Origin of the sequence: Chelativorans composti (assembly GCF_039541695.1) — a bacterium.
GTDB classification, from domain to species: domain Bacteria; phylum Pseudomonadota; class Alphaproteobacteria; order Rhizobiales; family Rhizobiaceae; genus Chelativorans; species Chelativorans composti.
In genome coordinates this window covers 1-162,249 of record NZ_BAABGS010000073.1, presented here as the reverse complement: position 1 = coordinate 162,249, position 162,249 = coordinate 1, and the positions used below count along the sequence as shown (strand labels likewise).

Genomic DNA, 162,249 nt, shown 5'->3' with positions numbered 1-162,249 from the left:
GACTATCTGCTCGTCGCTGTATCGCGTCTTCTTCATATGCCTCTCACTCTCTGAGAGGCCATTGTCTCAAGTTACCTTGGATCGAAAAAGCCGGGACAGGTCAGAATGGCTCGCAGGAATTCAGGCCGATTTGCATCACTGGGTCGTCCAGGGCGTAGGAACGGCGCAGATACCGGGTTATCCATCCACCAGGGCAGGTACTCCATGTACTCGGAAGGCTTGCCGGGTCTCTCGAAGGGTTCACAATACTAAGCGTGAGATAGTCGAACCAGTTGGACCGGGACACAATTTCCAAGCATTCCTGAACAGATGGGTTGCGCAGGGCCACATGAAAAAGTGTCGTCACGGGCCCGCCTCCCCAAAGTGTATCCGACGGATTCATCGTGAAGATCCTTCCCTCCCATCCGTCGATAAAATTATGCTAAAATAATACCTAAATCAATAGTGACCTCTAATTCAATATCAAAGTATTACACTTTGAATAATTTGAATATTTCGAATTAACATAATAAATTCTATATCGTAATCTTGTAAAACTCCTGAATAGCCTTCCAGGCATCTTCTGCCGTGTCGACAAAGGTCAGGAGGTCGATGTCGGTGGGGGAGATGGTTCCCTGCTCCGCCAGGTAGGCGATGTTGATGGCGTTGTTCCAGAACTCGTGGCCGAAGAGAATGACGGGCACGCGCTCCATCCTGCCGGTCTGGATGAGCGTAAGCGTTTCAAACAGTTCGTCCATCGTGCCGAAACCGCCGGGGAAGACCGCGACGGCTTTGGCCCGCATCACGAAGTGCATCTTGCGAATGGCGAAGTAGTGGAAGTTGAAACATAGTTCCGGGGTCACGTAGCGGTTCGGCACCTGCTCGTGCGGCAGGATGATGTTCAGGCCGATGCTGGGGGCGCCGCAGTCGGCCGCGCCCCGGTTGCCCGCTTCCATCACGCCGGGTCCGCCGCCGGTAACGATAACAAATTCACGATAGTAGGACTTTGCCGAGTACTCGGAGCAGAGACGCGCGAACTTGCGGGCCTCCTCGTAGTAGCGGCTGTTGGCCTCGAGATTCTTCTTCTGGATTTCGTTCTTGGCAGCCCAGGCCTCGCCGCCGGGTTCGGGAATGCGCGCGCCGCCGAACATGATGACGGTCGAGCGGATGCCCTTTTCCGCCAGCGCCATCTCCGGCTTCAGAAGCTCGAGCTGAAGGCGGACAGGACGCAACTCGCGCCGGGTGAGGAAATCATTGTCATCCCAGGCCAGGCGATAGGTCGGCGACCTGGTCTGCGCGGTCTCGGGAACGTTGCGCGCCAGCCTGCGCACTTCATCCGAGTGGGGCAGTGGGGTCCAGTTGTTGGTATCTTCAGGCTTCATTCGTCAGCGTCCTCACTTGTCCCGGTTAACACTCTTCCGCCAGAGCATTGCAATGATTGACCCGGTTCGGCCGTTCGCTTAGGGTCCGCTTGCCCGGCATCCAGCCGGCAATGACATCAAATCACGGCACCCTTTCAACAGCTCCTATAACGGAGATGGTTCGCTAATGAATACATCGGATTTCGCCACTCTCGAAAAGATTATCGAGCAGGCCTTTGATGAACGTGACAAAGTGACCGCGGATACGCGCGGCGAGATTCGCGACGCGGTCGAGGAGGCGCTCAACCTTCTGGACAGCGGGCGCGCGCGCGTTGCCGAGCGCCAGCCGGACGGGCAGTGGCGGGTGAACCAGTGGCTGAAGAAGGCGGTGCTGCTGTCGTTCCGGCTCAATCCGATGGAAGTGATCAAGGGCGGCCCGGGCGAGGCCGTCTGGTGGGACAAGGTTCCGTCCAAGTTTGACCGTTGGAGTGCCTCGGAGTTCGAGCGCGCCGGCATTCGCGCCGTCCCGGGCGCGGTCGTGCGCCGCTCCGCCTTCATCGCGCCGGGCGTGGTGCTGATGCCGTCCTTCGTCAACCTCGGGGCCTATGTGGGCGAGGGCACGATGGTGGATACCTGGGCCACGGTTGGATCCTGCGCGCAGATCGGTCGCAACGTGCATCTGTCCGGCGGCGTGGGCATCGGCGGCGTGCTGGAGCCCATGCAGGCTTCGCCGACGATCATCGAGGACGACTGCTTCATCGGCGCCCGCTCCGAGGTGGCCGAGGGCGTCATCGTTCGCCGCGGAGCGGTGCTCAGCATGGGCGTGTTCCTCGGTCAGTCGACGAAGATCATCGACCGCACGACGGGCGAGGTGTTCCAGGGCGAGGTGCCGGAATACTCGGTGGTCGTGCCGGGAACCATGCCGGGCAAGCCGCTTCCGGACGGTCAGCCCGGGCCCAACCTCTATTGCGCCGTGATCGTGAAGCGCGTGGACGAGAAGACCCGCGCAAAGACCGCGATCAACGAGCTGCTGCGCGACTAGGGCGGTCCAGGTTCGCAGAGACCCTGAACTGCACCAGGCGTTTGTTTTGCGGTTCCGGACGGAAACCCGGTTCCGCCTTGTCCGGAACCGGCCTCAACAGGTCAGACTGGCCAGCGCGTGAAAGAGGGTCTCCGTCGCGGCGCGAAGCGGACAGATTTCGGAAGACCTTTCGCCCGTGGGGCGGGAGGGCTTCAGCAGCCGCGCGTCCTGCAGGAACGCCGGTCATGGTATCTTGAAGCAAATGTGTGCCGGTCTCCGACTGGAAAGCAGTGCACAGGGGCAAGGTCGTGGGCACAAGCAATTTCACATGGCTTTTCTTCAGCATCTCCGGCCGGATCAGCCGGTGGGTCTATTTCCTCGCGACGATGCTTCTCAGCGTCATCGCGGTGATTCCGCTGTACAAGTCGATGATCGCGCCGCTGGGCAGCGCGGAATACGAGATGTGGAACATGATCTTCGCGCTCGTCTTCCTGGGCTCCCTCTGGCCGCACGTGGCGTTGTCAGTGAAGCGCTTCCACGACTTCAACAGGGAGGGCTACTTCGCCGTGACGCTGTTCATCCCGGTCCTGTCGATCCTAGCCTTCCTCATTCTGTGTCTGTATCCGGGGGATCCCGGGGCAAACCGCTACGGTCGCTACACGAATGCGCCGCAGGACTGAAACCATCCCATCAACCGCCCCGTGACTTCTCCGCGGGTTTGAATTATTGGCAAGGAAATGAAACTTCCCGTTGATCCCGTCGAGAATCTGGTCACGCTCATCCGCTGCCCGTCGGTGACCCCGGCTGAAGGCGGGGCGCTCGCTGCGCTCGAGGCAATGGTGAAGCCGCTCGGCATGAGCGTCGACCGTCCCGTGTTTGACGAGCCGGGCGAAGCATCCGTCGAAAACCTTTACGCGCGGTTCGGCAGCGAAGGGCCGCACCTGATGTTCGCCGGCCATACGGACGTGGTGCCGGCGGGGGACGAGGCCGCCTGGAGCCACCCGCCATTCGGCGGCGTGATCGACAATGGCATTCTCTACGGGCGCGGCGCGGTGGACATGAAGGGCGGCATCGCCTGCTTTGTGGCGGCGGTCGCGCGCTACGTCGAGAAGCACGGGGCGCCGAAGGGCTCCATCTCCCTGCTGATCACCGGAGACGAGGAAGGCCCGGCCGTCAACGGCACGGTCAAGCTTCTCCAGTGGGCGGCGGAGAGGGGCGAGACGTGGGACGCCTCCATCGTCGGGGAGCCGACCTGCCCGCAGGCGCTGGGCGACATGATCAAGATTGGCCGGCGCGGTTCCCTCTCGGGCCGCGTGACGGTCAGCGGGCGGCAGGGGCACGTGGCCTATCCGCATCTCGCCGACAATCCGGTGCGGGGGCTCCTGAGCCTGGCCGAAGCGCTCCTCAATCCCGCGCTCGACAGCGGGACGGAGCAGTTTCCGGCGACGAACCTCGAGATCACCTCGATCGACGTCGGCAATCCGGCGACGAACGTGATCCCGGCGAAGGCCAGCTTCGCCTTCAACATCCGCTTCAACGATCTGTGGAACGCCGAGAGGCTCAAGGCCGAGATCGAGCTGCGGCTCAGGGCTGCGGCGGAGGACAAGCGGTTCCGCAGCGGAAGGGAAGAGCCGGTCCAGTTCGAGCTGAAGTGGGTCGGCAATGTCAGCCCGGTGTTCCTGACCCATGACGAGAAACTCATCAACACGCTGAGTGCCTCCATTGAGGCGGTGACGGGCCGGACGCCGGAACTGTCCACCACGGGGGGCACGTCCGACGCGCGCTTCATCAAGGACTATTGCCCGGTGGTCGAGTTCGGCCTGGTCGGCCAGACCATGCACATGGTGGACGAGCGGGTGGCAGTGGCCGACCTCGAGGAGCTCACCCGGATCTATCTGCGGTTCCTGGAGGACTGGTTCGGATGACGAACTGGGGCGCCGACATCCAGCAGTATTTCCATGGTGTCTGGCGCCTGATGACGGGCCGGGCGGACGGCCTGCGGTACCTCGACATTTCCGTCGACGGGTTCTGGAACTCTTTCTATGCCGTTCCCGTGTCGCTGCCCGCCCTGCTCATCAACTGGCTGGCCTTTGCCAACGAGGCGGAGGCGCTGATGCTGCTGCCCATGTCGCGGCTCGAGATCGTGCTGCGGCTGGCGCTGTCCAGCATCGGGTCGTGGATCCTGCCGCTGGTGGGCCTGCTCGCGGTGGCGAAGCAGGCGCGGATCGCGGACCGGCTCATCCACTACGTGGTGGCGAGCAACTGGGCCTCGGCGCTGCTCACCTGGATGATGCTGCCGCCGACGCTGCTGCAGATCTTCTTCCCGGCGCTGGCGGAAATCGCAATGTTCCTGTCACTGGTGCTGTTCTTCCTCACCCTGTTCCTGTCCTGGCGGGTGACGGTGGTCGCGCTCGCCAAGGGGGCTGCGATGGGAACCGGCGTGTTCTTCGGAATGCTGGTGGCTTCCATCGCCACACTGCTCATCCTGCAGTCGTTGCTCGGTATCAACGTGGGAAGCCTGTAGGAAGGGCCCGGAAGCTTTCGGACGCTCACGGAAAATCGGGCTCAAGCCGTTTGGGTTTCGAGGAAACCGGCCCCGCTTCCCAAGGGCCGATCTAGTAGTCCACGCCAACGAGATAGAGGCCGTGGGCCGGGGCCATGGGGCCGCAGCGGGAGCGGTCGCGCGCTTCGAGCGCCGCCTGGACATCGTCCGGCGTCCAGCTACCTTCGCCGACCTTCTTGAGGGTGCCGACGAGCGATCGCACCTGATTGTGCAGGAAGGAGCGCGCGGAGGCGCGGATCTGCACCTCGTCGCCGACACGGGTAACGTCCAGACGGTCCAGCGTTTTCACCGGGCTCTTCGCCTGGCACTGGCTGGAGCGGAAGGTGGTGAAGTCGTGCAGGCCGATCAGCCGGTGCGCCGCCTCCTGCATGGCCTCGACGTCGAGCGGCTTCCAGACGTGCCACACGCGGTTGCGGTCGAGCGCGAAGGGCGAGCGGCGATTGCCGATGCGGTAGAGATAGTGGCGGGCCCTGGCCGAGAAGCGGGCGTCGAAGGTTTCGTCCACCACGGCGGCCGAGAGGATTGAGACGGATTCCCCAGCGGCCAGCAGATGGGCGTTGAGGCCGTCGCGGATGTTGCGTTCGGGAAAGTTGCGCGCGAGATCGAAATGGCCGACCTGACCGAGGGCGTGGACGCCGGCATCGGTGCGGCCTGCGCCTTTCAGTGTCACCGTCTCGCCGCTCAGCGCAAGGATGGCGCGCTCGATCGCTTCCTGGACCGAAGGCTGGCCGGCCTGGCGTTGCCAGCCGGCGTAGTTGGTGCCGTCGTATTCGATGTCGATGCGGTAGCGGGGCATGGCTCAGCTGCGCTCCGGAGTGCTGGCGGTCACCTGATCCTTTGCCCCTTCTTCACCGGCGCGCCGCGCAGGAAGTCGGCGGCGGTCACGACCTTTCCGCCCGCGCGTTGCAGCTCGAGGAGGCGCACGGCGCCGGTGCCGCAGGCGACCGTGAGGAAGTCGTCCAGGACCTCACCGGGTTCGCCGCCCATGTCATCCACGCGTGTGGAGCGCAGCACTTTCACCCGCTCCAGCCTGCCGCCGAGTTCCATCTCGCACCAGGCGCCCGGCATGGGCGAAAGACCACGGATGTGGTTGTGGACGTCGCGGCCAGGGCGCGTCCAGTCGATGCGGGTCTCCTCCTTGGAGATCTTGCGGGCGTAGGTGGCGCCTTCCCCGGCCTGGGGCGTCAGCCTGAGGTCACCGGAGGCGAGGGCTGCCATGGCCTCGACCATGAGGGCAGCGCCGGTTTCCTTCAGGGCGTCGTGCAGCTCGCCCGCCGTCATGTCGGGATTGATCTTCACGACGCGGGTGAGCGCCACCGGGCCGGTGTCCAGCCCCTCATCCATCTTCATGATCATCATGCCGGTCTCGGCGTCGCCGGCCATGATGGCGCGCTGGATGGGCGCGGCCCCGCGCCAGCGGGGCAGCAGCGAGGCATGGCCGTTGTAGGCGCCGAGACGTGTGCCCTCCAGGATAGGCTTTGGCAGGAGCAGACCGTAGGCCACGACGACGGCGGCATCCGCGTTGAGGTCACGGAAGCGCCGCTGTTCCTCTTCGCTCTTCAGGGAAACGGGCGTGAAGACGGGTATGCCGAGCTCTTCTGCGACCTGATGCACCGGCGACTTTGTGAGTTCCAGGCCCCGGCGTCCGGCCGGGCGCGGCGGCTGCGTATAGACGGCCACGATTTTGTGCCCCGCCTCGTGCAGCGCCTTCAGCGTGGCGACCGAGAATTCCGGCGTTCCCATGAAAATCAGGTTGAGGGGCATTCTCACATCCTATGCGCGTTGCGCTTCTCGCGGGTGACCTGCCTGGCCGACATCCCGCCACATCCATTGCTGACCGCCGGCCAAGCCTGTTTTCGCCGGGCGGAAAACGGGAGGCTCAATCCTCCGTTGTCGCGGATGGAAAGGCAAACCGGCTCTCGTCTCCGCCGGATCCGTGCCCTGTCCCCGTGTCACGGGGCCGGGCGGGAACCGGCTTCCACCTTTCCAGGGACCGCTCAGCCCACCACGGGCGACTTGCGTTCCTTCGCCAGCTTCCTGAACTTGCGGATCACCATGTCGCGCTTCAGCTTCGACAGGTGGTCGATGAACAGGACGCCGTTCAGATGGTCGATCTCGTGCTGCAGGCAAGTGGCGAGGATGCCGTCGGCCTCGACGATCTTTTCCTTGCCGTCGAGATCCAGCGCCTTCACGCTGATGCGGGCCGGACGCTCCACTTCCGCATAGTAATCGGGAATGGACAGACAGCCTTCCTCGTGGACGTTCATGTCCTCGCTCTTCGCGAGGATTTCAGGGTTGATGAAAACCTGCGGGTTCTTCGGTTCGTCCTTGCCGGCAACGTCGAGCACGAGCATGCGGATCGGCTCGCCCACCTGCACGGCCGCGAGGCCGATGCCGGGCGCGTCGTACATGGTGTCGAACATGTCGGCGGCGAACTTGCGCAGTTCGTCGTCAATACGCTCCACGGGCTTTGAGACCTGGCGGAGCAACGGATCGGGAAGAATTACAAGCGGTCGAGTAGCCATTGGCGTGACGTAATTGCTCCCGTGTCGGGCGTCAATGCGGTCGGATGGCACGGGTACGTTTTGTTCTCGTTTTGATCTTCTCGGGCGGGGCGGAATCGTCTACGGTAACGCGATGATGGATTCAGCGTCGCTTTTCGCCAGTCCCGTGTTCCGCCTCGGCGCGGCCACCTTCACCGTGGGTCATGTAATGGCTACGGCGGGCGGTGTCATCCTGTTCCTAATGGTTCTGATGGCGATCATGGTTGCGCGGGCCTCGCGGGCGAGGGCGGTCGCGGCGGCGGAAGCGGAGGAGCGGCTGCGGGAGCTCGCCCGCACGCAAGCCGAACTGCACGGGCGACTCGGCACGATGGCGGAAATCCTCGGCTCCCGGCAGGCGGAATTGACCAGGGCACTCACCGAACGGCTCGACGGGATGACGCACAGGCTCGGCACCTCGATCCACGAGCAGACCAAGGCGACGCACGAGAACCTCGCCAAGCTGCAGGAGCGGCTCGCCGTCATCGACACGGCGCAGAACAACATCCAGGCGCTCGCCGGACAGGTGGTCCAGCTGCAGCAGATCCTCTCCAACAAGCAGACGCGCGGGGCGTTCGGGCAGGCACGGATGGAGGCGATCATCGCCGACGCGCTGCCGTCAGGGGCCTACGAGTTCCAAGCGACGCTCTCGAATGGCGCGCGGCCCGACTGCTTGATCCGTATGCCGAACGGCGCACCGTCGCTGGTGGTCGATGCCAAGTTTCCGCTGGAGGCGTGGAACGCCATGAAGGCTGCCGGGAGCGAGGGCAGCGCCGAGGCGCGCAAGGCGGCGGAAACCGCCTTCCGGCGCGACATCGAAGTGCATATCCGGGCGATCTCCGAGAAGTATCTCATCAACGGCGAGACACAAGAGCTCGCCTTCATGTTCGTGCCGTCGGAGTCCATCTTCGCGGAGATTCACGAGAATTTCGAGGCGCTGGTGCAGCGGGCGCATCGGGCGAGGGTGGTGATCGTATCGCCCTCGCTGCTCATGCTCTCGGTGCAGGTGATCCAGTCGGTGCTCCGCGATGCGCGGATGCGAGAGCAGGCGCATCTCATCCAGGCCGAGGTGGTGAAGCTGATGGAGGACGTGACCCGGCTCGACGAGCGCGTGCGCAAGCTGCAGGGTCACTTCTTCTCGGCTCAGAAGGATGTGGAAATGATCCTTACCTCCGCCGACAAGATCACCAAGCGCGGCAGCCGCATCGAGGCGCTGGAACTGGGTGAGGCGGAAACCGGCGGAGCGGTTCGAAAGTCCGGTGCGGGCGGGGGAGAGAAGGCCGGACCCGTGTCGCCCGGTCAGGGCCGCCTGCAATTGCGCGTGGTGGATGAGTAGGCAAGGCCGTCATGGCGTGCCGTACACCTTAATGCTGAGCCCGTCGAACCATCATGGTGGGCCAGCCGAACCATGAAGGTGGCAAGAACCGACACTGTCGCTCCAAGTCTTTGTGGACCCGCCGCAGAAAGCCTTTGTGCTTGCCGCCCTCCGACAGCTCCCGGTTTGACGAGCTCACCATGAGGGGGGCGGAGGGAGGGCCAGAGGTGTCAGCGGTTCAGCGCGTCCACCATGGCAGCGATGACGGCAACATCTCCGGCAGAGCGGTCCTTGAGGGATTCCACGAGGCAGGCCTGCGAGCGCAGGATCACGCCGTCTTCGAGCACCTTCAGGTGGTTTGCGCGCAGCGTCGAACCGGTCGAGGTAATATCGACAATGATGTCGGCGGAGCCAGCCGCGGGCGCCCCTTCCGTGGCACCGAGGCTTTCGACGATGCGATAGACCTGGATGCCGTGCTTCTGCGAGAAGAACTGCTGCGTCAGGCGCCAGTACTTGGTGGCGATGCGCAGGCGGCGGCCATGGCGGTGCCGGAAGTCGGCCGCCACATCGTCAAGATCAGCCATGGTGGAGACATCGAACCAGACGTCGGGCACGGCGACGATCACATCGGCGCGGCCAAAGCCCAAGCGGGCGCGAATGGCGACCTTACGCTCCCACTCGGGGATCGTCTCGCGGATCAGATCCTCTCCTGTAACGCCCAGATCGACGTTGCCGGCTTCCAGCTCGCGGGCGATTTCCGAGGCGGAAATGAACTTCACGTCGATGGCCGGATGGCCGTCGACGGAAGTGCTGTAGCTGCGGTCGTCCTTCGGCGGCGTGACGCGGTAACCGGCCTTCTCCAGGCGGGCGATCGCCTCGTCCTTCAGGCGGCCCTTGGACGGAAGTGCGAGGGTGACGCTCATCAGCGGGCCTCCCTGAGGGTATCCACGCGGTCGAGCCAAACCGAGAAGCCGACGCCCGGAATCGGCTCCTGCGCTCCGAGCAGCGTGAGCAGCCGGTCGTAGCGCCCGCCGCCGGCAAGCGGAAGGGCGAGACGGTCGGTGGTGATCTCGAAGACGAGACCGGTGTAGTAGTCGAGCGGACGGCCGAAGCCGGAATTGTAGCGGACGTCGGCGACGGAAACGCCGGCGGCGGCGATGGCCGCGTTGCGCTTCTCGAAATTCGCCAGCGCCTCGTCAATGGCGATACCTGCCCTGACCGCGAAGTCCGCCAGCGTGGCCACGGCGTCCGACAGCGGCACGCGGATCGCGAGGAAATCGCGGAGCGCCTGGAGTGCCTGTTCTGAAAGGGTCACGCTATCCAGATGCCGCTTCTCGATGAGGCGGCGGGCAATCTCCCTCGGATGGCGGCCGGCGCCGGGCGAAAAGCCCATGTCGACCATCGCGGTCTCGATGTAGGCGGCGAGCGCTCTCTCGTCGCCTGTCAGCACGAGACCTGCGATCTCGGCGGGCAGGGGCTGGGAGACGCGCGCGGTTCGGAACTCCTCGATGGCCGCCGACAGGCGGTCGGGCGTGCCGAAGGCGCGCAGCAGGCGCTTCTGCAGTCCGCCCGGCAGACCAAGGGCGGAAAGCACCGCCTCGAACATCGCCTTGTCGCCGACCGTGATGGTGAGGGGAACAGAAGGGAGCAACCGGGCGATCAGCGCCGTTGCGTCGCAGAGGGAGCGCGCATCCGCTTCGGCGCGGTCGGGCGAGCCGAGATCCTCGATGCCGGCCTGGAAGAACTCCGCGCGGCCTTCGCGGCGCTGGCGGAAGACCTCTCCGAGGTAGCCGTAGCGGCGCGGTGTCGATGCGCGCGAGGCAATGTGGTCCAGGCAGACGGGAATGGTGAAATCCGGCCGCAGGCAGAGGGATTCACCCGTCTCGCTCTCGGTCATATAGATGCGGCGGCGCAGGTCCTCTCCCGCCATGTCGAGGAACGGGTCGGCGGGCTGAAGGATGTCGACATGCGTCAGCACGACGTCCCGCTCGGCGAACAGGGCGAGGATATCCGCGGCAAAGGATGGGTAGCGGGAGGTCATCGGGCTCGAGCCTTTCGCGTTAGCGAGCGTCTGCGTCCACCGGCAGGGTGGACGTCAGCCGCGTCCGTCTTCCGCCTGGGCCGCCAGCACACGCTTGACCGCCTCGACCATCTCGCCTTCCGGCACCGAGAACTGGGCGGGACGGGCCTCGCGCCAGGTGGCATTGTCGGCGATTTCCTGGGAAAGGCGCAGACCTTCGACCAGGTCCTTGATCTGTACCTCGCCCTTCGCGCGCTCGTCGCCGCCCTGGATGATGACGCAGGGGCTGCCGCGGCGGTCCGCATATTTCATCTGTGCCTTCATTCCGGCGCCGCCCAGGTACATCTCGGCACGAACGCCGGCCTGGCGCAGGTCGGAGACCATCTTCTGGTAGCGGCCGAGGCTTTCGATGTCGCGGTCCATGACGAGGACCACGACCGGCGCAACGGTGTCGGCCGTCTTCAGCTTGCCGAGGTTCTTGAGCGCGGTCATCAGGCGGGAGACGCCGATGGAGAAGCCGGTGGCTGGAACAGGTTCGCCGCGGAAGCGGGAGACCAGCCCATCATATCGGCCGCCGCCGCCGACGGAGCCGAAGCGGACGATCTGGCCGTCCTCGTTCGGAACCTCGAACAGCAGTTCGGCCTCGAAGACCGGGCCGGTGTAATACTCCAGGCCGCGGACGACCGAAGGGTCGATCTTGATACGGCCGTCATCGTAACCGGCGGCGGCGCAGAGGGCCTGAATGTCGCGAAGCTCGCGCACGCCTTCATTGTCCTCGATCTCGCCGGTCTCGATGTAATTCATGACCTTGGCGATGGCTGCGTCGTCGAGTTCTGCGCCCTTGGTGAAGTCGCCGCTCTCGTCGAGGCGGCCCTTGCCGAGCAGCAGACGCACGCCTTCGGGACCGAACTTGTCGAGCTTGTCGATGGCACGCAGGACGGTGAGACGGCGGCCGGCATGCTCGTCACCGCTCAGTCCGATCGAGTCCAGAACGCCGTCCAGCACCTTGCGGTTGTTGACACGGATCACGTAGTCGCCGCGCCTGATGCCAAGCTCCTCAAGAACGTCGGCCATCATCATGCACATTTCGGCGTCGGCGGAGACGTCCGGCGCGCCGACCGTGTCGGCGTCGAACTGCATGAACTGGCGGAAGCGGCCGGGGCCGGGCTTCTCGTTGCGGAAGACCCAGCCGCAGCGGTAGCTGCGATAGGGCTTGGGCAGGCGCTCGAAGTTCTCGGCGACGTAGCGGGCGAGCGGTGCCGTCAGGTCATAGCGCAGCGACAGCCACTGCTCGTCGTCATCCTGGAAGGAGAAGACACCCTCGTTCGGCCGGTCCTGGTCGGGCAGGAACTTGCCAAGTGCGTCGGTGTATTCGATGAGGGGCGTCTCGACCGGCTCGAAGCCATAGAGCTCATAGACGCGGCGGATCTTCACCAGCATCTCGTCGACAGCGCGAATGTCCTCGGGGTGTCGGTCGACAAATCCGCGCGGGAGCCTTGCCTTCACCTTGTTCGCCTTGTCCGCCATGTCTTTAGCTCTGGATCTGGTGGTTGAAATGAATATTCGCGCGGCATGAAGGCCACCGCGGGGCGGTGACGCGAACATGCCGCGCGTTTCCCTAACCGATCAGGCCTGCACCGACAAGTCTGCAGCGCAGGACTGATTGCGCATGATAATAGTATCAGCCGACGAAGCGGAGGTTGGACAGCTCGTCCGCGATGCGCCGGAAGGTCTCCGAGAGTTCCGCGCCGGTCGTGTTCCAGAACAGCTTCTGGCCGCGGCGGACGCGGGATTCGGAAGCGCATTGCTGCAGCAGGTCGATCTGCGCCTTTTCGTCGGCCTTCTTCGTGCTGAGATCCAGCGCGACGGTCATGACGATGATGCCCGCATTCTTCGCGTTCGTGCACACCTTCTGCATGTGCTCGTTCATGGCCTTGGTGTAGTTGTCATTGTCATAGGTGGTCGGACGGCTCGTGCCGTCAAAGATGCGCTTCTTCGAGGCATAGCCGTAGTTCGAGTAGATCGACTTGTTGTTGGCCTCGTCGGCGTAGCCCAGGCTGCTCGGGGTATAGTAGGTGTTGGCGCCGTCGGTGAGAACGATGATCACCTTGTCGTTGCCCTTTTCCTTGTCCGGGCGACCCTCGGTGAAGGGCTCTCCGCCGGAGATCACGCGCCAGCCCCAGGCGATGCCCTCGGGCACATTGGTGGCGCCGTCGGCAATCATTCCGTCGATGGCATCCTTGATACGCTTGATGCCCGCCGTCGTCGTGACATCGGTGAGCGGCGTAATCGGCACCGTGGTGCAGCTCAGGTTCGGGCCCTCATTGTAGAGCTTGAAGTTGCTGCTCCTCTCGTTGGCCTCGTAGTACTTGGGCATGTACTTCTGACGGTTGGCCGCCGTGCTGTTGATCGCGTCCGCCCACCAGTTGTTGTAGGCCGTCCTGGAGCCGCTCTTCGTATCCGTCTCGTCCGGAGCGAACATCGGAACGAACAGCGTGTCCGGGTTGGTCGGAGAAGGCGGCGTGTCGTCGAGGTTGTAGGGATAAGGACGCATCTCGACGCAGCCGGCCCAGCTCGTCACAGGTACTTCTGCCCAGGATTGGCAGACATTCTTGCTGGATTTCGTACAGTACTTGCGCCGCAGATCGTTGAACAGGGTAAAGCGCGTCACGATCTGGTAGCGTTCCGGCCCCCAGTCCTGCCCGGTCTTCTGGTAGACGTTTCCGACCTTCTCCACCTTCAGGTTGGAGGGCATGGTCGTCCAGTCGAAGTTCTCATGATGGATGGAAGAGCGCCCCTGGACGTCCATCCAGCTCGCGTTGGCATGTTCGGGGCCGACGTTGACCGACGCCGCGAAGGGCACGAGGGCGAACTGGACGGGCTTCTGGACCTGCTTCATGAGCTGGCCCTGCTTCGCCATGGTATCGACCAGCTGCTTGGCAGCGTCCTTCAGAAGCTGCAGGCGCTTCTTGCCGGAACCGGAGCCCGTGTCGTCCATGGAGCCGGAGTTGTCGAGGACAAGCGCAACTTCCAGCGTATTCTTCAGCTGGACCTCGTTTTCCGCGTAGAGCTTGATGTTGATCTCGCCGGACTTGCCGAGGAGTTTCATGAAGGTTCCGTAGAAGTACGGGTCATAGCGCAGGTCCGCTTCCATGCGGATCGTGTTGCCGCCTTCAGACTCGTCGGGAAGGTGAACCGTCAAGGTCACCTTGGACGGATCCACGGGGCCGAGATTGGCCTCGAAGAAATCCTGCGCGAACTGGCGCACGTCCTGATCCGGATCGCCGTTCAGGTAGCGCCAGGCCGTCGCCATGTTGGCCGCGTCCAAGGCGTTGAGTGTTGCCTGACGCTGCCGGCTCATCTCCGTGTAGTCGATGGCCAGTGCCATGGCTCCGATGATCGGCACCATGGCCAATGCCAGAAGCATTGCGAAATTGCCGCTCTTGTCACGCAGAAACTTGAAAATCATGGCGAACCCCCACCGCTGGTCCGTCGGGAGACTATCGGGCGAGGGCTTAATCTATTTCTTAATGGCGCGCGAGTTTCGAAAGTCTGGTTTATGAACGGTTACGGCCGCGGGGAAATATCCTTTCAAAAACCGTGACAGCCGGAGAACATTAGGCTATCCCTCGCGAAAATCGCGCCAACCGGCGCGCCTTCCGAACGAACAACCCAGGGACACTTCATGGCATCGCTTGAGATCATCGACCGTCTGGATGGGCTGGCTGAAAACTATTCGGCCATTCTATGCGACGTCTGGGGTGTCATCCACAACGGTGTTCGGGCCTTCGAGCCGGCCGTGGAGGCGCTGCAGCGCGCGCGCCAGGCTGGAAAGGCCGTGGTTCTCATCACCAATGCGCCGCGCCCGTTCGGACCGGTGATCGAGCAGCTCCGCTCGCTGGGCGTTCCCGACGATGCCTATGACGCGGTGGTGACATCCGGCGATGTCACCCGGTCGCTGATCGAGGCGGGGCCCCGGAAGATCTTTCATCTGGGGCCGGACCGGGACATGACGCTCTATGACGGGCTCGATGTCGAGGTGGTGGAGGAGTTCGAGGCCGCGGGCGTGGTCTGCACCGGGCTGTTCGATGACCGCACCGAGACGCCGGACGATTACACGGACCTGCTGCAGCGTCTGCGGGCGCGGGATCTGCCGTTCATCTGCGCCAATCCGGACATCGTGGTGGAGCGCGGCGACACCATGATCTACTGCGCGGGTGCGCTGGGGCGGGCCTACAGCCAGCTCGGCGGCCGGACGCAGATCGCCGGCAAGCCGTATCACCCGATCTACGAGGCAACGCTCGCCAAGGCGAGCGAGGTGCTGGGGCGGCCCGTCGGCGTGAAGGACGCGCTGGCCATTGGCGACGGACTGATGACGGATGTAAAGGGCGCGGCGGGCATGGGAATCGACCTGCTGTTCGTGACCGATGGCATCCATGCGTCGGAATATGGCGAGAGCGGACGTCCCGATCCGGAGCGGCTCGCGCACTACATGGCGTCCCACGGGTTTGCGCCCGTCGCCGCAACCGTAAGGCTTCGCTGACGAAACGGAAATGACTGAGTTCCTGCGAATTCCAGGGGCCGATGCCTGTCCCGAGCACCTGCGCGGCGGTGTGGTCGCGATCGGCAATTTCGACGGCGTCCACCGGGGGCACCAGATGGTGCTCGGGCGGGCGCTGGAGCTCGCCAGGGCGCAAGGCAGGCCCGTAGTGGCGCTGACGTTCGAGCCCAATCCCCGGAGCGTCTTCCGTCCGGAGCAGCCGCTGTTCCGCTTGACGCCGCCTGCCATGAAGGCGCGGCTATTGGAGCTGCTCGGCTTCGACGCGGTCATCGAGCAATGTTTCGACCGGGATTTCGCGGCGATTCCCGCCGAGGCCTTCGAGCGCGAGATCCTCGCGGGCAAGCTAGGCGCGCGGGAGATCGTGACCGGCTACAATTTCCATTACGGCAAGGCGCGCGGCGGCAATTCGGACAGCCTCGCGGAGGCAGGCAGGTCTCTCGGATTCGGCGTCAGCATTGTCGAGGCATTCGCCGACGAGGGCGGCGAGGTCATCTCCTCGAGCCGGATCCGCGCGGCTCTGAAGGAGGGCAGGGTGGCGGAAGCGGCCGGGTTGCTCGGCTACCGCTACACGGTGGAGGCGGAGGTCACGCACGGCAAGAAGCTGGGACGCACGCTCGGCTTCCCGACGGCCAACATGGTGCTGCCCGATGATGTCGAGCTTGCCCACGGAATCTATGCGGTGCGGCTGCGCCGCGCGGACGGGTCCCTCCACGACGGGGTCGCGAGCTTCGGACGGCGGCCGACCGTGGACAGCGAAGGCCATCCGCTCCTCGAGACCTTCATCTTCGACTTCGCAGGCGAGATCTATGGCGAGGTCTGTTCGGTCTCGTTGTTCGGATTTCTGCGGCCGGAGGAGAAGTTCGACGGGCTGGACCCGATGGTCCAGCAGATGCGGATTGACGAGGCGGAGGCCCGGGCGCTGCTTTCCGGCGTGCGCCCGCTGTCGGAGCTGGATCTGGCGCTGGCGTTCTAGCGCATGGTCAGTGCGGAGCGGCTTTCTTCGCTTCAACGATCTGCCGGATGTCTGTCTGGCTTGCAGATTGCGCGGGATAATTGAGGAGCGCTCGATTTCACGCTTCAGTTGTGAGGCGTGCGCGCTCGCCTTTTGAAAGGCTGCCCGGGCGGCTACGATTTCGCCGAGGAGTTGGCCGTTGTTCTGTAACCTTGGTGGTTGTGCCGGTCGGCATTGTCATCCCTCCCCGCCTGATCAAAGGGAATTGCAGCCATAGATTGGGGATTATGCAAGTCACGAGAATCGGACGGCGAGGATGGCGGTGCCGAAAGCTCCAGAAGGTTTCCTCATAAGACGCTACCTGCAAGAAACGCTTTATTCTTTCGCGGGCGTCGGCTAAAAGCGCCAGCATGATGACGCGTGCCGGTATGAGCCTATCCATTCTGCGAATTACTGGCCCGGCCTTCCTTATGGCGTGACGCCGGGAACGGCCGGGATACTTGCGCTCGTGGCGCCTTCCACCTTCTGATACGATCATCAGCGGGACCATACGGTCATCGCAACCCATACGGCAAAAGTAATGAGCGATACTTCCGAGAAGCTGGATTATTCAAAGACCCTCTACCTGCCGCAGACCGATTTCCCGATGCGCGCCGGCCTGCCCGAGAAGGAGCCTGAGTTCGTCAAGCGCTGGACGGAGATGGACCTCTACCGGCGGATGCGCGAGCAGTCGAAGGGGCGGCCCAAGTTCGTGCTGCACGACGGCCCACCCTATGCCAACGGCAACATCCACATCGGCCATGCGCTGAACAAGGTGCTCAAGGACGTCATCACGCGCTCGTTCCAGATGCGCGGCTATGACTCCAACTATGTGCCGGGCTGGGACTGCCATGGCCTTCCGATCGAGTGGAAGATCGAGGAAAAGTATCGCGCCGCCGGCAAGAACAAGGACGAGGTGCCGATCAACGAGTTCCGCCAGGAGTGCCGCGAGTTCGCCCAGCACTGGATCAAGGTGCAGACGGAAGAGTTCCGCCGCCTGGGCGTCGAGGGCGACTTCAAGAATCCGTACACGACGATGGCCTTCCATTCGGAGGCGCGGATCGCCGGCGAGCTGCTCAAGTTTGCCATGTCGGGTCAGCTCTATCGTGGCTCCAAGCCGGTGATGTGGTCGGTGGTTGAGCGCACGGCGCTCGCTGAAGCCGAGGTCGAGTACCACGACTACGAAAGCGACACGATCTGGGTGAAGTTCCCGGTGGTGGAAGGGCCGGCCGACCTGCTCGGCACCCATGTGGTGATCTGGACGACCACGCCGTGGACGATCCCCGGCAACCGCGCGGTCAGCTATTCGCCGCGCATCGAGTACGGCCTCTATGAGGTGACATCGGCGGAGAACGATTACGGCCCGCAGCCGGGCGAAAAGCTGATCTTCGCGAACGTGCTGGCGGAAGGCTCGTTCGAGAAGGCCAAGCTCGGCTACCGCAAGATCCGCGACGTGAGCGCCGACGAGCTGTTCAGCATGACGCTCCAGCACCCGCTCAAGGGCTTTGGGGGCGGCTACACGTTCCCCGTGCCGATGCTGCCGGGCGACCACGTCACCGACGATGCCGGTACCGGCTTTGTCCACACGGCTCCGGGCCACGGCCGTGAGGACTTCGAGGCCTGGATGGACGCGGCCAAGGACCTTGCCGCGCGCGGCATCGACACCAGCATCCCGTTCACCGTGGATGACGCCGGCTTCTTCACCAAGGACGCGCCGGGCTTCGGTCCGGACCGCGAGGGTGGTCCGGCCCGCGTGATCGACGACAACGGCAAGAAGGGCGACGCCAATCAGGCGGTGATCACCGCGCTGATCGGCGCGAACATGCTGTTCGCCCGCGGCCGCCTGAAGCACCAGTATCCGCATTCCTGGCGCTCCAAGAAGCCAGTGATCTTCCGCAACACGCCGCAGTGGTTCGTCTATATGGACAAGGACCTTGGCGACGGTGCGACGCTGCGCACGCGTGCGCTGAAGGCGATCGACGAGACGCGCTTCGTGCCGCCGGCCGGTCAGGCACGCCTGCGCGCGATGATCCAGGAGCGACCGGACTGGGTGCTTTCCCGTCAGCGGGCCTGGGGCGTGCCGATCTGCGTGTTCGTCGACGAGGACGGCAACATCCTCAAGGATGAAAAGGTCAATGCCCGTATCCTCGAAGCCTTTGAAGCCGAAGGCGCGGACGCCTGGTTCGCCGAGGGCGCGAAGGACCGTTTCCTGGAAGGCCGCGACGACAAGGACCGCTGGACGCAGGTGAAGGACATCCTTGACGTGTGGTTCGACTCCGGCTCGACCCACACGTTCACGCTGGAGGACCGTCCGGACCTCAAGTGGCCGGCGGACGTCTACCTGGAGGGTTCCGACCAGCATCGCGGCTGGTTCCATTCATCTCTGCTGGAAAGCTGCGGCACGCGCGGACGCGCGCCCTACGACACGGTCATCACCCATGGCTTCACCATGGACGAGGATGGCCGCAAGATGTCGAAGTCGCTCGGAAACGTGGTGGTTCCGCAGGACGTGATGAAACAGTCCGGCGCCGACATCCTGCGCCTGTGGGTGATGACCACGGACTACGGCGAGGACCAGCGTCTCGGCAAGAACGTGCTGCAGACGAACATCGACGCCTACCGCAAGATGCGCAACACGATCCGCTGGATGCTGGGCACGCTGGCGCATGACGAGGGCGAGGTGATCCCGGTCGAGCAGATGCCCGAGCTGGAACGCCTGATCCTGCACCGGATCGCCGAGATCGACGAGATCGTGAACAAGGGTTACGACAACTTCGACTTCAAGCGGATCACGCGCGCGCTGATCGACTTCATGACGGTGGAGCTGTCTGCCTTCTACTTCGACGTCCGCAAGGATGCGCTGTACTGCGACGCCCCGTCGAGCATCCGCCGCAAGTCGGCGCTGCAGGTGGTGCGCCACCTGTTCGACCATATCGTGACGTGGCTGGCGCCGATGCTGCCCTTCACGATGGAGGAGGCATGGCTGTCGCGCTATCCGCAGGCCGAGAGCGTGCACCTGGAGCAGTTCCGCCCGGTACCGTCCGAGTGGCGCAATGACGCGCTCAAGGCCAAGTGGGAGAAGATCCGCCAGGTGCGCCGCGTGGTGACGGGTGCGCTTGAGGTGGAGCGCAAGGCCAAGACAATCGGTTCCTCGCTCGAAGCCGCGCCGGTGGTCTACATTTCAGACCCGGTGCTTGCCGAGGCGGTGAAGGGCACCGACATGGCCGAGGTGTGCATCACCAGCGCCATCGAGATCGTCGAGGGCGAGGCTCCGGCGGATGCCTTCCGCATCGACGAGGTGCGGGGCGTGGGTGTCGTGTTCAAGCGTGCGAGCGGTCGCAAGTGCGCCCGCTCCTGGCGTTACACCGAGGACGTGGGCTCGGATCCCGAATATCCGGATGTCTCGGCGCGTGACGCGGCGGCGCTCCGCGAACTCGCGGCAAAGGGTCTCCTGGCCAAGTAATCTTTGGGCCAGACGGCCTGTGGAAAGCGATTCATACTGATTTAAGAGGGGCGGCAGCGTTGCGCACGGGCCGCCCCTCCTATAATAAGTGCCTTATATCGCCATTCTCTTGTCGGATTCAGGGGGAAGATGGCGCGCACAGGCCCCCAGCGGCTTGAGCAGGGGTTAGGAGAGTACATGGTCATCAGGAATGGCAGGGCGGAGCAGCTCAGCGTTTCACGGGCTTTGCGGATAGCTGCCTGCGCGGCAGTGTCAGCCTCCGCGGTCGTTCTCGCCGGATGCGGCGGGGCAACCTATGGCACCGGGAAGACCTCGGAGCAGCAGCTCCTGGAGGATGTCACCGGCATTCTTTCCCTCGGGCCGCGGGAACGGCAGGCCATCGACTACAAGCCGCGTCCGGAGCTGGTGAAACCGCCATCAGCGACGGTGCTGCCGCCGCCGCAGGAGAACATCGCCTCGAACAATCCGGCATGGCCGGAAAGCCCGGAGGAGCGTCTCGCACGCATTCGCGCCGAGGCGACCGAGCACCAGAACGATCCGAGCTACCGTTCGCCGGTGGTGCGGGATCTGGTAGCTTCGGGCCAGGACGTGGACTTCTCGAAGCTTTCGCCGCAGGAGCAGCGGGCTGAGGTCCTGCGCCGCAAACAGATGTCCAAGCAGGGCGATCCCAATGTCCGCCGCTATCTCAGTGATCCGCCGCTGACCTATCGCCAGCCCGAGCCGACGGCCCCGGCCGGAGAGATCGGCAAGGATGAAGCCGTCAAGGAACGCGAGGCAAAGCGCAAGGCGGGTGGCGGCGGCCTCGGTCGCCTCTGGCCGTTCTGATCCGGCGGTTTCGGAAGATTTCAATCGCCCTGTCCCCGCGGACGGGGCGATTTTCTTTTCCGGGGGACGGGGCAGTTTCCGAAGGCCGGTTCAGGCCCCTTCTGCCGATGAGCGGCGGGCGGCGAAGAAATCCTTGAGCAGCGCGGTCGCTTCCGCGGAGCCGATGCCGTCGTAAACCTCAGGCGCGTGGTGGCAGGTCGGCTGCGAGAAGAAGCGGCCGCCGTGCAGCACCCCGCCGCCCTTTTCGTCACTTGCGCCGAAATAGAGCCGGTTGATGCGGGCGAAGGAGATCGCGCCGGCGCACATGGCGCAGGGCTCAAGCGTGACGTAAAGGTCTGCACCGGTCAGCCGCTCGGAGCCGAGCGCTTCGCAGGCCATTCGGATGGCGAGCATTTCGGCATGGGCCGTCGGGTCCCTCAGCTCGCGCATACGGTTTCCAGCGCGTGCCAGAATCTCGCCGTCGCGCACAATGGCCGCGCCGACGGGAACCTCGCCCCTCTCGGCCGCGGCACGGGCCTCCTCGAGGGCGACCTGCATGAAGCTCACATAGTTCCCGGCGGGTTTCGTCATGGATCTCCTGTACCCGGCAAGGGCGGTTCTGAATCGCGCGCAACTGCCGTTGCGGCGGTTGCGAGCCACTATTACTGCAATTCGGCGAAAAGGAGAAACAGGCACTTGCCGGGAATAGCCCAACAACAAGGGGTTAGGTCGGCCCTTTTTCGTGGACAGCAGAGAGGGTCTGCGGCGTCGGGTGTGGCTCCAGGGGCGAAGGCCGGTCTCTGAAAACCGATATTCTCCTGCCGCCACCCCCGGAGAGGGTGCCGCCAGGTGATAATTCGGGCCCGCTGTCGACAGTTTCCTAACCAGGGTTTGATCCATCGCAATACGTTTACATCACAGGCGATTTAGCAGTGACGGGAAGGCGCGCCCCGGTCACGCCGACCGCGGTGGCGCCCCAGAGGAGGATTCGGGCGGCATCCATGCCCGCCCAGTCGAAGGGATCTAAACCATGGAAGAAATGACCTCGAGCCCGCGTGAGCGGCTCATCCTGCCGTTCATGGCGCCGTTCTACCACTGCTTTGCCCAGCCGGTCGGTTGGGCCATTTTCCGCGTGATCATCGGCGGCCTGCTGATGGTGGAAGGCTGGCCGAAGATCACCGCGCCTTTCGCGCAGGTGGGCTTCGTGGAAAACGTGCTGGGCTGGCCGGCAGGCTGGTTCTTCTCGCCGCTGCTGGCGGTGATGCAGTTCGTGGGCGGTGCGATGATGGCGCTGGGCCTGCTCACCCGTCCGATCGCGCTTGCCAATGCGGTGATGCTCGCCATCACCATCTGGTTCCATGTGACCCGCCCCTATGGCGATGCGTTCCTTACGCCTGAAGGCATCGAGTTCCTGAAGGCGAATCTCGAGTACCTGACCCCGCAGGGCCAGGCGCGGCTGCTCGCAGACGGCGGCTATGCCTTCCTGCACCAGGTGCAGAGCAAGGCTGTGTTCAACTCGACCTTCTGGGCTGCGGGCGCCGCGCTGATCGCGGCCTTCGGCGGCGGCAAGTATTCGCTCGACCGGCTGATCGGCAAGGAATTCTGATCCGGCCGAACCGCGCTACGGCAAACGAACAAAACCCCTGCCAGCCCTGCTGGCGGGGGTTTTGCTGAATGCTCCCGCTTGCCGTCTGCCGCACGGCCCCGCCAGACCCGGGCAGGCACCCACTTTTCCTGGAACCGGTCTTTTGCCTGTCGCGGTTCCGGACGGAAAACCGGTATCCACTTTTCCTGGAACCGCTATAGGTAACCGCGGGTGATTCCACTAAGACGCAAAATGATCTAAACCCTGATTTGAAGATAACCCGGTTTCTGCATCCCTCCGTTTCCCGGGCATTCCTGCAGAACCCATTGGTGCCTCAAGCGGCAAAGGCGTTATGAAGAACAAGAAGCAACCGGCTGCTGCGGCCGGCCAGGGCAGCGGTCCAAGAAAGAAGTACGACACGACAGAGAAGAGCGCGGGCAAACGCACTGGCAGCGCGAAGGCCGCGAAGAATGCGGGCGCGCAGATCGCCGGCGAGGCGGACGGCTCCGAGCGCATCGCGAAGCGGCTGGCGCGCGCGGGCATCGCGTCCCGGCGCGAAGCCGAGGCGATGATTGCCGAGGGCCGAGTGAAGGTGAATGGCAAGGTGCTGACCACACCGGCGGTGAACGTTTCTCCGCGCGACCGCATCGAGGTGGATGGCGAACGCCTGCCGCCCCCGGAGCGTACGCGCCTGTTCCTGTTCCACAAGCCGGCGGGGCTGGTGACGACCACGAAAGATCCCGAGGGGCGCCCCACCATCTTCGACGTACTGCCCAAGGGGATGCCGCGCGTGGTGACCGTCGGTAGGCTCGACATCAATACGGAAGGTCTGCTGCTGCTCACCAATGACGGCGGACTGGCGCGCGTCCTCGAACTGCCGACGACGGGCTGGCTGCGCCGCTACCGCGTGCGCGTGCACGGGCAGGTGGAGCAGGAGCAGCTGGACGAACTCAGGAACGGCATTGCCGTCGACGGCGTGTTCTACGGCTCGATCGAGGCGACGCTGGACCGGAAGCAGGGCAGCAACGCCTGGCTTACCGTCGCCTTCCGGGAAGGCAAGAACCGCGAGGTCAAGAACGTCATGGGCGCCCTAGGGCTGCAGGTGACGCGGCTCATTCGCGTGTCCTTCGGCCCGTTCCAGCTCGGTGACCTGCCGGAGGGCGCGGTGCAGGAGGTGAAGGGCAGGACGCTGCGTGACCAGCTCGGGCCGCGCCTGGTCGAGGAAGCTGGCGCGAACTTCGATGCACCGATCCTGTATCCGTTCCCTAACCGCCCGGTGCGGGCCGGTCAGGAGCCGGCTGAACTGCTGGCACTCGAGGAGAAGGAAGGCAAGAAGGAGCAAACCGCAGCGCCCAAGGGCAGGAAGAAGTCGCGCGAGGAAATTCGCGAGGAGGCTCGCGCCCGGCTTCAGACCAAGCCGCTCAGGAGCGTGAAGGCTACCAGGGGCGCAGCCGGAAAGGGGGCTGCCGGAGCGAAGGCTGCCGTTGCCGGCAAAGCCGCCGGTGGAACTGACGGACGGAAAACGGGCGGCAAGCGCACCGAGGTCGTAGAACCGATGCGGCCCCGTACCGCTCACGTGTGGATCGCGCCCGGGGCCCGCCCGACCGTGAAGAAGGAAACGCCGGCTTCCAAGCCGAAGCCAGCGAAGGGTGCGGCCCGCAAGGCTGACAGCACCGGAAAGGCCGGCAAGGCGGCAAAGGCTGCGAAACCGGCGAAGGCGGGCGCCAAGCCTGCCGGCAAGTCCAGGGCAGGGGCAGCAAAGAAGAAGCGGTAAGGTCGAATGCGGGTCGTTGGTGGGGCTTTGAAGGGCAGGCGGCTTGCGACACCGAAGTCGGACGCGATCCGTCCGACGACGGACCGCGCGCGGGAGTCGCTGTTCAACATTCTGGAACATGCCTATCCGGGTTCGATCGAGGGCGCGCGGGTGCTGGATCTCTTTTCCGGCACCGGGGCGCTCGGGATCGAGGCGATTTCCCGCGGCGCGGCCTACTGCCTGTTCGTCGAGCAGGACATCGCGGCCAGGGCGTTGATCCGGGAAAACGTGGAGGCGCTCGGATTGCCGGGCTGCACGCGCATCTTCCGACGCGATGCAACCCATATGGGGCCGATCGGCACCATGCAGCCGTTCCGGCTGGTGTTCGCCGATCCACCTTACGGCAAGGGGCTCGGCGAGAAGGCTGTCGCCTCGCTGCTGGCAGGGGGCTGGCTCGAGAAAGGTGCCCTGGTCGTCGTCGAAGAGACGGCCTCAAACCCTTTCCAGTTGCCGGAAGGGCTGACACTGCTCGATCGCCGGATCTACGCTTCAAGCAGCCTGAGCATCTGCCGGGTAGTCTGATTTTGGTCAAAATCAGAGAGCAAGAGCTAATCGGCTTCTACCAGGGACAAGTATAGATGCAGATATTTCGACGTATCTCTGTTTTTGTGTATTTCTTGAGTATTGTTGCTCTTGTCGCCGGTCTGGTTTCTCGGGCCTATGCCGAGGAAGCCGTCAAGAAGCCCGACATCGATGTCTTCACACTCGAAAACGGGCTGCAGGTGGTGGTGGTGCCGCAGCGCCGGGTGCCTATCGTCACGCATCTGCTGGCTTACAAGGTCGGCGCTGCCGATGAGCCGCCCGGCCTCTCCGGCATGGCGCACTTCTTCGAGCATCTGATGTTCAAGGCGACAAAGAACCACGCGGCCGGAGAACTGGACGCGGCCGTGCAGGCGCTTGGTGGCAGCCACAACGCGTTCACCACTCACGACATGACGGTCTACCATCAGAAAGTTCCTCCGAGCGCGCTCGAGCAGATGATGGCTTTCGAGGCCGACCGGATGCGCAATCTCATCCTTGATGACGAGACCATCGAGACGGAGCGCCAGGTGGTGCTCGAGGAACGCCTGATGCGCACGGACAACAATCCGGGCGGGATTCTCGGCGAAGCCTTTGGTGCAGCGCTGTTCGTCAACCATCCCTACGGGCGCCCCGTCATCGGCTGGCGGAACGAGATCGAGGGGCTGACCCGCGAGCAGCTTATCGATTTCTACAACCGCTACTACGTTCCCAACAACGCGATCCTGGTGGTGGTCGGCGACGTGGATGCAGAGACGGTGCGGCAGCTTGCGGAGAAGACCTACGGCAAGGTGGAGCGCGGGCCGGACCTGCCGGAGCGCGTGCGTCCAACGGAGCCACCGGCACGCACCGAGCGCACGGTAACGCTCAAGGACGACCGCGTGACCATTCCGAGCTTCTATCAGGCGTGGGTCGCTCCGGCGCCCTATTCGGAAGATCGGGACTTGAACGATGCGCTCGCCGTGCTCGGCGAGATTCTCGGCGGCGGCGAGCGCAGCCGTCTGCACCGCAGGCTGGTCATCAAGGACCGCACCGCGGCGCGGGTCTATGCCTACCTTTCCAGTGACCGCGACTATGCGCGCTTCGCCGTGGGCGCCGATCCGATCAATCCGGAGGCACTGAAGGCCGTCGAAGCCGCGATCCGCGAGGAGCTGGAGGCGGTTCTGCAGGACGGGGTAACGGCGGAGGAGCTGGAGACGGCCAAGAAGGTCTATGCGAGCCAGTTCGTCTTCGCCAGGGACAACATGATGTCACGCGCGGTCCAGTATGCGTCGGATCTCATCGAAGGCGGGACGGTGGATGAGCTCGATGACGCGCGCGAGCGGCTCGAGGCGGTGACGCTCGAGAAGATCCAGGAGGCGGCGCGAAAGTACCTGCTCCTGGACCGGAGCGTTAAGGGCTACCTGATGCCCGCCGACAACGAGACGGCCGCGGATTGAAAGACATTGCCATGAACAAGACAACGAACCGGATATTTTCAGCCTTCCGCGGGGTGCTCGTCTGCGGAACGCTGCTGCTCGCGGTGCAGACCGCGCGGGCCGTCGAGATCGAGGAGGTGGTCTCGCCGAAGGGTGTCAAGGCATGGTTGATGAACGATCCCACGGACCAGATGATCGTCATCTCCTTCTCCTTCAATGGCGGCTCATTGCAGGACCCTCAGGGCAAGGAGGGCCTCACCGAGCTCATGAGCAACCTGCTCGACAAGGGTGCGGGCGACCTGGACCGCGATGCGTTCGCGTCGCGCCTCTATGCGACGGGGACCAGCTTTTCCTTCCGTGCCAATTCCGATCAGGTGAATGGATCCATCCGACTCCTCAAGGGCGAGGAGAAGGAACCGCTTGAGCTTCTCGCGCTTGCGCTGAAGGCGCCCCGCTTCGACCAGGACGACATCGACCTGGCAAAGGGCGTCATGATCGCAGCCCTTGAAGAAGCAAAAAATGACCCGGACGAGCAGGGCTGGCAGCAGTTCAATAAAGAGTTCTACGGCAGACATCCACTCGCGGCGATTGCGACGCCCGAAAGCGTGCAGGGCATCGCGCGTGAGGATCTGGTTGCGCGGCACCGGGCGCTGTTCGCCCGTTCCAACCTGACGGTCGGCGTTGCCGGCAATATCGACAGGGAGGAGCTGACGAAGGTGCTGGACGAGTTGTTCGGCGACCTGCCGGAGACAGCCGAGGTAGAGCCCGTCCCGGCGCCTGAACCGCGGTTCGGCATCAGCGTGCATCAGCCCTACGACCGTCCGCAGACCTCTATCGCGCTGGTCTACCCGGGGCTGTCGCGGGAGAGCCCGGAGATCTATGCCGCCAACGTCCTCACCAATCTGCTCGGCGGCGGCATGACCTCCCGCCTGTTCCGCGAGCTTCGCGAGAAGCGCGGCCTCACCTATGGCGCGAACGCGTTCAATGATTTCGAGGATGGTTGGGGTCTGATCTACGTCTCCACCAGCACCCGCGCGGACAGCGCGAGCGAAGCCATGAAAATGGCCGAGACGGTGATGAAGCAGGCGGCCGAGGGCGACATTTCCCAGCAAGAGGTCGATGACGCGAAGGCCTTCCTGAAGGGGTCCGTGGTCATCGGGGCGCTGGATTCAACCAGCCAGATCGCGCGTACCCTGGTCAGCCTGCAGCGCAACAACAGGCCGATCGACTACCTCGATCAGCTGAACGACCTCTATGACGCGGTGACGATTGACGATGTGAAGGCCATAGCGGCGAAGCTCCTTTCGTCGAAGCCTGCCGTGCTCGTCGTCGGCCGCGAAGACGGCTAGGGTCAAGGTATCATGACGGGGGCCCCGAGCATCGCTCTGGCTTTTGGCGGGGGCGGAGCCCGGGGCCTCGCTCACATCCACGTAATGGAGGCCCTCGACGAGATGGGCATCAAGCCAGTGGCCATCGCTGGTTCGTCCATCGGCGCGATGATGGGCGCGGCGATGGCTTCCGGCATGACGGGCCGGGAGGTCCGGGATTACGCCCAGGCGCTTCTGTCGAACAAGCCAAAGGTCGCGTCGAGGATCTGGCGCGCGCAAAGGGCTTCGCTCAGCTCGCTGCTCGAGTCTGCGATGCTGTTCGGACGGCTCGATGCCGAGGCGGTGCTGCGGGAATTCCTGCCGGAGACCATTCCAGCCACATTCGAGGAACTGAAGATACCGCTCCTGGTGACGGGCACCGACTTTTTTGGCCACCGGCTCACCGTGTTCCGGTCCGGGGCGCTGATTTCAACGCTGGCGGCTTCCGTGGCTCTGCCCGCCGTGTTCCGGCCGGTCGAGCGGGACGGCATGACGCTGATCGACGGCGGCTTCTTCAATCCGGTGCCCTATGATCTTCTGGAAGGGATGGCGGACATCGTCGTGGCCGTGGATGTCGTGGGCGTGCCCCACCCGGCCGGGCGGGGGACGCCGTCGCTGGTCGATCTGCTCTACGGCGCGACGCAGCTGATGATGAATTCGATCATCGAAACGAAGCTTCAGGTCTCGCGTCCCGATGTGTTCCTGCGGCCGGCGGTGGGCAATTTCCGGGTCCTTGATTTCCTGAAGATGGATGCGATCATGCGGCAGACGGCGGGGCTCAAGGATGAGGTCAAGCGCGAACTGGACAGGGCCATCTCGGCGCATCTGTCCGGGCGATCGTATACGGGGGACGCGCGCTGAGGGCGGCTCTCCTTGCGTTGCGTCCGCGAGAGCCATAAATGATTGGTTGAAAACCGCGCCGGGTTCACAGCGGATCCGGTTCCCCACCACGTGAAGGCCATCTCATGAGTAAAGCTTCGGACCAGCAGATTCTGATCGACCGCGTCGCCGAACTGGTGGAGGCGGCCAAGCGCGCGGGGGCCGACGCGGCGGATGCGGTGGTCACGCGCTCGCGTTCCCGCAGCGTTGCGGTCCGACTCGGCAAGGTGGAAGGAACCGAGTCCGCCGAAAGCAATGACATGATGCTGCGCGTATTCGTCGGCAAGCGGGTGGCAAGCGTCTCCGCCGCGATGGACGGGGACGCCCAGGAACTTGCCGAGCGGGCCGTGGCAATGGCCAGGGTCTCGCCGGAAGATCCGTATCAGTCGCTGGCGGACCCAGAGCGGCTGGCAAGGGAAATCCCGGACCTCGATCTGGTCGACGCGACCGAAGTATCCTCGGAGCAGCTGACAGAAGACGCGCTGGCCACTGAAGCCGCCGCCATGGCGGTCGAAGGTGTCACCAAGTCCTCGGGAGCAAGCGCTTCGGCGAGCGAAGGCGGGCTGGTGCTGGCCACGTCGCACGGGTTTCTCGGCGCCTATTCGGCGACGCGCTTCTCGCGCGGGGTGAGCGTGGTGGCTGGTACTGGCACGGGCATGGAGCGCGACTACGACTTCTGTTCGCGGCTGCATTTCGCCGATCTGGAAGCGCCGGAAGTCATTGGACGCCGCGCAGGCGAGCGGGCGGTGAAACGCCTCAACTCGCGACGCGTGAAGACGGGCGTTTTTCCGGTGGTGTTCGATCCGCGCGTGGCGCGGGGCCTTGCCGGCGCGCTTGCCTCGGCCATCAACGGGGCGGCGGTCGCGCGCAAGACGAGCTTCCTCAAGGACAAGATGGGGCAGCAGATTGCCTCCGCCGGCATCACGGTGACTGACGAGCCGCTGCGCCGGCGCGGGCCGTCGTCCCGGCCCTTCGACGGCGAGGGCGTGCAGGGCGAGAAACTGGTGCCGGTCGAGAGCGGCGTGCTCATGTGCTGGCTGCTGTCCACCTCCACGGCGCGCGAACTCGGGCTCGAGACCAACGGGCGCGGTGTGCGCTCGGGTTCGTCGGTGACGCCCGCTTCGACCAACTTCGCCATCGAGCCGGGCGAGAGCACTCCCGAAGAGCTGATAGGCGCGATCAAGAGCGGGTTCTACGTGACCGAACTGTTCGGCCATGGCGCAAACCTGATCACCGGTGACTACAGCCGCGGTGCTGCCGGCTTCTGGATCGAGAACGGCGAGATTGCCTATCCCGTCTCGGAGATCACCATCGCGTCGAACCTCAAGGAAATGTTCATGCGCATGGTGCCGGCGAATGATCTCGACCGGAATTTCGGGATCGCCGCGCCCACGCTTCTGATAGAAGGAATGACTGTTGCAGGAGAATGAGGCCCGGACAACCAGTCCCGCCGACGACCTGAAGCTGATCCTCGAGGCTGCGCGGGAAGCGGGCGAGATCGCGCTCAGCTATTACCGGCGCGATCCGGAGGTATGGTTCAAGGAGGGCAATTCTCCGGTCAGCGCCGCCGATCTGGCGGTGGACAGGTTCCTGCGCGACAAGCTGCTGGCGGCCAGGCCCGATTACGGCTGGCTGTCGGAGGAAACGGCCGATCAGCCGGACCGGCTGAAGGCGCAGCGCACGTTCGTCGTGGATCCGATCGACGGAACGCGTGCCTTCATCGGCGGCAAGGACATCTGGTGCGTCAGCATCGCGGTGGTTGAAAACGGCCGCACGATCGCCGGCGTTCTCGACTGCCCGGCCCGCAGGGAAGTGTTCACCGCCGCCGCGGGGCAGGGCGCCTTCGCCAATGGCTCGGCCATTGCCGTGCGGCCGCAGGGCGGCGAACTCAGGATCGCCGGTGCGAAGGCCATGATCAACAGGCTCCCGGGCGAGCTGCTGCAGGGGGTGCAGATCCCGTCGCACATACCTTCGCTCGCCTACCGCATCGCCATGGTGGCGCGCGGCGAGCTGGATGCAACCTTCGTCAAGCCATATTCGCACGATTGGGATCTCGCGGCCGCCGACCTGATCCTCAGCGAAGCCGGCGGGCTGCTTCTGGACGCCGGCGGGCAGCGTCCCTACCTGGGCGGAAGCGATCCGGAGAAGGGACCGCTAGCCGCCGGAAGCGGGGAACTGCTGCGGATCATGACCGGAACACTTGGCTGAATGTGTTGAGTTGGGCGCGGGCGGGGTTGCCTGCCACGACGAATGGCGACAAAAAGGGCAAGTGATTTGCGTTGCTTGCCTTTTGAACGCGATCCGAGCGCCTACCCAACTCTTCTGCGAACGGAGAACAAAGGGACATGGACGAGGAAAAACCCAAGAAACAGCTTCTTCATCTTGTCTTCGGTGGCGAGCTGACGTCTCTCAACAGTACGGAATTCCGTGACCTGTCCAAGCTAGACATCGTCGGCATCTTCCCGGACTACAAGTCCGCGGAGGTGGCGTGGCGGGCAAAGGCGCAGGAAACGGTGGACAACGCGCATATGCGCTACTTTATCGTGCATCTGCACCGGCTGCTCGAACCGCAGGCAAGCAACGGTTAAGCCGGACGTTCAGACAGCATGACCCAATCGTCCGACGCCGACTCCCGACGAAACGCATGCCCGGAGAAGCGGCCGATGAAAAGACTGTGGCAGCGTATTCGGGGTCCTCTCGCCCAATCCAGTCTGGCGAAGAATGCCATCGCGTCCGTCATTGGCGGGGCTCTCACGTTCGTGCGCCGGACGAACCGGCTTGTCGAGGGATCGGATGATCCAGTGGCGGCCGTGAAGACCCATGAGCCGGCGATACTTGCCATGTGGCACGGCCAGCATCTTCTCACCCCAGTCTTCATGGCGAAGGGGCTGAAGGTGACAGCACTGGTGTCGCGCAGCGCGGACGCGGAGCTCAATGCGCTGGTGGCGCAGAGGTTCGGGCTCGAGGTGGTGCGCGGATCGGGCGGGCGCGAGGGCGTTGACCATGCCAAGAAGGGTGGCGCGCGAGCGCTCATCCAGCTCAAGCGGGCGATGGAGCAGGGCAGCAACGTGGCGATGATCGCGGACATTCCGCATGGTGTTCCACGCAGTTCCGGGCTCGGCATCATCACGCTGGCCAAGCTCACGGGACGGCCGATCCTTCCGTTTGCGGTGGCGACGAGCCGGCGGAAGGTTCTGGAGAAGAGCTGGGACAAGACGACAATCAACCTACCTTTCGGACGGCTGTCGGCCGTCATGGGTGAACCTATCCTGGTCCCCGCCGATGCGGATGAGGGCGAGATGGAGAAAGCACGCAGGCAGCTGACGGATGCCCTCAATGAAACCACTCTGCGCGCCTATCAGCTGGCAGATGGTCGCCGATGAGTGAACGTTGGGCGCGAACTCTGCTGACGGCTTATCGCTGGGCGGGCGTTGCCGCGATGCCATTCATCGGTCTCTATGTCCTGTCCCGCGTCGGCAAGGGCAAGGAGGATCGCGCGCGGCGCCACGAACGCTACGGCCAGCCGAGCCGGGAGAGGCCCGACGGGCCGCTGGTCTGGGTGCACGCGGCAAGCGTCGGCGAGACGGCGGCGGTGCTGGGGCTGATCGACCGTATTCTGCGGACGGGGATTTATGTGCTTCTGACCACGGGAACGGTCACGTCCGCAAGGGTGGTCTCGGAACGGCTCGGCGACCGGGTGATCCACCAGTTCGTACCGCTCGACCTGCAGCCGGCGGTCAGCCGCTTTCTTTCGTATTGGAAGCCGGATCTTGCTATCGTCGCGGAATCCGAGGTCTGGCCGGTGACGATCCTGGAACTCGGCGCTCGCCGGATCCCGCAGGTGCTGGTCAACGCCCGCATGTCGGACAGGTCGTTCGAGCGCTGGCAGAAGGCGCCGTTCGTGGCGGAGGCGCTGTTCGAGAATTTCGCGCATGTGATCGCGCAGTCGGAAACCGATGGCGACCGGTTCCGCACGCTGGGCGCCCGGCCCGTCACCGTAGCGGGCAACCTCAAGGGTGACACGGAGCCGCCGCCGGTGGACGACGCGCTGCTCGACTTCTACCTGAAGTGCATTGGCAACAGGAAAACGTGGGCGGCGATCTCCACCCATGAGGGCGAAGAGCAGATCGCGGCCCAGGTGCACAAGGCATTGCGCACGCGCCATCCGGATGTGTTGTCCATTATTGTGCCGCGGCATCCGCACCGCGCGGAGGCGCTGGTGGAAGATTTGACCGGGCGTGGTCTGCGGGTGGTGACCCGAAGCAGCGGGCAGCCGGTGACGCCGGACACGGATGTATTCCTGGGCGATAGCATCGGCGAAATGGGCCTCTACCTGCGGCTGACGGAGATCGCGTTCGTCGGGCGGTCGCTGGCGGGCGAGGGCGGGCAGAACCCGATGGAGCCGGCAATGCTCAACACGGCGGTGCTGTCGGGCACGAATGTCCAGAACTTCCGGGAAGCCTATCGCCTGCTCATCGAGAAAGGCGGGGCGCGGCTGGTGAAGGACGCGAAGATGCTGGCGGGTGCAGTCCATTTCCTGCTGGAGAACCACGCGGCCCGCGAGGCGATGATGCGGGCGGGGCTCGAGGCCGTGCAGCAGATGTCCGGCTCGCTGTCGCGCACACTGACGGCGCTGGAGTCGTTTCTGCATCCCTTGATCGTGAAGAGCCGCCTGCAGGGCGGAAGGTAGGCGGTAATGGTGCTGGCCGGGGCGGCACCGGATTTCTGGTGGCGGAAGGCGGACTGGCGTTCTGCGGCTCTCCGGCCTCTTGCTGCCGTCTACGGCGCGGTGGCGGCACACCGCATGCGTCACGCGCCGCGGGTCCCGGTCGAGGTTCCGGTCCTCTGCGTGGGCAATTTCACCGTCGGAGGTGAGGGGAAAACGCCCGTGGCCATCGCGCTCGCCCGGAAGGCGCGGGAGATGGGGCTCAATCCCGGGTTTCTGTCGCGCGGCCATGGCGGAGCGCATGGCGGGCTGCACCGCGTTGATGCATCCGGCGATGACGCAGCCATGGTCGGCGACGAGCCGCTGCTGCTGGCGCGCGCGGCCCCCACGGTGGTGGCTCGGGACCGTGTCGATGGCGCGCGGCGGCTGATTGGGGAAGGCTGCGACCTCATCATCATGGATGACGGTTTCCAGAGCGCGCATCTGGCCATGGATTTCGCGCTGATGGTGATGGACGCCCGCCGCGGCCTCGGCAACGGACTTGTGCTGCCCGCGGGGCCGTTACGCGCACCTTTGGACGAGCAGATGCGCCATGCCGACGCCCTGCTTTGCATGGGCGAGGGGGATGGCGCCCAGGATGTGCCGAACCGGTTCGAGCGGGCGGGGAAGGCGGTCTTTCGCGCTGCCGTGCAACCGGTGAACGTGGATGACTTCAGGGGCAGGCGGGTGCTGGCTTTCGCGGGGATCGGCAATCCGTCCAAGTTCTTCGACAGCTTGCGGAGCGCGGGCGCCGAGGTGGCGGTTGCGCGCCCGTTCCCCGATCACCATCCCTATACGCACGCCGAACTGCAGGCTCTGCTGGCAGAGGCCGAGGCTCAGGGTCTGGCGTTGGTCACGACCGAGAAGGATCTCGTCCGCATCAGTACCGGTACCGGAACTGGCGCGGCGCTCAGGGAGAAAATCCTCTGCTTGCGCATCGAGGCAGTGTTTTCCGGGCAGGACGATGCCGCGCGCATCATCGAACAGACAATATCGCGCGGACGCGAACGGATCGGTCGCAGCGGACGGGATTAGGATTTCGAGGCGGGAGCGCAGGGGGCCTGCACAGCAACGAAACGCGCAGGGGGCGGGGATAAGAACGCCTACTTCTTGCGGGGACGGGGCAGGTCCGGATTGAGCTCAAGCTCGCGCTGCAGCGAGGCATGAGCGTCCTTGTAGGCTTCCTGGCGGGCAACGCTCCAGTAGCGCAGATCGTCGAGAGGGATCTTCTCACCCGTCACGGCGCAAATGACGTACGACCCGGGCTTGATGACCTCGTAATCGCCGTCCAGATAGTGAATCGTTGCTTCAGTGTCAGCAATGCGCTCGAAACGGTTCATGGAAGATTGCCTCATCATCGTTCTCCTTGCGCCATATTCCGCGTTCCGCGTCAAGCCTTATCGCGGTTATCTCAACGCCGTCCGAACAGTCGTTCAATGTCAGGGAGCTTGAGCTCAATATAGGTGGGCCGGCCGTGATTGCACGTGCCGGATCCTGGCGTCGCTTCCATCTGACGCAGAAGGGCGTTCATTTCCTCCACCCGCAGGCGGCGGCCCGAACGCACGGAACCATGGCAGGCCATGGTCGCGGCAATGTGATCGATGCGTTCGCGGAGGAGGTTGACCGAGTTCGCCTCGGCGACCTCGTCGGCGAGGTCGCGGATGAGGGCGGGCACGTCAACCTTGCCGAGCATGGCCGGGGTTTCGCGGACGATCACCGCGCCCGGACCGAAACGCTCGAGATGCAGGCCCAGGCGGGCAAGGAACTCCGCGTGGGCGACGAGGCGGTCTACGTCTTCCTCGGGCAGGTCGACGATCTCGGGGATCAGCAGACCCTGCGACGGCAGAGGCCGCGAATGAATGGCCTGTTTCAGCGCCTCGTAGACCAGACGCTCATGGGCGGCGTGCTGGTCGACGATGATGAGGGAATCAGCTGTCTGGGCAATGATGTAGTTCTCATGCACCTGGGCCTTGGCCGCGCCGAGCGGGTAGCGGACCTTGTCGTCGATCACGTCCTGATCGGCACGGGCGTCCGCGGCAGGGGCGGCAATGTCGAGAAACTCCCGCGCAGCCTCGGCCAGGCCGCCGGCGGCAGGCGCCGGACGCGGCGCTGGTTCGCCGAAATCGAGCGGCCGGCTGGGTGAGTTCGACGCGCTCCAAGGCTCCGACGGGCGCGGTTCGGCGGCGTACCGGCGCTGCTGCCAGGCGGCAGAGCCGGAGGAAGCCGCCGCGGGGCCGGGCACGCGGAAGGCTTCCAGCATGGCGGCGGCGCCCGAGGTGGACGAGCGGGTTCCGCTCGTGCCGAGGGCCTGCCTGATGGCGCCCACGAGCAGGCCGCGCACGAGGCCGGGGTCGCGGAAGCGCACGTCGGCCTTGGCCGGGTGCACATTGACGTCGACCAGTTCCGGATCCAGGCGGATGAAGAGCGCCGTCACCGCGTGGCGGTCGCGCGGCAGCACATCGACATAGGCCGCGCGGATGGCCGAGGCGATGAGCTTGTCGCGCACCGGGCGGCCGTTGACGTAGACATACTGGTGCAGGGCGTTGCCGCGCGAATAGGCGGGGATCGAGGCGTAGCCCGTCAGGTGGACGCCCCCGCGCTCGGCATCGATGGGGATTGCGTTCTCGGCAAAGTCGGTGCCAAGCACGTGGCCGATGCGGCGCAAAAGCCCTTCGCCATCCTCGGGAACGGCGGGAAGATCCAGCGTGCTGCGGTCGGAGCCCGAAAGCGTGAAGCGGACCGACGGGAAGGCGAGCGAGATTCGCTTGACCACGTCGGTGATGGCAGAGGCCTCCGCCCGCTCGCCCTTCATGAACTTGAGGCGGGCCGGCGTGGCGAAGAAGAGGTCGCGCACCTCAACGATAGTACCATGGTTGGCGGCCACCGGACGGACCGGGCTCACCTTGCCGCCTTCAACGACGATCTCGGCGGCGCTGTCGGCATCGCGCGGGCGCGAGCGCAGCGACAGACGGGCGACAGAGCCAATGGAGGGCAGGGCCTCGCCACGGAAGCCGAGCGTGCGGATGTCGTGGATGTTGTCGCCGAGCTTGGATGTGCAGTGGCGCGAGACGGCGAGCGGAAGCTCTTCTGCCGGAATGCCGCTGCCGTCGTCGATGACGCGAATGAGGGTGAGGCCGCCGCCCGCGGTGGCAAGCTCGATCCGGCGCGCGCCGGCGTCCAGCGCGTTCTCGACCAATTCCTTCACCACGCTGGCGGGACGTTCGATGACCTCGCCCGCGGCAATCTGGTTGATGACGTTTTCGGAGAGCTGCCTGATTGTCATTCCCCAATCATAGGGGGATTCGCAACCCAAGCGAAGCCAGGCAAGGGTTTTCCCCCACTCCTGCCCGTCGTCGGGTTTGGGGGAGAACGCGGTGCGGTGCCACCGATCCCCCTCTGGAAATCAGACACTCGGCTCCCCAGGATGACGCGATTTCATTTTCCTCCGCAGCGGGGGAGAGAAGGCCAATTGCGAACGCCGGGGACTTGCACAAGCGTTCGTGCAACGCTCACAATCTTTCCCCACTGTGGGGGGAGAATGCACCCTCCTGGACTTGGGGCTCGTTCCCAAGTCGTTGGAAGGTGTCAGAGGGCGCAACTCGCCGGGCCGGACACAAAAAGCAGGACTGAGCGCCTTACCTGCTGTTCTGGACCATCGCGAAGAGGTTCAGGCAGCGATTGCCCGTGCGGCAGTAGGCCAGGATCGGCGCGGGCAGGCTCGCCAGCAGCTCGGACATCTGCTGCACGTCATCGTCGGTGATGGCGCCGGAGACGACCGGCAGGAAGCGGAACTCGAGGCCGGCGGCGCGGGCGGCTTCCTCAACCGCGTCGTGGGGGATCGCGCCGTCCTCGGTATCGGGGCGGTTGCAGACGATGCTGCGGAAGCCTTCGGCGGCAATGGCGCCGATGTCTTCCGGCCCGATCTGGCCTGCGACGGCGAAGTCGTCGTTCACTCTGCGGATTTCCATGGGAGGTCCTTTCGGATTTCGGTGGGTTTAGCGGATGGATGCCTGATCGAGGAAGCCGCGGATCAGCCGGATGGTTGCATCGGGCTGCTCGACGCAGGGAATGTGTCCGGCGCCCGCCACGATCTCGAAGCGGGCACCCTTGATGAGCGCGGCAAGTTCGCGGACGAGGTCGGGCGGCGTGGAGCCGTCCTGGTCGCCGACAATGCAAAGGACCGGCAGGTCGAGCGCGCTGGTGGAAGCGGTAAGGTCCGCATCGCGCAGCGCGGCGCAGGTTCCCGCATAGCCATCGACCGGGCACCGGTTCAGCATGTTGATGTAGCCCTGATAGTCCGCATTATCAGGCGTGCGGTAGGCCGGGGTGAACCAGCGCTCCATGATGGCGTCGGTGAGCGAGGCGATGCCCTTCGTGTTCACCGCGTCGATGCGGGCATTCCACATGTCGGCGGTGCCGATCTTGTGGGCGGTGTCGCAGAGGACGAGCGCGCGGACGAGGTCCGGATGCTTCGCTGCGAGGCCCTGGGCAATCATGCCGCCGACGGAGAGGCCGACGATCACTGCCTTGGAGACGCCGAGATGGCGCAGCAGCGCCGCCATGTCCTCGACGTGATCGTCCATGCAGTAGGGCTGGGGCGTGGCGTCGGAAAGGCCGTGGCCGCGCTTGTCGTAGAGGATGACGCGGTAGTCGGCAGCGAGGTTGTCCGCCACCTTTTCCCAGATGCGAAAATCGGTGCCGAGCGAATTGGCAAACACGATCGCCGGGGCGTCCCGTTTTCCCCGGTCGGCGTAGTGGAGCACAATTCCGTTCACCCTTGCGAATGCCATGTCCAGCCTCTCTCCCTCATGTCGTGTCTGTGCGAGGCCCGCCCGAGGGCGGGCACTCTTCATGCCCTGATTTAGGTCATAACGGGCTTACGGGGAACCGTCTTTGCGTTCGCGGGCCATTTCCCACGGCGATTTCGTGGCCGGGCGCAGCAGCCGCTGGTACAGGAGACCGATACCGATCAGCACCGCGCCGAGGCAGATGAAGGAGAGCGCCCGCCAGATGCCTACGAGGCCCGCCATGTCGAGCAGGAAGACCTTCGCAATTGCCAGCAGCACGAAGAGGCTCGAGGCAAGCCGCAGGTAACGCGAGCCGAAACGCAGGCCGGCCAGCAGCAGTAGGACGCCAAAGAGCAGCCAGGCGACCGAGTAGGCGTAGAACTCGCCGTAGTCGGTGATGCCCTCGGTAAGCCGCGGACGGTGGAAGACGGCGCGGATTTCGAGCGAGATCCAGGCAAAGACGAGCAGGATCACGAGGCTGCCGGCGACGAGGCGGTAGATGGACCAGCTCTGGTGCCGCGTTTCCCAGATCATGAAGCTGAGCAGGATCGCCGGAGCGAGGTAGCTGAGCAGCAGGGTGTTGAACAGGACGTTGGTGCCGATTGGCTCGCCCGTAAAAAGCGGGTTCAGGGCGATGAGCTGGAACCAGCCGATGGTGAAAAGGCTCACCACGCCCAGGATCCAGGCGAAGGAGCCAAGAACGGCGCTGCGGGCGCGCAGGTTCATGCGCCGGAGGGCAAGTGCCGCCGACAAGAAGACCAGCGTGTGCAGACTCCACTCGGCCATCGTGTCGGGCTCGGTGTAAAACCGGCCGCCGTTCATCGCATGGTGGATCACCACGGAAGCGGTGAGCAGCGCGGCGAAAACGGCGATTGCCTCGAAGGTCTGCTGGACAAGGCCGGGATTGCCTTCCCGCTCGCGGCGGCGGAGCAACCAGGCGCACCAGGCGAAGGCAAGGGCGGGGACGCCGTAGCCATAGAGCAGGGCGTTGAAGATGGGCATCTGCTGGCTGAGTTCGAGCGGGCCGATAATGGTGGGCTTGTGCCAGATCACCAGACCGGTGAGAGCCACGACGCCGAGGGCGACACGGGGAAGCGCGCGCAGTGGCCAGATGCCGTGGACCCAGATGACGCCTGCCGCGAGCAGGGCAAGCCCCACAGGCAGCCAGCCGTCACCGAGCAGGATCGCCATGGCGCCAGCGATCGCACCGACCGCGCCGATCGTGTAGGCGGCAAGCGCCGTTTCACGGAAGGGCTCATCCTCGCCAAGGCGCGTGTCGATCAGGCGCAGCGCGCCGGTGAACAGGAGCGCCAGAAACAGGCAGATGGTGCCGAACAGGAATTCCGTTTCGTACGGGGCCACACGGAAATAGGCGATGGCCACCATGGCGAGCGGGGCGGCGACACCGGTGGCGGCAAGCGTCCGGCGTCCCGTGGAGCGCATCGTGCCCCAGAGGCCAAGGCTGCCAGTGATGGCGGCGAGCAGAATCCCCATGGTCGGGAAAAGATCCGCCCACTGGTTGCCGAAGGCGGCGGCCAGACGCTCCACCTCGGAGACGTTCATCGTGACGTCGCGCGGCGACAGCGGCACGTTCCACGAGAGATAGCCGAGGGCGGAGAGCACGAAGGCGCCGATGGCGGTTGCCGCGGCGGCCGGCCATTCGGAGGCGATGACCATCATGGCCGCGACGATTGCCGCGAGCAGCGCCAGCGAAGCGCCGGAGAAGTTCGCCTCCTGCAGCAAATAGAGGACCAGGAAGGACTGCAGGAAGAGGACGAAGGCCGCGAGCGCGTCGGAACGTTCGATGGCCACACGCGGATCGCGCGGATAGAGGCTCACGACGAAAACGAAGGCAGCCATGGCGAAAGCGGCCACGTCGTAGAGGGCGAGCGCGCCGGCATCCCAGGGACCGTCGGCGGCGATCGCAACCACATGGCCCCAGAAGACCGAGCCGAGCGCGGCCGAAACAGCAAGCCAGCGCCACAGGCGCAGACGCGCGACGCCATAGGCCGAGACGCTCACCGCGAGGCCGTAGAAGACCAGCGACCAGACGGCGGGTTCGCGCGAGGAAACGAGGAAGGGCACCACATAGCTCGCCACGAGGCCATAGGAGGCGACGGCCGGACCGTGGAGTACGGCGGCAAGCAGGGTCAGCAACGCCGTTGCTGCCAGAAGGATGAAGGCAAGCGTGGGGCCGAGCAGGCCATAGAGCGCATGGGCCGAATAGATGCTGGCGAAGGCCGTGGTGGTGGCGGCCAGGGTCAGGACGCCGGGGATGTAGGGCCGGTTTGCGACGGCCTCGGCCTGCCTGCGGCGCAGGAATTCGCCGAGCGCGGCGAGGACCAAGGCAAGGATGCCGCCAGCCGTCACACGCGCGGCGGGGCCGAGCAGGCCCGCCTCGATCGAATAGCGGACGAGGAAGATGCCACCCAGCACGAGCGTAAGGCCGCCGACCCGGACCGTCCAGCGGGCGCCCAACCGTTCCTCGAAGGACGCAGCCGGAGTTGCGGTTGAAGGCCGGTGTACGGATGCGGGAGTTGCGGGCGGAACGGTCGGTCCGGTCGCAGAGGGGCCCGCTTCGGCAGGCTGCCCTTCGGCCGGCTGGTCGCCCGCAGGTTGCGCCTCCCGGGGCTGCTCCTGTTCGGGGCGTTCTTCCTCGTGGGCCGTCGCGGCAGGTGGCTCCGCGGGAGCCTCTTCAGGCTGGGGTTCCGGGGGAACCTGCTCCGGAACGGGTACGGCCCCGGCAGATGCGGCTTCTCCCGCGGGGCGCGGCGCCGACTGAAACTGCCGGAGCACCGCTTCCAGATCGGCGATACGGCGTTGCAGGCGCCAGACCTTCGCTGTTGCGACGAAGCCCAGCCCAGAGCCGATGAACAGAAACAGGGCAATCAGCAGGATCACCTGTTCAATTCCGAGATCGAAAAGCGATCCAACACCAAAAATCACGAAACTTGCCCCCCATCATCGGCCGACGCCGACCCCCTGCCATTGGCGCCGGCCAGCCTTCCAATGACCCGCCAAGTGGGGGGAGCTGTCAAGTCCGGACGGACTCGCTTCGTTCTGGGCGGCGGAATTTCCGGGGGATTTTGTGAGCCTCACCCACGGGATGGCAACGGCTCGCGGGTGGGGCCAGGGGGTCGCAACGCCACGGTGGCGGTCTTCCGCGTTCCGGGCTGGACGACGAAGATCAGCTTGCCGAGAATGGTCACCTGGAAGCGAAAGGCTGTCTGCTGGCCGTTTCAGGTGGAAGACGGCCACACCAGGAACCACTCGCCGCCCACCCACCCGCGCACGGGGCTGCTGGTTAACAAATACTATGAATCAGACGGGAAGCTGGACGATGACACGCAGGCCGCCCATGGGGCTGTCATCAAGAATGATGTCGCCGCCGTGGCTGCGGGCGATGTCGAGCGCGATGGCGAGACCAAGGCCCGTGCCGCTCTTGTCCTGATTGCGGGCGCTGTCGAGGCGCACGAAGGGCTTGAAGACCTCCTCGCGCTTTTCGACGGGAACGCCGGGACCGTCGTCGTCGACGACGATGTAGAGCATGCCGCGGGGATGACGGGCCTCGATCCGCACGTTCTTCGCGTAGCGGAAGGCGTTGCCGACGATGTTCGACATCAGGCGGTTGAAGGCATTGGGCCGCACGAAGATCTGCATGGCCTCCGGAGCCCTGATTTCCAGGCCGCGCTTGCGAAGCCTGGCCTCGTCCCTGAGCTTCTCGAAGAAGGCGTTGAGATCGAATTCGCACGGTTCCTCGGCGCCGTCCCCCTTGGCAAAGGTCAGGTAGCCTTCCAGCATCGAGCGCATTTCCTCCACGTCCTCATCCAGCGCCTGGATATCGGCCTTCGTGCGGGCCAGGGCAAGCTGGAGCTTGAAGCGCGTCAGGATCGTCCGCAGGTCATGACTGACGCCCATGAGCATCGCGGTACGCTGCTCGATCTGCCGCTCGATGCGCTCGCGCATCTGGATGAAGGCTGCACCGGCGCGCCGCACCTCCTCGGCGCCGCGGGGCTTGAAGTCATGGGTCGGCCTGCCCTTGCCGAAGCTCTCGGCCGCTTCCGCCAGATGCAGGATCGGACGGATCTGGTTGCGCAGAAAGGCGACGGCGATGGTGATCAGCACGAGCGAGGTGCCCACCATCCACAGAAGAAAGATGTGCGTGTTGGACGCATAGGCCTGGCTGCGCTTGGCAAAGACGCGAAGTACCTTGTCGGCCAGCTGGATGCGGATCTCGATCATGTCGGAATCGCCGACCGTGTCCAGCCAGAAGGGACGGCCGATCTGCTTGGTGATCTCTTCGGAAAGCGTCCGGTCCAGGATCGAGAAGAAGGGCTTGGGGCCCGGCGGCGGCAACGGCTCCAGCGGCTCGATGCTGATGCGCAGAGCCAGGCGTTCCTGGGCGATGCGGATGATCGTGGCGTAGCCGTCGTCCTGCGGATAGCTTTCGAGCGTGTCTATGATGGCCGCGATATCCCGCGTGACCGCCTGGGACAGGCGCTGGGTGACCGTTTGCCAGTGACGCTCCATGAAGACGAAGGCCACGACGGACTGCAGCAGGATCATCGGCGCGATGACGATGATCAGCGAGCGCGCATACAGCCGCTTGGGCATGTAGTGGGACACAAGACGCCAGAAGCGGCGCCAGAGCCTGCGGACGGCAGATGCTGCCCGGAGAGGTGTGTCGATCAAGCTGCGGTGCGCCGCGTCTGACAAGAGCTGATCCGCCATGGTTCATGTCCCGCGAAACCGGAAACGGCTGCGAAGGCATGCGGCCGCCGGTTCCCAACACATTCTAGAGCAGTTCAGGCCATTTCAAAAACTCTGTCCTGCTCCCGATCCCGTTTCCGCAGCTCGGGAGGGCAATGCGATGCCGCTTGCCATGCCCGCGCGGCCGGTCCACGAGAATTCCGGAAGGGATCCGCGTTTCTGGCGGAGCACGCGGTTCCCCGGCCGTCTGGAACTGCCCGACAGCGGCGGCAGGGATTGGCACTCACTCCACGCAGAGCTTGTAGCCGATGCCGCGTACCGTCTGCAGCCAAACCGGATTGGACGGATCGCGCTCGATCTTGCGCCGCAGGCGGTTGATCTGGACGTCGATCGTCCGCTCGCCCACCTCGGAGTCCGAGCCGACCAGCTCCATGCGGGAAATGGTCTCGCCGGCCCGTTCGGCGAAGATGGCAAGGATCTCCCGCTCACGCTCGGTCAGGCGCATCACCTGGCCGTTGCGCTTGAGTTCGCGACGGGGGATTTGGAAGGTGTACGGGCCAAACACGACCTGCTCGACCGCAGGAACGGACTGCTGGCCGCCGCGGCGAAGGATGTTGTTGATGCGCAGTACGAGTTCGCGCGGATCGAAGGGTTTGGGCAGGTAATCGTCTGCTCCCGCCTCGAGGCCGGTGACGCGGTTCTCCGTTTCCGACAGGGCGGTGAGCATCAGGATCGGCACGTTGCGCTCCTGCCGGAGGGAGCGGGTCAGCTCCACTCCATCCTCCCCAGGCATCATGATGTCGAGAATGATCAGGTCAAACTCGAGGCCGCGCAGCTTGCGCCGGGCTTCGGCGGCATCCCCGGCGATGGTCACGCGGAAGCCGTTCTCGCGCAGGAACCGATGCAGGAGCATGCGGATGCGCGTGTCGTCGTCCACGACAAGAAGATGAGGCGCATCGTCTGATGGCGGTTCTATCCTATCGAGCAGTTCCTCGGCGATCATGCCGGTCGTCCTCCGCTGCAAGCGCGCCGGGTTGGTGGCGGTCCAACTGCCTGCGCCGTTCAGGGTTGACCATGGCGCGAAGAAACTGTTCCACCACGGCGCGATCAATGCCGGCCTCACGAAGTGCCGTATTTATACGGCGGGACTGTGGCAGCGCCAGCGCCAGCGCCAATTCTTTCCCCTTTTGGGTAGCATACAGCTCTCGCTGCCGGCGGTCACGGGGTCCCGGAATCTGAATGATATAACCAGTGTCTATAAGTTGCTTCAGGACGCGGGCCAGGCTCTGCTTGGTGATGCGCAGCACCTCCAGCAGTTCCGCAACCGTCATACCGGGACGGTGCGTCACGAAGTGAAGAACGCGGTGATGCGCACGCCCAAACCCATACTGCAGGAGCAGCTCGTCAGGGTCGGAGGTGAAGTCGCGATAGGCGAAGAACAGCAGCTCGATCAGCCCCAGCTGGAGAGACTCATCGGTGCATGCCGTCTGCTCCCTCACCGGCAAGGTTACCTCCGTCATGCTCGTCTGCGTCCTCTGAAATATGTCAGTTTTGTTGACATAAATATCCCATCTTGATAATTTTTGCCAAGCTTTTCGGTCTCAGCCTGCATTTTTATGCTGGGTTGGTCTGTCTTCCGATAGAAATCCTAAATTGCTCCCCACAACAGAAGACATTCCGAAGCTAGAGAATTATAAAGCAGGCAGCAGCTGCCGCAGGGCATCCAGGGAGCTTCAATCATGTCAGTTTCATTTGACCAGCTTGACGGTTACATCTGGTTCGATGGTGAAATCATTCCGTGGAATGAGGCCAAGGTTCATGTCCTCAACCACGGACTGCATTATGCAAGCGCCGTTTTCGAGGGCGAACGCGCCTACGACGGGGAGATTTTCAAGCTCACCGAGCATACCCAGCGTCTGCACGAGTCGGCGCGCATCCTGGGCTTCACGATCCCGTATTCCGTCGAGGAGATTGACGAGGCCTGCCGGCAGCTGCTGGCGAAGCAGGGCATGAAGGACGTTTATGTCCGCCCGATCGCGTGGCGTGGCAGCGAGTCCATGGGCGTTTCGGCGCAGAACAACCGCGTCCATCTCGCCATCGCGATCTGGGAGTGGCCGAGCTACTTCGATCCGGAGCAGAAGCTGAAGGGCATCCGGCTCGACATCGCCGAATACCGCCGTCCCGATCCGCGCACGGCTCCGTCCAAGTCCAAGGCTGCCGGTCTCTACATGATCTGCACGCTCTCCAAGCATGCGGCCGAGGCCAAGGGCTATGCGGACGCGATGATGCTCGACTGGCGCGGCCAGGTGGCCGAGGCGACCGGCGCGAACATTTTCTTCGTCAAGGGCGACAAGCTGCTGACGCCGACGCCGGACTGCTTCCTCAACGGCATCACGCGTCAGACCATCATCGAGATCGCCAATCGCCGCGGCATCAAGGTCGAGGAGCGGGCGATCATGCCGGAGGAGCTGGAAGGCTTCGACGAGAGCTTCATCTGCGGCACGGCAGCCGAAGTGACGCCGGTGGCGGAGATCGGCCCCTATACCTTCACGCCGGGCGAGATGACGCGCGCGCTCATGGACGCCTATGCCGCCGAGGTTCGCCCGAGCCTGCGCGCGGCTGCCGAGTGAGGTCGTTCGCAAATTTAATAAATTGACTTTGGGAAGAAGGCGTGTTCGCCTGATACGCCGGCTAAATTTCCGGCCCGTATCAAGGGAGGTGAACATGGAAGCACTTCTTCCCATCATCGTGCAGGCAATTGCAGGCATCATCGGCGGGCAGGCCGTCGGAGCCGCCTTCAAGCAGGCTGCGATGGGACAACTACCAAAGATCCTTGGCGGCCTCATCGGCGGTGTCGCCGGCGGTGCGGCGCTGTCCGGACTCGGCGGTGATGCTGGCGCTCTGGGAGGACTGCTCGGCGACGCCGTGGGCGGTGTCGGCGGCGGGGCAATCCTGACGGCCATCGTCGGTGCCGTCATGAGCGCGTCGAAAAAGGCGTAAGAGCGCGCAATCGGTTTCCGCTACAACCCCGGCCGCGTCTGACTTGAACCGAAAGACGGTACGCGCGCCGGGGTTTCTTGTGCCCGCGCTTCGGTGCGGGGTGGTCTAATGCGGACTGCGTTGGATGTCCAGTGCAGGGCCAAGTCTTGGTGGACTGGTGTCCGTATCCCGGGCAGGGGCAGGCATCGATGATTTCATTCGCGCGCGGAATGGCCTAAAAGGCCATTGATATGTCGCTTGAGGCAAGGGTGCCATGGGAAGTTTGAGAGCCGCTATCGTTCAGGTCACTCCGTTCCAGCAGAATTGCACAATCCTGTTCGACGATCAGGAAAAGCGCGGGGTGCTGGTGGATCCCGGCGGTGACGTCGACCAGATCCTGGATACGATCCGCAGGCTTGGCGTCACAATCGAGGCGATCTGGCTGACGCACGGCCACCTGGACCATGCCGGAGGCGCGATGGAGGCCAGGGAGGCGCTGGGGGTCGAGATTCTGGGACCCCACGAGGCGGATGCGCCGCTTCTCGGCAATATCGAAAGGCAGGCGCAGAACTACGGAATCGGCGGAACGATGCGTAACTGCACACCGGATCGCTTCCTCAGCGAGGGCGAGAAGGTGAGCTTCTGCGGCCATGAGTTCGAGATCTTCCATTGCCCGGGACATGCGCCGGGTCACGTCGTGTTCTACAACGCCACGGCGCGGTTCGCACATGTGGGCGACGTGCTGTTCCGTGGCTCGGTCGGGCGCACGGACCTGCCGGGAGGCGACCACGAGGCGCTGATCCGCTCGATCAAGGAGAAACTGCTGCCGCTCGGCGACGACATTACGTTCATCTGCGGACATGGTCCCGCAAGCCAGTTTGGCGTCGAGCGACAGACCAACCCGTTCCTTACCGGCAAGGGCTTCTGACCCGGGCCGCGCAGGCGAATCCAGGCATCAACGGAAAAGGTGGGGGCCTCAAGAAAAAAAGAGGCCGCCTGCCGGAGAATGCAGGGCGGCCAAGGCCTTGTAGGGGAGGAACAGAGGACCGATTGGCCAGGGCGGTTCAGGCTTTCATCGAACCCAGATCCACCCCGGCTGACGGCCTCGCAGCCCCGGACGCAACCGTCGCAGGCTTTGCCGGGGCCGCTACGGGCACTCAGTTGAGCGTGCAGAAGTGACGCTGCCCATCGTACCCCAGGAAGGTGCCCGAAGTGGGGTCGAAGCTGCGATAACGCTGGCTGCAGACCCGGTACCAGGCGGGTGTCCAGGGCTGCAGGCCGCGATAGCCGTAACTGTAGGTCGGCTGGAAGCGCGGAACGCGATAGGCCGGAACGGGCCGGTAGACCGGTTCATAGGGCGGATCAATGTAAACCCGCGCTGGCGGCGGGCTCGGTTGAGACGCCAGCCCCCCGATGATGGCGCCGACCGCAAGTCCGGCGATGCCGGCAACCAGCGCATCATCATGCGAATGATGCCGGTGCCAGCGGTCACGGGCTTCCGCGGGAACAACGGCCAGGGTGGTCGCCGCGACTGCCAGACCGAGGACGGCATTCCTGAATAGGGTTTTCATTACAGTCTCCATCAATCGGTACGACATTCACTGTCGGCCGGCACATTAATCCGGCCAAGATGAACCGTAACTGAACGGTTAAGACATCAGAAAAGCGTCAATTTGATGGGATTCTTGGGGCGTAAGACTGGAACCGGGAAGATTCTCTTGAAGGTCCGAGCCGTCTCGAGCTTGTTTTTCTTCACGTCGGATAGAACAGCCGTGCCGCTCCGGCGCGGGGGTGCCGAAAGGGGCGGGCGAGAAGCCGTCGCAGGACCAGGAAGCACGCAGAACAGGAAAGCAGGCAGGGCCAGGAAAGCAAAACGCCGGCAGGTGCCGGCGTTCAAAGCGTGTCAGGTCGCGATGCCTGACGGATGCTCAGATGAGCGAAAGATTGACTGCCTTCGGACCCTTGCCGCGCTTGTCCGGTTCAGTGTCGAACGACACCTTTTGGCCATCCTCGAGGCCAGGCAGGCCGGAGGCCTGAACGGCAGAGATGTGAACGAAAACGTCCTTCTGACCATCCTCCGGGGTGATGAACCCGAACCCCTTGGCATGATTGAAGAACTTGACGGTACCGCGCTGCGACATGGGAAGTATTCCTTTGCTCCCGATCCAACTTCTGTGAAAGGCCGGTGGGCCCGTTCACGTAAACTCGGCGCTTTACTGGAGGAGAAGAAACAGTCATTCCGCATGCGGTCCAATCTGGATGCGCATGCGACTTCCCGGGAGCCTTTAACGTGTCGTATGCCGGGGTATGCTATTCCAGTCTCCGGGCCGGCAAATGCCCGAACGAGCAAAATACTTATCTATTTCGTTGCCGGGGGCAAGCAAAACTTTCGATCGCCCCACATCACATTCGGATATTTGTTTTTAATCAAACAAAAGGCACGGCAATGGCTTGCCGTGCCTGAGAAAAAGCCGTGCCGGGCCGATCTTACAGAGCGGTCAGGTTTACAGCCTTCGGACCCTTGCCCATGCGGTCGGGCTCGACGTCGAAGGAGACCTTCTGACCGTCGGTCAGCGTGCGCAGGCCGGAGCTCTCGACGGCAGAGATGTGAACGAAAACGTCCTTCTGGCCGTTGTCGGGCGTGATGAAGCCGAAGCCCTTGGTGGTGTTGAAAAATTTTACGGTGCCAGTCGTGGCCATTGGGATTCTCCCCGTTGCTGCAAGAAGCGTCTGCGCAACGCGCGCAGGTTCGCTGTCGCCAAGTGTTGGTTTACGGGGAAAGGATCGTTCTGAACGTTACCAGTCTCCGGGTCTGCAACCACCCGAGCGAGCCACCTTGTAACACCCATTCCGGGCAGAAGCAAGGCAGGGTCGGCCAGATTGCCGCAGGGTGTCGGGGAAACCCGCAAGAGACTTCTGCCACCTTGCCGCGCTTGGGTGAGCCCACCTGACAGGGCAACGATTCCAGGAGTCAGATTAAGATTGCCTGTGGATAAAATATGACAAAACTAATCCACAAAATGCCGGCGTGCTACACTGCAGCTATGTTAATTGGTTGAAACCACATCAATTTTTCTTTCCGTGAGGATCGCGAGTTTAGAACGATTCCGAAATATTCTGATTGACCCGGGCGTAAACAAGAATAATAGGAGTCCCACTATCAAGTTTTGAGTCCGGGGCGGAAAATGGTTGAAGTCAGCACGATTGAGTATCCTCTAGGCAAGGTTGAGCGCATCAGGAACGGTCTGGTACTGGGGGCGAGCCTGGTCGTGATGAGCGCGTCGCAGGCGCTGGCTCAGGACGCTGCGGGCGGTTCGACAGGCGTGACGCAGCTGCAGCAGCTCGTGGTCACGGCGGCCGGTTTCGAGCAGAACGTCAAGGATGCTCCGGCTTCCATCACGGTGATTACCCGCGAGGAACTCGAGAAGGGTGCATTCAAGGATCTCACGGACGCGCTGAAGGAAGTTCAGGGTGTCACCGTGACGGGCGCAGCGAACGAGAATGACATTCTGATCCGCGGCCTGCCGGGCAACTACACGCTGATCCTGGTGGACGGCAAGCGCCAGAACACCCGCAACTCCCGCCCGAACGGAAGCTCCGGACTGGAGCAGAGCTTCATCCCACCGATCTCCGCCATCGAGCGGATCGAGATCGTGCGCGGGCCCATGTCCTCGCTTTACGGCTCCGACGCCATGGGTGGCGTGATCAACATCATCACCCGCAAGGTTTCCGACACGTGGACCGGCACGGTAAGCGTCGACGGCACGCTCAACGGGCATTCGCGCTTCGGCAATGCGGGCCAGACCTCGTTCTACATCTCGGGGCCGGTCATCGACGACAAGGTGGGCATCCAGGTCTGGGGCCGCGGCCTGCTGCGCGGCGAAGACAAGCTGGTCGGCGGCACGCAGGAGCGCAAGGAGGGCGACATCGGCGGCAAGCTGACCATCACGCCTTCGGATGACCACGAGATCTACATCGAGGGCGGCTTAACGCGCGTGCGCTCCCTCGCTCATGCCGGCAAGACGGTCGAGTGGACCTCCGGGGCGGAGGATACATACCGCGATTACGACCGAGCGCACTGGTCCGTCTCCCATGTCGGGCACTGGGGCTGGACAACATCCGAGATCACCCTTTCACAGGAAGACGGCCGCCGTACAAACTATTCCTCGCCAGCCGGCACGGAGGACTGGACGAAGAGCTTGCGCGTGCCGCGCATCCGTAACACGACGCTCGACGCGAAGTTCACAACGCCGTTCGACTTCATGGGCCAGCACACGCTGGTGACCGGTGGTCAGTACCTGAACGAGAACCTGCGCGATACCGGGCACACCAGCGATTACCTGGACCTGTCGGCCGACAGCTTTGCCCTGTTCGGCGAGGACGAGTGGAAGATCACCGACGACTTCGCGCTCACGGGCGGCGTCCGCTACAACCATCACCAGCGTTACGGGTCCCATGTTACCCCGCGCCTCTATGCGGTGTGGGACGTGTTCGAGGGCGTGACCATCAAGGGTGGCGTTTCCACCGGCTTCACGGCGCCGGAGATCCGCGCCGTCACCCCGAGCTACTACTATCCAACCCAGCGCGGGGCGGGTGTCATCGCCGGCAATCCTGATCTCAAGCCCGAGGAGAGCACGAGCTACGAAATCGGCATCCTCTACGACAGCTACAGCGGGTTCACGGCTGGCGCGACCTACTTCTACACGGACTTCACCAACAAGATCGCCAATGAAAACACGCACCGGATCATCAATCCGGAGACCGGCCGGATCCGCGATCCGGGCGGCAACTGCTCAGCGGCGGTGCTGAATCCGGGCGAGTACTGCCTGTGGCGCTACTTCAACATCGACGGCGCCATCATCCAGGGCGTGGAACTTGCGGCGACCTGGGAGGCCACGCCGGATCTCACGTTCCGCGGCACCTATACCTATACGCACTCCGAGCAGACCTCGGGCGAATTCGAGGGTGAGCCGCTGACGCGGACGCCGAAGCATCAGGCCAGCCTGCGCGCCGACTGGAGCGCAACCGACAAGCTCGACCTGTGGGCAACGGTCAGCTACCACGGCGAGCAGGTCAGCGCCAACGTGCGTCAGACGCCGCGTGTCAGGACGCTGCCTGCCTATACGTTCGTCGACGTGGGCCTGAACTACCGGCTCGGCGACAGCACCACGCTCAAGGGCGCCGTCTACAACCTGTTTGACAAGCAGGTCGATCCAGACGATTACCTTAACTCCCTCGAAGGCCGCCGGTTCTGGGTCGGTCTGACGTCCACGTTCTGAGTATTGCGGAGAGTGCGCATGGAAAGCGCCGAGACCAAGTTCGGGGCGGAACAGCCCGCTCCCCGCCGCGGCAGGCCGAACCTTCCATCCTACCGGCTGACCGTGGTGGACAGCGCCGATGCCGCGGGCAACATGCGCCGTGTCACCTTCGCGCTTCCCGAGGAGGCTGCCGCCTTCGACTACAAGCCAGGGCAGGCGCTCGTGATGATGATCCCGACGGGCGACGGGGAATTCGGTCGCCGGGACTACACTATCCGTTCCTTCGACCATCAGGCGCGGACCATTGCCGTGGATTTCCTCAAGCATGGCGATACGCCCGGACCGCGCTGGGCCATCGGCGCCAGGCCGGGGGATGAAGTCGAGGCGAAGGGACCGAGAGGGCACACTTTCCTCAATCCGGAGGCCGACTGGCACCTGTTCACAGGGGACGAGACCTGCATCCCGGCCATTGCACACATTCTTGAAGAGGCACCGGCTGGAACGAAGGCCTTTGCTTTTATGGAAGTTCAAAACAAGAGTGGAGAGGTCGAGTTCAAGACGAATGCCGATCTCGAGCTCACCTGGCTGCACCGAGGAGAGCTGCCCGCAGGGCCCAGCGATCTGATGGCGAACGTGGTGGCGGCCTTTGCCCTGCCTCAGGGGAGGGGACAGGCCTACATCATCGGCGAGACGAGCAATGTCCGACGCCAGCGCCATGACCTGATCGCACGGGGCATGACCCGCGAGCAGATCCGCTCCGAGGGATATTGGCGACCGGGCCGCATTGGCGGTCACGATCACGTGGACGATTAACGCATACTTGCGAAGGAAAGCATTCCAATGAAGCTGACAACCATTTTCGCAACCCTGGCATTGGCCGCCGCGACGGCGCTGTCACCGGCAATGGCGGAGGAGATCACCGTCAAGCACGCCCAGGGCGAAACCACGCTTCCGGACACGCCGAAGAAGGTGCTCGTGTTCGATATGGCATCGCTCGACACTCTTGACGCGCTGGGGGTCGAGGTGACGGGCGTGCCGGGCGGCAGCAAGCCGGAGACGTTGAAGAAGTACGAGGGCGACCAGTACCTGAAAATCGGCACGCTGTTCGAACCCGACTACGAGGCAGTCAACGCGGCTGAGCCCGACCTCATCATCGTCGGCGGCCGTTCCGCTCCCAAGTATGCCGAACTTTCCAAGATCGCGCCGACCATCGACATGACGGTGGCGCCGGACCACTTCCTGGATCACATGCGGGCCAACGTCGAGACGCTGGCGAAGATTTTCGGCAAGGAAGAGCTTGCCAAGGAGAAGCTCGCCAAGCTGGACGAGAGCATCGCCGCGCTCAAGGAAAAGACCGCCAATGCCGGCCGGGTGCTGACCATCCTCACCACCGGCGGCCGTATCAGCGCTCACGGCAGGGGCGGCCGGTTCACCATCCTCTATGACGACTTCGGCATGACGCCGGCGGCTGAAGGGCTCGATGTCGGAACGCACGGCCAGTCGATCTCCAACGAGTTCATCCTGGAGAACAATCCGGACTGGCTGCTGGTGGTCGACCGCGACGCAGCCATTGGCCAGCAGGGCGAGGCCGCCCAGCAGGTGCTTGACAACGATCTCGTGCGCCAGACCAATGCCTGGAAGAACGGCCATGTCGTCTACCTGAACCCGGGCAACTGGTACATCATCGGCGCCGGTCTCAATGCGGTGCAGTCCGATGTCGACGAGCTGCTTGCGGCGTTCAGCAAGTAAGTTCTATTAAGAGCCGCGAGTGCACAACCGGCCTGCCCGGGCCGGTTGTGTCTGCTTATTGTGACCGCAGAAGCGTGAGCGCCTTGTGAAATCGACTTCGCCAGCCATCTTCCTCGCAACGGGTTTTGTGCTCGTTCTTGCGGTGGCAAGCCTGTTTGTCGGTGTTTCCGACGTGTCGCTGAAAAGCCTGCTCGAGGGTGACGCAAGAGCACTGCAGGTGCTGCTGGTCAGCCGCGCCCCGAGAACGCTGGCGCTCATCCTGGCCGGGTCAGGCATGGCAATTGCGGGCATGATCATGCAGATGCTGGCCCGCAACCGCTTCGTTGAACCATCGACGGTGGGGACGGTTGAGTCGGCCACGCTCGGCATTCTCGTGATCACCATCTTCGCCCCTAATGCGCCGGTGATCGTCAAGATGGCGGTGGCCGCCGCCTTCGCCATGGCGGGCACGGCGCTGTTCATCCGCATCCTCAAGTTCGTGCCGCTGCGCTCGGTGCTGCTGGTGCCGCTGGTGGGCATAATGCTGGCGGGGGTGATCGGCGCGATCACCACCTTCTTCGCCTACCGGCTCGACCTGCTCCAGTCGCTCGGCGCATGGATGACCGGCGACTTCTCGGTCGTGCTGCGCGGGCGCTACGAACTCCTGTGGATCGCGGGAGCACTCAGCGTGGCGGCCTATATCGCGGCTGACCGCTTCACGGTGGCGGGACTCGGCCAGGAGTTCACCACCAACCTCGGGCTCAACTACCGCCGGGTGATGACGCTCGGCCTCGCCATCGTTTCGCTGGTGACGGCATCCGTGGTGGTCACGGTCGGCTCCGTGCCGTTCCTGGGGTTGATCGTGCCCAATGTCGTGGCGATGACGATCGGCGACAACATGCGCCGCTCGCTGCCGTGGGTGGCACTGCTCGGCGCCGGACTCGTCCTCGTCTGCGACATCTTCGGACGGCTTATCATCCGGCCCTACGAGATGCCGATCGGCGCGGTGATGGGCGTGATCGGCTCGCTCTTCTTCCTGTATCTGCTCTTGCGGAGAAACTCCCGTGCATCCTGATGTTCGCAAGAGACGCACACGGTCGATCATCATCCTGCTGTCGGTACTCGCCGCGATCTCGATGGTTGCCTTCATGACGCTGGGGGCGAAGGGAAGCTGGTCCTTCATCCTCTCGTTCCGCGGAGCGAAGCTGGCGGCGCTGGTGCTGATCGCCTATTCCATTGCGGTATCTACGGTGCTGTTCCAGACCGTCATGGAGAACCGGATCGTCACGCCGTCCATCATGGGCTTTGATGCACTTTACGTGCTGATCCAAACGGTGCTGGTGTTCGCCATCGGCGCCGGGCGCGTGTCGGCGCTGAACCCGTTCCTGCTGTTCATCGTGGAGGCGGGGTTGTTGCTCGTCTTCTCCATCCTGCTCTACCGCTGGATCCTCTCGGGAGCGGCCCGCAGCCCGCATCTCCTGATGCTCGTCGGCATCGTGTTCGGTATCCTGTTCCGGAGCCTGTCCAGCTTCCTGCAGCGCATTCTCGATCCGAGCGAGTTCCTGATCCTGCAGGACCGCATGTTCGCCAGCTTCAACATGGTCGACACATCGTTGCTCGGTGTGACGGGAATAGTGGTGGCAGTAGTGACGGTGATCATTATTCGCATGCTGCCGGTGTTCGACGTCGTGGCGCTGGGGCGCAATCATGCGACCGCGCTCGGCGTCGATCACAATCGCACGATCATCATCATGCTGTCGCTTATCTCGGTTCTGATCGCGGTGTCGACGGCGTTGGTAGGACCGGTGACGTTCTTCGGTCTGCTGGTCGCCAATCTCGCCTATCTCATCCTGCCAACGTCGCGACATGCGGTTGTATTACCCGTCGCAAGTCTTATAGCAGTGATTACATTAGTGGGTGGGCAGGTGATCCTGGAGCGGGTTTTCGCGTTCGATACCGCGCTTTCCGTCATCATCGAATTTGTCGGGGGGCTGGTCTTCATCCTCCTGGTGGTCAGAGGTGCTGCACGATGATTGCTGTCGAGAAGGTCACGAAATCCTACGGCTCCTCTGTGGTGGTGGATGGCGTGTCCATCAGCCTGCCGAAGGGCGGCGTGACGTCCATCATCGGCCCCAATGGCGCGGGCAAGTCGACACTGCTCGGCATGATGGGACGTTTTCTTTCGGCTGATGCCGGCACGATCACTGTGGGCGGGATGGACGTGAGCCAAACGCCCTCCGACCAGCTCGCCAAGAGGCTGGCAGTACTCAGGCAGGACAACCACCTGGCCGTGCGGCTCACGGTGCGGGACCTGGTGAGCTTCGGCCGCTACCCACACTCGAAGGGCCGCTACACGGTCGAGGACGAGAAGCACATCAACGAGGCGATTTCGATGCTTGGGCTCACGAGCCTCGCCGACCGCTTTCTGGATGAGCTGTCCGGCGGACAGCGCCAGCGCGCCTTCATCGCCATGGTGATCTGTCAGGACACCGAGTACGTGCTGCTCGACGAACCGCTCAACAACCTGGATATCAAGCACGCGGTGGAGATCATGCGGCTGGTGCAGCAGGCGACCCGCCGTCTCAACAAGACCATGGTAGTGGTGCTGCACGACATCAACATGGCCTCCACCTTCTCGGACGTGATCGTGGCGATGAAGAACGGGCGAGTCGTCGCCTCGGGCACGCCCGAGGAGATCATCCAGCCTGAACTCCTCAGCCAGATCTACGAGACCGAGATCAAGGTCGTCCCCGTCGGCAGCCGGCTGGTGGCGATTTATTAGGCGTATTCGCACCGGAACCCGCGCGCCGCTTCCCATACGCCGTAGGGGGACAGGGCCGTTCCGTTTGCGGCATTTCTATCCCACAGCCAGCAGGCACCCGCAGAATGAAGGCGCTGGAACCGGGGGAGCGTCTTCATGAGCGAAGAAACACCAAATCTTGGCCTGCCGTACATCATGCCGTCGCAGGCGCAGAAACATGTCACCCACAATGAGGCAATCAGGGCCCTAGACGCGCTGCTGCAGATCGGCGTGATTGCGCGTGATCTGGACGAGCCGCCCGCCGATCCCCAGGAGGGAGACCGGTACATCGTGGCTGAGGGCGCCACGGAGAGCTGGGCGGGCAAGGACGGGTGGCTTGCAGCTTTCCAGGATGGGGACTGGGCATTCTATCAGCCAAAGGCCGGGTGGATCGCCTTCGTTGGGAGCGAGAACGCCTTGGTGGTGCATGATGGCGAGACATGGCAAGCGATGCCGCTGCAGCTTGCGGCGGAGCAGCTGCAGATGGTGGACGGGCTCGGCATCAACGCATCCTACGATGCGACCAACCGCCTTGCGGTGTCCTCGCCCTTCAGTCTGTTCAATCACGAGGGCGCCGGACATCAGGTCAAGATCAACAAGAACCAGGCGAGCGATACGGCAAGCGTCCTGTTCCAGACCAACTGGAGCGGACGGGCCGAGTTCGGCACGACGGGGGACGACAATTTTCATGTAAAGGTATCGGCGAACGGATCGTCATGGACCGAGGCGATCAGGATCAACTGCTCCAACGGGGCGGTGGCCATCGGCGGAATCAATCCGGCGCAGAAGCTTCACGTCCGCGGAGGGCGCATGCGTCTGGAACACGACGACAGCCCCGCCGGAATCCAGATCCACCGGTACCAGAGCGGCAACTATGGCGCAGCGCCGTGGAAGGGCTTCCTGATCGCCGTGGAGGCGTCATCGAGCGGCAACGGGCGCCTCGTCATAGGCGACTACGGAAGCCAGGTGACGGGGACGGCCACGCCCCGTCTCGCCGTCGAGAACGACGGAAGCATCGCGCCGGGAGCGGATGATGCCCAGTCGCTGGGCACCGCCACCAGTCGCTGGGCGCAGATATTCGCGGCCTCTGCCACGATCAGCACCTCCGACGAAAGCGAGAAGCAGGACATCGGGCCGGTGCCGGATGAGTGGCTCGATGCCTGGGGTGACGTGGAATGGGTTCGCTACCGCGCGCGCGATGCGGTTCAGGCAAAGGGCAACGTGGCGCGATGGCACGTCGGTCTCGTGGCGCAGCGCGTCAGGGATTGTTTCGCCGCAAGGGGCCTCGACGCGTTCGAGCTGGGATTGCTTTGCTACGACGAATGCGAAACGGAGGAGGACGGCGGTAGTGGCCCGTCTTCCGATAGGCCGCAACGGCGCGCCGGACGCTACGGAATCCGGTACGAGGAGGCGCTGGCGCTGGAGGCCGCATGGCAGCGCAGGGAGCTGCGCCGGATCATGGTCCGGTTCCAGCCGGATGAGTAATGGGTAAGTTCCAATCATACCTGCAAGAATACAACCAAAGATAGAGAATAGTTAGCGCAAGGGTTGCGATTTTCTGATACGTTATGCGGGTAAAGGCGCTGGTGGGGGAGAGGTGCGGGCTTCATGGGGCGGGCAGCCACCATGGAGCTTGCACCTGGCAGACAAGCCATGAAGGGGATCATTGTCGCCGGACGAATGGGAGCAAGGCTTTTCCCGGCAAAGCTCCGGGAATCCAAGCCGGTCAGCCCCGATTATCACAAGCCTATGATCTATTATCCGCTGGGCGTGCTGTTGATGTCGGGAATCAAGGAGGTTTTGATCTCTTCGCCTGCCAGGTGTCTGCTCCAGTTCAGACGGTTGTTGGGCGACGGGTCGGCATACGGAATATCCATCTCGTTCGCCACCCGGAACGAGGCGGATGGAACGGCAGTAGCCCTGGCGGCGGCACGGCATTTTATCGGCGACGAGCGTGTGGCTGTCATCCACGGGGACAGCATATTCTATGGACCGGGCCTGCTCGGGATTTGCCAGCAGGCCGCGCAGACGCCAGCGGGGGCCACAATCTTCGCCTGCCGCGTCGGGAATGCACGGGGGCATACGGTCGTGAGGTTCGATCCGGACACCATGAGACCGGTCGCCATCATCGATCATCCAGATGAAGACCGGGAAGGCTGGGCGGTGACCGGACTTGCGTTCTACGACGGGGATGTCGTCGACATTGCCGTGGATCTGATGCGACGGTCGTCCGGGGGCATACCCATGTCCACGATCCAGCGCATCTATCTTCAGCAGCAGCGCCTCGGCGCATGCAGACTGGGAAGGGGGCTCGCCTGGCTCGATGCCGGCACGCCTGACCGTTTCCAGGACGCCTCCTTCTTCGTTCGAGCGATCGAGACGCGACAGGGCTGCCGCATCATGTGCCCGGAGGAAATCGCGCTCGACATGGGTTATGTCACCCCGGACGAAGTACTGAGCCGCGCCCGGCGGCTGGGCGACAACGACTATACTGCGTATCTGCGGCGCCGGGTGGAAGAGCGCGCCTGCTCGCTGGCATCGCTCAACTGAACCTCGCCCGCGAACGGGCCTGCCGGCGGATGAAATTCGTTCGCCTAGCGAGAGCGCGTCAGCAAGGCAGAGGTGACCCGCAGGATTACGTCTTCAACATACTGTCGTGGCAGGCCGAGGCAAACGGGCGCGTGCGCAGGTTGAATCCCGAAGGCGTTTTCGACACGAATTCAACCCAAGCTTATGGCGAAGCATCCGGTTGGGGCCAAATGCCCTGTTGGAGAACCACTATGACCGCGGAACGGCCAGATGTCTGTTTTCCAACGTCTGCAACTGGTTGCGTGAAACCCTCCAACCGGTTGAGATAATCTTTGTCACTACAACTGAAAGCGGCATGAGCGCCGCCGTCACGGGCGCGAGCAGGCGGAGGAAGCCATGGCTATAGCGCCTGCTTATAGGTCAGCCTGCTTTTCCAATTTGGATTCCGGGCCAGAGCGTGACAGTTTCGGGCCCGATGCGTCAGACGCGGGGCACCTTGAACGCCCCGGGTCCTCCCCCTAGCGGAACAGGACTTTCCCATGACGAACAAGACAGCTTTGGTCATCAGCGCACATTCAGCGGACTTCGTCTGGCGATGCGGTGGAGCGATCGCCCTGCACGCCGCGAAGGGGTATGAGGTCACCGTCGTGTGTCTGTCCTTCGGCGAGCGCGGCGAAAGCGCCAAGCTCTGGAAGACGCCCGGCATGACGCTTGACAAGGTCAAGGCCGAGCGGCGCAGGGAGGCGGAAAACGCGGCGAAGGCATTGGACGTTCACGACATCCAGTTCTTCGACCTCGGCGACTATCCGTTGGAAATGGACCGCGAGGCAAAGTTCCGTCTCGTCGACGTGATGCGGAAGGTGCAGCCGGCCTTCATCCTGTCGCACTCGCAGTATGATCCCTACAATCCCGACCACATGTACGTGCAGCAATGGACGCTCGAATGCCGCGCCGTGGCGCAGGCCTGGGGCCACAATCCCGGCGAGAAGATCCTCGGCGCGCCGCAGGTCTACATGTTCGAGCCGCACCAGACCGAGCAGATGAAATGGCGACCGGACGTGCTGCTCGACATCACGCCCGTGTGGGACAAGAAGTGGGCCGCCATCCAGTGTATGGAAGGGCAGGAGCACCTCTGGACCTACTACAAGAACGTGGCCGAGAACCGGGCCAACCAGTTCATGCGCAATTCCGGCGGGCAGGCGGGGGGACGCCCGGCAAAATATGCCGAAGGGTTCCAGTCGGTGTTCCCGCGAACCGTGGATGAGCTGTGATGAGCGGAATCGTCGTTCAGAACATCGAGCGGGCCGAGAGGTCGGTGATCGAGCGGCTTGCGGCCTGCGGCGTGGCGACCGTGCATGAGGCGCAGGGGCGCAAGGGCCTGATGGCGAGCTACATGCGCCCGATCTATCGCGGTGCGCGGCTGGCGGCATCGGCCGTCACCATCTCCGCGCTGCCCGGAGACAACTGGATGGTGCATGTGGCCATCGAGCAGATCAGGGAGGGCGACATTCTGGTGCTCGCCCCCACCAGTCCCTGCGAGGATGGATATTTCGGCGATCTGCTGGCCACCTCGGCGCGGGCTAGGGGCTGCAAGGGCCTCGTCGTGGATGCGGGCGTGCGCGATGTTGCCGATCTCACGGAGATGCAGTTTCCCGTCTGGTCCAAGGCGATCTTCGCGCAGGGGACAGTCAAGGAGACGCTGGGCTCGGTAAACGTGCCGGTCATCTGCGCGGGTGCCCTGGTCAACCCGGGCGACGTGATCGTCGCCGACGATGACGGTGTGTGCGTGGTCCGACGCGAAGAGGCCGAAGCCGTGGCGGAAAAGGCCGAGGCGCGGGTCGCGGCCGAGGAGGAGAAGCGCAGGCGGCTCGCTGCTGGAGAGCTCGGCCTCGACATCTACAACATGCGCGAGAAGCTGAAGGCCAAGGGTCTGCGCTATGTCTGACGGCACGCGGGTCATGTGGATGCGGGGCGGCACGTCGAAGGGCGGCTATTTCCTCGCGTCTGACCTGCCGGGAAGCGTGGAAGAGCGGGACGCGCTGCTCCTGCGCATCATGGGGTCGCCCGATCCACGCCAGATCGACGGCATGGGCGGGGGCAACCCGCTCACCTCCAAGGTTGCGGTGGTGAAACCCTCGACGCGCGAGGGGGTCGACGTCGACTACCTGTTCCTGCAGGTGTTCGTGGACCGGCCGGTTGTGACCGACAGGCAGAACTGCGGAAACATTCTCGCCGGGGTCGGGCCGTTCGCCATTGAGCGGGGGCTGGTGAAGCCGGCGGGCGACCGGACCGAGGTGCGCATCTATATGGAAAACACGGGCCAGATTGCCATCGCGACGGTTCAGACGCCGGGCGGCAAGGTCCGCTATGACGGCGATGCGCGGATTGACGGTGTGCCGGGCACTGCGGCCCCCGTCACGATCGTGTTCAAGGATACGGCGGGATCGAGTTGCGGCGCGCTGCTGCCCACCGGCAACGCGGTGGACGAGGTGGCGGGCCTGCGGGTCACGATGATCGACAACGGCATGCCCTGCGTGATCCTCGATGCGGCGGATTTCGGCCTCACGGGCCAGGAAACGCCGGCGGAACTGGAGGCCAACGCGGAACTGCGCGCCCGGCTCGAGGAGGTGCGGCTCGCTGCCGGACCGCTGATGAACCTGGGCAACGTGCGTGACACTTCAGTGCCGAAAATGACGCTGGTGAGTCCAGCGCGGAACGGCGGCGCGATCTCCACGCGCACATTCATCCCGCACCGGTGCCACGATGCGATCGGCGTGCTGGGGGCGGTGTCGGTCGCCAGCGCCTGCCTGCTGCCGGAGGGGCCGGCCGCGAAATATGCGGTGGTGCCGGAGGGCCAGGAGAAGGCCATGTCCATCGAGCATCCGACGGGCGAGTTTACCGTGATTGCGAATGTGGACGAGGCTGGAAACCTGCTGACAGCCGGCGTGCTTCGCACGGCCCGCAAGCTGATGGACGGTGTTGTGTTTTGACGGTTGCTGCAGAGGCTGATCCGGGTTTCTGCCAAGGCTGCAAAAGAATGAAGTCTTGTCGGGGCACGGGTGGGATCCGTTTGCCGGAATGCCTCAAGCTTGCTGCCTGCTGTGGGCGGGGGCGCGGGATGGGCCGGTGCGCGATCCCAAGTGTAGGGATGGTTTGATCCGTTGCGGCGGTTTATCAGGGGGGGACCGGATCCCCACCCGAAACGGGTGGGGATCCACGGCCGCTGATCCGAAACTCCGCCCGGAGGATGGTTTGCAGAATGGGGAAAGCCCGGTCAGATCGGACAGATCGGTAAGCCCTACGCCTGCCCTGGGTTGCTTTGCCCGCAGGACGGCGGCTTCAATTCTTCAGGCTCGTCAGGTGGTGTGGAAGTTCATCATGCGATAGGCGTTCATCTGACGGTATGAGACTTCATGAGGAGGGGGCGGTCATGCCCTCCGGGCTTCCCGCAGGTCGCGGGAGGAAGAGAAGATTTCCCTGATGATATCAAGCAGCGCCGCCTGCGTTCGGGTCGGTTTCCAGCGATCGCGGGTGGTGATGCCAATGGGCCGGCGGCTCTGGGCGAGCTGGAACGGCAGCGGATGAAGCAGGCCCTTGGCGATTTCCTCTTCGACCTGGAGCCTAGAAATGCAGCCCAGATAGGGACCATTGTCCAGCAATTCACGCATCAGGACCATGGATCCCGTTTCCACCAGGCACTGAAGCTCCGCGACGCCGTGCAGGGCCGCGAAGGCATTGAAGTGGCGGCGAGCGGGCGTGTCCGGCAACGGCAGGATCCACGTATAGTCGCGCAAGACAGACTGGAGATCGGGCGCGGCGGTTTTCGCGAGGGGATGGTCCGGTCCCGACACGATCACCAGCTCATCGTGGAAAAGATGCTCCTGGACGATATCGTCGATCGGCGGTGGGTTGCGCAGGGCACCCAGCAGGAAGTCGATCGTGCCCCGGCGCAGTCCGGAAAGCAGGGTTTCGTAGGGGCCCTCGACCACGCGGATCCGGACATTGGGATGGTGCTCGTGGAATATCGCTATGGCCTTGGGAAGGATGTATGAGCGGGAAAGCGGCATGCCGCCGAGGGTAATGCTGAACTGGCCGCGTCCAATGCTTTCGGAAAGCTCCATCTCCGCCTGGGCCAGTTCCGCAAAGGCCAGCTGGGCGGCGTTCGCCAGAAGCTGGCCCGCGCGGGTGAGTGTGCTGCCGTATTGCGTGCGGCGGAAAAGCTCACGGCCCACCTCGCTTTCAAGCTCCGTCATGGCGCGGTGGATGGTGGGCTGGGCGATGCCGAGGCTGCGCGCGGCAATGGACAGATTCTCGCTGTCGGCCAGCGCGATCAGCGCGCGCAGCTTGGCCGTGGTGGCCGTCAGGGGACCGCGGGACGAAATCTGCTCAACCGCACTGTCCAGGAGCTGAAAGGCGCGGCGAACGCGCTCGGCCAGCAGCTGGGCCAGCATGTTGGGAAAGACGCCCTGGTTGGTGCGCTCGAAAAGGGTGGTGCCGAACTGGCGCTCCAGCTTCTGGAGGGTCTGGGTCACCGCCGGCTGGGAGACATTGCAGGCGATGGATGCCTTGGTGACCGACCCTGTGTCCACAACGCTGAGAAGAACCCGCAGATGACGCAGATTGTGCTCGAACTTGATCAAGGTAACTTTTCTCCCGGCTTGAGCAGAGCTTCCAGCACATCGGAAATCTCTCGTGCGGGAAGAAGGAGGTCGCCCAGGCGCTGTTGCCAGAGGGCGGTGCTGGCTGCCATGTCATTCGGCAGGCCGAGCTCTGCGACCATGCTCGCCGCTTCGCGCATTTCGGCGGCACGGCGGCGGCCGTGAACCGTCATGCGCTCCATGCAGTAGTCACGCCGCTTGCGCCACTGGATGTCGGGATCGCTCTCCTCAAGGGATGCAAGAACCTCATCCTCGACGCCATTCAGGCGGGCGGTAAGGAAACATTCGGCAAACAGTGCCTCCATGCCTTTGATCATGATGGAGCGCGTAAGCTTGATGGCTGAGGCGGCGCCAACCCTGATACCAACGACACGCGCCTGCATGCCGAGGTTTCGCAGGAGGTCACAGGCCTTGTCTGCCAACGGCCCCGAAAGCAGGACCGGCGTCTTCTCCCGCCTGGGAAGAACGGGTGCCATGATCGCCATGTCGACGTAGTGGCCGCCCGCGGCTGTCACGGACTCCGCGGCTCGCGCCTTGGTCTGCGGCGAGCAGGAGTTTCCATCCAGATAAAGGGCCCCGGCCTTCAGATGGCGGGCTGTAGCGGTTGCTGCTTCCAGGGCGCGATCCGCGTAGACGAGACTGAAGATGAGATCGGCGTCGCGGAAAGCCGACGCCTCGTCTTCGCATCCCGTCACGCGATGCTGCCTGAAGCGCGCTTCCAGTGCGGAGCGCTCGTCGGGCAGATTGACCTTCTCGTCGAAAGCGGAAACCGAGGCGATGCTGCTTCGGTTCCATCCTGAAGCAAAGGCGGAGCCAGCTTCCCCAAAGCCCCGAAGTGCGACATGCAGTTGGGTGAGTCGTTCGTGCATGGCTCCGCCCTTCCCATCCTACCCGCCCGAAGATTGCCTGCGGCAAATTGGCCAGCCAAGGACTTATAGCGAAAAATTATGCATTATGCCGGTCACTAATCATGAAGATGTGTTCAACCATCGGTGGAAGGCGTTCTCCGAGGTGCTGGACGTCCGCCGCATGCGAGAGCAAAGCGATACATTTCGGATGTCCGGCGGCCGAACCGGGCCGCGAAGCGGCAGCATGCCGACAGTGTCCCACATGGATGCGAACGCCTCGCAGAGCTTGTGACTTTGTAACAACTGGGAGCGAGTTTGTGCCGGTTAGCCTGACAACGGGGAATATCTCGCCACTGCAGACTATAATAAAATTACTGTGATAAGTTGTAATAGAATTTCCAATCAATAAATGGAATTAGTGTTTCAAGCGTTTGATTCCTTTGCATTTGAAATTGTTTCTTAGAATTTACTTTTCTTATAAGAGAGTGCGTTTATTGAGATTGGTCCAAATTGTTCTTCTCCTGGCCTCTTTTGGGCTAGTCGCCTGCGTTTCGCGCGGCAGTAGCGGAGGAGCGGAGAGCACGCCGGCGGCCTCCCGCCAGATCCCGGCATCGCGGGGCCAGACTGCGGTATCCGCGACCCCGGACAGGACGATGCCGGTCGCTCGGATGCAGGCCGAAGGTTCCTCGATGGAACGGCTGGTCCGTCAGGCCGTGGAATGGCATCCGTCCATCGACGAAGCCGCAAACCGGGTGAAGGATCGCCAGGCCAGGGTATCGGAGGCCCGCGCCGGCTATCTGCCGGGCGTGAAGGCCAGCATCCGGGCAACTCCGATTGCGGGTGGGGATACGCAGACCGGCCCGGGTCCGAAGCTTCACGTGGCTGCCCAGCAGATGCTTTTCGACTTCGGAAAGGTCGACCGGTCCGTCCGGGAAGGCCTGGCGGACGAGGAACTGAGCCGTGTCCGTCTGATCTCCAAGGCGGACAGCCTTGCCCATGACACGGCACTGGCGGTCGTCGAGGCGCAGCGCAACCGCAACCTGATGGAATTGGCGACGCGACGGATCGGGCGTGTGGAGGCCATCGTAGGACTGGTGGGTGACCGGCATGAGAGCGGTGCGAGCGCCGAGTCCGACCGGGTGCAAGCGCTATCCCGCCTGGAATCGGCACGCGCTTCGCGGCTGCAGTTTGAGGCCAGGCACAGGCAGCAACTCGCCAATCTCGCCAATCTCGCCGGACGAGTCTCCGATGTCGGGCGCGGCGTGCCGGAATGGCTGCTTGGCGCCTGCAATCTGCCCGAGCCGCAATGGGCCGCCGTCGCGGAGGTGCAGATGGCGCACGCCGAAGTCGAGCGCGCGAGGGCGAAGGTCGAGAGCGCCCGCGTCGAGATGCTGCCCACCGTGGCGCTTGAGGCAGGTGCTTCCTATGCGATCGAAACGGCCGAGGCGGATGACCCGCTCCATTACAACGTCGGCCTGCACGTGACTTCGCCAACCTTGCAGGGCAGTGCGGCGCTCAACCGCGTCCAGTCCGCCGGTTTCGTCCTTCAGGAAGCTGAAGCGGCCCTGCAGCGCGCGCGTGTGTTGGCTTGGGAAAAGTATGAAGCCGCGCGACAGCAGGTCGAACCGATCCGGGATCTGCGAGCGACGCTGATGCGGCGTGCGGACATCATGAAGAAGGCCCGGGACCTCTACGAGATGCAATATGTCGACCTGGGGACCCGGACAATCCTGAACGTCCTGGATGCCGAACAGGAGCTTTACGAGGCAGAGGTGCTAGCCACCAACGCCGAGCATGATCTGCATCGCCTCTACGTCAACTGTCTCTTCCACTCTGGAAAACTGCGGGAGCGCTTCGGCGTCGACGAGGTTCTGGCCCGCCGCTTGGGAGCAAAGTAACGATGTCGGTCGAACTTGCCATCACTGGGGAGCAGCCTGAAACCGAACAGGGCAAGCCCTTTCCGTCCGACCCATGGATCGAATGCCTGCGGTATGTGGCGGTGCATTACCGGATCGCCACGTCGCTGGAAAGCGCGAGGATCGCGGCGCTGGCGGATACGGCAACCGCCGCGGAGGCGCGGATCTCCCTCATCGGGCGGAACCTGGGCCTGCGGCTACGCTTCGTCGAGCCGGATCTGTCGGGGTTCAGCCACTGGCAGTTGCCCGTTGTCGTGGAGCTGGATGATGGCAGCATTGCCGTCATCAAGGCGATATCCAAGGAGGGCATCGCAAGCGTGATCTTCGCCGGCGAGCAGGGGCTGGAACAGCCCGTGCCTCTGGACGAGCTGCAAAGTCAGGCTACCCGCGTGGTGCTGGCAAGGCCGGCGCGGGCGGTGCCGGATGCGCGCATTGATGCCTATATCAAACCCTACCGGGTGGACTGGCTGCGGCGGATCATTCTGAACGACTGGCGGGCCTATTCCTGCGTCTTCCTGGCTTCGCTGGTCGCGAACACGCTCGGGCTGGCCGGTATCATCTTTTCCATGCAAGTCTACGACCGCGTCATCCCGGCGCAATCCTTCCACACCCTGTTCGTTCTGTTCACGGGCGTGACGATCTGCGTGGTCTTCGACTTCCTGATCCGCCGCAGTCGCATGGCGATCATCGACATCGTGGGCAAGCGCGCCGATCTTCAGATCTCCGACATGGTGTTCGGGCATGCGCTGAGGGTGCGCAACGATGCGAGGCCCGTTTCCACCGGAACCTACATAGCGCAGATCCGTGACATCGAGCAGGTGCGCGAGATCCTGACATCGACGGTGGTTGCAGCGCTGGCGGACATGCCGTTTTTCCTGCTGTTCCTCTGCCTCTACTGGACCATCGCGGGCAAGCTGGTCGCCATTCCCATCGCGGCTCTGGTCCTGCTGGTGCTGCCGGGCGTTCTGCTGCAACGGCGGCTGCGCGCTCATGCCAACGAGGCCATGCGCGAATCCTCCCTGCGCAGCGGCATGCTGGTGGAGGCCGTGCAGGGGCTAGAGGACATCAAGATGATGCAGGCGGAGCACCGCTTCCAGACGCTGTGGAACAACTTCACGGCGGTGGCCGGGGCGGCGCAGCTCAAGCTGCGCGCGCTCACCAACGGTCTCAACGTGTGGACGCAGAACGTGCAGCTCAGCGTCTATGCGCTGACCGTCTTCACCGGCGCTCCGCTCGTCATCAAGGGAGAGATAACCACCGGTTCGCTCGTGGGTGCTTCCATCCTCGGATCGCGCATGTTGGCGCCCATGAGCCAGCTCACGCAGGTGCTGGGTCGGTTGCAGCAGGCAAAGATCGCCAAGCAGGGCCTCGACAAGCTCATGCAAATGCCGGTGGACAACCCGGAAGACGAACACCGTATCGAGGTGCCGCGGGTGGCCGGGCGCTATGCTCTCTGCCAGGCGAAGTTCCGCCACGGCGAGAAGCTGCCTACCGCCCTTGAGGTGGAGGAGCTCAAGGTCGAGCCGGGCGAGCGGATTGCCGTGCTTGGCAAGAGCGGAGCGGGCAAGTCGACGCTGCTGCAGGCTATGGCCGGGCTGCTCAGGCCGTTCGAGGGAGAAGTCCTGCTCGACGACCTGGCGCTGCATCACATCGACCCCGCCGACGTGCGCCGCGACGTCGGACTGCTGACGCAGAACTCGAGGCTGTTCCACGGCACCCTGCGCGACAACGTCATGTTGGGCGCCCCGGCCGCGCGACCGGAGCGCATCCAGGAAGCACTGGAGATTTCAGGCGCGGATGCCTTCGTGCGGCAGCTACCGAAGGGGCTGGATTATCCCATCCATGAGGGAGGCATCGGCCTTTCGTCCGGGCAAAAGCAGGCGATCCTGCTCGCGCGGCTCATCCTGCGGGATCCGTCGGTGGTCCTTCTCGACGAGCCGACGGCCGCCCTCGATGAATTCGCGGAGCGGCAGTTCGTGCAGCATTTCGGTTCCTGGGTCGCCGGGCGCACGCTGATCGTCACGACGCATCGCACCAGAGTGCTCGAGCTGGTCCAGCGGATCGTCGTGATCGATGGCGGCAAGGTCGTGGTGGACTGCGAGAGGGACGAGGCCTTGGCGTTGCTCGCCGGCGGACCGGCACGCATGGTGCGGCCAGCCTCCGCCTGATTTGGTTTTCGGACAAGGATACGGGAAAGCATATGGCCGCGCACGGATTGGACGCTCCCACCTGGAGCTTCGAGGAAAACGATACCGAGAAAGTCAGGCGAGCCCGCCGTTTCGTCATGCTTGTCGGGCTATGCCTGGCGACCTTCGTCTGCTGGTCATGGTTCGCGGAACTGGACGAGGTATCGACTGCGCCCGGCAGGGTGGTGCCGAGCAGCCAGGCGCAGATCATCCAGTCCCTTCAGGGTGGGGTGCTGGCAGAACTCTACGTGCATGAGAACGAACTGGTCGAACCCGGGCAGGTGCTTGCCCAGCTGGATCCGACGACGACGGAGTCGAGCGTCGAGGAAACGGCGGCGAGATACCGGGCGGCGCTCGCCAGCGGAGCGCGGTTGACTGCGGAGGTGAACGGCGGCGAGCCCAGGTTTCCGACGGAGCTGGAAGCCTATCCGGACCTGATTGCCGCCGAGATGAAACTCTTCGAGGCACGCCGCAGGGACCTGCAGGAAGAGATCAAGTTCCTCGATGAAACCATCGCGCTGACCTCGCACGAGCTCGCCGTCAACGAGAAGCTCACGAAACAGGGAGCCGCCAGCAATTTCGAGGTGATCAGGCTCAAGAAGCAGCTGGCGGACCTGCGGCTCAAGCGCTGGGACATCGAGTCCAACTATCTGGTGCGGGCGCGGGAGGAACTGGCGAAGGCCAATGCGGACATCGCTTCGCTGTCGTCGGTGGTGCGCGGACGATCCGACATGCTGTCACGCCTTACCCTCAAGTCGCCGGTCAGGGGTGTCGTGCAGGATATCGCGGTGACGACGATCGGGGGTGTGGTGCCGCCCAATGGCAGGCTGATGAGCATCATTCCCCTGGACGACCAGCTGATCGTGGAGGCGCGGGTCTCGCCACGGGACATTGCCTACATCAGGCCCGGGCAGAAGGCGAACGTGAAGATCACGGCCTATGACCCCGCCATTTTCGGTGACCTCGACGGCGAAGTGAAGAGTATATCGCCCGACACGATGCGGGACGAGGCGAATCCCAATGTCCAATACTACCGGGTGTTCATCCAGACCATTTCCGATGCCCTGGAGAACAAGGCCGGAGAGAAGTTCCCGATCGTGCCGGGCATGATCGCGGCGGTCGACATTCACACCGGCTCCAAGACCCTGTTTCAATATCTGGTGAAGCCGTTCAACAAGGCGCGGGAGGCGCTGCGGGAACGCTGAAAGGCAAGGGGCCGGAAGCGCGAACGCTCCCGGCCCTTTCTTACCTTGAAAGGATGTCCGGTCCGATCAGAAGAACGCCTGAAGCCCCGTCTGGGCTCGGCCCAGGATCAAGGCGTGGATGTCGTGCGTGCCCTCGTAGGTGTTGACGGTTTCCAGGTTCTGCGCATGGCGCATGACGCGGTAGCCGATCTGGATGCCGTTGCCACCGTGCATGTCGCGGGCCATGCGGGCGATGTCCAGGGCCTTGCCGCAGTTGTTGCGCTTGATGAGGGAGATCATCTCGGGCGCCCAGGCACCTTCCTCCATCAGGCGCCCCACACGAAGCGTAGCCTGCAAACCAAGGGCGATCTCGGTCTGCATGTCGGCGAGCTTCTTCTGGTGAAGCTGGGTCGCGGCGAGCGGGCGGCCGAACTGCTTGCGGTCGAGGCCGTACTGGCGGGCCTGGAACCAGCAGTCCTCAGCGGCGCCCATGACGCCCCAGGCAATGCCGTAGCGGGCGCGGTTCAGGCACTCGAACGGACCGCGCAGGCCCTCGACACCCGGAAGCAGCGCATCCTCGCCGACCTCGACATTGTCGAGCACGATCTCGCCGGTGATCGAGGCGCGCAGCGAGAGCTTGCCTTCGATCTTGGGCGCACTGAGGCCCTTCAAGCCCTTCTCCAGAACGAAGCCGCGGATCTTGCCGTCATGGGCGTCCGACTTCGCCCAGACGACGAACACGTCGGCGATCGGGGCGTTGGAAATCCACATCTTGCTGCCGTTGAGGCGGTAGCCGCCGTCGATCTTCGTGGCACGGGTCCGCATGCTGCCAGGATCAGAGCCTGTGTCCGGCTCGGTCAGGCCAAAGCAGCCGATGAACTCGCCCGTGGCAAGCTTTGGTAGGTAGCGCTTGCGCTGCTCCTCGCTGCCGAAGGCATAGATCGGGTGCATGACGAGCGAGGACTGGACACTCATCATCGAGCGGTAACCCGAATCGACACGCTCGATCTCGCGGGCGACCAGTCCATAGGACACGTAACCGGCGCCCAGGCCGCCGTATTCCTCCGGAATGGTCACGCCCAGAAGGCCGGCCTCACCCATCTCGCGGAAGATTTCCGGATCGGTGGTCTCCTCCAGATAAGCCTTTTCGACGCGGGGAGCCAGGCGGTCAGCCGCGAATTTCGCCGCCGCGTCCCGCAGCATGCGTTCCTCTTCCGTCAGTTGGGTATCGAGGCGAAACGGATCCGCCCAGTCAAATTGGGTTTTGCTCGTCATATCAGTTCCACAACCAAGCACTCACATAGTTATTTCGGGGCGATCTTAGCATTCTGTCCGGCATTGTCTTGCCTGATGAGACGCAACACTGGCGAAACATGAACGAACCGCCGCCCCTCCTTGCGCCTGCGAGTACCGGCAGGACTCCACCCGTTTGGAAGCCGACCGCAGGTCCATCCTCCAGAACGGGAATTCCATCCTCCTCCCAGTCCGCTGGCGTGGCTACGATAAATATCATATCTCGCAGCGCAAGAAGCTTCTTGAGTGCAAGATGCCTCATGTTCGCGCATGTGGCGCAAGGCCGTCGCCGGGGTGCTGCAGGAGCGCCGGATCGGAGGGGCATGCGGGCAGGTTCAACGCAGGGCCGCGTCGCCCGTTTTGCTGCGGTTGCGCGGGTTCCATGCAGAGCAGACGGTTGGGCTGCGGGAAATTGCGCTATCATCCCGGCGGCGGAGTCCGTCTTTACAGCGGGAAGAAGGGAGCGGGAGTATGAGCCAGTTCATTGCGATGAATCGCTTCAAGGTGGCGGCAGGGCAGGAGGAAGCCTTCGAGAAGGTCTGGAAGAACCGGGAAACGAGGCTTCGCGAGATGCCGGGCTTCGTCTCTTTCAGCCTGCTGCGCGGACCGCGCAACGAAGAAGAGGGTTACACGCTCTACGCTTCCCACTCGATCTGGACGAGCGAGCAGGATTTCATCAACTGGACGCGCTCGGAGAATTTCCGCGCCGCGCACAGGAATGCCGGTCAGCACAAGGCCCTCTACAAGGGCGCCCCGCAGTTCGAGGGCTTCACGGTCGTGGTGCACGAGTGAAGACGGCGGTAGGCATCAGGGTCTGCCGGAATCCCGAAGTGCGTTCCTCCGCCTTCAGGCTAAGCCTGCCCAAGGTCGAAGGGAAAAAGCATACGGTGTCATCTGCCCTCGTCTTTCGAAGGGCTCATCCTTCGACTAGCTCAGGATGAGGTCCGGGGACCGTCATCCGGTCGACTTCCGGTAGGTACAGGTCACATCCCGCCGGGCTAGAAACCGCCCCCGGTCCTGAAGCCTCCGCCACCGCCGCCGCGGGAACCGCCACCACCGCCAAAACCTCCACCAAAGCCGCCGCGCGAACCGCCAAACACGCTGCCGCTCGATCGACGTGCAGGACGGGAAGAGCCGCTGCTCGGACGGTAGCCGCTGCGCAGCGCATCCCGCAACTCCTTCGACGACAGGACACCGCCGATGATGCCGCCGATGATATCGCCGATCAGCTTGTCATTGACGAAGGTGCCGCCGCCGCGCTCATAGCCGGAGCGGCGGAAGTCCTGGCTTGCGCGTTCCAGCTCCGCGCGGCGTTTGGCCAGCATGAGCATCGTGTGGCGGGCCTGGTCCGCCTCAGCCTGAAGCTGGTCGAGGCGGGTGGCGATGACCTGCAGCTTCTGGACGATGCGCTCGTCCTCCGGCGTGGGCGTTTCCATCGCCTCGCGCAGGAGCACGCGGAGATCGTCGCGCTGCAGCGCCGCCGCAAGCTCGGCCACGGCACCGCCGAGACCCTGTTCCGACGTGTCGTCCATGAGTGCGGCGCGCTCGCGGTCGAGCGAAGCCAGTTCTTCCTCCAGCTCAGCCACTTCCCGGTCATGCCCTTCGAGGGCGGCCACGGCCTGCTCGTGCGCCTGTTCCAGCGCGGCGATGCCATCCTGCTCAAGCGCCCTGCGCTCGTAGGCTACCAGCTCGGCCTCGGCGGCAGCGACATCTTCCTTCAGGCGCTCGGCATGGGCGCGTAGACGCTTCGGAATCTCGGTCAGCGCATAGTAGTTCTGGCGCGCCTGCTCGTACTGAACCACGCGGGCAACGAAATTGTCGCCCATGCGCGCGATGGGACCGCCGCGATAGGCGGACGTGCCGTAGCCGCTGTTCCAGAGATACATGAACAGCGGATCGTCGTGATAGGGCTTGGACTTGGCGTCGCGGTCGGCCTCGGACTGGGTTGCCTTCTCGTCGGCCGCTGCAGCCTGGGCCTCGAGGCTGTCGACCTTCGCGCTGAGCGCCTGCCACTCCACCTCATCCGCCACGCGGCGCTGGGTGGCCTCGGTACGGGTGGCGATGGCGTCGGCGGCCGCCGTGACGGCTGCCGCAAGTTCCTCGCGGCGGGCACGGCGTTCCTGCAATGTGGCCAACAGTTTCTTCTGGCGGTTTTCAAGATCGGCCAGGCGCTGCTTCTGCCGTTCGATTGCCGCAAGCGCCCTGCGCTCTGCATCGTCAAGCGTGCCTAGGATCTGGTCGTCGCGCAGCGCCTGCATGCGGATCTTCGCCAAGGCGCGGTAGAGCTCGGCCTGCTCGGCGCGCAACCGGGTCATCTCCTCGGTCGCGGCCTCGACGACGCGGTGCAGATTCTCCTCGTCCTGGCGGACCTTGTACATCGCCTGTTCAATTGTGCTGAGCGTGTTCGCCGCGCTGATCATCTGTCCGCTACCACTCGGTTATGGCTCCGCCCATCACATTCATGCGCCAGGTGGGCTCCAGGCTGCCGCGCTGCTTCTCGCCAAGAATGTTATTCTGGATGATGCCGTCGTCGGTCTTGTCGCGCGCGACCGCGTCGTAGGTCTGCTTCGGCACGCGGACGGCCCACTTGGAGACCACCTTTGTCTTGCCGTCCTCCTCGCTGGTGACCGGGAGCGAGAGGAGGGTGCCGTCAGGCTTCACCGCCTCGACGACAAGATAGTAGTTGCGGGCGTCGGAGTTGATGTCCGGGATGCGGTAGACGCCGCTCATCTCGCCGGGGCGGCTGACGATGCGCAGCACGTAGGTCTCGCGCAGCGCGTCGGCCAGGCGGTTCAGCGCGATGACGCCGGCGCGGGCGGCCTCGGCATCGCCTCGCGAGAGAGCAGCGAGTGCATCGGCGTGCAGCTGTTCGGCACGCTCACGCGCGTCGTCGGTTTTCGCCTCGCCGAGCGCCGCATCGGCCGCCGCCGCAATCCGGTTGGGCAGAACTTCGGTGAGCTCTCGCTGGGCGGCAATGGCGGCCTGCTCTGCCTGATACCCCTGCCAGGCGTTCCAGCCGATCCAGGCCGCGGCCAGCAGGACGACGACCGCGACCACCTTGCCGATGGTGCCGCGGCGGCCCCAGAGGCCCGCCAGCGTGCGCTTGAAGCTCGGGGGCGTCGGCGTGTAGGTGAAACGGCTCTCCCGCCGGGCCCGGATGCCCTCATCGAGGATGCGGTCGGAGACCTCAAGCCCCTGGCTCTCGTAGATGGAGCGCAGGCGCTCCTTCAGGTTCTCGTCGCGGCCGTCCTGCGCCAGCTCGCGCAGGGCGACGGCCTCCTGGTGGCGGAGCGTGTCCACCACATCCATCGCCAGCATAAGTTCGTCCAAGGCCGGCCCTGCCGACGGGGACGGGGCAGGGGAGGCGGGGGCAGCCGTGTCGCTCATGGATCAGATCCCGCGAAGCGCGTCACTTCTCCGCAAGCACCAGCGCGTTACCTTCCGCAGCGAGCTGCGCCATGCGCTTCTTGCCGTCCTCGACCGCATCGCGGATCTCGGCGCTGTTGCGGGTGGCGAGATCGCGCATCTCGGAAATGATCTGGGCGGAGCGGGTCTGGAAGTTGACGACGCTGTCCACCAGCTTCTTGACCGCATCGGCGCGAACGGTCGGTCCGTAACCCGCCTTGAGCGCCTCTTCCTGGACCTTGCCGCCGATCTCGGCCAGCGTCTCGAGCGACTTGGAAACGCCTTCCTTCATCTCGTTGAGCGTCTGGGTCGCCTCGTGCAGGCCGAACAGGCCGGTGAAGGAGGCCTTCAGGGCGGTCAGCACGGACTCGTTGGTGGAGAAGAAGGACACCGCCTGCTGATAGACGCGCTCCTTTGCGTTCATCGTCTGCAGAAGGCGCGCCATCACCACTTCCGAGGTGTTGTAGCTGATGGTCATGTTGTCGGCGAGGTCCTTGGCGACCTGGTAGCGGCCCTCCTCGAACTGCACGCGGCGCAGGTGCTCGTCACGCACGAGCTCCAGCTTTGCGCGCTCGGCAACCTCGCCATCGGCCGGGAAGGAGGCAACGGCCTCGGCCGCCCTCTGCAGGGCCTCCTTGGCTTCGTTGAGCTTGGCCTCAGCCATCTTCAAGATCTCGAGCGCGGCCACCTCGCCATGCTTCAGGGCGCCGCGGAAGTCGCGATAAGCCTCCAGGATGGTCTGCTCGCGCTCGATGTTGGCCTTGGTGTCGCGGGAGACCTCGAGATAGGTTTTCTTGATGTCGTCGAAGCGGGTGGCGATGTCGCCGCGGGAAATCTTCATCCATGCGTTGGTGGCGCGCTCGAACAGGTCGATCCTGCCGTCCTCGAGCTGGTCCACCAGCATCTTGGCATCATCGCGGATGGAATCGAAGGCGCGGGTGATCTGCTCGTAGCGGTTGCTGATGGACATCTCCGCCACCTGCTCGCGCACCACCTCGTTGAAGATGCTCATCTGCTGAAGCGTGCGGGTGATGATGGCGATCTTCTCGGGCTCGATGTCGGCAATCTTCTTGAGCAGGCCAACGATCGGCGAAGCTTCGCTGGGCTTTTCCTGCACCAGGCCAAGATCTCGCAACTTGCCCATTGCAAGATCGAGATATTGCAGGGGAGACTTGACGGCGATCTCACTCATTGGACCATCCTTGCCAGGAGTTGACTTGACCTTTGTGCATGGCGCTGGCACACGGGCCTGTTATAAAAGTGAAACTAACTGACCTCGTTCAGGTTAAGCAAGCTCATTTGGCGGAGACGAGGCGCGCACGGCGTTGCAGGCGCGTCCGCTCTCTGATTCATTTGGCCTGGGGCGGGTGATTCGCTGCGTATGTGGCAGAAGAGGTTATGATGGTCGTAGTGCCCGGTGAGACTCAGGTTTTGAGGCCACGTCTTGCAGTCCTAGGTGTTGGCGGCGGCGGCGGAAATGCCGTCAACAACATGATCGCCCAGGGGCTCGAGGGAACGGAGTTCCTGGTCGCCAACACCGACGCCCAAGCCCTGATGATGTCGAAGGCCGAGCGCGTCATCCAGATGGGCGTGAACCTCACCCAGGGACTGGGCGCCGGCTCGCTGCCCGAGGTGGGCCGCGCGGCAGCCGAGGAATCCATCCACGAGATCATGGACCACCTGTCCGGCACGCACATGTGCTTCATCACGGCGGGCATGGGCGGCGGCACGGGCACGGGCGCGGCTCCGGTGATCGCACGGGCGGCCCGCGAGGCGGGCATTCTCACCATCGCGGTCGTCACCAAGCCGTTTCTGTTCGAGGGCTCCCGCCGCATGCGCATGGCCGAGCAGGGCATTGCGGAACTGCGCGAGGCAGCCGACACGGTGATCGTTATCCCCAACCAGAACCTGTTCCGCGTGGCGGACGAGAAGACCACCTTTGCCGAGGCGTTCCAGATGGCCGACCGCGTGCTCTACGCGGGCGTGGGCTGCATCACCGACCTGATCGTGAAGGAGGGCCTCATCAACCTCGACTTCGCCGACGTCCGCACGGTGATGAAGGGCATGGGCCGCGCGATGATGGGCACGGGCGAGGCCGCGGGCGAGGGCCGCGCGCGCATTGCCGCCGACATCGCCATCTCCAACCCGCTGCTCGACGACAACAGCATCGCCGGCGCCAAGGGCGTGCTGATTTCTATCTCCGGCGGTCATGACATGACCCTGTTCGAGGTGGACGAGGCCGCGACCCGCATTCGCGAGGAGATTGGCGACGACGCGGACATCATCGTTGGCGCCATATTCGACGACAAGCTGGAAGGCCGCTTTCGCGTTTCCGTGGTGGCCGCGGGCCTCGAGGAAAGCGCCCAGGCTGCGGCGTGATAGCCGCCGCCCGAGAAGAGTTTCATGCTCCGGGGCCCGCGCGGCCCCGGTTCTTTTCGTGACACTGTTCGAAGTGATCCAGCCTTCCATCGTCCTGCTCAAAGGCGCAAGCCTGGCAGGCAAGATCGAGCGTTCCTGGCGTGGGAAAGTCGGGCGCGGCGGATCTAGTCGTCGTTGCTGGCGTTGAGGTCCTCGGGCCGGGTGCCTTCCTGGTCGGTGACGTCGATCTTCTGGTTCTCTTCGAGCCAGCGTTTCAGGATGAACCGTATCGCATCGGGGCGGCTGCTGATCGTGTGACCATCAATGAGCCGATCGAGTGCGTCCAGCGTGGCAGGATCGATTTCGATCGACAGCGTTTTCCCATCCCTGATCTCCGAAGCCTCTGACATCGCGGCAACCTCTCGCAAGCCTTGACAGACTAAACGCGCAAGACGGGGATTGGTGGCGCTGCTTTTCGGGGCAGCCCAAAATTTCGGTGTCTGAATTGAAGACGAAAGGCGGTCTTGAGGCTTGTCTCTCCACCCGGAAGCGGGCAGCGCGCTGACGCAGCCACCTCAGGAACTGCAATGTTTCTGAAGGCTACAAGTTGCCATCGAAGTGTCAGGAAAGCTCCCGGACGCCTTCAGCAATCACTTCCGCCACCTTTTCGCAGAACGCCGGAAGGTCGCCGGGATTGCGGCTGGTGATGAGGCCTTCGTCGGCGACAACCTCTGAATCTTCCCAAAGGCCGCCAGCATTGATGACGTCCGTCTTGATCGATCCGTAGGAGGTCAGGCGGCGGCCGGAGGCAAGGCCCGCCTCCACCAGAAGCCAGGGGGCATGGCAGATCGCGGCAATGGGTTTTCCGGCGGCAGAAAAGGATCTCACCAAATCCACGGCCTGCTTGTTGGCGCGGAGGATATCCGGGTTCATCTGACCGCCCGGCAGGACGAGCGCGTCGTAGCCTTCCTCGGAAGCACCTTCCAGCGCGCGGTCCACGGGAACGGAGCGGCCCCAGTCCTTCTTGTCCCAGCCCCTGATCTCGCCGGATGCGGGAGAGACGACGTCGACCTGGGCACCCGCCTCGCGGAGCGCATGTAGCGGAACCTCCAGCTCGGACTGTTCAAAGCCGTGGGTGGCGAGAATGGCGATGCGCCTGCCTGTGAGGTCGTGCATGAACTGACTCCCTTTGTTGTTCGGTCTACCGGCCAAACAGGGAAGGGCGGCAAGTGTTCCACCGGCAGAAGGGCAGGCTTCCCCGTGTTTCATGCCGGAACATGGAGCGCCGGCAGGTCTTTGGGTGGCAAGGCGCCCGGGCGAATGCGATCTGTGCTGAGGCCGGAATGAAGGGTGCGGACGGTTTCTGTCGAACCCGTCAACTGGACCTGGCAACGCTCCCGGTTGCAGGCTGCGCAGGAAAGCCGAGCCCGCCTTCCTGGCAAACGGACGCACACGCGATTGCGTGTGCGGGGTTGCAACGCGGCGCGCGTCGTATAAGGAAGCGGGCCAAAGGGGAGCGGAATCATCTCCAGCGGCCACGCCATCGCCAGCGGCCACACCAGCCAGCTTCCCGATCTGACCAGAGAGGAGTTCCAACAGATGCAGCTCAAGGATCCCACACTCTTCCGGCAGGCGGCCCTTGTGGGCGAGCGCTGGATCGAGGCCAATGCGACGAACGGCATCGCCGTCACCAACCCCGCGACCGGTGAGGTGATCGGATATGTGCCGAAGCTGGGTGTGGAGGAGACGCGCGAGGCGATCCGCGCCGCCGAAGTGGCGCAGAAGGCCTGGGCCGCTCGCACGGCCAAGGAGCGGTCCGACATCCTGCGCCGCTGGTTCGAGCTGATGATCGCCAACAAGGAGGACCTCGGCAAGATCCTCACCCTCGAGCAGGGCAAACCGCTGCCCGAGGCCATGGGCGAGATCGCCTATGGCGCGAGCTTCATCGAGTGGTTCGCCGAGGAAGCCCGCCGCGTCTACGGCGACCTCATCCCGGCTCACCGCACCGATGCGCGCATCATGGTGCTGAAGCAGCCGATCGGCGTCGTGGCGGCAATCACGCCGTGGAATTTCCCCAATGCGATGATCACCCGCAAGGCGGGCCCGGCGCTCGCGGCCGGCTGCGCCATGGTGCTGAAGCCCGCCTCGCAGACGCCGTTCTCGGCGATCGCGCTTGCGGTTCTGGCGGAGCGAGCCGGGCTGCCGCTCGGCCTGTTCAGCGTGGTGACCGGTTCGGCCCGCGAGATCGGCGGCGAGCTCACCGCCAATCCGGTCATCCGCAAGCTCACCTTCACCGGCTCGACCGAAGTGGGTGCCGAGCTTTACCGGCAGTGCGCGCCGACCATCAAGAAGCTCGGACTCGAGCTCGGCGGCAATGCGCCGTTCATCGTGTTCGACGATGCCGATCTCGACGCGGCGGTTCAGGGCGCGCTGATCGCCAAGTTCCGCAACAACGGACAGACCTGCGTGTGTGCCAACCGCATCTACGTGCAGGACGGCGTCTATGACGCCTTCGCCGAGAAGCTGGTGAAGGCGGTGGCCGGGCTCAAGACCGGCAACGGCTTCGAGGAGGGCGTGGTGCTCGGGCCGCTGATCGACGACGCTGCCGTGGCCAAGGTCGAGGAGCATATTAGCGATGCGGTGGCCAAGGGCGCCAAGGTGGCGCTCGGCGGCAAGCGCCATGCGCTGGGCGGCTGCTTCTTCGAGGCCACGGTGCTCACCGGCGTCACGCCGGAGATGGCGGTGGCCCGTGAAGAGACGTTCGGACCGGTTGCGCCGCTGTTCCGTTTCAAGGACGAGGCGGATGTCATCGCGCAGGCCAATGACACCGAGTTCGGCCTTGCCTCCTACTTCTATGCCCGGGATCTCGCGCGCGTGTGGCGCGTGGCCGAGGCGCTGGAATATGGCATGGTGGGGGTGAATACCGGCCTCATCTCGACCGCCGAGGCGCCGTTCGGCGGCATCAAGCTTTCCGGTCTCGGCCGGGAGGGCTCGCGCTACGGAATCGATGATTTCACCGAGATGAAATACGTGTGCCTGGGCGGCATCAGCGCCTGACCGGCCGCGCTTCCGATCCTGGCCCCGCCGCAAGCACGGCGGGGCTTTCCTTTTGCTATCCGGGCTCCCTCTCGCTATCCGAGACCATTGCCGGGCATTGGCGTGTGTGCGATGACACCTTCGTGTGTATGGTTGCGCGCTGCCAAGGCGATCTTGGAAAAATCCCTTTCCATCCCGTGGCTGGACTAACCATCCCAGTAGCCGGACATCAGTGCCGCTTTCCTGCCATGTGACAGCTCGAAAAAGTTTGTTGTTATCAAAATTCGAGAGCCTAATTTTTTATCTTGATAAGGATCAAGGGGCACGGTAGACACCAGGCAATCTTGGAAGGGGGGCTGGTGCTGGTCTGCTGGACAATCCGTTGATCATGCGACCCTCCTCGGCAGTCCCACATTCGCAGGAGGGCGAATGCTCAATATCCGCATTTCGCAAGACTTGCTTGCAGCCATCATCTTCATTCTGATCGGCGTTGCCGCGCTGGTCTTTGGAGCCGATCTGAGGGCCGGAACCTCCGCCGACATGGGGCCGGGCTATCTGCCGCGCGCGCTGGGCTGGACCGTCATCTCGCTGGGCGTCATCACCGGGCTGCGCACGATCTGGCTGCATTCGCCGGTCGTGGGTCAGGTGAAGCTTCGCCCGATCATCCTCATCCTGGTGGCGACCTGCGCCTTCGGCTTCCTCGTCGAGAGCGCCGGTTTCGTGGTCGCGAGCGCGATCGCCATCTTCAATTCCCTCTTCGGCAACGGCAGGCCCAGCGTGCCCTACGCGCTGGGAATGGTGGTCATCCTGCCTGTGGCCCTGGCGATCATCTTCATCGTCGGCCTCGGCCTTCCCATTGATCTGTGGTGGTTCTGATGATCGCAGACATGCTGAACAATCTCGCCATCGGCTTTGCCGGGGCATCGACCCTCGCCAATCTCGGTTATGCGCTGGTGGGCTGCCTTCTCGGCACCCTGGTCGGCGTTCTGCCAGGCATCGGCGTCGTTCCCACGGTGGCAATGCTGCTGCCGCTGTCCTTCGGCATGGAGCCGCTGTCCGGGCTGATCATGCTTGCCGGCATCTACTACGGCGCCCAGTATGGCGGGTCTACGGCCGCGATCCTCGTGCGCATGCCGGGCGAGGCCGGCTCGATCGTCACCGCGCTCGACGGGTATGAAATGGCCCGCAAGGGGCGCGCCGGTTCGGCGCTCGCCATCGCTGCGCTGGCCTCCTTCTTTGCCGGCACGGTCGCCACGCTGCTGATCGCGGCTTTCGGTCCGTCGCTCGCCAGCCTGGCGATGAAGTTCCATTCGGCCGACTACTTCTCACTGATGGTTCTGGGTCTGTCGATGACCGTCGTACTGGCGCAGGGATCCATCCTGAAAGCCATTGCCGTCATGCTGATCGGCTTCATCTTCGGTCTCGTCGGCCTCGACATCAACTCCGGCGTGCAGCGCTTCACCTTCGGCATTCCGGACCTGTGGGAGGGCGTCAGCTTCCTGGCGATCTCGATCGGACTGTTCGGCCTGGTGGAAGTGGTGCGCAACCTCGAGTTCCCGGAGCCGCGCGGCGACCGGCCGAAAATGAAGATCCGCGACCTCTATCCGAACCGGGAGGAGTTCCGGGAATCCGCACCGGCGGTGGTGCGCGGTACCATCCTCGGCTCGCTTCTCGGCGTGCTTCCCGGTGGTGGCGCCGTGCTGGCGTCCTTCGTGAGCTACAGCCTCGAAAAGAAGCTGTCGAAGCGGCCGGAAACCTTCGGCAAGGGCGCGCCGGCGGGCGTTGCGTCGCCTGAGGCCGCCAACAATGCCGGCGCGCAGACGAGCTTCGTGCCGCTGCTGACCCTCGGCCTGCCTTCAAACCCGATCATGGCGCTGCTGATGGGCGCGATGATGATCCACGGCATCGCCCCGGGAACGGCCATCGTGAGCGAGCGCCCGGACCTGTTCTGGGGCCTGATCGCCTCGATGTGGATCGGCAACCTGATGCTCGTGGTTCTCAACCTGCCGCTGGTCGGCCTGTGGGTGAGGCTGCTGACGATCTCCTACGACCTTCTGTTCCCGGCGATCATGATGTTCTGCCTGATCGGCGTGTACTCGGAGGGCGGCAGCGCGTTTCAGATCCTTCTGCTCGCGGGCTTCACTCTGCTCGGCTATCTGCTGATGCGCTGCGGCTGCGAGCCCGCGCCGATGATCATCGGCTTCATCCTGGGCCCGATGATGGAAGAGAACCTGCGCCGCGCGCTGACGGTGTCGGGAGGCGACTACTCCGTCTTCATCGAGCGTCCGATCTCGGCAACTTTGCTGGCCGCGTCCGTGCTGCTCCTGCTGCTGATGGCGCTTCCCGGACTGCGCAAGTCGCGCGCCGAGGCGTTCCAGGAGTAGTGCCCGGCATCCCCAATCCACCCAATCCAACCTTGCCAATACGGAGGACTACCCATGGCTAACCTCGTCGGTCTCGCCGCAATGTCCCATTCTCCGTCGTGGGATCTGTCCCGCGACCTCAAGGGCCCCGGTCAGGAATTCGTTGCCGCCATCGAGCGCCTGCGCAAGTTCAATGGCCAGAAGGTGGACGCCATCGTCATCTTCGGACCGGACCACTACCGCAATTTCTTCTATGACCAGATGCCTCAGTTCTGCATCGGCATCGAGAAGCTCGAGGGTTACGGCGACTACGACAGCCCGTCGGGCCAGATGCCGGTCCAGCAGGAACTCGGCCGCCACATTCTCAACCACCTGATGGGCAACGGCTTTGACCCGGCCGTCTCGCTCAACATGTGCCTCGACCACGGCCACACGCAGCCCTATGCCGCGGTGAACCCGGAGCTCGACATCCCGGTCGTGCCGATCATGATCAACTGCCAGGCCGGTCCGCGCCCGAGCTACCGCCGTGTGGCCGACTTCGGCCGCGCCGTGGGCGACGCCATCCGCAGCTTCCCGGCAGACATGAACGTGATCGTCATGGGATCGGGCGGTCTGTCGCACTTCCTGCCGAAGATGTCGGCGGACGACGAGGCGACCCCGGAAGAGACACGCGACTACATCATCAACGGCCGCGAGCGCTCGCGCGAGTTCAACGCAGAGAAGGAGCGCATCTCCAAGGAGCGCCGCAAGGAGGGCCGCACGGGCAAGGTGTCGGTGGAGTGGGACCAGTGGTTCCTCAACCTGCTGACCACCAACAACCTCGAGCCGCTGCACAAGTGTACCGACGCCGAGATCGAGGAAGCTGCCGGCAACGGTGCCCACGAGCTGCGCAGCTGGGTTGCCGCTGCCGCCGCATGGGGCCGCGACATCGAGGTCATCGGCTACGAACCGGTCCCGACCTGGATTACGGGCATGGGCGTCGTCGGCGGCGGCATCTGCGTGCCGAAGGACAAGTAATCAGGAAAGCGTTTGAACAGATGACAGAACAGCGCCACGAATACCGCTCGATCTGGACGGGCCTGCGCGACACCGCGTTCGAGCAGGGCTTCGTCAACGTGAACGGCATTAATACCCGCTACGCCCGTTCCGGCACGCGCGGCAAGCCGGCCCTCGTCATGCTGCACGGCACGGCGGGCCACTGGGAGGCGTTCTCGGCCAATTTCAAGGCACATAGCGCCGACTTCGAAATCTTCGCCCTCGACATGATCGGCTGCGGTTTCACCGACAAGCCGAACCATCCGCTCGAAATCAAGCATTACATGGGCCATGTGCTCGGGTTCTGCGACGTGATGGGCATCGAGAAGGCGAACTTCATGGGCTGCTCGCTCGGCGCATGGATTTCGGCGGCGATCGCGCGCAACCATCCGGAGCGCGTGCTGAAGCTCGTGCTGCTGTCGGCTTCCGGCTATTTCTCGAGCGCCGAGAACCGCGGCCGCATCATCTCTCAGCGTACCAAGGCGGTGGACGATCCGTCCTGGGAGAACATCAAGGCGATCTTCAACAAGCTGCTCGCCGACGAGAAGAGCCGCGTGGACGATCTCATCGCTCACCGCCAGGCGATCTACCGCATGCCCGAGATGAAGGAGGGCATGCTCAACATCCTCGCCCTGCAGGACGCAGAGATCCGCGAGCGCAACCTGCTCAAGGACGACGACTGGAAGGCCATCACCGCCGAGGCGCTGATGGTGGGCTCGCTCGCGGATGCGGACGAGTACCTGCGCACCGCGCAGGTCGTCTCCAAGCTGATGCCGAACGCGCGCTACGTGGAGATGGAAGGCGTCGGCCACTGGCCGCAGTGGGAAGACCCGGAGACCTTCAACAAGCTCAGCCTCGAGTTCCTGCGCGGCTGACCCGTCCGGATCTCCAGTAGAGAAAAGAAAACCCCGTCACGACGTGGCGGGGTTTTTCGTTGGGGCAGTTGTGCCGATCGCCGGGGACCTCCCCCTGCGCCGACAATTTGCATGAGGGAAGGGGGCGCGCGGCCCTACAGATCGTACTGGGCGAGTTCGGCCGTGATGGCTTCGACCGCCTGGGTAATCTCGTCGATCATCTCGGACAGGTTCCGGCCGACAAAACGGAAGGAGGGGCCGCCGAGCGCGATGCAGTAGGCGAGACGCCCGCCGGAGAAGATCGGAGCGGCGACGCCGCTCACGCCTTCATCCCGTTCCTCGTTGGTTACCGCATAACCCTGCCGGCGAACGCGCTCCAGCTCCTTCTCCAGAAGGGCGCGATCGGTAATCGTGTTCGGCGTGTAGGCTACCGGCGTGAACATCTTGAACATCTCCTCCACCTCCTTGGGGGAGGAGAAGGCCAGCATCACCTTGGCGCCAGCGGTCGCCGGCCAGGGCAATGTCGTGTTGCGCAGGTAGGGAATGCGCACATGGTGGCGGCAGTCGATCCTGTCCACCGGAACCAGTTCCGGCCCGATCACCTGGCGCAGCGAGGTGAACTCGCCGAACTTCTCGGACAGGCGCTCGAGATAGGGGCGGGCAATGCGCATGACAGTGGTCGTGCTTTTGGCCACACGCGCCAGTTCGACGATCTTTGCCGAAAGCTGGAAGCCGCCATTTCGATCTTCGATAATCAGACCGTAGTGCTTCAGGCTGTTGAAATACCGGTAGATGGTCGAGCGCGGCATCTTCAGATGCTGGGCCAGTTCGGTCGGTGTCCAAACCGGATGCGCGGCATCGAAGGCAAGCAGGATCTCGATCGCGCGATCCGCCGTCGAATTGACGCTTACGGCCTTGTCCAAGTTCTTGTTTTTCCCCGGCATTCCAACCCCTCGTCTAAATCTTGATCAGTTACATATCAATTCTTGGTCATAAACAGCAAGGCGGCTTGCATTCTGAGAGAAGGCCGAATATTTGACCAAGGTCAATCTCTTTTTGTGAGAATGCAAATTCCACAAAATGATGAAACCTGGAGGAGTCGTCTTGACAAAGTGCGTTTCTTTTTCCCGCCGCGCGCTGATGGGCGCTGTCGTGGCCCTGACCGCGCTGGCCGGTTTTGCGCAGGCCGAGGATAAGTATCCGACCGGGCCTGTCAGCATCGTCGTTCCGTTTGCGGCGGGAGGCACGACTGACGCGATCGCGCGCCTCATCGCCGAGGAGCTGCAGAACCGCTGGGGCACCGCGGTCGTCGTGGAGAACAAGCCCGGCGCCGGTGGCGTGATTGCCACGCAGGCTGTGGCCCGTTCCAAGCCCGATGGCTCCCAGATCCTCTTCAACGACATCGGCATCGCCCTCAACGAGGTGACCATGCCGAGCCTGCCGTACAACCTGAACGAAGAGCTGCGCCCCGTCATCACCGTGGGCGAATGGCCGCTGGCTTTCGTGGCCGCGTCGAACACCGGCATCAAGACGATGTCCGAGCTCATCGAGCGCGCCAAGACCGAGGACATTGCTCTCGGCACGTTCGGTCCCGCGTCTTCCCCGCACCTCGCTGCGGAGCTCCTGAAGTCGCTCACCGGCATCAACCTCAAGGTCGTTCACTTCAAAGGCGTGAGCCCGGTGATGCAGGCCATGGCCTCGGGTGAGGTTCATCTGGGCGTCTTCGGTGTCGGCGCCGCTTCGGGCGAAGTCGCCAAGGGCACCATGAACGTGCTGGCCGTCGACTACAAGTCGCCGCTGATGCCGGAGGCTCCGACCTTCGCTGAGGCCGGCGTGGACGGCCTGTGCGCGATCGCCTGGTGGGGGGTGTTCGTTCAGAGCAAGACCCCGGACTCGATCGTCAACGAGATCAACGCGGGCGTCAACGAGGCGCTGAAATCCGAGCGCGTCGTGAAGTACCTCGAGACCAACGGCTACACGCTCGTTGGCGGTGCGCCCGAAGCGCTGCAGCAGCGCGTCGAGGAGTCGGTCAACCTCTGGGGACCGATCGTCAAGGAGGCCGGTATTACCGCCCAGTAAGCCGGTCCTATTCAAAAACAGCCTTTCTCGTGACGGCCGCCCGAAAGAGCGGCCGTTTTTGTGTGAATTTTTTACAGTATTATTGCAATACGAGAAGGCTGTTATCATAATGAGGCAATACCGTAACGGTACGGCTCACACGCTATCTGGGAGAAATCATGGTCCAGCAAACTGCATTCGATGCTGACGTCATCATTGTCGGTGGCGGCCCTGCCGGCACCACGCTTGCCAACCTGCTCGGAACCTATGGGGTGAAGACGATCGTTCTCGAGCGGGAGGCGGACATCATCGACTATCCGCGAGCCGTCGGCATCGACGATGAGGCGTTGCGGACGTTCCAGACCACCGATCTCGCGGAAGCGCTGCTCAAGGACATGATCCAGAACACGCTGCTGCGTTACCACCACTCGAACGGCAAGATGTTCGCGGAGGTGGGCCCGAAGACCAAGCCGTTCGGCTGGCCGCGCCGCAACCTGTTCATCCAGCCGCTCACCGAAAGGACGGTCCGCAACGGCCTGCAGCGCTTCCCGCATGTGAGCCTTCTTGCCGGCCACGAGGTTCAGAACCTGAAGCAGGACGCCGACGGCGTGACGCTCACCGTCAAGACGGCGGAGGGCGAGAAGACCCTGCGCGCGCGCTATGTCGTCGGTTGCGACGGCGGCCGCTCGACCATCCGCAAGCTGCTCGACATCAAACTCATGGGCGACACGCATCCGTGGCGCTGGCTCGTCATCGACGTCCGCAACGACGACCGCTTCGAGCCCTATTCGGCAATCTACTGCGATCCGCATCGCCCGTGCATGGTCATCGACCTGCCCTATGGGCACCGCCGCTTCGAGTTCCGCCTGAAGCACGACGAGACGGAAGAGCAGATGTCGAAGCCGGAGGAGATCGAGCGCCTGCTGCGCACGCGTCTCGGACCCGACGAGAAGCCGGACATCATCCGCGCGCGCATCTACACGCACCATTCGCGCGTTGCGGACCGCTTCGGCAAGGGCCGCGTCTTCATCGCCGGCGACGCTGCGCACCTGCAGCCGCCGTTCTTCGGCCAGGGCCTCAATTCGGGCATGCGCGACGTGATGAACCTGTCGTGGAAGCTCGCCATGGTCGTGCAGGGCAAGGCCGATCCGAAGATCCTCGATACCTACGAGCAGGAGCGCCAGCACCATGCCGAGCAGATGGTGAAGTTCGCCACCGGCATCGGCAAGTTCTACGCGCCCTACAGCTACTTCACGGAATACTTCCGCAAGGCGTTCTTCTGGCTGGTGCAGCGCCTGCCGTCGATGCGCGACTACATCCTGCAGATGAAGTTCAAGCCGCTGCCGTACTATGAACGCGGCATCGTCGATCACTCCAATGCAGGCGGCAAGTCCATGGTCGGCCGCATGATGGTGCAGCCGCGCGTGGCGGATGCCGAGGACCGTGCCATGCTGCTCGACGACGCGATCGGCAAGGGCTTTGCCATCATCGGCATCAACGAGGATCCGGCCGCGCAGCTGACGGCGGAAGACAAGGACTACTTCCGCCAGATCGGCACGATCGTGCAGATCAACCGCTCGCGTCGCGGCAAGGTGGGCTGGTCGGCCGATCCGGACACGCTGGTGCTGGATGACCTGGACGGCGTGTTCCGTGATCTGCTCCTGAAGTACCCGAAGCAGCGGTTCTACATCCTGCGTCCGGACCGCTACGTGTTCGCCGTGTGCGACCGCCACGAGCTCTCTGCCTCGGTGAAGCGGCTGCGGGCTCAGCTCGGCGAGCCGCGCCAGGAAGCTCTCCCGATGGCCGCGGAGTGATTTCATGGCAGGCATGACACCTCAGGATCACCGGGATTGCGGCCTCGCGCTGTTCGAGGCCGAGAGGGACCGGAAGCAGATCGGTCTGCTCTCGCAGCGCTTTCCCGAGATGGATCTGGACGACGCATACGCCGTCCAGGATGCAATGCTGGCAGCGCGCGACGCTGCCGGCTTCCGGCGAATCGGCTGGAAGATCGGTCTTACCTCCCGTGCCATGCAGGAGGCGCTCCAGATCACCACGCCCGATTCCGGCGTCCTCTATGACGACATGCTGTTCCCGAACGGCGGGCAGATTCCGGCGGACCGCTTCATCCAGCCGCGCGTGGAGGCGGAAATTGCCTTCGTGCTGAAGGCGGACCTCGAGGGCGACAACCTCACCCGCGAGGATGTGTTGGCGGCGACGGACTATGTGACGCCCGCACTGGAGCTTCTCGACACGCGCATCATCCGCAAGGACCCGGTCACCGGTGCGATCCGCAAGGTGACGGACACGATCTCCGACAACGCCGCGAATGGCGGGCTGGTGCTGGGTGAGGGGCGCTTCGACGCCTCGACCACGGATCTGCGCTGGATGGGCTGCATCCTGAAGCGCGACGGCGTGGTGGAGGAAACCGGCCTCGGCGCGGGCGTGCTCGACGATCCGGTCACCGGCATCATCTGGCTCGCCGCGCGCATCGCCAAGTATGGCGGCAAGCTCTCGGCCGGCGACATCGTTTTGTCCGGCTCGTTCATTCGTCCGGTGGAAGCGCCGCACGGCAGCCGCTTCGTCGCCGACTACGGCCCGTTCGGGGAGGTGCGCTGTGACTTCCTCTAATGGGGCTCCGGCAAATGCGTTTCGTGCCGCGCTGAAGCGCGGCGAGGTGCTGATCGGCTTCTGGCAAGGGCTCACCTCGACGGAGACGGTCGAGATCAGTGCCCATGCCGGGTTCGACTGGCTGCTGCTCGACGGCGAACATGCACCCAACGACATGGCTATGCTGCGCGAGCAGCTGCGCGCATGCGCGGGCGGCACGGCGCATCCGGTGGTGCGCGTGGTGGCCGGTGAGGACTGGATGCTGAAACAGGTGCTCGATATCGGCTACCAGACGGTGCTGGTGCCGATGATCGACACGGCGGAACAGGCGGAGCAGGCGGTTCGCGCCTGTCTCTATGCGCCCAAAGGCAAGCGCGGCGTGGGTGCCGCGCTGGCGCGGGCCTCCGGCTTCGGCCGCCGCGCCCAGTATCTTGCCAATGCCAATGACGAGGTCTGCATCCTGCTGCAGATCGAAAGCGTGAAGGCGCTCGAGAACCTCGATGAAATCCTGAAGATCGAGCGTGTGGACGGACTGTTCATCGGCCCGGCGGATCTTTCCACCGACATGGGTTACCGCGGACAGCCGGCGCATCCGGAGGTGCGGAAGGTCATCCGCGAAACCACGCGCAAGATCCGCGCCGCAGGCAAGGCGCCGGGCATCCTGCTCGGCACCCAGGAGCACGTAGCGGAAGCGCGGGAGGACGGCGCGCAATTCATCGCGGTGGGATCGGACGTCGGAGTCTTCCGGCAGGCGGTCACGCAGCTGGCGCAGAGCTACCGCATTCCGACCGCGGGCTGAAACCTTCCCGAGGCCCGCAGAGCGGCACCCAGCGCCCCGGGTACCGCCTTTTTGCAGGCTAACAGGTTTGTGGCCTCATTGGCAGGCCACTAGCTATGCTTCTTCGGAGAGGGGCAAACTTGGTGTTCCGGATCGTACCACAGCACTCGCATGTACTGTGGCCGGTGTACGCAGAAGACGCGACTTCTTGCCGTGAGCCGAAGAGAATAGAGCGCGTCGAGATCGTCGAGTTTCAGCTTCATGAGGCGCTGCTGAGCACGCTTTGAAAGGGCTGTGATGTCAACGAAATGGCAGCCGTGCTCACTTAACTGGGGCACGCTCATGGTCTCGAACTCAGCCAGCTTCTCAATGACCCTCTTGAACTCGTGAGGGTCTCGGAGATTGGTCCACGCGAAAGGCCCTTCTTTGTCAACAGCGTTGAACCGCCACGCCAGCACACCACCTCTGAACGGCGGCGGAGCCTGGAAATATCGTGGCTTTTTGACGGGAACCGGTGCCGCTCCGACTTTCGGAACCTGCTTCTTTCCCCCCTTCCGCACGGGTTACAGACCCGAGTAATACTCCATCATGGCTGCGGGGGTTATCTCAGCGGATCCCCGTTCACCGGGCGCTAACCCGTAGCGGGCTTCCTGCCACGGGCGCTCAATGTGGGTGAGTTCCGACAGCCAATGCGCCGATCTCGAGCCGTAGAATTCGAGTACGGCATCAATCGTTTCACGCGCGGCTTCATCCAGACTCGAAGGGTCTCCATCGATATCAGCTTCAGAGACTTCAAACTTGCCGCGATGTAGCACGTAGAGGGCGGGCGCCACCGGGCCATTCGCCCAAGCCTCGATGCGGTCACTGAAGAGCGGACGCTCATCCCAAACCAAAGACCATGCCTGGGAGTAATACACGAGCTTCTGCAGCTTCATCGCCGTCATGCGACCCAGCCGCATCAGAATGTATCTTGCGACATCTTGAACCCTAGCCGTCATTGCCTCCCTCCCCTGGCGCAACAAAAGGCGATGAGCAACGGATGAAGTATAATGGACAGACGACACTATCTCATTAAGTCCGCAGTTGGATGAACTTCTTTCTGAATAAATAGAAGTCTATCCCATATGCAGAGGGAATGTGACAAACTTTCGTACCCCGATTACTTTAACTGCAATCGTAAAGCCGCTCCATAGCCGCAGCACCAGCCAGATAGCCCAGTGAAATGGCGGTGAGGAGGCCGTTGCCGGAGAGGTAACCGGAGATATCCGGGCCGGAGACGCCGCAGGCGGCGCCACCGGTGGCGAAGAGGTTGGGGAAGGGCTCTCCATCCCTGCCAAGCACGCGGGCGTTCTCGTCCACCATCAGCCCACCCTGCGTGTGGAACAGCGCACCCGTCACCCTCACCGCGTAAAAGGGGGCGGCAAGCGCGGGCTTCGTCGTGAAATCGCGGCCGAAGGGATCGGCAAGCCTTGCTGCCTGCATCTGGCGGGTGGCAGCGATGGTGGCCTCAAGGCGGGCGGGATCGACGGAAATGGCTTGCGCCAGCGCGTGGATGTCGCCGCCGCGGCGGATGGCCCCGGCGTCGAAGGCTTCGCGGTAGTCCGGGAAGGACAGGGCGAAGTGGTGGATGCGCTGGTCGTAGACGTTCCAGGCGATGCCGCCCGGCTGCTTCAGCACGTTGACGGACTGCTCGGAGTAGCCGCCGTGCTCGTTGGAGAAGCGATCGCCGTCGGTGTTTACCTGGATGCCGCCCTCCATCATCACCGCCCAGGTGATGAGGATCTGGTGCGGATAGGCGAGCGAGCCGTGGCCCTGGCAGCCGGAGAGGTTGCGCAGGTCGGCGCCGAGCTTCTCGCCCCAGAGTACCGCATCGCCCTGGTTGCCGGCGTGGCCGTGGTAGACGGCGTTCGCCATGTCGGGGATGAAGCGCTTCACAAGTTCAGGATTGCCGCCATAGCCGTTGCAGGCGAGCACCAGCGCCTTGCAGGCTAGGTGTTCCTCGCCGCCGTCGGGCCGAGTGATGCGGCAGCCCACGATCCGGCGTCCGTCGGCGAAAAGGCCGGTGACAGGGGCTTCGGTCGCGACCATGATGCCCTGCCGCTCGGCGGCCGTAAGCAGCCGTTGCAGAAGGGCCGCGCCAGTGCGCTCGGGCACGGCATGCATGCGGTGTCGGCTGTGACCGGGGTAGAGGAAATCGTTGAGCACGTGCCATTCGAGGCCGTGGTTGTCCGCCAGCCATTCGAGCGCGGGGCCGATGGCCTCCGTCACCGTCTTGACCAGACCGAGGTCGCCGCGGCCCTTGTTCTTGGCCTGGATGTCGGCAGCGAACAGCTCCGGGGTGTCGTCGGTCACGCCGATCGCGCGCTGGAAACGCGTTCCCGGCACGGGCACGAAGCCCGACGACATGGAGGTGGAGCCGGTGGGCTTTTCGTCCCGTTCGAGCACCAACACATCCGCGCCCGCTTCGGCGGCGCGCAGTGCCGCGACAAGGCCGGCAGCGCCGGCGCCGATGACGGCCACGTCAACCTCGGCGTCCGCGCGCATGGAAGAGGCTGGCAGGATTTCGCTCATGCCGATGTTACCATTCCAATTGCATCCGCGATGGTGATGACCCTTGTAATGGAGGAGAGATCCTTGAGCGCCGTCTCGTGCGTCGTCTCGGAGAAGGCGGCGCAGCCGTCCGCGAGCACAAAGGTCCTGAAATCGCGCACATGTGCGTCGCGCACGGTGGAGGCGACGCCGCCGTTGGTGACGATGCCGCAGACGAACAGCGTCTCGATGGCGGCCTTCTTCAGCACGAACTCGAGCCGCGACTGGTAGAAGGCGGAATAGGCCACCTTCTCAACGGTGAAATCGGCGGGCTGGAGCAGGTCCACCAGCTGGTGGCCCCAGGCGCCGGGCTGGAAATCGCCCTTCTTGAGAAAGGGCCGCAGTTCCTTAAGGTGCGGAGAGATGAGCGGCTCGCCGCCGCGGCCCGGTACCAGCGTGAATTGGGTCGAGATGATGTAGCCGCCTTTCGCGCGGATGGCGTCGGCGAGCGGCTTCACCCTTTCCGGCAGGGCGGCGATGGCCGGGGCGGTCTGGCCCGCGCGGCCGTAGGCGCCCTCGGGATCGAGGAAGTCGTTCTGGAGATCGACGATCAGCAGGGCGGATCGGGCGATGTCGATGGGGGCGTGGCTCATGCGGCGCTCCGCGAAATGATGAGATTTCCGAATTCATCGACGCGGCCTTCGAGGCCAGGATCGACGAAAATGGTGGTGTCGGCCTGCTCGAGGATGGCGGGCCCTTGGACAGTCGCGCCGATGCCAAGCTCAAGACGGTCATAGACCGGCGTGTCGTGCCAGGCGCCGCCGACATAGACCCTGCGCGTACCGGTGCGGCACTCCTCGGCGGGCTTGCCGGAGGCGGGGGCGAAGGAGCGCATGTCGAACTGCGGGCGGTGGCCGACGACGGCGACGCGGTAGTTCATGACGCGCATCGGAATGCCTTCGAGCAGGCGGCCGAAGGCTTCCAGATAGGCGGTGTTGAAGGCGTCGCGGATCGCCTCGGTGGTGAGGCCGCCTGCGCCGATCTCGAGCGGCACAGAGACGGTGTGCGTCTGGCCGAGATAGAGCATGTCGAGCCCGTAGATGCGGTCGACGCGCTCGAAGGCGACACCGGCCTGGTCGAGCAGGGCTGCGGTCTCTTCAGCCACCTTCAGCATTTCCTCGCCGAGGGCGGCGGCATCGAGGCCGTCAAGCAGGCGATTGACGGTCTGCACACGGTCGTGGCGCATGTCGGCGACGACACAGCCGAGCGCCGAGGTCACGCCGGGGAAGCGGGGGACGAGCGCGGATTTCAGGCCGACTTCCTTGATCAGCGCGCCGGTGTGGAGCGCGCCGCCGCCGCCGAAGGGCATGGCGGCGAAGGTCGCCGGGTCATGGCCGCGCTCGATGGAGACGAGGCGGATGGCCCCGGCCATCCTGGCGTTGGCGATCTTGAGGATCGCTTCGGCCGCTTCCTCGACGGAGATGCAGAGCGGACCGGCGATGTGTTTCTCCACGGCGGCGCGGGCAGCCTCCACATCGAGGCGGGCGAGCTTGCCGCCGATGGGCCGCTCGGCGTTGATGCGGCCGAGGATCACATTGGCGTCGGTGACGGTCGGGCGGTCGTTGCCGAGGCCGTAGCAGACGGGGCCAGGATCGGAGCCCGCCGATTCTGGGCCGACCTGCAAGATGCCGCCGCTGTCGATCTGGGCAATGGAGCCGCCGCCCGCGCCGATGGTGGTGATCTCGATCATCGGCGTGCGCACGACGAGGCCGAAGTCGATGGCTGTCTGAGCGGCAAGGGCGCTTTCGCCATTTGTGACCAGCGAGACGTCGAAGGAGGTGCCGCCCATGTCGCACGTGATGATGTTCGGGAAGCCTGCGGCCTTGGCAATCGCCTGGCCGGCCATCACGCCCGCGGCGGGACCGGAGAGGGCGGTGCGGATCGGGAAGCGCTTGGCGGTGTCGATGGACATGACGCCGCCGTTCGACTGGACGATCAGGATGTCGCCCGCGAAGCCGCGCTCGCGCAGGGTCTTCTCCAGGCGGTCGAGATATGAGGAGACGACGGGCTGAAGATAGGCGTTGAGGGCAGCAGTGGACAGGCGCTCGAATTCGCGGATCTCCGGCGCAATCTCGGTCGCGGCGGTGACATAGCCGTTGGGCCAGACGGCGCGGACGGTCTCCACGGCCCGGCGCTCGTTGGCGTCATTGGCGTAGCCGTTGATGAAGAAGACGCAGACGGATTCGCAGCCGGCCGCAAGCAGCTGCTCCGCCTTGCCGCGCACCTCGTCGTCATTGACGGCGACGCGCACGGTGCCGTCGGCGAGCACGCGCTCCTCCACCTCCAGGCGGTGTTCGCGGCTGATGACCGGCGTGTACTGGCCCCATAGACCCCAGGTGGTCGGGCGGTCGCGGCGGCGCATCTCGATCACGTCGCGGAAGCCCCTGGTGGTGATGATGCCGGTGCGCGAGCCCTTGCGTTCGAGCAGGGCGTTGGTGCCCACCGTCGTGCCGTGGACGATGGTGGCGATCTCCGAGAAGTCAGGCACGATACGGGCGATGCCTTCGGCAAAGCCCTTGGACTGGTCGCCGCGGGTGGACGGGATCTTGGTGGTCTGAACCTTGCGGTCGATCTGGTCGTAAACGAAAATGTCGGTAAACGTTCCGCCGACGTCCACGCCGATTACATAGCGTCTGGAACCCATCATGCGGCATCCTTGCTGTTGGTCTTGACGGGGTGGTTATAAATCGTGGCGGCTGCCTCGGGCGACACGTAGCCGAGGGCAACGTCGCGCTCGATGAGGGCGGGATCGCGCTCTTCGACAGGGCCGTAGCCGCCGCCGCCGGGCGTCTCGAGGCGCACGCGCTGGCCGCGCTCCAACTTGATGCCCACCATCTTGGAGGCCATAGGCGGATTGTGTTCGCCGTCAACGTGCTGGCAGGTGAAGCGGTTGAGCACGGCATCCTGGCCGCCGGCGACGCCCCTGGGCGGGAAGCGGCCGCGTTCGCCGAACAGGAACACGTCTGCCTCTTCCTCCAGCAGCTCGATCTCGTAGATGGCACCGAGGCCGCCGCGGTGGCGTCCCGGGCCGCCGCTGTCGGGACGCAGCGCCCACTGGGTGAACATGATCGGGTAGGCAGCCTCGAGGATTTCCAGCGGCGGGATGGTTGCGGTCGAAATCGGCGCGTTGCCGTGATTGAGGCCGTCGCCCTCGGGATGCCCGCCATGGCCGCCGCCGAAGAAGGAGAACATCACCCAGCGCTTGCGCTCCGGGCCGCGGAAGCCGGCAATCGAGAGCGCGTTGATGGTGCCGTAGGCGCAGCCGTTGGAGCGGTCCGGCGCGATCCGGGCGATCGCCTGGAAGACCACATCGATCAGACGCAGGATGGTCTCGGTGTAACCGCCGACCGGCTTCGGCGCGGTGACGGAGAGCAGGCTGTCCTCGGGGATGATGAACTCGACGGGCTCCAGCACGCCGGCGTTGGCCGGCACGTCGCCGAAGACGTGCTTCAGGGCCACATAGCAGGCTGCGATGGTGGTGGCTCGCGAGATGTTCACGGGACCCGCGCAGGCGGGCGAGGAACGCGAGAAGTCCATCACCATGCGGCCGTTCTCGATGGTGAGGTCGAGCGCGATGGTGAGCGGCTTGTCCACCACGCCGTCATTGTCGAGGTAGTCCTCGGCTGAGACGGTGCCCTTGGGCAGGCGGTCGATTTCGGCGCGCATGAGCATGGCCGCGCGACTGCGCAGCTCCGAGAGGGCGGTGGCCACCGTCTCGTCGCCATAGTCGGCGAGCAGCTCGTTCATGCGCTTGACGCCGAGCTCCAGCGCGTTGATCTGGCCGTTGACGTCGCCGAACAGCGAGTTCGGCTGGCGGGAGTTGGAGGACAGGATGTCGAGCACATCCTGGCGGAACTCGCCGCCGTCGAAGAGCTTCACCGGCGGGATCAGCATGCCTTCCTGGAAGCACTCGGTGGCGACCGGGTTGTAGTTGCCGGGCACGTTGCCGCCCACGTCATGCCAGTGGCCGACGGAGGCCAGGTAGCAGAACACCTTGCCATTGCGGAACAGCGGGCGCACGAGGCGGAAGTCGGAGAGATGGGTGCCGCCAGCGTAGGGATCGTTGAAGATCCAGACGTCGCCGTCCTTCGGCCCGCCGGATTTGGCCGCCTTTTCGATCACGGCCTTCACGGCGAAGGCCATGACGCCGACGAAGATCGGCAGGCCCGATTTGCCCTGCACCAGCGTCTCGCCGGTTACGGCGTCGTAGATGCCGTGGGAGGCATCATGTGCCTCGGCGATGGTGGGGTTGAAGGCCGAGCGGAACAGGGTGGCGTCCATCTCGTCGACGATCTGCTCGAGACGGCCCTTCAGGATCGCGAGGAGGACGGGATCGATCATAGGGTGAACCTCTTCTCGTCGTAGGCGCTGCCCGCCTCGAGCAGCTCTTGCGTGCCGAGGATCTCGTTGATCCCGGCGAAGTCGAACATCCTGTCGCTGAAGGCCTCGTTGGAGCCGGTGCGCAGAAGGCTCTCGAAATAGGCGCGCGCGGTGTGGGCGATGGCGCGGGTGAGGCCGCCCGGGAAGATCACCAGCGAGAAGCCGATCTTCTCGAGGTCGGCTGCCTTCATGGGCGGGGTCTTGCCGCCTTCAACCATGTTGGCCATCAGCGGGACGTGGCCGCCGAGGGAGGCGACGATGGCCTTCATTTCGTCGATCGAGCGCGGCGCCTCGACAAAGAGCATGTCGGCGCCCGCGTCGGCATAAGCCGCCGCGCGATCGAGGGCGGCCTCGAAGCCTTCCACCGCGATGGCGTCGGTGCGGGCGATGATCAGGAAGTTGTCACTGGCGCGGGCGTCAGTTGCGGCCTTGATCTTGCCGATCATCTCGCCGGGAGAGACTAGGCTCTTGCCGTTCAGGTGCCCGCAGCGCTTGGGCATCGTCTGGTCTTCGAGCTGGATCGCGGCCGCACCCATCCGCTCGAAGGTGCGCACGGTGCGCTGGACGTTGAGCGCGTTGCCGAAGCCGGTGTCGCCGTCGACGATGAGGGGAAGCGAAACCCTATCGCAGATCACGGCTATGGTGTCGGCCACCTCGGTGGCGGTGACGAGCCCGATGTCGGGGCGGCCGAATCGCGTGTAGGCGAGCGATGCGCCCGAGAGATAGATGGCTTCCGCGCCCGCCTGCGAAGCGATCAGCGCTGACAGCCCGTCATAGACGCCGGGGGCGATGATGATCCTTCCGTTGCCGAGGCGCGCTTTGAGGCGCGTCATTGTTGTTCTCCGTCATTGTTGGCGCGTTGCCGCGCAAAACGCTTTTCCAGGTGGGGGACGAGACCGCCATCGGCGATCATGGCGAGCAGGAAGTCGGGGAGCGGTTCAAGCTGGATCGAACCATTGGCCGTGACGAGACGGCTGTTGGCCACATCAAGCTCGACCCGATCGCCCGGCCTGATGGCTGCGATTTCCGGCCCGCCGACGAAGACCGGCAGGCCAAGGTTGATGGCGTTGCGGTAGAAGATGCCCGCGAAAGAGCGGGCCACGACGCCGGCGAGGCCCAGATGCTTCAGCGCCTGCGCCGCCTGTTCGCGCGAGGAGCCCATGCCGAAGTTCTTGCCGGCAATGAGCACGTCGCCGGGCCTGACTTGAGAGGCAAAATCCGGGTCGATGGTTTCCAGGCAGTGGGTCGCGATCTGCTCGATGCCGCCGCCCATGTACTGGCCCGGCGCGAGCGCGTCGGTGTCGATGTCGTCGCCGTAGACGAATGCCCTGTTCATGCGCCTGCTCCAACCTCCCGGGGGTCAGTGATGCGGCCGGCGATGGCGGAGGCCGCCACGGTGTAGGGCGAGCCGAGATACACCATCGAGGACTTGGCGCCCATGCGGCCGCGGAAGTTGCGGGCGGTGGTGGAGATGCAGGTGACGTTCTCGCCGAGACGGGCGGAACCATAGCCTGCGCAGATGCCGCAGGCGTTGGGCAGCACCTTCGCGCCCGCATCCTCCAGTACCTGCATGATGCCGTCACGCGCAGCCTGATCCTGGTCCCGCTTCGAGGCGGGGGCGACCAGAAGCTCCACGCCCTTCGCCAGCCTGCGGCCGCGGATGATCTCGGCGGCTGCCTTCAGGTCCACGTATTTCGCGCCGGTGCAGGCACCGATGTAGGCCACGTCGATTGGCGTCGGCTCATAGTCAGTGACCGGCGCGGCATTGGCTGGCGAGTGGGGTGCGGCCACCTGCGGGGCAAGCTCACCGGCATTGAAGAAGTGGGTCTCGGCAACCGGCGCGTCCGGATCGCTCTGCCAGTCGGTTGGATCGGGCAGGTCGGTCCCGCCATGCCCGGCAAGCCAGTCGATGGTCGTCCGGTCGGGTGCGATCAGACCCGCCTGGGCGCCAAGCTCAGCCGCCATGTTGGAGAGCGTCATCCGCTCCTGCATGGAGAGAGACCGGACGGTTTCGCCCGCATATTCAATGGCCTGATAGCGTCCGCCGTCCATGCCGAGCCGGCCGCACATGGCGAGCACCATGTCCTTGGCCATCAGCCGCGGACCGAGCTTGCCCGTCCATTCGATGCGGATGGTCTCGGGCACGCGCAGCCAGATCTCGCCGGTGGCGAGCACGCCAGCCATCTCGGTCGCACCGACGCCGAACATGTAGGCGCCGAAGGCGCCGCCCGTGGGGGAGTGGCTGTCGCCGCCGACGACCAGCATGCCGGGCTTCAGGTGGCCGCGCTCGGGCAGGACGACGTGGCAGATGCCCTCGCCGTCGTAGAAGGCGACCTGCCTCTCCTTTGCCCATTCGCGGGTGAGTGCCAGGATGGCTGCCCCCTCGTCGGTGTCGCCGGGGACATAATGGTCGGAAATGAGGACGACCTTCTCGCGGTCGAACAGGCCGACCCCGAGACGCTTCAGGATCGGCTCGACGCGGCGGGGACCGCCGGAGTCATGGATCATGGCAAGATCGACGCGGACGGTCACCACCTCGCCGGGCGAGACGGACGCGCGTCCCGCCGCTTTGGCGATGATCTTTTCCGCAAGTGTCATGGGAGGGACTGTCATGGGTCAGATCCCCAGATAGCTGCGTTGCAGTTCGGGGTTCGACATCAGCTCGGCGGCAGGGCCTGCCAGGCTGATGGTGCCGTTCTCGAGTACGTAGCCAGTGGTTGCGATTTCCAGTGACTGGGCCACGTTCTGCTCGACAAGCAGGATGGTCAGGCCTTCCTCGTTCAGGCGCCGGATGAGGTTGAACATTTCCTCCACCAGCAGCGGCGAGAGGCCGAGGGACGGCTCGTCCAGAATGAGAAGCTCCGGCTCCGCCATCATGCCGCGGCCGATGGCGAGCATCTGCTGCTCGCCGCCGGAGAGCGTTCCCGCCTTCTGCTCGAAACGTTCCTTCAGCCGCGGGAAGATCGAAACGATGCGCTCGATGTTCTGCTCGCGGCGCGAGCCGGCACGGCGGTAGCTGCCGAGGATCAGATTTTCCCGCACCGTCAGGTTCGGGAAGATGAGACGGCCCTCCGGCACGAGCACGAGGCCGGCGTCTACCATGCGGGCGGCGTCGCGGCCGGTCACGTCCTCACCGTTGAAGCGGATGCGTCCCGCCCATGGGCGGATGAGGCCCGACAGGACGGAGTTGAAGGTGGTCTTGCCGACGCCGTTGGAGCCGAGGAGCGCCACGACGTCGCCGCGGCTGATGGTGAGGTCGATGCCGCGCAAGACCTCCACCGCGCCATAGCCCGCGCGAAGGTCTTCGACCTCGACGATCAAGTCTTGCTGCGTCATGCTCCGGCCTCCTCACGCTGGCGCTTGAGACGCTCCGCCATGCCATGGCCCAGATAGGCCTCGATCACGGGCTGGTTGTTGGCGACATCCTGCGGCTTGCCTTCGGCGATCAGCCGCCCCTGATTGAGGACGAAGGTGTATTCGGACAGGCTCATCACCGCCTGCATCACGTGTTCGATGAGCAGGATGGTCACGCCGCTGTCGCGGATCGCCCGGATCACCGGAATAACGTCGCGGATCTCGCTCGGGTTCAGGCCGGCCAGGACCTCATCGAAAAGGACGAGTTTCGGGTCGGTCGCCAGCGCGCGGGCGACCTCAAGGCGCTTGCGGCCTGCGACCGTGAGCGAGGCGGCGTCCTGGTCGAGACGGTCGCCGAGGCCGACCTTCTCCGCCACTTCCCGCGCATGGTCGAGGGGGTCGCGGCGCGAGGCGTGGTGTAGATGCGCGCCGACGGCGATGTTCTCAAGCACCGTCTGCCCGGCGAAGGGCTGAACGATCTGGAAGGTGCGCACCATGCCCGCGCGGGCGATGTCGCTGGGCTTCCAGCCGGTGATGTCCTGGCCGCGGAAGTGGACAGTGCCCGCGTCCGGCCTGTGGAAGCCGGTGATGAGGGCGAAGAAGGTCGTCTTGCCGGCACCGTTCGGGCCGATCAAGGAGACGAGGGCGCCTTCCTCGACCTTCATGGTTACGCTGTCTACCGCCTTCAGGCCGCCGAATGACTTGGAAATGCCTTTCACATCAAGCATTGGCGCGCCTCCGGCCAGAGGTCCCGCCGCGGATCACCGAGTCGATGCTGATCAGCCCGCGGGGCAGGAACATGACGATCACGATGAGCAAGGCTCCGTAGATGGCAAGCGCCACGCCCGGCACGTCGCCCACAAAGTGGCGGGTCATTTCGGACAGGAAGTGAATGACGCCCGCGCCGATCAGCGGCCCGAACAGCGTGCCCATGCCGCCGATGATCGGCACCAGCAGGGCTTCGATCGAGACGGCAGAGCCATAGGCGATCGACGGGTCGAGATAGAGATAGAACTGGGCGTAGAAGACGCCGGCGAGCCCCGTGAAAAAGCCGGAAAGGGCAGCCGCGCCCATCTTGGTGCGGAAGACATCGACGCCAAGCGCGCGAGCGGCATCCTCGTTGTCACGGACGGCCATCAACCAGGCGCCGAAGCGCGAGCGGCCAATCCACCAGACGCAGAGGAAACAGGCGAGGCACATCGCCCAGACCACCCAGAAATAGCCGCGGTTGTCGGCGAACTGGAGATTGGAGAAACGGCGGTCGAGCTGGAGCAGCAGGCCGACGCCGCCGCCCGTGAAGCTCACGGAGTTCGAGAGGATGCGCAGAACTTCCGCGAAGGCGAGGGTGACGAGCGCGAAGTAGGATCCGCGCAGGCCGTAGCGGAAGCTCGCGAAACCGACGATGAGGGCTACGGCGGTGGCAAGCAGGGCGCCCGCCAGGAGGCCGATCCACGGATTGATGCCGAACTGGATCTGGAGCACGGCCACCGTGTAGGCGCCGGTGCCGAAGAAGGCCGCGTGGCCGAAGGAGAACTGGCCGCCGTAGCCGCCAAGGATGTTCCAGGCCTGGCCGAGCAGGACGATGTAGAGCACCGCGATGATGGTGTTCATCGTCGGCGCGGACTTCACCCAGAACGGGCAGGTGGCAATCAGCGCGAACACCACGAGTAGAGTGACGAGTTGTCTGGCGTTGACCATGCGCTCCACCTAAACCTTGTGGCCCAGCAGTCCGGTCGGGCGGAACAGCAGGATCAGGATGAAGATGGCGAAGATGCCGACCTGGCCCAGGCTTTCGCCCAGGAAGAGGCCGCCCATCGCCTCGACGATGCCGATGATGAGGCCGCCGATCATCGCGCCGATGAAGGAGCCCATGCCACCGAGCACCACGATGGTGAAGGCGATCAGCACGAAGCTGTAACCGACCTGCGGGCTCACGTAATAGCTGGGCAGGAGCAGGCAGGCGGCCACGCCCAGACAGGCGATGCCGATGCCGAAACTCATGGCGAAGACATGCTCGACGTCGATGCCGACGAGGCGGGCGCCCTTGCGCTCCTTGGCGAGCGCGCGAATGGCACGGCCAAGGTCGGTACGGGCCATGAAGACCCAGAGAAGACCGGCGGTAATCAGCGCGCCGAAGAAGGCCACGACCTTGGGCAGCGGCAGGAAGGCGCCGGCGAACTCGACGACCTCAAAGGAATAGGGCGTCTCGATCGTGCGGGTGTCGGAGCGGAAGAAATAGAGGGCGAGGTTCTCGATGATGATCGACATGCCGAGGGTGACGAGCAGGATGTTCTCGTCGCGGCCATGGCTTGCCTTGCTGATCACGAACCGCTGCAGGACATAGCCGATCGCAAACATGGCGGGCGGCACGATCAACAGCGACACATAGGGATCGATGCCAAACAGCTGGTGCAGGAAATAGACCCCGTAGAGCGCCATCATCAGCATCGCGCCATGGGCGAAGTTGATGATGTGCAGTACGCCGTAGATCAGGGTGAGCCCAAGCGCGACGAGAGCGTAAAGCGCGCCGGTCGTCAGCCCGTTTATGAATGAAGGAATGAGGATGACCGCATCGACCATCGAGGCACCTTCCGTGGAGCGCGGACCGCAAAGGGTCCGCGCCTGTTGCATTCGTGGTGGCTGCCGGGATCAGGACCGCGACGGCATCGGGAAGACCACCTCGGCAGAGGCGAACTCCTTCGGCAGAACCACCTCGATGTTGCCGTTCAGCACCTGGGTGTTCACCGCGCGGGCGCCGAGGTTCTGGCCGTTCTCGTCGATCTGGGTCGGCCCGTAGGGCATGCCGTGGTCGGAGAAGGTCGAGGTGCGCAGCGCCTCGATGATCGCCTCCTTGTCGGTTGAACCGGCGCGCTCGATGGCGTCCGCCAGGAAGGCCACGGCGTTATAGGTCAGGAACACCTCGTAGGTGTAGTAGAGCCCCTTGGCCTCGGCTTCCGCGCGGCGCTTCAGGGCGAGCTCCGACTTCGGATCGTACCAGTGGTTGCAGTCCATGATGTACTCGGCCGCCTCGGGGAATTCCTTCACGAACTGGACGTTCGAGGCGGCGCCGCCGAGCACCGAGTAGATGGCCTTGGCCTCGATGCGCTGCTGGCGCAGCGTGCGGGCGAGCAGCACGTACTCGTTGTAGTAATTGGCCGGGATGATGATGTCGGGCTTCAGCGAGCGCAGCTGCAGCGCGATGTTGGTGAAGTCGCGGGTTGGGTTGGCGTGCTTGATGACCTGCAGGACCTCGATGCCGATCTTCGGCAGCTCCGCCGCCAGCAGCTCGGCGGTGCCGGTGCCGAACAGCGACTCCTCGTGAATGATGACCGCCGTCTTGGCCTGACCGCCGGCGTTGATCTCCCTCAGCGCCTCGATCGCGGTGGCCGCCACCGAGCCGTAGCCGGGCGCGAAGCGGAAGGTGTTCTTGAGGCCGCGGTCCATGATGTTGTCGGCCACCCCCACATCGACCACGTGCGGTGTGTTGGTCTTGGCCGCTTCCTGCGAGGTGGCGAGCGTCACCGCCGAGGAATAACCGGCGACAACGGCGCAGGCGCCTTCCTCGATAACACGGGCGGTTTCGGACGCGCCGAGTTCCGGACGGCCCTGGCTGTCGCCGAGGATTGCCTGAAGCTTGGCGCCGCCCAGTGACTTGATGCCGCCGGCGGCATTGATGTCGGCGATGGCGAGTTCAGCGCCGGCGCGGCTCTGGGTTCCGGAGAATGAGACGAAGCCCGTCACCGGATGGACCAGGCCGATCTTGATCGGCTCCGGTTCCTGAGCGCGCAGGACGGCCGGAAAGCCGGTCACCAGCGCGGCCGTGCCCGCACCCGCCAGGAACTGGCGGCGTTTGATGTGTTTGCCGAAAATTTCCTTCATTGTCGTGCTCCCCTCACGTTAGGTGCTATTTTACTTCCCCTGCGTCCGAGCCGGCGTATCCGGCGCGAATGACTGCCAGCGCATGCCCTCCTTCCGGCGCACGCGTTTCAGATTCATCTCAAACTGGTACTTGTCCGGCCGGTAGAGCACCCGCAGGAACTCGACCGGGCGGTCGTTCATGTCCCGCACGATGCGGCGAACATCCAGCAGCGGCGAACCGGCGTGGATCTCCAGCGCACGCGCAACCTCCGGGTCGGCAAGCGTCGCCGAAATGGACTGGCGGGCATCGGCAACCCGCACGCCGTGGCGCTCCATCAACGTCAGCAGCGGAAATGCACCCAACTCATCCCGGTCGAAGGACCTGCCAATGTCCTCCGGCACGTGGGTGATGAGATAGGACATGGGCTCGCCGTCGAGCAGGCGCACGCGAACGGTCCGCTGCACGGTGGTGTCGGGCGCGAGCTGCAGCGCCTCGGCAACCTCCGGCACGGCCGGAATGTAGTCGAACTCGAGCACGCGCACGTCGGTGGCAACGCCCATGAGCGAAATGTTCTCGAGCCAGCCTTCGACGGAGGTCTTTACGCGGGGCGGCGGTGGAGCGTCACAGACGCGCGTCCCGCGGCCGCGCTCGCGCACGACGAGGCCGGCGTCGGCCAGCTCGTTCAGAGCGCGCTTGGCCGTGATGCGGGAGACCTGGAAGAGCTCGGCCAGTTCCTCCTCGCCGGGCAGCAGTGTGCCCGGGCGAAGCTCGCCGGAAAAGATCTGGTTACGCAGAATGATGAGGATCTGATGGTAGAGCGGAACGCGCGAGGTGGGGTCGATCAGCGCCCGCCGCGCGATCACCGGTTCGCGGGACTGGTCCTTTTCGGTACCTGTGAGCTTCAGCTGGCTGTCCACAAAAGCCTCCCCCGCCAACGCCTCACTCATCGATCCCGTAGCGTTGACTTATGGTATAACAATATACCATTATGCCATATGTCAACCGGTTTGTGGTGGCTGTGGAGGAGGGTTCATGCCGGTCGTCAATGTGACGTTGATCGAGGGCTATCCGGAGGATGTACGGGTCCGTCTGGCCGAGCGGATCACGGATGCGGTGGCGGCCACGCTGGACGCGCCGCTCGATGCCATCACGGTGATCGAGAACGAGGTGAAGCCGGCGAGCTACATGCGCGGGCGGACCGGCAGGCGGCCGGGGGCTGCCCAGCTTGTCGCGGGGGAGCTGGTCGAGCGGTTTTTGCGGCTGATGGAGGAGCGAAAGCTCGACGAGGCGAAGACGTTCCTCGGGGAGGATTTCGTCATGGTGTTTCCGGGTGCGAGCGGCGGGACGGAAATGCGCAGGCTCGAGGACCTGGTCGCTTTCTCGGCGACGCGATACCGCTGGGTGAAGAAGCGCATCGACAGCATTGACGAGGCCTATCGCGGCACGGTGACGACCGTGATCGTCACCGGCACACTCTATGGCGAGTGGCAGGACGGCACACCCTTCGAGAACATTCGCTTCGTCGACCGGTTCGAGATCGAGAAGGGCAAGTTCCGCCGCCAGCAGGTGTGGAACGATCTCGCCATCGCAATGGCCGCGCGAGGCTGACGGCGGCGCCTATCGCCTGAGGTGACGTGCCGGCAATCCCTGGTGCGGACGCCGGCACCGTGGGGCTCAGGTCGCCGAGGCCGCTGGACTCAGCGCGGACGCAACTTGCTTCTGAGCCAATTTGGCGTGCGGCCAGGCGGAATGGTCGAGATCGAGGTCCGGGAAGGCGGCGGGCTGGAAGACCGGCCGCTCGATGCCTGCCTTCAGCTGCTGGCGGAAGTCCTCCAGAAGGCGCAGGCAGGTCGGGAACAGCATGATCATCGCCATGAGGTTCACCACAGCCAGCAGGCCCATCAGCGGGTCGGAAAAGAAAAACACCGCGGTTGCGCCCGGGGCCGTCGCTCCCAGGAAGACAACCGCCACGACAGCCCAGCGCAGCACATGGACCAGCACGGGCTGCGCCGTCATGACCTTCAGTGCCGTCTCTCCGAGGTAATAGTTGTAGATGATGGAGCTGAACGCGAAGAGCAGCGCAGCGACGGTCAGGAAATACTGCGACCAGCTGCCGACCTGGCTCACCAGCGACTGCTGGGTGAGCGCGATGCCATCCACCTCAATCCCAGGCTGGTAGACGGGGCCGAGCAGAATGATGAAGGCTGTGCACGAACAGATGACGATCGTGTCTATGAACACCGACAGGGACTGGGTGATGCCCTGACTGATGGGGTGACGCACGTCGGCGGTGGCGGCAACATTGGGGGCCGAACCGAGACCGGCCTCATTCGAGAACAGTCCGCGGCGCAGGCCCTGCGAAACCGCCGCTCCGATCCCTCCGCCGACCGCCTGTTCCAGCCCGAAGGCGTTGGCAACAATCGACCACAGCACGCGCGGGAGCTCGGTGATGTTTGTAACGATTACCGCCAGCGCCAGGCCGATGTAAACAAAAGCCATAATGGGAATGATCACGTCCGAAGCCTTGGCGATGCGGCGGATGCCGCCGTAGACGATGACGGCTGTGAGCACCGCCAGAAGAATCCCGGCCCACATGCGATCGATCCCCAGACTCTCGTGGACCGCACCGGCAAAGGTGTTGCCCTGAAACGCATTGAAGCCAAAGGCGAAGGCCATCAGCAGACAGACGGCATACAGGACAGCGAGCCACCGGAAACGCTGCCCCAGGCCGTAAACGATGTAGTCAGCAGGTCCGCCGCGGTAAGTACCGTCGCCATTGGATCGCTTGTAGAGCTGGGCGAGGGTGCACTCGACCAGGCTGGTCGCCATGCCGATCAGGGCCACGGCCCACATCCAGAACACCGCGCCGGGTCCGCCAAGGGAGATCGCCACGGCGACACCGGCGATGTTGCCGCCGCCAACACGTCCGCCGACAGACACCAGCAGGGCCTCGCGATCGCTGATGGAATTCGCGTTGCCGGTCCGGTTCCGCGGTGAAAGGACGCGGAACATCCGAAAAAAGTATCTGAATTGAACGAAGCCGCTCATCATCGTGATGAACAAGCTGAATACTACGAGGAGCGGGATCAGGGCCCAACCCCATGTGAGGTTTTCAATAAACTCGAAGAAACCGGAGGGCCGCAATTCTTTGCTGGCAGGGCCGCAAGCGCCGCCCCCCGGGCTCATCCGCGTGAGCACCGATGACGGTGGCTGTTCCGTTCACGGACGGGTTCGCCCTCTCGGGGCCGGGCGTAAACGCTGGCGTCTTTCACGCGGCCAACTGATAAACGCGGAGCCGGGTAGCAGACCGTTGGGGACATCCTGTCCCAGTATTGCACATGTTGATAGCGATATCGCTATCGCTTTACCCCAAATGGGGGTTGCATTCACGTGATGTAAACGTGACGTTTATGTCATTTTGGCACGCCGTGCTGCCTATACGGCCCGGATGAATCTCGGGTTCCACAGCATGGCTTCAGCCGGTCAAACTGAGAAGGGCCGGACAGCGCAGTGCTGTCACAGCCACGGGGGACGGAATTGGTCATGGTTCACAGGGTGCATCTCACGGGAGCCTTCAATCGTTCGATTGCTCCGGCCACGCGTCGAGCCGGACACAAGACGTCAGCACTGTCATGCTCCCGCATCCTGCGCGGCGGCCGGGTTGCGAAGTGGAAGGGCCGGGTCGCAAGTTTTGCTCCATCGGTGACGGAGCTCTTCACGTGCATGGGCGGACTCGGGCTGGCGGCACTGCTGGTTGCAGGAATGGCAGCCGGTTCCGCTGCCGCGGCCGATCTTTTCTGGGCGCCCGACGGCAGCCTCGGCGGGGCCGGCCGCTGGGATCTGGACATTACCGCGAACTGGTCGCAGAACAGCGACGGGAGCGGCCCATACGTTCCATGGACGGACCTTTTCGACCGAGCAATCTTTGCCGGCACGCCCGGGACCGTGGAGCTCTATGGCGACATTCACGCCAGCCGCCTCACCTTCGACAGCAAAGGTTATGAGCTCTACGGGGGATCGCTGACTCTCATCGGAAACTCCGCGATCAGGGTCACCGGCGTGGACAACGAGGTCACGGCAAGATCGAAAATCATTGGCGAAGTGCCCGGTCTTCGATCGTCATCGAGGGTGGGGGCACCCTTGTCGTTACGGGTGATTTGACCACTGCGGGTGATGTCAGGCTGAACGGGAGCAAGCTGGTCCTGGACAGGAGCGCGCTTGACGCACCGAGCGGCGGTGTCCTGATGACGGATCAGGACGGCACGGGGGCGTCGCTCGCCGTTTCCGGCCTCAATGCACATGTAAACGCCTCCTGGATCGAAATGGGTAAGGAGACGAGTGGCGGAAACGTGGCGCTCACGGTCGATGGCGTGGCCCAGGTCAATCTGGACGAGCACCTTCACGTCGCCCGCGATCTCAATCAGGTGGCGACGATCAACGTGTCCGGCGGTGGGACAAAGCTTACGGCGCGTTCAATCAGGCTCCAGCACCAGAAAAGCCTGACCTTCGAGGTGAAGGACGGGGGCCGCGTCTCGACGAGCGACTTCCAGCTCGGCGAAGGGCCCGACACTCCGCTCGACGGGGGTGAAACCGTCGCGGCGGTGACCGTCTCCGGCGAGGGAAGTATCCTGGAGGCCGGCACAGTCCGCATTCGTCACAGGAATGCCGAGGTGAATGTCCTGGAAGGCGCATCATTCTGGACGGGCGACCTGCAGACGGGGGTGGCGGGCGAAGATACAAGGGGTGTGCTCGCCATCAATGTCGCCGGGACGGATGCCAAATGGGTGGTCGGGAACACCGCAAGCCTGAACTATGGAACGCTTGGGGTTTGGAACGGCGGCACGTTTGACGCAGCAACGGCAATCGTGGGCGGGACGGCGCAGATCCAAATCAGCCGCACCGGTAAGTTCGACGCGGACAAGGCCAGCCTTTCCGATGCCGCCCAAGTGGTGATTACGAACGGCGGGCAGTTTTCGGCCGTCCAGGCAGCCATCGACGGCAATGCGGTCATCGCCGTTTCGGGTGGAACGCTGGCGCTGACGGCCGTGGAATTCGGCGGCGCGTCGCGGGTGCTGGTCTCCAATCAGGGATGGCTTACCGGTGGAGGGGTCGTCGTGTCGGACGCGGCTCGCGTAAGGATCGAGGGAGACAGCAGGTTCGCCGCTGCGGCTGCAGCTCTCTTCGACGCGGCAAAAGTGGACATCGTCGGTTCGCAGTTCCACGTGTCCGGCGGCAGCCTGTGGATCGACGGCAAGGATGCCGCGCTGACGGTGTCGGACGGCGGAACGGTAACCGCGAAGACCAAGGATGGCGGCATCCTGCTCGGCCGCTCGGGCAGTGGCACTCTCAACATCGGTGCCGCGGAGGGCGATGCAGCCAGGGCGGCCGGAGTCGTCGACGTGACGGCGATCATGTTCAGCAGCACGGGCGCCACGCTGATCTTCAATCATACGAACGAAGACTACAAGTTCGACGCGCCGCTGGAGGGTGCGAGCGGCTCCGTCAGACACTACGCCGGTACAACGGTGCTGACAGCAGACAACTCGAACTTCGTGGGCCAGACCCTGGTCCTGGGCGGTACGCTCCAGGTGGACAGATCGCTGGGTGGCCAGGTCATCGCAGACCTTCAGGGCAGGCTGACCGGCAATGGCGCCGTGGCCAGTCTGGAGAACGCCGGCGTGGTTGCGCCGGGACAGGGCGAGAACTGGGGCACGCTCACCGTCACCGGCAATTACGTCGGCAGTGGCGGAACCGTGGAAATCAAGACCTCGCTGGGCGGCGATGGTTCACCGACCGACAGGCTGGTGATCCAGGGCGACACGTCCGGCAAGTCCTTCGTGCGCGTGGTCAATCGCGGCGGCCAGGGCGCCCAGACCGTTGAATGCATCAGGATCATTGAGGTCAGGGGCAGGTCGGAAGGTGTCTTCACACTGATCGGCGACTACACGATCGAGGGAGAACCGGCGGTCACTGTGGGCGCCTATGCCTACCGGCTGTTCAAGAACAGTGTTTCCAACCCTCACGATGGCAACTGGTATCTCCGTTCGCAGCCGATCAATTCCGACCCTGGCTCCGAACCTGAACCGCTCTACCAGCCCGGCGTTCCGCTCTACGAAAGCTATGCGGGGGTTCTGCAGCAGCTGAACCGGCCCGACACGCTGCAACAGCGTACGGGTGGCCGCGTCTGGACGAAGCGGGAGGACGCAGCGGAGCTGCCTCAGGCGGACAACGGCGCGGGCGTCTGGGCACGCATTCGCGCGGGTCACGACAAGCATGCAACGCACGGCTCCACGAGCGGGACGGCGTTCAGCGCGAACAGCTGGGCGCTTCAGGCGGGCGCCGACATGGTGCTGGCCGAAACCGAGGCGGGGCGGCTGGTGGGCGGCCTCAGCGTTCAGGGCGGGACGGCTTCCGCGCGGGTCCGTTCGCCGCACGGCAACGGCACGATCGACACCACCGGCTTCGCCGTTGGCGCGACACTGACGTGGTATGGCGCCAACGGCTTCTACGCCGATGGCCAGGCTCAGTTCAGCTGGTACGAGAGCGATCTGCACTCTGCCACCGCCGGTGTGGATGTGGTGAAGGGCAACAGAGGCAAGGGTCATGCGCTGAGCCTCGAAGTTGGCCAGCGTTTTGCGCTGAAGGACGGCTGGTCGCTGACTCCGCAGGCGCAGTTCATCTATTCGTCGGTGGACTTCGACCGGTTCGTGGATGCGTTCGGCGTGCCGGTGGCGCTGAAGCGCGGCAAGCAGGCCGCCGGCCGGCTCGGCCTTGCGGTGAACCGCGAAGCGGAGTGGCAGGGCAAGACCGGCAGGATGCATGCGGATCTCTACGGAATTGCCAATCTGTACCACGACTTCAGCGGCGGCTCGAAGGTCGGGGTGGATACGGTCGGCTTCCGGCGCGATGGACACACGCTCCGTGGCGGGCTGGGCTTTGGCGGCAAGCTGAGCTGGGGTGACGGTCGCTACGCCGTTTACGGCGAGGCAAATCTCAGCACCGATCTGGAACACTTCAGCGACGGCAATGCGGTCACGGGCACGCTCGGCCTGCGCATCGCCTGGTAGTGCGGGTGGGCACGGTGCAGACTAGCGCGGGGCTCCAGTCGCATGTCGCAAGCACGACGCATATCGCGGAACACCGTGAGCTGAATTTGTACAGGAGGAGTGCAGACACTTCCGGACCGGTCGCGCACATGACCGAAACTGGGAGGATGGCCGCGATCGGGGATATCGGGATTGTCTGCGGCAACAGGCAGTATCGTTGCAATGGTTCTGGGTGGGAAACAGGCAAATCATCTCGGATTCAACGCGCTGCCCCAGGCGGCGGATGCACGCGGAAAGCAGGCAGGCCTGCGGTTCCACCGCTTGCTATGCGGCGGAAGAGTCGTGAAGTGGAGAGGCAGGGCGGCAAGCTGCGCTCCGGGCGTGGCGGAAATCTTCACAGGACTTGCCAGACGTGCTCTGCCGGCGCTGCTGGCGGCGGCTGTCACCGGCACAGATGCGTGGGCCGAGGATCAAGCCGAGCTCTATCGCTGGTGGGCTCCGTACAGGGATAGCGGCCCCGGCGGGCCCGGTTTGTGGAACACGACCGATCCGACCTGGAGCACCAAACCGGATGGAAGTGGGCCCTACACCTTGTGGAACAATGTCCGCGGCGGCATTGCCGTCTTCTCCGGCAAGCCGGGAACGGTCACCGTGGTGGAAGGCGAAATGGTCGCCCATGGCCTCGTGTTCGAGACGGACGGTTACAGGTTCGAAGGATGGTCGACGGTATCCCTGGCTGCCAATCCGACGATTACCCTCGCTGGCACTGACATCACCGCGACGTTCGAGAACACCCTGGCCGTCAAGGAGTCCGACCTTCTTCGCATCGCCGGTGGCGGCAGGCTGGTCATTGCCAAACTTCTCCAGGCGCCCGGTGTCGAAGTCCGGATCGAGGGAACGCGCGTCGCCCTGCAGGGCAACGCCGTTTACGAGGGTGGAGACGACGGCAGCTTGCTGATCGCCGGAAACGAGGATGGAAGCGCGAGCCTGACACTCACCGGCCAGAGCGCATCCATGACCACCGGGCTGGTGGAGCTTGGGGAATTCGTAACCGGCAGCGGGCGTGCGGCCTTCGTGCTGGAGGGTGGAGCCAAGGCCCGGGTCAACGACCTTGTCTTCAACCTGGGTGAAGACCTCGTTTCGACGGTGGACGTCACGGGCAAGGCCGCCTTCAACCCATCGAGACTGAGCGTGCAGACTCTTGCCGTTTATCATCAGAAGAGCGCCACGGTGAGCGTGACCGACGGCGGTGAGATCGACGCCACCCATCTGCAGATCGGGGGCGAGCCTGGCTTCGACCCGATCTGGGAGGACACGGCCGCTACGATAAACGTCTCGGGCGATGGGCGCCACCAACGGCAGTCAGCTCACCGTCAGCTCGGCCTACCTCTCGGAAAATTCGCGGATTGACGTTGCGGGCGCGAGCGGTCTGACGGTTGGCAACATCAGCATCGCCGGCTCGTCGCAGGTGAACGTGACGGGCGGGCCGGCAGTGACGCAGATGGTGGAGCTCAGCGATGAGGGACTGCTCAACGTTTCCGATCGCGGGCAGTTTACCGCCGGGATCACGCGCACCCGCGGCAGTTCGCGGATCGCCCTTTCCGCGGGCAGCACGTTTACCACCAGCAACGTTCTCATGTACGACACGTCCCGGCTTCTGGTGACAGAAGAGGCGAAGCTGGGGGCAAACTCCATCGCCACCCTGGGGTCTCAGCAACTGCTGATCGCGGAGGGCGGTCAGGTTCGAGCGGGGGAGGCATACATTGCCGGCCGCTCTGAGGTGCGCATCGAAGGCGGGAGGCTGGAGGCCGGAAAGGTGAGCCTTTTCGACTCGCAGCTGCTTATCACTGGGCCGGAAGCGGCCCTCACGATCGGCGATGGCGGAGATTTCACCCTGGGTGGGCAGAACGTCGCGATCACGCTTCGCGACGGCGGCGCGCTGAACATGCCTGGCACGCTGACACTTGCTTCCGAGGTGGCAACGCTCAACATTGGTGGAGCGGTCGGCCATGCTCCATCTGCTGCGGCGGGCACGCTGCTGGCGTCTGCCGTCTCGTTCCAGGGGCAGGGGAGCAGCATCAACTTCAATCATAACGAGACCGGATACGTTTTCTCCGCGTCGATGGTCTCATGGCAGGAAGGCCGCGGCACCATCAACCAGCTTTCCGGCATCACCAACCTGACAGGCGACAATTCAGGTTTTTCCGGTACAACCTCCGTGCTGGGCGGCACGCTGCTTGTGAACAATGCCCTTGGCGGTGCCATCCTCGTGGGCGAGAGCGGGCGGCTGGGCGGCAGCGGTCTCATCGGCAGCGTGGCGAATGCCGGCGTGATCGCGCCTGGCTACAGTGTCGGCACGCTGACCATCGCGGGCGATTATGCCGGCAACGGCGGCGTGCTCGAAATCGAGACGGAGCTGGCCGGCGGCCTGGGGACATCCGACCTGCTGATCGTGCAGGGAAGCACGAAGGGCAACACGTTCGTGCGGATTACTGACCGGAGCGGACTGGTGGCGGCCCCGGACGTTGGACTCAAGATCGTCCAGGTCGAAGGGGAGTCGAACGGTACGTTCACGCTGCTCGGTGACTACGAGATCGGAGGCGAGCCGGTTCTCGTGGCCGGTGCCCAGGTATACCGCCTGGTCAGGAACGACACCGTCGATCCCGATGACGGCGACTGGTATCTGCGGTCGAAGGGTGGGTCCGAGCCGTCCTATCAGCCCGGCGTGACGCTCTACGAGAGCTATGCCGGCGTGCTGCACGCGCTGAGTGGCCTCGATACGCTGCAGCAGCGCACGGGCAACCGTTCCTGGTTGCGGGAGGCAGGCAATGCAGAGAAAGCCGGCGACGATGGCAAGGGCATCTGGGCGCGCATCCGCGGCGCGCATGACAAGCAGGCGGCGCATGGTTCAACGAGCCACGCATCTTACAGCTCCAATGGCTGGATGTTGCAGGCAGGCGCCGAGCTGGTGCTGTTCGAGACGGAGGCCGGCCGGCTGGTGTGCGGCGTGAATGTGCACGGTGGTTCGGCCTCGGCACGCATCCGCTCGCATCACGGAGACGGTTCGATCGACGTGCGCGGATGGGGTGCGGGAGCGACGCTCACCTGGTACGGCGAGAGCGGTTTCTATGCGGACGGCCAGGCGCAGTTCAGCTGACACAAGAGCGACCTGCATTCCTCAACCCTCGGCCGTGACCTGGTCACGGGCAACAGGAGCAAGGGCCACGCGCTGAGTTTCGAAATCGGCCAGCGTTTTGCGCTGAAGGACGGCTGGTCGCTAACGCCGCAGGCGCAGCTTGCCTATGCGTCGGTCGATTTCGACGGCTTCACCGATGCTTTCGGCGCGCTTGTATCATCGGGCTCCGGCGACAGGGTTATCGGCCGGCTCGGCCTTGCGGTGGGTCGCGAGGTCGAGTGGCAGGACGAGAATGGCAGTGGCCGTTCGACCTTCTATGGCATCGCCAACCTGTTCCACGATTTCAGCGGCGGACTGAAAACTAACGTGGGCGGAACGGAGTTCGTCCGGGGCGGTCATACGCTCCATGGCGGGCTCGGCCTCGGCGGCAGCATCAGTTGGGCGGATGGACGCTTTGGCGTTTACGGCGAGGCAAATCTCAACACCGATCTGGAACACTTCGGCGACGGCAATGCGGTCACGGGCACGGTCGGCCTGCGGGTGTCGTGGTGAGGCAACGAACCGGAACCGTAGCGGCTTAGCGTGTACAGGCCGCTCCGGTTCTCCGGGCGAAGGCCGCATTTCCACAAGACCGAGGGGTCTTATCGCTGCAGGCAGTTACAGCATGTATATACCTCAAATGGGGGTTGCGCTTGATTATCATAAGCGTGACCTATAATGACAGTTTAGTCCGGGTATATCGTGCGTGTACACGTCATCATATTCGCAGGTTGGCGAGATAGATATCTGAAGCGGGAGGATAACCTCGTCGAGGCGGCAGATATTGTCGGCGTCATTAGACGGTTCAATACATGGTTTGGGGCGGGCAAGAGTCAGATCATCTCAGGTACGGCTGCATGGACGGCACGGGCGATGAAACCAGCAGCTCCGGCGGGCGACGGTTTTCCCGCGTGCTGTGGGGCGGGAGAATCACGAAGTGGAAGGGCAGGGCAGCGAGCTGCGCGCCATGCCTGGCTGAAGTCTTCGCGGGCGCTGCCCTCCGGGCGCTGCCTGTCCTGCTGGGGGTGGGCCTGACAGCCGGCACCGCGATGGGTCAGGTCATCATCGAAGCGCCGGACGACAGCAACGGCAGAACGCTTTACTGGAAGCCGGACTGGTCGGGCGAGGACCTGGGCGGAAACGGCGAATGGAGCCGGTTTGTAACCGCCTGGAACGAAATGCCGGATGGAACGGGATACCCGCTGTCCTGGGAGAATAGCGCCTCGGCGGTCTTCGCAGGAAAGCCGGGAACCGTGGTGCTGGGGGATGGCGTGGTGACCGTCCGCGATGTCATATTCCGGACGGGCGGCTACCACATAACCGGGGACTTCCTCGAGCTTCACCGGGATTCCTCGATCTATCTCATGGGCACGACCGTTGACGCCACGATCGAACGGATCAACGTCAAGGAGTCCGATCATGCGCATGTGCGGGGCGGCGGAACGCTTACCATAACGCAGCAGGTTTACGCTCCGGGCGTCAGCCTCCAGCTGGAGGGGGCCGCCCTCTGGATGGACAACAGCCAGTACTGGGGCCAGGGTGGCGGCAGTATCGTGCTCACGGGCGGTGTCACCCCCGATGCCTCCCTGGTGGTCACGGGCCCGAACGGGTCCGTGCAGGCGGAGCGGCTGGAGCTTGGAGACAGCAATCGCGGCGGAAAGCTTTCGGTCGTCGTCCAGGACCGGGCGCAGGTCGAACTCGAGAAGCACCTGTACTTCGCACAGGACGCCGGAGTTGAATCGGATGTGAAAGTCTCAGGGACCGGCTCCCGGCTGCAGGCACCCGAAATATTGATCCACCATCAGAAGAACGCGGTTCTCGAGGCCACGGGCGGAGGCACCATCGCCGCGGATCTCGTGCAGGTCGGCGAGAAGGGGCACGAACCGCTGCCTGGCGGCACTGCCGCTCTGGTGAACGTTTCCGGCGCCGGTTCACTGCTGTCTGCCCGGCAGCTCTACATCCGTCACAAGAACGCTGCGGTCTGGGCCGTCAACGGCGGCAGAATTGACACCGAAAGCCTGCAGATGGGTGAAAGCGCGCAGGAAGATCCCGGCGTGGCGACCATCTATGTGTCCGGCACCGGCTCGACGATGCATGTGGCGCAGGAGACCACGCTGAACTACGGCATGCTGACGGTGCGGGGCGGTGCGGAGTTCGAGACCGACAAGGTGGTGGCGGACGGAACCGGAAGCATCAGCCTCTCCGAAGGGGGGCGGGGCGCGGTCAACGCGCTGGAGCTCGCCGGAAACTCCCGCATGAACGTTACCGATGAAGGCCATTTCGTGACGGATATGGCTTCCATCAGCGGAACCGCGCAGGTCGAAATCTCGCGTCGCGGAACGCTGGAAGCGACAGCCAGCCTGAGTGTCTCGGACACGTCTTTCCTCCACATCCTCGATGAGGGGAGGGTCGTCACGGACACGGCGCACTTCACCGGCACCGCGCGCGCGGAAGTTGCCGGTGGCGGTCACCTCCAGATCGAGCGTGACCTGAACATCTTCGGTTCGGGACAGATCGCGATCCTGGCCGACGGCCAGCTGTCCGCACGGACTACGGATCTGGACGGATACATGTACATCTCCGGCGGAACGTTCGAGACCTCGACGGCCGTGATCGGCCAGTCGGCGCAGCCGACGCAGGTGTATCTGTCCAAGGATGCCCAGTTCATCGCCGATTACGTGAGCTTTGAAGAGAGTTCGCAGATCCATATCGAGGAGGGCGGCACGTTCGTGGCCACCGGCTTCAATGCCAATGCCTCGGCATGGATCACCATCGTCGGCGATGGCCGGATCGAGGCGGTGGACGCGAACATCTCCGGAAACACTGTCATCAGCATCGCGGAGGGCGGCCGGTTCCACGCCGCCAGCGCGACTCTTTCCGGCGCGTCGCAAGTCTATATCGCCGGGGAGGGATCCGAATTCTCCCTACCCCTCAACGGACAACTCGCGATCGGCGGCGAGAACGTATCCATCACCCTCTATAACGGCGGCATGCTGCGCGTGCCCAGGACGCTCACCCTGGCAAGCAGCAATACCGAGAGCGCCACGCTCAACATCGGCGGCGCCTTCGGTCAGAACCCGGCGCTCGGGGCAGGCATTCTGCAGGTGTCGGAGATCAGCTTCGGCGAAGGTTTCGGCACCATCAATTTCAACCATACCGATACCGACTACAGGTTCGCTCCGGCGCTGCGGTCCGGAGACAGGGGCATCATCAATCACTTTGCCGGGGAGACCGAGTTCACCGGCGACAGCTCCGCCTTCCTGGGCACCCTCTCGATCCACGGCGGCAGCGTCTACATGAACAATACGCTCGGCGGAACGGTGGTGGTGGAAACCGGCGGCCTGCTGGGCGGCAACGGATCGGTGGGCCGGCTGGAAAACGCAGGCATCGTGGCCCCGGGAAACAGCATCGGCGTGCTGACCGTGGACGGCGACTACACGGGCGTGGGCGGCCAGCTCGAGATCGAGACGGTGCTGGGCGACGACAGCTCCGAAACCGACCGTCTGGTGGTTCGGGCCGACACATCCGGTACGACCTTCGTCAGGGTCATCAATCTTGGCGGAAAAGGCGCCCTGACCGAGGAAGGGATCAGGATCGTCGAGGTAGGCGGAGAGTCGCAGGGAACGTTCCGGCTCCTCGGTGACTACGAGATCGATGGCGAGCCGGTGATCGTGGCCGGCGCCTACGCTTACCGGCTGATGAAGAACGGAATTTCCGATCCGGACGACGGCAGTTGGTATCTGCGCTCCGGAATGGGGCCCACGCCGTTCTACCAGGCCGGCGTGCCGCTCTACGAGAGCTATGCAGGCGTGCTGCACGGGCTGAACGGGCCCGACACGCTCCAACAGCGCATCGGCAACCGCATATGGGCCGCGGCAGGCGGTCAGCCGTCCGCTCAGGATGGCAGCGGCATCTGGGTGCGCATCGGCGGCGCGCACGACCGGCATGCGGCCTTTGGTTCCACCAGCATGACGTCCTACAAGTCCAATAGCTGGGATCTCAAGGCTGGGGCCGACATGGTGCTCTTCGAGACAGAGGCCGGGCGGCTGATGGCGGGCGTCAATGCCCGGAAGGGCGCAGTCTCCGCGCGGGTCAGCTCGCCTTTCGGCAAGGGCACGATCGACACGACCGGCTACGGCGTCGGCGCGACGCTAACCTGGTATGGTGAAAACGGCTTCTACGCCGACGGACAGGCGCAGTTCAGCTGGTACGAGAGCGATCTGCATTCCTCCACCGTCGGTCGCGACATGACCACCGACAACAAGGGCAAGGGCCGCGCGCTGAGCCTCGAAGTCGGCCACCGGTTCGCACTGCCCGACAGCTGGTCCGTGACGCCGCAGGCGCAGGTCGCATATTCGTCGGTCGATTTTGACAGCTTCACGGATATCTTCGGCGCGCCCGTATCCCTGGTGCGAGGCGAGCAGGTTGTCGGACGGCTCGGAGTGGCAGTGGGTCGCGACGTCGAGTGGCAGGACGGCAACGGCAAGGGGCGCTCGAATTTCTACGGCATAGCCAATCTCTATTACGACTTCAGCAGCGGCTCGAAGGTGGAGGTGGAAGGCGTAGAGTTTCGCCGCGAAGGTCACGCGCTCTATGGCGGGCTCGGACTTGGCGGCACGATCCGCTGGGCGGATGGACGCTACGCATTCTACGGCGAGGCCGATGTCAGGACCGACTTGAAGCATTTCGGCGACAGCAGCGCCTTCAGCGGTACGGTCGGTCTGCGCATAATGTGGTAAATGATTATGTCAAAGAACGACACATCTTGCGCCGTTCTCTCGCGCTGTGGCAGGAATCTGAGACTGGGCTCCTGTCCGACGCTCAATCAAGGCAGCAACCAACACGCAAGGCTATAATGAACAGGTCAAAACACATAGCAGGCTTACTGTCCGTTCTTGTCCTGGCCGCCGCGACGACGGGCGCTCCGGCCCAGAAATCCAACCGTCCGGGACCGTCGGCGCTGTCGGAGACCTATGACACCTGGACGGTGCAGTGCGCCAACAGGACTGAAGGGGAGACCACGACGCAGGTCTGCCAGATGAGCCAGCAGCTGCTGCAGCAGGAGACTGGCCAGAGGGTGATGACCTTCGCCATCGGCCGGGTCGGACAGGAAAACAAGGCCACCCTCATTCTCCCGTTCGGTCTTCGGTTGTCGGATGGCGCCCGCATCCAGGTCGGCGAAGAGGACGTGGCAAGCGGCTCCTTCAGCACCTGCCTGCCGGATGGCTGCTTCGTCGAGCTCACGCTTTCCGACTCCGTCATCAAGAAGCTGCAGGGCGCGGCCAATGCCACCCTCATGATGACGGCGAACACCGGCCAGCCGGTGAAGATCGACGTTTCCCTCCAGGGATTCACCGCCGCGTACCAGCGGCTGGTCGCCCTCACTGGCGAGTAACACGCAACGCCGGTTGCTGCTCCGGACGGACACGTCCGAGACAGAACATCGGCACAAGACAGGGATGAACCTGTATGGAACGGGCGGCGATGCCGGAGGCGCGCCGCCTTTTCGTTTGGCCAACAGCAGGGCGGGGGGCCGGTCTGCAGTCTCCCGGCCGTGCCAGCGGTTGCGGAAGACGGCAGCCTGTGTCATTCGAGACCTGTCGGATGGCTATGCGGCGCGACAGGAGAGGGCTGACGGTTGGGACAGCCACCCGCGCCGGGGGAGAAGCGCAGGGCCATGCACGCGTGGAATGCGAAAAAAGCAGTGGCTGCGTGTTGTTGATCTGTTAATAAGTCCGCCCAACGGCCCAGCGGCCTGTCCAACGTCCCGCGAGGTTGAGAGTTGTCGAAGAAGCGCCCGAAAAGGCAGATCCCGTTCAATGAGACCGCCCGGCTGGTGCGGGTTCTCATCCGCGACTACGGGCTGAAGTACCGCTTCCGGTTCTTCGCCGCGGTCTTCTGCATGATTCTGGTGGCATGTTCGACGGGGGGCATCGCCTGGCTCACCCGATCGATGGTCAACGAGATCTTCGTCAGCGGCGACAAGCCTGCCATCTGGGGGGTGGGCATCGCCATCATGGCGGCCTTCACGATCAAGGGCGTGGCGGGATATCTGCAGGCGGTTCTGATGGGATCCATCGGCACCGCGCTCACGGCCGACCTGCAACGGGCCCAGTTCGACAAGCTGCTGCACATGAAGCTCAGCTACTTCGCGGGCCGCCAGGTGAGTGCCGTCGTGTCCAAGGCCATTCACTCGGCGCGGGCGGCGAAGAACATCATCACCGTCGTCACGACCAACTTTTTCCGCGACCTGTTCACGCTCATCGTGCTCATCGGCGTGATGATCTACCAGGATCCTTTCATGAGCGTTTTCGCGCTGCTGGCGGCGCCGGTCATCATCGTGGCGCTGTACCATCTCACGCGGGCGGTGAAGCAGATCACCCAGGCGGAGGCGGACCTGATCGCCGGGGTGAACGTGGTGGCGCTCGAGGCGCTGCAGGGCCTGAAGGTGGTCAAGACCTTCACGCTGGAAGACACCATGCGCCGGAAGATCGGCCAGGCGGTGGACAAGATGGAGAACCGCCAGAACTCGATCACCCGCATCGCGGCCATCACCAGCCCGCTGTTCGACATTCTGGGCGGCATCATCATCGGTTCGTTCGTGTTCTACGCCGGCTGGCAAACGCTCGAGAACGGCAAGACGCCGGGCGAATTCATGGCCTTCATTACGGCCTTCCTGCTCGCCTTCGAGCCGGCCCGCAGGCTTGGCAACATGAATGTCCGCATCCAGCGGGACATCGTGCCGGTGAAAGACATGTTCGACCTGCTGGAGGACGACACCGACCTCGAAACCGACGTTCCCGCGGTTCCCGCGCTGGCCGGGGCGAGTGGCGAGGAACGGGGCCTTCGCTTCGAGGACGTTTCGTTCAGCTACGGCAAGAACGCCGCGTCCATCAAGAACATCAGCTTCACCGCGAAGCCGGACCAGATGCTGGCGATCGTCGGTCGCTCAGGAGCGGGCAAGTCCACGATCGTCAATCTCATCATGGGCCTCTACACGCCGTCATTCGGCCGGATCGTGCTCAACGGTCGGCCACAGACGGAGTTCAGTCTGTCGCAGCTGCGGCGCAGCATCTCGTATGTGGCGCAGGACACGTTCCTGTTCTCCGGCACCGTGCGGGACAACGTGGCGCTCGGGCGGCCGGAAGCGAGCGAGGAGGAGATCATCGAGGCGCTCCAGCGGGCCGGCGCGATGGAGTTCGTGGAGAAACTGCCGCAGGGGCTCGACACGCCCGTCGGCGACAACGGGGCCAAGTTGTCGGGCGGCCAGCGGCAGCGCATCGCCATCGCCCGGGGCCTGCTCAAGGACGCGCCGTTCCTCATCCTCGACGAGGCGACTTCGGCGCTGGACGGCGAGACGGAACGCTTCCTCCGCGGCAATCTTCAACAGATGAAGCAGGGCAGGACGATGATCGTCATCGCCCACCGCCTGTCGACCATCCAGGAGGCGGACATGGTTCTGGTCATCGACCAGGGCAAGGTGGTCGGCCAGGGTACGCATGAGGAACTGGCGCGCGACAACGCCATCTATCAGGCGCTCTTCACCACCGGCGAGCTGAAGGATAACGAGGCGGCGTAAGGGCTACCGCCGTGGCAAGCTCCACGGCGGGGCGGATCAGCCAAGCTCCAGCGTGGTGACGCCGAAGACACCGGCAAGATCGAACCCGGGCGCGGGGCCGCGGTACATGCGCGTCGTTTCGAAGCCGCGCGCAAGGCCAGCCTGCGCGAGAAGGCGCGAAAACTCCTCCTGCACCTCCGGCACGTCGATGTGGATTCCGCCGCCGCAGGCCCGCGCAAGGGCTGCGAGCAAGGCGGCTGCCGTTTTCACGTCCTGCGCGAACAGCGGGCCTATCTTGAAACCTTCGTGACAGGCGCGGGTAACGCCGTAGCCGCGGAGGGCATCGCCTTCGACGGCTGCGAGCGCGATGCGCGGCGCCATCAGCCATTCCCGCAGAAAGGCCGGACGTGTCTCCGGAAAGAAGCGGCAGTCGAAGTTTTCGATTGCATCGAACAGATCCGGCGTCACCGGTTGGATATCGATCGAAGAACCAATCGGGTGCCCGAGACGGCCGTTGAAGCGGTAGGTCTTGTAGGCGGGCTCGAATCCCATGCTCCGGTAGTTCGCGACCTGGGCAGGCACGCCGTCAAGGCCCACCGTGCGGCCCGCGAGCCGCGCCATGCCGGCGTCCCACACCGCCTTGCCGAAGCCCTTGCCGCGCATGTCGGGCCGGCAGATGTAGAGGCCGATGAAGCCGAAGTCCGATCCGTAGGCCACAGCGGATATGCCGGACACCATCTCTCCGTCGACGAAAAGACCGAGGAAACCTTCGGGGTCGGCAGCCCGGAAAGCAGCCGCGTCGGCAAGGCCGGGGTTCCAACCCTCGGCGGCGGCCCAGGCCACAAGTTCCTCCATTTCTGCTGCGGAAAGGGTGCGAATGTCGGTGGTGGTAGTCATGGGCGGATCGGAGGCTGGAAGCATTGGAGTATGCCCGCATAAGGTTTGGAAAGCGGGGTGGCATAGGCGCCGCGCTTGGAGGTCCTGAGGTTGAGTGCGACAAGGGCCTCGGCCTGCCTGACCGCTGCGCCGACGCCATCGACCACCGGCACGCCGAATTCGGCCTGGAGCTCTCGCGCCATGCAGGCCATTCCGGCGCAGCCGAGCACGATGGCTTCCGCCCCGTCCTGGGTGAGGGCAAGGCGGATCTCCGCGCGCAGGCGCTCGGTGGCGCCGGAGGCCGGATCTTCAAGGGACAGGACCGGAATGTCCGCGGCCCGGACCTTGCAACGGGCGGCCATGCCATAGCGCTGGACCAGCGTTTCGATGGGCACGCGCGAGCGCTCCAGCGTCGTGACGATGGCGAAACGCTGCGCCACGAAGGCGGCAAGGGAGATCGCGGCCTCGCAGATGCCGAGAACGGGAATGCCGGCCATGGCGCGGGCAGCGTCGAGCCCTGTGTCGTCGAAACAGGCGATGATGGCAGCGTCCGCTCCGCTTGCCTCGCCTTCGGCAATGGCGAGCAGCAGCCCAGGCACCGCAAACGCCTCGTCATAGTAGCCTTCGATCGAGGCAGGCCCCATGGAAGAGGTGACGGGCACGATCTCGGTGTCGGCGGAAGCGGCGTTGCAGGCGGCGGCAGCGATGGTCGCCGTCATGGACGCAGTCGTGTTTGGGTTGACCACCAGAAGACGCATCGGGTTCATCTCAGGCTCGCGCCCGCCTTCTGCGGCTGACATAGGTGATGACCGCCAGGGCAATGGCGATGACCAGGAAGGAGAACAGCGTGGTCACCGTGCCTAGCGCATAGAGCACCGGCGTCGTCACGTTGGTGGTCATGGCATAGATCTCGAGCGGCAGCGTGTTGTAGGTGCCGGCGGCCATCAGCGTGCGGGCGAACTCGTCATAGGAGAGGGTGAAGCCGAACAGGCCGACGCCGATCAGGCTCGGGGCGATGATCGGCAGGACCACATGGGCGAGGGTCTGCCAGCTCGAGGCGCCCAGGTCTCTTGCGGCTTCCTCGTAGGAGGGCGAGAAGCGGTTGAAGACGGCGAACATGATGAGCGTGCCGAAAGGCAGCGTCCAGGTGAGGTGGGCCCCGAGGGCGGAGCTGTACCAGGCGGGCTTCAGACCCAGTTGCTGGAACAGCACGCCGATGCCCAGCGAAATGATGATCGAGGGCACGACGAGACTTGCGACCAGAAGGTAGAAGAGGGGCGAGGCTCCCCTGAAGCGTCGGCGGAAGGCAAGGCCAGCCAGTAGCGAGACGATGACGGTGATCGCCATCACCAGGAGTGCGAGCGCCAGCGAGCGGCGGAAGCTGCCGCCGAAGTCGCCCACCGCCTGCGTCTCGAACAGGTTCCTGAACCAGTGCAGCGACAAGCCGTTGAGCGGGAAGGTGAGGCCGCCGTCGGGACCCTGGAAGGAGAGGATGATGATCGCCGACAGCGGGCCGTAGAGGAACACCACGAAGAAGATGAAGAAGAGGGCGAGGACGTAGAAACCGAAGGTCCGCTTCTCGCGCATGGTCACAGCTCCTTGCGTATGTCGACGACCCGCAGGATGCCGGCCACCATGAGCAGGACCACGGCGAGCAGCACGACGGCATTGGCGGCGGCGGCGGGATACTGCATCAGCGCCATCTGGTTCTTCATCATCAGGGCGACGGAGGCGCTCTGGCCGCCGGACATGACCTGGACGGTGGAGAAATCGGCCATCACCAGGGTGACGACAAAGATGGTGCCGATCGCCATGCCGGGCTTGGCGAGCGGGACGATCACGTTCCAGAGGATCTGCCAGCCGGTTGCACCGGCGTCGCGAGCGACCTCGATCAGCGCGCGATCGATGCGCATCAGCGTGTTGAAGATCGGGACCACCATGAAGAGCGTGTAGAGGTGGATCATGGCCAGCACGACCGCAAAATCCGAGTAAAGCAGCCATTCAAGCGGCTCGGAAACGATCCCCATGCCGATCAGGGCGGAATTGACGAGGCCGTTGCGGCCGAGCACCGGGATCCAGGAGATCATGCGGATGATGTTGGAGGTAAGGAACGGCACGGTGCATACGAGGAAGAGGATCGACTGCATGCCGGCAGAGCGCACGTGGAAGGCGAGGAAATAGGCGACCCAGAAGCCGACGAAGAGAGTGATCGCCCACACCAGCGCCGCAAATTTCAGCGTGTTGAGATAGGTCTTCCAGGTGACCCACGACCCCAGCGTCTCCTCGTAGTTGAGGAGAATGAAGTCCGGGTACATGGTCGCGAAGTCATAGTCCCAGAAGGACACAACCACGATCATGACCAGCGGCAACAGAAGGAAAAGGCCGAGGATGACGGCCAGTGGGGCCGCCTGGAGATAGGGCGCGAGCCACGCGGGCACGATTGCGGCCCGCGCCTTCTGCCGGGGCGAGGCGGCGGCGCCAGCACCTCCCGCGGAACTCGTATGTTCGATCGTCACAGCCAACGGCGACCTCCGGTAGACGGTGCGGCTCCGGCGCGGGCGGCCTGCCGGAACCATCGAGATCCCTGTATGCAATGGCGGGCGAATGCCTTTCGACACCCGCCGCCTTGCGCCTGCGGAAAGGCACCGGCCTGCGGCGTGGCCGGTGCCCGCGTGTGTCAGGCCGCGATGAACTCGTTCCAGCGGCGGACCATGTAGCGGTCCTCGTCCATGACCGAGTTCCAGCATGCGACATTGCCCATGCGGTCCCAGAAGGAGCCGCCGTCGCGCACCGTGCCCGCCTTCTCCATGACCTTGCCCTCGGGGCTCAGGATGTCGCCCTGGGCGGGCTTGCCTTCAACCCAGAAGCCCCATTCGTCCTCGGACATGTACTGCTTGGCGGTCTCCATGCAGGCGGAATAGTAGCCCTGGCGGTTCAGATAAGCGCCGACCCAGCCCGAGGTGTACCAGTTCACGTATTCGTAGGCGGCGTCGAGCTTGGCACCCGACAGGTGCCTTGCGAGGCCGAGGCCGCCGCCCCAGGCGCGGTAACCTTCCTTGAGCGGCTGGTAGACGCAGGGGATGCCCTTAGAGCGAACAGCGGCGACGGCCGGCGACCACATGGACTGGATAACCACCTCGCCGGAGGACATGAGGTTGACGCTTTCATCGAAGGTCTTCCAGAAGGCGCGGAACTGGCCGTCCTTCTTCGCCTTGATGAGGAAGTCGATCGTCTTGTCGATTTCCTCCTTCGTCATGTTGCCCTTGTCGCCGTACTTGATCTCGCCCATGGCCCCCATGATCATCGCCGCGTCCATGATGCCGATGGACGGGATGTTGAGGATGGCCGTCTTGCCCTTGAAGGCCGGGTCCATGATGTCGGCCCAGGAGGTGATCTCGCGACCGACCAGGTCGGGGCGGATGCCGAGCGTGTCGGCGTTGTAGATGGTGGGCATCATGGTGAGCCACTCGGTGGGCTCCTTGGCGAAGGTCTTGGCGTCCGGCGACTCCACGAAATTCACCGTGTGCGGGGCCGTGCCCTGCGCGATCTGGGAGTCCGGCGTCAGCTTGCCGGTGATGAAGAGCGGCACAATCTTGTCGTAGTACTTGAGCTTGGTCGTGTTCATCGGCTGGATGACGCCGGCGGGATAGATCTTCTTGAGGATCCAGTACTCGACGTCGGCGATGTCGTAGCTGTCGGGCTGGGTGACTGCGCGCTGGGCGGCGGCGTCGGAGTCCATCGCCGTCATCTCAAGCGTGATGCCGAGGTCCTCCTTGCATTTTTCGGCGATGGCGTTGAGGTTCGACACGCCCGTGCCGAACTGGCGCAGGGTGATCGGGTTCTGCGCCCAGATCATCGGGAAGCCGGTGATGGCGCCGGAGCCCGCGGCAAGGCCAGCGGCGGCGGCACCAGACTTGAGCAGCGTGCGGCGGCTGATTCCTGCCTTCTTCTCTTTGGTCTTGGTCATTTCAGTTCCCCTCTGTCCTGTTGGTTTTCTGACTGGCTTTTCTTGTCTGTCAGGCGGTGCCGGGTTCGAGCACAAGCGTGTCCCTGTGCTCCCAGCAGAGCGGCACGGCCTCGCCGATCTTCGGAGGATTGGCGAAGAAGGCGTCGTCGCTCAGGATGGCGGTGAAGTCGTCGATGCCGGCGCCGGAGACGCTGAGCTTCACGGAGGCGCCGCGATCCGAGACCGTTGGGGCCGACACCATCATGCAGGACACTACTCATACACAGGTTGGAAACGACAACACCCTCTTTCCGATCGTTCTTTCAATCGTGGCCGCTGCCGCCACAGGCGTGCTCTGGGCCTATGCCAATCCGATCCAGCTCGTTCCGGGCGTGATCCAGTGGCGCATCTTCGCCTTCCTGCCGCCGCTCGTGGGCATTCTGCTCGGCTGGAAGAGCGGCTTCATCTGCGGCTATCTGGGCACGATCGTCTGGTCGCTGCTGGCCGGCACGTTCATTCCCGCGCACTCGCTGCTGATCGACGGCATCATGGTCGGCCTTACCGGCCTCGTTCCGGGCGTCATGTTTGACCCGGCCCGGACCGAGTTCAACCGTGGCACCCTCTTCAAGATTGCCGTAGTCTGCCTCGTGGTCGGTCTGGTGATGGTGTTCGCCGTGTCCGCGAGCCTGACTTTCCTGGGCATCTTCCCGTTCTGGTGGGCCGTGACCTACCTTGGCCTGTCGGACATCGTTCCGATGCTCATCGGCACGCCGCTGCTGGTCGTTCCGGCGCTCAAGATTCTGAAGGGCGCTCATCCGTCCGGGTTCACCCGCCTCTGACGGGTGCCGGGTAGATGGTACTTGCACTCAAGGACATTTCCGTAGCCTACAGCGACGGCCAGGTGGCCGTCGCAAACGCTTCGATGGAGCTTGCTCCAGGCGATAAGCTCCTTCTGTGTGGAGCGGCAGGCGGCGGCAAGTCCACTCTTCTCAACGTGGCCGCGGGCGTCGTGCCGCGGCTCGTGAGACCTCATCGCTTTTCCGGCTCGGTTCTTTTCGATGGCGCGCCGATTGCCTCGCTGCCCAAGGACGCGCTGTTCGCCCGTATCGGCATGGTCATGCAGAACGTGGAGGAACAGCTCTGGGATCTCGGCGTGGAAGACCTGATCGCCTTTCCGCTGGAAAACAGGGGCATGGCCCGTGCCGACATCCGCGAGCGGCTGCAGACCATGCTCGGCACGCTGGAGCTCGACGCGCTGCGCGGCCGCCGCGTGCTCTCGCTGTCGGGCGGTGAGCGGCGCATGGTGGCCATTGCCGCGGCGCTGGCGGCCACGCCGGAGCTTCTCATTCTCGACGAGCCGACCACCGGTCTCGACCCGGCAGCGCGCGAACGCCTCGTGCGCATCCTGAAAACCGTGGCGGGCGATGGCCCGGCATTGCTCGTGGCGGAACAGGATCCGGGCGCGCTGGAATCGGTCACCCGCTCGGTGCGCTTCCTGCATTCCGGCAGGCTTTCGGAACCCATGGAGATGGCTGCCGCATTCGGGCAGCAGACTCCCTGGCTGGACGCGGGCATCCTGCCGCCTGTGCGCAAGCCTGCCTACCTGAAGCGGGTTGCGCCCGGCGACGAACTGCTCGGCGTTTCCGGACTGCGTACCGTGCTCACCCGCCAGGACGGGAGCCCCGTGCTGCGGGACGTATCCCTCACGATCCGCGCGGGCGAGATTGTCGCGCTCATCGGACGCAACGGGACCGGAAAGACGACGCTGGTGCAGTCCATTCTGGGCATGGCGAAGGCCGCGGCCGGCACGATCCGCATCAGGGGCGGGGACGCCACCGGCTGGACGGTCGCGCGGCGCGCACGCTCCATCGCCTACCTGCCGCAGAACATGCGGCGCATCCTGTTCAACATGACGGTTCTCGAGGAAGTGCTGTTCGCCATCACCGCGGGCGGCGCCGCGGGGCCAGACGAGAAGGCGAGGGCCGTCGAGGCGCTCGCGCAGTACGGCCTCGAGACGCTCAGCGAAGCCAATCCGTTTGGCCTTTCCGCGCGCCAGCAGGCGCTTCTCGGTCTTGCCTGCGCCCATGCCGCCCAGGCCCCCGTGTCGATCCTCGACGAACCGCTGCTTGCGCGCGACGTTCAGGGCAGGCAGATGCTCGACAGGTTCCTGGAGAACGCGATCGCGGGCGGGCGGGCCGTGCTGCTCATTTCGCATGACCTGGACCTGGTGGAGGAAGTCGCGTCGCGGATGCTCATCCTCGACAGGGGCGAGGTCGTATTCGACGGTTCGACCGGGGAGGGCTGGTCTTCCGCAGCCTTCGCCTCCCTCGGGTGGCCGCGCCCGCCGGTGCTGATGGAGAAAGCGGCATGAAGCGCCTGGAAGAGGTCAATTTCTTCGTGAAGCTTGCGGCCGCCTTCGCGGTCACGCTCGCGGCCTGGCTGGCGCCTGACTGGCGTTTCGGCGTGCCGCTGGCGCTTCTTGCCGTGCTGTTCCTGAAGCTCGCACAGGTGCCGGGCGTCAGGGCATACGTCAAGGGTGCGACGCTTCTCGTGCTTCTGGTGATGGCAAGCTGGATCGTCAATCTGCTCGTGCAAGGCCTTGCGCTCACCGAGGCGGTGCCGGTGGCCACCGGCATGGCGGCACGGCTCGTGACGACTACGGCAGCCTTCTTCTTCATCATGGAGACGAGCTCGCCGGGCTCCATCCTGGCGGCGGCCAGTGCTGCCCGCCTGCCCCCGGCCGTTACGCTGGTGCTGTCGCTCACCTTCGGACTGATCCCGATGCTGCGCGAGGAGTTCGAGCGCATCGCCGACGCCCAGCGGGCCCGCGGCATGGAGATCGACAACGTGCCGTTTCCGGTGCGGCTCCGCTTCGCGCTGGCGCGCGGCGTCCCGTTGCTGGTGCAGGCGGTGCGTATGGCGCATGCCATATCGCTGTCCCTTTCCATCTATGGCTTCGACATGAGCCGCAAACGTACCACCTGGCGCAGCGTCGGCCTGATGGTCGAGCCGCGCCTGACTGCAGAGAAAGAACCGAGATGACTGACGAAAGCACTTCCTCCCCCCTGACCGGCCAGACCTGGCGTGTCGATGTCGCAGGATTCGAGGTCGACCTGCCGATCGTCGCCATCAAGCCGGATTTCGCCATCTCCCTGATGATGGTGATCGACATGGGCGTGGCCTTTGTCGAGCACGCAGGCCGGGCGCTCGCTGAAAAGCTGCGGCCGCTCAATCCCGATGTCGTCGTCGGACCGGCCACGCTCGGTATTCCGATCGCCATCGAGCTGTCCCGCGCACTCGGCCTCGACCGCTATGTGGTGATCCAGAAGTCGCCGAAGATCCACCTGCGCGACGCGCTGGTCCAGCGCATCTCGTCCATCACATCGCATGGCGAGCAGCGTCTGCTGCTCGACCGCCGGGCGGTTCCGCTGCTCGAGGGCAAGCGCGTGGTGGTGGTGGATGACGTGGTGGCCTCCGGCTCCAGCCTCAAGGGCTGCATCGAACTGGTGCGCAGCGCCGGCGCCAATGTGGTCGGCGCGGGCGTGATCCTCACGGAAGCGTGGGACTGGAAGCCGGTGCTGGGCGAAGACTGCGCGCTCATTCACAATCTTGCCCACATCCCGCAGCTCACACCGGACGAGAACGGTGTGTGGAAGCCCATTCCCGAGACGACGCTCGAGGGTGGGAAATAAAGCCAGCAAAGGCTGAAAATGGAAGGCGAGCCAGCGGCCGCCTTCCATTGCTGAAAGCACGCCTGCTGCCGCTACCTTCTACTGCTGGAGCGTGTAGGAGGTCTGGCGGACGATTCTCACGCCCTTGCCGTCGCGCACGGCGGAGAAGGCGTTGGCGTGGAGGCACTGATTGCCGATGTCCGCAGCGGCGGCAAAGCATTTCTCTGTTGCCTGCAGCGCCTGCTCTTCGCAGTCCGCGGGGCCTTTGCCATCGGCAGCGGCGGCGTTGCACTGGCTGTAGGCCTTCATGCCGTCAATGCGGCACCGGTTGGTCGCGTCGACGACAGCGGGCGAACACTCGTAGACACGCGCCGTCTTCGATGGATACATCGCGCAAGAGGACACGGCTACCTCATGCTCCTTGGGATCACCCGTCGATGCCAGCTGCTCCGATGCCGATCCGCCGGCAGGCAGGAGATGCTCATGCGGCGCGCCGTCGACCGTGACGGTGATCTTCAGGCACTGGCCGGGTGCCGAAACCGTGTATTCCCCCTTCTCCTCGTCGAGGACGAGATCGGCGGTGCAGGCGGCCCGCGCTTCGCGGTAGTCACAAAAGTCCGGCGATTGGGCGTTCGCCGCGCTGGCAGACGCCAGCAGCGCCAGCGTGGCTAGATATCGGATCACGGTCTCCTCCTCCACCGTTTCCTCGCGTTGCGGCACTGTAGCCGGAAGTTAGCCTGCAATCCATCGGAAGTTTGGGCGGCGATTTCGCGAGGCGGAGACCAGCCTGGAGGCAAGAGAAAGTCAGCGCCCGACGCGGCTGTTGAAACGGTCGACCGCGTCTTCGTACTCGTCAATGGCATTCCGGTTCTTCCGCCGAGCCTCCTCAACGGCTCTCTCCGCCTCGCGGTTGTTGCAGGAGAGGTAGTCCTCCACGTCCTCCCGATAGCGTTTCATCTCGCTGAGGCAGGAATCATACTCCCATTCGCTCGTGAAGGAGCCGAAGCTCCTGGCGCAGTAAGGAGGCGAAGGCTCGAAGCAGAAAGCCAGCGCTGGCACGGGCGTCATTGCCAGAATGGCCGGAAATGCGAAAGCCGCTGTTCTCATGGTTGCCCCCTTATTGAGCACGGTTCACCTGCTTACCGTCCGAGCAACAGGTCTGTCCAAGCTGGCGAAGATGGCGAAGAGGCCGCAGGCGATCGCCGCGAAGACCGGCAGGCCGTGCGGAGAGATTTCCATCGCAAGCCCGCCGACCAGCGGACCCAGCAGGGCGCCGACACCCCAGGCGATGGAGAGCAGGGCATAGACGCTCACCAGCTCGCTGTCGTGGTAGCGGTCGCCGAGGATGGCGATGGTGATCGTGTAGATGCCGACGAAGGCGCCGCCCCAGAGGAAGAGAAGCGGGAAGGCAAGCCAGTCGTGCGAGAGGGCGAGCGGCCACACGAGCGCGCCGACGGTCGAGATGATCGCCAGAAGCACCAGGAGAAGACGGCGGCTCAGGCGGTCGCCCAGCCAGCCGACCGGCACCTGCAGCAGGATCGAGCCCACGAGCAGGATGGTAAGCAGGAAGGTGGCCGACTGCTCCTCCCAGCCAAGCTGGATCGCATAGATCGGCAGCAGGTTCAGGCCCGCCGCCTCAAGCGCGGCGATCAGGGCGGACGCGGCAACGGCCACGGGGATCAACCGCAGGTAGCTGAAGGGGTTTTGCGTCGAAGGCCGCTCCGGCGGAACGTCGATGGGCTTTCCCATGGCGAGAACGACGCAGGCGACGAGCGCGATGAGCGCGCCGATAACGAAGGCGAGATGCTCGTGCTCGCGTCCGGTCACAGACAGGATGGCGGGGCCCATCGCGGTGCCGGTCGACAGGGCCATGACATAGATGGCGATGGTGCGGCTGCGGGTCGCCTCGCTGGTGATCTGGTTCAGCCAGGCCTCGGAGACCACGAAGATGGTCTCGGACGCGGCACCAAGTGCGGTGCGCAGCACGAACCAGAGCCACAGCAACGGCGTGACCGGAAAGAGGGCCAGCAGGCCACCTGCCGCCAGAAGGGCCAGTTTCGCAAGCCGCCGGAAACCGAGATGCAGGGAAAGCCCGGGCAGAAGCGGGGCGACGACCAGGATGCCGACCGCGTGCATGGCGCTGTTGGCGCCGATCAGCGTTTCCGTGTAGCCATCCTCAGCCAGTTCAAGCGCAATGAGCGGGGCGCTCAGGCCATAGGTCAGGCCAAAGATCGCGGCGGTCAGGGTAATGACGGCGGATGTCGCTCTTGGGGCGCTCACGCGGTGATCCTTTCGCCCTGGGAATGTTCGGTGCGGCGGACGAGGGCGCGCCGCGAGCGGATTGCCTCGCTGATGCGGGTGCGCCAGCGGCGCTCGCTGTGTTCGACGACCTGGTTCAGCATGCGGGCGTAGTCGAGCACGAGGCCAGGGGTCCAGGTCATCGCCTCGGCGCGCCCGCGCAGGATGCGCATGATCCAGAAGTGCGGGTCGCTCAGGATCCGGAAGCTGTCCCGCAGCAGCCGGCCGGTGTATCCGGCGCCTTCGATCGCGGCGTCGAGCGCCTGGATCACGGTGGTCGAGCAGTTGCGCGCGGTGAGATTGTAGGTATTGTCCTTCGAGTATTCCCGCCAGAAAGCTCGGAGCGCCAGCGGATTGAAACGGCGGAAGCTCACCTGCTGGTCAGGCTTGCACCAGTTCGCGGACTCGACGGCAAGCGACTCGTTGAAGCGGCCGGGAACATTGTTCTCTGGGCTTGCCAGCAGCAGGGCCCGGAAATCATCGGGGCTGTGGTCGATGTCGTTGGCCGGATAGTGGCTGATGTAGATGTCCGGCGGCATTTCCAGCGCCGCATGGCCGGTGGAGATCACGCCGTTGCGGTCGACGGCGGCGATGTAGCGGTCAATCAGCAGGCGGCGTTGGGGGTCTCTTGCCGAACCGACGGCCGTCCAGACATACACGTTGAGGATCTGGTTGGGGTCGGGCGTGGCCGGAGGTTCGGGAACGATCAGGTTGATCCGGCCGCCCTGCCAGTTGCGCGCCGCATAGAGCGGGAGCGTGGTGATGGAAGCGCCATCGCGCAGACGCCGCAGGGGCAAGGCCATGCGCACGAGGGCGTAACCGGACGTCAGGAGCAGCAGCGCGAAGCAGAACGGCACCGTGAAGCGGTGAGGCACCGGAAACTCGAAGAGGATCATCAGCGACAGGCTGATTTCGGTGAGACCGGCAAGGATGCCCAGGCGCCAGCGCGGGCCGTGGACAAAGCAGGCGCTTCCGATACGCAGCACACCGTCGGCGAGAAAGGCCGTGCCGAAGACAAGGGCCGCAGCAATGTTGTTGTCCCAGGGGATGTCGAAGACCACGAAGGCGGCGAACAGGAAGGCGATACCGCGCAGAGCGTCGATCCAGTGCCTGCGCAATCCCTGGGAGGCGGCAGCCACAAGTTCCACCAGTCCCTCAACCACGAGGAACAGGGCAAACGCATCCAGGACCACGGTCAGGACGCCGTCGCTGAGATCATAGAGGATGAGCGCCCCGAGCAGCATCCAGAGAATGCCGGCGGTCATGAGGTAGGGCCAGACGGGCTTGAGCGCGCGCGCCCCGAGAAGCAGGAAAAGAAGCCGGATCATGACGGAGGAAGCCAAATTTCGCGCACGCGCTCCGGCGTGTCGTGAGGATCTTGGTTGGAATCGTGCAGGCGATGGCGCGGATCGGGCCAGTTTTCCGAAGACGGCCCGAGCGCCCCAAGGCGATCAGAGGCAAAGCGGCCGCGGCAGATCAAGACAGGCTGGAGCATGGGCCCGTACCGGCCAAGAGCCGATTCTGACGACGATTTGTGCCTTGATTGTCACGTTCGACCGGCCCCCTGCATCGATGTGCTCGCGAATTGTCATCCTTGATGCCAAAGGATGGGCTCCCGGTAAAGACGAAAGCATGTGCCGGGAAGCGCAGACTGCCCCGTCGTTTTTTGCATGGCTCAAGGCGGGAAAACCGCTCCCGCTCGCTGAAGCCGCACGAATCTGCTCCCTCCGGCGAGGAAAAGTGCCCCGCCACGGTTATGCCGGAATGCCGACGGCGGTGATGCGATGAAAGTAACTGGACATGTTGTCGGCTTCCTGCTGCAGCCATTCGATGAGCTGCTTGCAGCGCACCGACAGCAGCTTGCCCTGGGGCCAGACCAGCCAGTAGCGGTAGTCGGGAAGGACGGCCTCAAACGGCTGGATCAGCTCGCCGGATTCGATCTGCGAGCGCAGCAGCCTGGACGCGCCGAGCATGATGCCCTGTCCGCTTACCATGCTCTGGTAGCGGACGTTGGTGTCATCGATGAAATAGTTCTGCTTGCCGTCCACCGGATCGGTACCGGCCAGCTCGAACCATTCGTTCCAGGAGAGCCTGTTCTCCTCGTGCAGCAGCGTGAAGTGCCTTAGATCTTCCGGCGTCTTCGGTACGCCGGCCCGGCTGGCCAGGGAGACGTGCATGATGGGCGTCAGACCGCCCGCCATGAGGGGAATGAAGGACACGCCGGCGGGCGGCTGCTTGCCCCAGATGATCGCCAGATCGGCCCGCTCGAAATCGGAGGATGATAACGTGTTCTGGTGAATCAGATTCAACGATATCTTGGGATGGGCGGCCCAGAGGGACTGCAGTTTCGAGGCGAGCCAGAAGCTGGAGAAGAAGGGGCGGCAGATCAGGTTTACCTGCTGGGAGCTGTTCTGCTGCCTGACCTGTTCAACGGCTGCGCCGATGTTCCTGAACGAGTCAATCAATCGCTGGTAGAGGTGGCTGCCCTCGCGGGTCAGGGCGAGCTGGCGGGATTCCCACAGGAAAAGTTTGGTTCCCAGGAACTCTTCAAGCGAGCGGATCTGATGGCTTACGGCCGAGGGGGAAACGTTCAGATCCCTGGCGGCCTGCACGAAATTCAGATGGGTTGCGGCAACCGTGAATACCCTCAGGGCATTCAGGTGCATCAGGTTGGCCGTCGCCATGCGGTAGCTCCCTCCTCGTCCGCGGTGCGGTCCGAATACCCTAGGAAAGCCCGAACAGCTCCAGCCCTCCGTTCTTCGCGGTTCCGGTGGGAAAACCGGATTCCATTTCCTCCTGCTGCCGCTGCGAACGGTCCTCTCAGCCGATATTTATCCTGCTTAGTTTTGCTCTTCTTGCAAGTGGCTCTGCGAAGCCGAAGTTGAAAAAATCTCATCGGTCGCTGAGGGATTCGCGTTTCCCATCCGGGCAAGCTGGTCGCTAGTCTGATCCTGACATTTCAGCCGTTTGAAAGCGTGCAGGATATTGAAATGAACCAGCATCTTCTCACTTCTCCGATCCCCCTCGAAGAGCTCCGCTCAAGCACTCTGGAGGCGCAGCCGGTCATTGCCCTGCCTGCTGCGGTGTTTACCAGCCCCGAATTCTACGACTTCGAGATGAACGCTGTGTGGCGGCGGGAATGGTTCTGTGTCGGGCATGTCAACGAGATCCCGAACTCCGGCGACTACTACACGATCCAGGTCGGCAACGATCCGCTGATTGTCGTGCGTGACAGGGACGGCCAGGTGCAGGTGCTGGCAAATGTCTGCCAGCACCGCGGCATGATCCTGGCCGAGGGACGCGGCAATGTCCGCCGCCTGCGCTGCCCGCTGCATGCCTGGACCTACGATCTTTCCGGCAAGCTGGTTTCGGCTCCGGGCGTGACGGACACCGGCTCGGAGGCGGAGAAGGAGGCGGCAGCCAAGATCTGCCTGCCGCGCATCCGCACGGAGGTGTGGGAAGGTTTCATCTTCATCGCCTTCAATGAGGAACTGCCGCCGGTCAACGAGCGTCTGGGCAAGCTGAGCGAGCAGCTGCGGAACTATGAGATGGCCTCGCTCTTCCCGGCTGATCCGCTCGATCTCAAGGAGTTCGACTGGAACTGGAAGATCTTCAACGATGAGTGCTACCACTGCATGTACCTGCATTCCAGCTCCTGGGGTGACATGTACGAGCTGGTCCGCGGCTCAACCCTGAACGAGCAGGTCGAGTTCAACGATCTCGAGAAGGGCATCGTCTCCTACAACCTGTGCAGTTCGCAAGTCGATGCCGCGCCGACCTACACGAAATCCATCATCCAGCCGCCGCTGCCCGGTCTGACGGAAGAGCAGCGTAAACAGCTCAGCTACATTACGGTTGCGCCGAACCTGCTGATCGTGGCGATGCCGGACAAGGTGAAGTACTTCCTCTGGCTGCCGGTCGGCGCCCAGAAATCCCTCTACGCGGTCAGCTGGATGTATCCCAAGACCACGCTCGCACGGGATGACTTCCGCGAGAAGTACGACCGGGAGGTGAAGGACCTCTGGCCGGTGATGGAGGAGGACCTCTGGGCCTGGCGCAGCTGCCAGAAGGGCTACAACTCCAGTTTCTCGGCCCGTGGCCCGCTGGCCACGGAAGAGGAGGTCATCAAGCGTCTGCAGACGTGGCTCGTACAGAAGTACGCGGCCGAAGATGCACGCGCCCGCGTCAGTGCCCAGTGACCAGCATGAGCGGAACTGGAACCATCGCTGCGCGGGTGAAGCGGCTGGATAATGCGGGGGAGGATATCCTTCGCGTTGTCCTCAAGCCGGAGGGAGCGGATCGCTTCCCCGGCTGGGCTCCGGGCGCGCACATCGACCTGGTGCTCCCCATCGCCGCCGGGGACGGGGAGCCGGTTGTCCGGCAGTACTCGCTGTGCAGCGATCCGCAAGACCTGTCAGAGTACCAGATCGCGGTCCTGCGCGATCCCAATAGCCGCGGCGGCTCGAGCTGGATCCATGACCAGCTCAAGGAGGGCGGTCCAATCACGATCGGGATGCCCAGAAATCACTTCCCGTTCCAGCCGGGGCAAAGAACCCTGTTCATCGCGGGGGGCATCGGCATCACGCCGATCCTGCCCATGGCCCGGCAGGCTGAGGCCGAGGGCCGCGACTGGCGGATGGTGGTGGCTGTTCGGAGCCGCCAGCGCCTGCCGCTCGGCGACGATCTGGCGGGGCTGCCCCAGGAGCGCATCCATTATCACTTCGATGAGGAAGCAGGGCTCCTGGATCTCGCCTCGCTGCTGGCGCCGCTCGGCTCCGAAACGATCGTTTACTCGTGCGGTCCCAAGCCTCTTTTGAACGCCCTGCAGGAACGCAATTCCGGCGCGCCGTGGCAGTTCCGCTTCGAGCGGTTCGCAGCGGAGCCAGTGGTCACGGGCGGTAACAGGCCCTTCGACATCATCTGCCGTTCGAGTGGCAAGCGCCTGCACGTTCCGGCCGACAAGAGCATTTTGCAGGTCCTTCGCGAGGTGGGGATCAAGGTTGAGAGCTCATGCCGGGACGGCGTGTGCGGCACCTGCGAGGTTCGGGTCCTGTCCGGTACGCCTGAACATCGCGACAGCGTGCTCACGCCGGAGGAGCGTGAGGAGGGCGGCTACATGATGGTCTGCGTCTCGCGCGCCGTCAGCGATGTTCTCGAGTTGGATATCTAGGAATGTACGAATGAAGATTGTCGTTACTGGTGGTTCTGGTCGTGTTGGCCGTCATGTGGTCTCCTGCCTGGCGCGGGACCACGAGGTGCTGAACGCGGATCTTGCGCCTCCGTCGAATGCGGAAGACGGCGTCAATTGGGTTCGAGCCGACGTGATGCAGCTGGACGACCTCCGGCAGGCGTTCCAGTCCGCCGATGTCGTCATTCATCTGGCCGCGCTGGACTACGACTGGGGCTGCCCGGATGAGGCGTATATCAACGTAAACACCCGCGGAAGCTGGCATGTCCTGCAGGCCGCCGAGGAGGCCGGTGTCCGGCGCGTTGTGCTTTGCTCCTCGATCTCCATCTGCGGTCTGCAGGAGATGAGGCCCGACTGGAAGCCTCAGACCCTGCCAATCGACGAAACCCACGACAACCGCCCGGACTACGCCTATGGCGTTAGCAAGCAGATCGCCGAGCTCATGGGCCAGAGCTTCGTGCGGCGCGGCTCGATGGAAGTGGTCATGATCCGGCCGCTCGCCGTCATCCTGCCGGAGACCCTGGAGCAGTATGTCCAGTTCGTTGACGCGCCGGATCGCCGCTGGCTGTTCTACTACATCACGGCCGAAGACCTCGCTCGGGCCTTCAAAGCTGCGGCGGAGGTTCCGGGTATAAACGGCGAAAGCTTTTACATCGGCGCTGACGACAGCTCGCACCCCGAACCGACACTTGCCTGGGCGGAACGCATCCTCGGCTCGCTGCCGGAGACGATCGACCGCGCATATTTCGAACGCAACCCTCGTGCCTCCGTGTTCAGTAACGCCAAGGCCCGCCGGCTGCTGGGCTGGGCGCCCACCTCGGACTTCAACGAACTTCGTCGAAAGCTTGGATAACAGGTTCAGGAGCTAACCATGGACTACGTCAGGACTGGAAAGGTGGATTGGACCGGCGACAATCCGCCCATCTATCTCAAGCTCGATCCGGCCGGCGACTGGTCGACGCTGGCGCTCTTCTTCCGGATCAACGCGTCGGATTACGGCCGGGGCCACATGACGCTGGTTCTAGAGGACCCGTACAGCAAGATCGGCGTGGAGAACCCCACGCGGCTCTGCTACACGGACAATGCACCGCTCGCTCGATACCTGATCAACGATTTCGTCCGCAAGTTCGGCCTGTTCCGTCCCGCTGGCGAAGCACTCGACGCGCTGCCAATCATTGACGGAGCCGTGTTCTCGGTGGAAGCTGATTATCCAAAACATGTTACGGAAATCGCCATTGCCGGGGACAATCGCGTCGATATGCGCTGGAACGATCTGCAGGACATGTTCGCGGTGGCGCAGCCCCCGCGCGACAGCCAGACCGGCATGCACGAGATGTTCTCTATCTTCCAGCCCGCTGGATCGGCGGCGATCATCTTGAACGGACGGCAACTTCCCGGACAGACAGTCGAACGCGACTTCTTCGACCGTCGGACGCAGTCGGCAGCGCTGGCTCACAGCGAAACCTGGATTCGCGCTTCGTAAGACGGCCTCAGAGCCGCAGGGGAAATGGCTGCACCGAGAAACCAGATGTCAAACGAGAATCCGAACGCGATCGCCTTTTCCAGGATGAATGCCGTGCGGCCGGTATGGACGGGCATGCGCCGTCTTTCCAGTCTGCCGGGACTTTCCGGCCGGATCATTCTGCATGCGGGACCGAAATTCCGGGATTTTTCAAGCATACCAGTTCCGGTCCGCAACTCCTTGATCTCGATCATACTTCGCGAAAAGTGGGCGGAGAACGTCGAGAGCGCCGAAATGCTTGTGCAGGACGGTTCGATTTCTGTCGAGCCGGCGCAGGAATACAATGTCTATGTCCCCCTCGCCGGAGCCGCGGGCCCTTCGACGATGCTGATCGAGGTCAGGGACGAGGCGGGGGATGGTGCCGCCTACAGCCCGCTTAACGAGGGCATGGAGCTGTGCACCCGGCTGGGTATTCTCCATCCGGACCTGCCCGCGCACCTCGAATGGCTGGATGGGGTTCTCGCGCCCTGGATCGATGGCCTGTTGACGGAGCGGCCACTTCCCCTCGGCCCCGTTCTACGGGAAGCCATAGCGCAGCAGGACGATTGTCATTCGTGCACGGTGGCAGGCTCGCGGCTGCTTGCCGCCGCGTTGCTCGATCGCGACGGAGGGCGGTCAAACACGTCGGCGATCGAAGCCTTCCTGGATGGCGCTCCGGCTTTCGCGCTCAATGTGTGGATGGCGATGTGCGGCCTGGTGGCGCGGGCGGCCGCTGGCGTTCCCGGCTCCACCCTGGTTGTCAATGCCGGGGGCAACGGCGTCCAGTTCGGCTTCCGTCTCGCGGGGGACGCATCGCGCTGGCACGTCAATCCCGCTCCGAGGATTCACGGCACCGTGGAACCGAGATTTGCGGGTGCTGAGGGGCTGCCCGCGCTCGGTGACAGCGCGATCGTCGACGTGATGGGGCTCGGCGGCCAGCTTCTGGATCAGGCCGTCCCGGTGCGCGAGGCGCTGGCGGCGCATCTGCCGGCCGGCATAACCGAGCGCCCGCGCAAATTCCTGTCCGGGACGCTCGATCTGTTCGGACGGCTAGCCGCGACCGATTGCTCAGCCGTTCTCGGTTCAAGCATCGGGCCGGTGATCCTGCTCGGCATGATCGACCGCCTCGGCGAGCGCGGTCGCGTGGGCGGCGGTTGCGTCGTGACGACCGGACCCGACTGGGCTCCCGGCTACGCCCGATAACCGCTGGTTTGGGGAGGAAAACGTGCGCTATCTCCATACGATGATCAGGGTAACGGACCTGGACGAGGCGCTCCATTTCTGGTGCGACATTCTCGGTCTGAGGGAAGTCCGGCGGCGGGAATCCCCGGAAGGGCGCTTTACGCTCGTCTATCTTGCAGCGCCCGATGATTTCGAGGCAGCGGCCCAGACGAACGCGCCCATTCTGGAGCTGACCTGGAACTGGGATCCGGAGAATTACACGGGCGGCCGGAACTTCGGCCATCTCGCCTTCGAGGTCGAGAACATCTACCGGTTCTGCGAAAAGCTTAAATACGCGGGCATTACCATCAACCGTCCTCCGCGCGACGGATACATGGCGTTCATTCGCACGCGCGAGGGAATTTCCATCGAACTTCTTCAGAAGAGCGACAGGCTGCCACCACAGGATCCCTGGGCGTCCATGCCGAATGTCGGGACCTGGTAAGCCGATGCAAGACGTTGTTTCCGCAAGCGCGAGGCCGGCATGAGAGACGATGGAATTGGCTCCATCCGGCGTCACGTCAATGACTGCCTCGAGCGGATCGACCGTTTCGAGGACAGGATCAGAGCCTTTGTCACCTTCGACCGAAGCGCGGTGCTTTCCCAGGTCGAGGGCAGGGCGGACTGGTTCCGCAACCGGCCGCTGGCCGGCATTACTCTGGGCGTGAAGGACATCATCGACGCGCTGCCGTATCCGACCGAATGCGGTACGCGTTTCCGCCGCAGCACCCAGCCGGTGCAGGACGCTGCTGTCGTGGCCCGGCTAAAGTCGGCCGGTGCGGTCGTGTTCGGTAAGACGGTCACGACCGAGTTTGCCTATTTCGCGCCCGGACCGACGCGCAATCCGTTCGATCTCAACCGGACGCCGGGAGGCTCGTCGAGCGGATCGGCGGCGGCGGTTGCCGCCGGTTTCATCGATGTCGGGCTTGGCTCCCAGACCGCCGCGTCCATCACCCGCCCGGCGTCCTACTGCGGCGTCGTCGGCTTCAAGCCCACCCATGGCCGCTACAGCCTTGCGGGCGTCAGGGGCCTCGCACCGTCATTCGACACACTCGGGTTTCTCTGCCGGGATGTCCCGACCGCGGCGCAGGTGCATTCGGTCATCATGGCCGCAGACCGGGTCGCGGAGCCGAAGGCGCCCGCCCGCGTCGGCGTTTGCCGCACGCCGTGGTGGGACATGGCCGAGGCGGCAACGCAGGACGCGCTGCTGAAGTCGGCTGTCTTGCTGTCGGCGGGTGCGGAGGTCGAGGAAGTCGGCCTTGACGATTTCGTGGATGGCGTCCGGCTGCAGGCGGAAATCATGGCCTTCGAGGCTGCCGCGATGATTTCGCCCGACGGGGATGTGCTCGAGCGGGATCTGAGCCCGGTACTGATGAAGATGATAGAGCTCGGGCGCGAGATGGATTACGCGCACTACCAGAAAAGCCTGCGGGATGCGGCGGAACTTCGCCGGCGTATCGACACGGTCTTCGAGACATATGACGTGCTCGTGGCTCCGGCCGCCCCCGGCGAGGCGCCCGAGGGACTTGCCTCGACCGGCGATCCCATTTTCAGCAGGCTGTGGAGCCTTCTCGGCCTGCCCACGATCACGGTGCCGGGTTTCACCGGGCCGTCTGGAATGCCCGTCGGAATACAGCTTCTCGCGCGAGCGGGACAGGACGAAGCCCTGCTTTCACATGCGCTTTGGGCCGAGCAGCTGCTGCCTGCGCCGAAGCGGTGGACGTCTGTTGGTATGGAGGTGTCTGATGCTTAACACTCAGTCTGAGGCCAGCGTTTCTGCGCAGGGCATGACTGAAAGGCACGAACGCTTCGGAAGCGACGACTACGTCGTGTTCAAGAACGTCCAAAAGACCTACGACGGCGAGCATCTGATCGTGAAGGATCTCAATCTCTCCGTCCGGAGGGGCGAGTTCCTGACGATGCTGGGGCCGTCCGGTTCCGGCAAGACGACCACGCTGATGATGCTGGCCGGGTTCGAGACGGCGACCGGCGGCGAGATCTACCTGGACACCCGGCCGATCAACAAGGTGCCTCCGCACAAGCGTGGCATCGGCATGGTCTTCCAGAACTATGCCCTGTTCCCGCACATGACAGTGGGCGAAAACCTCGCCTTCCCGCTCGAGGTCCGCAAGATGCCGAAGGAGGAGCGGGAGGTCCGCATCAAGCGCGCCCTGGACATGGTGCAGATGAGCGCCTTCATCAACCGCCGACCCGCGCAGCTTTCAGGCGGCCAGCAGCAGCGCATCGCGCTTGCCCGCGCGCTGGTGTTCGACCCCAAGCTTGTGCTGATGGACGAGCCGCTGGGCGCGCTGGACAAGCAGCTACGCGAGCACATGCAGTTCGAGATCAAGCGTCTCCATACCGAGCTCGGGATCACGATGGTGTACGTGACCCACGACCAGGGCGAGGAGCTCACAATGTCGGACCGGATCGCGGTCTTCAACGATGGCCGGATCCAGCAGCTGGCTTCGCCGGAGGATATCTACGAGCGGCCCGTCAACAGCTTCGTTGCCCAGTTCATCGGTGAGAACAACAAGTTGCTCGGTACCATAGAGAACGTATCGGGCGGCCGGGCGGCCGTGCGGCTGGACAGCGGGGAGGTCATCGAGGCAACGCCTGCCACTTTCATGTCGAAGGGGCACCGGACGGTTGTTTCCATCAGGCCGGAGAGGGTCTCCTTCGGGCCTGCTTCCGAGCCCGGCACGACAGCGTCGATGGAAGGCGAAGTCCTGGAGATCATCTACATGGGCGACATTCTTCGCACGCGGCTGCGTTTGGGCGGAACCGACAGCTTCATCGTGAAGATACCGAATTCACCGGACCATTGCCGTCTCAATCCCGGTGAAAGGGTCCAGGTCAGCTGGAAAGTGCAGGACGCACGGGCACTGGAGGCTGCCTGAACCTGAATATCGAGTGACTTTCATCCTGCTATCTATCTACCGGACGACGAGGGGAGGAGGACATGAAACAGATAGCGCTGTCTCTTTGTGTATCTTGCATTGCATTTTCTGCGGCCCAGGCCGACGTGACGGTCATGTCGTGGGGCGGAGCCTACGGATTTGCCCAGAACGAGGCGCACCTGAAGCCGTTCACGGCCAAGACCGGCATTCGCACGGTCATGGTCGACACGGACAATGCGGCCGCGCCGATCAAGGCGCAGGTGGACGCCGGCAACGTCACGGTGGACGTGGCGTCGATGGAGCTGGCCGACGCAATCCGTCTGTGCGACGAGGGCCTGCTGGAGACGATCGATCCTGCAATTCTCCCGGATAGCAATGACGGAATCCCGGCAGTCGACGACTTCTTCTCGGGCGGTCTGACCGATTGCGCTGTCGGCACCGACCTGTGGGCGAACATCATCGCCTATGACGCATCGCGGTTCGGCGATGCCTGGCCCTCCAAGGCGGCCGACTTCTTCGATCTCGAGCGTTTCCCGGGCAAGCGCGGCCTGAAGAAGAGCCCGAAGGCCGTGCTCGAGCTTGCGCTCATGGCTGACGGCGTGCCGGCTGCAGAGGTCTACGGCCTCCTGCGCACGCCGGAGGGACGCGCGCGCGCCTTTGCCAAGCTCGACGCGATCAAGCCCCAGATCGTCTGGTGGGAAGCGGGCGCGCAGCCGCCGCAGCTGCTGGCGGACGGCGAGGTGGTCATGACCACCGCCTACAACGGCCGTATCTTCAACGCGCGGGTCGATGAGGGCAAGCCGTTCGAGATCATCTGGGATGGCCAGATCTCCGAGCTCAATACTTACGTTATCCCGAAGGGCGCGCCAAACCTGGAGGAGGCGTTCGAGTTCCTCAAGTTCGCCACCTCGACGGACGGGCTGGCGGCGCAGGCGAAGTACATTTCCTACGGGCCCGCGCGCAAGTCGTCCAATGCGGTCGAAATCATCTACAAGGACGGCGTTACCGTGATGGGGCCGAACCTGCCGACCGCGCCGGAAAACATGGTCAATGCGCTCGAGACCTCGCTGGATTTCTGGGTCGACCACGACACGGAGCTCAACGAGCAGTTCAACGCATGGCTAGCGACAAACTGATCGCCTGAGCGGGCAAGCCCGGGGTCACCTGTCCCCGGGCGCCCCATTGCGGTTCGCGGGAGAAACCGATGGCAAATTCCTTCGCCTTTTCAATGGCTCCGGTCGATGTATCGCAGGACGGGGAGACCCTTCGCAGGTCACTCCACCGCGCGCAGATGAAGGCCAAGATCAAAGCGCTGCTGCTGGTGTCGCCGCTCCTTCTGTTTATCGTGGTGACGTTTCTGGTGCCGATCGGGCAGCTGATGATGCGCTCGGTCTATCACGACGGCTTTTCAAGCAACGCGCCCAACCTGGCGGCCTGGTTCGAGATCAATCCGGAAGGCACCGCGCCGACCGAGGAGGCCTATGCCGCGCTGGTGGCCGACTTGCAACTGATGAACCAGACCAAGACCGCGGGCGGAGCCGGAACGCGGATCAACTACTCCGTTCCGGGCGCACGGTCTCTCTTTACGTCGACAGCGCGCGCCGCGAAGAACCTGCAGCCGCCGTTCAAGGAGGCGGTGCTGGCGCATGACGCGCGCTGGGAGGATCCGCTCCTGTGGACGGCCATGCGCAACGCTGCCTCTCCCTGGACGCTCGACTTCTATCTGACCGGCATGGATATGCGCTACGGCAAGGATGGCGGTGTCGAGCTCCTGCCGTCCGGGGAGCGGATCTATCTGTGGCTCTATGCCAAGACTTTCATTCTTTCCGGCATCATCACGCTGATCTGCCTGCTGCTGGCGTTTCCGATCGCGCACCTTCTGGCGACGCTTCCGCCGAAGACGTCGAACCTGCTGATGATCCTGGTGCTGCTGCCGTTCTGGACATCGCTGCTGGTAAGAACGACGAGCTGGATCGTCCTCCTGCAGGGGCAGGGCGTGGTCAACAGCCTGCTCGTCGCCACGGGATTGATTGACGACAGCGGCCGGCTCTCCATGATCTACAATCAGACGGGCACGATCATTGTCATGGTCCATATCCTGCTGCCGTTCATGGTGCTGCCGCTCTATTCCATCATGAAGGTCATTCCCGCCAGCTACGTGCGCGCGGCGCGCAGTCTCGGGGCGACGCCCTGGACGGCCTTCTGGCGCGTCTACCTGCCACAGACGCTGCCGGGTATCGCGGCCGGCGTGCTGCTCGTCTTCATCCTGGCCGTGGGCTACTACATCACCCCGGCGCTGGTCGGTGGGGCGGACGGACAGCTGTTCTCCAACCAGATCCAGTTCCACATGTCGCGGTCGAACTGGAGCCAGGCGGCGGCGCTTGCAGCGATGCTGCTGGCCGGCGTGCTGGTGCTCTACTGGCTCTATGATCGCCTGATCGGCATCGACAAGCTCAAGCTGGGGTAAGGAGGGGCCAATGAGATTTCCAGCCTATGCCACCGTGTCAGACCGCCTCTTCTACTACGCCTATATCGCGGTCTGCGCCCTGATCTTCGCCTTCCTAGTGGCGCCAATCCTGGTCATCATTCCGCTGTCGTTCAATGCCGAGCCCTACTTCACGTTCACCGAGGAGATGCTCAGGCTGAACCCGGAGGGCTACAGCCTGCGCTGGTACCGGATGCTCGGAGCCCTTGGCATGCAGAACCCGGACGAGACGGGACTTGTCCAGTGGTGGAGCGATCTCTGGGCGAATGCCACGTGGGTGGATGCGGCGAAGAACTCGCTGATCATCGGGTTCTGGACCACACTGCTGTCGACGGTGCTGGGGACGCTGGCGGCGCTCGGCCTCTCCCGGCCGGAGATGCCGTTCCGCAGGCTTATCATGGCGATCCTGATTTCGCCGATGATCGTCCCCATCATCATCGTCGCCACGGGCATGTTCTTCTTCTTCTCCAGTCCGTGCGACGTGATCGGGCTCGAGTGCGGCAGGCTCACCTCAACCTATACCGGGGTGGTGCTTGCCCACACGATCCTGGGCACCCCCTTCGTCATCATCACGGTGACGGCGACGCTGTCGGGCTTCGACCGGTCGCTCACGCGGGCGGCGGCAAGCCTGGGGGCCGATCCGTGGACGACGTTCCGTTGCATCGTTCTGCCGCTCATCTTCCCGGGCATCGTGTCGGGCGCTCTGTTTGCCTTCGTCACCTCCTTCGACGAGGTGGTGGCCGTGCTCTTCATCGCCGGACCTGAACAGCAGACGATTCCGCGGCAGATGTGGAACGGCATCCGCGAGCAGATCAGCCCTGCCATCCTGGCGGTTGCAACGATCCTCGTCGTTCTCTCCGTTGCGCTTCTGGCCACCGTCGAGCTGTTGCGGCGGCGAACGGAGAGGCTTCGGGGCGTCGCCTCCTGATCGCAGGCACGTGCGCTTGCAGATCGCAAGGCATCCCCGCATGCGCGAAAAAATCCAAGGGCCGGAGGTCACAGGGGGCCGGCCAGGCGGATTCGCGCATGCGGGGGCATCCCCGGTGATGGCACCCTTCTGCCGGGCCGAGGGGGCGCGAGGGGGCGGGCAGCGCCGTCCCTGGCGCGACAAAATGATCCGCAGCCGGATATTGGCAGAGATGACCGGCAGGGCAACCATTGCACCGTTCCTGATGCTGATTCAGGGGGGTAGGCGATGGGGCTCGTGATACAGATCGGACCCAAGGATACATTCAACATCGCTGAGCGCCGTTTCCGGCTCATCGAGGCGTTTCCGGAGACGAATACGGCACATATCCAGGAGCTCGGCGAGGAACCGCTGCTCGTATCCTACGAGAAGTGGACAAAGATTTCCGGCAGCATAGCGCTGCGGCTGACGCAGGTATCGAGCCGGTTCTCGGTCAAGGTCGACATCGAAGCGCCTCAGACCATTCCCATCTGGCGGAATGGCAAGAGCTGGGTGGAGCGCGAGGACGTGGCGCTGCTTGCGCCCGTGCCGATCATGCACCTGGAGTCCGGCCTGGAAACCGTCCAACAGTATGGCCGCGTCGCCTTCGGCAGCATGGCGTGGGAAAGGTTCGACGCGCTCAGCGCCATGCTGCAGGGAAGGCCGTGCCAGGTGTTCATCTATGCCTCGCACGGGCAGCCCGCGCCGGTGCCGCATGTCACCTGGGTTGCGACCTATCTGCGCTGGGTGGAGTCGCGGAACGGCGCACACCGAGACGGACTCAAGTACCGTCCCAAGTCCACGTTCAACGATCCGTCGGACAACCTCGGACACTGGGCAATCTTCTGGGAGGTGACCGATCTGCGGAAGCTGGAACCTGCCGAGCGGATTCCGATGGACAGGTTCCGGGGGCTCGACCAGAAGAAGAACTACCTCAAGACGTTCAGGCCGGAAGGCCCGGTGCTCGTCGAACCGTTGTGAGACGAATGGATGCTCCGTGGCGAACGGCGCGGCGTCAGCCGCGGGGCGGCATTTTCCGGTGGAAGCGCACTCGAAATTCCCGCGACGATCCGCCAGTATGTGCGCCGGCGGGGGCCGGCCGCCTGTGTGCGAGGCAGGGGGATTGCCGATGATGCGGTCACCGGCCGCCCGGAGACGAGGAAGCAGATGCACCTGGGAGGAAAGACAGTCGCATGGGCCTGATTACCTATCTGACGCGCATACAGTTCGATTTCGGCGCCACGGCGCTCATCCGCGAGGAGCTCGCGATCCTTGGCGCGAGCCGCCCGCTGGTCGTCACGGACGCTGGGATCGTTCGCGCCGGGATCATCGAGTACGTTCTCAAGACAGGCGGTCTCGACCCGAAGCTGCCGGTCTATGACGGAACGCCCGAGAACCCCACCGAGGCGGCGGTGCTGGAGGCCCGCAATCTCTTCCTCAGCGCCGCTTGCGATTCGATCCTCGCGGTCGGGGGCGGGTCTTCGCTCGACCTCGCCAAGGGCGTGTCGCTGCTTGCCACCCATGCCGAGCCGCTGGAGCAGTATGCGGCGATCCTCGGCGGCATGGGCAAGATCACCGCGAAAAAGCCGCCGGTCATTGCGGTTCCGACGACGGCGGGAACCGGCAGCGAAGTGGGACGGGCCGCGCTGATCACGCTGAACGACGGCCGCAAGCTCGGCTTCATCTCGCCGCACATGATCCCCGAGGTGGCAATCTGCGACCCGGAACTGACGCTGGGCCTGCCGCCCTATCTCACCGCAGCCACGGGCATGGATGCCATCACGCACTGCATCGAAACCTACCTCAGCCCGCGCGACAATCCTCCGGCGGAGGCGATCGCTATCGACGGGTTGAAGCGGGCAATGCGGCACATCCGCCAGGCCGTCAGCGACGGGTCCGACCGGCAAGCGCGCCGTGAGATGATGATGGCTTCGTTGCAGGGCGGTCTCACCTTCCAGAAGGGCCTCGGCGCCGTTCACAGCATGTCGCATGCGCTGGGCGGACTGCAGGAGCCACGGCTTCATCACGGAACGCTCAATGCGGTGCTGCTGCCGGCGGTGCTGCGCTTCAACGAGCCGTCCGCGCCGGAGAAATATGCGGAAATCCGGAAGGCCATGGAGCTGGCACCCGAGGCCGACCTGGCGGAAGCCATTGCTCAGCTCACGAAGGAGCTGGGACTGCCGCGGACGCTTGCCGAAATGGGCGTGCCCCGCGACTGCCTGCCGGCGATGGTGGATCGCGCTTTCCTCGACCACAGCACGGCAACCAATCCGCGCCCCATCACGCGGGACGATTTCGCTGCGCTGTTTGAAGAGGCAATGGACTACTGATCCGGTGAATTTGAAGGGAGGCGGGAACGCTGTAGGTCGCTGACCGGCAAGTCCCGGCTCTCGCAACGTCCGGCAGGTGCGCGGCCTTGGCCGAGGTCGCCATGATGGCGCGGCTGGGCGGCAGGCATGCAGTGTCGCGCCGGCAGGCTTGCGCCCCCATTCCGGTTCCGACTGAACAGGTTCGCATCCTAGCGAGACGGTCGAGCCGAGGCCAAGCCCGACCGTCACCGCAACGCCCGAAGCGCGTTCAGGATAACCGCGACGTCGATCACCTCCTGCAGGAGAGCGCCGGCGACAGGCGGAAGATAGCCGAAGGCCGCGACGACCATGGCCACGACCGACAATCCGAGACCGACGATGACGCTTTCGAGGGCGATGCGGCGCGTGCGGCGGGCAACGCTCACCGCCACGGCAAGCTTGTCGATACGGTCGACCAGAAGCACCACGTCGGCGCTTTCGGCGGAGGCCGCCGAGCCGCGCGCACCCATGGCGACGCCGACGGTGGCGCTGGCCAGTGCGGGCGCGTCGTTGACGCCATCGCCCACCATCAGGACAGGGGCTCCCGCCGTTTCCTGTTCGACGATCCGGAGCTTGGCCTCCGGCGACAGCTCGCCATGGGCCACGGCTACCGACAGCTGGTTGGCAACGGCATCGACGACATCCTGACGGTCGCCAGAGGCGATGACGATCCGGTCCATTCCGGCGGCCCGGAGCCTGTCCAGCGCGGAGGCCGCGTCGGGCCTGAGATCGTCCGCAAGCACGATGATACCGGCGAGCCTACCGTCGACCGCCACGGCCACGACGACGGCTCCCTCAGGCAGGCCATCGCGCAGGGAATAGGGATCGCGATCCGGGGCGATGCCGTGGATGAAGCCGCTGCCGCCCACCACGACGTCTCGCCCTTCGACGGTCCCGCGTATGCCGGTGCCGCCGACTTCGGTGACACCGGAGGGGGTGGACAGATGCAGGCCCCTGCCGCGCGCTTCCCGCACCAGCGCCCTGGCAATGACGTGGCCAGAAGCCTGGTCGAGGGAAGCGGCCAGACGCAGCATTTCGGTGGCGTCCCAGCCGTCCACCGTCCGCATGGCGACGATATGCGCCTCGCCGAAGGTCAGCGTTCCCGTCTTGTCGAGGATGGCTGTCCTCACCTTCGCCAGCATTTCGAGGGCGCCGCCGCTCTTGATGAGAACGCCCTCGCGGGCGAGCCGCGACATTCCAGCGATGAGTGCAACCGGCAGGGCGAGGATCAGCGGGCAGGGCGTGGCCACGACGAGCACCGCCAGCGCGCGGATCCTGTCGCCTGTGATCCACCAGGCCGCGCCGGCGATCAGGAGGGTGAGCAGCAGGAACCAGACCGCGAAGCGGTCCGCGATGCGGACGATGGGCGCCTTGCGCTCCTGGGCCTGCCGCACCAGCCGGACAATGTTCGCGTAGGTGCTCTCCCCGGCCGCCCTGGTAGCGCGCAGATCGAAGGGTGCGCCGACATTGGCGGAGCCGCTCAGCACCTCATCGCCCTCCCGGAGCTTTGCCGGCAGACTCTCGCCCGTGAGGGCCGAGAGGTCCAGCGTGGCGCCTTCAGAAAGCAGAACGCCGTCCACCGGCGCCACTTCGCCCTGGCGCACGAGGATGCGGTCGCCGGGCCGGAGCTCGCTGATCGGTACGGTTTCGATGGTGCCATCGACATAGCGGCTCGCTTCACGGGCAACACGGTCGAGAAGTGCGGTCATTTCCCGGCGCGCGCGACCCTCGGCGTAGCTTTCGAGGAACTGACCGCCGGAATACATGAGCGCAACGATGTTGCCCGCCAGCGGCTCACCAAAGATGATGGCCGCCAGCATGGACAGAGCGGCCACCAGGTCGAGGCCGACTTCGCCGCGGCGCAGGGTGGTGACGATCTCCAGCATCAGCCCGGCGAGAACGATGGCCGTGCCGGCGGACCAAATCCAGTCCGCCGAGGGCGTGCCGGCGAGCCAGAAGACGAAGCCGCCGATCAGGCCGGCTGTTGCGACCGCAACGAGGAAGGTGCGTGACGAGAGTATCTGCATCGGGTTGTGCTAGGCGCCCAGCGCGAAGGAGCGGAGGCGGGAAGAAGAGATCGGTTTCTTTGGCTTGCCCCGCCGCGCCCGTGGCGCGCAAGAGCGGTCAAGCAGGAGGACCCATGCGGAACAAGAGTGGGCGTGTTGCCGTCACGGCGGAGGGCACTGCCGACGCAATCATGACCAAGAAGTGCTACCGATGCCATCTTCGCTCCGTCATGGCTTCCCGCCTTCGCCAAATCCGCTCCCTGTCCTGTGCCAGCTTAGCATCCGGGGGACGTTGCGCAACTCACGGGGGTGAATTGGCTCTGAAGCGGGTTGCCGCGGAGCCAATGACGGCATCGTGCCCACGGCGAGCCTGATCGTCGGCGTAGCCTCGGCCGCGCCGGGCGCCCGAGGAAATCCACCGCCGGCGTCAGGAGGAGGAGAGGTCGAGTCCGGCGAGGATTTCCTCGGTATGCTCGCCCGGAAGCGGGGGAGGGGCAGAGACGCCGGGACCGTCATGGGCGAAGCGGAAACCGGCGTTGAGGATGGACGTGCGGGAGACGGCGGGGTTCGGCACGTCGATCTCGAGCATCAGGTCGCGGCCCTCCAGCTGTGGCAGCTTCAGCACCTCGCGCACGGGACGCACGGCCCCGGCGGGTACGCCCGCTTCCGAAAGGATGGCTTCCCATTCGAGCGCCGTCCTGGTGCGAAAGGTCTTGGCCAGCTCTTCCTGCAGTTCCTTGTCGTTGGCCATGCGGGAATCCGGGTCCGCAAAGCGCGGGTCAGCGAGCAGGTCGGGCCGCCCGATGGCCGCGCAGAGCCGCTCGTACTGGTATTGCTGCACGGCGCCGATGGTGATTGCGTTCTCGGCGGTCTCGAAGGTGTCGGCGGTGGGGGCGAGCGAGAAACCGCGGTTGCCTGTGCGCTTGGGCTCGATGTTGGAGATGACCAGCGGATTGATGACCGAGGACATCATGACCAGCGAGGCATCGAGCATGGAGATGTCGATGTACTGGCCGCGCCGCTCGGGGTCCCGCTCGCGCTGTATGTATGCCGCCTGGATAGCGAACGCGGCAAGGAGGGCGCTGTAGGTGTCGACGATGGGAAAGCCGATCCGCATCGGTCCGCTGTCCGGCTCGCCGGAAAGGCCCATCAGTCCGGACACGCTCTGGATGATCTGGTCGATTGCCGGGTAGTCACGCATCGGGCCCTCCTGGCCATAGCCGGAGATCGAGCAGAAGATGATGCCCGGGTTGAGCTCGCGGGCCGTCTCATAACCCAGGCCGAGGCGGTCGATCACGCCGGGACGGAAGTTCTCGACCATGATGTCGGAGGTGGCAATCAGCCGCCGCGCCGCCTCGCGCCCGAAATCGGTCTTCAGATCGAGGATGACAGATTTCTTGCCGGCGTTGGCTCCGATGAAGGGTTCGGCCATTCCGCGCAGTTCCCTGCGCTGGGTGTAGTTGCGCAGAACGTCGCCGGTGGGGGGCTCGACCTTGATGACTTCCGCCCCGAGCAGACACAGGAACTGGGTGGCCAGCGGCCCGGCGATCACATGACTGAAATCCGCGATGCGGACGCCTGCGAGTGGTTGTGCCAATCCTGCTCCTCCCTTTTTAGTTCATCAATTGAACTAATGGAAGGGGTATGTCAAGCCGGATCAGTCGTCGCCATCCGTGGCGATGGCCGCAGATGTACCTGTCCGGCGGGCCTGCCGCTCGCCAAGATGGACATAGAGCCTGTTGAGAAGGTCGAAGAACTGCCTTCGCTCCCTGTCGCTGAAGGTCTCGAAGATCGCGGCGTGCTGGGCGGTGACCCGTTCCGAAATCTTCTCGTAGCGCGCCTGTCCCTCGGCGGTGAGCTGCAGGGCGTTGAAGCGCTTGTCGGCGGCGGCCTTGGCGCGCTCGATCAGGCCGCGTGCTTCCAGTTCCTTGACCAGCTTGGTGATGGCCGATTTCTTGAAGACCAGCGTTGCCGCGAGGTCGTTCTGGGAAATGCCGGGGTTCAGGGCAATGACACTCAGCACCGCAATCTCGCCGTGCTCGGTGGCGAGGTCACCAAAGAACTCGGCGTTCTCGGCGCGGATATAGGCTCGCAGGGCACGCGTCAGGAACGGCAGATTTTCGCGCAGGGGGCCGAGGATCACCCGGTCCTGCTGCACCTCGTCCGATGTGCCCGCCATGTTTGTCGCCCTCCTTCGGCCGGTCGCTGACTGTCCCCTGCGCCAGAACTATCCGCCTGCTGACTATCGCCGGCGCCGAAAGCTGTCAAACGTGGCGGCTTGACGTCCCTCAAATTAGTTCTAAAAATGAACTAAAAAAAGGAGGAGACCTTGCCGCAACCATCGCCGTTTGAATCCCGGCGAGCTGCCGGAAGCCGGCTGGAACACGCCTTCGAGGCGCGCGACCGGAATCAGCCTGCCGCCAGCCTGCCCCGCATCGGCATTTTCGGTAATGGTTTCCCCGAGACGCTGGTGGCGGCCGCCGGCGGCGTGCCGGTCCATCTGTCGATGGGGCAGCTGTCGGAGAAGACGGCTATCGACGAGATCATAGAGCCATTCGTCGACGAGGAAGTCCGCATCTTCCTCAACCGCCTGATGAACGGAGAGTTCGCCGATTTCCTCGGGATTGTCTTCGCCCGCGACGACGCGCCGGCGCTGGTCGCCTACCAGTACGCCTGCGAATGGGTGCGGCAGGGCCGGGCTCCGGCGGCGGTTCCGCCGATGTTCCTGTGGAATCTGGTGCATGCCACGACGCCGGCAGTCGAGCGCTTCAACGCGATCCAGGCTGAAAAGCTGTTCGATTTCCTGAACCGTATTGGCCTCAACCGGCCGGATGACCAAGCCATCGCGGAGGCCGCGGCGGCGGAGGGCCGCCGCCGGAAGGCTCTGGAGAGGCTAGGGGCGTCGGGGGTATCCGGCACGGTGGCAATGCGCTGGCGCAACGCCGGCCGCTTCATGACGGCGGGCGAACATGCGGATCTGCTCGATGCCGCGCTCGGCGAGATTGAAGGCGGAGCGCGTGGCGGCCTGCGCATCGGGGTCATAGGGTCGCCGCTTCTGTCTCCCGCTTCCTACGAGCTGTTCGAGGGCTTCGGGACTATCGTCTGCGACTGGCAGCCGTGGGGCGCCGTCTGGCCGGGCCCTGGGAACGATAAGTTGACATTGCCCGAAATCCTGCGCGCCACGGCGGCGGATCCTTCGTGTCCGCGCATCGCCCCGACCACGGCTTTCCGGACGGCTCTGCTGGACGCCGTCACAGAAGCCCGGTGCGAACTGGTGCTCTGCCAGCTTGCGCCGACCGACGACACGATTGGCTGGGAAATCCCCGCAATCGCTTCCGCTCTCGGGGAGAGGGGCATCGCCTTCGTCAACCTGGGTTTCCGCGAGCCGGATCAGGACACCTGGCACGAGCGTGCCGCAGCGCTCATCTCCGCCAAGCTCGAGGCCCGCAAATGACCAGTACCTATGTGCCGCTCGAATCCACGAAGTTCGCGACGAACCACCAGCGGGAATGGGCCAAGGGATTGCAGGCGCAGATCACGTCGGGGGCAAAATACGCCTTCGTCAATGCCGACACGCCGCATGAGCTCTTTCATTACATGGACGTGCCGCTGGTGACCAACCAGTGGTGGTCGGCGATCATCGCGGCGAAGCAGCTTTCCGAATACTACTTCGACTACATGGAGACCCTCGGATTCCATGACCGGCTCGCGCGCTATTCCAGCCTTCCCCTGATCGCGGAGCTGGAAGGCGATCGGGAGCGGCAGCCGTGGGGCGGTCTGCCGAAGCCATCCATCCTGTGCGCGCGCCAGAGCGCCGATGATCACCAGAAGATCTTCTCGCTGTGGGCGGAACGGACGGGCGCGCCGCTCTTCCTGCTGTCGTCGCCGGCGGTGCCAGACCCGCATCCTGAATGGTGGCGGCTGGCGCGCAGCGACTGGGAGAGCTTTTACGGGAGCGACAGGCTCGATCTCATGGTGGCGGAGTTCGAGGCGCTCGTCGAGGAGCTTGAGAAGCTCACGGGCCGCCCGTTCGATCACGACGGCTTCGCCCGGTACATGGAAGCGATCAACGAGCAGGAGCGCATCTTCGAGGAGGCATCGGAAATTCTTGCCAGTGCGCCGCGCTCCCCGATCCGCATTTCCGAGCAGATCCCGAACGTGATGATCCCGCAGTGGCACCGCGGATCGGAATGGGCGCTTTCGCATGCGCGGCGCTTCCGCGATGAGCTGGCCGAGCGCGTCAGGGCGGGTTCAGCCGTGGTGGAAAACGAGCGCATCCGCATGATGTGGATCGGCGCCGGGCTCTGGTTCGACACGAGCTTCTATTCGGCCTTCGAGGAAAGCCACGGGGCGGTGTTCGCCTGGTCGATGTACCTGCCCTTTGCGGCTGATGGCTACATCCGCGAGATCAAGGGCGATCCGCTGCGGGCGCTGGCGGCGCGCGTGTCCGCCATGAACGAACAGCTGCACCAGCCGCCGTGGGTCAACAGCTGGCTGGTCGAGCAGGCAAAGAAATACCGGATCGACGTGGCGCTGATGCTCATTCCCGAGCACGACCGCTTCTCGGGCCATGGTTCGCTGTTTGCGAAAAAAGCCCTGGAGGAAGCAGGCGTTCGCGTCATCGAGGTCTGGTCCGACATGGTGGACAAGCGCCAGTGGAACAGGGATGAAATGGTGGCCCGCGTCAGCGCGGTTCTCGACGCCGTTCTGGCGGAGAAAGGCGTTTGACTTAGTTCATTCGCTTAACTATCATCCCGATTGGCATACGACACTGGCGAGCGAAGGGGAGGAGCGCCGTGGGTGCATTGGATGGGCTGAAGATTGCCGACTTTTCCTGGGTTGGCGCGGGTCCGCGGGCGACCAAGGATCTGGCCGACAACGGCGCGACGGTTATCAAGATCGAATCCCGCAGACGTCTTGATCTCGGCCGCTTGTCTCCGCCCTTTGCCGGCGACCCGAAGGACGTTGACGGCTCGGCCTTTTTTGCGCAGACGAACACCTCCAAGAAGAGCGTCACCATCAACCTGTCCGATCCGCGCGGCATCGAGGCTGCGAAGAAGCTCGTGGCCTGGGCGGACGTGGTGGTCGAGAATTTCGGCTATGGCTTCATGGAGCGCATCGGGCTCGGCTACCAGGAGCTCAAGAAGAACAAGCCTGACATCATCCTCGCCAGCGTGTCGGTCGCCGGTCGAACGGGGCCGATGGCCGGGTTCCGCGGATATGGCAATTCCGCCGCGGCGCACTCGGGTCACGCGTGGCTGACCGGCGAGGCGGGGAGCCCGCCGCAAATGCCGCCGCTCGCCTATGGTGACGTGGTGGCTCCAATGTTCCTTACCGTCGCGATCCTCGCCGCGCTCGAACATCGCGCCCGCACTGGCGAGGGCCAGCACATCGACGTCTCGCAGATCGAGCCGATGGTGCATGTCATCGCCGACCTCTACGCGCAGGACGAAATCGAGAAGACCGGCAACGACGACGCCGGTTTCCTGGTCCACGGTGTCTTTCCAACGCTGGGCGACGACCAGTGGATCGCCATCGCCATCGAGAACGAGGCGCAGGCCGAGGCGCTGAAGCGCACGCTTGGCATCGGGAGCCTCGACCGCGAGGCCATTTGTGCTGCCACCAGCACAGAGGACAAGTTCGCGCTTTTCGACAGGCTTGCCGCCGCCGGGATTCCTGCTGGCCCGGTGCTCGACGGCAAGAACGTTTTCGAGAACCCTGAGCTCAGAGCCACTGGCCATTTCGTGAAGCTCGATCACCCGGTGCTGGGGCCGTCTACCATGCCTGCCCCTCCCTATCTCCTGCATGGGACGCCCGCCCGGGTTGATCGAGCGCCGTGCCTTGGCGAGCACAACCGCGAGGTCTTCGTCGACATGCTGGGCCTCGATGCGGCGGAAGTCGAGGCTCTGATAGCAGAAGGGAGCCTCGCATGAGCATGCTGGCTGGACTCAGGGTTCTCGAGATCGCCGACGGGCTGACCGATTTCGGCGGCCGCATGCTGGCGGAGCTCGGCGCTGACGTGGCCGTGGTGTTGCCCGATAGCTGCACCAACCGAGCCCGCCGGCTTGCCTGGCACCATGGCAAAACGATCCTCTCCCCGGACGATAGGCAAGCGATCCGCAAGCTTGCGGTGAAGGCCGATGTGGTGCTTGACGGCCAGCGTAATGGAGACCGTTTCGGCCTCGATGAGGCGGTATCGGACAACACCATTTATGTCCGCGTTTCGCCCTTCAGCGCCGAGGGACCATATGCCGGGCGTCCGGCAACAGATCTCACGCTTTTTGCGCTTTCCGGGCTCATGCACGTCACAGGCGAGCCGAACCGCCCGCCGCTCAAGTTCCCCGGCCAGCAGGCCTATGCGTTAACCGGCATCCAGGCTGCGACCGCCGCCCTGCTCGGTCTCTATGCCCGCCGGCGCACGGGCAGGGGCCAGAAGGCGGATCTTTCCGCGTTCCAGAGCGCGACGCTGGCGAATTACCGCGAAGCCATCATGTACGAATGGACCGGCAGGATCGGCCGCCGCCATGGTAACCTTCTGGTGCGTGGCAAGTCGGGCGTGCGTCAGATCTGGCCGTGCAAGGACGGATACGTCACCTGGTCGATGATCGACAATCCGTCGATGATGCGCGCAGTCGTCTCCGTCATGGAGGAAAAGGGCGCAGCCGGCGAGCTTAGCCGGATCGATTGGGAGAACACGCTCGTGGCGAACACTCCGCAGGAAACCATCGAGCGTTGGGAAGCCATCATCGCCGACTTCTTCGCCGGTCATACGCGCGAGGAGCTCGGCAACTGGTCGCTCAAGCTGGGTTGGGGCCTCTCCGTGATCTACAGCCCCGAAGACGTGCGCGACAGCGAGCATCTCAAGGCGCGCGGTCTGTTCGTCACGGTGACGGACGAAGAGACTGGCAAGGCCGTGTCGGTGCCGGGACCGCTGTTCCGCTCGGCGCAAACCGATGCCCCTCGGCGTACGCTGGGCAAGCCGGTCCCTGCCTCAACCTTCACGGGATGGGGTGAGCAATGAGCGCGCTGGAAGGTGTCAGGGTCGTCGATTTCTCGAAGTTTCTGCCTGGGCCTTACTGCACCTGGCTGCTCGCCGACATGGGGGCGGACGTCATCCGCATCGAAAACCCCCGGGAAATCGCGAAGCAGGCCAAGGTGTTCGGCTGGGACAGGTTTTCGGACGAAGAGCGCAGGGCGCTCCGCGAAACCGACATTCTTGCCCGCAACAAGCGTTCGGTAATGCTCGACATTGGTGACGCGGCGGCGCAGGAGGCCATCAGGGCGCTGGTCGCCACGGCCGACATCGTCGTCGAGGATTACCGGCCGGGCGTGCTCGACGGCATCGGCCTCGGCTATGAGGCGCTCAGGGCGGTGAAGCCCGACATCATCTACGTGAGCCTCACGCTTTGCGGGCAGACCGGTCCATACCGCGACAAGCCCGGGCATGATCCGATCGCGCTAGCCATATCCGGTGTGCTGTCGCGCGTCGGTGAAAATCCGGAGGCTCCAAGCTTCCCTGGCATACCCGCCGCTGACGTGGTGACGGGAACGCATGCCGCCTTCGCCACGCTCGCCGCCTACATCGAGCGGCAACGCACGGGAGAGGGGCGGCACGTGGACGTGGCGATGACCGATTGCGCGATGAGCCTGCTCGTCAACGTGCTGTCGCGCCATCCGGACCTTTCCTCCATCCCGCCGCGCGGCACGCGGCGCACCGACATCGGGTTGTGGCGGACAAAGGATGGAGCCTTCATCTGCACCACCGACATGGAACCCCGGTACTGGCGGGCGTTCTGCGAGGCGGTGGGGCGGCCGGAATTCATCGAGAGCCAGAATGACGCCGCGCGCCGCGGGGAAATCCGCGCCGAGCTGGAGAAACTGTTCGCTTCCCGCACCCGCGAGGAATGGATCAGGATCCTGGAAACAGCCGGAACGCAGTACGCTCCGGTCAATGGCATATCGGAGGCGCTGGCTGACCCGCATGTGCGCGCGCGGGGCATGGTGATGGAACTGGAAGGACCATCCGGCCGCACCGTGCGTCAGCTCGGCCAGCCCGTCCGGCTAACGGGGGAGACCAGGATCCGGAACCTGGGCCGTTCGCCCGGAGCCGACACGGAGGAGGTGCTGTCGGAACTGGGGTTGTCGAGGGAGACAATCGACCGGCTCAAGCCCAGGGTAACCTGAGGCGAAAGATTGTCAGAAGAGAGGGAGGAGGAGATGACAATCAGATCAATAGCAATGGCGCTGTTCGCGGCGCTGGGCACGGCTGTCGCATCCGGCGCCGTGGCCGCGGCCGAGTTCGAGCTCACCTACTCGACCACCTATTCACCGACACATCCGTACGGGAAGGCGGACGAGGCGTGGATCAAGCGGATCGAAGAGCAGACCAACGGCCGCGTGAAGATCACCGCGTTCTGGGGCGGCGCACTCATCAACAGCCGTGAGGGCATAGACGAGCTCAATGCGGGCGTGGCGGACATGGCCTATATCGCGCCGATCTATGCGACGTCCGGCTATGACCTCAACCGGCTCACCCCACAGTTCTTCTACGGCTATGGCGACGCGCTGAAGGTTCTCGAAGTCTACATGCAGCTCTGGAAGGAGTATCCGCAGTTTGCCGAGGAACTCGGCGGGGCGCAGGTGCTCGGCTACAACGTGGGCACGCCGATGCATCTGATGCTGCGGGAGAAGCCGTTCCACCAGCTGTCGGATCTCCAGGGTTTGCGCATCCGCTCAGCCGTAGACTATATCGGCGCGCTCAAGGCGGCCGGCGCAGAGGGCGTAACCATGCCGATGACCGAAACCTACCCGTCGCTGCAGCGCGGCGTTCTCGATGGCGTCATCGCTCCCTACGAGGCCCTGAAGTCCCTGAGCTTCGCGGAAGTGATCAAGTATTATTCGGAACTGCCGCACAGCCGCGGCGCCTATCCGTCACGCGCGATCAATGCGGCGGCCTGGGCTCGCCTGCCCGACGACATCAAGCAGGTGTTTCTCGACAACATCGATTTCCTCACCAGGACGACCTACGAGCTTTCGCAGGCCGCCGAGGATGAAGGCAAAGCCTACGGAGAGCAGCTCGGCGTCCAGTTCAATGCCGTGGCGCCTGAGGTGATCGCCGAGTATTCAGCCGCCTTCGAACCTGCCGCGCGGGAGACGGCGAGAGAGCTCGACCAGAAGGGGCTGCCGGGCACTGAAATCTTCGAGAAGATCCGCGCGGCCATCAACGACTAGGGCGGGAGAGCGCCTTGCTGTCCGGGCAAGCCGGGAGCGGCAAGGCGTCACCGGACGGACCATGGATTTCATAGACACGACCCTGAAACGCATTTGCGGCGCGGCCGGCGTCATTGGCATTGCAGCCATTCTCGGCCTGATGGGACTGACCGTCGTTACCGTGGTGCTGCGCGCCATGCGGATCGCGTTCCCGGGCACATATTCGCTGTCCGAGCTGCTGCTGATCCCTGCGGTGAGCATCTCGATCGCCTATGCCGCCATGTACAACGAGCACACGCGGGCGGTGATCTTCGTGGAGCGGATCTCGAACGCGAGGCTGCGCCACTTCATCCATGGCCTCATGCTGATCGTGGGGTCGCTGTTCTGGGTCGTGGTGGCATGGGCAACCATCAAGGAGGCGATCCGCAGGATGGCGCAGAACGAGCTCTCGCCCATCATCAATGTGCCGGTGGCTCCATTTCGCTGGGCCATGGCGGCGGCTGTCATCCTGTGCGTGATCGTGCTGCTCTGGCAGGGCTTCAAGCTGCTCAGGGGCGTTCCGGTCGAAGATGAATCAGAACACTACGCGGAGCCGAAGGAATGACCGCGCCGACCGTTGGCCTGATCGGAATTCTTGTCCTTTTCAGCCTGATCGGCTTCGGCATGCCGATCGGCTTCGCGATGGGCCTTGTCGGCTTCACAGGGTTCGCGTTCCTGGTGAGTTTTGACGCCGCCATCGTCCGGACGGGCGTGACCACCTACAACCTTGCCACCAATTATGCCATCGGCACGGTGCCGCTGTTTCTCTTCATGGCGCACATCCTGTTTTCGGCCGGTATCGGCAGGGATTTGTTCGACTTTGCCGCCAAGTGGATCGGCCGGCAGCGGGGTGGTCTGGCAATGGCGACCATCGGCGCTTCCGCCGGATTTGCCTCGGTCAATGCATCCAGCCTGGCGGCCACAGCGACGATGGGACTCATCGCGCTGCCGGAGATGCGTAAGCACAACTACAGCCTGTCGCTCGCCTCGGGCAGCGTGGTGGCGGGCGGCACCATCGGCTCGCTCATCCCGCCCAGCGGGATGCTCATCATCTACGGCATTCTCACCGAAACCTCGATCGGGCGGCTTTTCTCCGCCGGCATCATCCCCGGCATCCTGCTCGCGCTCTTCTACATGATCGCGGTCGGCATCTGGTGTCGAGTCGATCCCGCGGCAGGCCCGCGCGGGCCGAAGTATTCGTGGCGGGAAAAGCTCCTGAGCTTCACCAAGATCGGGGAGGTTCTCGCCCTGTTCGTGCTGGTCATGGGCGGCATCATCGGGGGCTGGTTCACCGCCACGGAAGCCGGGGCCGTGGGGGCGGCCGGAGCCATTCTCATCGCCCTGATCCGGCGGCGGCTCACCCTGCAGAGCTTCCGCAACGCCATCTACGCGACGCTCAAGACGACGGGCATGATCTTCGGCATCCTGTTTGGCGCGATGGTCTTCAACAGCTTCGTCACGGCAACGACCATCCCCATGCGGGTCATCGATTTCGTGGCGACAGGCGATTTCCCGCCCATGGTGGTGCTGCTTCTGATCCTGCTGATCTACTTCTTCCTCGGGATGATCCTCGATGCCTCGGCAATGATGACGCTGACGGTGCCGCTGTTCTTCCCGATCGTCACGTCGCTCGGGTTCGACGCCATCCTGTTCGGCGTGCTGGTCGTGCGCATGACGGAGATCGCACTCATCACGCCGCCGGTGGGCATGAACGTGTACGTCCTGTCGGGCATCGCCAAGGACATACCGATGACAACGATGTTCCGGGGCGCCATGCCGTTCGTTGCGGCTGACGTCCTGCACGTGACGGCACTCATCCTGTTCCCGCCGCTGGTGCTCTGGCTGGCCTATCTATGAGCGAGGGCGAGCGAAAACGCTGGGCGCTGGTGTCGGCCACCGGTGTACTCACCGGACTGGGGCACGGGTTCGGCGCCTTTGCGGTTTCCGCTCTCCTGAAACCCCTCGCCGTCGACCTGGAGACGGGGAGGGGCGCCGTTTCGATGGCGATCGGGCTCGGCAGACTCGTCAGCGGACTTTCCTCTCCTCTGGTCGGGCGCATCACCGACCTCCATGGGCCGCGCCTCATCGTGATCGGCGGCATGATGCTTTCGGCGTTCGGCCTGTTCGTGCTCGCCTTCGTCCAGACGGAACTCGGCCTCTATGCCGCCTGGTCGCTGCTCTTTTCAGCGGGAACGGCGGCGGGGTTCACCGTCGCGCTCGACAAGCTCGTGGTGGCGACCGCCGCGCGCAAGCGCGGCATGGCACTGGCGGTGCGGTTCTCGATATCGGCGGTCGTGGCGACGCTGATCGTGCCGGTCGTCAGCCTCATGGTCGAAAGCATCGGCTGGCGCCAGACATGTCTTGCCTGGGCAGTAATCCTGCTCCTACTGATCCCGATACCGGCAATCTGGTTCCGGCGAGAATTGATCGCGGAAAACGTAAAAGGGGAGAGGCCGGCGCCCCTTGCTTCCCACGCCTCCACCGTGCCGCCCAAAAGCCAATCCTTTCTGCGGGACACGAATTTCTGGCTCATCGCGGTGGCGCTCTGCGCGCAGGCTTCCGTCACCACCGGGCTCACGGTGCACCTGCTGCCTCTGATGACGGACCACGGGCTCGATCCGGTGTTCGCAGGAACGCTGTTCGGCGCGATGATCCTCATGACCATTCCGGTGCGGCTGCTGGCGGGCTTTGTTGCCGACCGGATGCACCCGCGGCTGCTTCCCGCCCTGCTCGGCGGCCTTATCGCGCTGGAAGGCCTTGCCATCTGCAGCTTTCCGCTGGCGCCCGGACTTCCGTCCGTGCTCGTCGTCGTGTGCGCGCTCGGAACCGCCGCCGGTGCGCCGATGGTCCTCGTGCTCGTCATCTGCAACGAACTGTTCGGCCAGTCGAGCTTCGGTACGATCCAGGGCAGCCTGATGATGGTCCAGGTGCCGGGGACGATGCTCGCGCCGGCGCTGGCTGGCTATGTCCACGATTTTACAGGGTCGTATGCCCTGGTCATCGCTGGCTTCGGCATAGTGCTGATTGCGGGCGGTTCGACACTTGGTTTCGTGCGGATACCGGGACGGCGGTAGCGGGATTTACGTTCGCACAGTGAAAAACCTTCCGGCAGCTGCGCGCGGATGATGCAGCCGGGGCCATTGTGCGAGCGGAAAGCCGGCCCATCCACAATGGCTGCGCTTGAGAAGGAAAGACATTTCGTCAAGCTTGCGATACCTAACGCGGTGCGGGCAGTGGCAAGCGTGGAGACATGGCCTCATGGAATTGCGCCAATTGAAATATCTGCTGGCAGCGGTGGAGTGCGGAAGCCTCGGCAAGGCCGCCGCACAGCTCGGCGTGGCCACGTCCGCACTCAGCCAGCAGATCAGCCGGCTCGAAA

At 64.2% G+C, this 162,249-nt stretch carries 142 protein-coding genes and 1 pseudogene; 84 read left to right on the top strand and 59 right to left on the bottom strand.

All coding sequences use genetic code 11. The annotated features are described in order from the left end of the window. Positions 1-100: 100 nt before the first annotated feature. Complete coding sequence (locus tag ABD906_RS16135) at positions 101-382, bottom strand: autoinducer binding domain-containing protein (RefSeq protein ID WP_378187724.1); 282 nt, start codon at positions 380-382, stop codon at positions 101-103. A gap of 133 nt (positions 383-515) precedes the next feature. Beyond that, entirely contained in the window at positions 516-1,361 is an 846-nt protein-coding gene (locus ABD906_RS14315) for an LOG family protein (protein ID WP_345100143.1), read from the bottom strand. 166 nt (positions 1,362-1,527) lie between these two features. Here ABD906_RS14315 and dapD point away from each other — a divergent pair, with 166 nt between their 5' ends. From dapD to ABD906_RS14295, 4 genes are all read left to right on the top strand, one after another. Continuing rightward, a complete protein-coding gene (gene dapD / locus ABD906_RS14310) occupies positions 1,528-2,382 on the top strand; it encodes a 2,3,4,5-tetrahydropyridine-2,6-dicarboxylate N-succinyltransferase (RefSeq protein ID WP_345100141.1) in 855 nt (284 codons plus the stop codon). A 287-nt stretch (positions 2,383-2,669) separates the two neighbouring features. After that, the gene (locus ABD906_RS14305) at positions 2,670-3,041 is read left to right on the top strand and encodes a DUF805 domain-containing protein (RefSeq protein WP_345100139.1); all 372 of its coding nucleotides are present in this window, start codon (positions 2,670-2,672) and stop codon (positions 3,039-3,041) included. 57 nt (positions 3,042-3,098) lie between these two features. Continuing rightward, a complete protein-coding gene (gene dapE, locus ABD906_RS14300; protein WP_345100137.1) occupies positions 3,099-4,286 on the top strand; it encodes a succinyl-diaminopimelate desuccinylase in 1,188 nt (395 codons plus the stop codon). After that, positions 4,283-4,885 (top strand): transporter, encoded by a 603-nt coding sequence (locus tag ABD906_RS14295; RefSeq protein ID WP_345100136.1) that lies wholly within the window; start codon positions 4,283-4,285, stop codon positions 4,883-4,885. Before dapE ends, ABD906_RS14295 begins: the two co-directional genes overlap by 4 nt. Before the next feature lie 91 nt (positions 4,886-4,976). Here ABD906_RS14295 and truA read toward each other — a convergent pair whose 3' ends face one another. The 3 genes from truA to def form a co-directional block, all read right to left on the bottom strand. After that, a complete protein-coding gene (gene truA / locus ABD906_RS14290; RefSeq protein ID WP_345100134.1) occupies positions 4,977-5,720 on the bottom strand; it encodes a tRNA pseudouridine(38-40) synthase TruA in 744 nt (247 codons plus the stop codon). 29 nt (positions 5,721-5,749) lie between these two features. Beyond that, on the bottom strand, positions 5,750-6,688 hold the full coding sequence (fmt, locus tag ABD906_RS14285) for a methionyl-tRNA formyltransferase (protein ID WP_345100132.1): 939 nt from the start codon (positions 6,686-6,688) through the stop codon (positions 5,750-5,752). Positions 6,689-6,921: 233 nt separating this feature from the next. Next, entirely contained in the window at positions 6,922-7,449 is a 528-nt protein-coding gene (gene def, locus ABD906_RS14280) for a peptide deformylase (RefSeq protein WP_345100130.1), read from the bottom strand. Positions 7,450-7,564: 115 nt separating this feature from the next. Here def and ABD906_RS14275 point away from each other — a divergent pair, with 115 nt between their 5' ends. After that, on the top strand, positions 7,565-8,800 hold the full coding sequence (locus ABD906_RS14275) for a DNA recombination protein RmuC (RefSeq protein WP_345100164.1): 1,236 nt from the start codon (positions 7,565-7,567) through the stop codon (positions 8,798-8,800). A 209-nt stretch (positions 8,801-9,009) separates the two neighbouring features. On the opposite strand, the gene hisG is transcribed toward ABD906_RS14275, so the two are convergent. From hisG to ABD906_RS14255, 4 genes are all read right to left on the bottom strand, one after another. Then, positions 9,010-9,702 carry an ATP phosphoribosyltransferase gene (gene hisG, locus ABD906_RS14270; RefSeq protein WP_345100127.1) on the bottom strand — a complete coding sequence of 231 codons (693 nt, stop codon included), beginning with the start codon at positions 9,700-9,702 and terminating at the stop codon, positions 9,010-9,012. Next, on the bottom strand, positions 9,702-10,820 hold the full coding sequence (locus ABD906_RS14265; RefSeq protein WP_345100125.1) for an ATP phosphoribosyltransferase regulatory subunit: 1,119 nt from the start codon (positions 10,818-10,820) through the stop codon (positions 9,702-9,704). Before ABD906_RS14265 ends, hisG begins: the two co-directional genes overlap by 1 nt. Before the next feature lie 54 nt (positions 10,821-10,874). After that, complete coding sequence (gene hisS, locus ABD906_RS14260; RefSeq protein ID WP_345100123.1) at positions 10,875-12,326, bottom strand: histidine--tRNA ligase; 1,452 nt, start codon at positions 12,324-12,326, stop codon at positions 10,875-10,877. A 154-nt stretch (positions 12,327-12,480) separates the two neighbouring features. After that, positions 12,481-14,268 (bottom strand): pilus assembly protein TadG-related protein, encoded by a 1,788-nt coding sequence (locus tag ABD906_RS14255; RefSeq protein WP_345100121.1) that lies wholly within the window; start codon positions 14,266-14,268, stop codon positions 12,481-12,483. A gap of 216 nt (positions 14,269-14,484) precedes the next feature. On the opposite strand from ABD906_RS14255, the gene ABD906_RS14250 reads away from it, so the two are divergent. The 4 genes from ABD906_RS14250 to ABD906_RS14235 all read left to right on the top strand — a co-directional run bounded on the left by ABD906_RS14250 (position 14,485) and on the right by ABD906_RS14235 (position 20,639). Further along, positions 14,485-15,342, top strand: coding sequence for a TIGR01459 family HAD-type hydrolase (locus ABD906_RS14250; protein ID WP_345100119.1), 858 nt, complete (start codon positions 14,485-14,487; stop codon positions 15,340-15,342). 10 nt (positions 15,343-15,352) lie between these two features. Then, positions 15,353-16,333, top strand: coding sequence for a bifunctional riboflavin kinase/FAD synthetase (locus ABD906_RS14245; protein ID WP_345100117.1), 981 nt, complete (start codon positions 15,353-15,355; stop codon positions 16,331-16,333). Positions 16,334-16,892: 559 nt separating this feature from the next. After that, positions 16,893-19,814, top strand: a complete 2,922-nt coding sequence (gene ileS / locus ABD906_RS14240) for an isoleucine--tRNA ligase (protein WP_345100115.1) — start codon at positions 16,893-16,895, stop codon at positions 19,812-19,814. Positions 19,815-19,991: 177 nt separating this feature from the next. Further along, complete coding sequence (locus ABD906_RS14235; protein ID WP_345100113.1) at positions 19,992-20,639, top strand: hypothetical protein; 648 nt, start codon at positions 19,992-19,994, stop codon at positions 20,637-20,639. A gap of 90 nt (positions 20,640-20,729) precedes the next feature. Here the strand turns inward: ABD906_RS14235 and ABD906_RS14230 are convergent, their stop codons facing one another. Then, the gene (locus tag ABD906_RS14230) at positions 20,730-21,209 is read right to left on the bottom strand and encodes a nucleoside deaminase (protein ID WP_345100111.1); all 480 of its coding nucleotides are present in this window, start codon (positions 21,207-21,209) and stop codon (positions 20,730-20,732) included. Between the two features lie 439 nt (positions 21,210-21,648). On the opposite strand from ABD906_RS14230, the gene ABD906_RS14225 reads away from it, so the two are divergent. The 12 genes from ABD906_RS14225 to lpxK all read left to right on the top strand — a co-directional run bounded on the left by ABD906_RS14225 (position 21,649) and on the right by lpxK (position 33,939). Then, positions 21,649-22,224 carry a DoxX family protein gene (locus ABD906_RS14225; protein ID WP_345100109.1) on the top strand — a complete coding sequence of 192 codons (576 nt, stop codon included), beginning with the start codon at positions 21,649-21,651 and terminating at the stop codon, positions 22,222-22,224. A gap of 331 nt (positions 22,225-22,555) precedes the next feature. Further along, complete coding sequence (locus ABD906_RS14220) at positions 22,556-23,977, top strand: pseudouridine synthase (protein ID WP_345100107.1); 1,422 nt, start codon at positions 22,556-22,558, stop codon at positions 23,975-23,977. 6 nt (positions 23,978-23,983) lie between these two features. Then, positions 23,984-24,538 carry a 16S rRNA (guanine(966)-N(2))-methyltransferase RsmD gene (gene rsmD / locus ABD906_RS14215; RefSeq protein WP_345100105.1) on the top strand — a complete coding sequence of 185 codons (555 nt, stop codon included), beginning with the start codon at positions 23,984-23,986 and terminating at the stop codon, positions 24,536-24,538. Between the two features lie 86 nt (positions 24,539-24,624). Continuing rightward, positions 24,625-25,974: a M16 family metallopeptidase gene (locus ABD906_RS14210; protein ID WP_378187781.1), complete on the top strand. Its 1,350-nt coding sequence runs from the start codon at positions 24,625-24,627 to the stop codon at positions 25,972-25,974. Positions 25,975-25,985: 11 nt separating this feature from the next. Further along, entirely contained in the window at positions 25,986-27,302 is a 1,317-nt protein-coding gene (locus ABD906_RS14205) for a M16 family metallopeptidase (RefSeq protein ID WP_345100101.1), read from the top strand. Positions 27,303-27,314: 12 nt separating this feature from the next. Further along, entirely contained in the window at positions 27,315-28,181 is an 867-nt protein-coding gene (locus ABD906_RS14200; RefSeq protein ID WP_345100099.1) for a patatin-like phospholipase family protein, read from the top strand. Positions 28,182-28,285: 104 nt separating this feature from the next. Then, entirely contained in the window at positions 28,286-29,629 is a 1,344-nt protein-coding gene (locus ABD906_RS14195) for a TldD/PmbA family protein (RefSeq protein WP_345100097.1), read from the top strand. Then, positions 29,616-30,407 carry a 3'(2'),5'-bisphosphate nucleotidase CysQ gene (locus ABD906_RS14190; protein WP_345100095.1) on the top strand — a complete coding sequence of 264 codons (792 nt, stop codon included), beginning with the start codon at positions 29,616-29,618 and terminating at the stop codon, positions 30,405-30,407. Before ABD906_RS14195 ends, ABD906_RS14190 begins: the two co-directional genes overlap by 14 nt. Positions 30,408-30,544: 137 nt before the next feature. Continuing rightward, complete coding sequence (locus ABD906_RS14185) at positions 30,545-30,787, top strand: DUF4170 domain-containing protein (RefSeq protein ID WP_345100093.1); 243 nt, start codon at positions 30,545-30,547, stop codon at positions 30,785-30,787. A gap of 75 nt (positions 30,788-30,862) precedes the next feature. Beyond that, complete coding sequence (locus tag ABD906_RS14180; protein WP_345100091.1) at positions 30,863-31,582, top strand: lysophospholipid acyltransferase family protein; 720 nt, start codon at positions 30,863-30,865, stop codon at positions 31,580-31,582. After that, a complete protein-coding gene (gene waaA / locus ABD906_RS14175; RefSeq protein WP_345100089.1) occupies positions 31,579-32,889 on the top strand; it encodes a lipid IV(A) 3-deoxy-D-manno-octulosonic acid transferase in 1,311 nt (436 codons plus the stop codon). Before ABD906_RS14180 ends, waaA begins: the two co-directional genes overlap by 4 nt. Before the next feature lie 12 nt (positions 32,890-32,901). After that, positions 32,902-33,939, top strand: a complete 1,038-nt coding sequence (lpxK, locus tag ABD906_RS14170) for a tetraacyldisaccharide 4'-kinase (protein WP_378187782.1) — start codon at positions 32,902-32,904, stop codon at positions 33,937-33,939. 68 nt (positions 33,940-34,007) lie between these two features. Here the strand turns inward: lpxK and ABD906_RS14165 are convergent, their stop codons facing one another. The 8 genes from ABD906_RS14165 to ABD906_RS14130 all read right to left on the bottom strand — a co-directional run bounded on the left by ABD906_RS14165 (position 34,008) and on the right by ABD906_RS14130 (position 43,921). Continuing rightward, on the bottom strand, positions 34,008-34,244 hold the full coding sequence (locus ABD906_RS14165) for a DUF2093 domain-containing protein (protein ID WP_345100162.1): 237 nt from the start codon (positions 34,242-34,244) through the stop codon (positions 34,008-34,010). A gap of 71 nt (positions 34,245-34,315) precedes the next feature. Continuing rightward, positions 34,316-36,187, bottom strand: a complete 1,872-nt coding sequence (gene mutL / locus ABD906_RS14160) for a DNA mismatch repair endonuclease MutL (RefSeq protein WP_345100085.1) — start codon at positions 36,185-36,187, stop codon at positions 34,316-34,318. 352 nt (positions 36,188-36,539) lie between these two features. Next, entirely contained in the window at positions 36,540-36,872 is a 333-nt protein-coding gene (locus ABD906_RS14155) for a protein tyrosine phosphatase family protein (RefSeq protein WP_345100084.1), read from the bottom strand. 27 nt (positions 36,873-36,899) lie between these two features. Continuing rightward, positions 36,900-37,694 carry a 3-oxoadipate enol-lactonase gene (gene pcaD / locus ABD906_RS14150; protein WP_345100082.1) on the bottom strand — a complete coding sequence of 265 codons (795 nt, stop codon included), beginning with the start codon at positions 37,692-37,694 and terminating at the stop codon, positions 36,900-36,902. Between the two features lie 87 nt (positions 37,695-37,781). Further along, positions 37,782-40,637: a DUF2339 domain-containing protein gene (locus ABD906_RS14145; protein WP_345100080.1), complete on the bottom strand. Its 2,856-nt coding sequence runs from the start codon at positions 40,635-40,637 to the stop codon at positions 37,782-37,784. 375 nt (positions 40,638-41,012) lie between these two features. Then, positions 41,013-42,305 carry an ATP-binding protein gene (locus ABD906_RS14140; protein WP_378187784.1) on the bottom strand — a complete coding sequence of 431 codons (1,293 nt, stop codon included), beginning with the start codon at positions 42,303-42,305 and terminating at the stop codon, positions 41,013-41,015. Between the two features lie 379 nt (positions 42,306-42,684). Then, positions 42,685-43,404, bottom strand: a complete 720-nt coding sequence (locus ABD906_RS14135) for a response regulator (RefSeq protein ID WP_345100076.1) — start codon at positions 43,402-43,404, stop codon at positions 42,685-42,687. Continuing rightward, on the bottom strand, positions 43,379-43,921 hold the full coding sequence (locus ABD906_RS14130; RefSeq protein ID WP_345100074.1) for a MarR family winged helix-turn-helix transcriptional regulator: 543 nt from the start codon (positions 43,919-43,921) through the stop codon (positions 43,379-43,381). Before ABD906_RS14130 ends, ABD906_RS14135 begins: the two co-directional genes overlap by 26 nt. Positions 43,922-44,137: 216 nt before the next feature. On the opposite strand from ABD906_RS14130, the gene ABD906_RS14125 reads away from it, so the two are divergent. The 3 genes from ABD906_RS14125 (at position 44,138) to ABD906_RS14115 (ending at position 46,308) form a co-directional block, all read left to right on the top strand. Beyond that, positions 44,138-45,031, top strand: coding sequence for a branched-chain amino acid aminotransferase (locus ABD906_RS14125; protein WP_345100161.1), 894 nt, complete (start codon positions 44,138-44,140; stop codon positions 45,029-45,031). 94 nt (positions 45,032-45,125) lie between these two features. Further along, positions 45,126-45,401 (top strand): hypothetical protein, encoded by a 276-nt coding sequence (locus tag ABD906_RS14120; protein ID WP_345100072.1) that lies wholly within the window; start codon positions 45,126-45,128, stop codon positions 45,399-45,401. 253 nt (positions 45,402-45,654) lie between these two features. Beyond that, a complete protein-coding gene (locus tag ABD906_RS14115) occupies positions 45,655-46,308 on the top strand; it encodes an MBL fold metallo-hydrolase (RefSeq protein ID WP_345100070.1) in 654 nt (217 codons plus the stop codon). A 229-nt stretch (positions 46,309-46,537) separates the two neighbouring features. On the opposite strand, the gene ABD906_RS14110 is transcribed toward ABD906_RS14115, so the two are convergent. The 3 genes from ABD906_RS14110 to ABD906_RS14100 all read right to left on the bottom strand — a co-directional run bounded on the left by ABD906_RS14110 (position 46,538) and on the right by ABD906_RS14100 (position 48,080). Beyond that, positions 46,538-46,951 (bottom strand): BA14K family protein, encoded by a 414-nt coding sequence (locus tag ABD906_RS14110; protein ID WP_345100068.1) that lies wholly within the window; start codon positions 46,949-46,951, stop codon positions 46,538-46,540. Positions 46,952-47,308: 357 nt separating this feature from the next. Continuing rightward, positions 47,309-47,521 (bottom strand): cold-shock protein, encoded by a 213-nt coding sequence (locus ABD906_RS14105; protein WP_345100066.1) that lies wholly within the window; start codon positions 47,519-47,521, stop codon positions 47,309-47,311. A gap of 346 nt (positions 47,522-47,867) precedes the next feature. Beyond that, positions 47,868-48,080, bottom strand: coding sequence for a cold-shock protein (locus ABD906_RS14100; RefSeq protein WP_345100064.1), 213 nt, complete (start codon positions 48,078-48,080; stop codon positions 47,868-47,870). A gap of 485 nt (positions 48,081-48,565) precedes the next feature. Here ABD906_RS14100 and ABD906_RS14095 point away from each other — a divergent pair, with 485 nt between their 5' ends. The 11 genes from ABD906_RS14095 to ABD906_RS14045 all read left to right on the top strand — a co-directional run bounded on the left by ABD906_RS14095 (position 48,566) and on the right by ABD906_RS14045 (position 60,685). Next, entirely contained in the window at positions 48,566-50,659 is a 2,094-nt protein-coding gene (locus ABD906_RS14095; RefSeq protein WP_345100062.1) for a TonB-dependent receptor domain-containing protein, read from the top strand. Between the two features lie 18 nt (positions 50,660-50,677). Beyond that, positions 50,678-51,451, top strand: a complete 774-nt coding sequence (locus ABD906_RS14090; protein WP_345100060.1) for a siderophore-interacting protein — start codon at positions 50,678-50,680, stop codon at positions 51,449-51,451. A gap of 27 nt (positions 51,452-51,478) precedes the next feature. Further along, on the top strand, positions 51,479-52,387 hold the full coding sequence (locus ABD906_RS14085) for a siderophore ABC transporter substrate-binding protein (protein WP_345100058.1): 909 nt from the start codon (positions 51,479-51,481) through the stop codon (positions 52,385-52,387). Between the two features lie 106 nt (positions 52,388-52,493). Continuing rightward, entirely contained in the window at positions 52,494-53,441 is a 948-nt protein-coding gene (locus tag ABD906_RS14080; protein WP_345100158.1) for an ABC transporter permease, read from the top strand. 61 nt (positions 53,442-53,502) lie between these two features. Further along, on the top strand, positions 53,503-54,399 hold the full coding sequence (locus tag ABD906_RS14075; RefSeq protein WP_345100156.1) for an iron chelate uptake ABC transporter family permease subunit: 897 nt from the start codon (positions 53,503-53,505) through the stop codon (positions 54,397-54,399). Then, positions 54,396-55,148, top strand: coding sequence for an iron ABC transporter ATP-binding protein (locus ABD906_RS14070; protein ID WP_345100056.1), 753 nt, complete (start codon positions 54,396-54,398; stop codon positions 55,146-55,148). Before ABD906_RS14075 ends, ABD906_RS14070 begins: the two co-directional genes overlap by 4 nt. Positions 55,149-55,283: 135 nt before the next feature. Beyond that, complete coding sequence (locus tag ABD906_RS14065) at positions 55,284-56,651, top strand: DUF2793 domain-containing protein (RefSeq protein ID WP_345100054.1); 1,368 nt, start codon at positions 55,284-55,286, stop codon at positions 56,649-56,651. 168 nt (positions 56,652-56,819) lie between these two features. Further along, entirely contained in the window at positions 56,820-57,716 is an 897-nt protein-coding gene (locus ABD906_RS14060) for a sugar phosphate nucleotidyltransferase (protein WP_345100053.1), read from the top strand. Positions 57,717-58,234: 518 nt separating this feature from the next. Continuing rightward, complete coding sequence (locus ABD906_RS14055; protein WP_345100051.1) at positions 58,235-58,966, top strand: PIG-L deacetylase family protein; 732 nt, start codon at positions 58,235-58,237, stop codon at positions 58,964-58,966. Further along, the gene (locus ABD906_RS14050; RefSeq protein ID WP_345100049.1) at positions 58,966-59,640 is read left to right on the top strand and encodes a 4-carboxy-4-hydroxy-2-oxoadipate aldolase/oxaloacetate decarboxylase; all 675 of its coding nucleotides are present in this window, start codon (positions 58,966-58,968) and stop codon (positions 59,638-59,640) included. Before ABD906_RS14055 ends, ABD906_RS14050 begins: the two co-directional genes overlap by 1 nt. Then, complete coding sequence (locus ABD906_RS14045; RefSeq protein WP_345100047.1) at positions 59,633-60,685, top strand: 4-oxalomesaconate tautomerase; 1,053 nt, start codon at positions 59,633-59,635, stop codon at positions 60,683-60,685. The genes ABD906_RS14050 and ABD906_RS14045 overlap by 8 nt, the downstream gene beginning before the upstream one ends. Before the next feature lie 438 nt (positions 60,686-61,123). Here ABD906_RS14045 and ABD906_RS14040 read toward each other — a convergent pair whose 3' ends face one another. Together ABD906_RS14040 and ABD906_RS14035 are read right to left on the bottom strand one after the other, a co-directional pair. Then, on the bottom strand, positions 61,124-62,335 hold the full coding sequence (locus tag ABD906_RS14040) for a LysR family transcriptional regulator (protein ID WP_345100045.1): 1,212 nt from the start codon (positions 62,333-62,335) through the stop codon (positions 61,124-61,126). Next, a complete protein-coding gene (locus ABD906_RS14035; protein WP_345100043.1) occupies positions 62,332-63,222 on the bottom strand; it encodes a DUF1932 domain-containing protein in 891 nt (296 codons plus the stop codon). The genes ABD906_RS14040 and ABD906_RS14035 overlap by 4 nt, the downstream gene beginning before the upstream one ends. A gap of 632 nt (positions 63,223-63,854) precedes the next feature. Here ABD906_RS14035 and ABD906_RS14030 point away from each other — a divergent pair. Genes ABD906_RS14030 through ABD906_RS14020 form a run of 3 tightly spaced genes read left to right on the top strand, consistent with a single transcriptional unit; the run spans position 63,855 to position 68,508 of the window. After that, entirely contained in the window at positions 63,855-65,099 is a 1,245-nt protein-coding gene (locus ABD906_RS14030; RefSeq protein ID WP_345100041.1) for a TolC family protein, read from the top strand. A gap of 2 nt (positions 65,100-65,101) precedes the next feature. After that, a complete protein-coding gene (locus ABD906_RS14025; protein WP_345100039.1) occupies positions 65,102-67,285 on the top strand; it encodes a type I secretion system permease/ATPase in 2,184 nt (727 codons plus the stop codon). A 32-nt stretch (positions 67,286-67,317) separates the two neighbouring features. Continuing rightward, positions 67,318-68,508 carry a beta-barrel domain-containing protein gene (locus tag ABD906_RS14020; RefSeq protein WP_345100038.1) on the top strand — a complete coding sequence of 397 codons (1,191 nt, stop codon included), beginning with the start codon at positions 67,318-67,320 and terminating at the stop codon, positions 68,506-68,508. A gap of 66 nt (positions 68,509-68,574) precedes the next feature. Here ABD906_RS14020 and ABD906_RS14015 read toward each other — a convergent pair whose 3' ends face one another. Further along, positions 68,575-69,762, bottom strand: a complete 1,188-nt coding sequence (locus ABD906_RS14015) for an acyl-CoA dehydrogenase (protein WP_345100037.1) — start codon at positions 69,760-69,762, stop codon at positions 68,575-68,577. Between the two features lie 489 nt (positions 69,763-70,251). Here ABD906_RS14015 and hmuQ point away from each other — a divergent pair, with 489 nt between their 5' ends. Further along, a complete protein-coding gene (hmuQ, locus tag ABD906_RS14010) occupies positions 70,252-70,572 on the top strand; it encodes a heme-degrading protein HmuQ (RefSeq protein WP_345100036.1) in 321 nt (106 codons plus the stop codon). A gap of 206 nt (positions 70,573-70,778) precedes the next feature. Here hmuQ and ABD906_RS14005 read toward each other — a convergent pair whose 3' ends face one another. The 3 genes from ABD906_RS14005 to ABD906_RS13995 are packed head-to-tail and all read right to left on the bottom strand — an operon-like array spanning position 70,779 to position 74,377. Further along, positions 70,779-72,200 carry a coiled-coil domain-containing protein gene (locus ABD906_RS14005; RefSeq protein WP_345100035.1) on the bottom strand — a complete coding sequence of 474 codons (1,422 nt, stop codon included), beginning with the start codon at positions 72,198-72,200 and terminating at the stop codon, positions 70,779-70,781. Positions 72,201-72,207: 7 nt separating this feature from the next. Beyond that, on the bottom strand, positions 72,208-73,167 hold the full coding sequence (locus ABD906_RS14000; RefSeq protein ID WP_345100034.1) for a DUF6384 family protein: 960 nt from the start codon (positions 73,165-73,167) through the stop codon (positions 72,208-72,210). A gap of 22 nt (positions 73,168-73,189) precedes the next feature. Next, positions 73,190-74,377 (bottom strand): cell surface protein, encoded by a 1,188-nt coding sequence (locus ABD906_RS13995; RefSeq protein ID WP_345100033.1) that lies wholly within the window; start codon positions 74,375-74,377, stop codon positions 73,190-73,192. A 206-nt stretch (positions 74,378-74,583) separates the two neighbouring features. Between ABD906_RS13995 and ftsZ the strand changes: the two genes are divergently transcribed. Next, positions 74,584-75,564: a cell division protein FtsZ gene (gene ftsZ, locus ABD906_RS13990; RefSeq protein ID WP_345100032.1), complete on the top strand. Its 981-nt coding sequence runs from the start codon at positions 74,584-74,586 to the stop codon at positions 75,562-75,564. A gap of 164 nt (positions 75,565-75,728) precedes the next feature. Here ftsZ and ABD906_RS13985 read toward each other — a convergent pair whose 3' ends face one another. Together ABD906_RS13985 and ABD906_RS13980 are read right to left on the bottom strand one after the other, a co-directional pair. Next, the gene (locus ABD906_RS13985; protein ID WP_345100031.1) at positions 75,729-75,953 is read right to left on the bottom strand and encodes a ribbon-helix-helix domain-containing protein; all 225 of its coding nucleotides are present in this window, start codon (positions 75,951-75,953) and stop codon (positions 75,729-75,731) included. 211 nt (positions 75,954-76,164) lie between these two features. After that, a complete protein-coding gene (locus ABD906_RS13980) occupies positions 76,165-76,719 on the bottom strand; it encodes a type 1 glutamine amidotransferase domain-containing protein (protein ID WP_345100030.1) in 555 nt (184 codons plus the stop codon). A 423-nt stretch (positions 76,720-77,142) separates the two neighbouring features. On the opposite strand from ABD906_RS13980, the gene gabD reads away from it, so the two are divergent. From gabD to ABD906_RS13955, 5 genes are all read left to right on the top strand, one after another. Next, the gene (gabD, locus tag ABD906_RS13975) at positions 77,143-78,600 is read left to right on the top strand and encodes an NADP-dependent succinate-semialdehyde dehydrogenase (protein WP_345100029.1); all 1,458 of its coding nucleotides are present in this window, start codon (positions 77,143-77,145) and stop codon (positions 78,598-78,600) included. Between the two features lie 408 nt (positions 78,601-79,008). Then, on the top strand, positions 79,009-79,455 hold the full coding sequence (locus tag ABD906_RS13970) for a tripartite tricarboxylate transporter TctB family protein (RefSeq protein ID WP_345100028.1): 447 nt from the start codon (positions 79,009-79,011) through the stop codon (positions 79,453-79,455). Beyond that, positions 79,455-80,963 (top strand): tripartite tricarboxylate transporter permease, encoded by a 1,509-nt coding sequence (locus tag ABD906_RS13965; RefSeq protein WP_345100026.1) that lies wholly within the window; start codon positions 79,455-79,457, stop codon positions 80,961-80,963. Before ABD906_RS13970 ends, ABD906_RS13965 begins: the two co-directional genes overlap by 1 nt. A 54-nt stretch (positions 80,964-81,017) precedes the next feature. Beyond that, positions 81,018-81,959 (top strand): DODA-type extradiol aromatic ring-opening family dioxygenase, encoded by a 942-nt coding sequence (locus ABD906_RS13960; RefSeq protein WP_345100025.1) that lies wholly within the window; start codon positions 81,018-81,020, stop codon positions 81,957-81,959. 20 nt (positions 81,960-81,979) lie between these two features. After that, complete coding sequence (locus ABD906_RS13955) at positions 81,980-82,852, top strand: alpha/beta fold hydrolase (RefSeq protein WP_345100024.1); 873 nt, start codon at positions 81,980-81,982, stop codon at positions 82,850-82,852. A gap of 134 nt (positions 82,853-82,986) precedes the next feature. Here ABD906_RS13955 and ABD906_RS13950 read toward each other — a convergent pair whose 3' ends face one another. Next, positions 82,987-83,754 (bottom strand): IclR family transcriptional regulator, encoded by a 768-nt coding sequence (locus tag ABD906_RS13950; RefSeq protein WP_345100023.1) that lies wholly within the window; start codon positions 83,752-83,754, stop codon positions 82,987-82,989. A 181-nt stretch (positions 83,755-83,935) separates the two neighbouring features. Here ABD906_RS13950 and ABD906_RS13945 point away from each other — a divergent pair, with 181 nt between their 5' ends. The 4 genes from ABD906_RS13945 (at position 83,936) to ABD906_RS13930 (ending at position 88,295) form a co-directional block, all read left to right on the top strand. After that, a complete protein-coding gene (locus ABD906_RS13945; RefSeq protein ID WP_345100022.1) occupies positions 83,936-84,910 on the top strand; it encodes a Bug family tripartite tricarboxylate transporter substrate binding protein in 975 nt (324 codons plus the stop codon). A gap of 158 nt (positions 84,911-85,068) precedes the next feature. Beyond that, on the top strand, positions 85,069-86,703 hold the full coding sequence (locus ABD906_RS13940) for a bifunctional 3-(3-hydroxy-phenyl)propionate/3-hydroxycinnamic acid hydroxylase (protein WP_345100021.1): 1,635 nt from the start codon (positions 85,069-85,071) through the stop codon (positions 86,701-86,703). Between the two features lie 13 nt (positions 86,704-86,716). Continuing rightward, the gene (gene hpaH / locus ABD906_RS13935; RefSeq protein WP_345100154.1) at positions 86,717-87,517 is read left to right on the top strand and encodes a 2-oxo-hept-4-ene-1,7-dioate hydratase; all 801 of its coding nucleotides are present in this window, start codon (positions 86,717-86,719) and stop codon (positions 87,515-87,517) included. After that, the gene (locus ABD906_RS13930) at positions 87,504-88,295 is read left to right on the top strand and encodes an HpcH/HpaI aldolase family protein (RefSeq protein WP_345100020.1); all 792 of its coding nucleotides are present in this window, start codon (positions 87,504-87,506) and stop codon (positions 88,293-88,295) included. Before hpaH ends, ABD906_RS13930 begins: the two co-directional genes overlap by 14 nt. Positions 88,296-88,837: 542 nt before the next feature. On the opposite strand, the gene ABD906_RS13925 is transcribed toward ABD906_RS13930, so the two are convergent. The 14 genes from ABD906_RS13925 to ABD906_RS13860 form a co-directional block, all read right to left on the bottom strand. Next, positions 88,838-89,272 (bottom strand): Panacea domain-containing protein, encoded by a 435-nt coding sequence (locus ABD906_RS13925; protein ID WP_345100019.1) that lies wholly within the window; start codon positions 89,270-89,272, stop codon positions 88,838-88,840. 166 nt (positions 89,273-89,438) lie between these two features. Continuing rightward, a complete protein-coding gene (locus ABD906_RS13920; protein ID WP_345100018.1) occupies positions 89,439-90,845 on the bottom strand; it encodes an FAD-dependent oxidoreductase in 1,407 nt (468 codons plus the stop codon). Then, positions 90,842-91,456 (bottom strand): cysteine hydrolase family protein, encoded by a 615-nt coding sequence (locus tag ABD906_RS13915; RefSeq protein WP_345100017.1) that lies wholly within the window; start codon positions 91,454-91,456, stop codon positions 90,842-90,844. The genes ABD906_RS13920 and ABD906_RS13915 overlap by 4 nt, the downstream gene beginning before the upstream one ends. After that, positions 91,453-93,510, bottom strand: a complete 2,058-nt coding sequence (locus tag ABD906_RS13910) for a hydantoinase/oxoprolinase family protein (protein WP_345100016.1) — start codon at positions 93,508-93,510, stop codon at positions 91,453-91,455. Before ABD906_RS13910 ends, ABD906_RS13915 begins: the two co-directional genes overlap by 4 nt. Next, positions 93,507-95,204 (bottom strand): hydantoinase B/oxoprolinase family protein, encoded by a 1,698-nt coding sequence (locus ABD906_RS13905; protein WP_345100015.1) that lies wholly within the window; start codon positions 95,202-95,204, stop codon positions 93,507-93,509. The genes ABD906_RS13910 and ABD906_RS13905 overlap by 4 nt, the downstream gene beginning before the upstream one ends. Beyond that, positions 95,201-96,076, bottom strand: a complete 876-nt coding sequence (locus ABD906_RS13900) for an isocitrate lyase/PEP mutase family protein (RefSeq protein WP_345100014.1) — start codon at positions 96,074-96,076, stop codon at positions 95,201-95,203. Before ABD906_RS13900 ends, ABD906_RS13905 begins: the two co-directional genes overlap by 4 nt. Beyond that, complete coding sequence (locus ABD906_RS13895) at positions 96,073-96,579, bottom strand: LeuD/DmdB family oxidoreductase small subunit (protein ID WP_345100013.1); 507 nt, start codon at positions 96,577-96,579, stop codon at positions 96,073-96,075. The genes ABD906_RS13900 and ABD906_RS13895 overlap by 4 nt, the downstream gene beginning before the upstream one ends. Continuing rightward, complete coding sequence (locus tag ABD906_RS13890) at positions 96,576-97,856, bottom strand: 3-isopropylmalate dehydratase large subunit (RefSeq protein ID WP_345100012.1); 1,281 nt, start codon at positions 97,854-97,856, stop codon at positions 96,576-96,578. The genes ABD906_RS13895 and ABD906_RS13890 overlap by 4 nt, the downstream gene beginning before the upstream one ends. A 3-nt stretch (positions 97,857-97,859) precedes the next feature. Further along, positions 97,860-98,561 (bottom strand): ABC transporter ATP-binding protein, encoded by a 702-nt coding sequence (locus ABD906_RS13885; RefSeq protein ID WP_345100152.1) that lies wholly within the window; start codon positions 98,559-98,561, stop codon positions 97,860-97,862. A gap of 14 nt (positions 98,562-98,575) precedes the next feature. Further along, the gene (locus ABD906_RS13880; protein WP_345100011.1) at positions 98,576-99,325 is read right to left on the bottom strand and encodes an ABC transporter ATP-binding protein; all 750 of its coding nucleotides are present in this window, start codon (positions 99,323-99,325) and stop codon (positions 98,576-98,578) included. Next, positions 99,318-100,295 carry a branched-chain amino acid ABC transporter permease gene (locus ABD906_RS13875; protein WP_345100010.1) on the bottom strand — a complete coding sequence of 326 codons (978 nt, stop codon included), beginning with the start codon at positions 100,293-100,295 and terminating at the stop codon, positions 99,318-99,320. Before ABD906_RS13875 ends, ABD906_RS13880 begins: the two co-directional genes overlap by 8 nt. Positions 100,296-100,304: 9 nt before the next feature. Next, positions 100,305-101,228, bottom strand: coding sequence for a branched-chain amino acid ABC transporter permease (locus ABD906_RS13870; RefSeq protein WP_345100009.1), 924 nt, complete (start codon positions 101,226-101,228; stop codon positions 100,305-100,307). Positions 101,229-101,246: 18 nt separating this feature from the next. Next, on the bottom strand, positions 101,247-102,476 hold the full coding sequence (locus ABD906_RS13865; protein WP_345100008.1) for an ABC transporter substrate-binding protein: 1,230 nt from the start codon (positions 102,474-102,476) through the stop codon (positions 101,247-101,249). 30 nt (positions 102,477-102,506) lie between these two features. Further along, complete coding sequence (locus tag ABD906_RS13860; protein WP_345100007.1) at positions 102,507-103,373, bottom strand: GntR family transcriptional regulator; 867 nt, start codon at positions 103,371-103,373, stop codon at positions 102,507-102,509. A 115-nt stretch (positions 103,374-103,488) separates the two neighbouring features. On the opposite strand from ABD906_RS13860, the gene ABD906_RS13855 reads away from it, so the two are divergent. Beyond that, positions 103,489-104,064 carry a tautomerase family protein gene (locus ABD906_RS13855; protein WP_345100006.1) on the top strand — a complete coding sequence of 192 codons (576 nt, stop codon included), beginning with the start codon at positions 103,489-103,491 and terminating at the stop codon, positions 104,062-104,064. 66 nt (positions 104,065-104,130) lie between these two features. On the opposite strand, the gene ABD906_RS13850 is transcribed toward ABD906_RS13855, so the two are convergent. Further along, complete coding sequence (locus tag ABD906_RS13850) at positions 104,131-105,642, bottom strand: alanine/glycine:cation symporter family protein (protein WP_345100005.1); 1,512 nt, start codon at positions 105,640-105,642, stop codon at positions 104,131-104,133. A gap of 357 nt (positions 105,643-105,999) precedes the next feature. Between ABD906_RS13850 and ABD906_RS13845 the strand changes: the two genes are divergently transcribed. The 7 genes and pseudogenes from ABD906_RS13845 (at position 106,000) to ABD906_RS13815 (ending at position 120,256) form a co-directional block, all read left to right on the top strand. Next, positions 106,000-106,617 carry a hypothetical protein gene (locus ABD906_RS13845; protein ID WP_345100004.1) on the top strand — a complete coding sequence of 206 codons (618 nt, stop codon included), beginning with the start codon at positions 106,000-106,002 and terminating at the stop codon, positions 106,615-106,617. Positions 106,618-106,700: 83 nt separating this feature from the next. After that, positions 106,701-109,523, top strand: a complete 2,823-nt coding sequence (locus ABD906_RS13840; RefSeq protein WP_345100003.1) for an autotransporter family protein — start codon at positions 106,701-106,703, stop codon at positions 109,521-109,523. A gap of 321 nt (positions 109,524-109,844) precedes the next feature. After that, entirely contained in the window at positions 109,845-110,912 is a 1,068-nt protein-coding gene (locus ABD906_RS13835; protein ID WP_345100002.1) for a hypothetical protein, read from the top strand. Next, positions 110,845-113,190 (top strand): annotated as a pseudogene (locus ABD906_RS13830) (autotransporter family protein). Before ABD906_RS13835 ends, ABD906_RS13830 begins: the two are co-directional and overlap by 68 nt. Positions 113,191-113,534: 344 nt before the next feature. Next, the gene (locus ABD906_RS13825; protein ID WP_345100001.1) at positions 113,535-117,416 is read left to right on the top strand and encodes an autotransporter family protein; all 3,882 of its coding nucleotides are present in this window, start codon (positions 113,535-113,537) and stop codon (positions 117,414-117,416) included. 116 nt (positions 117,417-117,532) lie between these two features. Further along, the gene (locus tag ABD906_RS13820; protein WP_345100000.1) at positions 117,533-118,072 is read left to right on the top strand and encodes an invasion associated locus B family protein; all 540 of its coding nucleotides are present in this window, start codon (positions 117,533-117,535) and stop codon (positions 118,070-118,072) included. Positions 118,073-118,459: 387 nt separating this feature from the next. Further along, positions 118,460-120,256, top strand: a complete 1,797-nt coding sequence (locus ABD906_RS13815; RefSeq protein ID WP_345099999.1) for an ABC transporter ATP-binding protein — start codon at positions 118,460-118,462, stop codon at positions 120,254-120,256. Positions 120,257-120,292: 36 nt separating this feature from the next. Here ABD906_RS13815 and ABD906_RS13810 read toward each other — a convergent pair whose 3' ends face one another. The 6 genes from ABD906_RS13810 to ABD906_RS13785 form a co-directional block, all read right to left on the bottom strand. Further along, on the bottom strand, positions 120,293-121,132 hold the full coding sequence (locus ABD906_RS13810; RefSeq protein ID WP_345099998.1) for a GNAT family N-acetyltransferase: 840 nt from the start codon (positions 121,130-121,132) through the stop codon (positions 120,293-120,295). Further along, positions 121,129-121,869 (bottom strand): aspartate/glutamate racemase family protein, encoded by a 741-nt coding sequence (locus ABD906_RS13805; protein ID WP_345100151.1) that lies wholly within the window; start codon positions 121,867-121,869, stop codon positions 121,129-121,131. The genes ABD906_RS13810 and ABD906_RS13805 overlap by 4 nt, the downstream gene beginning before the upstream one ends. 10 nt (positions 121,870-121,879) lie before the next feature. Further along, positions 121,880-122,698, bottom strand: a complete 819-nt coding sequence (locus ABD906_RS13800; RefSeq protein WP_345099997.1) for an ABC transporter permease — start codon at positions 122,696-122,698, stop codon at positions 121,880-121,882. Between the two features lie 2 nt (positions 122,699-122,700). Further along, on the bottom strand, positions 122,701-123,633 hold the full coding sequence (locus ABD906_RS13795; RefSeq protein ID WP_378187766.1) for an ABC transporter permease: 933 nt from the start codon (positions 123,631-123,633) through the stop codon (positions 122,701-122,703). Positions 123,634-123,788: 155 nt separating this feature from the next. After that, the gene (locus ABD906_RS13790; RefSeq protein ID WP_345099996.1) at positions 123,789-125,078 is read right to left on the bottom strand and encodes an ABC transporter substrate-binding protein; all 1,290 of its coding nucleotides are present in this window, start codon (positions 125,076-125,078) and stop codon (positions 123,789-123,791) included. Positions 125,079-125,127: 49 nt separating this feature from the next. Continuing rightward, positions 125,128-125,322, bottom strand: a complete 195-nt coding sequence (locus ABD906_RS13785; protein WP_378187768.1) for a TOBE domain-containing protein — start codon at positions 125,320-125,322, stop codon at positions 125,128-125,130. Here ABD906_RS13785 and ABD906_RS13780 point away from each other — a divergent pair. From ABD906_RS13780 to ABD906_RS13765, 4 genes are read left to right on the top strand one after another with little or no spacing between them, the layout of a single operon-like run. After that, positions 125,321-125,896 carry an aminotriazole resistance protein gene (locus ABD906_RS13780; protein ID WP_345099995.1) on the top strand — a complete coding sequence of 192 codons (576 nt, stop codon included), beginning with the start codon at positions 125,321-125,323 and terminating at the stop codon, positions 125,894-125,896. The genes ABD906_RS13785 and ABD906_RS13780 overlap by 2 nt on opposite strands. Positions 125,897-125,910: 14 nt before the next feature. Beyond that, on the top strand, positions 125,911-127,428 hold the full coding sequence (locus ABD906_RS13775) for an ABC transporter ATP-binding protein (protein WP_345099994.1): 1,518 nt from the start codon (positions 125,911-125,913) through the stop codon (positions 127,426-127,428). Further along, positions 127,425-128,099 (top strand): energy-coupling factor transporter transmembrane component T family protein, encoded by a 675-nt coding sequence (locus ABD906_RS13770; protein ID WP_345099993.1) that lies wholly within the window; start codon positions 127,425-127,427, stop codon positions 128,097-128,099. The genes ABD906_RS13775 and ABD906_RS13770 overlap by 4 nt, the downstream gene beginning before the upstream one ends. Beyond that, a complete protein-coding gene (locus tag ABD906_RS13765) occupies positions 128,096-128,749 on the top strand; it encodes a phosphoribosyltransferase family protein (protein WP_345099992.1) in 654 nt (217 codons plus the stop codon). The genes ABD906_RS13770 and ABD906_RS13765 overlap by 4 nt, the downstream gene beginning before the upstream one ends. Before the next feature lie 78 nt (positions 128,750-128,827). Here the strand turns inward: ABD906_RS13765 and ABD906_RS13760 are convergent, their stop codons facing one another. The 5 genes from ABD906_RS13760 to ABD906_RS13740 all read right to left on the bottom strand — a co-directional run bounded on the left by ABD906_RS13760 (position 128,828) and on the right by ABD906_RS13740 (position 133,710). Continuing rightward, positions 128,828-129,412, bottom strand: coding sequence for a hypothetical protein (locus tag ABD906_RS13760; protein ID WP_345099991.1), 585 nt, complete (start codon positions 129,410-129,412; stop codon positions 128,828-128,830). A gap of 120 nt (positions 129,413-129,532) precedes the next feature. Then, positions 129,533-129,835, bottom strand: a complete 303-nt coding sequence (locus ABD906_RS13755) for a hypothetical protein (protein WP_345099990.1) — start codon at positions 129,833-129,835, stop codon at positions 129,533-129,535. A gap of 24 nt (positions 129,836-129,859) precedes the next feature. Beyond that, complete coding sequence (locus tag ABD906_RS13750; protein WP_345099989.1) at positions 129,860-131,008, bottom strand: MFS transporter; 1,149 nt, start codon at positions 131,006-131,008, stop codon at positions 129,860-129,862. After that, on the bottom strand, positions 131,005-132,354 hold the full coding sequence (locus tag ABD906_RS13745; protein WP_345099988.1) for an HdeD family acid-resistance protein: 1,350 nt from the start codon (positions 132,352-132,354) through the stop codon (positions 131,005-131,007). Before ABD906_RS13745 ends, ABD906_RS13750 begins: the two co-directional genes overlap by 4 nt. Positions 132,355-132,780: 426 nt before the next feature. Continuing rightward, entirely contained in the window at positions 132,781-133,710 is a 930-nt protein-coding gene (locus tag ABD906_RS13740) for a LysR substrate-binding domain-containing protein (protein WP_345099987.1), read from the bottom strand. Positions 133,711-134,016: 306 nt separating this feature from the next. On the opposite strand from ABD906_RS13740, the gene ABD906_RS13735 reads away from it, so the two are divergent. From ABD906_RS13735 to ABD906_RS13675, 13 genes are all read left to right on the top strand, one after another. Next, complete coding sequence (locus ABD906_RS13735; RefSeq protein WP_345099986.1) at positions 134,017-135,225, top strand: aromatic ring-hydroxylating oxygenase subunit alpha; 1,209 nt, start codon at positions 134,017-134,019, stop codon at positions 135,223-135,225. Positions 135,226-135,230: 5 nt separating this feature from the next. Beyond that, positions 135,231-136,196: a PDR/VanB family oxidoreductase gene (locus tag ABD906_RS13730; RefSeq protein ID WP_345099985.1), complete on the top strand. Its 966-nt coding sequence runs from the start codon at positions 135,231-135,233 to the stop codon at positions 136,194-136,196. Positions 136,197-136,206: 10 nt separating this feature from the next. Beyond that, complete coding sequence (locus ABD906_RS13725; RefSeq protein WP_345099984.1) at positions 136,207-137,067, top strand: NAD-dependent epimerase/dehydratase family protein; 861 nt, start codon at positions 136,207-136,209, stop codon at positions 137,065-137,067. Positions 137,068-137,085: 18 nt separating this feature from the next. After that, a complete protein-coding gene (locus ABD906_RS13720) occupies positions 137,086-137,697 on the top strand; it encodes a hypothetical protein (protein ID WP_345099983.1) in 612 nt (203 codons plus the stop codon). A 45-nt stretch (positions 137,698-137,742) separates the two neighbouring features. Continuing rightward, on the top strand, positions 137,743-138,918 hold the full coding sequence (locus tag ABD906_RS13715; protein ID WP_345099982.1) for an oxamate carbamoyltransferase subunit AllG family protein: 1,176 nt from the start codon (positions 137,743-137,745) through the stop codon (positions 138,916-138,918). Between the two features lie 22 nt (positions 138,919-138,940). After that, on the top strand, positions 138,941-139,381 hold the full coding sequence (locus ABD906_RS13710; RefSeq protein WP_345099981.1) for a VOC family protein: 441 nt from the start codon (positions 138,941-138,943) through the stop codon (positions 139,379-139,381). A gap of 39 nt (positions 139,382-139,420) precedes the next feature. Then, entirely contained in the window at positions 139,421-140,689 is a 1,269-nt protein-coding gene (locus ABD906_RS13705; RefSeq protein ID WP_345099980.1) for an amidase, read from the top strand. A gap of 34 nt (positions 140,690-140,723) precedes the next feature. Further along, on the top strand, positions 140,724-141,836 hold the full coding sequence (locus ABD906_RS13700) for an ABC transporter ATP-binding protein (RefSeq protein ID WP_345100147.1): 1,113 nt from the start codon (positions 140,724-140,726) through the stop codon (positions 141,834-141,836). 62 nt (positions 141,837-141,898) lie between these two features. Continuing rightward, the gene (locus ABD906_RS13695; protein WP_345099979.1) at positions 141,899-142,972 is read left to right on the top strand and encodes an ABC transporter substrate-binding protein; all 1,074 of its coding nucleotides are present in this window, start codon (positions 141,899-141,901) and stop codon (positions 142,970-142,972) included. A 68-nt stretch (positions 142,973-143,040) separates the two neighbouring features. Beyond that, positions 143,041-144,303 carry an ABC transporter permease gene (locus ABD906_RS13690; RefSeq protein ID WP_345099978.1) on the top strand — a complete coding sequence of 421 codons (1,263 nt, stop codon included), beginning with the start codon at positions 143,041-143,043 and terminating at the stop codon, positions 144,301-144,303. Between the two features lie 10 nt (positions 144,304-144,313). Next, the gene (locus tag ABD906_RS13685; RefSeq protein WP_345099977.1) at positions 144,314-145,249 is read left to right on the top strand and encodes an ABC transporter permease; all 936 of its coding nucleotides are present in this window, start codon (positions 144,314-144,316) and stop codon (positions 145,247-145,249) included. 267 nt (positions 145,250-145,516) lie between these two features. After that, positions 145,517-146,248 (top strand): hypothetical protein, encoded by a 732-nt coding sequence (locus ABD906_RS13680; protein ID WP_345099976.1) that lies wholly within the window; start codon positions 145,517-145,519, stop codon positions 146,246-146,248. Positions 146,249-146,460: 212 nt separating this feature from the next. Then, a complete protein-coding gene (locus tag ABD906_RS13675; protein ID WP_345099975.1) occupies positions 146,461-147,597 on the top strand; it encodes an iron-containing alcohol dehydrogenase in 1,137 nt (378 codons plus the stop codon). A 224-nt stretch (positions 147,598-147,821) separates the two neighbouring features. Here the strand turns inward: ABD906_RS13675 and ABD906_RS13670 are convergent, their stop codons facing one another. The 3 genes from ABD906_RS13670 to ABD906_RS13660 form a co-directional block, all read right to left on the bottom strand. Next, positions 147,822-149,642 carry a heavy metal translocating P-type ATPase gene (locus tag ABD906_RS13670; protein WP_345099974.1) on the bottom strand — a complete coding sequence of 607 codons (1,821 nt, stop codon included), beginning with the start codon at positions 149,640-149,642 and terminating at the stop codon, positions 147,822-147,824. 406 nt (positions 149,643-150,048) lie between these two features. Then, positions 150,049-151,218, bottom strand: a complete 1,170-nt coding sequence (locus ABD906_RS13665) for a CaiB/BaiF CoA transferase family protein (protein WP_345099973.1) — start codon at positions 151,216-151,218, stop codon at positions 150,049-150,051. A 60-nt stretch (positions 151,219-151,278) separates the two neighbouring features. Then, complete coding sequence (locus tag ABD906_RS13660) at positions 151,279-151,800, bottom strand: MarR family winged helix-turn-helix transcriptional regulator (RefSeq protein WP_345099972.1); 522 nt, start codon at positions 151,798-151,800, stop codon at positions 151,279-151,281. 150 nt (positions 151,801-151,950) lie between these two features. Here ABD906_RS13660 and ABD906_RS13655 point away from each other — a divergent pair, with 150 nt between their 5' ends. The 10 genes from ABD906_RS13655 to ABD906_RS13610 form a co-directional block, all read left to right on the top strand. Beyond that, positions 151,951-153,075 carry a 2-hydroxyacyl-CoA dehydratase family protein gene (locus ABD906_RS13655; RefSeq protein ID WP_345099971.1) on the top strand — a complete coding sequence of 375 codons (1,125 nt, stop codon included), beginning with the start codon at positions 151,951-151,953 and terminating at the stop codon, positions 153,073-153,075. After that, positions 153,072-154,349 (top strand): 2-hydroxyacyl-CoA dehydratase, encoded by a 1,278-nt coding sequence (locus tag ABD906_RS13650; RefSeq protein WP_345099970.1) that lies wholly within the window; start codon positions 153,072-153,074, stop codon positions 154,347-154,349. The genes ABD906_RS13655 and ABD906_RS13650 overlap by 4 nt, the downstream gene beginning before the upstream one ends. A gap of 68 nt (positions 154,350-154,417) precedes the next feature. Continuing rightward, entirely contained in the window at positions 154,418-155,554 is a 1,137-nt protein-coding gene (locus ABD906_RS13645; protein ID WP_345099969.1) for a CaiB/BaiF CoA transferase family protein, read from the top strand. Beyond that, positions 155,551-156,642: a CoA transferase gene (locus ABD906_RS13640; RefSeq protein ID WP_345099968.1), complete on the top strand. Its 1,092-nt coding sequence runs from the start codon at positions 155,551-155,553 to the stop codon at positions 156,640-156,642. Before ABD906_RS13645 ends, ABD906_RS13640 begins: the two co-directional genes overlap by 4 nt. Continuing rightward, positions 156,639-157,805: a CaiB/BaiF CoA transferase family protein gene (locus ABD906_RS13635; protein ID WP_345099967.1), complete on the top strand. Its 1,167-nt coding sequence runs from the start codon at positions 156,639-156,641 to the stop codon at positions 157,803-157,805. The genes ABD906_RS13640 and ABD906_RS13635 overlap by 4 nt, the downstream gene beginning before the upstream one ends. Positions 157,806-157,838: 33 nt before the next feature. Next, positions 157,839-158,852 carry a TRAP transporter substrate-binding protein DctP gene (dctP, locus tag ABD906_RS13630; RefSeq protein WP_345099966.1) on the top strand — a complete coding sequence of 338 codons (1,014 nt, stop codon included), beginning with the start codon at positions 157,839-157,841 and terminating at the stop codon, positions 158,850-158,852. A gap of 61 nt (positions 158,853-158,913) precedes the next feature. Then, a complete protein-coding gene (locus ABD906_RS13625; RefSeq protein ID WP_345099965.1) occupies positions 158,914-159,435 on the top strand; it encodes a TRAP transporter small permease in 522 nt (173 codons plus the stop codon). Then, complete coding sequence (locus tag ABD906_RS13620) at positions 159,432-160,727, top strand: TRAP transporter large permease (RefSeq protein WP_345099964.1); 1,296 nt, start codon at positions 159,432-159,434, stop codon at positions 160,725-160,727. The genes ABD906_RS13625 and ABD906_RS13620 overlap by 4 nt, the downstream gene beginning before the upstream one ends. After that, on the top strand, positions 160,724-161,944 hold the full coding sequence (locus tag ABD906_RS13615; protein ID WP_345099963.1) for an MFS transporter: 1,221 nt from the start codon (positions 160,724-160,726) through the stop codon (positions 161,942-161,944). Before ABD906_RS13620 ends, ABD906_RS13615 begins: the two co-directional genes overlap by 4 nt. Before the next feature lie 184 nt (positions 161,945-162,128). Further along, on the top strand, positions 162,129-162,249 hold a 121-nt coding region (locus tag ABD906_RS13610), incomplete at its 3' end, for a LysR family transcriptional regulator (RefSeq protein ID WP_345100145.1).

Excerpts from the sequence above, each read along its gene's own strand:
- ABD906_RS13920 (WP_345100018.1), bottom strand. The coding sequence starts at position 90,845 with ATGAGCGAAATCCTGCCAGCCTCTTCCATGCGCGCGGACGCCGAGGTT.
- ABD906_RS13725 (WP_345099984.1), top strand. The coding sequence starts at position 136,207 with ATGAAGATTGTCGTTACTGGTGGTTCTGGTCGTGTTGGCCGTCATGTG.
- ABD906_RS14065 (WP_345100054.1), top strand. The coding sequence starts at position 55,284 with ATGAGCGAAGAAACACCAAATCTTGGCCTGCCGTACATCATGCCGTCG.
- ABD906_RS14105 (WP_345100066.1), bottom strand. The coding sequence starts at position 47,521 with ATGTCGCAGCGCGGTACCGTCAAGTTCTTCAATCATGCCAAGGGGTTC.
- ABD906_RS13810 (WP_345099998.1), bottom strand. The coding sequence starts at position 121,132 with ATGACTACCACCACCGACATTCGCACCCTTTCCGCAGCAGAAATGGAG.
- ABD906_RS13705 (WP_345099980.1), top strand. The coding sequence starts at position 139,421 with ATGAGAGACGATGGAATTGGCTCCATCCGGCGTCACGTCAATGACTGC.
- hisS (WP_345100123.1), bottom strand. The coding sequence starts at position 12,326 with ATGGCGGACAAGGCGAACAAGGTGAAGGCAAGGCTCCCGCGCGGATTT.
- ABD906_RS13690 (WP_345099978.1), top strand. The coding sequence starts at position 143,041 with ATGGCAAATTCCTTCGCCTTTTCAATGGCTCCGGTCGATGTATCGCAG.
- ABD906_RS13640 (WP_345099968.1), top strand. The coding sequence starts at position 155,551 with ATGAGCATGCTGGCTGGACTCAGGGTTCTCGAGATCGCCGACGGGCTG.
- ABD906_RS14235 (WP_345100113.1), top strand. The coding sequence starts at position 19,992 with ATGGTCATCAGGAATGGCAGGGCGGAGCAGCTCAGCGTTTCACGGGCT.
- dapE (WP_345100137.1), top strand. The coding sequence starts at position 3,099 with ATGAAACTTCCCGTTGATCCCGTCGAGAATCTGGTCACGCTCATCCGC.
- ABD906_RS13660 (WP_345099972.1), bottom strand. The coding sequence starts at position 151,800 with ATGGCGGGCACATCGGACGAGGTGCAGCAGGACCGGGTGATCCTCGGC.
- waaA (WP_345100089.1), top strand. The coding sequence starts at position 31,579 with ATGAGTGAACGTTGGGCGCGAACTCTGCTGACGGCTTATCGCTGGGCG.
- ABD906_RS14195 (WP_345100097.1), top strand. The coding sequence starts at position 28,286 with ATGAGTAAAGCTTCGGACCAGCAGATTCTGATCGACCGCGTCGCCGAA.
- ABD906_RS13635 (WP_345099967.1), top strand. The coding sequence starts at position 156,639 with ATGAGCGCGCTGGAAGGTGTCAGGGTCGTCGATTTCTCGAAGTTTCTG.
- ileS (WP_345100115.1), top strand. The coding sequence starts at position 16,893 with ATGAGCGATACTTCCGAGAAGCTGGATTATTCAAAGACCCTCTACCTG.
- ABD906_RS14140 (WP_378187784.1), bottom strand. The coding sequence starts at position 42,305 with ATGCCCAAGCGGCTGTATGCGCGCTCGCTGATCATCGTCATCGCGCCG.
- ABD906_RS13965 (WP_345100026.1), top strand. The coding sequence starts at position 79,455 with ATGATCGCAGACATGCTGAACAATCTCGCCATCGGCTTTGCCGGGGCA.
- ABD906_RS13800 (WP_345099997.1), bottom strand. The coding sequence starts at position 122,698 with ATGCGCGAGAAGCGGACCTTCGGTTTCTACGTCCTCGCCCTCTTCTTC.
- ABD906_RS13875 (WP_345100010.1), bottom strand. The coding sequence starts at position 100,295 with ATGGTCAACGCCAGACAACTCGTCACTCTACTCGTGGTGTTCGCGCTG.
- ABD906_RS13910 (WP_345100016.1), bottom strand. The coding sequence starts at position 93,510 with ATGATGGGTTCCAGACGCTATGTAATCGGCGTGGACGTCGGCGGAACG.
- rsmD (WP_345100105.1), top strand. The coding sequence starts at position 23,984 with ATGCGGGTCGTTGGTGGGGCTTTGAAGGGCAGGCGGCTTGCGACACCG.
- ABD906_RS14090 (WP_345100060.1), top strand. The coding sequence starts at position 50,678 with ATGGAAAGCGCCGAGACCAAGTTCGGGGCGGAACAGCCCGCTCCCCGC.
- ABD906_RS13670 (WP_345099974.1), bottom strand. The coding sequence starts at position 149,642 with ATGCAGATACTCTCGTCACGCACCTTCCTCGTTGCGGTCGCAACAGCC.
- ABD906_RS13685 (WP_345099977.1), top strand. The coding sequence starts at position 144,314 with ATGAGATTTCCAGCCTATGCCACCGTGTCAGACCGCCTCTTCTACTAC.
- ABD906_RS14115 (WP_345100070.1), top strand. The coding sequence starts at position 45,655 with ATGGGAAGTTTGAGAGCCGCTATCGTTCAGGTCACTCCGTTCCAGCAG.
- ABD906_RS13675 (WP_345099975.1), top strand. The coding sequence starts at position 146,461 with ATGGGCCTGATTACCTATCTGACGCGCATACAGTTCGATTTCGGCGCC.
- ABD906_RS13755 (WP_345099990.1), bottom strand. The coding sequence starts at position 129,835 with ATGAGAACAGCGGCTTTCGCATTTCCGGCCATTCTGGCAATGACGCCC.
- ABD906_RS13850 (WP_345100005.1), bottom strand. The coding sequence starts at position 105,642 with ATGAGCCCGGGGGGCGGCGCTTGCGGCCCTGCCAGCAAAGAATTGCGG.
- ABD906_RS13720 (WP_345099983.1), top strand. The coding sequence starts at position 137,086 with ATGGACTACGTCAGGACTGGAAAGGTGGATTGGACCGGCGACAATCCG.
- ABD906_RS13825 (WP_345100001.1), top strand. The coding sequence starts at position 113,535 with ATGGACGGCACGGGCGATGAAACCAGCAGCTCCGGCGGGCGACGGTTT.
- ABD906_RS14275 (WP_345100164.1), top strand. The coding sequence starts at position 7,565 with ATGGATTCAGCGTCGCTTTTCGCCAGTCCCGTGTTCCGCCTCGGCGCG.
- ABD906_RS13790 (WP_345099996.1), bottom strand. The coding sequence starts at position 125,078 with ATGACCAAGACCAAAGAGAAGAAGGCAGGAATCAGCCGCCGCACGCTG.
- ABD906_RS13895 (WP_345100013.1), bottom strand. The coding sequence starts at position 96,579 with ATGAACAGGGCATTCGTCTACGGCGACGACATCGACACCGACGCGCTC.
- ABD906_RS13805 (WP_345100151.1), bottom strand. The coding sequence starts at position 121,869 with ATGCGTCTTCTGGTGGTCAACCCAAACACGACTGCGTCCATGACGGCG.
- ABD906_RS13770 (WP_345099993.1), top strand. The coding sequence starts at position 127,425 with ATGAAGCGCCTGGAAGAGGTCAATTTCTTCGTGAAGCTTGCGGCCGCC.
- ABD906_RS14130 (WP_345100074.1), bottom strand. The coding sequence starts at position 43,921 with ATGACGGAGGTAACCTTGCCGGTGAGGGAGCAGACGGCATGCACCGAT.
- ABD906_RS13960 (WP_345100025.1), top strand. The coding sequence starts at position 81,018 with ATGGCTAACCTCGTCGGTCTCGCCGCAATGTCCCATTCTCCGTCGTGG.
- ABD906_RS13845 (WP_345100004.1), top strand. The coding sequence starts at position 106,000 with ATGGTTCACAGGGTGCATCTCACGGGAGCCTTCAATCGTTCGATTGCT.
- hisG (WP_345100127.1), bottom strand. The coding sequence starts at position 9,702 with ATGAGCGTCACCCTCGCACTTCCGTCCAAGGGCCGCCTGAAGGACGAG.
- hmuQ (WP_345100036.1), top strand. The coding sequence starts at position 70,252 with ATGAGCCAGTTCATTGCGATGAATCGCTTCAAGGTGGCGGCAGGGCAG.
- ABD906_RS13615 (WP_345099963.1), top strand. The coding sequence starts at position 160,724 with ATGAGCGAGGGCGAGCGAAAACGCTGGGCGCTGGTGTCGGCCACCGGT.
- ABD906_RS13940 (WP_345100021.1), top strand. The coding sequence starts at position 85,069 with ATGGTCCAGCAAACTGCATTCGATGCTGACGTCATCATTGTCGGTGGC.
- ABD906_RS13900 (WP_345100014.1), bottom strand. The coding sequence starts at position 96,076 with ATGACGCGCCTCAAAGCGCGCCTCGGCAACGGAAGGATCATCATCGCC.
- ABD906_RS14045 (WP_345100047.1), top strand. The coding sequence starts at position 59,633 with ATGTCTGACGGCACGCGGGTCATGTGGATGCGGGGCGGCACGTCGAAG.
- ftsZ (WP_345100032.1), top strand. The coding sequence starts at position 74,584 with ATGATGGTCGTAGTGCCCGGTGAGACTCAGGTTTTGAGGCCACGTCTT.
- ABD906_RS13855 (WP_345100006.1), top strand. The coding sequence starts at position 103,489 with ATGCCGGTCGTCAATGTGACGTTGATCGAGGGCTATCCGGAGGATGTA.
- ABD906_RS14255 (WP_345100121.1), bottom strand. The coding sequence starts at position 14,268 with ATGATTTTCAAGTTTCTGCGTGACAAGAGCGGCAATTTCGCAATGCTT.
- dapD (WP_345100141.1), top strand. The coding sequence starts at position 1,528 with ATGAATACATCGGATTTCGCCACTCTCGAAAAGATTATCGAGCAGGCC.
- ABD906_RS14075 (WP_345100156.1), top strand. The coding sequence starts at position 53,503 with ATGGTTGCCTTCATGACGCTGGGGGCGAAGGGAAGCTGGTCCTTCATC.
- ABD906_RS13775 (WP_345099994.1), top strand. The coding sequence starts at position 125,911 with ATGGTACTTGCACTCAAGGACATTTCCGTAGCCTACAGCGACGGCCAG.
- ABD906_RS14030 (WP_345100041.1), top strand. The coding sequence starts at position 63,855 with ATGCCGGTCGCTCGGATGCAGGCCGAAGGTTCCTCGATGGAACGGCTG.
- ABD906_RS14070 (WP_345100056.1), top strand. The coding sequence starts at position 54,396 with ATGATTGCTGTCGAGAAGGTCACGAAATCCTACGGCTCCTCTGTGGTG.
- ABD906_RS13925 (WP_345100019.1), bottom strand. The coding sequence starts at position 89,272 with ATGACGGCTAGGGTTCAAGATGTCGCAAGATACATTCTGATGCGGCTG.
- ABD906_RS14135 (WP_345100076.1), bottom strand. The coding sequence starts at position 43,404 with ATGATCGCCGAGGAACTGCTCGATAGGATAGAACCGCCATCAGACGAT.
- gabD (WP_345100029.1), top strand. The coding sequence starts at position 77,143 with ATGCAGCTCAAGGATCCCACACTCTTCCGGCAGGCGGCCCTTGTGGGC.
- ABD906_RS13620 (WP_345099964.1), top strand. The coding sequence starts at position 159,432 with ATGACCGCGCCGACCGTTGGCCTGATCGGAATTCTTGTCCTTTTCAGC.
- ABD906_RS13955 (WP_345100024.1), top strand. The coding sequence starts at position 81,980 with ATGACAGAACAGCGCCACGAATACCGCTCGATCTGGACGGGCCTGCGC.
- ABD906_RS13865 (WP_345100008.1), bottom strand. The coding sequence starts at position 102,476 with ATGAAGGAAATTTTCGGCAAACACATCAAACGCCGCCAGTTCCTGGCG.
- ABD906_RS14050 (WP_345100049.1), top strand. The coding sequence starts at position 58,966 with ATGAGCGGAATCGTCGTTCAGAACATCGAGCGGGCCGAGAGGTCGGTG.
- ABD906_RS14020 (WP_345100038.1), top strand. The coding sequence starts at position 67,318 with ATGGCCGCGCACGGATTGGACGCTCCCACCTGGAGCTTCGAGGAAAAC.
- ABD906_RS13730 (WP_345099985.1), top strand. The coding sequence starts at position 135,231 with ATGAGCGGAACTGGAACCATCGCTGCGCGGGTGAAGCGGCTGGATAAT.
- ABD906_RS14225 (WP_345100109.1), top strand. The coding sequence starts at position 21,649 with ATGGAAGAAATGACCTCGAGCCCGCGTGAGCGGCTCATCCTGCCGTTC.
- ABD906_RS14095 (WP_345100062.1), top strand. The coding sequence starts at position 48,566 with ATGGTTGAAGTCAGCACGATTGAGTATCCTCTAGGCAAGGTTGAGCGC.
- ABD906_RS13745 (WP_345099988.1), bottom strand. The coding sequence starts at position 132,354 with ATGATCCGGCTTCTTTTCCTGCTTCTCGGGGCGCGCGCGCTCAAGCCC.
- ABD906_RS14165 (WP_345100162.1), bottom strand. The coding sequence starts at position 34,244 with ATGAACCGTTTCGAGCGCATTGCTGACACTGAAGCAACGATTCACTAT.
- ABD906_RS14205 (WP_345100101.1), top strand. The coding sequence starts at position 25,986 with ATGAACAAGACAACGAACCGGATATTTTCAGCCTTCCGCGGGGTGCTC.
- ABD906_RS14155 (WP_345100084.1), bottom strand. The coding sequence starts at position 36,872 with ATGGAAATCCGCAGAGTGAACGACGACTTCGCCGTCGCAGGCCAGATC.
- ABD906_RS13715 (WP_345099982.1), top strand. The coding sequence starts at position 137,743 with ATGTCAAACGAGAATCCGAACGCGATCGCCTTTTCCAGGATGAATGCC.
- ABD906_RS13890 (WP_345100012.1), bottom strand. The coding sequence starts at position 97,856 with ATGACAGTCCCTCCCATGACACTTGCGGAAAAGATCATCGCCAAAGCG.
- ABD906_RS13995 (WP_345100033.1), bottom strand. The coding sequence starts at position 74,377 with ATGAGTGAGATCGCCGTCAAGTCTCCCCTGCAATATCTCGATCTTGCA.
- ABD906_RS14055 (WP_345100051.1), top strand. The coding sequence starts at position 58,235 with ATGACGAACAAGACAGCTTTGGTCATCAGCGCACATTCAGCGGACTTC.
- ABD906_RS14035 (WP_345100043.1), bottom strand. The coding sequence starts at position 63,222 with ATGCACGAACGACTCACCCAACTGCATGTCGCACTTCGGGGCTTTGGG.
- ABD906_RS13700 (WP_345100147.1), top strand. The coding sequence starts at position 140,724 with ATGACTGAAAGGCACGAACGCTTCGGAAGCGACGACTACGTCGTGTTC.
- ABD906_RS13735 (WP_345099986.1), top strand. The coding sequence starts at position 134,017 with ATGAACCAGCATCTTCTCACTTCTCCGATCCCCCTCGAAGAGCTCCGC.
- fmt (WP_345100132.1), bottom strand. The coding sequence starts at position 6,688 with ATGCCCCTCAACCTGATTTTCATGGGAACGCCGGAATTCTCGGTCGCC.
- ABD906_RS13695 (WP_345099979.1), top strand. The coding sequence starts at position 141,899 with ATGAAACAGATAGCGCTGTCTCTTTGTGTATCTTGCATTGCATTTTCT.
- ABD906_RS13625 (WP_345099965.1), top strand. The coding sequence starts at position 158,914 with ATGGATTTCATAGACACGACCCTGAAACGCATTTGCGGCGCGGCCGGC.
- ABD906_RS14245 (WP_345100117.1), top strand. The coding sequence starts at position 15,353 with ATGACTGAGTTCCTGCGAATTCCAGGGGCCGATGCCTGTCCCGAGCAC.
- ABD906_RS13820 (WP_345100000.1), top strand. The coding sequence starts at position 117,533 with ATGAACAGGTCAAAACACATAGCAGGCTTACTGTCCGTTCTTGTCCTG.
- truA (WP_345100134.1), bottom strand. The coding sequence starts at position 5,720 with ATGCCCCGCTACCGCATCGACATCGAATACGACGGCACCAACTACGCC.
- ABD906_RS13650 (WP_345099970.1), top strand. The coding sequence starts at position 153,072 with ATGACCAGTACCTATGTGCCGCTCGAATCCACGAAGTTCGCGACGAAC.
- ABD906_RS13740 (WP_345099987.1), bottom strand. The coding sequence starts at position 133,710 with ATGGCGACGGCCAACCTGATGCACCTGAATGCCCTGAGGGTATTCACG.
- ABD906_RS14180 (WP_345100091.1), top strand. The coding sequence starts at position 30,863 with ATGAAAAGACTGTGGCAGCGTATTCGGGGTCCTCTCGCCCAATCCAGT.
- ABD906_RS13680 (WP_345099976.1), top strand. The coding sequence starts at position 145,517 with ATGGGGCTCGTGATACAGATCGGACCCAAGGATACATTCAACATCGCT.
- ABD906_RS14250 (WP_345100119.1), top strand. The coding sequence starts at position 14,485 with ATGGCATCGCTTGAGATCATCGACCGTCTGGATGGGCTGGCTGAAAAC.
- def (WP_345100130.1), bottom strand. The coding sequence starts at position 7,449 with ATGGCTACTCGACCGCTTGTAATTCTTCCCGATCCGTTGCTCCGCCAG.
- ABD906_RS13870 (WP_345100009.1), bottom strand. The coding sequence starts at position 101,228 with ATGCAACAGGCGCGGACCCTTTGCGGTCCGCGCTCCACGGAAGGTGCC.
- ABD906_RS16135 (WP_378187724.1), bottom strand. The coding sequence starts at position 382 with ATGAATCCGTCGGATACACTTTGGGGAGGCGGGCCCGTGACGACACTT.
- ABD906_RS14230 (WP_345100111.1), bottom strand. The coding sequence starts at position 21,209 with ATGACGAAACCCGCCGGGAACTATGTGAGCTTCATGCAGGTCGCCCTC.
- ABD906_RS13905 (WP_345100015.1), bottom strand. The coding sequence starts at position 95,204 with ATGATCGATCCCGTCCTCCTCGCGATCCTGAAGGGCCGTCTCGAGCAG.
- ABD906_RS14185 (WP_345100093.1), top strand. The coding sequence starts at position 30,545 with ATGGACGAGGAAAAACCCAAGAAACAGCTTCTTCATCTTGTCTTCGGT.
- ABD906_RS14295 (WP_345100136.1), top strand. The coding sequence starts at position 4,283 with ATGACGAACTGGGGCGCCGACATCCAGCAGTATTTCCATGGTGTCTGG.
- ABD906_RS14005 (WP_345100035.1), bottom strand. The coding sequence starts at position 72,200 with ATGATCAGCGCGGCGAACACGCTCAGCACAATTGAACAGGCGATGTAC.
- hpaH (WP_345100154.1), top strand. The coding sequence starts at position 86,717 with ATGACACCTCAGGATCACCGGGATTGCGGCCTCGCGCTGTTCGAGGCC.
- ABD906_RS13780 (WP_345099995.1), top strand. The coding sequence starts at position 125,321 with ATGCAGGACACTACTCATACACAGGTTGGAAACGACAACACCCTCTTT.
- ABD906_RS14265 (WP_345100125.1), bottom strand. The coding sequence starts at position 10,820 with ATGACCTCCCGCTACCCATCCTTTGCCGCGGATATCCTCGCCCTGTTC.
- ABD906_RS14120 (WP_345100072.1), top strand. The coding sequence starts at position 45,126 with ATGGAAGCACTTCTTCCCATCATCGTGCAGGCAATTGCAGGCATCATC.
- ABD906_RS13980 (WP_345100030.1), bottom strand. The coding sequence starts at position 76,719 with ATGCACGACCTCACAGGCAGGCGCATCGCCATTCTCGCCACCCACGGC.
- ABD906_RS14110 (WP_345100068.1), bottom strand. The coding sequence starts at position 46,951 with ATGAAAACCCTATTCAGGAATGCCGTCCTCGGTCTGGCAGTCGCGGCG.
- ABD906_RS13785 (WP_378187768.1), bottom strand. The coding sequence starts at position 125,322 with ATGATGGTGTCGGCCCCAACGGTCTCGGATCGCGGCGCCTCCGTGAAG.
- dctP (WP_345099966.1), top strand. The coding sequence starts at position 157,839 with ATGACAATCAGATCAATAGCAATGGCGCTGTTCGCGGCGCTGGGCACG.
- ABD906_RS13970 (WP_345100028.1), top strand. The coding sequence starts at position 79,009 with ATGCTCAATATCCGCATTTCGCAAGACTTGCTTGCAGCCATCATCTTC.
- ABD906_RS14085 (WP_345100058.1), top strand. The coding sequence starts at position 51,479 with ATGAAGCTGACAACCATTTTCGCAACCCTGGCATTGGCCGCCGCGACG.
- ABD906_RS14025 (WP_345100039.1), top strand. The coding sequence starts at position 65,102 with ATGTCGGTCGAACTTGCCATCACTGGGGAGCAGCCTGAAACCGAACAG.
- ABD906_RS13985 (WP_345100031.1), bottom strand. The coding sequence starts at position 75,953 with ATGTCAGAGGCTTCGGAGATCAGGGATGGGAAAACGCTGTCGATCGAA.
- ABD906_RS14015 (WP_345100037.1), bottom strand. The coding sequence starts at position 69,762 with ATGACGAGCAAAACCCAATTTGACTGGGCGGATCCGTTTCGCCTCGAT.
- mutL (WP_345100085.1), bottom strand. The coding sequence starts at position 36,187 with ATGACAATCAGGCAGCTCTCCGAAAACGTCATCAACCAGATTGCCGCG.
- ABD906_RS13765 (WP_345099992.1), top strand. The coding sequence starts at position 128,096 with ATGACTGACGAAAGCACTTCCTCCCCCCTGACCGGCCAGACCTGGCGT.
- ABD906_RS14000 (WP_345100034.1), bottom strand. The coding sequence starts at position 73,167 with ATGAGCGACACGGCTGCCCCCGCCTCCCCTGCCCCGTCCCCGTCGGCA.
- ABD906_RS14060 (WP_345100053.1), top strand. The coding sequence starts at position 56,820 with ATGAAGGGGATCATTGTCGCCGGACGAATGGGAGCAAGGCTTTTCCCG.
- ABD906_RS13880 (WP_345100011.1), bottom strand. The coding sequence starts at position 99,325 with ATGCTTGATGTGAAAGGCATTTCCAAGTCATTCGGCGGCCTGAAGGCG.
- pcaD (WP_345100082.1), bottom strand. The coding sequence starts at position 37,694 with ATGGCATTCGCAAGGGTGAACGGAATTGTGCTCCACTACGCCGACCGG.
- ABD906_RS14315 (WP_345100143.1), bottom strand. The coding sequence starts at position 1,361 with ATGAAGCCTGAAGATACCAACAACTGGACCCCACTGCCCCACTCGGAT.
- ABD906_RS14200 (WP_345100099.1), top strand. The coding sequence starts at position 27,315 with ATGACGGGGGCCCCGAGCATCGCTCTGGCTTTTGGCGGGGGCGGAGCC.
- ABD906_RS14220 (WP_345100107.1), top strand. The coding sequence starts at position 22,556 with ATGAAGAACAAGAAGCAACCGGCTGCTGCGGCCGGCCAGGGCAGCGGT.
- ABD906_RS13915 (WP_345100017.1), bottom strand. The coding sequence starts at position 91,456 with ATGAGCCACGCCCCCATCGACATCGCCCGATCCGCCCTGCTGATCGTC.
- ABD906_RS14100 (WP_345100064.1), bottom strand. The coding sequence starts at position 48,080 with ATGGCCACGACTGGCACCGTAAAATTTTTCAACACCACCAAGGGCTTC.
- ABD906_RS13840 (WP_345100003.1), top strand. The coding sequence starts at position 106,701 with ATGACGGATCAGGACGGCACGGGGGCGTCGCTCGCCGTTTCCGGCCTC.